Annotated in this window: 194 protein-coding genes, 2 tRNA genes and 3 pseudogenes (1 of these 199 running past the window's edge); 84 read left to right on the plus strand and 115 right to left on the minus strand. The window is 51.0% G+C overall.

Going from position 1 to position 230,686, the window contains the following annotated elements; translation table 11 throughout:
• Positions 1 to 366 precede the first annotated feature (366 nt).
• From ACOQPM_RS14060 to ACOQPM_RS14115, 12 genes are all read right to left on the minus strand, one after another.
• Positions 367 to 837 carry a GNAT family N-acetyltransferase gene (locus tag ACOQPM_RS14060; protein WP_420629894.1) on the minus strand — a complete coding sequence of 157 codons (471 nt, stop codon included), beginning with the start codon at positions 835 to 837 and terminating at the stop codon, positions 367 to 369.
• Positions 838 to 888: 51 nt separating this feature from the next.
• Positions 889 to 1,311 (minus strand): spore germination protein GerW family protein, encoded by a 423-nt coding sequence (locus ACOQPM_RS14065; protein WP_420629895.1) that lies wholly within the window; start codon positions 1,309 to 1,311, stop codon positions 889 to 891.
• A 79-nt stretch (positions 1,312 to 1,390) separates the two neighbouring features.
• Entirely contained in the window at positions 1,391 to 1,666 is a 276-nt protein-coding gene (locus ACOQPM_RS14070; RefSeq protein ID WP_420629896.1) for a hypothetical protein, read from the minus strand.
• A 62-nt stretch (positions 1,667 to 1,728) separates the two neighbouring features.
• A complete protein-coding gene (locus ACOQPM_RS14075; protein WP_420629897.1) occupies positions 1,729 to 2,382 on the minus strand; it encodes a tetratricopeptide repeat protein in 654 nt (217 codons plus the stop codon).
• 267 nt (positions 2,383 to 2,649) lie between these two features.
• Entirely contained in the window at positions 2,650 to 5,067 is a 2,418-nt protein-coding gene (locus ACOQPM_RS14080) for an endonuclease MutS2 (protein ID WP_420629898.1), read from the minus strand.
• 340 nt (positions 5,068 to 5,407) lie between these two features.
• Positions 5,408 to 6,103 carry a hypothetical protein gene (locus tag ACOQPM_RS14085; protein ID WP_420629899.1) on the minus strand — a complete coding sequence of 232 codons (696 nt, stop codon included), beginning with the start codon at positions 6,101 to 6,103 and terminating at the stop codon, positions 5,408 to 5,410.
• A 17-nt stretch (positions 6,104 to 6,120) separates the two neighbouring features.
• A complete protein-coding gene (locus ACOQPM_RS14090; protein WP_420629900.1) occupies positions 6,121 to 6,870 on the minus strand; it encodes a hypothetical protein in 750 nt (249 codons plus the stop codon).
• Positions 6,871 to 6,962: 92 nt separating this feature from the next.
• A complete protein-coding gene (locus ACOQPM_RS14095) occupies positions 6,963 to 7,859 on the minus strand; it encodes a haloalkane dehalogenase (protein ID WP_420629901.1) in 897 nt (298 codons plus the stop codon).
• Positions 7,860 to 7,980: 121 nt separating this feature from the next.
• Positions 7,981 to 8,397 (minus strand): response regulator, encoded by a 417-nt coding sequence (locus tag ACOQPM_RS14100; protein WP_420629902.1) that lies wholly within the window; start codon positions 8,395 to 8,397, stop codon positions 7,981 to 7,983.
• A gap of 119 nt (positions 8,398 to 8,516) precedes the next feature.
• The gene (locus ACOQPM_RS14105) at positions 8,517 to 9,455 is read right to left on the minus strand and encodes a N(4)-(beta-N-acetylglucosaminyl)-L-asparaginase (protein ID WP_420629903.1); all 939 of its coding nucleotides are present in this window, start codon (positions 9,453 to 9,455) and stop codon (positions 8,517 to 8,519) included.
• Positions 9,456 to 9,484: 29 nt separating this feature from the next.
• Entirely contained in the window at positions 9,485 to 9,940 is a 456-nt protein-coding gene (locus ACOQPM_RS14110) for a PIN domain-containing protein (RefSeq protein ID WP_420629904.1), read from the minus strand.
• Positions 9,921 to 10,211, minus strand: coding sequence for an AbrB/MazE/SpoVT family DNA-binding domain-containing protein (locus tag ACOQPM_RS14115; RefSeq protein WP_420629905.1), 291 nt, complete (start codon positions 10,209 to 10,211; stop codon positions 9,921 to 9,923). Before ACOQPM_RS14115 ends, ACOQPM_RS14110 begins: the two co-directional genes overlap by 20 nt.
• 188 nt (positions 10,212 to 10,399) lie before the next feature.
• On the opposite strand from ACOQPM_RS14115, the gene ACOQPM_RS14120 reads away from it, so the two are divergent.
• The 9 genes from ACOQPM_RS14120 (at position 10,400) to ACOQPM_RS14160 (ending at position 19,297) form a co-directional block, all read left to right on the plus strand.
• Positions 10,400 to 11,404, plus strand: a complete 1,005-nt coding sequence (locus ACOQPM_RS14120; protein ID WP_420629906.1) for a GDP-mannose 4,6-dehydratase — start codon at positions 10,400 to 10,402, stop codon at positions 11,402 to 11,404.
• A 279-nt stretch (positions 11,405 to 11,683) separates the two neighbouring features.
• Complete coding sequence (minC, locus tag ACOQPM_RS14125; protein ID WP_420629907.1) at positions 11,684 to 12,397, plus strand: septum site-determining protein MinC; 714 nt, start codon at positions 11,684 to 11,686, stop codon at positions 12,395 to 12,397.
• Positions 12,398 to 12,490: 93 nt separating this feature from the next.
• Positions 12,491 to 13,294, plus strand: coding sequence for a septum site-determining protein MinD (gene minD, locus ACOQPM_RS14130; protein ID WP_420629908.1), 804 nt, complete (start codon positions 12,491 to 12,493; stop codon positions 13,292 to 13,294).
• 14 nt (positions 13,295 to 13,308) lie between these two features.
• Positions 13,309 to 13,584 (plus strand): cell division topological specificity factor MinE, encoded by a 276-nt coding sequence (gene minE / locus ACOQPM_RS14135; RefSeq protein WP_420629909.1) that lies wholly within the window; start codon positions 13,309 to 13,311, stop codon positions 13,582 to 13,584.
• A gap of 151 nt (positions 13,585 to 13,735) precedes the next feature.
• Positions 13,736 to 14,857 carry an FtsW/RodA/SpoVE family cell cycle protein gene (locus ACOQPM_RS14140; RefSeq protein WP_420629910.1) on the plus strand — a complete coding sequence of 374 codons (1,122 nt, stop codon included), beginning with the start codon at positions 13,736 to 13,738 and terminating at the stop codon, positions 14,855 to 14,857.
• A gap of 219 nt (positions 14,858 to 15,076) precedes the next feature.
• Positions 15,077 to 16,558 carry a glutamate--tRNA ligase gene (gene gltX, locus ACOQPM_RS14145; protein WP_420629911.1) on the plus strand — a complete coding sequence of 494 codons (1,482 nt, stop codon included), beginning with the start codon at positions 15,077 to 15,079 and terminating at the stop codon, positions 16,556 to 16,558.
• A 93-nt stretch (positions 16,559 to 16,651) separates the two neighbouring features.
• Positions 16,652 to 16,722, plus strand: a tRNA-Gln gene (locus tag ACOQPM_RS14150).
• Positions 16,723 to 17,081: 359 nt separating this feature from the next.
• Entirely contained in the window at positions 17,082 to 17,894 is an 813-nt protein-coding gene (locus tag ACOQPM_RS14155; RefSeq protein ID WP_420629912.1) for a slipin family protein, read from the plus strand.
• A gap of 62 nt (positions 17,895 to 17,956) precedes the next feature.
• Entirely contained in the window at positions 17,957 to 19,297 is a 1,341-nt protein-coding gene (locus ACOQPM_RS14160; protein WP_420629913.1) for a M20/M25/M40 family metallo-hydrolase, read from the plus strand.
• Between the two features lie 127 nt (positions 19,298 to 19,424).
• Here the strand turns inward: ACOQPM_RS14160 and ACOQPM_RS14165 are convergent, their stop codons facing one another.
• The 4 genes from ACOQPM_RS14165 to ACOQPM_RS14180 form a co-directional block, all read right to left on the minus strand.
• Positions 19,425 to 20,114 (minus strand): metal-dependent hydrolase, encoded by a 690-nt coding sequence (locus ACOQPM_RS14165; RefSeq protein ID WP_420629914.1) that lies wholly within the window; start codon positions 20,112 to 20,114, stop codon positions 19,425 to 19,427.
• 176 nt (positions 20,115 to 20,290) lie between these two features.
• Positions 20,291 to 20,662, minus strand: a complete 372-nt coding sequence (locus ACOQPM_RS14170) for a VOC family protein (protein ID WP_420629915.1) — start codon at positions 20,660 to 20,662, stop codon at positions 20,291 to 20,293.
• A 37-nt stretch (positions 20,663 to 20,699) separates the two neighbouring features.
• The gene (locus ACOQPM_RS14175) at positions 20,700 to 21,503 is read right to left on the minus strand and encodes a transglycosylase SLT domain-containing protein (protein ID WP_420629916.1); all 804 of its coding nucleotides are present in this window, start codon (positions 21,501 to 21,503) and stop codon (positions 20,700 to 20,702) included.
• Positions 21,504 to 21,604: 101 nt separating this feature from the next.
• On the minus strand, positions 21,605 to 22,432 hold the full coding sequence (locus tag ACOQPM_RS14180; protein WP_420629917.1) for a hypothetical protein: 828 nt from the start codon (positions 22,430 to 22,432) through the stop codon (positions 21,605 to 21,607).
• A gap of 214 nt (positions 22,433 to 22,646) precedes the next feature.
• Here ACOQPM_RS14180 and ACOQPM_RS14185 point away from each other — a divergent pair, with 214 nt between their 5' ends.
• Both ACOQPM_RS14185 and ACOQPM_RS14190 read left to right on the plus strand, forming a co-directional pair.
• Positions 22,647 to 25,478, plus strand: coding sequence for a CBS domain-containing protein (locus ACOQPM_RS14185; RefSeq protein ID WP_420629918.1), 2,832 nt, complete (start codon positions 22,647 to 22,649; stop codon positions 25,476 to 25,478).
• Between the two features lie 21 nt (positions 25,479 to 25,499).
• Positions 25,500 to 25,799 carry an ankyrin repeat domain-containing protein gene (locus ACOQPM_RS14190; protein ID WP_420629919.1) on the plus strand — a complete coding sequence of 100 codons (300 nt, stop codon included), beginning with the start codon at positions 25,500 to 25,502 and terminating at the stop codon, positions 25,797 to 25,799.
• A gap of 87 nt (positions 25,800 to 25,886) precedes the next feature.
• Here the strand turns inward: ACOQPM_RS14190 and ACOQPM_RS14195 are convergent, their stop codons facing one another.
• Positions 25,887 to 28,307 carry a PEP/pyruvate-binding domain-containing protein gene (locus tag ACOQPM_RS14195; RefSeq protein WP_420629920.1) on the minus strand — a complete coding sequence of 807 codons (2,421 nt, stop codon included), beginning with the start codon at positions 28,305 to 28,307 and terminating at the stop codon, positions 25,887 to 25,889.
• A gap of 172 nt (positions 28,308 to 28,479) precedes the next feature.
• Between ACOQPM_RS14195 and ACOQPM_RS14200 the strand changes: the two genes are divergently transcribed.
• The gene (locus ACOQPM_RS14200) at positions 28,480 to 28,827 is read left to right on the plus strand and encodes an HIT domain-containing protein (protein WP_420629921.1); all 348 of its coding nucleotides are present in this window, start codon (positions 28,480 to 28,482) and stop codon (positions 28,825 to 28,827) included.
• Between the two features lie 25 nt (positions 28,828 to 28,852).
• Here the strand turns inward: ACOQPM_RS14200 and ACOQPM_RS14205 are convergent, their stop codons facing one another.
• Complete coding sequence (locus tag ACOQPM_RS14205; protein ID WP_420629922.1) at positions 28,853 to 30,499, minus strand: LysM peptidoglycan-binding domain-containing protein; 1,647 nt, start codon at positions 30,497 to 30,499, stop codon at positions 28,853 to 28,855.
• A gap of 431 nt (positions 30,500 to 30,930) precedes the next feature.
• Between ACOQPM_RS14205 and ACOQPM_RS14210 the strand changes: the two genes are divergently transcribed.
• Complete coding sequence (locus ACOQPM_RS14210; protein ID WP_420629923.1) at positions 30,931 to 31,590, plus strand: TIGR03936 family radical SAM-associated protein; 660 nt, start codon at positions 30,931 to 30,933, stop codon at positions 31,588 to 31,590.
• Positions 31,590 to 32,450, plus strand: coding sequence for a phosphodiester glycosidase family protein (locus ACOQPM_RS14215; protein ID WP_420629924.1), 861 nt, complete (start codon positions 31,590 to 31,592; stop codon positions 32,448 to 32,450). Before ACOQPM_RS14210 ends, ACOQPM_RS14215 begins: the two co-directional genes overlap by 1 nt.
• Position 32,451: 1 nt before the next feature.
• Here ACOQPM_RS14215 and ACOQPM_RS14220 read toward each other — a convergent pair whose 3' ends face one another.
• The 4 genes from ACOQPM_RS14220 to nrdR all read right to left on the minus strand — a co-directional run bounded on the left by ACOQPM_RS14220 (position 32,452) and on the right by nrdR (position 36,853).
• Positions 32,452 to 32,808: a hypothetical protein gene (locus ACOQPM_RS14220; protein WP_420629925.1), complete on the minus strand. Its 357-nt coding sequence runs from the start codon at positions 32,806 to 32,808 to the stop codon at positions 32,452 to 32,454.
• Between the two features lie 191 nt (positions 32,809 to 32,999).
• On the minus strand, positions 33,000 to 33,869 hold the full coding sequence (locus tag ACOQPM_RS14225; protein WP_420629926.1) for a hypothetical protein: 870 nt from the start codon (positions 33,867 to 33,869) through the stop codon (positions 33,000 to 33,002).
• An 85-nt stretch (positions 33,870 to 33,954) separates the two neighbouring features.
• Positions 33,955 to 36,276, minus strand: coding sequence for an ATP cone domain-containing protein (locus tag ACOQPM_RS14230; protein ID WP_420629927.1), 2,322 nt, complete (start codon positions 36,274 to 36,276; stop codon positions 33,955 to 33,957).
• Between the two features lie 124 nt (positions 36,277 to 36,400).
• On the minus strand, positions 36,401 to 36,853 hold the full coding sequence (gene nrdR, locus ACOQPM_RS14235) for a transcriptional regulator NrdR (RefSeq protein ID WP_420629928.1): 453 nt from the start codon (positions 36,851 to 36,853) through the stop codon (positions 36,401 to 36,403).
• A 328-nt stretch (positions 36,854 to 37,181) separates the two neighbouring features.
• On the opposite strand from nrdR, the gene ACOQPM_RS14240 reads away from it, so the two are divergent.
• Entirely contained in the window at positions 37,182 to 38,405 is a 1,224-nt protein-coding gene (locus ACOQPM_RS14240; protein WP_420629929.1) for an MFS transporter, read from the plus strand.
• 63 nt (positions 38,406 to 38,468) lie between these two features.
• Here the strand turns inward: ACOQPM_RS14240 and ftsZ are convergent, their stop codons facing one another.
• From ftsZ to mraZ, 16 genes are all read right to left on the minus strand, one after another.
• On the minus strand, positions 38,469 to 39,638 hold the full coding sequence (gene ftsZ, locus ACOQPM_RS14245; RefSeq protein ID WP_420629930.1) for a cell division protein FtsZ: 1,170 nt from the start codon (positions 39,636 to 39,638) through the stop codon (positions 38,469 to 38,471).
• Between the two features lie 90 nt (positions 39,639 to 39,728).
• Complete coding sequence (gene ftsA, locus ACOQPM_RS14250) at positions 39,729 to 40,943, minus strand: cell division protein FtsA (RefSeq protein WP_420629931.1); 1,215 nt, start codon at positions 40,941 to 40,943, stop codon at positions 39,729 to 39,731.
• A 123-nt stretch (positions 40,944 to 41,066) separates the two neighbouring features.
• Positions 41,067 to 41,993, minus strand: coding sequence for a cell division protein FtsQ/DivIB (locus ACOQPM_RS14255; protein WP_420629932.1), 927 nt, complete (start codon positions 41,991 to 41,993; stop codon positions 41,067 to 41,069).
• 72 nt (positions 41,994 to 42,065) lie between these two features.
• A complete protein-coding gene (locus ACOQPM_RS14260; RefSeq protein ID WP_420629933.1) occupies positions 42,066 to 43,178 on the minus strand; it encodes a D-alanine--D-alanine ligase family protein in 1,113 nt (370 codons plus the stop codon).
• Positions 43,179 to 43,242: 64 nt separating this feature from the next.
• Positions 43,243 to 44,199 (minus strand): UDP-N-acetylmuramate dehydrogenase, encoded by a 957-nt coding sequence (gene murB, locus ACOQPM_RS14265; RefSeq protein ID WP_420629934.1) that lies wholly within the window; start codon positions 44,197 to 44,199, stop codon positions 43,243 to 43,245.
• The gene (gene murC / locus ACOQPM_RS14270) at positions 44,196 to 45,644 is read right to left on the minus strand and encodes a UDP-N-acetylmuramate--L-alanine ligase (RefSeq protein WP_420629935.1); all 1,449 of its coding nucleotides are present in this window, start codon (positions 45,642 to 45,644) and stop codon (positions 44,196 to 44,198) included. The genes murB and murC overlap by 4 nt, the downstream gene beginning before the upstream one ends.
• A 48-nt stretch (positions 45,645 to 45,692) precedes the next feature.
• On the minus strand, positions 45,693 to 46,271 hold the full coding sequence (locus ACOQPM_RS14275) for a CvpA family protein (protein ID WP_420629936.1): 579 nt from the start codon (positions 46,269 to 46,271) through the stop codon (positions 45,693 to 45,695).
• A 4-nt stretch (positions 46,272 to 46,275) separates the two neighbouring features.
• Positions 46,276 to 47,394, minus strand: a complete 1,119-nt coding sequence (locus ACOQPM_RS14280) for a UDP-N-acetylglucosamine--N-acetylmuramyl-(pentapeptide) pyrophosphoryl-undecaprenol N-acetylglucosamine transferase (RefSeq protein ID WP_420629937.1) — start codon at positions 47,392 to 47,394, stop codon at positions 46,276 to 46,278.
• A 1-nt stretch (position 47,395) separates the two neighbouring features.
• Positions 47,396 to 48,619: an FtsW/RodA/SpoVE family cell cycle protein gene (locus ACOQPM_RS14285; RefSeq protein ID WP_420629938.1), complete on the minus strand. Its 1,224-nt coding sequence runs from the start codon at positions 48,617 to 48,619 to the stop codon at positions 47,396 to 47,398.
• Between the two features lie 81 nt (positions 48,620 to 48,700).
• On the minus strand, positions 48,701 to 50,047 hold the full coding sequence (gene murD, locus ACOQPM_RS14290; protein ID WP_420629939.1) for a UDP-N-acetylmuramoyl-L-alanine--D-glutamate ligase: 1,347 nt from the start codon (positions 50,045 to 50,047) through the stop codon (positions 48,701 to 48,703).
• Positions 50,048 to 50,134: 87 nt separating this feature from the next.
• Positions 50,135 to 51,127 carry a phospho-N-acetylmuramoyl-pentapeptide-transferase gene (gene mraY, locus ACOQPM_RS14295; RefSeq protein ID WP_420629940.1) on the minus strand — a complete coding sequence of 331 codons (993 nt, stop codon included), beginning with the start codon at positions 51,125 to 51,127 and terminating at the stop codon, positions 50,135 to 50,137.
• On the minus strand, positions 51,127 to 52,542 hold the full coding sequence (locus ACOQPM_RS14300) for a UDP-N-acetylmuramoyl-tripeptide--D-alanyl-D-alanine ligase (protein ID WP_420629941.1): 1,416 nt from the start codon (positions 52,540 to 52,542) through the stop codon (positions 51,127 to 51,129). The genes mraY and ACOQPM_RS14300 overlap by 1 nt, the downstream gene beginning before the upstream one ends.
• A 52-nt stretch (positions 52,543 to 52,594) precedes the next feature.
• Positions 52,595 to 54,289 carry a peptidoglycan D,D-transpeptidase FtsI family protein gene (locus ACOQPM_RS14305; protein ID WP_420629942.1) on the minus strand — a complete coding sequence of 565 codons (1,695 nt, stop codon included), beginning with the start codon at positions 54,287 to 54,289 and terminating at the stop codon, positions 52,595 to 52,597.
• A complete protein-coding gene (locus tag ACOQPM_RS14310) occupies positions 54,279 to 54,752 on the minus strand; it encodes a hypothetical protein (RefSeq protein ID WP_420629943.1) in 474 nt (157 codons plus the stop codon). Before ACOQPM_RS14310 ends, ACOQPM_RS14305 begins: the two co-directional genes overlap by 11 nt.
• Positions 54,753 to 54,820: 68 nt before the next feature.
• Complete coding sequence (gene rsmH, locus ACOQPM_RS14315; RefSeq protein WP_420629944.1) at positions 54,821 to 55,744, minus strand: 16S rRNA (cytosine(1402)-N(4))-methyltransferase RsmH; 924 nt, start codon at positions 55,742 to 55,744, stop codon at positions 54,821 to 54,823.
• Positions 55,745 to 55,788: 44 nt separating this feature from the next.
• Entirely contained in the window at positions 55,789 to 56,214 is a 426-nt protein-coding gene (gene mraZ / locus ACOQPM_RS14320; protein ID WP_420629945.1) for a division/cell wall cluster transcriptional repressor MraZ, read from the minus strand.
• Between the two features lie 286 nt (positions 56,215 to 56,500).
• On the opposite strand from mraZ, the gene ACOQPM_RS14325 reads away from it, so the two are divergent.
• On the plus strand, positions 56,501 to 56,854 hold the full coding sequence (locus ACOQPM_RS14325) for a hypothetical protein (protein ID WP_420629946.1): 354 nt from the start codon (positions 56,501 to 56,503) through the stop codon (positions 56,852 to 56,854).
• A gap of 241 nt (positions 56,855 to 57,095) precedes the next feature.
• Here the strand turns inward: ACOQPM_RS14325 and ACOQPM_RS14330 are convergent, their stop codons facing one another.
• Both ACOQPM_RS14330 and ACOQPM_RS14335 read right to left on the minus strand, forming a co-directional pair.
• Positions 57,096 to 57,851, minus strand: coding sequence for an Ig-like domain-containing protein (locus tag ACOQPM_RS14330; protein ID WP_420629947.1), 756 nt, complete (start codon positions 57,849 to 57,851; stop codon positions 57,096 to 57,098).
• Between the two features lies 1 nt (position 57,852).
• Positions 57,853 to 58,740 carry a hypothetical protein gene (locus tag ACOQPM_RS14335; RefSeq protein ID WP_420629948.1) on the minus strand — a complete coding sequence of 296 codons (888 nt, stop codon included), beginning with the start codon at positions 58,738 to 58,740 and terminating at the stop codon, positions 57,853 to 57,855.
• A 144-nt stretch (positions 58,741 to 58,884) separates the two neighbouring features.
• Between ACOQPM_RS14335 and ACOQPM_RS14340 the strand changes: the two genes are divergently transcribed.
• From ACOQPM_RS14340 to ACOQPM_RS14365, 6 genes and pseudogenes are all read left to right on the plus strand, one after another.
• The gene (locus tag ACOQPM_RS14340; RefSeq protein ID WP_420629949.1) at positions 58,885 to 60,171 is read left to right on the plus strand and encodes a hypothetical protein; all 1,287 of its coding nucleotides are present in this window, start codon (positions 58,885 to 58,887) and stop codon (positions 60,169 to 60,171) included.
• A gap of 115 nt (positions 60,172 to 60,286) precedes the next feature.
• Positions 60,287 to 60,667, plus strand: coding sequence for a YkvA family protein (locus ACOQPM_RS14345; protein WP_420629950.1), 381 nt, complete (start codon positions 60,287 to 60,289; stop codon positions 60,665 to 60,667).
• A gap of 122 nt (positions 60,668 to 60,789) precedes the next feature.
• A pseudogene (locus ACOQPM_RS14350) lies at positions 60,790 to 62,322 on the plus strand (acyl--CoA ligase); the annotation flags it as partial.
• 54 nt (positions 62,323 to 62,376) lie between these two features.
• A complete protein-coding gene (locus ACOQPM_RS14355; protein ID WP_420630538.1) occupies positions 62,377 to 62,610 on the plus strand; it encodes a phosphopantetheine-binding protein in 234 nt (77 codons plus the stop codon).
• Between the two features lie 90 nt (positions 62,611 to 62,700).
• A pseudogene (locus ACOQPM_RS14360) lies at positions 62,701 to 67,593 on the plus strand (amino acid adenylation domain-containing protein); the annotation flags it as partial.
• Between the two features lie 93 nt (positions 67,594 to 67,686).
• Positions 67,687 to 68,472: pseudogene (locus tag ACOQPM_RS14365) on the plus strand (thioesterase domain-containing protein); the annotation flags it as partial.
• Here the strand turns inward: ACOQPM_RS14365 and ACOQPM_RS14370 are convergent.
• The gene (locus ACOQPM_RS14370; RefSeq protein ID WP_420629951.1) at positions 68,458 to 69,171 is read right to left on the minus strand and encodes an FHA domain-containing protein; all 714 of its coding nucleotides are present in this window, start codon (positions 69,169 to 69,171) and stop codon (positions 68,458 to 68,460) included. The pseudogene ACOQPM_RS14365 and the gene ACOQPM_RS14370 sit on opposite strands and share 15 nt — an antisense overlap.
• A 211-nt stretch (positions 69,172 to 69,382) precedes the next feature.
• Positions 69,383 to 71,080 carry a murein biosynthesis integral membrane protein MurJ gene (gene murJ / locus ACOQPM_RS14375; protein ID WP_420629952.1) on the minus strand — a complete coding sequence of 566 codons (1,698 nt, stop codon included), beginning with the start codon at positions 71,078 to 71,080 and terminating at the stop codon, positions 69,383 to 69,385.
• 262 nt (positions 71,081 to 71,342) lie between these two features.
• On the opposite strand from murJ (ACOQPM_RS14375), the gene ACOQPM_RS14380 reads away from it, so the two are divergent.
• From ACOQPM_RS14380 to ACOQPM_RS14410, 7 genes are all read left to right on the plus strand, one after another.
• Entirely contained in the window at positions 71,343 to 71,588 is a 246-nt protein-coding gene (locus tag ACOQPM_RS14380; RefSeq protein WP_420629953.1) for a hypothetical protein, read from the plus strand.
• A complete protein-coding gene (locus ACOQPM_RS14385; RefSeq protein WP_420629954.1) occupies positions 71,575 to 71,997 on the plus strand; it encodes a PIN domain-containing protein in 423 nt (140 codons plus the stop codon). The genes ACOQPM_RS14380 and ACOQPM_RS14385 overlap by 14 nt, the downstream gene beginning before the upstream one ends.
• Before the next feature lie 10 nt (positions 71,998 to 72,007).
• Positions 72,008 to 74,689 (plus strand): LuxR C-terminal-related transcriptional regulator, encoded by a 2,682-nt coding sequence (locus ACOQPM_RS14390; protein ID WP_420629955.1) that lies wholly within the window; start codon positions 72,008 to 72,010, stop codon positions 74,687 to 74,689.
• Between the two features lie 16 nt (positions 74,690 to 74,705).
• Positions 74,706 to 75,431: an SgcJ/EcaC family oxidoreductase gene (locus tag ACOQPM_RS14395; protein WP_420629956.1), complete on the plus strand. Its 726-nt coding sequence runs from the start codon at positions 74,706 to 74,708 to the stop codon at positions 75,429 to 75,431.
• Between the two features lie 128 nt (positions 75,432 to 75,559).
• The gene (locus tag ACOQPM_RS14400; protein ID WP_420629957.1) at positions 75,560 to 76,453 is read left to right on the plus strand and encodes a c-type cytochrome; all 894 of its coding nucleotides are present in this window, start codon (positions 75,560 to 75,562) and stop codon (positions 76,451 to 76,453) included.
• A gap of 186 nt (positions 76,454 to 76,639) precedes the next feature.
• On the plus strand, positions 76,640 to 77,269 hold the full coding sequence (locus ACOQPM_RS14405; protein WP_420629958.1) for a hypothetical protein: 630 nt from the start codon (positions 76,640 to 76,642) through the stop codon (positions 77,267 to 77,269).
• Positions 77,266 to 77,574 (plus strand): winged helix-turn-helix domain-containing protein, encoded by a 309-nt coding sequence (locus ACOQPM_RS14410; RefSeq protein WP_420629959.1) that lies wholly within the window; start codon positions 77,266 to 77,268, stop codon positions 77,572 to 77,574. The genes ACOQPM_RS14405 and ACOQPM_RS14410 overlap by 4 nt, the downstream gene beginning before the upstream one ends.
• 139 nt (positions 77,575 to 77,713) lie before the next feature.
• Here the strand turns inward: ACOQPM_RS14410 and ACOQPM_RS14415 are convergent, their stop codons facing one another.
• Entirely contained in the window at positions 77,714 to 78,289 is a 576-nt protein-coding gene (locus ACOQPM_RS14415) for a hypothetical protein (RefSeq protein ID WP_420629960.1), read from the minus strand.
• On the minus strand, positions 78,286 to 78,579 hold the full coding sequence (locus ACOQPM_RS14420) for a hypothetical protein (protein ID WP_420629961.1): 294 nt from the start codon (positions 78,577 to 78,579) through the stop codon (positions 78,286 to 78,288). Before ACOQPM_RS14420 ends, ACOQPM_RS14415 begins: the two co-directional genes overlap by 4 nt.
• Before the next feature lie 169 nt (positions 78,580 to 78,748).
• Between ACOQPM_RS14420 and ACOQPM_RS14425 the strand changes: the two genes are divergently transcribed.
• Positions 78,749 to 80,431 carry an acyl-CoA mutase large subunit family protein gene (locus ACOQPM_RS14425; RefSeq protein ID WP_420629962.1) on the plus strand — a complete coding sequence of 561 codons (1,683 nt, stop codon included), beginning with the start codon at positions 78,749 to 78,751 and terminating at the stop codon, positions 80,429 to 80,431.
• A gap of 79 nt (positions 80,432 to 80,510) precedes the next feature.
• Here the strand turns inward: ACOQPM_RS14425 and ACOQPM_RS14430 are convergent, their stop codons facing one another.
• A complete protein-coding gene (locus tag ACOQPM_RS14430) occupies positions 80,511 to 81,248 on the minus strand; it encodes a hypothetical protein (RefSeq protein WP_420629963.1) in 738 nt (245 codons plus the stop codon).
• Between the two features lie 77 nt (positions 81,249 to 81,325).
• On the opposite strand from ACOQPM_RS14430, the gene ACOQPM_RS14435 reads away from it, so the two are divergent.
• The 14 genes from ACOQPM_RS14435 (at position 81,326) to ACOQPM_RS14500 (ending at position 101,770) form a co-directional block, all read left to right on the plus strand.
• On the plus strand, positions 81,326 to 84,337 hold the full coding sequence (locus ACOQPM_RS14435) for a BTAD domain-containing putative transcriptional regulator (protein ID WP_420629964.1): 3,012 nt from the start codon (positions 81,326 to 81,328) through the stop codon (positions 84,335 to 84,337).
• Positions 84,338 to 84,346: 9 nt separating this feature from the next.
• Positions 84,347 to 85,456, plus strand: coding sequence for an oxidoreductase family protein (locus tag ACOQPM_RS14440; RefSeq protein ID WP_420629965.1), 1,110 nt, complete (start codon positions 84,347 to 84,349; stop codon positions 85,454 to 85,456).
• Between the two features lie 11 nt (positions 85,457 to 85,467).
• Positions 85,468 to 86,358, plus strand: a complete 891-nt coding sequence (locus ACOQPM_RS14445; protein WP_420629966.1) for an SDR family NAD(P)-dependent oxidoreductase — start codon at positions 85,468 to 85,470, stop codon at positions 86,356 to 86,358.
• Positions 86,348 to 86,878 carry a cupin domain-containing protein gene (locus ACOQPM_RS14450; RefSeq protein WP_420629967.1) on the plus strand — a complete coding sequence of 177 codons (531 nt, stop codon included), beginning with the start codon at positions 86,348 to 86,350 and terminating at the stop codon, positions 86,876 to 86,878. The genes ACOQPM_RS14445 and ACOQPM_RS14450 overlap by 11 nt, the downstream gene beginning before the upstream one ends.
• A gap of 29 nt (positions 86,879 to 86,907) precedes the next feature.
• Complete coding sequence (locus ACOQPM_RS14455; RefSeq protein WP_420629968.1) at positions 86,908 to 87,783, plus strand: SDR family NAD(P)-dependent oxidoreductase; 876 nt, start codon at positions 86,908 to 86,910, stop codon at positions 87,781 to 87,783.
• 50 nt (positions 87,784 to 87,833) lie between these two features.
• Entirely contained in the window at positions 87,834 to 88,964 is a 1,131-nt protein-coding gene (locus tag ACOQPM_RS14460) for a phosphotransferase (protein WP_420629969.1), read from the plus strand.
• Between the two features lie 116 nt (positions 88,965 to 89,080).
• On the plus strand, positions 89,081 to 91,660 hold the full coding sequence (locus tag ACOQPM_RS14465; RefSeq protein ID WP_420629970.1) for a helix-turn-helix transcriptional regulator: 2,580 nt from the start codon (positions 89,081 to 89,083) through the stop codon (positions 91,658 to 91,660).
• 16 nt (positions 91,661 to 91,676) lie between these two features.
• Positions 91,677 to 94,259 carry an ATP-binding protein gene (locus ACOQPM_RS14470; protein WP_420629971.1) on the plus strand — a complete coding sequence of 861 codons (2,583 nt, stop codon included), beginning with the start codon at positions 91,677 to 91,679 and terminating at the stop codon, positions 94,257 to 94,259.
• A 159-nt stretch (positions 94,260 to 94,418) separates the two neighbouring features.
• Entirely contained in the window at positions 94,419 to 94,583 is a 165-nt protein-coding gene (locus ACOQPM_RS14475; protein WP_420629972.1) for a hypothetical protein, read from the plus strand.
• Positions 94,580 to 97,480 carry a NosD domain-containing protein gene (locus ACOQPM_RS14480; protein WP_420629973.1) on the plus strand — a complete coding sequence of 967 codons (2,901 nt, stop codon included), beginning with the start codon at positions 94,580 to 94,582 and terminating at the stop codon, positions 97,478 to 97,480. The genes ACOQPM_RS14475 and ACOQPM_RS14480 overlap by 4 nt, the downstream gene beginning before the upstream one ends.
• Before the next feature lie 37 nt (positions 97,481 to 97,517).
• A complete protein-coding gene (locus tag ACOQPM_RS14485; protein WP_420629974.1) occupies positions 97,518 to 99,335 on the plus strand; it encodes a hypothetical protein in 1,818 nt (605 codons plus the stop codon).
• A 24-nt stretch (positions 99,336 to 99,359) separates the two neighbouring features.
• Complete coding sequence (locus tag ACOQPM_RS14490) at positions 99,360 to 99,785, plus strand: hypothetical protein (protein ID WP_420629975.1); 426 nt, start codon at positions 99,360 to 99,362, stop codon at positions 99,783 to 99,785.
• Between the two features lie 10 nt (positions 99,786 to 99,795).
• Positions 99,796 to 100,068, plus strand: a complete 273-nt coding sequence (locus tag ACOQPM_RS14495) for a DUF4242 domain-containing protein (protein ID WP_420629976.1) — start codon at positions 99,796 to 99,798, stop codon at positions 100,066 to 100,068.
• 67 nt (positions 100,069 to 100,135) lie between these two features.
• A complete protein-coding gene (locus ACOQPM_RS14500) occupies positions 100,136 to 101,770 on the plus strand; it encodes a hypothetical protein (protein WP_420629977.1) in 1,635 nt (544 codons plus the stop codon).
• Here ACOQPM_RS14500 and ACOQPM_RS14505 read toward each other — a convergent pair.
• Complete coding sequence (locus ACOQPM_RS14505; RefSeq protein WP_420629978.1) at positions 101,760 to 102,539, minus strand: nucleotidyltransferase domain-containing protein; 780 nt, start codon at positions 102,537 to 102,539, stop codon at positions 101,760 to 101,762. The genes ACOQPM_RS14500 and ACOQPM_RS14505 overlap by 11 nt on opposite strands.
• A 302-nt stretch (positions 102,540 to 102,841) precedes the next feature.
• On the opposite strand from ACOQPM_RS14505, the gene rplU reads away from it, so the two are divergent.
• The 7 genes from rplU to ACOQPM_RS14540 all read left to right on the plus strand — a co-directional run bounded on the left by rplU (position 102,842) and on the right by ACOQPM_RS14540 (position 108,392).
• Positions 102,842 to 103,156 (plus strand): 50S ribosomal protein L21, encoded by a 315-nt coding sequence (gene rplU / locus ACOQPM_RS14510; RefSeq protein ID WP_420629979.1) that lies wholly within the window; start codon positions 102,842 to 102,844, stop codon positions 103,154 to 103,156.
• A 13-nt stretch (positions 103,157 to 103,169) separates the two neighbouring features.
• Positions 103,170 to 103,427, plus strand: a complete 258-nt coding sequence (gene rpmA / locus ACOQPM_RS14515) for a 50S ribosomal protein L27 (RefSeq protein WP_420629980.1) — start codon at positions 103,170 to 103,172, stop codon at positions 103,425 to 103,427.
• Between the two features lie 16 nt (positions 103,428 to 103,443).
• Positions 103,444 to 103,890 carry a 50S ribosomal protein L31 gene (rpmE, locus tag ACOQPM_RS14520; protein WP_420629981.1) on the plus strand — a complete coding sequence of 149 codons (447 nt, stop codon included), beginning with the start codon at positions 103,444 to 103,446 and terminating at the stop codon, positions 103,888 to 103,890.
• Between the two features lie 152 nt (positions 103,891 to 104,042).
• Complete coding sequence (locus ACOQPM_RS14525; protein WP_420629982.1) at positions 104,043 to 104,627, plus strand: thymidine kinase; 585 nt, start codon at positions 104,043 to 104,045, stop codon at positions 104,625 to 104,627.
• Positions 104,628 to 104,641: 14 nt separating this feature from the next.
• Entirely contained in the window at positions 104,642 to 105,214 is a 573-nt protein-coding gene (hpt, locus tag ACOQPM_RS14530) for a hypoxanthine phosphoribosyltransferase (protein ID WP_420629983.1), read from the plus strand.
• A 59-nt stretch (positions 105,215 to 105,273) separates the two neighbouring features.
• Positions 105,274 to 106,911 carry a CCA tRNA nucleotidyltransferase gene (locus ACOQPM_RS14535; RefSeq protein ID WP_420629984.1) on the plus strand — a complete coding sequence of 546 codons (1,638 nt, stop codon included), beginning with the start codon at positions 105,274 to 105,276 and terminating at the stop codon, positions 106,909 to 106,911.
• Between the two features lie 194 nt (positions 106,912 to 107,105).
• On the plus strand, positions 107,106 to 108,392 hold the full coding sequence (locus ACOQPM_RS14540) for a citrate synthase (protein WP_420629985.1): 1,287 nt from the start codon (positions 107,106 to 107,108) through the stop codon (positions 108,390 to 108,392).
• Between the two features lie 74 nt (positions 108,393 to 108,466).
• Here ACOQPM_RS14540 and ACOQPM_RS14545 read toward each other — a convergent pair whose 3' ends face one another.
• The 8 genes from ACOQPM_RS14545 to ACOQPM_RS14580 all read right to left on the minus strand — a co-directional run bounded on the left by ACOQPM_RS14545 (position 108,467) and on the right by ACOQPM_RS14580 (position 112,952).
• Positions 108,467 to 108,838: a DUF2203 domain-containing protein gene (locus tag ACOQPM_RS14545; RefSeq protein WP_420629986.1), complete on the minus strand. Its 372-nt coding sequence runs from the start codon at positions 108,836 to 108,838 to the stop codon at positions 108,467 to 108,469.
• A 153-nt stretch (positions 108,839 to 108,991) separates the two neighbouring features.
• Positions 108,992 to 109,396, minus strand: a complete 405-nt coding sequence (locus tag ACOQPM_RS14550) for a HesB/IscA family protein (RefSeq protein WP_420629987.1) — start codon at positions 109,394 to 109,396, stop codon at positions 108,992 to 108,994.
• Between the two features lie 191 nt (positions 109,397 to 109,587).
• Positions 109,588 to 110,280, minus strand: coding sequence for an SRPBCC family protein (locus ACOQPM_RS14555; protein WP_420629988.1), 693 nt, complete (start codon positions 110,278 to 110,280; stop codon positions 109,588 to 109,590).
• A 74-nt stretch (positions 110,281 to 110,354) separates the two neighbouring features.
• The gene (locus tag ACOQPM_RS14560; protein ID WP_420629989.1) at positions 110,355 to 110,792 is read right to left on the minus strand and encodes an SRPBCC domain-containing protein; all 438 of its coding nucleotides are present in this window, start codon (positions 110,790 to 110,792) and stop codon (positions 110,355 to 110,357) included.
• Between the two features lies 1 nt (position 110,793).
• Complete coding sequence (locus ACOQPM_RS14565) at positions 110,794 to 111,354, minus strand: hypothetical protein (protein WP_420629990.1); 561 nt, start codon at positions 111,352 to 111,354, stop codon at positions 110,794 to 110,796.
• A gap of 18 nt (positions 111,355 to 111,372) precedes the next feature.
• Positions 111,373 to 111,948 carry a polyhydroxyalkanoate synthesis regulator DNA-binding domain-containing protein gene (locus ACOQPM_RS14570; RefSeq protein ID WP_420629991.1) on the minus strand — a complete coding sequence of 192 codons (576 nt, stop codon included), beginning with the start codon at positions 111,946 to 111,948 and terminating at the stop codon, positions 111,373 to 111,375.
• A 156-nt stretch (positions 111,949 to 112,104) separates the two neighbouring features.
• Complete coding sequence (locus ACOQPM_RS14575; protein WP_420629992.1) at positions 112,105 to 112,482, minus strand: phasin family protein; 378 nt, start codon at positions 112,480 to 112,482, stop codon at positions 112,105 to 112,107.
• A 95-nt stretch (positions 112,483 to 112,577) separates the two neighbouring features.
• A complete protein-coding gene (locus tag ACOQPM_RS14580; RefSeq protein ID WP_420629993.1) occupies positions 112,578 to 112,952 on the minus strand; it encodes a phasin family protein in 375 nt (124 codons plus the stop codon).
• Between the two features lie 274 nt (positions 112,953 to 113,226).
• Between ACOQPM_RS14580 and ACOQPM_RS14585 the strand changes: the two genes are divergently transcribed.
• The 4 genes from ACOQPM_RS14585 to ACOQPM_RS14600 all read left to right on the plus strand — a co-directional run bounded on the left by ACOQPM_RS14585 (position 113,227) and on the right by ACOQPM_RS14600 (position 117,165).
• Positions 113,227 to 115,437 (plus strand): serine carboxypeptidase, encoded by a 2,211-nt coding sequence (locus ACOQPM_RS14585; RefSeq protein WP_420629994.1) that lies wholly within the window; start codon positions 113,227 to 113,229, stop codon positions 115,435 to 115,437.
• A 71-nt stretch (positions 115,438 to 115,508) separates the two neighbouring features.
• Positions 115,509 to 116,186 carry a hypothetical protein gene (locus tag ACOQPM_RS14590; RefSeq protein WP_420629995.1) on the plus strand — a complete coding sequence of 226 codons (678 nt, stop codon included), beginning with the start codon at positions 115,509 to 115,511 and terminating at the stop codon, positions 116,184 to 116,186.
• A 53-nt stretch (positions 116,187 to 116,239) separates the two neighbouring features.
• Entirely contained in the window at positions 116,240 to 116,644 is a 405-nt protein-coding gene (locus ACOQPM_RS14595; protein WP_420629996.1) for an SCP2 sterol-binding domain-containing protein, read from the plus strand.
• Complete coding sequence (locus ACOQPM_RS14600; protein ID WP_420629997.1) at positions 116,641 to 117,165, plus strand: ClbS/DfsB family four-helix bundle protein; 525 nt, start codon at positions 116,641 to 116,643, stop codon at positions 117,163 to 117,165. The genes ACOQPM_RS14595 and ACOQPM_RS14600 overlap by 4 nt, the downstream gene beginning before the upstream one ends.
• Here ACOQPM_RS14600 and ACOQPM_RS14605 read toward each other — a convergent pair.
• The 3 genes from ACOQPM_RS14605 to ACOQPM_RS14615 are packed head-to-tail and all read right to left on the minus strand — an operon-like array spanning position 117,155 to position 120,850.
• Positions 117,155 to 118,477, minus strand: a complete 1,323-nt coding sequence (locus ACOQPM_RS14605; protein ID WP_420629998.1) for a proton-conducting transporter membrane subunit — start codon at positions 118,475 to 118,477, stop codon at positions 117,155 to 117,157. The genes ACOQPM_RS14600 and ACOQPM_RS14605 overlap by 11 nt on opposite strands.
• A 52-nt stretch (positions 118,478 to 118,529) precedes the next feature.
• Positions 118,530 to 119,231 carry a hypothetical protein gene (locus ACOQPM_RS14610; protein WP_420629999.1) on the minus strand — a complete coding sequence of 234 codons (702 nt, stop codon included), beginning with the start codon at positions 119,229 to 119,231 and terminating at the stop codon, positions 118,530 to 118,532.
• Positions 119,232 to 119,263: 32 nt separating this feature from the next.
• Positions 119,264 to 120,850, minus strand: coding sequence for a hypothetical protein (locus tag ACOQPM_RS14615; protein ID WP_420630000.1), 1,587 nt, complete (start codon positions 120,848 to 120,850; stop codon positions 119,264 to 119,266).
• On the opposite strand from ACOQPM_RS14615, the gene ACOQPM_RS14620 reads away from it, so the two are divergent.
• Both ACOQPM_RS14620 and rarD read left to right on the plus strand, forming a co-directional pair.
• Positions 120,842 to 122,044: a hypothetical protein gene (locus ACOQPM_RS14620; RefSeq protein ID WP_420630001.1), complete on the plus strand. Its 1,203-nt coding sequence runs from the start codon at positions 120,842 to 120,844 to the stop codon at positions 122,042 to 122,044. The two genes, ACOQPM_RS14615 and ACOQPM_RS14620, sit on opposite strands and share 9 nt — an antisense overlap.
• Positions 122,045 to 122,130: 86 nt before the next feature.
• Complete coding sequence (gene rarD / locus ACOQPM_RS14625; protein ID WP_420630002.1) at positions 122,131 to 123,024, plus strand: EamA family transporter RarD; 894 nt, start codon at positions 122,131 to 122,133, stop codon at positions 123,022 to 123,024.
• A 70-nt stretch (positions 123,025 to 123,094) separates the two neighbouring features.
• Here rarD and ACOQPM_RS14630 read toward each other — a convergent pair whose 3' ends face one another.
• The 16 genes from ACOQPM_RS14630 to ACOQPM_RS14705 form a co-directional block, all read right to left on the minus strand.
• On the minus strand, positions 123,095 to 123,880 hold the full coding sequence (locus ACOQPM_RS14630; RefSeq protein WP_420630003.1) for a patatin-like phospholipase family protein: 786 nt from the start codon (positions 123,878 to 123,880) through the stop codon (positions 123,095 to 123,097).
• 90 nt (positions 123,881 to 123,970) lie between these two features.
• Entirely contained in the window at positions 123,971 to 125,140 is a 1,170-nt protein-coding gene (locus ACOQPM_RS14635) for an iron-containing alcohol dehydrogenase (protein ID WP_420630004.1), read from the minus strand.
• 110 nt (positions 125,141 to 125,250) lie between these two features.
• Positions 125,251 to 125,664, minus strand: coding sequence for an SCP2 sterol-binding domain-containing protein (locus ACOQPM_RS14640; protein WP_420630005.1), 414 nt, complete (start codon positions 125,662 to 125,664; stop codon positions 125,251 to 125,253).
• A gap of 113 nt (positions 125,665 to 125,777) precedes the next feature.
• On the minus strand, positions 125,778 to 127,103 hold the full coding sequence (locus ACOQPM_RS14645) for an O-antigen ligase family protein (RefSeq protein WP_420630006.1): 1,326 nt from the start codon (positions 127,101 to 127,103) through the stop codon (positions 125,778 to 125,780).
• Positions 127,093 to 128,505 carry a sugar transferase gene (locus tag ACOQPM_RS14650; RefSeq protein ID WP_420630007.1) on the minus strand — a complete coding sequence of 471 codons (1,413 nt, stop codon included), beginning with the start codon at positions 128,503 to 128,505 and terminating at the stop codon, positions 127,093 to 127,095. The genes ACOQPM_RS14645 and ACOQPM_RS14650 overlap by 11 nt, the downstream gene beginning before the upstream one ends.
• Positions 128,506 to 128,765: 260 nt before the next feature.
• Entirely contained in the window at positions 128,766 to 129,893 is a 1,128-nt protein-coding gene (locus ACOQPM_RS14655; RefSeq protein ID WP_420630008.1) for a glycosyltransferase, read from the minus strand.
• Positions 129,890 to 130,516 carry a class I SAM-dependent methyltransferase gene (locus tag ACOQPM_RS14660; RefSeq protein WP_420630009.1) on the minus strand — a complete coding sequence of 209 codons (627 nt, stop codon included), beginning with the start codon at positions 130,514 to 130,516 and terminating at the stop codon, positions 129,890 to 129,892. The genes ACOQPM_RS14655 and ACOQPM_RS14660 overlap by 4 nt, the downstream gene beginning before the upstream one ends.
• A gap of 31 nt (positions 130,517 to 130,547) precedes the next feature.
• Positions 130,548 to 131,561, minus strand: coding sequence for a sulfotransferase family protein (locus ACOQPM_RS14665; RefSeq protein ID WP_420630010.1), 1,014 nt, complete (start codon positions 131,559 to 131,561; stop codon positions 130,548 to 130,550).
• 22 nt (positions 131,562 to 131,583) lie between these two features.
• A complete protein-coding gene (locus tag ACOQPM_RS14670; RefSeq protein WP_420630011.1) occupies positions 131,584 to 132,504 on the minus strand; it encodes a sulfotransferase domain-containing protein in 921 nt (306 codons plus the stop codon).
• A gap of 113 nt (positions 132,505 to 132,617) precedes the next feature.
• Positions 132,618 to 133,787 carry a glycosyltransferase family 4 protein gene (locus ACOQPM_RS14675; protein WP_420630012.1) on the minus strand — a complete coding sequence of 390 codons (1,170 nt, stop codon included), beginning with the start codon at positions 133,785 to 133,787 and terminating at the stop codon, positions 132,618 to 132,620.
• 24 nt (positions 133,788 to 133,811) lie between these two features.
• Positions 133,812 to 134,756 (minus strand): sulfotransferase, encoded by a 945-nt coding sequence (locus ACOQPM_RS14680; RefSeq protein WP_420630013.1) that lies wholly within the window; start codon positions 134,754 to 134,756, stop codon positions 133,812 to 133,814.
• A gap of 232 nt (positions 134,757 to 134,988) precedes the next feature.
• Entirely contained in the window at positions 134,989 to 136,512 is a 1,524-nt protein-coding gene (locus ACOQPM_RS14685) for a hypothetical protein (protein ID WP_420630014.1), read from the minus strand.
• A 22-nt stretch (positions 136,513 to 136,534) separates the two neighbouring features.
• Positions 136,535 to 138,094 carry a murein biosynthesis integral membrane protein MurJ gene (gene murJ, locus ACOQPM_RS14690; RefSeq protein ID WP_420630015.1) on the minus strand — a complete coding sequence of 520 codons (1,560 nt, stop codon included), beginning with the start codon at positions 138,092 to 138,094 and terminating at the stop codon, positions 136,535 to 136,537.
• 17 nt (positions 138,095 to 138,111) lie between these two features.
• The gene (locus ACOQPM_RS14695; protein ID WP_420630016.1) at positions 138,112 to 138,906 is read right to left on the minus strand and encodes a sulfotransferase family 2 domain-containing protein; all 795 of its coding nucleotides are present in this window, start codon (positions 138,904 to 138,906) and stop codon (positions 138,112 to 138,114) included.
• Between the two features lie 5 nt (positions 138,907 to 138,911).
• Positions 138,912 to 139,907 (minus strand): tetratricopeptide repeat protein, encoded by a 996-nt coding sequence (locus tag ACOQPM_RS14700; RefSeq protein WP_420630017.1) that lies wholly within the window; start codon positions 139,905 to 139,907, stop codon positions 138,912 to 138,914.
• 38 nt (positions 139,908 to 139,945) lie between these two features.
• Positions 139,946 to 141,178 carry a GumC family protein gene (locus ACOQPM_RS14705; protein ID WP_420630018.1) on the minus strand — a complete coding sequence of 411 codons (1,233 nt, stop codon included), beginning with the start codon at positions 141,176 to 141,178 and terminating at the stop codon, positions 139,946 to 139,948.
• A 367-nt stretch (positions 141,179 to 141,545) separates the two neighbouring features.
• Between ACOQPM_RS14705 and ACOQPM_RS14710 the strand changes: the two genes are divergently transcribed.
• On the plus strand, positions 141,546 to 143,861 hold the full coding sequence (locus ACOQPM_RS14710) for a hypothetical protein (RefSeq protein ID WP_420630019.1): 2,316 nt from the start codon (positions 141,546 to 141,548) through the stop codon (positions 143,859 to 143,861).
• 163 nt (positions 143,862 to 144,024) lie between these two features.
• On the plus strand, positions 144,025 to 145,335 hold the full coding sequence (locus ACOQPM_RS14715) for a nucleotide sugar dehydrogenase (protein ID WP_420630020.1): 1,311 nt from the start codon (positions 144,025 to 144,027) through the stop codon (positions 145,333 to 145,335).
• Positions 145,336 to 145,368: 33 nt separating this feature from the next.
• Here ACOQPM_RS14715 and ACOQPM_RS14720 read toward each other — a convergent pair whose 3' ends face one another.
• Together ACOQPM_RS14720 and ACOQPM_RS14725 are read right to left on the minus strand one after the other, a co-directional pair.
• Positions 145,369 to 146,370, minus strand: a complete 1,002-nt coding sequence (locus ACOQPM_RS14720; RefSeq protein WP_420630021.1) for an RsmF rRNA methyltransferase first C-terminal domain-containing protein — start codon at positions 146,368 to 146,370, stop codon at positions 145,369 to 145,371.
• Positions 146,331 to 146,783 (minus strand): hypothetical protein, encoded by a 453-nt coding sequence (locus ACOQPM_RS14725; RefSeq protein WP_420630022.1) that lies wholly within the window; start codon positions 146,781 to 146,783, stop codon positions 146,331 to 146,333. Before ACOQPM_RS14725 ends, ACOQPM_RS14720 begins: the two co-directional genes overlap by 40 nt.
• A 53-nt stretch (positions 146,784 to 146,836) precedes the next feature.
• On the opposite strand from ACOQPM_RS14725, the gene ACOQPM_RS14730 reads away from it, so the two are divergent.
• The 6 genes from ACOQPM_RS14730 (at position 146,837) to ACOQPM_RS14755 (ending at position 153,558) form a co-directional block, all read left to right on the plus strand.
• Entirely contained in the window at positions 146,837 to 147,811 is a 975-nt protein-coding gene (locus ACOQPM_RS14730; protein WP_420630023.1) for a sulfotransferase family protein, read from the plus strand.
• A gap of 24 nt (positions 147,812 to 147,835) precedes the next feature.
• Complete coding sequence (locus ACOQPM_RS14735; protein ID WP_420630024.1) at positions 147,836 to 148,708, plus strand: sulfotransferase family protein; 873 nt, start codon at positions 147,836 to 147,838, stop codon at positions 148,706 to 148,708.
• A 93-nt stretch (positions 148,709 to 148,801) separates the two neighbouring features.
• Positions 148,802 to 150,313 (plus strand): lipopolysaccharide biosynthesis protein, encoded by a 1,512-nt coding sequence (locus ACOQPM_RS14740; RefSeq protein ID WP_420630025.1) that lies wholly within the window; start codon positions 148,802 to 148,804, stop codon positions 150,311 to 150,313.
• 107 nt (positions 150,314 to 150,420) lie between these two features.
• Positions 150,421 to 151,584, plus strand: coding sequence for a glycosyltransferase family 4 protein (locus ACOQPM_RS14745; RefSeq protein ID WP_420630026.1), 1,164 nt, complete (start codon positions 150,421 to 150,423; stop codon positions 151,582 to 151,584).
• Positions 151,577 to 152,698: a tRNA-ribosyltransferase family protein gene (locus ACOQPM_RS14750; RefSeq protein ID WP_420630027.1), complete on the plus strand. Its 1,122-nt coding sequence runs from the start codon at positions 151,577 to 151,579 to the stop codon at positions 152,696 to 152,698. The genes ACOQPM_RS14745 and ACOQPM_RS14750 overlap by 8 nt, the downstream gene beginning before the upstream one ends.
• Before the next feature lie 53 nt (positions 152,699 to 152,751).
• Positions 152,752 to 153,558 (plus strand): 16S rRNA methyltransferase, encoded by an 807-nt coding sequence (locus ACOQPM_RS14755; protein WP_420630028.1) that lies wholly within the window; start codon positions 152,752 to 152,754, stop codon positions 153,556 to 153,558.
• A gap of 4 nt (positions 153,559 to 153,562) precedes the next feature.
• On the opposite strand, the gene ACOQPM_RS14760 is transcribed toward ACOQPM_RS14755, so the two are convergent.
• The 7 genes from ACOQPM_RS14760 to ACOQPM_RS14790 all read right to left on the minus strand — a co-directional run bounded on the left by ACOQPM_RS14760 (position 153,563) and on the right by ACOQPM_RS14790 (position 160,742).
• Positions 153,563 to 154,576, minus strand: coding sequence for a pentapeptide repeat-containing protein (locus ACOQPM_RS14760; RefSeq protein WP_420630029.1), 1,014 nt, complete (start codon positions 154,574 to 154,576; stop codon positions 153,563 to 153,565).
• 260 nt (positions 154,577 to 154,836) lie between these two features.
• The gene (locus tag ACOQPM_RS14765) at positions 154,837 to 155,565 is read right to left on the minus strand and encodes an NAD(P)-dependent oxidoreductase (protein WP_420630539.1); all 729 of its coding nucleotides are present in this window, start codon (positions 155,563 to 155,565) and stop codon (positions 154,837 to 154,839) included.
• A gap of 73 nt (positions 155,566 to 155,638) precedes the next feature.
• On the minus strand, positions 155,639 to 156,553 hold the full coding sequence (locus ACOQPM_RS14770) for an SPFH domain-containing protein (protein ID WP_420630030.1): 915 nt from the start codon (positions 156,551 to 156,553) through the stop codon (positions 155,639 to 155,641).
• Positions 156,550 to 157,545: an SPFH domain-containing protein gene (locus ACOQPM_RS14775; RefSeq protein WP_420630031.1), complete on the minus strand. Its 996-nt coding sequence runs from the start codon at positions 157,543 to 157,545 to the stop codon at positions 156,550 to 156,552. Before ACOQPM_RS14775 ends, ACOQPM_RS14770 begins: the two co-directional genes overlap by 4 nt.
• Before the next feature lie 183 nt (positions 157,546 to 157,728).
• Entirely contained in the window at positions 157,729 to 158,298 is a 570-nt protein-coding gene (locus ACOQPM_RS14780; protein WP_420630032.1) for a VanZ family protein, read from the minus strand.
• 59 nt (positions 158,299 to 158,357) lie between these two features.
• Positions 158,358 to 160,541 (minus strand): M23 family metallopeptidase, encoded by a 2,184-nt coding sequence (locus ACOQPM_RS14785; RefSeq protein WP_420630033.1) that lies wholly within the window; start codon positions 160,539 to 160,541, stop codon positions 158,358 to 158,360.
• Positions 160,542 to 160,668: 127 nt separating this feature from the next.
• Positions 160,669 to 160,742: transfer RNA gene (locus ACOQPM_RS14790), tRNA-Val, on the minus strand.
• 198 nt (positions 160,743 to 160,940) lie between these two features.
• Between ACOQPM_RS14790 and ACOQPM_RS14795 the strand changes: the two genes are divergently transcribed.
• The 8 genes from ACOQPM_RS14795 to ACOQPM_RS14830 all read left to right on the plus strand — a co-directional run bounded on the left by ACOQPM_RS14795 (position 160,941) and on the right by ACOQPM_RS14830 (position 168,475).
• Positions 160,941 to 162,245 carry an SPFH domain-containing protein gene (locus tag ACOQPM_RS14795; protein ID WP_420630034.1) on the plus strand — a complete coding sequence of 435 codons (1,305 nt, stop codon included), beginning with the start codon at positions 160,941 to 160,943 and terminating at the stop codon, positions 162,243 to 162,245.
• Complete coding sequence (locus ACOQPM_RS14800) at positions 162,242 to 163,576, plus strand: SPFH domain-containing protein (RefSeq protein ID WP_420630035.1); 1,335 nt, start codon at positions 162,242 to 162,244, stop codon at positions 163,574 to 163,576. Before ACOQPM_RS14795 ends, ACOQPM_RS14800 begins: the two co-directional genes overlap by 4 nt.
• Positions 163,573 to 164,736, plus strand: a complete 1,164-nt coding sequence (locus ACOQPM_RS14805; RefSeq protein WP_420630036.1) for a hypothetical protein — start codon at positions 163,573 to 163,575, stop codon at positions 164,734 to 164,736. Before ACOQPM_RS14800 ends, ACOQPM_RS14805 begins: the two co-directional genes overlap by 4 nt.
• A 57-nt stretch (positions 164,737 to 164,793) precedes the next feature.
• Positions 164,794 to 165,723: a carbohydrate kinase family protein gene (locus tag ACOQPM_RS14810; RefSeq protein ID WP_420630037.1), complete on the plus strand. Its 930-nt coding sequence runs from the start codon at positions 164,794 to 164,796 to the stop codon at positions 165,721 to 165,723.
• Entirely contained in the window at positions 165,716 to 166,345 is a 630-nt protein-coding gene (locus ACOQPM_RS14815; RefSeq protein ID WP_420630038.1) for a hypothetical protein, read from the plus strand. Before ACOQPM_RS14810 ends, ACOQPM_RS14815 begins: the two co-directional genes overlap by 8 nt.
• Positions 166,342 to 167,007 (plus strand): diacylglycerol/polyprenol kinase family protein, encoded by a 666-nt coding sequence (locus ACOQPM_RS14820; protein WP_420630039.1) that lies wholly within the window; start codon positions 166,342 to 166,344, stop codon positions 167,005 to 167,007. Before ACOQPM_RS14815 ends, ACOQPM_RS14820 begins: the two co-directional genes overlap by 4 nt.
• Positions 167,008 to 167,073: 66 nt before the next feature.
• Complete coding sequence (locus ACOQPM_RS14825) at positions 167,074 to 167,751, plus strand: HAD family hydrolase (protein WP_420630040.1); 678 nt, start codon at positions 167,074 to 167,076, stop codon at positions 167,749 to 167,751.
• Positions 167,752 to 167,818: 67 nt separating this feature from the next.
• The gene (locus ACOQPM_RS14830) at positions 167,819 to 168,475 is read left to right on the plus strand and encodes a sulfite oxidase heme-binding subunit YedZ (protein ID WP_420630041.1); all 657 of its coding nucleotides are present in this window, start codon (positions 167,819 to 167,821) and stop codon (positions 168,473 to 168,475) included.
• Position 168,476: 1 nt separating this feature from the next.
• On the opposite strand, the gene ACOQPM_RS14835 is transcribed toward ACOQPM_RS14830, so the two are convergent.
• The 4 genes from ACOQPM_RS14835 to ACOQPM_RS14850 form a co-directional block, all read right to left on the minus strand.
• The gene (locus ACOQPM_RS14835) at positions 168,477 to 168,998 is read right to left on the minus strand and encodes a TrmH family RNA methyltransferase (RefSeq protein WP_420630042.1); all 522 of its coding nucleotides are present in this window, start codon (positions 168,996 to 168,998) and stop codon (positions 168,477 to 168,479) included.
• A gap of 107 nt (positions 168,999 to 169,105) precedes the next feature.
• The gene (locus tag ACOQPM_RS14840) at positions 169,106 to 169,729 is read right to left on the minus strand and encodes a ribonuclease HII (RefSeq protein ID WP_420630043.1); all 624 of its coding nucleotides are present in this window, start codon (positions 169,727 to 169,729) and stop codon (positions 169,106 to 169,108) included.
• Positions 169,730 to 169,834: 105 nt separating this feature from the next.
• Entirely contained in the window at positions 169,835 to 170,614 is a 780-nt protein-coding gene (locus ACOQPM_RS14845) for a dolichyl-phosphate beta-glucosyltransferase (RefSeq protein WP_420630044.1), read from the minus strand.
• 37 nt (positions 170,615 to 170,651) lie between these two features.
• Positions 170,652 to 171,734: a glycosyltransferase family 2 protein gene (locus ACOQPM_RS14850; protein WP_420630045.1), complete on the minus strand. Its 1,083-nt coding sequence runs from the start codon at positions 171,732 to 171,734 to the stop codon at positions 170,652 to 170,654.
• A gap of 55 nt (positions 171,735 to 171,789) precedes the next feature.
• On the opposite strand from ACOQPM_RS14850, the gene ACOQPM_RS14855 reads away from it, so the two are divergent.
• Positions 171,790 to 172,341, plus strand: a complete 552-nt coding sequence (locus ACOQPM_RS14855; RefSeq protein ID WP_420630046.1) for a transposase — start codon at positions 171,790 to 171,792, stop codon at positions 172,339 to 172,341.
• 252 nt (positions 172,342 to 172,593) lie between these two features.
• Positions 172,594 to 174,168 (plus strand): TIR domain-containing protein, encoded by a 1,575-nt coding sequence (locus ACOQPM_RS14860; RefSeq protein WP_420630047.1) that lies wholly within the window; start codon positions 172,594 to 172,596, stop codon positions 174,166 to 174,168.
• A 220-nt stretch (positions 174,169 to 174,388) separates the two neighbouring features.
• On the opposite strand, the gene ACOQPM_RS14865 is transcribed toward ACOQPM_RS14860, so the two are convergent.
• The 5 genes from ACOQPM_RS14865 to queG form a co-directional block, all read right to left on the minus strand.
• Entirely contained in the window at positions 174,389 to 176,437 is a 2,049-nt protein-coding gene (locus tag ACOQPM_RS14865; RefSeq protein WP_420630048.1) for a S9 family peptidase, read from the minus strand.
• 130 nt (positions 176,438 to 176,567) lie between these two features.
• On the minus strand, positions 176,568 to 177,416 hold the full coding sequence (gene rfbD, locus ACOQPM_RS14870; protein ID WP_420630049.1) for a dTDP-4-dehydrorhamnose reductase: 849 nt from the start codon (positions 177,414 to 177,416) through the stop codon (positions 176,568 to 176,570).
• A 94-nt stretch (positions 177,417 to 177,510) separates the two neighbouring features.
• Entirely contained in the window at positions 177,511 to 178,356 is an 846-nt protein-coding gene (locus ACOQPM_RS14875; RefSeq protein ID WP_420630050.1) for a bifunctional transcriptional activator/DNA repair enzyme AdaA, read from the minus strand.
• Between the two features lie 405 nt (positions 178,357 to 178,761).
• Entirely contained in the window at positions 178,762 to 179,394 is a 633-nt protein-coding gene (locus tag ACOQPM_RS14880) for a hypothetical protein (protein ID WP_420630051.1), read from the minus strand.
• Positions 179,395 to 179,539: 145 nt separating this feature from the next.
• Entirely contained in the window at positions 179,540 to 180,700 is a 1,161-nt protein-coding gene (queG, locus tag ACOQPM_RS14885) for a tRNA epoxyqueuosine(34) reductase QueG (RefSeq protein WP_420630052.1), read from the minus strand.
• Positions 180,701 to 180,914: 214 nt separating this feature from the next.
• Between queG and ACOQPM_RS14890 the strand changes: the two genes are divergently transcribed.
• From ACOQPM_RS14890 to ACOQPM_RS14915, 6 genes are all read left to right on the plus strand, one after another.
• On the plus strand, positions 180,915 to 181,262 hold the full coding sequence (locus ACOQPM_RS14890) for an STAS domain-containing protein (RefSeq protein ID WP_420630053.1): 348 nt from the start codon (positions 180,915 to 180,917) through the stop codon (positions 181,260 to 181,262).
• Positions 181,263 to 181,333: 71 nt separating this feature from the next.
• Positions 181,334 to 181,777, plus strand: coding sequence for an ATP-binding protein (locus ACOQPM_RS14895; RefSeq protein WP_420630054.1), 444 nt, complete (start codon positions 181,334 to 181,336; stop codon positions 181,775 to 181,777).
• The gene (locus ACOQPM_RS14900; RefSeq protein WP_420630055.1) at positions 181,774 to 182,118 is read left to right on the plus strand and encodes an STAS domain-containing protein; all 345 of its coding nucleotides are present in this window, start codon (positions 181,774 to 181,776) and stop codon (positions 182,116 to 182,118) included. Before ACOQPM_RS14895 ends, ACOQPM_RS14900 begins: the two co-directional genes overlap by 4 nt.
• Before the next feature lie 83 nt (positions 182,119 to 182,201).
• Positions 182,202 to 185,150 (plus strand): SpoIIE family protein phosphatase, encoded by a 2,949-nt coding sequence (locus tag ACOQPM_RS14905; protein ID WP_420630056.1) that lies wholly within the window; start codon positions 182,202 to 182,204, stop codon positions 185,148 to 185,150.
• Positions 185,151 to 185,260: 110 nt separating this feature from the next.
• A complete protein-coding gene (locus tag ACOQPM_RS14910) occupies positions 185,261 to 186,064 on the plus strand; it encodes a TIGR00730 family Rossman fold protein (protein WP_420630057.1) in 804 nt (267 codons plus the stop codon).
• Between the two features lie 174 nt (positions 186,065 to 186,238).
• Positions 186,239 to 188,686, plus strand: a complete 2,448-nt coding sequence (locus tag ACOQPM_RS14915) for a serine/threonine protein kinase (RefSeq protein WP_420630058.1) — start codon at positions 186,239 to 186,241, stop codon at positions 188,684 to 188,686.
• A gap of 63 nt (positions 188,687 to 188,749) precedes the next feature.
• On the opposite strand, the gene trmD is transcribed toward ACOQPM_RS14915, so the two are convergent.
• Complete coding sequence (trmD, locus tag ACOQPM_RS14920; protein ID WP_420630540.1) at positions 188,750 to 189,526, minus strand: tRNA (guanosine(37)-N1)-methyltransferase TrmD; 777 nt, start codon at positions 189,524 to 189,526, stop codon at positions 188,750 to 188,752.
• Positions 189,527 to 189,633: 107 nt separating this feature from the next.
• Here trmD and ACOQPM_RS14925 point away from each other — a divergent pair, with 107 nt between their 5' ends.
• Positions 189,634 to 190,788 (plus strand): acyl-CoA dehydrogenase family protein, encoded by a 1,155-nt coding sequence (locus tag ACOQPM_RS14925; RefSeq protein WP_420630059.1) that lies wholly within the window; start codon positions 189,634 to 189,636, stop codon positions 190,786 to 190,788.
• A gap of 117 nt (positions 190,789 to 190,905) precedes the next feature.
• Positions 190,906 to 191,502, plus strand: a complete 597-nt coding sequence (locus ACOQPM_RS14930; protein WP_420630060.1) for a hypothetical protein — start codon at positions 190,906 to 190,908, stop codon at positions 191,500 to 191,502.
• A gap of 73 nt (positions 191,503 to 191,575) precedes the next feature.
• On the opposite strand, the gene paaD is transcribed toward ACOQPM_RS14930, so the two are convergent.
• The 6 genes from paaD to ACOQPM_RS14960 all read right to left on the minus strand — a co-directional run bounded on the left by paaD (position 191,576) and on the right by ACOQPM_RS14960 (position 197,045).
• Positions 191,576 to 192,070: a 1,2-phenylacetyl-CoA epoxidase subunit PaaD gene (gene paaD / locus ACOQPM_RS14935; RefSeq protein WP_420630061.1), complete on the minus strand. Its 495-nt coding sequence runs from the start codon at positions 192,068 to 192,070 to the stop codon at positions 191,576 to 191,578.
• A 60-nt stretch (positions 192,071 to 192,130) separates the two neighbouring features.
• Positions 192,131 to 192,886 carry a 1,2-phenylacetyl-CoA epoxidase subunit PaaC gene (paaC, locus tag ACOQPM_RS14940; RefSeq protein ID WP_420630062.1) on the minus strand — a complete coding sequence of 252 codons (756 nt, stop codon included), beginning with the start codon at positions 192,884 to 192,886 and terminating at the stop codon, positions 192,131 to 192,133.
• Positions 192,887 to 192,995: 109 nt separating this feature from the next.
• Complete coding sequence (locus ACOQPM_RS14945; RefSeq protein WP_420630063.1) at positions 192,996 to 193,562, minus strand: phenylacetic acid degradation protein; 567 nt, start codon at positions 193,560 to 193,562, stop codon at positions 192,996 to 192,998.
• A complete protein-coding gene (gene paaA, locus ACOQPM_RS14950) occupies positions 193,534 to 194,484 on the minus strand; it encodes a 1,2-phenylacetyl-CoA epoxidase subunit PaaA (RefSeq protein WP_420630064.1) in 951 nt (316 codons plus the stop codon). The genes ACOQPM_RS14945 and paaA overlap by 29 nt, the downstream gene beginning before the upstream one ends.
• A gap of 258 nt (positions 194,485 to 194,742) precedes the next feature.
• Complete coding sequence (gene mmuM / locus ACOQPM_RS14955; RefSeq protein ID WP_420630065.1) at positions 194,743 to 195,705, minus strand: homocysteine S-methyltransferase; 963 nt, start codon at positions 195,703 to 195,705, stop codon at positions 194,743 to 194,745.
• A gap of 5 nt (positions 195,706 to 195,710) precedes the next feature.
• Positions 195,711 to 197,045: a GNAT family N-acetyltransferase gene (locus tag ACOQPM_RS14960; RefSeq protein WP_420630066.1), complete on the minus strand. Its 1,335-nt coding sequence runs from the start codon at positions 197,043 to 197,045 to the stop codon at positions 195,711 to 195,713.
• Between the two features lie 328 nt (positions 197,046 to 197,373).
• On the opposite strand from ACOQPM_RS14960, the gene ACOQPM_RS14965 reads away from it, so the two are divergent.
• The gene (locus tag ACOQPM_RS14965) at positions 197,374 to 198,060 is read left to right on the plus strand and encodes a zinc metallopeptidase (RefSeq protein WP_420630067.1); all 687 of its coding nucleotides are present in this window, start codon (positions 197,374 to 197,376) and stop codon (positions 198,058 to 198,060) included.
• 797 nt (positions 198,061 to 198,857) lie between these two features.
• Here ACOQPM_RS14965 and ACOQPM_RS14970 read toward each other — a convergent pair.
• The 17 genes from ACOQPM_RS14970 to ACOQPM_RS15050 form a co-directional block, all read right to left on the minus strand.
• Positions 198,858 to 200,210 (minus strand): winged helix-turn-helix domain-containing protein, encoded by a 1,353-nt coding sequence (locus ACOQPM_RS14970; protein WP_420630068.1) that lies wholly within the window; start codon positions 200,208 to 200,210, stop codon positions 198,858 to 198,860.
• A 21-nt stretch (positions 200,211 to 200,231) separates the two neighbouring features.
• Positions 200,232 to 203,468, minus strand: a complete 3,237-nt coding sequence (locus ACOQPM_RS14975) for a response regulator (RefSeq protein WP_420630069.1) — start codon at positions 203,466 to 203,468, stop codon at positions 200,232 to 200,234.
• 4 nt (positions 203,469 to 203,472) lie between these two features.
• Positions 203,473 to 204,519: a hypothetical protein gene (locus tag ACOQPM_RS14980; protein ID WP_420630070.1), complete on the minus strand. Its 1,047-nt coding sequence runs from the start codon at positions 204,517 to 204,519 to the stop codon at positions 203,473 to 203,475.
• Positions 204,520 to 204,590: 71 nt separating this feature from the next.
• The gene (locus tag ACOQPM_RS14985) at positions 204,591 to 207,113 is read right to left on the minus strand and encodes a response regulator (protein ID WP_420630071.1); all 2,523 of its coding nucleotides are present in this window, start codon (positions 207,111 to 207,113) and stop codon (positions 204,591 to 204,593) included.
• Positions 207,106 to 212,151: a GAF domain-containing protein gene (locus ACOQPM_RS14990; RefSeq protein ID WP_420630072.1), complete on the minus strand. Its 5,046-nt coding sequence runs from the start codon at positions 212,149 to 212,151 to the stop codon at positions 207,106 to 207,108. Before ACOQPM_RS14990 ends, ACOQPM_RS14985 begins: the two co-directional genes overlap by 8 nt.
• Before the next feature lie 357 nt (positions 212,152 to 212,508).
• On the minus strand, positions 212,509 to 215,298 hold the full coding sequence (locus ACOQPM_RS14995; protein WP_420630073.1) for an NACHT domain-containing protein: 2,790 nt from the start codon (positions 215,296 to 215,298) through the stop codon (positions 212,509 to 212,511).
• Between the two features lie 161 nt (positions 215,299 to 215,459).
• Positions 215,460 to 216,359 (minus strand): ROK family protein, encoded by a 900-nt coding sequence (locus ACOQPM_RS15000; RefSeq protein ID WP_420630074.1) that lies wholly within the window; start codon positions 216,357 to 216,359, stop codon positions 215,460 to 215,462.
• A gap of 82 nt (positions 216,360 to 216,441) precedes the next feature.
• Positions 216,442 to 218,295 (minus strand): alpha-amylase family protein, encoded by a 1,854-nt coding sequence (locus tag ACOQPM_RS15005; protein WP_420630075.1) that lies wholly within the window; start codon positions 218,293 to 218,295, stop codon positions 216,442 to 216,444.
• Positions 218,296 to 218,426: 131 nt separating this feature from the next.
• The gene (treS, locus tag ACOQPM_RS15010; protein WP_420630076.1) at positions 218,427 to 220,040 is read right to left on the minus strand and encodes a maltose alpha-D-glucosyltransferase; all 1,614 of its coding nucleotides are present in this window, start codon (positions 220,038 to 220,040) and stop codon (positions 218,427 to 218,429) included.
• Between the two features lie 49 nt (positions 220,041 to 220,089).
• Positions 220,090 to 221,454 (minus strand): GH1 family beta-glucosidase, encoded by a 1,365-nt coding sequence (locus ACOQPM_RS15015; RefSeq protein ID WP_420630077.1) that lies wholly within the window; start codon positions 221,452 to 221,454, stop codon positions 220,090 to 220,092.
• A 113-nt stretch (positions 221,455 to 221,567) separates the two neighbouring features.
• Positions 221,568 to 222,482, minus strand: coding sequence for a carbohydrate ABC transporter permease (locus tag ACOQPM_RS15020; RefSeq protein ID WP_420630078.1), 915 nt, complete (start codon positions 222,480 to 222,482; stop codon positions 221,568 to 221,570).
• Positions 222,482 to 223,603: a carbohydrate ABC transporter permease gene (locus ACOQPM_RS15025; protein WP_420630079.1), complete on the minus strand. Its 1,122-nt coding sequence runs from the start codon at positions 223,601 to 223,603 to the stop codon at positions 222,482 to 222,484. The genes ACOQPM_RS15020 and ACOQPM_RS15025 overlap by 1 nt, the downstream gene beginning before the upstream one ends.
• A gap of 134 nt (positions 223,604 to 223,737) precedes the next feature.
• Positions 223,738 to 225,147 carry an ABC transporter substrate-binding protein gene (locus tag ACOQPM_RS15030; protein WP_420630080.1) on the minus strand — a complete coding sequence of 470 codons (1,410 nt, stop codon included), beginning with the start codon at positions 225,145 to 225,147 and terminating at the stop codon, positions 223,738 to 223,740.
• 152 nt (positions 225,148 to 225,299) lie between these two features.
• Positions 225,300 to 226,319 (minus strand): LacI family DNA-binding transcriptional regulator, encoded by a 1,020-nt coding sequence (locus ACOQPM_RS15035; RefSeq protein ID WP_420630081.1) that lies wholly within the window; start codon positions 226,317 to 226,319, stop codon positions 225,300 to 225,302.
• Between the two features lie 219 nt (positions 226,320 to 226,538).
• Positions 226,539 to 228,983: a lamin tail domain-containing protein gene (locus tag ACOQPM_RS15040; RefSeq protein WP_420630082.1), complete on the minus strand. Its 2,445-nt coding sequence runs from the start codon at positions 228,981 to 228,983 to the stop codon at positions 226,539 to 226,541.
• Between the two features lie 211 nt (positions 228,984 to 229,194).
• Positions 229,195 to 230,292: a branched-chain amino acid ABC transporter permease gene (locus ACOQPM_RS15045; RefSeq protein ID WP_420630083.1), complete on the minus strand. Its 1,098-nt coding sequence runs from the start codon at positions 230,290 to 230,292 to the stop codon at positions 229,195 to 229,197.
• A gap of 67 nt (positions 230,293 to 230,359) precedes the next feature.
• A protein-coding gene (locus ACOQPM_RS15050) for an ABC transporter permease subunit (RefSeq protein WP_420630084.1) crosses the window boundary here: on the minus strand, positions 230,360 to 230,686 show its 3' portion. It continues 1,233 nt past the right edge of the window; 327 of the gene's 1,560 nt are visible here — the last part of the coding sequence; its start codon lies beyond the right edge, outside the window; it ends in the stop codon at positions 230,360 to 230,362.

The following is a 230,686-nucleotide window of genomic DNA, read 5'->3' on the forward strand; positions in this document are numbered from 1 at the left end:
ATGTACTGATGAGTTACGCTTCCTTATTGAATTGACTTACCGTACTTAAAATTTCTATCTTTTTTACTTACACGTTAATGGTGTGTAAAAACCAAAAAGAACTTTGAATAAGAATGAGCTCGAAATTGGTTTTTACTTGGAAGCATTTTGGTTTGATTCTGTTGGTCAAAATTTTGGTACATATGTGCCCAATGTTGCCTGCGGAACATACAGTTCTAGTATTCATGTATAGTGGTGGTTCTACAATAGGTCTATAGTATTTTATGCTTTGGGATACGCTACACAATAGTCCTATGTCAGAATCGTGTTAGAAATCTAGTTCTAGGGCAGGTTTACGAAATCGCCAGGTTGTTTCTGAAAGGTTACTTAAGGATTTACAGGCCAGACCATGATGGCGAGGTAGCCAGGGACGCGGCTTAGTTTTTGGATTGGCTTGAAGAAGGTGGTGGCTAGCCGGAAGTAGAAGGGAAGGGAACGGCCGTCTCCCTTTTTCACCTCTATAAAGCCAAACTGCTCATAAAATGGCACTAGTTTGTCCATACAGGTTAGCCAGACGAGTGCTGGCTCGTTGGCGAGAAGCTGCCGGATAATTTTCCCGGCAACGCCCTGCCGCCGCCATTCTTTTTGTACGGCAATAGATGCCAGCTCACGCGATCCATCCCAGTGCGGTTTGATTTGCCCACAGCCAATGAGACGGCCGTTTCCATCCACAGCGACTACAAAACGGTGCCACTTCAGCCCCATCGGGTTTATGTTCACGGCGCGGATGAGTGCTTTGATAGCTGCCTCATCGCTGGCCTGGGCAGGCCGATAGGTGATGCCGGGCTTATTGGTCATTCAGGTATAAAAAATCCGCAGATGACGCAGATTCGCACAGATTTTTTGCGCTTATTTTTTCATTTTGCGGAGGGCCATAGCCATTGCGCCTAGTGCGGTGAACATCGTAATGGCAATTTTGGTGGCGTCTACCACGGGCTCCACGCGCACGCCGTTGGGCCCGACGATGATGGTAGCTACCGGACGAGCCATCGTGGTGCCGCCACCACCGCCGCCACCACCAAAGCCGGTTGAGTCGCTGCTCTCTTCGCTAGCTTCATCTGTGCTTGGGGCAGTGCCACCACCGCCGCCGTAGCCGACGCCCATGCCCGCCATGTATTCTGAGGCGTTTATGACGGTGTATTCGCCAACGGTAACAGGTTCTGCATAAACCGCATCGGGGCGGGTGACATCGAATAGTTTGCCGATTAGTTCATTGGCAGATTCTTGGTCTGCTACGGATTTGATCATTAGTTTATTAAAGCTATCGCTCATGGGATTCTCCAGTTGCTAGTGGTTGGTGGCTAGTGGTAAGTTTGCTGGCGAACATCTACTAGCCACCAGCAACCAGCTACTATTTACTTTGCTTGATAAGACGCAATAACAGAGGAAGCAGCAGGCTCATTCCGATAATGCTCCAGGTGGCTAGGCGGGTAACGTCTATGATGGGATGGCGTTCAGTTTGCTCACCTTGCTGCACAAGTACGGCCGTTGGCCATTGCCACACAAAGCCGCCGTAGGGAAAGTTGACGATGAGTGCTTTGGATTCGGGGATGAGGGTATGGTTTGGGGTGGAAACGGCCGTTCCCTGCACAGTTTTCCATTCAATAAAATTAGTAAGATTTGCCATCGAACCTCCTTCGTTCGTGACGATACACAAGATATGGGGAAAATGTGGGATGCAGTGGGCTGTTAATCTTCGTGGAAGTGACGGTCTAGCTGTTCCAATAGTTGCGCGGCTTCTACCAGCTTATCCAGTGGGTTTTCTTCACCAGTGAAGTAGCGGTAGTCGGCGGGCATCAGATCCAGCGTTTTGATGAGTTCCTGGTATTTTTCTTTGAGGGAGCGTTCGTTGATGCCGAAAACGGCCGCAATTTGCGAGCGGGTAATCTCTAAAAAGTTCACTTTGACGATGGCGAAGGTGAGTGCTCCTGCCCAGAGCGATGGTTTTGGTGTGCGTAACGGCCGTCTGCCAATAGCGATCCGATATTCCAGCCACATCTGAATCGCTTTACCAATTTGGGGCAGTTCCAAATCTAGCTGCTTCATCCCCTCGATGAGGTTGGACTCCACTTCGTCCAAACCCGTTGAGAAAAGCTGCTCATACCGAGCCGCAACGTCCCCCTCGGTTTCTGTTTGCAGGTAGCCACCCAACGCTGCCATTGCCTGATCATAATCGCCACCGCGCGTGTAGGCGCGGGTAAGATTTAGATGATATTCTGGGTTTTCTGGATCGGCCGCAACGGCCGCGGCAAAAGAGTCAACTGCCTTCTCAATTTGCCACGCATCGTAAAATGCCAAACCAGATTGATTGTATTCAACTGCCTGCTTTTGTTTTCTTGTCATGTGGTCGCCGATTCTGCCAAATTTATTGTTGCATTGTACAAAGTGGGTCATCCAGCGTCAAGCAGATGGGACTGTAGTCATGGGGTACTGATGGGAGGCAAACTTGCCCACTTGTATAGTTAGAAACAGTACGCACGTCCTATTGCCGGGTCCTGGTACCGTGTCGTAAACTAAGTGCATCATACACTAAATTGATTCCCAATTTCCTCCTTTTTCTCCTCTTCCCGCAAAAGGCCTTGCAGTAGCAAGGCTTTTTGTTTTGTAATTTTAGTTGAATTTGACGACAGTGACGCCTGCGCCGCCCTCACCATCCTTACCTTCTTCGATGGAAGCGACGTGCTTGTTCTTTTTGAGCGATTTGCGTACGGCCGTTCGCAACTTCCCCGTTCCCTTACCATGAATAATCCGCACCCACGGCATCTGCGATAGATACGCCTGGTCAATGAACGTAGTTAGTTCAGACAAGCCCTCGTCCACACGGCGACCACGAATATCCAGCTCCACACCAGGGGAACTGGTTTTGGTTATAGGTGTAGATTCCAGCTCTGGTTCTTCGTCTTTGGGACGGCTTTTGAACTCCAAATCACTCAGCTTTGCCCGCATCTGCAAACGGCCGACGGCAATCATCGCCTCGTATTTGGTCAGCGAAATGATTTCGCCCTCTGTGCCGAGTGCCTTCACCGTCACCTTGTCGCCAACTTCAAGCGTCAGGCGGTTGCTGGTGGGTTTGCGCGATTTTGTAACTTTTGGTGCAATTTTCTCAACTTCATCTTCCTCCAGCGCAGCGACCTCTTTGCTTACCTTTTTCAGCTTGTTAATTGATTGGGCATCCCGAATTTGCTTACGGGCGCGACGCAATTCTTCTTCGATGGCCGCGATTTTTTGCCGCGCTTCTTCCTGCGCCTCGGCCAGCACTGCTTCCCGCTCTTCCTCCAGCTGCTCTAGCTGCCGCGCCAGGGCATCCTTCTCATCCTCCAACTGGCGACGAATGAGGCGGGCAGCCGCTTCCTCTGACGAAATTTTGTCGCGCAGATCGTAAATTGCATCCAGCAAATTTTCTGCTTCGTTGCTGCCTGCCCCGGTCAGCCTCATGGCATCGTCCAGAATCGTCTCATCCAACCCTAGCCGTCGGGCGATGGCAAACGCGTTGGATTTGCCGGGAATGCCAATCGCCATTTCGTAGGTGGGTGAGAGCGTTTCCACGTCGAAAAGCATGGAGGCGTTCGTCGCGCCACTCTGCTGATCGGCGTACAGCTTTAGCTCTGGGTAATGGGTGGCAATGAACGTCGTGGCACCCTTGTCACGTAAAAAGTTGGTGACAGATTGAGCCAGGGCTGCGCCTTCTGTCGGGTTTGTGCCGGAGCCTAGCTCATCGAGCAGCACCAGCGAGCGGTCATCCACCTGGGCCAAAATGCGGATGATGTTGCTCATGTGCGCCGAGAAGGTGGAGAGGCTTTGCTCGATGGATTGCTCGTCACCGATGTCGGCGAATACATCTTCAAAAACCGTGAGCCGCGCTTCAATAGCAGGCAAATGAATGCCGGATTGGGCCATCAGCACCATGAGGCCGGTGGTTTTGAGGCTGACGGTTTTGCCGCCGGTGTTTGGCCCGGTGATGAGGACGGTGAAGGTCTCTTCATCTAGCGTCAGATCGGTGGGAATAACGTCGTGCGGTGGCAGGAGTGGATGGCGCGCGCTGCGAATCCAGATGGTGCTGCCAGGATGTAAGTTGCGCGGTGGGGGCGTCCATTTGGCACGCTCGTTGGCGTGTTTGGGTGGCTTGGGCTGTTCAAATTCGCGCCAATCTACAAAGTGTGGCGGCACGCCTTTGATGATGGCCGCATATTTGGCGCGAGCGAAAATCAAGTCTAGCTCCGCCATGCGTTCCACAATGCGGATGATGCGCTCGGAGACGTCGGCCACTTTGGCGGAGAGTTCGGCCAGGATGCGCTCGATTTCGGCTTGCTCGCTCATTTGCAGGCCGCGATATTCGTTGTTGAGGTCTACGGTGGCCATTGGCTCAACCCAGACGGTGGCTCCGCTGCCGCTCTGGTCATGGACGATGCCCTTGATGCGTCCTTTGGCATCCGTTTTGACGGGGACGACGTAACGGCCGCTTCGCATGGAAATGAGTGGTTCTTGCAGCCATTGGTTTTGGCTGGAGTTGAGCAGACGTTGGAGTTTGTCTTGAATACGGCCGTGCACCGCCCGCAGATCAGATCGTATTTTGGCCAATTTGCTGCTGGCACTGTCCAGAACTTCACCCTTTTCGTCAATCGTGCTGCTGATGCTGTCTACCAAACCTGGGCATTCTTCCACCAGCTCGGCAATGGCGGCCAGATATGGAAACTCTTCTTCTACTTTAAGAAGCTGCCGTTTGAGGGTGCGTGAAGCAATGAGCGTGCTGCGGATGTCAAGCATATCTTCGGCAGGCAAGGTGAAACCACGCGTGGAATTATCTGCGGCTCGGCGCACATCACGCGCACCGCCGATGGTGATGTTGGTGTGGGTGTCTAGCAGCAGGAGGGCTTCGGCCGTTTCTTGTTGCCACTGCTCGGCTAAAATTTGGTCGGTCGTGGGCTGGAGTTTGCGGGCCAGCTCTTCGCCAGCGCTAAAGCTGGTGTAGCCAGCCAGAATGTTGAGTACCTTGTGGTATTCCAGGGTATGTAATGATTTTGTGTCCATTTTTTTTGTTTTGCCACAGAGGACACAGAGGGGTAAGAGATTTGGAGAGCAAGGCAGAAAAATCTGCGAAATCTGTGTAATCTGCGGTTTTTAGATAGACGACTCTGGAAGCACATACCCTCGGGTAATTGTTTTAGCGGGGAATGGGCCGAGTCGGTTGAATTTTGTTAAGAATGGTTTGGGTGAATACGGCCGTTGCGCTGTTACGCAATCTGGCAAGTTCCACAAACAGTATCGTTTTATTGACAAGCACGAAAATTAACCTCCTCGTTTAGATTTTGATCAAGTATACCTGTGAATTGAATTCTGGCTAAGAAAAAAGCGGAACACAGAGGGTCATCTACTGTTCATCTTTTTCATCCGGTTCTGCGAGCAATTCTGGGTTGTAATGATTGATAAAGGTGTAAAACTGATGGAAAGTATCTGCCATATAATTTTTATCTATCAGGTCAGGGGCGCTTTCTGCCGGAACATTCATAAGCATATCCAGAATTCCCCGCACCAAAGTCAAAGCACTTCCCGGCGTTTCTTCTAGGTTCAGCCGTTCACCATTGTATTTCACAATTTCCATAGATATGGCCCAGGTGTTTGTTAGATGATCAAAGTAGGTGTGACGGTTCAAAATATCCCATGACTGGGGGTTTTCATTGAGTAAGGTATAAGCTCTGCGGACATCTACGCCATAGAGAGCAACCAAGCGTCTCAGGATGCGCCAAAACGATTCTGTGCAATGGGATTTCACTTGCTGCACGTAAGTTGCATCATTACTAAACCTTAAGATGTGCAGCAGAAAGTAGGCTGGGTCTTCCCCTAAGTACAGATCCAGACCACCCAAAATCTTACCAATACTCTCCCCCGTTGGGTTTGGGCGTAAATGTTCCCGAATGATCGTTTCAATTTCTGAAATCAAAGCTGCGTTGTCGCTTATAGCGGATTGCAGCTCATTGATAGATTCAATCTGATAATCAGGTAGTGGCTGTACCTCATCTACAACATTAGCTTCAGTATTCACTTGCTGATCCTCGTTGGGACTCATGGCTCTATCTCCTCTTCCTAATTTGGTTTTGCAAAAGACGTTTCGTGCCAGCTACTGGCTGATGAACCGGAAAAAGGTTGCCGTACTAAAGCTGGCTTGCTTACGTGGGAATCGGCTTTCTGCACGCTATGAAATGTATTTGATTTAGTTGTTGCTCTCATCTGTTCGTTTTGCACCATTTGGCGTCTGACTTTCACATCAAGCAAAAGCTCCCTGATGAGTTGGCTCATTGCTTCCAATAACTTTTCGGTTTCTCCCAGCAGGTTAATATTTTTGTCTAAGCGTGCCAAATCCTGTCGGAAGGTATCTATTTGGGGCAAATCAACCTCCGCGTCTGTATTTTCATAAACGGTTGGCCGGGACACGGTCTGCTCTAAATTGCGACGCTGCGTACTTTGTTTGGTCCAGGTGTTGGTGCGGATTTTGCCGCTAGTGCCAGATACTGCCTCTGCTGAAGGGGAAGAAATTGTGGGATTGGTGATCTTAATTATCAAAAGGTCGAATTTGGGATTATCTTCTTGCAAAAGGCGCACCAATTTTTCGTATTTATTGATGCGTTGGGTCGTGAGAATTAACCGTTCAATTTTGGATTCGAAGCCAAGATTTTGTGGGAGCCCGTCAAAGATAGTACGTAAATTATCGTCACTCTCATCGTCATCTTCAAAGCAGAGTGATGCGAATTTGTCTGGTCGCGTTCCGTAATACCTTACAATGTATTTTTTAATCGTCTTACGATCGTATTGGCCTTCACTGTGTGGTTTCTGCATTTTCGAACCCTATTTGCCTAAACACTTGCCTTCCTGACGTTATTATAAAGGGTAAAGCAGCAGTACGGAAGGTCTGTTTTGGGATGGGGTGGTTAGAGGGAAACGGCCGTTCTCTCCATAAAGTCCAAAATATGCTCAGCAATCTCCTCACCTTTATCCTCCTGCAAAAAATGCCCGGCACCCTCGATGGTGATTTCTGGCTGGCCTTGTGTGCCAGGGATGGCGCGACGGAACAGGGCGTCGCCGCCCTGCGTGATGGGATCGCCATCGCTAAACATGACGAGGGCGGGCTTGGTCCAGCGAGTGAGCTGGCGCTGGGCGCGACTCATCTCGGCAGCACCGGGGTCATCTGGTTTGAGGGGAATGAGTAGGGGAAAAACGGCCGCTCCTGCTTTATAGCTGGCATCGGGGAAGGGGGCTTCATACGCTGCCAGCACCTCTTTTGGCACCTCAGTGACGGTGCCGCCCTGGATAACGCGACCAACGGGCAGCCGGTTGCCAAACCGCTCGGCCGCAGCGCGCCACTGCATAAACGCCTCCGGCATAGGGAACATGCCTGTAGGCAAGCCGGTGTTCATGATGACCAGCCGGGCAAATCGCTCAGGCAGTTGGGTGGCGATAGTTAGCCCCAGCAAGCCGCCCCAATCTTGGACAACGGCCGTAATCCCCCACAAATCCAGCGCCTCGATAAACCCAACCAGCACATCCCGGTGCATCTGGAAGCTGTAGGCGTCGGGGTCGGTGTATTTGTCGGAACGGCCGAATCCGACCAAATCGGGCACAACCACGCGGTGCTGCGCCGCCAGCGGGGGAATCATCTTGCGGTACAGGTAGGCCCAGCTTGGCTCGCCGTGCAGGCAGAGAATGACCTCGCCCTCGCCTTCGTCTACGTAATGCAGACGCAGGCCGTTGACTTCCACGTAGTTGGGCGTGAAGGGGAAGTCGGGCAGGTTCTCAAATCGGTCATCGGGAGTACGGATGATTTCCATAGGCTTCTCTCTTTATAATGGCAACAACGAATTTGAGTAAGGAACGAATTTTTTAGCTGTTCCCATTCGTTGCTTACTCAAATTTGCTGTACTCTTCTGTTTGAAATTTCCTTTTCCATCACTAATATTTATCGCAAGGTCTAAAATAGGTACCGCCGTCCAATACAATTGAGCATGCTTTTGGAAATTTATTCACATGTAATGGGTATTCAAGAACGCCGGAGAAGCCTATATCCTTAAGTTCTTGACATTTCTCCTGATTTAGCCTGGCCCCATGAATTAAGAAGGCTGTATTTTTAAGTGTAGCAACACTTTTGAGCTGCCGAAATAATTCAATACCTGTGGACTCATTTTCTGCGAGAGGATGATAATTCAATATGACTAAGTCAGGTGTGTTTTCTTCAATAATCGAAAGAACATCTTTGCTTGAAGACGTTTTGTAAATGTTCTTATATCCATTAATTTGAAGAAGTGCGTTCATTGCAAGAGCATCATGCTCGGAAATAATTAAAATGTGGCAATTATCTTTGTCGATCATGTTTGTATGAAAAATATGTGTAATGGTAGGGGCGCACCCCCGTGTGCGCCCAAACTTGGGCAGACACGGGGGTCTGCCCCTACTAATATTCTTGAACTGTAACAAAATTGGTCTCCAGATCAGCCCCAGCGGGGTGGAATGGGCACCACGGTGCGGGGCAGTTCTTCGCAGTCGGGCATGTCGGGGGTTTGGTAGATGTAGGTACGGCCGTCCACAGAACTATACCCCACATGATTCCCGTTCTTATCAATCGCCACCAGATTCATGACGCTGATGAAACGGCCGTCTAAATCCCGCAAATCTTTCATCGCCCGCTCGCTGGCTTCGGCCAAGCTGAGGCCCATCTTCATATAAAAAACCAGACTGTGGGTCGTGCTGGCGCGAATGGCCATCTCGCCCATGCCGGTGCAGGCAGCTGCGCCATACCGGCTATCGGCATAATTACCCGCCCCAATAATGGGCGAATCGCCCAGCCGCCCCGGATACTTCCAGGCCCAGCCGCTGGTGCTGACGCCCGTGCAAATATTACCATCTTTGTCCTGGGCGATGAAGTTGACGGTGCCTTTGGCGCGTTCCGGGTCGGTGGCGAGCTGCACCCAACGGGACAAATCGGCGCGCTCGGCAATTTGTGCTACCTCGGCATCGCTCATTTCTGGCTGCAAACGGTTTCGCCAAACGTCCCGCGTTTCTTGCAGCAGCATTTCTGCTTGCGGCGGATGACCCATTTCGGCGGCAAAGCGGCTGGCTCCGTCACCTACCAGCAGCACATGAGGCAGTTGCTCCATCACCTGCCGCGCTACGGTGATGGCGTGCAGGTAGCCTTTCATGGCTCCGACGGCACCGCTTTCCATGGTACGGCCGTTCATAATACTCGCATCTAGTTCAATTTCTCCCAAAATGTTGGGGTAGCCATTGAAGCCAACGGTGTGGTCTTCGGGATTGGCCTCTACCAGGCGAATCCCGGCTTCGACTGCGTCTACGGCCGTTCCGCCCTGGCGCAAAATCTCTGTGGCTGCGTTTATGCCAATACGGCCGTTGCTGCTGGCAACAACAATCATGGGTCAATGCTCCTGTTCAGTGTGGAAAATTAGGTTAGCTGCAATAACAAATCTCGAACCAGTAAAATGAAGCTGCCAGGCTTCAAAACCGAGACCTCTTTCAATCCGGGTTGGTAATGTGCCAAATTAAAGGTGACCAGCCAATTGCATTTTTCGCGGGCAGCAGCGACCAAAATAGGCAAATCTTTAGGTTCAGCCTTGCCTTGGTGGGCTTTAATCAATTCGATAGTTGGATTAGGAACGATTTGCAAGCATCGAGCTACTAGGTGGCGAAAATTAGGCAGTGCTTGGGGTAGCTTTGCTGCCAGATTTCTTTCCACTTCGGTAAATACTTGTTCAGAAATAAATGCCTCGATGAGGGTGATTTCTGCCATTCGCAAAACAACCTGACTGGCGCTATGTTCACTTGGGCTGGCAGAACCAGCAAATAAAACGTCAGCATCCACAAAAACGCGGGGAATTGGTTTAAGTTTGGTCTGGTTCATCGGCTTCGGGGCTGTATTTTTCAGTGTAATATGTTTCTCGTTGCTCTCGCAAGCTGACGATGAGTTCCTGCGTGGATAACCCAGCCTCTTGCCGCATTTGCTCAATTTCTCTGGCGAGTTCGGGTACCATTGGCACCATGGGCGTTAAAACGAAGATGCCATCTAAATCGACCAGGCGAAAAGTGTCTCCAGTGCGAATGCCGTATTTATCACGTAGGTCGGCGGGCAAAGTGAGCGTACCGCGCTGCCTAACTTGAACTGTCTTATCCATAACAAGCCTCTCAATGCAGTATTTCAGTCAATTCTGATTTTCAGTAATTATAGCTGAAACCTTTGGGAAAACAATCATTTTGTCTATTTTGGAGCTTCAAATGGATAGCGATCGTGGGACGGCCGTATAATTCCCCCCATTATTTCTGTTACCATCGCCTCTAAATCAGCAAGTTGAAGGAGAAACTCATGACAAAAACTGCTCTAATCATTGGCGTAACTTCGCAGGATGGCTCGTATTTAGCCGACCTGCTGCTAGAAAAAGGATACCGTGTTGTTGGCACAATTCGGCGCAACACGACCTACCAAAAGCCAAACATTCAACATCTCATCGGCAAAATCATCATTGAAGCGGCCGATTTGATTGATGGCGAATCAATTGCGCGATTGCTGCGCGACTACCAACCAGACGAAGTGTACAACATCGCCGCCCAGTCGGTGCCTGCCGATAGTTGGAGCCATCCGCTGTACACGGGTGAAGTGACGGCGCTGGGCGTGGTGCGCGTTATGGAAGCGGTGCGCCACTTTGCGCCGCAGGCTCGCGTCTACCAAGCCACCAGTCGTGAGATTTTTGGCCACGTAAATGCCGATGCCGCCACGGAAAGTACGCCCATTGATGCCAACAATCCCTACGGTATTGCCAAAGCGTATGCCCACATGATGACCCGCTGCTACCGTGAAAGCTACGGTCTGTTTGCCTGTGGCGGCATTTTGTTCAACCATGAAAGCCCGCGCCGCAGCCTGCACTTTGTCACGCGCAAAATTACGGCCGCTGTTGCCTGCATCAAAAACCAGGTTGCTAACCCGCCGTTGGATGAGTTGGGACGGCCGTTAATCACCCCAGGTGGCAAACTCAAGCTTGGCTTCTTGGAGGCGCGCCGGGATTGGGGCTACGCCAAAGAGTACGTGGAAGCGATGTGGCTGATGCTGCAAAATGACGAGCCGAAAGATTACGTCATTGGTACGAACAGTTCCTACTCGGTAGCCGATGCCTGCCGCATCGCGTTTGCTCATGTGGGGCTAGATTGGCGCGAGCACGTGGTCAGCGATGAGGCATTATTACGTCCCACAGAAATCACCGTGCTACAAGGAGATTATTCGCTGGCGGAAAAAGAGCTGGGCTGGCGACCACGCACCTCATTTGAACAGCTCATGCAAATCATGGTAGATGCCGATTTGGCGCGTTTTCAATAGTTTTTTCTTTCAATCACGAATGAGACGAATAAACGAATGGTACGACAATTCGTGATATTTGTGATATTTGTCTATTCGTGGTTTGTATAAAAACGACCGTTTCCTCCCACCTATACCCTATAGATTTAACTTCTCTCTTGTTTCTTCGCATATAGATTCAATTTTGGGGCTTGCAATTTACCGGGTATTGTTGTATTATTGCAACAGGTGTATTGTTGTAATATCCCGCATTTCACCCGTAGCGGTGGCAATGCTCCCAATAACTTGTAAAGGCAAGCAATGGAACAGGTCGTTTCCCAAATTGGCATCAAAGGCATTCGTGAAGGATTACTCGTCACCGTCCCGGATCGCGGTTCTTTTGCCGATTTATTGACGCTGCTCAAAGTTGAACTAGCTGAAAAACAGGCCTTTTTGCAAGGTAGCCAGGTGGCGTTACAGGTTGGCTACCGCAACCTGAGCAAAGATGAGTTGCAAGAGCTGCAAGCACTGTTTGAGCAGAACCAACTGGAATTGTGGGCGGTGCTGGCAGAAAAACCCTCTGTGCGGGAAGCAGCAAGGGAACTGACCCTAGCGACGCGCCTTTCTGGTAGCCAGACTGATTTGAATGGTAACTTTTTATGGCAGGTAGTGGCACCGGAAACGGCCGTTTCCGCCCAAAATCCGTCGCAAGGTGGCCTTATCCTCAAAGAGACGCTGCGTTCTGGCCGTTCCATTTATCATGAAGGACATGTGGTCATCATTGGTGATGTGAACCCAGGGGCAGAGATTGTGGCCAGCGGCGATGTGATTGTGTGGGGACGGCTGCGCGGTTTGGTACATGCTGGGGCGTTGGGGGATGAAACGGCCGTCATCTGTGCCCTGGAACTCTCGCCGACGCAGTTACGCATTGCTAACCAAATTGCCATTTCGCCTGAGGGCAAACGTGGCAAAGCAATACCCGAACAAGCTGCTATTCGCAACGGCCAAATTGTGGCCGAAATGTGGCAAAGATAATGACTCAAGGTGCCTGGCGCTGGTCGCAGAACATTCATCTGCAAACATCGTTTGACCAGTGCCAGGCACCAGCTTCGGTCAGGAGAAGATATTATGAGCGGAAAAGTAATAACCATAACCTCCGGCAAAGGTGGCGTCGGCAAGACGACTATCACTGCCAATATCGCTTCGGCGCTGGCCATACTGGGCAAAAAAGTGGTAGCTATTGACGCCGACATTGGCCTGCGTAACCTGGATGTGGTGATGGGGCTAGAAAATCGCATTGTGTACGATTTGGTTGACGTGATTGAAGGTCGCTGCCGCTTGCGCCAGGCGATGATCAAAGACAAGCGTCAGCCAGACCTGTACCTCATTCCCGCCGCCCAAACCCGCGACAAAATGGCCGTCAGTCCATCGGACATGCTTCTGGTGTGCGATGAGCTGAAGCAGGAGATGGATTACATCATCATTGATTCCCCTGCTGGAATCGAGCGCGGCTTCCGCAACGCTGTAGCCCCTGCTGATGAGGTGCTGATTGTGACCAACCCAGAAGTTTCGGCCGTGCGCGATGCCGACCGCATCATCGGCTTGCTGGAAGCGGAGGAAAAAGGGCCTGGCAGACTGATTCTCAATCGCCTAAAACCCGAGATGGTGGCGCGAGGTGACATGCTTTCCATTGAAGATGTGCTCGATATTTTGGCCATTGATTTGATTGGTGTAATCCCAGAGGATGAATCAATTCTGATCTCGTCTAATCGGGGAACACCGGTAGCAATGAATGGCGTGAACGGTTCCAGCGCAAGCCAAGCGTTCCGCAATGTGGCTCAGCGCTTGCAGGGTGATTCGGTTCCGTTTATTGATTTAGCAGCAAAGACAGGCATTTTGAATCGTCTGAATAGCTGGTTTAGCAAGAGCTAATTGAGGAGTGTGCAATGAATTGGTTCGAGCGACTACTAGGGAAAAAAGAGAAGAGTGGCACCACGGCCAAACAGCGACTGCAAATGGTGCTCATCCACGACCGCGCAGACGTATCGCCCGGTTTGCTGGAGCAAATCAAGGATGACATCATTGAAGTGATTGCCAAGCGGCTGGAGATTAACCCGGACAATGTGGTGGTGAATCTGGACAACACGGCGCAGGAAAGTCGGTTGGTAGCTGAGATTCCGCTGCTGCATCAGAACGGCCGTCGTCGGGCAACTGCTCGGTAATCTTGTTAAACTTCAAAAGTCTTGAATCCCGCTAATAATTTGTGAGGATGCTTACAAGACTTTTGAAGTTTTTGGCTACAAATCTGAATAGTTTGTGTAAAAGTGCCGCTTGGTGTCGCCGCCGGGCGGTTTGCGTTTTACAATGGTGGCTATGATTGATCAGGTTCGCCGAACGTCGGTGTGGCGCTATTTTGATATTTGGCTGGTAGCGGCCGTGCTGCTGCTTACCTCCTATGGCATTCTCATGATCCGCAGCGCGGTGACGGGCGCACCCTTGCAGGCTGGGTTGCCTGCGGATCAGGTGCGGTGGGCCATCATTGGCGTGGTGCTTATGCTGGTGGTAGCTTCGATTGATTACCGCGTGCTGACTTCATCCCACTGGTACATTTATGTGGGCTTAATTCTGACATTGGTTTGGGTGCTTGTTGGGGGGGCATTAGGGAACGATGCGCGCCGCTGGATTCCAATACCGGGGTCTGAGATTCGGATTCAGCCATCGGAATTCGGCCGTATTTTCCTGCCAGTGATGTTTGGTCAATTTTTGGCCAGTCGTCGCGATCGCATTGGCCAATTTTCTAACACAATTGCTTCGCTTATTTATGTAGGTATACCCATTGCCCTCATCTTTGTCCAGCCAGATTTTGGGATGTCGGTGCTTTATATTTCTGTCTGGTTTGTAATTATTTGGCTGGCAGGGCTGCCATTGTCTCATTTTGCCATTTTGGCGGTGCTGGGGGTTGGGACGCTTGCGGCCGTTTTTCCGTTTTTGGCTGATTATCAGCAGGAACGTATCACCACTTTTGTCAATCCTGAAGATGCAGATGAGGACGACATTTTTAATATTGAACAGGCGCAAATCAGTATTGGTTCTGGTGGCTGGTGGGGTAAGGGGTATCTCAATGGCACACAGAGCCAGCTTGGCTTTTTGCGCGTGCAGCACACCGACTTCATCTTCTCGGTGGTAACAGAGGAGATGGGGCTGCTGTTTGGCTCGCTGGTGGTGATCTTGTCAATCGGTTTTATCCTTTGGCGGATTTTGCGTGTCGCCTGGCTGACGCCGGACCCGGCGGGCAAATATATTTGTGTAGGCATTGCGACGGTCATTTTCTTTCAAACGGCTGTTAACATTGGCATGAACGTCCGCTTGGTCCCCGTTACAGGTTTGACGCTGCCATTTGTAAGTTACGGCGGTAGCTCACTCACCACGCTCTTCATCGGCATTGGCATCGTCCAATCTGTCCTTATGCGCCACCGTAAACAAGAATTCGGCTAAATTTTGTCAGCCACAGAGAGCACAGAGGTTTTAGAGGATTGAACCCGACCCTCAGTTTTTTTACTTCTTGTGACTAATAAAAAAGTAGTTTGGATGCCGCTAACCGATTCCGGTATACTCCCCATTCAATTCAAAATTTAATCAAAGGAGCCGCAGAAAGAAGAAACCCCTCTTGTTTCTCTGTGCTCTCTGTGGCAGAAATTGAATCAGGAAGGTTTGATGACGGTTAGAACACGGTTTGCACCCAGCCCGACGGGCTATTTGCATATTGGCGGTGTGTGGGCAGCGCTGTTTGCCTGGCTTTACGCTCGGCGGCACGATGGCCAATTTTTACTGCGTATCGAAGATACAGACACTAAGCGCACCGTTCCCGGCGCATTGGAGAGCTTGATGGCCAGCCTGCGCTGGTTTGGCCTGGATTGGGATGAAGGGCCAGATGTGGGCGGGCCTTACGGACCATACATCCAGACTGAGCGAAAAGCGCTGTACCAAAAGTGGGCCAACTGGCTCATCGAAAATGATTTTGCCTACAAATGTTTTGCCACGCCAGAAGAATTGGCGGAAATGCGCCGCGAGTTGGAGGCCAAAGGCGATCGCTCTGGCTACGACCGTCGTTACCGTGATTTACCTGTGGAGGAAGTGGTCAAACTGGAAGCGGAGGGACGGCCGTATGTGGTTCGTTTTAAGATGCCGCTGGATGGGCAAACGGCCGTTCCCGACCTGCTGCGTGGCGACGTGATTTTCGACAATGACCAGTTTACCGACTACGTACTGCTTAAATCCAACGGGTTACCCACCTATCATCTGGCGCATGTGGTAGATGACCACTTCATGCAAATTAGCCACATCACGCGTGGCGTAGAGTGGCTAAACACTGCGCCCATTCATGTGAATTTGTTCAAAGCATTTGGTTGGGAGATGCCCGTGCTGGTGCATTTGCCCGTTATTTTGAACCCCAGCGGCAAGGGTAAGCTAAGCAAGCGCCATCAGGCGTTCACAGAAGCTGGCACTGAAATTTTAGTGCGCGCCAGCGAATTTATGGAAGGGGGTTATTTGCCTGAAGCGGTACTTAACTTCTTGGCCAACATCGGCTGGACCTTTGGCGATGACATCGAAAAATTTACGATGGATGAGGCGATGGCTCGCTTTGATTTGGCAGACGTGAGTCCGTCACCTACCAAGCTGCCATATAGCAAGCTGGATTGGCTCAATGGCCAATATATTCAGGAGATGGAACCGTTGGCGTTGGCACAGGCGGTACGGCCGTACCTGGAAGCAGCCGGTTTAGAAGTAAATGTAGAGGCTCTGCTGGTTGTTATGCCACCCATGCGCGTTCGCCTCAAACGTTTCCCCGACGCCATTGGCTTTTTGCGCTTTTTAGGTGAGGAGATGCCCCTGCCGGAAAGTGCAGAAGCGATTACGCATAAACATCTGCCGCTGGATTCTGCTGCTGCCGCCTTCCGCGAAGCGCGGAATTTGCTGGCCAATTTAGAGCCGTTCACGCTGGAAGAAATAAGCGCCAAGCTATTTGCTATTGGTGAAAAGCATACGGCCAATGGCAAAGCTGGCCCGTTCCTGGGGCAGATGCGTTTTGCCGTGACGGGGCAGAAGGTTTCCCCGCCGCTATTTGAATCTGTGGTGGCTTTGGGGCGCGATCGCGTAGTAGCACGATTGGATCAAATTTTGCCACTTTTTGCCTAATTGCAAGCAAAAACTTCGGATCTAAAAATGAGGGAGCGGTAGTTGTCGCCCCACAGGGCATCTGGTAAAATTTCGCTTCGTTCAGCCAAATAGTGCGGGATAGTTTAATGGCAGAACCGGCGGCTCTGAACCGTCTAGTCCAGGTTCGAATCCTGGTCCCGCAGTCAGATCAAAGAACATAGCAATTGCTATGTTCTTTTTTGTGCCGAAAGGTGGGCGTGAGAGGATGGTATCCGGCAGATATGGGGCTTTGGGCTAAAAATTAGCAAATCCTTGCTAAATATGGGGGATTTCGCAGAACTTTTTTCCTGTCCCTACGTATACGAGGGTAGCTGCATTTGCCCAAAATAGATTACAAATCACTTTTCAAACCCCAAGAATTAGGTCAGTCGGTATTGGTGGAAATGCGGTATAATAATGGTGCGTTGTTTTATGACAACAAAGGGTCGTGTGAAAACGGCCGTAACAGCAGCTGCATGGCTGAGCGCAAAATTCAGCCTGTCAGTATGAAAAGGAGACAACAATGGAATTCTTGATTCCCGTCATTTGTGTGGTTGGTGTTGGGCTCATCGTTTTGCTTATCGCCTCTGTTCGCATTGTGCAGGAATATGAGCGCGGCGTTATCTTCCGGTTGGGCCGCGTAATGGGTGCCAAAGGCCCCGGCCTCTTCTTTATCATCCCCATCATAGACAAAATGGTGAAGGTTGATTTGCGTACCATCACCCTGGACGTTCCCGCGCAGGAAGCCATCACGGGTGATAACGTGACTGTGAAAGTGAACGCCGTTGTGTACTTCCGCGTCGTTGATCCAGTTATGGCCATTGTACAGGTTGAAGATTTTCGTCGAGCCACCTGGCAAATTGCCCAAACCAGCTTGCGGAACGTGATTGGCCAGTCCATGATGGACCAGATTTTGCAGGATCGTGAGCAAATCAACGACACGCTCCAGCACATCATTGATGAAGCAACCGAGCCGTGGGGTGTTAAGGTGAGTATCGTAGAAATCAAGGACGTGGAGCTGAACAGCACGATGGTGCGGGCAATGGCACGGCAAGCCGAAGCAGAGCGTGAGCGTCGGGCCAAGATTATTCAGGCCGAGGGTGACTTCCAGTCTGCTCAGAAGCTATCTGAAGCGGCACGTATTATGAACTCTGAGCCGGGTGCCATGACGTTGCGCTATTTGCAAACGCTGGTGGAGATTGGCGTGGAGCAAAACACGACCACCATTTTCCCCATCCCAATTGACATCATCTCTGAGTTTATCACGGCCAAGGATAGACAAGAGGCCGCGCCGAGGGCCAAGTTGGATGAGTCAGCAGGCGATGATGAAAATTAGTTGAAAAGTTCTACTGCGGGTGAGTTAGTAACCAACTAACTCACCCGCTTTTTGGTGTCTTTGTGCCTCGTCGAACCATTTTCCTTCTCGTTTTGCCACTTCTTCTGTTAATCTCTTGCTCTTTGCTAGAGGGGCCACAAGAACTTACGATTCCAACGCCACCTGGCGGTACGCCTTTCGCTAGCATTGCCCAGGCTGGCCCGCTGATTACAGACCCTGAGGGGAATGTGATTGAGGGAACCAACCCTGATTTACGCACATTGCTTGAGGAAGTGTCGCGGCAAAATTTGGTGGGGTATGTGCAAACCCTGCAAGGGTTCAACACGCGCAATACGTATAGCGTGACAGATGCAGAGGGCATTGGCGTTGGAGCAGCGCGTCGCTGGATTTTTAATGAGTTTATTCGGGTGGGAAACGGCCGTCTCCTTGTCGAAGTAGATGAATTCCCTGTGAATCAGGGTGGGGTGGTTTACAACCAGCAAAATATCGTGGCTACATTACAGGGCACGAGTATCCATCCTGGCGTGATTGTGATTGCCGCACATTATGATTCCCGCAGTATAGATCCCCTTAGCGGCAGCAGCTTTGCGCCAGGGGCCAACGACAACGGTTCTGGTGTGGCAGCGTTGCTAGAGGTGGCGCGCGTACTAAGTTCCCAAGAGTGGAACCAGACGATCATTTTTGTGGCCTTTGCCGCCGAAGAGCAAAATCGGCTGGGCAGCACCCACTTTGTGACGGAGCGGCTGTTGGAGGGGTGGCGCATTGATGGCATGATGAGCCTGGACATCGTGGGCGGGCGACCCGGCATTCCCCAATCGGTGCGCCTCTTTTCGCCAGGGCCAGATGGCTCGCCACCGCGTCAGCTTGCCCGCTACATGAATTTTGTTGGCAACCTGTATTTGCCGGAGTTCCTGTACACGCTGATTGATGCGGAGGATAGAGACGGCCGTTACAGCGACCACATCAGCTTTTTGAAGGCAGGCATTTCGGCCGTGCGGGTTACGGAATCGCAGGAAGACCCCAATCGGCAGCACAACAGTGGCGATACGGCCGAATGGATCGACTACGATTATTTGCGGCAGGTGACGCAGCTAACAATCGCTGTGATGGGGAATGCCTCCGGTGCGCCTGCCCAGCCAGTTGCGCCGTCTCTGTCGCCAATGGCGGAGCCAGGCGCATATATTCTCACCTGGATTCCTGACAGTGCGGCAGCCGGGTACGCGATTTCGTTCCGACCTGTTGGCTCGCCGGATTATCCGCAGTTTCGTTATGTCAATGCCAGCGAAGCGGGAAATGTGGCCATTACAGGGCTAGACCCAGCACTGCAATATGCTGTGAGCATTGCCGGGTTGGACGGCAACGGCCGTATCGGCCTCTTCTCCGCTGAAGTTTTGACTCCCTAAAAGATAAAAACAGGATAGGATTGCCGCTAATTTTGCTTGTCATTCCCAATAAAAACGGGAATCCATGCAAGCGAATGGTGCATTCCCGCGCAGGCGGGAATGACAACTGATTGGCGAATATGCCAAGTTACGATAGCTCGTAGGTTTCGTCTATGCTGAGGACGACGGGAGTAACGGCCGTTTCCTGCTTCACACTCTCTGCCCAAGCATCCACATCAATGGCAATCGGGGGCCAAGTGTTGTAGTGGCAAGGGATGGCCACTTTCGGCTTCAAGTAACCCAACGCCAACACCGAATCCTCTGGCCCCATGGTGAAATTATCCCCCACAGGTAAAATTGCTAAATCAATGCCAGCCCGGCCAATTAACGCCATGTCTGAAAATAGTGCCGTGTCCCCTGCAATGTAAACCGTCTTGCCATCGGCCATTACCAAATAGCCGCCAGGGTCGCCACCGTAGCTACCGTCTGGCAACCCAGAACTGTGCAAAGCGGCCGTCATCTTTACCCGGCCAAATGAGAAGTTGAAGCCACCCCCCGTGTTCATGGCGTGAACATTATCGTGCCCCTGCGCGCCAATCCAGTTGCAAATTTCAAAGTTGCCAATCACTTTGGCGTCGGTTCGCTTCGCTAGCCTCACCGTGTCGGCGATGTGGTCTCCGTGCCCGTGCGTTTGCAAAATGAAATCGGCCGCAACATCAGCTGCACCAGTTTGCGCCGATGGATTATTGCCCGCAAAAAATGGATCTACCACAATGTGCGTGCCGTTGATATTTAGCGAAAACGTTGCGTGTCCGTGCCAGGTAACAGAAATTGACATGAGCAGCCTCCTTGTAAAGCTGAATTTGATTGTGAATGGTCTGGTTGAAATAAATAAGAAGTACGATTTAAGTATAAATTGGGGAGGATTGGCCGTCAAACAAAGTGACACAAAAAAAGCGCAAGACGGCCGTTTCCAGCCACCTGCGCTTTTGCAGAGTTATGGAGAATTAGAAATCAGATATGCTGGTCAACCAAAATTGGGTTGCCGTCTGGGTCTATGACAACGAAGCTGGCAGGGCCCGTCGTGGTTTCATCTGCTTCATTTTGGATTTCGATGCCCTGTGCCTTGAGTGCTTTCTGCAACTCGCGTACATCGGTGTAACTGCCCAGATTTTGCCCGTTTTGATCCCAACCTGGATTAAAAGTAAGAATATTTTTGTCGAACATGCCTTGAAAAAGGCCAATGACGTGGTCGCCATTTTTCAGCATGAGGTAGTTGTAAGCTGGATCACCTCCAAAAACCTCAAAGCCTAATTTCTCGTAAAAGCTTTTGGATGTTTCCAGGTCTTGAACTGCCAAGCTAATTGAAAATGCGCCTAATTCCATCTCATTTCTCCCAATCAAGTTAATTCGATGCCAGAAGTTATTGCAAATTGAGGCGAGCAGCAGCCTGCTGACAAAGGCTGGACCCCCCAGCGGCGTACCATTGTTGCAGCGTCGGACTGTCGGTTAAGCCAGCTTTGGCGTCGTCATAAATGCCGGTGGCCCAAACAAAGTACCGTTGCGTTTCGGCAGCCCAGTTGTCCCAGGTTGTACCGGCGGCGACGTGACCACCGTTGTAGCCTGCAAAGGCTCTGCCAACATCGCCGCTAGTTTGCACTAACCGCTCGGCAAAGTAATTCATGCCGCGCCGGGCGTTGGTGTCTGGATCCATCATGTTTTCGCCAGCAGTAAAGTGGAAGGGCATTACCTGGAACAGCCCTTGCGCGCCAGCAATAGAGAGGGCTTGTGGGTCACCACAAGACTCGATTTGCATAATAGTGGCTACCATATCCGGGTCTAGACTGTGTTCACCAGCCCAACGCACGATGTTGGCTTCCCAATATTTGACTTCATTGGAAAAGACCGGCGATATTTTCCCCTGGTAATTTACAACGCCACCGGTTTCTGGTTCAGCGGCAACCATGTTGGTTGTATTTTCGGCCACGCTTTGGCCAGCCAGGGATAAATCAGCATTGGCCAATCGGGGCATGACCAGCACGGCAAACAGCATAGCGCCAAACAGCACAAAGATGAGAATCATCTGCATACGCCGCTGCATGGGGTCTGGCGGCAAATCGTGCTCGCCAATGATTATTTCCGGTTCGTACTCAAATTGCTCATCGTACTCATTCAATGGTGTTTCTACCGCCCAGTATGAAGTTAGCTGTTGTTCGTAGACCGTCATAGTTTACCTCGAAAGGTAGTAAACAGTAATCAGCAAACGGTAATCAATTTGAACATACTCATCTAAACTGATTACCGAACACTGATTACGGATTACCGAAGCTAGTTGCGGTTGCGCGGGCGGGCTTGCAAACCAGTCATGGGCGAGCGACGCATGCCGTTGGGACGGGGCGGCCGTTGGCGCACGCGGGAGGCTACGGGCTTGCGCTGCACGGCTGGCTTTGGTTGCGGTTCGCTGTAGTCGTCAATAGGCATGTTTACCTGGGTTGGCTGTACCGAAGCGCGTTTGGGCACGGCCGTTCGAGTGGGTGCGGCCGTTTTGGGCATGGGCGTGCGGCGAACGTTGCTAGTAGTGGCGCGGCGGCGCGGCTTGACGGTAGCGGCTGGCCGCTTTTTAGGCTTGTCGGCGACCTCATTGAACTCAAAAATATGTTCGCCTGCCACAGAAAATGCGCCGATGAACAGGATGCGGGTGAGCCAAACCAGCACAGCGACGAAGATTGGCACATAAAGCAGTAACTGCTCACGGCTCAGAACTTCATTGCCAAAGCTGTGGTTGAGCAGCGTGAGGGAAATAGCCCACCAAGTCATGACTGCATTCATGGTAGCGCCCAGCAGCCAGGCACCCATCAGGTACCAAACCTCTTTGGGCTCATCCATGCCGCGCTCTGGCGTAAACAGGCGCACCAGCCCGGCAAAATCAATCGAGCAGAAGGCGATGGCCAGGATGGCAGCCCACTGCATTCCCAAAAAGCGCACATCCCCGATGAGGCTGTTTAGCGCATATTTGGTGGTGTCGAAGTTGAAAATCTCGAAGGCGATGAGGGCGATGATGAGAATGCCGCCCACGGCCGTTTTCTTGGGCACAGAGCTTGTTAATGAAGACAAGCGCGTGCCGATGGTTTGGGTACGCACATACTGGTTCTGCATATCAAAATCTCCTTGTTTTGGTTGCCCCTCTGCTTGGGCAATCTTCTTTTCCATGCGCCCGATTTTGTGAAGAGGGAGCTGGCTGAGGGCGCGTCAGCCAGCTTTAGGAGGGTGTGGAACACTTGTTCTACAAAGGGATATTAGAACAGATATTCTATATTGTCAAGAAAAAAACGCCCTTTTTGTGGCATTAGGTGTCACAATTGGCGGTAAAATGGCAGAAATGGGCTGTTTGCCGCGTGAAAATCGTGAAAAAGACCAAGAGACCCTTGGAAACGGCGATTGGGCGCAGCAGAGACAAAGTTGGTGCAAAATGCCTTCAGCCAGGCAAAATATTGTCACCTTGTCACCAAGCGATGCTTGCATCGCCCACCCCATGCACTACAATATCCCCATGCGCCTCATCCTCTCCCACGAGAACGCCGATTTTGACGCCGTGGCTAGCCAGCTTGCCGCCAGCAAGCTAACGCCCGACGGCGTGATGATCCTTTCCCGCCGCCTGAACCGGAACGTGGCTCAGTTTCTTACACTGTACTGGGATGCGTTTCGCTTTGTACGGCCGTCCGACTGGCGCAAGCGGCGCGTAAAAGACGTGCTGCTGGTAGATACTCAATCGCTCAACAGCGTGCGCGGCATGGTTGCCCAGCCCACGGTTCATGTGATTGACCACCACACAGAAGAGACGCCGCCTGCGGCATGGACAGCGCAGGTCGAGCCCGTGGGGGCGACAACGACGCTGCTTGTCGAGCAGCTTCAAGCGCAGGGCGTGGCGCTGTCGCCAGAGGAAGCAACGCTTATGCTGCTGGGCATCTACGAAGATACAGGTTCCCTCACGTACGATACCACCACGCCGCGAGATGTGGCCGCTGCCGCCTGGCTGCTAGAAGCGGGCGGCATTTTGAGCGTGGTGCGCCGCTTCCTCAACATTCCGCTCTCAAGCGGCCAGCAGGCGTTATACGATGACCTGCACGCTGCCGCCACCTGGCACGAGGTGCGCGGTCAGTCGCTCATCGTCGCTGGTGCCGTCGCTCCGGAAAATTTTACAGACGAAATTGCCTCGATTACCCACCGGCTGCGCGAATCGCTGCAGCCAGCCGGGCTGGTTGTGCTGGTACAGCTGGATGAAGATGTGCAGCTTGTGGCGCGCAGCACAACCGACGCGGTGGACGTGGCGGCCGTTGCCCGCTCCTTTGGAGGCGGGGGGCATAGTCGCGCAGCGGCGGCGCGCATCAAGGATCGGCAGTTGGTTGACGTGCAGCCAGAGGTGGTGGCCGCTTTACTCCAGGCCGTCCAGCCGCTGGTTCGGGTAGCCGATTTGATGTCTCATGGCGTGCAGATGGTGCCGCCGGAGATGCTCGTGCAGGAAGCGGCCGTTCTGATGCAGCGGTTTGGGTATGAAGGGTATCCAGTCGTTACAGAGCCAGCGGGGGAGCTGGTGGGCTTGCTCACCCGTCGCGCTGTAGACCGGGCCATAAGCCACGAGATGGACAGCGTCCCCGTCGCCCGGATTATGAGGAAAGGGTCGGTGACGGTACGGCCGTCTGACGGCATAGACACCGTGCAGCAAAAAATGTTGAGCGAAAAGTGGGGGCAAATTCCCGTTGTGGCCGAGGATGGCCATAGCACCCAACCCATCGGCATTGTCACCCGCACCGATCTGCTCAACCATCTCTTCCAGCCGCCCAGCAAACAAGCGGCCTCGGCCGCAAACATGCGCCAGCGCATGCTGGAGATGCTGCCCCCCGCGCTGTGGCAAATGGTGCTGGCCATCAGCGAAACGGCCGATGCGCTGGATTTGCCCCTCTACTTTGTGGGTGGCCTGGTGCGCGACCTGCTGCTGGGCAAGCCCCCCACCGACCTGGACATGGTTGTCGAGGGAGATGCCATCCGCCTGGGCCAGATGCTGGCGCGGCAGTTTGGCGGCGAAATTCGCAGCCACAAGCGGTTTGGCACGGCCAAATGGTTGCTGGATGAGGCGGTGTGGGGCAACGTTTTGCAGCGCGACGAACAGGAGAGTAGAGATATTCAATCCCTAATCTCCAATCACCAATTACCCCCCACGATTGATTTTGTGACGGCACGCACCGAATTTTACACAGAGCCAACGGCGCTGCCGGAGGTGTCGCATGGCTCAATCAAGCTGGATTTGCACCGGCGGGATTTTGCGCTCAACACGCTAGCGGTGCGGCTGGATGGCGCATTTTTGGGGCAGCTACTCGATTTTTATGGGGGGCAGCAAGATTTGGTGGACGGCTGTATTCGCGTGCTGCACAGCCTGAGCTTTGTGGATGACCCCACGCGCATTTTGCGGGCAGTGCGGCTGGAGCAGCGGCTGAACTTCCAGATTGAGCCGCGCACCCTGGAGCTGATCAAAGAAGCGCTACCGCTGCTGGATCGCGTCTCTGGGGCACGCCTGCGGCACGAAATTGAGCTGACGCTGCAAGAGAGCGATCCCATTGCGCCAATGGTTCGACTGGCGGCGTTGAACGTGTTGGGTCACATTTTGGAGGGATTGGTTTGGCTGCCGGAAACGGCCGTCTTCTTCCAGCGCGTCCCTGAATTTTGGCAAGAATCTCCCTGGGCTGGCTGGCTGGCGGATGAATCGCCCACGTTTGTTTACTTTGCGCTGTGGCTGGCGGCCTTGCCAGAGGCCGTGCAGCAGGGTGCGATGAAGCGGCTGCGGGTGCGTAAGGCCACCAAAGCGGATGTGCTGGCGTGCGGCCGTTTGCGCCGCGAGTGGGTGACGCTGCCCGCCGCGCTCAAGCCAAGTGAGGTGGTGAAGTTGTTACGGCCGTATCCCGTCCGGGTGCTGTTGGTGGGGCGCATTTTGCTAGAAGGCCAGCCCGCTGCCGACTTGATTGAGCAGTTTTTGGCGGAGTGGCGGGGGGTGAGAACGGCCGTAACGGGGAACACGCTCAAGCAAATGGGGCTTAAGCCGGGGCCGCAGTTTGGCATCTTGCTAGAAAAACTGCTCGCTGCCAAGCTAGACGGCCACGTCACCACCGAAGCCGAGGAATTGGCGCTGCTGGATGAGTTGCTTGAGTAAACAGATGAGGATACTTAACAGATGGGAATAGGTGATGCAGACCCAGATTTGTTTGATGCTGCCGAGTTTGGCGATCTTGACTGGGTAGAAAGGTCTATAGGCAGTTTGGGCTTAAATGGGAAACCAGTCAATATCAATGCTCAAGACAATGGTGGCAAAACCATTTTAATGATAGCTACGCGATACAATCATATTGACGTAGTTCGTTTTCTGTTGGAAAAAGGTGCTGATCCGAATATTAGAGATAAGAGAGGTCACACTGCTTTGATAGAGGCGCAAGCCGGGGGACATAAAGAGCTTATTGAATTGCTAACGGACTAATTTGAGAACGAAAATTATTAACGGCTGTTCACCTTGTCACCAAGCGTTCGCAGAACGCAGTCACCCCTTCACCTTGTCAACTTCCCACTACACAATAAACGGATACCCTAGTGAAGATTGATCGTTGGCTACAATTTGGTCGTTTTGGGTGCTTTCTACGAGGTGGCCAATCGCTTCATCGTTGTTCGTGCCGTCCATCAGCACGTTCAGGCGGAAGCCGTTGGTTAGCTGGAGCAGATCAATGACCTGTAAGTAGTCTGACAATCCCTCATCTTCTGGCAGCAGCGTGGCTAAACTGTTGGGTGCCAGCCGGAAGAAACGCCAGTTGAAGCTGGCTCCCTTCTCATGAAGCGGAATCGGCAGGGAAAAAATGCCAGACTCTACCAAATCCTGAAAAAAATGCGTGCCATAGGACAGCTCCGGTGGTTTGCCATCCTGCGCCACACCCAACTCAATAAGCACCTTCGTGTTGTAAATGTCGGCGTAGGTGACGCGCACGCCTAACTCCAGATTGGTGCTGCCCCAGCGCCCTGGCCCAATGAGAATGAAGGATTCCTCTTCCAGCAGTTTGTTGAGTCGCCCGATGGCGCGACCCAGCTCTAGCTTGGTGGCGTTGTCGGGAATTTCACGGTACGTTTCCGGGTTTACAAAGATAATATATCGCACCTGTTCAGCACGGCCGTTTGGTATCAAGCCGCGTGAGGTGAACAGAATGCGCTGCTCTGGCACGCCTGTGGGTAACGTGACCAACTCTTCGTTTTTGCGCTGGCTGAGTGGGCGGCATTGCAGCAGATGGAGCTTGAATTCTGGATACGGCCGTCCCGGCAACACCTCAACCGTGAACTCAATATCTACCGGGGTTTTGTACCCTTTTTCCAAATTGGCCAGCGCAGTACGCATCAGCGTCACAAATTTACGATCACGCACCAACGCCTCAAACGTCAGCACAAAACGGTCATGTTCATCCAAGCCACCCACAGAAACAATGCGCTGCAAATATTCCCCCTTATCTTGCGATGCGATGTAGCGCAACCCTGGATAGTCCAATCCCAAAACCTCCTCGATGGGCAGCGAGTTAAACTTGTTCTTCTCTAAATCAACCAGGTCAATGAACCATTGAGCATATTGCCGCTGGGCAGCCGGGGTGGATTCGGGGCGCAGCCGGGGGTGGCTAAGTGAGATCATGCGCGGGTAGTCGTTGGACACGCGGTCTACGGCGCGGGTTCCCATACCCCAGACGATGCGTAAAAAGCCCGCGTTGCGGTCAATTTTAGGGTGCCAGCGGAACGGATTGCGGCTAAAGCCCACCCCAGCGATGGTTGGAAAAAAGTAACGGCCGTAGCGCTTACCCCGCACGCGCTGCAACAAAACCGCCATTCGCTCATCATAATCAATTAACCCATGATGCTGCCGGTACAAAATCGCATCGGGGTTTATGGTACTGGCATAGACACGCCGAATTGCATCCAGCAAATCTTTTAGATTTTTCTCTTTAGTGCCCTGGTTGGGGCAAAAATAGCTGCTGTACTTGCCCGCAAAAGAGTAGCCAAAATTGTCTTCCAGCAAGCTGGACGAGCGCACAATGATCGGGTCATCTCCAAATTCATCCAACATGTCGTTGAGCCGCTGCACAATATGGGGCGGGAATGTTCCCGCCAGATGATCCTCTTCAATTTTGGGGTGCTCTTCACGAATTTCATCGAGCGGCCGATACTTCTGATTCATGTACCGTTCCAAATTGTTCATCAGCCGGAAGTCGTAAATGACTTCACTTCCCAAAAAGTAAGAGTCAGGAATTTCTACAAACTCACTGATGTCTGGGCTGCCATCCGTTGATTTTTGTTGCAAAATCTTCCAGGCAAGGATCATACCTGCCGCCTTGCCGCCAATTTTGCCTCCGCCAATCCGCCGTCGGTAAATGCGGCGCAAGTCGTCAATGCTAAACACATGCTTGGCAACGGCAATAAAGCGCAGTTGGTCGCTGATCATCCCTTTGATCAGGACGACCTTAATTTCCAACAGGTGATGTTTTACCTTTTTTAGCTGGTCGGGCGGGAGATTCTCGTATAGTTCCCCCTGCCGGAACAGCATTTCCCAGGGGGCAATTTCTGGGTTAAAGTTTAGCTCAATTGAATCTGAATGCCCTGGCTGGCTGTTGAGCACTTCCTCAATGATGCCGTCTAGCAAGGTGATGCTGAGGTTATTACCAAAATACGCATCTGTCTGAAAATCTCGTATGCGATCTTTGCGCTTTTGCCAAATGTGGGCCTGTTCTTGCCCAAATGGATCAAACAGACCTTCACGTCGCTGCGATTCTAATGCTTTTTCTTTTACTTCTGCATTAAGCACTTCTTCCTCGATGATGCCGCGCTGGAACAGCTCATCACGCATCCGTACCCGAATTTCGTGGGCAAGGGTAGGGTACTGTGCTAACTTTATGTAAATGTCAATGGTTGGGGTAATGCTGCGAATTGGCGTTGAATAGTTGCTGGGTACGGGATGGGGCATGTTGGTTCTCCTGGTATCACACAAACCTCATGGGATATCCAGCTTATTATACCCTAGCTTGTCTCGTTGCCAGATTGCGAGTAAAACGGAGTTGGTGGCTGGTGGCTTGTTTGTTAGTTGCTTGCTTTCCTTACCAGCCACCAAAACTAACCACAAAAACAAGGAGAATCCAATGTCTACAATTTTTTCTAAAATTATTGCGGGTGAAATTCCGGCGGATATTGTGTACCGGGATGATTTGGTGACGGCGTTTCGGGACATCAACCCGCAGGCACCAACCCACATTCTTATTGTGCCCAACAAGGAAATTGCCACGGTGAATGATTTGGCCGAGGAAGATGAGCAGGTGGCAGGGCGACTACTGCTGGTGGCCAAAAAGCTGGCAGCGCAGGAAGGTATTGCTGAAGATGGCTATCGGTTGATGATCAACTGCAACCAGCACGGTGGCCAAGAGGTTTTTCATGTTCACCTACATTTGCTGGGAGGACGGCCGTTAGGCCCCATGTTGATGAGACGGTAATCGGTAGTCGGTAACCGATTACCGATTACGGGCTAATGGCGTTGATCTCGTCGCGGCAGACGCAGGCTTCACGGCTGACGGTGCCGCGAAGCAGCAAGCCGTCATATTCAGAGCCAAGTCCTTGCGAAATCCAGCCTGCCATGTTGAACGGAATGGCACCATCTGCAGCTACCCAACGGCCGTTATAACTCCGCGCCACATGTAAATGAGTCCCATTTGAAAAGCCGCCCTCACACGAAGGGTGCCCCAGCCGATCGCCAATTTGCACGGGCGTGCCTACCGAAATGCGATCACGATTTTCCAGGTGCATGTAGGTAATTGCCCAGCCGGTGCCAGCAAAGCCATCGGCTGGTTGATTCGGTAAGTCCAAATCTACAACCACGGCACCAAAATCGCTGCGGGTAACAATGCCATCGGCCATCGCTGTGACCCAATTTTCTGACTGTACGCAGCCAAGCTGCTCGCCGGGCGGGGCGAAGTCTAGCGCCGCCCAAGCGGAGCCAGCCGCCCAGCCCCCGTGAGGCCCGCCAGTGAAGTACCAGGTTTCGTTTTGCCAGGGAAGCTGGAGGCTGGGCTGGCTCAAATCGGCGGGCCAGAGGGGATCAACGGTATAGGCAAATGGATTGCCAAACAGCGCGTTGTAGGTGAGCCAGAAGCCATCTGGCCCCACTTCTTGCAGCCAGGAGGCGTAGGTGGCACCATCGTGGGCGCTGAGCCATTTTTGCACCCCGGCGGTGCCGTTATTGATGGTGGGTGCATACCCTAGGCGGGTGCCGTCGGCGACGGTGAAAAGGTTGAGACCGCCTTCGGAACGGCCGTAAAATCCCCAGTTGAGCTGATTGGCTACCCAGCTTAGTTGCATGTACAGTCCAGGCTGGTTGCTGGCGCGGTATCCCATTGGAAATTGCTCCACCACGCCTACTGCTTTGGTAATCCAACCGGCACGGTATTCCAATGCTGCCAGCAGCAGCCGGGGGTTTACGCTGTAGCGATGGGTCACTAAAGAGACAATCTCTGGCCCGGCTAGGAGCTGATTTTCGACCGCTTCTTCGTAATTAAGCAGGTAGCCGCCGTACAGTTCGGCAAATTGGCGCACATCGAAGCCGTTGGCGGCGGGGCCGTACACCAGTTCGCTATCGGGGATGAGCTTGAAATCGGGGCCAAATTGAGTAGCGCTGCTGGGTACCAGCAACGCTTGGCCTACGTAAACAAGGTTGCCATTGTCTAGCTGGTTTAGGCTGAGTAGCTGCTCAGTGGTGGTGCCGTAGAGTTGGGCGATGTAACCGAGCGTTTCACCAACGCCCACGGTGTGGGTGAGGGTGCCATTTTCTTGGGCAACGGCCGTTTCATGGGTCGGGTCGGGCGTGGGCGTACCATTGTAGGTGGGTCGGGCAATCGCCTGGGCCGGATCAGCTTCTGGCGTGGGCGGCAGCGGCCCCTCGCCGCTAAACGGGGTAACGATGGGGGTGGGTGGGAGGGTGCTGCTTTGGCCGGGAGTGACGAAAACGGCCGTTTCTGGATCAGGTCGTTCACAGCCAGCCAACAGCAGGAGGGTAAGAAGCAGGTAGAGTGGGTTGGGGACTTGTGCTGAGCGAAGTCGAAGTAACGGCCACTTCGGCAGGCTCAGTGCAAGCCGTTTGGCTTTGCTTGGGGATCGCCAGAAAAATTTCATCAGGCAGATTGTACCCAAGAGTTGGTTTAGCGGGAAATATGTATAGGACTTACGCACTTGCCCTTACCAGACTACAAAAGTCTCGGGTCTAACGATGTTAATTCCAGAGAGGACAAGACTTTTGTAGTCTTCACTGCGTAAGTCCTGATGTAATCACGAATAGGACGAATGAACAAATGCCACAAATTTGCATTTCTATTCGTCAAATTCGTCCATTCGTTTGATTCGTGATTTTCTTTTTTGTTTCAAGTAGAATCCGCGCTGGCTTTTTAAGAAGATGGCATAGGCGCAGGCTCAACACCATCAATGAAAATCAGCAGATTTCGCAGATTGGCGCAACTTGCGCTCAGATTTTTCGCTCTTTCTCTGTGGCTCTCCGTGTTTTCTCCGTGTAGCTCTATGTTCCGCTTTTTATTTTCAGAGGAAAAAGTATGGAAGCAAACTATGTGCAGAGAATCCGGTTGGTTTTTAGCAAAGGTGGCCCGGCGCGATTTATTAGCCATCTCGATTTGGCGCGGACGCTGGAGCGGGCCTTGAATCGTGCCAAAATTCCGGTGGCCTACACGCAAGGCTTCAACCGTCGCCCACGTATGCAGATGGCAACTGCCCTCCCGCTGGGTTACACCAGTGAATGTGAATTGGCCGATGTGCTGTTGGCGGAAAAGATGGACCCAGCCCAGGTGCAGCAGCAACTCATGGCCAAAATGGCGCCGGGCATCGAGATTTTGAGCGTGACAGATGTGCCCGTGAGCGGGGCGTCTTTGCAGTCGCTTACCCAATCATCTGCATATGTGGCTATGCCGCTAGACCCGGTAGATTTTGAACAGTTGCAGGTGAAGGTGGCTGAGATTCTGACGGCTAAAAAGCTGGAACGCACCCGTGAGCGGCGGGGGAAGAAGAAAGTGTATGATTTACGGCCGTTAATCCTCGATCTTGCTGTTGAACAGGACGAAGACGGCCAGGTTCGTATCCAGATGGATCTGAGCCTGGCACCATCCAAAACAGGCCGCCCGGACGAGGTGCTGCGGGCACTTGGCTTCGATCCGCTGGACGTGCGCGTACATCGCACTGGCATGACGTTAAACGGTTAATGGTTAACTGTAAATGGTTAATTGTTGGGTTATTTGTGGGAATGCTGTCGGCTTGTGCAATGTCGGAGGCAACGGCCGTTCCCTCCACTTCTTCTCCCATCCAAACCCCAACTCTGCAACCCACCCCCACATTACAGGTCACTCCTTCAATCCTTCACCCGCCCACCGAAACGCCCCCGCCAGATAGCGGCTGGCAGCCCCTCCAATCCGGCCTGGAACGTCGCACCATTCAGATTTTGGATGAAAACGGCCGTCAAACCGAACAGATCACGCTTTTGCGCATAGACCCCAATCTACTCACATTTAAAATCGGCTACAGCCCTGGACAGCCGAAGTCATTGGCGACTTGGCAAGAAGAAACTGGGGCACTGATTGTAGTGAATGGCGGCTTCTTTACGCCAGAATTTGTGGCAACGGGGCTGATTGTGATAGATGGTCAGCCCAGCGGCAGCAGCTACGTGGGCTTTGGCGGCATGATCACGCTGAGTGAGGGCGAGGTGCAGGTACGGTCTTTAGTGGAACGGCCGTATCAACCCGCCGAAACCTTCGACTATGCCCTGCAAGCCTTCCCCATGCTGGTGCTGAATGGCGAAGTTGCTTACCAAACGGCCGACTTTGACCAGGCGCGGCGGACGGCAATCGGGGTGGATGAGAACGGCCGTATCCTCCTCATCTTGGCTAGCTGGGGCGGCTTCACCCTGGCTGAATTCAGCAGCTACTTGGCAGCGGCCGATTTTGACCTGGTCACAGCCCTCAACCTCGATGGTGGCACCTCCACTGGACTCATCCTGGCTGAACCGCCAGAAAGCATCCCCGCTTTTGTAGCTGTTCCCAGCGTCATCACCATATTCTCAAACTGAATTAGTTGTGCAATTCACGGCGAACCATTTGCAAGAAAACGGCCGCTACAGGCAGCACTTTTTGAATATCGGCCGTCTGCTGGCTGGCTGTGCCCACGTTGAACTGATTGCGCCAGGCTGTGGCTAACTGTTCGGCGGTAGGCAAAGTGCCATTCGCAAAAAGCGGGGCGGCATCCTGGCATAAAAAGGTTTCATCAAACAAGCTAGCCGCCCACTCTGGGTGCGATTGCCGGAATGCTTGATAGGCTGCTTTTACGGCGTGGGGGGTGGATACGGCCGTTTTGCTCTGTGGTGCCAAACCTGCGCTAAAAACGTTCCCAATGCTTCTAAAAATATTGTTTGCTTTTAACTGATACATGCCGCTAACTCCTTATGATTTAGTCACTACAACTGTTTCCTTAAAAGATGACCCAACCATAAAAAGCCAGCGTGACACCACCGTGACAGTGCCTTGTCAAAAAATAAACAGCCCACCAGTTTTGGCGGGCTAATTTATTTGACGGTACTAAATTTGGCTAGATAGAAACCGATAGTTACCCTGCTACTTTTCTAAATCTTTCTAAATACCTGCACCAAATGTGCGGGGAGTTTTTCAATATCTTTGGCAGTTCCGTCCTCCAAAACAATGATAGTAGCGAGGGCAACAGTAAATGCTTGACCCAAATTAGCTCCCATTGCTCCAAGACCAACAAGTTCTCCAAGATCTATTTTGTATCGCTTTTTTGGATTTTTACCTGCAGAATATCGCACCGTCGCAGATTTTGAATCCAGCCAAATATCTTCGTGAGCTATGGCATTACGTAGATCAGGCTTTGCTAACCTGAATATGAGGTAGAAAGCTCCATCTTCCCCATCAGTTAGCTGAGAAAACTCATTCAGTTTAGAGCCGTATGTATTGGTTAGTACATTTAAAGAATACGGTTTTCCAAGAGCACACCTCCAAGTCACTAGAAGATACCCTAACAAAACATTAAGAAACTCATTGTATGCTTGAACAAGTTTCAAGGATTGTTGCCATACCAATAATGAATTGTTGCTGCTAGGAGCATTCTTAAAAGCATAAGAAGCATTTACTAAAGCTTCCCACTGTGGGTATAGACACGTTCCTGTGGTACCGGGGAAATCTTTGATAAAAGAATTGGCAAAAGCAAGAGCTACTTTTTCATCCTGTTTTTTTGCATCTCGATAAACAACGATCATGAGTTGGCAGAAATTATCTGCCATATTTGCCATCATTTTATCTTCTTCAGTGTTTTTGGGTTTTTGGTAGAAATCATTTATCAGCTTCAGGAATGCAGACATCCCTTGATTTTCTAAACCCTCATATTCGAATGTACTTGTTTGAGCTGCCACTCCGAATATGCCAGCTTTAGCATGCTCATTTAACTGTGCTATTCGTTTTTTTAGATCTTCGTTCATTTTTTCTGAGCCTAACTTCCCGCCAGTTTGCCGAAATATGACTTACGAGCAGAACTTGCGGGAATCCAAATTGCTCAATTATATTCTAAATATCGCAATTTCCTGCCATGCAGGCTAGCTCCTGTGCGGCCGTTGTCAAATCTTCTTCCTCGTAGCGGTAAATCTTGGAAAAGTCAATGTCCGGGAACTTGTCAGCTAGCTGCTCGTACTCTTCCTGCGTGATTTCGATGTAAGGCATCTGGTCATACTGGGCGTCGAAGGCGGGCAGGAAGGCCATGCCGCCAATCTTGTCTTGATGCTCCCAAATCCAGCGAATGATGTCTAGCACTTCGTGGTCGTGGTAGGTGATCGTCACGCTGGGATTGTGCTCAGTGTAGTGCGTTTTGTTTTGTAGCCAATATTCACACTGTTCCAGGGCAGAGCGGTCGTTGCGGGTAATGGCTCCTCCTGGTGCTTTGACCGGGAAATGGACGACCCAAGTCGTGGCGCTATCGCGAGTCTGGCCGTTTTCCGGGTCCAGGGGCGCACCGGCGTCTTGCAGCACCTTGAAGACGGGGCTGTGCGAACCCACGCGCACGTTGCGAATGTAGTAGGGTGCCCAGCGTGTGTGCAGACCAGAGGAGGAGTTAACCAACTGCGACGAGTTGCCTGATGGCTTGACGCAAGTGACGGACGCTGATTGGTTAATGCCCAGAGTGGCGGCATACTCTTTGTTGGTTTCCACGGCAATGCGCTGTAATTTCTCCTGAATTACCGGGTCTTGGGCAGCAGAGCTGTCCATCTGGCCGTTTAGGTCTACGCCCAGCAGCCGCTCTTCGATGCTGTTTTGCTGCCACTGCGACCGTAAACCGGGGAAGTGAATGGCCATCGACTGAACGGTGCCGATAATAGTCGCCAGTTCCACCTTTTCTCTGAGCGTTTCGTAGGTGTCATTGGCGCGGGCGATGGCGCTGGTGAGGTTGCAGAATTGGTACGGCCGTAAATAAATCTCACCGCACGGATTGGTGCCGAACTCAGCCGCTTTGCGGCGGGCAGGGCTGTTCTCGATGGCGGCTTTGCGGTTGAAGATACCCGGCTCGCCGCGTTCCGATTCCACCATATCCAGTACAAAACGAGTGATTTCTGCCTGACTTAGTTCTCGTGAAGGCCACACGGCCGAATTATTAGCATTCCAGCGCTGGCTGTTGGCGCGCCAGAAGTCGCCGTCTTTACAGTGGCGCATTTCCAGATCGTCATAATCAAACAGGGAGATCATCGCTGTACGCCGCACGCCGCCAGAAACGGCCGCATCCCCCACGGCACACATAATGTCATGCGCGTCGAGCGGCCGTAAAAAGCCACCCTGCCGCGAAAAAATGCGGGCACGGGCAAAGTCCAGCATCTGGCGCAGCGGTTCTGGCCCAGAGGCACGGCCGCCCTTCACCCGCAGCGGCGACCCAATGGGGCGCACCAATGAATAATCAAACTTCACGTCTTCGCCCCTGAACCAGGCGTTCAGGCCAATGCGAACGGCCTCTGCCCACCCTTCGGAAGAGTCGGCGACCACGTGCGTAGCGGCTGGCTTGCCGCTTTGGCGGGCGATGCGCGGGAACTGCTCTACATATTGTCGCTCTACCGAGAAGCCCACGCCGCAGCCGCTCATCGAAATAATGAGCGCTTCCACAAAAGAGTCAATGCTGTCTACGGGCATGTAGGAGCAGTTGTAGATGGCGATGTTGTTGCGGCGGGCGGCGGGGCCAGCCATCGCCAACAGCCGCATGGAGGGCATCACCTTCATTGTGAGAATGCCCTGGCGGATGCGTTCGTACGTTTCGGCAGGCAGGCGATATTCTGACAGCTCTTTTAGGTATTCTGTGGCGCGATTAACGGTCTCTACCCAGGTCTCGCGGCGGCCAAGATCGTAGTTGAAGCGGGAATATTTATCGTAGAACTGGAACTTTTGCAGTTGGGTGGGGAAGTAGGGGTCTGATTGAGCAAACGCTTCGCGCACTTCGGGCGGTACGGGCCGCTTGGTACGCATTTTGGCATGTTCGGCACGGTACAAAATGTAATGCTTGGCGGCTTCATATTCGCCAGCCGCTTGCAGCACCATTTCTACAATGTCCTGTACGCCTTCCACGGTGGGCAGATCATATTTGGCGGCAACGACGTTGACCACCCGATGGGTTATCTCTTTGACGGGCGTTTTGGGTTCGACATCCAGACTGGCAAAGCAGCGTTCCAGCGCGTTTTCAATGCGTTCTGTTTCAAAAGGCGTGATACGGCCGTCTCGCTTCACAATACTTTTTGGTACCGCCACCTTAAAATAAATGCTGTCTTCGTTGAGGTGTGTGCCATTGCCATTTTTATGATTGCTACCGTTACTTTTTACCAATACGTTTTCTTGCGTTTGTTCCTGATCAGACATCGAGATTCCATCTCCTTATTGTGGATTTGTTTTGCCGATATTGTGTTTTCTAATGCGTGGGTTGAGGGAAGTATAGGATAATTCGGTTTTGGTGAGACGGCCGTTCCGGGACTACAAACGGCCGTTACCGGGCTTCGAGCAGTCGATCAATCTCCTTGCGAATAGACTCCAGGTCATCAAAGCCCAGGTAGACCGTAGCGTAGCGAATGTACGCCACTTCGTCTAAATCCTTTAGCTTTTTGATGACCAAATCGCCTGCTACATGACTGTGAACTTCTGCCTTGCCCAACTGCTGCAGTTCTGCTTCTACTTCGCCCGCGATGCGCTCAATATCGGCCGCCGCCACGGGCCGCTTGGCGCAGGCAACTTTGATGCCTGCCATTAGCTTGTCTCGCGTAAATTCTTCACGAGTGCCGTCTTGCTTAACGAGCATGGGGGTTGCCAAAATAGGGCGTTCGTAGGAGCTAAAGCGCTCTTTGCACTTATCGCAAACGCGCCGCCGCCGCGTGCCGCCACGCTGATCGTGGCTGGTATCTATGACGCGCGTTTTTTGATTGTTACAGTATGGACATTTCACGCAGAACGTCTCCTGATGGGTTAAAAAACCAGATATGGGAGTGTACCAACTATTCGCTGCATTGCCGCCATATATGGGGGTGTTGACTGCGAATCCCCCTACATTTGGTGCACTGCGAGGCATTATAGCATACGGCCGTTTCCCTAGCAAGCACTTTTGTGGCCGATTAACCTTAAAAAATTCAGCTAGCCTTTGACCACTGTTAAACGGCCGTTTCCATGGTTTTAGAACATCTGTGTGATGGCTAATCATAGAGGATATCTGCACTTTTCACGGTTGGGATTCTTAAAGGCAAGGGCTATACTTTGTTTTTCTGGGAGTAAACCTTGTGAAACGACAAACAGTTGTCATTGCCATTTTAGCAGCCGCGCTCGCCGTGATGGTCAGTACGGGCATACGGCAAAGCTTTGGCCTCTTTCTCCAGCCTATCAGCGATTCATTGGGTGGCGGGCGTGAGTCGTTTAGCCTTGCCATTGCTGTCAGCAATCTCATCTATGGCTTGCCGCTGGTGGGCATTATTGCCGACCGCACCGGTTCGCGCTGGGTGTTGGCCGCTGGGGGCATTTTGTATGGTGTGGGGCTGTTGGTTTTGTCGCGGGTGGTAACGGCCGTTGGCTTGCAGCTTTCCCTCGGTTTGATGATTGGGCTAGCACTGAGCGCCACCACCTATGTGGTGGTTTTGGGGGCGGTGGCACAGCTTGTACCTGCCAAGCGGCAAAGCAGCACCTTTGGCATCATCACCGCTACCGGTTCCTCTGGCATGTTTGTCATCCCGCCATTGGCGCAACTGCTCATTGATAATACCAGTTGGCAAACCGCCCTGACGGTACTGGCTGGCGTTTCGCTGATCATTGTGCTGTTGGCCTTTGGTTTGCCCAACAAGGCTGGGCGGGAAACGGATGATGGGATGGCTACTTCTGCGGAAACGGCCGTGACCCAACCGTTCATCGCCATCCTCAAAAAAGCCAAAGGGCATGTGGGGTATTTACTGCTCACCACGGGATTTTTTGTTTGCGGTTTTCATGTGGCTTTTATTGCCACACATTTGCCCGCCTTTTTAAGTGACAATGGCTTACCGACCTTTGTAGCGGCCGGTGCGTTGTCTCTGGTAGGTGCGTTTAACATGGTTGGCTCCTTCTCTTTTGGCTGGCTAGGGGACAGGCTGCGGAAGAAATACCTTCTCAGCATCATTTATTTTGGCCGAGCGGTGGTCATTGCCCTCTTCTTGCTGCTGCCCATCACGCAAACGTCTGCTTTACTGTTTGGCGGGGCGATTGGTTTTTTGTGGCTGGCAACGGTTCCCCTCACTAGCGGCACAGTGGCACAGATTTTTGGGGTGCGCTATCTCTCTACCCTGTATGGCATTGTCTTTTTGAGCCATCAAGTGGGGGCGTTTTTGGGCGTGTGGCTAGGCGGCCGTTTGTACGACGCCACAGGAACTTACAATCTTGTCTGGTACATTGCCATCGGGCTGAGCATCTTTGCTGCACTGGTGCATTTGCCCATTACGGATTCACGGGTAACGGCCGTGCAGTCCACAGCTGCGGATTAACCAAAAAAACCGCCACAATCGAAAAATTGCGGCGGTCTAAAATGTTAGAGGGGAGGCCAGCGATTACTCTTTTTTCTTACGCAAAAAGGCCGGGATGTCTAGATTGTTTGCTTGGAAAGACGGCCGTTCCACTCTTTCCTCTCGCCTTTGTGAACTATTAGGCGCAGGGGGAGCCGTGATCCGACTGCTGGTTTGGCGTACCGGTTCCCGCTGCGGCAACCGACTTTCGGCGCGAGACATTTGCCGCATCATGGGTGCGCCATGCTCAAAACCCGTAGCAATCACCGTAATCCGCATCTCATCCGCCATTGATTCATCAATCACTGCCCCAAAGATCATATTCACATCCGGGTGCGCCGTCTCTTTAATGATAGCCGCCGCATGATTAATTTCGTACAGGCTCAAGTCACTGCCGCCCGTCACGTTGAACAAAATGCCCCGTGCGCCAGCAATCGTCACGTCCAGCAGCTTGCTCGCCAACGCTTCTTCAGCCGCAATGCGCGCCCGATCTTCCCCAGAACCCTTGCCCACAGCCATCAATGCGGCGCCACCCATAGACATCACCGTTTGCACATCGGCAAAGTCCAGGTTGATGAGGCCAGGAATCGTAATGAGTTCACTAATCCCCTGAATGCCCTGGCGCAGCACGTCATCGGCCAGTTTGAAGGAATCCATGAGCGAGAGGCGGCGATCGGCCGTTTCCAGCAGGCGATCATTCGGAATCACAATCAGCGTATCCACATGCTCTTTAAGCTGCTCAATGCCCGTTTCGGCCGCCCGCATCCGCTGGGACCCTTCAAAGCTAAACGGCTTTGTGACCACACCGATGGTTAAGGCACCCTGCTCACGGGCCACTTTTGCCACGATGGGGCTAGCCCCCGTCCCGGTGCCGCCGCCCATGCAGGCCGTCACAAAAACCATGTCAGAGCCTTGCAGCAGCTCATGCAGCTCTTCCACCGACTCCTCAGCCGATTTCAAGCCAACTTCTGGCTTGCCGCCAGAGCCAAGCCCGCGCGTGGTGCGCTCGCCAATAGCCACCCGCTGCCGTGCCTGGCTGGCCATCAGTGCCTGCTGGTCGGTATTGATAGCAATGTAATCCACGCCGGAGATATTTTCGGTGATCATCCGGTTGACGGCATTGCTGCCGCCACCGCCCACGCCAATTACGCGAATCAGCGCATTGCCTTCTGTCTCTGGCATTCTTTGAATTTTTGCAGTTTGTTGGTTCATCATTTTTTACCCCTCTTTTTCGGTAATCAGTAATCGGTAATCCGTTGACCGTTTACCTATAACGGATTACCGATAACGGTTCACTGGCCATTACTAGCCTGGCAATAACGCTTTCAAAATGCTACCCATCTTGCGTCCCCACTCCCGGTTATGGGTGCGGGGCTGGTAAATCTGGTTGTCGCTCATTGCCCAATTCAACAAGCCCACGCTGGTGGCATAGGCGGGTGAATGGAGCTTGTCTACCATGCCCACCAGATTTTGCGGTTGGGCGACGCGGGCAGGGACGTTGAGCACCCGTTCGGCCACTTCGGTGATGCCGCGCAGTTGGGCGCTGCCGCCCGTGAGGACAATGCCTGCTGGCAGTAGGCCATCATAGCCAGAGCGCTGCACGTCCTGCAAAATGTGCTGGAAAATCTCTTCGACACGGGCTTCGATAACGTGTGCTAAATCTTGCCGACCCACCTGAATCTTTTCACCGCCAAATGGCTCAACCGTGAAAACGGTATTGGCGTCAATCTTGTCGGGTCGGCAGTCGCCGTACTGAATTTTGACCTGCTCGGCCACTTCGTAGGGGGCGCGCAGACCAATGGCAATATCGTTGCTGATGTGGTAGCCGCCGATGGGGAACACCTGGGTGTGCCACACTTTGCCCTGCATGTAGAGGGCAATATCTGTCGTGCCGCCGCCAATATCGGCCACGATGACGCCCATTTCTCGCTCGTTGGGGTCTAGCACGGCTTCGCCAGAGGCGAGGGCGTTTAGCACATATTCGCTGGCATTGATGCCCACGTTTCCGGCACAGCTAGTAAGGTTTTGCAGGGCAGGGCGAGCGGCCGTTACAATGTGAGTCTCTACTTCCAGACGAAAGCCGTGCATTCCGATGGGGTTGCGAACGCCATCATGCTCGTCAATGGTGTAGTTACGCGGAATGAGGTGGACAATTTGCCGGTTGGGCGGCACGGGGATGGCCTGCGCTACGTCCAAAGCGCGTTCGATGTCGCTGACGGCGACGCCAGCGTCGTTACGGCCGATGGCCACGATGCCTTTGTTGTTGGTGGAGCTAATATGCTCCCCGGCCATGCTCACAATTGCCTGGGAAAGATCGTAGCCAGAGGTTTGCTCGGCTTGTTCCACCGCTTGCGCCAACGCCAGTGAAGCGTCGCTAACGTCTATGACCATCCCTTTACGCATCCCGCGTGCCGCCGCCAGCCCCAGGCCGATGATTTGCAAGCGACCCTCGCGTACCTCACCCACCAACGCACACACCTTGGTGGTTCCCACGTCTAATCCAAAAATAATGTCTGCCATGTTCCAATACCCTCTTTTTCGGTAATCAGTGTTCGGTATTCGGTAATCGGAAGAAAAGACCGATTACGGATAACCGTTTACCGATTACGGAGATTCTCGTGCGACCTTAAATCTCCAGTTGATTTACTGCGCCAGGAAGTATGGTTTTTCCTGGTTGCTTACACTCACGTATTGGGGTGTTAGCCCCTGTGCCAGCAGTTCATCTACGATGGTTTCGTAGACGACTAATTTTTGTGTCATGTCGGTGCCGCTGCCGAAGTAGACGCGCCAGCCACGGCCGTCCTGATAACTGAGCCCGCTGCCCGGTCGGTAATAGAGCCGCTCGATATTGGGGCGCAGCTCTTTGAGCAGGAGCGCCCCTGCCAACACGTCCTGCGGCACAAAGCGCATGTTGGCACTGATGGTTTCGGGTACGGCCGTTTCCTCACCAGCCACCAACGCATCTTCACCAGCCACCGGGGTGGGGGCAGCGGGAATCTCCACTTCGGACTGGATCATCAGCAAGCCCAATGATTCGGTGCGTGCTGGAATGAGACGGCCGTTCCGGGTTACCCAAAATTGATTGCTGCCTTCCACCCAAATGGCAATCGGCGAATCTTCCGTGACGTTGATATGCACCTGGTTGGGCCAATTGAGCGTAACCTCGGCAGAAATGATGCCCGGTACGTTGTCCATGATTTGCTGCGCCGCTGCGCCTGGATTGGCGGCAAAAACGTGTGACCCAGCCAAATTGCTGGCCTGGACTACCTCGGTAGCAGGCACAGAAACCACGCCCTCAACCGGAATGCTGGTGAGGTAAAAATTCTCATCCAACCCAATGAGCGTGAGCGCATAAATGGAGAGTGCCAGCAGCCCCAGGCTAATCCAGCGCGCCGAGAGCAAAATCTGGCGCAGAGTCGTGAGCGGCATCCGTGAACGCACCTGGTTGCGCCGTCGCCGTCGCCGTGCCTTTTTAGGCACGCGCAGTCGTGGCAGCGGCATGGCAGAATCCACCCGCCGCATCTTGGGCTGCTTGCGTAAGCGTCTTGGCTGGTTTTGTCGTCGTTTCATAATCGCTCAATTACTGAATTACCCAATTACTCAATTACAATCGCGTAATTAAGTAATTAGGTAATTGGGTAATTATTCCAAACTCTTTTTGAGTTGTTCCTTTTCTTCATGCCGCTCAATGGCTAATTCAATTAACTTGTCTAGCAGTTGGCTGTAAGGCAGGCCAGTGGCTTCCCACAGCTTGGGATACATGGAAATTTGGGTGAAGCCGGGTATGGTGTTGATTTCGTTCAGGTAGAAACGGCCGTTCGCCACATCCAACAATAAATCCACCCGACCCAACCCGGCGCAATCAATTGCTTTGTAGGCTTGGACGGCCAAACGGCGCACATCGTCACTTTGTTCTTGGGTCAAATCGGCCGGAATAATCAGTTCCGAATCATCGCTGACGTATTTGGCCACGTAGTCGTAAAATTCGCGGCGGGGGCGCACTTCGCCCACCACGCTGGCAACCGGTTCGTCGTTGCCCAGCACAGAGACTTCCAGTTCACGCACGTTTGCGCTTTGCTCCACCACAATGCGGCGGTCGTAGCTGGCGGCTTCGTCCAGGCCCGCTTGCAGATCTTCCCGATTGTTGCATTTGCAAATGCCCACGCTGGAGCCGAGATTAGCTGGCTTGGTGAAGACCGGGTAGACCAAAATTGCCTCGATCTGCTCGATGATTTTGTACGGCCGTTTGTGCCATTCACTACTTCGCACCAGCAGCCAGGGCAAGACAGGCAGTCCGCTGGCGGTCATTACCTGCTTGAAGATGGCTTTGTCCATACCCACGGCCGAACCAACCACACCAGCCCCCACGTAGGGCAAATTTGCCAGCTCCAGCAAACCTTGCACCGTGCCATCTTCACCATAGGGGCCGTGCAGCACCGGGAAAATGACATCGAGTTGGGAAACGCTAGTTATCCCCACGTTCTCACCTTCATTGAGCTGCATCAGCCCCGTTGCTTGTGGGTCTGGCAGCAGGGTGGCGGGGCGACTGCTGTTTTTGCCTTCCGTCAGTGTGCCAACCACATCGCCCGTGAGCCAACGGCCGTTCTTGTCAATGCCAATTGGAATCACATCATACTTATCCGGGTTCAAGGCGCGCATCACCGACTGCGCCGAGTTGAGCGACACCTCGTGCTCGCCCGACCGACCGCCGAAAATAACACCGACCCGTAGTTTTTGTTTCCCGTTTTCGTTCATAAAAATTATGAATTAGGAAGGATGAATTATGAAAGGCTAACCATTTACAATTCACCATTAACCATTATTCGAACTCCCAATCACCAACCAATTCCACTTCCAGTTCCAATTCCACACCAAACTGCTCGCGGACGCTGTTCCACGCTTCAGCGATGAGGCTGCGAATATCTTCGGCGGTGGCGTTGCCATCGTTGACAAAAAAGTTGGCGTGTTTTTCAGAAATGTGTGCGCCGCCGACGCTGAATCCTTTGAGTCCGGCGGCGTCAATCAAATAGCCAGCGTAATAATTTTCTGGATTCTTGAACATTGAACCGACGGTTGCCCCACCGGGCTGCGTTTGCTTACGGTGTGCCGTAAAACCATCGGCGCGGGCGATGAGCACGTCCACTGGCTCTGGCGTTAGCTCCAGTTCGGCACTAAGCACTACCCGGCGAGACAAATCGCGCCCCTGCTCCTGCTTGAGGACGCTGTCGCGGTAAGCGTAGTTCATTTCGTTGTTGCTGTAGATGCGCTGCCCACGACCTGGTTCCCAAATAACGGCCGCTCGCAACTGGCTGTTCATGTCGGAACCGTGTGCGCCGGAGTTGCCCACAACTGCGCCACCAACCGTGCCGGGGACGCCGATGGCCCACTCCAAGCCACCCAGTCCTTTGCCAATGCATTGCCGTGCCAATGAAGACAAATTCATGCCCGATTCCACGGTGCAGATGACACCAGCCCCGGTGTGGCGGAAGTTAAGCGCCTTGGCTTTGTTCATGATGACCAGCCCGCCCACGCCGTAATCGGAGACGAGAATATTGGAACCGCCGCCCAGCAGGGTGTAGGGAATGCGCTTTTGGTAGGCAATGGTCACGGCCGTTTCCAACTCCGCCGCACTGTTCACTACCAAAAATAGCTGGGCTTCGCCACCCACCCGCGCCGAGGTGTACCGCGCCAAAGGCTCATCTAGCTTGAGCCGATCGGCAAAGGCTGCCTGTAACTCCTGAATTGCCGATACCCGAATTGAGGTTCTCACGCTCATACATCACTCCACAGTTGAATGCCCGCTAAAACTTGCTGGGCCACCTGGTTGCCGTCGCCTGCGCCCAGCGTTAAAACCACGTCATGCGGCCGTACCCGGTCTAAAATATATTTCGCCGCGTCATCCAGGTCGGGGATGTGTACGGCGGATGGGTGATTCATTGTTTCTAGCACAACGGCCGTATCCAATCCCAGCGAATCTGTTTCCCGACTTTTGTAAATATCTAGCGCCACCACCTTGTCTGCCTCGGTAAAGCAAGTGGCAAATTTGTCCAGCAGCAGCTTAGTGCGGCTAAAGGTGTGGGGCTGCCACACCGCCCACAGGCGGCGTCCGGGGTAACGCTGCCGCGCTGCCTTAAGCGTCACGGCAATTTCGGTGGGGTGGTGGGCGTAATCATCAATGATGGTCACGTTGCCCATCTCGCCAATCAGTTCAAAGCGGCGGTTGACTCCGCTAAAGCTGGCCAGCGCAGCCCGAATGACGTTGAAGTCAACGCCCAAATCAGTGGCCACGATGATGGCGGCCAGGGCGTTGAGGACGTTGTGTTCGCCTGGTAAGCGCAGCCGCGCCAGACCAATCATTTCCCCTTCGCTTTCTACCAAAAAGTCAGTGCCGCCAAGCTGATTGGGGCGCAAATCCAGTGCCAAATAATCTGCTGTGGGCTGTTTGCCTTCGGCGTTGCCCAGCGCGTAGGTGCTAATTTGCACCTCGTTCAGGGCGAGGTTTTGTAGCAAGACGGCCGTTTCCTCATCCGTCGCGCAGGCAATCAAATGGCCACTCTCTGGCAGCAGCTTGGCAAATTGGGCAAAGGCGTCCCGGTAGCTTTCCTCGCTGGGGAAGATATCCGGGTGGTCATGCTCAATGTTGGTGATGATGGCCATCTCTGGCTTGAGACCAAGGAACATGTGGTCGTACTCGTCGGCTTCCACCACAAAGTAGTCGCCTTCGCCGAAACGGCCGTTGCCCTCCAGCGACGGCAAAATGCCCCCCACAATCACCGTCGGGTCTAGCTCCGCTTCCATCAGGATGTGGGCAATCAGGCCAGTCGTGGTTGTTTTGCCGTGGGTTCCCGCAATGGCAATGCCAATCCGGTCAGCCATCAGACGCCCCAAAAAGTCAGAACGCTTCATCACCGGAATGTTGGCCTTGCGGGCGGCCTGAACTTCTGGGTTCTCTTCTGGAATGGCGGAAGAGATGACCAGCAGCTCAGCTCCGGCAATGTTGGCGGCAGCGTGGCCTTGGTAAATCGTTGCGCCTTCGTTAGCTAAAGCGGCCGTACTCTCATTTGCCTGCATGTCAGAGCCAGAAACGGTAAAACCGCGCCCCAGCAACACTTTGGCAATCGCGGAAATCCCCGACCCGCCAATGCCGATCAGGTGAATGTGCATATTTGGCTGCAATGGTAACTGTTCTTCGCTCATCTCTAAAAACAAATCCTGAATCACAACTAAACTTCCTGCCCCCTCCCTAGCCCTCCCCCAGCGGGGGAGGGCTTAAATCATCACAATAATCACAAACAAAAAGACAATCACCACCAAAAACGGCAGGTACGGTTCCAGCAGCGGCAGCGGCAGACGTGTCATCAGCGTGCCTAATTCGCCAGCAACGTTTGGGCGCACCAATACTGCCGGATCAAAAGGATAGAATTCGTTATCCAGCAGCCGAATCCATTGGCCAGGGGCCTGAATGCGGTACTCTAAAAATGACCAGAGCGAGCCGATAATCAGATAGCCATTCAGCGCACCCACAATGAGCCCCAGCAGCTTGTCTTGGAATGTGTCTCGCACCCGCAGCCGTTCGCCAAAGCGTGACCCGGCAAAAGCGGGCCCCTGGTAGCTAAAAAATGCAATCAATAAATGCAAAATTGCTAAATAGTAAAATCGCTGCCGCTCTGGTGGAATGGCACCACCTGAGGGGACAATGCCCAAAAAGAGATTGCCAAATTGATTAATGGCAAATAACGACAAAATGAGACCAGAGGTGGCGATGACCTCTCGTGTCCAGCCTCGCAGCGAACCAATGATGGCAAAAAATAAAATCATTAACCAAAAAAGTGAGCCTAAACTCAGCATCTTCTCACTCCTTCCCGCTCGTTTTGGCCACAGATTCGATGAGCACCGCCAAATTTTCTGCGCCGTTGGGTACGTCCAATTCGCGGGCGGCTTGGTGCATCTGAGCCAATTTGTCTGGGTCTGCCAACAAGTCTTGGATAGTTGGCAGGAGTTTTTCGTTTAGCGTTTCATCGGTGAGCTGTACGGCCGTACCGCTATCACACAAATAATCTGCATTTACCTTTTGATAGCGCCAGGCCCAGGCCAGCGGCACCAAAATGGACGGCAGGCCAAAGGCAGGGCTTTCACCCAACATGCTGGCTCCGGCGCGCGCCACCACCAAGTCGGCGGCGCGAAAAGCGTGACCCATCCTGTCGTGCAGGTAAGGGTACGGCCGATAAAATTCGTGCAGTGCTTTGGGCAGTTTTTTGGCGTTCCTGTCCACCTCGTCCCAGGTAAACGTGCCGCTGATGTGAATGATCTGCACTATTTGCAGCAGCTCTGGCAAAATACTCATCAAGGCGCGATTGATGGCCTGCGCCCCACGGCTGCCACCAAACACCATCAGGGTGGGGCGACCAGGCTGCAAATCGAAGCTGGCCAATGCGTCTTCCAGACTCAAATCGGCAGCGGCACGCAGTTCGGGGCGCACCGGGTAGCCCGTCACGACTAGCTTATCGGCAGGTACAAATTGGGCGGAGCCTTTGGTGGTGGCTCCCACTTTTTCTGCATACCGCAGCGAAAACTGTATTGATTGCCCAGGTTCCACATCGGGCAAATAGATGACGATAGGTACGCCCAGCCAGCGGCAAGCGAGGGTAAACGGAAAGGCCATGTAGCCTCCGGTCATGAACATGACATCGGGGCGGAAGCGGCGCACTATTTGCCAGGCCTTGCCCACGCTGAGCAGGAGCTTGCTGCCGTTGATCAGCTTACGGTGTAGCGGTACGCCAGCTATCGCCCCACCTACGATGGTTTCTAGCCGAATGCCTGCTCTGGGGACTAATGTTTGTTCCATTTCACCTTTTGTGCCCACCCAGAGAATGTTTTCTGTGGGCAAGCCTCTGTTGCGTAGTGCGGTAGCGGCTGCCAGAGCGGGGTAGATGCCGCCGCCAGTGCCGCCAGCGCAGATGAGTACGCGCATTTTAGAACCTGTCTGTGGCGGACGGCCGTCTGCTCCGCCGTGTGTTTCTTTTTGATTTTCGCCGTGTGCCGCCGTTGCCTTGCGGCCGTTTTTGCAAAGCTAAATCCCGCGAAATGTTGAGCAAGATGCCTGCCCCCACCATGGTGATGGCTAGCGAAGTGCCACCGTAGCTCAAGAAGGGCAGGGGGATGCCGGTAAAGGGAATAACGGCCGTAATCACCGCAATGTTGATAAATGCCTGGAATACAATCCAGCAGGTGATGCCTAGTGCTAATAATGAGCCGAAACTGTCGCGGGCGCGCACGGCGGTTCGCAAGCCCCGCCATACAAACATGCCCAGCAGCACAATGACCAGCAGCGTTCCCGCCAGGCCAAGCTCCTCGCCCAGGATGGCAAACACGCCATCCGTGTGGGCAAAGGGCAGCGGGCCAAACTTTTGGGTGCTCTCACCCAAGCCCACGCCAAAAATGCCGCCGCGTCCCAGGGCGATGAGTGATTGCTGCACATGCCAGCTTGCCTGCGCTGGGTCAGAGAGTGCTTGCGTGTAGGCATCCACGCGAGCCTGGGCGTGAGGCAGCGTGTTAATCAATACCAAAAAGACCGATCCGCCGAGCAAACCGGCCAAAGCAAACTGCCGCCAATCGGCTCCCGCCACAAAAAAGAGGGTAAAGCTGACCAGGGCAATCAGCCCGGCGGTGCTGAGGTCTGGCTGGCGCACAATCAGAGCGGAGACCACGCCCACAATTACTGAGAACGGCAGCAGGCCGTAGGTGAGCATCTTGATGCGGTCGCCTTTGCTAGAGAGCCAGTGGGCGATGTAAATAATCATGGCCAACTTGGCAATTTCAGACGGTTGGTAAGAGTCGTTGTACAAACCACGCTGTGCACCGAGGTCGGAAACGGCCGTAAAAAACAAAACAAAGAGCAGCCCGGCCAGCGTCAATCCCAAAAATGGCACCGAAAAGCGTCGCAAAATGTGGTAGTCAAACTGCATCACGCCGACAATCGCTACAAATCCCAGCCCCAGCGCCATAAATTGCCGCCGAAAATAGTAGGTGGCATCATCCTGAAAGCGCAAGCCGTAATCGAAGGTGGTGCTGTACACCATCAGCATGCCCAACACCAGCATTCCGGCAATGGAAAGCAGCAGCCAGTAATCAAACCGGAAGCGCAAAACCGGATTCACGCGAACAGTTCTTTTGCGGACGATGTTTACTGTGGTCATAGATACCTTTTGGAATTATGAATTAGGAGGGATGAATTATGAAAAGTGCCATAATTCTTAATTCCTAATTCTTAATTTTCTTTACAATTCATTCACCAACTGCCGGAACAGTTCTCCTCGCTCGGCAAAATTGTCAAAGGCGTCGAAGCTGGTGCCGCCGGGGGAAAGGAGGACGATGTCGTTGGATACGGCCGTTTCCACTGCCACCTCCACCGCTTCTTCCATCGTGTTCACTTTTACAAAATCTGCCTGTTGCTCTGTTAACTTCTTAGCCAGCAAATCTGCCAATTCACCAAACAAAATAACCGATATTGTTTGCTGCGGCACTGCTTCGGCCCAGGCATCCCATTCCATTGCTTTGTCCTGGCCGCCTGCCAGCAGGATGATCGGTTCCGAGAAGGCTTGCAGTGCTGCCAAAGATCGCTCCGGCGCGGTAGCGATGGAGTCGTTGATCCACTGGACGCCGTTCCGGGTGCGTACCAGCTCCAGCCGATGCTCTACGCCCGTGAAGGTGCGGATGGCCTGAGCAATCGCCTCTGCCGGGATACCCGCCGAGTCGGCCAGGGTAGTAGCGGCCAGGACGTTGAGCAGATTGTGGCGACCGCGTAGCTGTACTTCGTTTACGTGGCAAATCTCTTTCTCTGCGCCGTTGCGGATGACGATACGGCCGTTCCGAATCATCGCACCCTCAGAAACCTCATTGCTCAGGCTGAACAGCCGCAGCTGCCCCTGCACAATCGCGCTCAACGCCAACGAACCGGGGTCATCGGCACACAGGACAGCAATGTCGTCGGCCGTTTGGTGGCGCAAAATGTTTGCTTTGGCGTTGGTGTATGCTTTCATCGTCTTGTGCCTGTCCAGATGGTTGGGCGTAATGTTTAGCACCGTGGCAATGTGCGGGCTGCGATCCCAAATTTCTAGCTGGAAGCTGGAAAGCTCCTGCACCACCACGTCGTCTGCTTCCATCTTGTGCAGATCGGCGATGAGCGGTTGGCCAATGTTGCCGCCCACCCAAGTGCGCCGTCCAGCGATTTGGCTCATTACGCCCGTGAGGGCCGTGGTGGTGGTTTTGCCTGCCGAGCCTGTAATGCCGATAACGGCCGTTGGCGTCCGCTTGCTAAATTCCAAAGAATCATTGGTAATTGGGATGCCACGGGCTTGAGCCGCCTGCACCAGCGGTGTCTCCAGCGGCACGCCACCACTCACAGCTAAAATGTCACTTTCGTCTACAAGTTCCATCGGATGTTCTCGCAATACATACCGGATATTCAGGTCACTCAATTCATCCAAAATATCCCGCAGTTTTTCAGGTGAGCGCAAATCGGTAATGGTTACTGCTGCGCCTGCACCAACGGCAAACCGAGCCAGCGCCTTGCCCTGCCGCGCCAATCCCAAAATGAGTAGTCGTTTGCCATAGAAATTGTCCATTTTTCGGTAATCCGTAATCAGTATTCGGTAATCGGTTTTGTGTAATCGTTTACCGATTATTGATTACCGTTCACCGATTACTGAAACCTAAACTTGCGCTAGTGCAATGCCAATCATTGCGCTTAACATGCCAATGAGCCACCAACGCTGCACAATTTGTGTTTCGCTCCAGCCAATGGCTTCAAAATGATGGTGCAACGGTGCCATCTTAAATAACCGCTTGCCGCTAGTGGCCTTGAAATAAAGCACCTGGAGCGTGCTGGAAAGTAGCGTTGCCAGCGGCACAATGGCGATGACAGGCAGGATGAGCCATTGGTTGGTCATTAGAGCCACCACGCCCAGTGCGCCGCCGAGCGCCTGTGAACCCACATCTCCCATAAACATCTGGGCGGGGTGGGCGTTGAACCACAAAAAAGCAAAGCAGGCACCCACAGTGATAAAGCAAAATATCACCAAAAATTGCTGATCGCGCAGCAGGGCGATGATGCCGTAGGCGGCAAAAGCAGTAGCGGCGATGATGCCCGCCAGCCCGTCCAGCCCGTCAGTAATGTTGACGGCGTTGGCGGTGCCGGCAATGATGATGACCGCAATGGGGATGTATAGGATGCCGATATCTAGCAAAAGCGGTACGGTAGGCACTGCTACCCAGCCGTGTCCATCATTGACTAGCCAGTAGAGTACGGCCGTTGCCGCCAACGCAATCCCCAACTGAAACCAAATCTTTACGCGGGCGCGCATCCCTTTTTCACCGTGCGGACGGGGATGAATGCCTAAATAGTCATCAATGCCGCCCAAAATGGCGTAGGCGACCATGACGCCCAGCGGAATAATCGCACTTTCAGCAATCTCCAAATCCTGCACAATTTGCACAATGTTTACCAGAATGCTGATGATAAGTGTCCAACCGATGATGAGAACGCCGCCCATTGTTGGGGTACCCATTTTTGTCATATGGGTGTTTGGGCCATCAATGCGAATTTGCGCGCCCAATTTAAAACGGCGCATCAGTTCAACCAGCGGGCTGCCCCAAATGACAGCCATCAAAAAGGTAACGCCACCAACTGCCAGTGCAAAGGACATTAGTTGTACCGTCCCAGGGCGTTAATAATTTGATCCATCCGCATCCCCAATGATCCTTTTACCAAAACGGTATCGTTTTCTTCTATTAGTTCTTCTAGGGTGGATACGGCCGTTGTCGCATCATCCAACATCACCACTTTATCTTGTGGCAGGCCACTGGCAATCGCCTCCTGGCCAATCCAGCGGGCGCGTTGCCCCACCGTCACCAGCAATTTGGCGACTTCAGCCACACGCCGCCCCACCTGCCTGTGGGCTTGCTCTTCCAGCTGGCCTAATTCCAGCATATCGCCTAACACGGCTACGGAACGGCCGTCTATATCGTGCATCAGGTTCAGGGCCGCTCGCACAGAATCGGGGCTGGCGTTGTAGGTGTCGTCAATGATCAGCGAATTTTTAGGACCAGGGACGGTAACGAGGCGTAGCTGAACGGCCGTATTGCGTAACCCGTGCAAAATTTCGTCCCAAGTAAGCCCTTCTATCAGCCCGACGGCCGCAGCTCGTAGAGAGGTATGCACGCTGTGGCGACCCAGCAGCGGCACCTGCACCACCAGCGACTCACCTTTGTGGTGCAGCGTAAAGCGCACCCCATCCAAACCCATCGAGTAAATATTGTCTGCCCACAAGTCGGCGGCACTGCTGAGGCCGTAGGTAAAAATTCGGGCCTGAGTATGGTCAGCCATGCTCATCACGCGGGCATCATCTTTGTTGAGAACGGCCGTGCCGTCGGCAGGCAACGCCTCCACCAACTCCCGCTTGGCTTTAACAATGTTTTCCATGCTGCCAGCCCGCTCCAAATGCACCGCACCGACGAGCGTGACGACGCCAACCTGGGGGCTGGTCATATCACACAGGGTGGCAATTTCGCCAGTGGTGTACATGCCCATCTCCAGCACTGCTTTTTCATTTTCTGGCTGCAAATCGAACAAGGCCAGGGGCAATCCTAGAATGCTGTTGCGGTTGCCCGGCGACTTGAAGGTGCAGTAGCGGCTGGAGAGTACGGCGTGAGTGAGTTCTTTGGTAGAGGTTTTGCCCACGCTGCCCGTGATGCCAATTACTTCTGCAGGGAAGCGGGCACGCCAAGCCTTGGCGGACGCTTGCAGGGCGGCTATGGTATCTTCAACCACCAAGCAAACAGGCTTTGGCGCACCAAGCGGCACAGCAGGCGGCTCGGTGGTACGCAAATCTATGGTTGTGTACGTATCCGAAATAGGCCGGTCTACCAGTGCCGCAATCGCTCCCTGCTTAAAAGCGGCCGTAACAAACTCATGCCCGTCAACCATTTCGCCTTTGGTGGCTACAAAGAGGCTGCCCGGCACGGCTTCACGGCTGTCCATCACCACGCGCGATACCGCTGGCTCGTGGCCAGTGGCTTCGTAAGTGGATAATGTTTGGAGGAAGTGTGCTAGCGTTAACATTTCAGTATTCGGTGTTCGGTAATCGGTATTCGGTAATCAGTAACAAAACCGATTACTGTCCCTGCCTCGCTGCCATCACGTCTGCTTGCAGGCGGATGGTGTCTGGCGGGACGTTGAGCATGACGACCAGTTCGTCTGCTAAATCAGCAAAGGCGGGAGCGGCCGTTTGCGACCCCCAGGGAGCCGTTTGTGGCCGATCTAGCTTTACATAAATAATCATCTCCGGGTTTTCGGCAGGTAGCCAGCCGATGAAAGAACCAATCACGTCATCGGGCAGGTAGATGCCGTTTTCGGCAATTTGGGCGGTGCCGGTTTTGCCGGCAATGGTGTAGCCGCTTATTTGGGCTTCTACCGTTTCCCGAGCAACGGCCGTTATGGCCATTGCGTTTACCTGTGCGGCCGTTTCCGGGCTGATGGGTCGGCTGAGTACAGTTGGTTCATGCACGAAAGTGCCATTTTCCCCATGAATTTCTTGCACCATGTAAGGCTGCATAATGGTACCGTTGTTGGCCAGGGCAGAAACGGCCGTAATCATCTGCAAGGGCGTCACGGCAATACCCTGACCATATGAGTTTGTTGCCATAAAGGATTCTGTCCAGAGCGAATCGCCCGGCAGCGGCATCGTGCCCGCCGCTTCAGACATTAAATCCACCCCAGTGGGGCGGCCAAAGCCAAAACTTTGCAAATAGTTGTAATAAACATCTGGCCCCATCATGGTTGCCAGCGTTGCCGCACCCACGTTGAGCGAACGCGCCAGCAGCGTGGTCATATCTGTCGTGCCAGGGGCACTGCGATCCCAGTTGTAGGTTTTGTGGCCACCCACTTCCAAAATACCCGCGTCATAATAGGTAGATTGCGGCGTCACCACGCCAGCGTCTAGCGCAGCAGCCATTGTAATTAGCTTCATCACGGAGCCTGGCTCATGCTGCTGGCTGACAGCAGGATTTAGCAACAGGCTTAGGTCCGTTTCGTAAAATTCCGCAGGTGAGTAGCAAGGTGCGCTCGCCATCGCCAAAATCGCCCCGGTTTGTGGATCCATGACGATAATACTGCCACTGACAGCCCGGTACTCTTCCAAAGCGCGGCGCAGATGGTCTTCCACCATGTACTGCAAAGAGCGGTCAATTGTTAGCACCAAATCCGCGCCTTCGTGGGCGATGACGCTTTGCTGGGAGGTAAGCGGCGAGATGTTCACAACGGCACTGGCAGCTTCGCCAGCCAGTTCACGCTGGTAATATCCTTCTACGCCGCTGCCGCCGTTGCCGTCAAAATCTACATAGCCCAGCGAATGGCAGAGCATATCATCCTGAGGGTAAAAGCGGCGGGGCAGCGGGTCAATTTGCAAGCCTTCGTAGGGGAGGGAGCGTACCAGTTCTGCTACCTCAGCCGGAACGCGGCCAGAGAGCAGGGCAAACGATTGGTCCGATTGCAGCACGCCGAGGATTTCGTAGCGAGATTGTTGCAAAATGGGGGCCAGGGCGGTAGCTAACTCTTCGGCTTCTGTCACCAGACGGGGAGAGACGCCAATTTGGTAGTCGGCGGTGTTGGCGGCAAGCACCGCACCGTTGCGGTCGAAGATGGTGCCGCGCTCTGGCTTGGCCACTACCAATATCTCATCGCCTGCGCGTTCAGCCCATTCTGGCCCTTGTACCACCTGAAACGCCACAAGCCGCCCTACAATAATGAGGGCGGCAAACAGGAGGATGACAACAACAATCCACATCCGGCTCTTTTGACTACTGTTCACGAGCTTCGCCTTTTATGAAATCGCTAAACCTGTCGCTCAGGTAAAGCCAAATTGCTTCTCTTACAGTTTCGGCCGGTGGCGGAACGGCCGTTACCGTCGGTACGATCTCCAGCGGATCGGTCTCTATTAACTCTGCCGGATAATCCGGCACAATAATGTACTCAATATCTTCTGGGTCTGCTTCTACAAACCCTAAACGAACTGCCTCCGCTTGCAGCCGATCCAATGCCTGCGCGGCGGCGATGTCTCGCTCTAAATCATTGTTTTGCCGCTTCAACTCGGTCAGTTCGTTTTGCAAAATTTGCACACGACGACCTACGGAAGCAATGCGGCTGGCCTGGCTAACGTAAATGGTGCCTAGCAGCGCAGCCAAAACCAAAATGACGCCCCAACCCAGCGCGGCTTGCGCTTCAGTGAGGGCGTTGAGACGTTTTAGCTGTTCGCGAGTTTGCCGTGCCATCATAGTTTTAGTTTTTAGTGGCTGGTGGTTAGTAGCTGGTTTTCGGTTTTACTGGCCACTACAACTAACAACTAGCCACTTTTCTCAATTACTCTAAGCCTCGCGCTACGGCTGCGGCTGTTGCGGGCAATTTCCTCGGCAGAAGCCTGAACGGCCTTGCGGGTGATAAGCCGATATTTTGCCGCGCCGCCGCAGGTACACATCGGTTGGTCTGGGGGGCAGGTGCAATCCTTGCTCAGTTCCCGAAATGTGTGCTTCACAAAGCGATCTTCCAATGAATGGAAGCTAATAACGGCCAAACGGCCGCTTGCCCCCAACAACTTTAGCGCAGCCATCACCCCGGCTTCAACCGTTTCTAATTCTCGGTTCACGGCGATGCGGAGTGCCTGAAACGTCTTGGTGGCGGGATGAATGCGCCCGCGACGCCTTACCGTTTGGGCGATCTTTTCAGCGAGGTGGGTGGTGGTGTGGAATGGCCGTTCCGCTACCATCATCCGGGCAATCTTCCGACTACTCTTTTCTTCACCATAACGCCACAAAATGTTGGCCAGGGTTGCCTCGTCTAAATTGTTAATGAGGTCTGCGGCCGTTTCGCCCTGACTAGTGTCAAACCGCATATCCAAAGGGCCTTCCTTCATAAAGGAAAAGCCGCGTTCGGGATTGTCTAGCTGGCGAGAAGACAGCCCCAGGTCTAGCAAGATGCCGTCCACTGCGTGAAACCCGTGCTGTGGCGCCAGATTTCCCATCTCTGCATAGCTGGCGTGGACGTAGGTGACGCGCTCGCCGAACTGCGTTAGCTGTTTTTGGGCAAAAGCAATCGCTTCTGCATCTTTGTCAAAGACCAAAATGCGCCCTGAGGGCGCAGATTTTTGCAGCAACCCTGCTGCGTGGCCACCTGCCCCCAACGTACCGTCTATGAAACGGCCGTTTGCCTGGGGCCGCAGCAAGTCGAGCACTTCATCGTAGAGAACTGGGATGTGGGAGGAAGTGTTCATGTACTCAAGTGTTTAAGTGTTCAAGTGAACACCTGAACACGTCTTTAAATTCCCAAATCTTCCCAGCGGGCGGCGTCGCCGTCGCTTTCAATATCTTCACGAACGGCCGTCCATGCCTCGGTGCTCCACAGTTCCAGGTAGTTAAACATGCCAGAGATGACGACATCTCGCTGAATGTTGGCAAAGTCGCGCAGGTAAGGCGGCAGCAGAATGCGCCCTTGGCGATCTGGCGTTAAATCAACCGCGCCAGAAAAGACGCGCCGCCGGAATGCCCGCACACCTTCATCGGATAACGGCCGTTGCGCGATGCGCTCGGCCAGATCTTGCCAACCATCCATGGGAAATAGCATCAGATTTTGGTCGAAGCCGCGCGTTACCACCAACCCGGCAGCCACCAGGTTGCGGAACCTGGCCGGAATGGTGATTCGGCCTTTGCTATCAATGGTGTGCGTGTACTCACCTAAAAACATGATGCTAACTTCCAGAAATTAGAACAACTGTTCTGATTACCCCATTTTAGCATAGATTTGCGGGGAATTTGTGGAAACTTGCACCACAATGCCCCACTTTTAACCACATTAGGCCACAGTATACACCAAACCCAACATAATGTGAAGTGCGAAATAAACTTTTAAGGTGCTGTTTTACGCTGGCTACGTGGCCAAATGGAGCTTCCTGACAATGGTGCTATTGTGTTTGTATGAGGAGGAACTGATAATTTTGGAACGAAATTAGTTTGATGAAGGAGTCTCTATCATGAATCATTTTACTCAAATAGCTGAACACAATGACGAAGCCCAACTGAGCGGTTTAGTAGACAATTTTTTGCTGGGCAGCAAATCTTCTGAAGAGTGGAAACAAGTGCGTGAGCAGGCTAGTCTGGTTTTACAGCAGCACACCCATGAGTTGCGAGATTTGATGACACAGATGCGAACCTTTACCCATCAAACATCTGTGAAAACGGTGATAACGGCTCAATCACGCATGGCTGCCTTGCGTTGGCTCATTCAATCAATCGAGCGAGAGATTCAGCGATTGGACAAAGCGTACCGCGAGACGGCTCAAGTGGAGCGACTTCGGCAAGAAAGAGCTATGCTAAACGCCGTGTGAAGAAATTAGAAGAGTCTCTAGGATTTTGGATGCCATCGTGTTGACACGGTGGCACTTTTTTTTGTAGGGCAAAAAAAATGCTCCGAGCGAAGGGGAGCTCGGAGCAGGAAGGAGGAGGAAAACGAGTTAAAAAAGCAATTCAGCCTTACGCTTATAACTATATAAAAATCCCATAAAAATTTAAATGGGATTTTGACCCCAGGACAAGGGAGCTACTCCGTAATCAGTAAATAGTAGACTGTTAGCTGTCGAATTTAGAGTCGTCGAGGCGTTTGTGCCAGTTATCTTCATCATCGGCAGGTGGCTTAGGCTGGTTTTGTTTGGCTTCAGCTTCCATGGCTTGTACGGCCGTATCCAACTCATCTGCTGGCAAGGCACGAACCAGGCTCCATTTGCCGCAGTGGGGGCAGCGGTCGAATTTGCTTAACCCCAAATTGAGTCCCCAGATGTGACGCGCAAATGGTTTGTTGCATTTTGGGCAAATGGTGCCGCCAAACGGCCCATGCACGTTAGCCCTATCTGAACTGCTTCCCTTACGCCCTCGATTGGCAATCCATGTTACTAACAAACCGCCCCCCAGCGAGATAACCAGGATGGGCACAACGATGAGCAGCACGGTGCGGTTGGAGCTGCTGCTGGAAATAAAGTTGCGGCTGAGCTGGTTGGATTGCAGCTCTTTACCGTCCGTGGTGCGGCCAATGGCGTACAGCGTGTGTGTGCCCAGCGGGTAATTGTCTGTTTCAAACTGGAGTCGGAAGGGGGCTTCGCTATCTTCGCCAACCAGTTGATCGTCAATATAAAAAGAAACGGTTTCTAAGTTGTCTGGCCCGTCAACACGAAAAGAAAACCGACCCTGGATGCTGGTGCCAAAGCCTGCGCCAAAATCCCGGCTAAGGCGGAGTTCTAACTGGTCGGCTTCCTGAGCAACGACCGTTCCCACCGCTACCAAGCCCAATAAAAGTGTACAAACTACTATCCAACGCTTGAGCCAGTTCATTTTACGCTTCCCTTCCCAATGTGCCGTTGGCGTGCATCAGGTCAATCAGTTCGTCTATTCGGTTACGTCGGTAAAGGTAGTGTAGCAGATCGCGCACCCTGGATTTTTTGCTGGTGACGTTTAGCTGCTCCCAATCAATTCCCAGGGTTACGGCCGTTTTTTGTAGCTTTTCCAGATCATAATGTGCCAGCAGATAGTGGCGCAGAATGGTGGGAGGTGATTCTAACGAGATTTTTTCCAGGCGAGGCAACGCTTCGGGCGCAGGTGGCGTTAGAATGCGCTCAACAGCCAGGGCGAGCTGGCCAGTTTGGCCTCGTGCTTCTGTTAGTGCCATCATGTTGATGATGAGCTGGTGCATATCTTGCTGCACATTCATCACTTCATTGTCCTGAATGCTCAAGTCAAAAAGCAAATCCAACACGTCCTCGCGGCTCAGCCGGTCTCGCACTTCTTCGTAAATCATTTGGCGGTCGAAGGCGGTGCCAGTTTCATCAGTGCCGGGTGTGAAGTGAACGCCGTCGCTGTTGGGCGCAGGATTGGCAGAAAGTGGGGGGGATGCAGCCTGCACTAAGCTGCCCGACATAGTTGGGCTTGCCGAAGTGGTCGCCTCGCTTGCCCCGCGCGACGCGCTCCCGGCCAATTGCAGCGGTTGGAACAGGCTAAAAAGCCAGTAGGCCGCCCCGCCAACCAATAACCCGGAAATGACGTAGAAAAAAAAGCCAAACTGGTTCAGCATCTCTTCCCGGTTAAACGTCCCCAGGAAGGTGTCTAGCAGCACGGCCGAAGTAACGGTAAGCAGCCCCACACCCCAGTTTAGAGACGGCCGTCGCCAAAACATGAATAAAAAGAAAGCGACCACCACAAATTTTAGTATCAATAATATGAGCATATTCTTCCTCAAAACAGTGAGCAGATGCTTGCTCACTGATGCAGAAATTGTAACATTCAGAAGGGCAGGTGCAAAAACGGCAGTAAAAATAATCGAGAATGCTAATGTTGACATAAATTTACAACAGGTGATATGATACCTGCCATGCCTGCAACCAAAATCGGCAAAATTCTCCTATTTTTTAGTTTGATTCTGCTGCTGACCCAGGCAGCCTGTGTTGAGCAACCCGCCCTCCCAACATTGGCCCCCCCGTTATTATTGCCACAACAACATGAAGAAATTGCAGCAGCGGCCGTTCCCCCAACTTTTACTCCACCTGGCCCCACGGCTACCATAGACCCACTCTTAAACTTTGGAAGTAACGCGCCCCTCGGTCCCACGCTTACACCCACCATCACGCCCATTTTGCCTAGCCGCACCCCCACACCCACCTATACACCAACACCCACAGATACACCCACTATTACACCCATTCCTTCAGCCACGCCAATCGGTGCGGGCCCAATACCACCTTATTTGCAAGGCAACCCAAATCGCAGCAAGCTCAGTATCCATGTCATTTTTAACAACGATCCCCGCATTATGACTTTTGTGCGTGAGGCACAACCTGCCGTCATAAAAGGCGTGGATGATTTTGGCTTTCTGGCCGAAGTAGAACGTGAATCTCCCAATACCATCATCATCGGGCGGCGCAATGAGACGAGCCAGGAATATGTAGGCAACCCAGAGGAAGAAGCACGCAAGTTTGTGCAGTCTCAACTACGAGAATACCAACTTAATCCGGCGGTGGATTTTTGGGAAGGCTGGAATGAGCCAGACCCCGGCCTGGAGCGAATGGCCTGGTACGCTCGTTTTGAACAAGAGCGGGTACGTGAGCTAGCTCGTTATGGCTTCCGGGCAGCGATTGGGGGCTTTGCAACTGGTGTGCCGGAGATGGATGAATTTGCCCTGTTTATTCCAGCCATTGAAACAGCCATGGAGTATGGTGGCATCCTCACGCTGCATGAATATAGCGCCCCGGTGATGACCTACGGCTACGGCAGTGCCTTGCCAGGTTATCCCTTCCATGAAGACCGAGGGACGCTCACCTTCCGCTATCGGTGGTATTACGAAGAGTTGCTGATTCCGCGCGGGTTGGTTATTCCTTTGGTGATTACCGAGGCTGGTATTGATGGCATTATTGGCAATCGGCCAGGCCCGCCAGGGAAAGGGTGGGCCGACTTCCAGCAATATGCTATACAGCAGGGATGGGGCAGTACAGGTGATGAGGCATTTATCAATCAGCTAGCCTGGTATGATGCGGGCGTACGGCAAGATGATTATGTGCTGGGTTTTACGGTGTTTACCGCCGGGCCAGTGGCGCAGTGGGGACCTTATGATATTGGGCCAATTTTGCCCAAAATGGCAGATTACATTCGCAGCCAAGAATAATATACGCAACCTTTTCAATAGGAAAACGTAAGGCTATTTGATTTGCGCCCTGAATAGCTTAGGGCGAATTTGTAAGGTAAGGTTTTTTATGGATGAAAAGGAAAAAAAGTCCCTGATGAATATTGAAGCAATTGCCGAGAAGCGAAATGATCCCGGCTTTTTCCGTGAAGTTTGGCAGCAGGCGCGGCTAGTTTATTATTTGCTGCGTGATCCTGAGGTGCCATTTTATTTGAAGCTACTGCCGTTTACGGCCGTTATTTACCTATTATGGCCCGTTGATTTCTTGCCGGACGTGGCTCCTGTACTAGGTCAGCTCGATGATTTGACGGCACTTTTGGTGAGCTCCAAAGTGTTTATTGAGTTAGCGCCACCGCATGTGGTTAGTCGGTACATGGATGAGATTCGGATGCGTGATGGCGTTGCCGAGCCTGACAATGTGAATGAGAAGATTATTATTGACCCACAGCCAGTAGAGAAAGAAAAAGACCAGGCGTAAGCCTAAACAGTCTGCAAAATAGCTTCATCGGTTTCGTAACTATATATTTAAGAGTGTGCTTCTAACATGCGTGAATGTGGCCGCCTGGACCACATTATTCACTTGCAAGGAGAGCCATCACTATGATTGGAAGCACACTCTATCAAGCTATTCAGCAACATGCCCAACAACAACCACAAGCCATTGCCCTCCTAGCTCCAAATCGTTTACCACTTAGTTACCAACAACTTAACCAACAAATTGGCGAAACCGTATCTCGGCTCAATGAGCTTGGAATTGGCCGCCAAGATAATGTCGCCATTGTGCTGCCAAACGGCCCAGAAATGGCCTCTGCTTTTTTAGCTGTTGCCAGTGCTGCGACCAGCACGCCACTTAACCCTGGTTACCGCGAACCAGAGTTTGATTTCTACCTTTCTGATCTCAATGCCAAAGCCCTGATTATTGCTGATGGCGTGGATTCAGATGCAATTGCCGTTGCCAAGAGGCGGCAAATTCCTGTGATTTGCCTTGTGGTTCGTGAGGATATGGAGGCAGGATGCTTTACGTTGCAGCCTGAAACAGAATTAGCTGTGGCAAACCAGGCGGCAAATGGAGGGTATGCCCAGAGTGAAGATACGGCTCTTATTTTGCATACTTCTGGCACGACATCTCGCCCCAAAATGGTTCCCCTGGCACACAAAAATTTAGCTACCTCTGCCAGAAACATTCGGCAAACGCTACAGCTTACACCTGATGATCGCTGCTTGAATGTGATGCCTCTTTTTCATATTCATGGCCTCATGGCGGCCGTTTCTGCTTCACTTACGGCTGGTGCTAGTTTAGTTTGCACGCCTGGTTTTTATGCGCCTCACTTTTTTGGCTGGCTCGATGAATTTCGGCCAACTTGGTACACGGCCGTTCCCACCATGCACCAGGCTATCTTAGCCCGTTCCGCTGCCAATGCAGACGTTTTGGCACGGGCTTCGCTGCGTTTTGTGCGTTCTTCGTCTGCGTCATTGCCCCCGCAACTGATGGCAGAATTAGAGAAAACCTTCGATGCCCCGGTGATTGAAGCCTATGGCATGACAGAAGCAGCCCACCAAATGGCTTGTAATCCGCTGCCGCCACAGCCGCGCAAGGTTGGCACCGTTGGGCCAGCGGCCGGGCCAGACGTGGCCATTATGAATGAAGCGGATGCCCTTTTGTCTACTGGCAAAGTGGGCGAAATTGTGATTCGTGGCCCAAACGTTACGGCGGGCTATGCCAACAACCCTGAAGCCAATGCAGCCGCTTTTACAAACGGCTGGTTCCGCACTGGTGATGAAGGGTTTTTAGATGGCGATGGCTATCTGACGATTAGCGGCCGTATCAAAGAGATCATCAATCGCGGGGGCGAGAAAATATCGCCGCGTGAAGTTGATGAACTGCTGATGACCCATCCGGCCGTGATGCAGGCCGTGGCTTTTGCCATGCCCCATCCCCAACTGGGCGAAGAGATCGCAGCGGCTGTAGTTCTTCACCCAGAGCAGGAGGCGACTCCGCTAGAGATTCGCCAATTTGCCGCCGAGCGGCTGGCCGATTTTAAGGTGCCGCGCCAGCTACTAATTTTGGAAGAAATTCCCAAAGGGCCAACGGGCAAGCTGCAGCGTATTGGTTTGGCGGAGAAACTGGGCGTTACGGTCGTTCTGCCCAATCCCGACGCGCAAGATCAAACCCCGCCCCGCACAGAAATGGAAGCGTTTCTGGTTGAGCTATGGGCAGACGTGCTGGGTTTACCCACCGTTGGCGTTCAGGCACGCTTCCTGGATTTAGGCGGCGATTCTGTGCTGGCAGCTACCCTTGTGGCCCGCATTCGCCACACGCTAGACGTTTCTTACTCTTTGCTTGCACTTTTTGAGACGCCGACGATTGCTGAACAGGCAGCCGCGATTGAGACATTGATTTTGGCAGAGCCAATCCCTTAGCCTGCTAGCCCCTACCATACACACAACTGAGCATCTATGACCGCATCTACGCACGTACAGCCTCTTTCCCCCATCCAAAAAAGATTGCAAATGGCGCGACAGCGCCAGGCAGCGCGAGCAAACAGTATTGCCCAACGGCCGTTTTCACCCACAGCCCCACTTTCCTTTGCCCAAGAACGACAATGGCTGGTGGAGCAGCTAACACCGGGTGATCCGGCCAATAATCGTCCCACGGCGTTGCGCCTGCACGGTCATTTAGATAAAGTTGCGTTACAGCGAAGCCTCAACTGGCTGATCCAGCGGCACGAACCTTTGCGTACCACGTTCCCTGCTGTGGATGGTGAATTAGAAGCCCTCATTGCGGAGGCAACGGCCGTCCCCCTCAACGTTCATGCTCTGCAAACCCTGCCAGCAGCGGAGCGGGAAGAGGCTGCGCGGCGGCAAATAGCCACAGAAGCCCGCCGTCCGTTTGATCTTGAAAGCGGCGCACCCGTGCGGGTGAACCTGTGGCAGCTTGCTCCCACCGAGCATTTGCTCTTGCTCAATGTGCATCATATTAACTTTGATGGTTGGTCAGAAGGTATTTTGCGGGATGAGCTTACTGCTTGCTACAAGGCACTCACGCAAGACAATCAGCCCGCCTTGCCGCCGCTGCCAGTTACCTACAGCGACTTTGCCCATTGGCAACGTCAGCAGGCGACAAAAAATGCCTGGGCGGCTGATCTGGCCTACTGGCGAGAGCAACTGCGTGGCAATATTCCTGAACTTAATTTGCCTGTTGATTTGATGGATACGGCCGTACCCTCCTCTGGAGACGAACAAACCATCTATCTGCCACTCGATCTTGTGGCGCGGCTTCAAACAGTAGGGCAACAACATGAGGCCACTCTCTTTATGGTTTTGCTAGCCGGGTACAAGCTGCTGCTGTATCGGTTAACAGAGGCAACCGACGTCACTGTTGGCGTACCCGTTGCTGGGCGCAACCGCGTTGAATTGGAGGGGTTGATTGGCCTTTTTGTCAACATGATCGTTTTGCGCTCAGACATGGCAAACAACCCAACCTTTGCTGATTTTTTGCAGGCCCTGCGGCAAACAACGCTGGCTGGATTATCGCATCAGGCAATGCCCTTTGCCCAACTCATCGAGGCGTTGCAGCCTGCGCGCAATTTGCAACGTCCGCCGTTTTACCAAACCGTTTTCCAGCTACGCAACTACCGCACTTCACAAACAAGCGATGCTGCTGGCCTGCAATTTGAACCGTATGCCTTTGCCATGAATGCGGCGGCCGTAGACCTGAGCCTGGACGCTGTTTTGCAGCAGGGTGGTTTGCAGGTGCGGGCTCGCTACCGCGCAGATCGTTTTTCCTCGCCACGGATTGCCAATTTGCTGGACCAATATCGTCATTTGCTCACCCAAATTGCTCACGATCCTGATGCCCTGATTGGGAGCTATGTCGTCAACAAGGCACTGTTTTCTGTACCAAAGCCATCTGCCCCAACAGAGCCCACGCAACGAGCAAACGGCCGTATCCACACCTACCAGCCCCCGCAAACGCCACTACAAAAAGGATTGGCTGCATTGTGGGCTGATCTGCTGCCGGTACCCCGTGTTGGGCTCCACCAAAACTTTTTTGCGCTGGGTGGTCATTCGCTGTTGGGAACCAGACTGCTGGCGCGCATTCGCCAGCAGCTTCAGGTAGAACTTTCATTGACGGCACTGTTTGAGTCGCCCACGGTGGCGGAATTGGCGGAACGCATTGCCGCCGACCTGCCAGAAGGCCAGGCAGCCAGCCCCGTGCCATCTGCCAAAGCCGAGACGATTCAAGTAGAAGAATCCAATGACAAATTCCTCTCGCCTGTGCAGGAACGGCTATGGTTTTTGGAACAGTTAGAACCGGGCAAATCTGCCCTGCAGATACCGTTGGTGGTTCGGTTGCAAGGCCAGCTAAATGTGGCTGCGCTGCAACAGGCGTTAGAGGCCATTGTGGTGCGTCATGCGCCGCTGCGTACCACATTTGCCCTGGTGGATGGGCAGCCTACACAGCAAATTGCCCCCACCATGCCCGCACAGCTTACGCAGGTTTCTTTAGATGACGTACCGGCTAGCCAGCGGGAAACGGCCGTTTCCCAACAGATTCAGGCACTCATAAAAAAACCGTTCGATTTGGCATATGGACCACTTTTTAGAGCTGCTTTGCTGCGGCTAAATGAAGCAGAAACCATTTTTGTGCTGACCATCCACCACATCATCTCTGATGGTTGGTCGCTACGAGTGCTCGCCCGCGAACTGTCTGAACTCTATAACGGGATTGTGGCCGAACGGCCGTCATCCCTGCCGCCGCTACCCATCCAATACAATGATTTTGCCGCTTGGCAACGCCAGCAGCTAGAGAGCGACCAACTGAAAGCCAAACTAGCCTATTGGCAGAAACAGTTAGCAGACGCGCCGCCCATTTTAGAATTACCAACCGATTTTTCTCGGCCAGCCGTGCGTACCACCAAAGGCGCATCTGTGCTACTAACCGTACCAGCCACCACGGTGAACAGCTTGCGCCAGCTTAGTTTAGAGATGGACGCGACGCTTTTTATGGTTTTGCTGGCTGCCTTTAAGCTGCTGCTGCATTGCCAAAGTGGGCAAGATGACCTGGTTGTGGGCACGCCCATTGCCGGGCGTACCCACGCAGAGGTAGAAGCCCTGATTGGCTTTTTTATCAACACGCTGCCGCTACGTACGCAGTTTGCAGACGAGCTAACCTTCCGTGAATTGGCGCAGCAGGTGCGGAACGTGACGCTGGAGGCATATGCCAACCAGGAACTACCTTTTGAGCGACTGCTGGAGGAAATTAAGCCAGAACGGGATATGAGCCGCACGCCTGTTTTCCAGGTTTTCTTCAATATGCTCAATATCGAGGCGCATTCCTTGCCATTAGCCGGGCTGCGCTCTGAGCGATTGCCCTGGTTTAGCCAGGATGCCAATTTTGATCTCACACTTTACCTGCGTGAGCAGGACGAGGGCGATATTGATCTGCGACTGGTTTACAACACAGACCTGTTTTCGGCTGAACGCATGGAAATATTTCTGGAACAGTATCGGCTGCTGATGGTGCAAATTGCGGACAATGCTTCTTTGCCTATTCAGGAATATACCTTGCTGACGCCTGAAACAAAGCTGCGCTTGCCAGACCCCGCCCAACCGTTACCCAATCAGTGGCAGGGGGCAATTCATGAGCGTGTAACTGAGCAAACGGCCGTTCTGCCTAACAAAATCGCCCTCATTGATGAAGATGATGCCTGGCGTTACGGGGAGCTAGAAGCGCGTAGCAATCAGTTGGCACACCATTTGCAGGCGCAAGGCATTGGTGCAGAAGATGTGGTGGCGATTTATGCTCATCGCTCCGCTTCGCTGATTTGGGCTATCCTGGGGGTTTTCAAGGCTGGGGCTGCCTACACTATCCTCGATCCGGCTTACCCTGCCGAGAGATTGGTAAGCTATGTGCAAACTGCCAAGCCAAAAGGCCTCATTCAGCTAACCCAGGCTGGTGCGTTGCCTGCAGAGGTCAGTTTGTTATGTTCTGAGCTGGTTTGCCGAGTGGAGCTGCCGCGTTTGGCAACGGCCGTTGCCAACAGCTTCCTCGCGCATTACCCAATCACACCGCCAGAGGCCCATATCCAGCCAGACAGCTTGGCGCTCGTTACCTTCACTTCCGGCTCTACCGGTAAGCCCAAAGGGGTGATGGGGCGGCACGGCCCCCTGAGCCACTTTTTGCCCTGGCAAACAAAGCAGTTTGGCCTGACGACGGAAGATCGCTTCAGTATGCTTTCTGGTCTTTCCCACGATCCTTTGCAGCGAGACATTTTTACCGCACTGTGGGTGGGCGGGACGCTTTGTATTCCCAGTCAGGAACTGATTGGCACACCGGGTCGTTTGGCCGCCTGGATGGCGGAGCGGGCGATTACCTTTGCCCACATGACCCCGCCGATGGCCCAACTTCTGACAGAAACGGCCGTAAACAAAATCCCCAGCCTGCGCCACACCTTTTTTGTGGGTGACAAGCTCACCCAGGAGGATGTGCGGCGGCTGCGCCACATCGCCCCCCACGTAACGGCCATTAACTCCTACGGCTCCACAGAAACCCAACGGGCTGTTACCTACTATTTGGTTACCCCAGAAGATGAGCAAACGTGGCACAAAGCCGTCTATCCTTTGGGAACGGGCATGGTGGGGGTACAAATTTTGGTGCTAAACAAAAACCAGCAGCTAGCAGGGGTTGGCGAAGCGGGCGAAATTTATATGCGTAGCCATCATCTGGCGCGGGGCTACCTGGGAGATAAACCCTTAACGGAAGCACGCTTTTTGCACAATCCGTTCACCAACACGGCGGGTGACCGGCTGTATCGCACGGGCGATTTGGGTCGTTATTTGCCAGACGGCCGTGCCATCTTTGCCGGCCGTGCCGATAGGCAGGTGAAGATTCGTGGCTTTCGTATTGAGCCAGGGGAAATTGAGGCGGCGTTGTTGGCGCATACGGCCGTTCATGATGCAGTCGTCGTCACAACAGATGCGCCACAAGTTGGCCCAGCACTCGCAGCCTACATCGTTGCCCCACAAAGCACGCCCACCACCGAGCTGCGTACCTTTTTGCAACAACGTTTACCCGACTTTATGGTTCCGGCCGTCTTTGTTTTCGTGGCAACCATTCCCCTCACGCCCAACGGCAAAATAAATTACAAAGCCTTGCCAAAACCAGATTGGCAACCGCTCCATAACGACGAGGCCTACACACCTCCACGCGATGAAATTGAACAGCAAATGGCAAAACTGTGGCAAGATTTGTTAAGCGTAGAGCCAATTGGCGTATTTGACGATTTTTTTGCACTGGGTGGACACTCATTACTTGCCGTGCGTCTTTTTGCCCAGATTGAAAAACAGATAGGGCATCGTCTACCAATTGCCACCCTGTTTCAACATCCAAACATTGCCCAACTTGCCGAAATCGTTCGACAACAAGAGGTAGAACAAGGCTGGTCGGCATTGGTGCCAATTAAACCGGATGGCTCACGCTCACCCTTCTTTTGTGTGCATGGCGGCGCAGGCCACGTTTTTAACTATCACAAGCTCGCGGGCTATCTGGATGCAGACCAGCCATTTTATGGCGTGCAGCCATCGGGCTGGAACGCGCACCGGGTACAGGTACCAGACGTAAAACAGCTTGCGGCAAGCTACCTGGCCGAAATTCGCCGGTTGCAGCCGACTGGACCATACTATTTGGGCGGTTTTTGCTTTGGGGGCATGATTGTATTTGAGATGGCGCGTCAACTTCAGGAAGTTGGTGAAGAAGTAGCACTGTTGGCACTCATTGAGCCTGCGGCCGCCAAAAGCCGCGAAGCACTGTGGCGCAGTGCCAACCCGATTGAAATTGGCTCTTTGTTTGAGCCTGGCCGCAAAGCGATGACACCCTTCTGGAAACAGGTTAAGCAAGGCGGAGCACGGTTTCTCTTGCAAATGGTCCAGCATCTGGCAAAGAGTATGCGGCAGCTCAAGCGAGGGGTGTTTGCGCTTTATTTAATGAGTGGTTTTTCGGTTCCCCACCATCTTCGTGACTTTTATTTAATTCAATTTGTAACCCGCCCGGCACGTAAAGCATATCGTCCAGCCAGCTCTTTTGAAGGTGATGTGCAGTTACTGGTTATTGACAGAGGCGAAATGATTGATCCCACATTGGGCTGGCGTCAATATATTTCGGGAGCAGTCGGCGTTTGTGAGGTAGATACCGATCATCTTGGCATTCTAAAGGAGCCGCATGTGCAGGTTGTGGCCGAGGAATTACAGCATCAGCTTGATCTAATCTTAAAGCAGCCCTAACGCCTCTAGCAGCCAATCCCCACCGTATTGCCACATAAAGATTAAAAAGCCGCAGCAGCAGAGCAGGAGAATAACGGCCGTTACTGCAATAATCGTGTTGCGCCGTCTCTGTTTAGCCGCTTCATCCTCGTCCGATGGGGGAACCAGCGGAGCCGTGGCTGGTGGCATAGGCGGTGGTGCTGGCACTTCAGCAGAGGGGACGGGGAACGGGGGGGAAGGGTCCGGTTCCCAATCTGAGGGTATTGGGGGGTCTTCATCGAGGTTGGGCATATTTGGCATTTCGGCTGCCAACGCGTCATCTACTTCATCCAAACCGCTCGCCTGATCCAAATCCAGCGCATCGCGCAGCCCGCTGGAATCAACAATTGTGGCAGCCAGGTTATCGCCCGTGGGCACTAGCTCGTACAGCAAGGTGACGCCGCTGCCCATGCTAATGGTAAACCCTGGCTCTAAATCAACTGGCTCTGATTCCAGCCGCTGGCCATTGACAAACGTGCCGTTGGTACTGCCTAAATCTTGCACTTGGTAGCCAGCATCTGTTTGGGTGAAGCGGGCATGTTGTCGGGAGACTTCGGGATCGTTCAGGATAATGTCTGAGACGGGATCGCGCCCAACGGTAAGTGAGAGGGTTTCTAACAGAAATGTTTCGCCAACTTTGGGCCCTTTGCGTACGGTGAGTTGGTAGAGGGTGTCTGCCACGGCCGTTTCCTTTGCTGAATGTGCGGATTGTCTGAGACAAACAGTTTTACTGTTTGTGCCAGAGGTTGTTAATTTCAGGACTTACGAAATTTGGTGTGAGACCTAACAGGTTTTCATAAAACCCATCAGGCCTGCATTTTAACCAAAAAAGCAGGTTATTGGCAAGTTGACACGGCAACTGGACAAGTGGATTGATTTCTGATGATAATGGTCAATCGGTTGGTTTGCGACGGCGCAAGCGGGTGGTGAGGGTGCGATGCAGCATTTGCACCTCGGTGATGGCCAACAGCTTTACCAGACCCAAGAAGGTGATTAAGCCCAGACCGCCAGCCAGGGCAACCACCAGCAGCTTGCCCACAAATCCGGCAAATGGCAGTAGGGTAACGGCCGTTTCCCCCACAACAAAGGCCACCAGCCCCGTCAAAACTGAGGCGACACCTGCTTTCAAGGTGGCACTGCATATGCCAAAGCCGCGCAAGCCGCCCAAGTGCCGCTGGAGCAGCCAAAGCATCATCATGGTGTGGCTAAAGTGCTTGATGGCATCCGCCACCATCAGGCTGTAAAGTCCCAATGGTTCCAGCAGCAAAACGGCCGTTCCCGTGTAAATGATGACGCTAATAATGCCCACAATGGCCGGACGCCAAGTATCTTTGCGGGCATACGAGGCAAAAACCAGCATTTGGTCAATGGCGGCAAAAGGCAATCCTGCCAAATAAATGCGGAGAACGATGGCGGTAACGGCCGTATCTTGCGGCGTAAACTCTCCATGTTCCAACAGCAAAGCAATGATGGCCGGGGCTAAAGCAAATAGTCCGGCTGTGGCTGGTAATACCAGCGTAAGAACCAGACGCAGCCCTCCTGCCAGCGTTTGCTTAAACTCCTGCACCCGGGCAGACGCTATAGACGCATCTGTTTCTTTGGCCGCGTGGTAAGCGGTTACAATTTGGGAGAGCGTTGGCAGCGTTGCCATAGATAAGGCGGTAACAACTAGCCCTAGCGGAAATTGATACAGCGTGGTGGCGTAGGTCATGTACGTCACGCTGTTGTCCCCGGTGAGGATAGCTAGATTGTAGCTAATCCAGATGGCTACCTGATTGACGAGCAGCACGATGACGATGGGCGTGTACAAAACCAGAATGCGGCGCAGGGCGGGATGTCGCCAATTAAATTGCAGCCGAAAACGGCCGTCACGCAGGGCAGGTAGCTGCAAAATAATCTGCAAAAAGGAGCCAAGCAGCAGGCCATAGACCAAACTGTCAATATGATCTGGGCGCAGCAAGGCCACCACAACGATGGTGCCGTTGAACACAGCGGCGGTAAAAGCGGGCAAGGTAAACCGTTTAAGGGCGTACAAAACCCCGGTCAGAATGCTGGCAATGGACAAAAAGAGGACGGCGGGGGTTGCCAGGCGCATCATCTGCTCGGTAACGGCCGTTAAGCTCTGGTCAGAAAAATTTCGCGCCCCGGCCAGCCAGGCAATTTGAGGAGTGAACAGCATAACCAGGGCAACAATGCTTAATAAAACGAGGATGGCCAAGCTCATAAAGGTGCTCACCACATCCCATAACGCTTGCCGTCGCTCTTTGCTGGCATAATCGCTAAACACGGGCACCAGCGAAGAACTTACCATCTCGCCCCCAGTGATGAGGTTGAACAGGGTCATCGGTACCAGAGCAGCCACGGTGTACGCTCCTAGCAGGTCAGACGCGCCAAACAGGTTCGATTTAACAATCTCGCGCACTAGCCCCAGCATCCGGCTGATGATATTGCCAACGGCCAAAACGGCCGCAGCCTTCACCACGCCTTTGTTTTCGCTGAGATTGGTGGGGGGAGACGGCCGTTCTTCCTCATCCTGCGGCAGCGGAACGGGTTGGTTGGCATCTTCTGTGGCGTCTGTCGAGTTGAGCAAATGGTTCACCTTTGGTTTTGATCTATTTTTGCCACAGAGGACACAGAGAATTTAGAGAATCCCTCTTAAACCTCTGTGTCCTCTGTGGCTTTTTAGATTTAGAGCCGGGTGCATTCTAGCGGATGGCAACAGGCAGGGCAATGATTATCACCCTACGCTTTAGTTCTGGCTTGCCTATTGTGGACAGACAAAATTTCTCAAAAGAGCAGCACAGGACTTTATGTTATAATCTGCCAATATAGTTTTCGATTCAGGAGTAAATATGTCCGTAATTGAATTCCGAGCCAAAGTAAAAAACGGTCTCATTGAAATACCCAAAAAATATAGAGCGCGCCTAGCCCGTAAAGCTGGCAAGGAAAAAGTGCGCGTTATTGTTTTGCCTGATGAGCCAGAGGGATTGGTGGACACGGAAGCCGAGATCGATATGATTGAGCAATTATTAGCGAACCCTCTCCAAATTCCTGATTTTGAACCAATAAGCCGCAACGATTTATATGATCGATTCTGATTCTCTTCGCTTCGTTGACGCAAACATTTGGCTATGTGCTTTTGTGACAGGACAAGACGAAGCGAAATCAAGAAAAGCTCAAGAACTTGTACTAACCTACCAGGAAAACTTGGTTATCAGTACCCAGGTAATCAATGAAGTGTGTGTCAACTTGTTGCGTAAAGCAGGCATGCAGGAAGAATCGGTTCGGAAAGTAATACACGCGTTTTATCGGCGTTACAAGGTTCATGGCCTTGAAGATTCAATTCTTATAACAGCGTCAGCGTTACGCCAGAGACATTCCTTATCTTATTGGGATAGTTTAATTGTTGCAGCAGCTCTGTTTGCCGATGCCTCAGTGCTTTACTCTGAAGACATGCAAGATGGTTTGGTTATAGACGGCCGTTTGACAATTAAAAACCCTTTTTAATCCGATTGTAATGACGCTGGTATCCAAGACTAAGTTACAAACCCCACAGCTTCACAAAGATTATTTACCACGAGAAAAGTTAGTTCAGCACGCACGAACGGCCGTTTCCCAGCACAAACTCACCCTCATTTCAGCACCTGCCGGGGCGGGCAAAACAACCCTTGCCGTTGGCATTGCCCAGGCATTTGTGCAAGCGGCAACGGCTTGGCTGCGCCTGGATGCTGCGGATAACGATCCACAAATCTTTGCTACCGCACTGGTGCTGGCTTTGCAAACGGCCGTTCCTCAAGTGGGCAAACAAACAGTGCAAATCATCCAAAATGCCCCTGATCCAGCGCAAATGCTCCGGCAGGCGCTAACCCTGTTGGTAAACGATCTGCATGACGTGGCCGAAAACAGCTTGTTGGTGGTGTTGGATGATTACCATACGATTGAAAATACGGCCGTTCACCATGCCATTGATTATTGGTTATCACAACTGCCGCCCAATGTTCATCTGCTCATCACCACGCGCTACGACCCGCCGCTGGCATTGGCGCGGCTGCGAATGCGCGGGCAGCTTGCCGAATTTCGGCTGCAACAGCTGCGCTTTACCCCCGATGAAACGCAAAGCTATCTGCAAAAGCAGCAAGCCATCCAGCTCACTGCCGCCCAGCTTACCAACCTGCAAAATCGCACAGAAGGCTGGATTGCCGGGCTGCGCCTGCTGGCCTTAACGCTGGGCAAAATTGAAGATGCCACCGAACGGGATGGGTTCATTACCCAATTTAGTCGTTCTAATCGCCTGGTGTTTGATTTGCTAGCAGAAGAGGTGCTAGAGCAACAGCCATCAGAACTGTACGATTTTTTGCTGCAAACCAGCATTTTGGATGAACTAACGCCAGAACTATGTACGGCCGTTACCCAAAACAAATCTGCCCCTCAACTGCTGGCCGAGGCGTACAAACGCAACCTCTTCCTCACCGCCACAAACCCTTACGCTTCGGCTGATACCGCTTATCGCTACCACGATCTCTTTGCTGATTTGCTGCGACGCAAGCTGCAAGTGCATGGGGACGCGGCCTTTCGCGCGGCACATCAACGTGCAGGCCACGCTCATCCAGACCCCGTATGGGCGATTGGCCATTTTTTGCAGGCGGAAGATTGGGAAACGGCCGTTACCTCCATCATTCAGCAAGCCACGCCCCAACTGCGGCGGCGATTCATTACCCAACAGACCCTCGGCTGGATCAAACGCTTGCCTACCGCCTGGCAGCAACAGAGCAATTGGTTGTGTCTCATAACCGCTTTTCACCGCACCCAAGTTGGCGACATTAGAACGGCCGCCATAGGTGAACTTATGACCATCCGGGAGGCGTTTCGGCTTGCTGGCGACAAGCAAGGCGAATATTTGGCCTTGGTGGCCGCCTCCCAATCATCCGGTGGTTACTTTGAGGAGGTGCTACATGACGTTCGTCAATTTTTCCAGGACAATCCAGAGATCGTGCAGCCTGAAGATGAAATGGCAGTTCTCTTATCAGCCGCCTGGGGGGCAGAAGATAAGCATGATTGGCCGTCGTTTACAGCTTATTTGGAAACGTTGTTGGGCATGTGGCAAAAGATGCCCCATTTACACTTTGTGGTTGGGCAAGGTTTTGGCATTCCGTTCTTCTTCAGCGATTTGGGGCTGGCGCCCATCGAGCAGCTTATAAACGACATGGTTGCCATTCATGGGGATGGGGAGCGGCTGGTGCATTTGGGCATTTACAACCAGCGCAGCACACTCCATTTTTTGCAAGGACGGCTGGATGCAGCTTTGCAAGATAGCCGCAAAGCGCGGCGCATCATTAACCAATTGGGCAATGTAGCCTGGCAGTCCAGCACGCCCAACCTTGTTGAACTGCATACCCATTTGGCGTATGGCGATTATCCAGCTCTTCATCGTTTTTGTACCGAAAGGCTGCCTCAGGTAACGGCCGATCCTTCCATATCCTTTACCAAAATTGGCTTTCACTATGCCCAGGCAATGGCCTATTGGCAAGAGGGACAATTGGACAAAATTATCCAACTTAGCCAAAGGGTGCAAAAGGCAAACGTACATATTGGTGTCTCAGTAGGGCAGCGTACAGTTTTACTCTTGCAGGCCTGGGCAGCCATTGCTCAAGGTCATTTTGAAATGGCCAATGAATTGCTGCTTGAAGCCATTGAGATTCAGACCTTGGTGCGGCATACGATGATTGGCAGCCATGCCCGGCTGGATATGGCCTGCCTGCATTGGCTTTGGCATAAAGAAACAGGTGAGGCAAATCGGCTTAAGGATGCCGAAAACCATTTGGCTATTGTGCTGGAGGAAGTTCAGCAGCGGGGGATGCCCGGCATTTTGCTGCAAACGGGACGGGTAGCCATTCCCTTGTTGCGTCACGCCCTGCCGAGGAGCGGATATGCCCCCATTATTGAACAAGCGTTGGCGGCTTTTGGCGAAACGCCCGCCTTCCGCTCAATTCCAATCCCCAATAGCAATGAAAATTTGACACCCCGCGAGGTGGAAGTGCTGCATCTGCTAATGGATGGTGCCACTAATCGCCAAATCGCTGAATCATTGGTCATCACCACCCGCACGGCCAAAGCGCACGTTAGCAGCATTTTGCAAAAGCTGGGTGTGTCCTCGCGTACCCAAGCCGTGGCGGCTGCTCGCGACTTGTCCCTCTTGTAATTCACACAATTGATCCTTGCTACTGACGCATATTGTCCTTTGGGACAATGCGCGTTTGCCACCTGGTTTGTATGCTGATGAAGATATGTCAGCGCATACGGCCGTTTTCTACACCATTCGCATACAGGGTCACCTGGATGCAGCTTGGCTGCCAGAACTGTACAGTTTGGAAATCAGTGCTGAGCAGGATGGCACAACCAGGCTCAGCGGCTTCTTAAAAGACCAGGCCGCCTTGTTGGGCTGCCTGCACCGTTTGGTTAATCTGGGAGCCAAATTGCTCTCTGTAGAAAGCAGTGCCGCTTATACAAACAAAGGACAAGCAAAGATGGGTCAACAACTTACGAAGACGATGGCAGCAGAAGAAACCAAAATTTTGGCGCAAATTGAAAAAATGCGTTCAGGATGGAACCAAAAGGACGGCGCACTATTTGCAGAACCTTTCACAGCCGATGCCGATTACACGGTTTGGAACGGCCTGTATTCTCAGGGGCGGGAAGACATCGCCGCTGGGCATCAGCAAATTTTCGACACGTTTTACGCCGATACCACCCTGCATTACGGTGAAAAGCACATCCGGTTTTTGCGGGATGATGTCGCGCTGGTGCGGCTGGAGGATTCGCATTTGCTCAGAGCAAATGGTGAGCGGGTTAGGGAAGATGGGGTACGGCCGTTATTTGTCTTCGTCAAAGAAGATGACCAATGGCAAATTGCGGCCTTCCAAAACACACCTGTCATCAAATAGTTTGCATAGCTTGCAGATATTCTTAGTAAGCGGCCAACAATAACTTACCTGATTGGAAGGCCGCTTACTCCAAGCCGTCCGCACAATTTCGCTAACTTATTTGCGGACGGCAAATTAGGAGGAACAACATGAAACGAACATTGAAGTGGGCGGGTATTGTCGTTAGCGGTTTGGTGGGGCTGATATTGATTTTGGCGATAACGCTCTTCTTGATTGGCCGCAATCGGCTGAACAATGCACCAGAGGTAGCGACAGCTCCGGTTGAGGTAATGGATGATGCAGCGTCGGTGGAAAACGGCCGTCATCTGGCCACCATTAGCTCTTGCACCGTTTGCCACGGCGCGCAGCTTGAGGGAACAGCTTTTGTAGACGAGGCACCGATTGGCTTCATTCCTGCCCCCAATTTAACGAGCGGGGCGGGAGGTGTAGGAGATAATTATACTGATGCCGATTGGGAACGCGCCATCCGCCACGGCGTCAATGCCGATGGAGAAGTAATGGTCATCATGTCCTCAAATCATTATGCTTCTTACGGCGATGAAGATTTGGCCGATTTGATCGCCTACCTCAATGCAGCTCCCCCGGTTGATAACGAGTTAGGTGAGCGACAAATTCAATTCATGGGTAACATTATTTTTGGTGTGCTGGCCTTTGATAGCTGGTCGGTCAACCAGATTGACCACGCGGCTGTTGGCGGTGAGGCACCTGAAATTGGTGAAACGGCCGAATACGGCAAATATCTCATCGACATCGCTTCTTGTGGTTCATGCCACGCCGAAAACCTAGCGGGAAACTATGGCCAGCTAGACAGTCCCCCAGGCCCAAATCTGACCACATGGCCGCAAAATTGGAGCGGTGCTGAATTTGCGACTGTTTTACGAACCGGGGTGCTGCCAGACGGCCGTCTGATGAGTACAGAAATGCCCTGGCCAGGCTACGCGGGGATGTCCGACACAGAAATAGAAGCAATTTGGGCTTATTTGAACACGATAGACCCTCTCCCAAATAATAGTGCTGAGTAAGTAGGCGTTACCCAAACCAAACGTTTTTAACCTTTGAGCACCTTCTGGCTTCAAAACCGGAAGGTGTTTTTTGTTGGGAGAAATGCTTGACAACGGCCGTATCAATCTGATAATATACAAATAAGTTTGTATTGCAAACTATATTAGCAGTACAAATCTATTTGTGACAAAGAAAAGGGGGTCGTTGTGAATAATTTAAGCAAAACAATTCGTCGTACACAGCAATATTGGTTTGAAGATGGACTGACTGAACTCCTGCTGGGAATGCTTTTTGTCGTTTTAAGCGGCTTGTTTTGGTGGCAGTTTGCCAGCGATTCAGAGTATGCCCCGCTGGTGGGCGGTATTGCTATGCCGTTCATCATCATTTTGGGCTCGATTTTGATGGGCGTGACATTGCGCTGGCTCAAGCAGCGGTTTGTTTATCCGCGCACTGGCTATGTAACTTATGTCAAGCCAACCAACAAACAGCGCGGCATGAGTGGGCTGTTGGGTTTGCTCATTGGCATTGCAATGGCCATTGCCGTGACCCAATTTGAACTGGCCGAATTGACAGCAGCATTCATCGGTGTCGGTTTAGGCATTGGTCTGTTCGTGCTGGGTAGCCGAATCGGTCTGTTGCGCTTTCATCTGCTGGCTATCTGGGCTGTTGCCAGCGGGATCATGGTTTCATTTTTAGGGGTGGATGTGTCGCTGGCTTCCACAGTTGTTCTGGGTCTGAGTGGTTTGGGGTTGATGGTGTCCGGGGTGATCGCCTTTTGGCGCTACTGGCAAAATAGTGAGCCAGGCTCGGATGAGCCAATGGAGGCACTGTCATGACCGATTTTAAGCAGATGCTGGCGACGGACAGGCTCATCCACGAACCGGCGCGTCTCATCATCATGGCGTTGCTGTATGGCGTGGAGAATGCGGATTTCACCTTTTTGCTGCGAGAAACGGGGCTGACGCGGGGCAACTTGTCCTTTCATTTGAGCAAGCTGGAAGATGGCGACTATGTGGCGATTGAAAAGACCTTCAAGGGGAAACGGCCGCATACGCTATGTAGTCTCACAGAAAACGGCCGTCTCGCCTTCGACGCCTATCGCCAGCAGTTGCAAGAAGCAGCAAATTCATTGCCGGAATAATGAACAGGACTTACGCACTGCTCTGGCCGGTCTCCTGCCCGAGCCAGCTAGGCGGCTCAGTGAGACACCGGCCGCAGCTTCTAAAATGCGTAAGTCCTAATGAATTTAGGGTGGAGACGGTTCAGAATCTTTGGCCTTTCTACGATTCACTTAAGGCACGTTCAAGTAAATCAGCCACTTGCAACGTTTGTGCCCAATGTTTTAGATAGGTTATGTCTAGTCTAGCTTGCTGAGTTTTTAAGACTCCCAAAATGTCTCGCCATTGCCGTTCAGATACTTCTCCACCTAAGCGAAACCAATCCAATTTCGCCAAAACCACATCTTCTGCACTAAGAACCCAGATTGTCTTACCCGTTTTGGCCCGAATTTGCTCAGGAATTCGACGATTAAGCTGTTGTTGATCAAACGGCCGTCCCTTTGGGATAAAGATGTCCACCTTAAACATCGTTTCCAAATGAATGAGATTAACACTGCTGCGTCGCTGAATCGCTTGAATAAGACTTTGCTCATCAATATAAAACTGCTCTTGTACGGAGGCCACAAATGGCTTAACGTGCTTTGCTTCCATATTTACCACAATGTCTGCATCCATCGTGGTACGCAGTGTGCCATGAAGGATGCTGGCAATGGATCCGCCGATGACGTAAGGGATCTCTAATTTATCGAGAGCATCCGTAATTAGCAGAGTTACTTGTAAAACTTCTGAGTCAATCATTCGTCACCAGTTTGAATAAGCAGAGATCCATACACTTGAGTTGCTAGCTCTTCCCCAAGAATTAGGGAAGCCAGCCGACGACGCAACTCTTTTTTTGTAGCGTTTGGGTGACGCCGACGTAAACCAGCCAATGCCAATTGCCTAGCCGTTCGATTCAAACCTTCCATCAGTTCAAATTTGCGCCAAGTGGGTGTTTCTCGCCACAACTTAAATATGATCGCTTCGACTTCCGAAGTGGTGTCCGCATTCATTTCGCGCCAAGTTGGTAATCTTTTGGTTGCCATGTTCAAGATTTTAACGTGTAGTTACGCTCTCGTCATTTTTTGTAACATCCGCTTCTAGCCAAGCAAATCTCCACTCTGTATAATCTCTCCAAACACACCCACAACAAACCGCCATTGAACGAGACGACGAGTTAGAGAGTTCACAATCTCCAATCTCCCAAAAGGAGCAGCACCCATGTACGACAAAAAAAAGTTGGCCGAATTAGCCAATCAGAATGGCAAATGGGAAGAAACCACCCTGCACAAAACCCTCTCCCGCTTCCCAGAGCGGAAAGAGCAGTTCATCACCACCTCTAGCGAACCCATCCGGCGACTCTACACCCCACTAGACGTGGCCGATCTTGAATATCAGCAAGATTTGGGGATGCCTGGCGAATATCCCTACACGCGCGGCGTTCATGCCACGATGTATCGCGGCAAGCCCTGGACAACCCGTATGTTTGCCGGATTTGGCACCGCCAGCGAGACCAACGCCCGCTTCAAATACCTACTGGAACAGGGCAATATGGGACTTTCCATCGCCTTCGATTTGGCTACCCTGATGGGTTATGATACTGATGCCCCCGAAGCGTTGGGCGAATTTGGCCACTGCGGCGTGGCCATCAGCAGCCTCAAGGATATGGAAATCTTGCTAGATGGCATTCCGCTAGATCAGGTTAGCACCAGCATGACGATCAATAGTCCGGCAGCCATTATTTGGGCGATGTACATTGTCACGGCCGAAAAGCAGGGCGTGCCCATGGCCAAGCTGCGCGGCACGCTGCAAAACGACATCCTCAAAGAGTACATTGCCCAAAAAGAGTACATTTTTCCGCCAGAGCCTTCGATGCGGCTGGTGACAGATACAGTCGAATTTGGCACCAAGCATATGCCGCTGTGGAACACGATTTCTATCAGCGGGTATCATATTCGTGAGGCAGGCTCAACGGCCGCACAGGAACTGGCCTTTACGCTGGGTGATGGGTTGGAATACGTGCGCTGGGCGTTGGAACGTGGTCTGGACATTGATGATTTTGCGCCGCGCCTCAGCCTCTTTTTCAACTGCCACAACGATTTTTTTGAGGAAATTGCCAAATTCCGCGCCGCCCGGCGCATTTGGGCGCGAGAGATGCGCGAGACGTTTGGCGCAAAGAACCCGCGCTCCTGGCTGTGTCGCTTCCACACCCAAACGGCGGGTGTTTCCCTGACGGCGCAACAGCCGGAAAACAATATTGTTCGCGTAGCCATTCAGGCATTGGCGGCCGTTCTTGGCGGAACCCAAAGCCTGCACACCAACAGCATGGACGAAGCCCTGGCGCTGCCCAGCGAAGATGCCGTCACCATCGCCATGCGTACTCAGCAAATCATCGCCGAAGAAAGTGGCGTAGCCAACACGATTGATCCGCTGGCCGGCTCCTTTTTTGTGGAACATGAAACCAACAAAATCGAAGCCCAAGTTTACGAATATTGGCAGCAAGTTGAAGAGTTGGGTGGCGTGCTGCCCGCCATTGAGCAGGGTTTTTACCAGCGCGAAATTTCTAACGCCGCTTACCAATACCAGCGGGAAATTGACCAAAGCGAGCGCACCATCGTTGGCGTGAATGGCTATGCCGACACCAGTGAGGAATTACGCATTCCCATTTTGGAGATGGATCCGCAAGGGTATGAACGGCAAATCGGCCGTATTCAGCAAGTAAAGGCAGAACGAGACAATGAAAAAGTAGGTGTAGCTCTGCAAGCCCTGCGTGAAGCGGCGCAGGGCACAGCCAACATGATGCCCTTCATCATCGAGGCGGTGCGGGAATATGCGACGCTGGGTGAAATTACCGATGTCTTCCGCGAGGTGTTTGGCACGTATGAGGAACCTACCTGGATTTAAGGCATACAAAAGGGCTAAGTTTGCCGATGCCAGGCTTGCCCAGTCTTTGATAAGTCGTGCCTCGTCCAAGAATTTCATCCTATTCCTGCGAATTGAGCAGGGCAGTTTCAAACGTTTTTACAATGCCCTCGAAATGGGTATCAAGTGGCGTGCCTACAAAAACTGGCCGATACCCATCTTCGTAGGTTGTGATAATCCATAAGGCAAAGGCATCGGCCGTTGCTTCTTCTAGGTCGTTTTGACTGCGTTGGTTCATCCAAAAGCCTACGGCCGTTTGCCGATTCACCATATCACTGCCGATGAGGGTATGAAATTCTGCTGTTAGCTGCCGCTTCATTCGCGCGTCAACCGCATGCCCCAACTCGTGATAAATGGAAAAACCACGCAGCCGTAAAAAAGCAGCATCCGCTAAGATTATTTCTTGGCGGGTGTGGTTGATTACAGCAATGCGCCCCGGATGCCCCTGAATATATTCGCCATGCTGCCGTCTAAATTTGTAACCACTGAGAAGGCTACGGCCGTCTACACCTTCCTTCTCCAACACCTCAATGGTTGATGTCAGAATATGGTTTATCATCCTCAAATCATCTATCGTCCAAGGATGTTTCGGTGAGATATGTAGCCATTGCTGCCAATCTGCCTCTACGCAAAGCTGCGTTGAGCAAAATTGTTGCGCTAAATATGCCTCAATGTCTGCCGCTGGCTGGTAGATTGTGACGGTTGGCTTGGTATTTTGTCCATGCACGGGCTGGTTATTATTTAGAAGAAGGGACAATATAGTTGATGCTGCGAACGCGATGACAATAATTTGTTTCATAACGGGTTCTCCTAAGTTTTTCTGCACTGTAGGGAACGGCCGTTATCACCTCATCGGCCTCGCGTTAGCATAAAAAATTGGGATCGTTAGCAGTTGTGCTAACGGTGTATAATCCATCCATGCCCCGACTCGACATCTCATTTTTGGGTACAATTCAGGTATCTTTAAATCGTCAACCCATCACCCATTTTCGCTCTGCCAACAATCAGGGTTTGCTGGTTTTTTTGACCTTGCAACCTGAAAAACCGCTGTCAAGGGAGCTTTTGACGGCCGTTTTCTGGCCGGAAGAATCAGACAAAAACGCTCGGAATAATCTGCGCCAATCTCTGTATCAATTGCGAAAATTGCTAGGGGATTTGAATGAGCCAGCCCAGCCCTATTTGCTCGTCACGCGCCAAACGGTGCAGTTTAATCCCAAAAGTGATTACCAACTGGATGTGCGGCAATTTTTACAGGCGGTGGATGCCGGGGATTTAGAAACGGCCGTTTCCCATTACCACGACGATCTCCTCCCTGGCTTCACCTGCGACAGCCTGGAATTTGAAAGCTGGCTGCGGCAGGAGCGGGAACATCTGCACCACTTGGCATTGGAGACGATGTTGGAGGCGGGGCGAGACTGTTTGCAGAACGGCCGTTACGACAAAGCCCAAACAATCGCCCGCCAACAGCTTGCCCTGGAACCGTGGCGCGAACAGGCACACCGCCAACTGATGCAAGCCCTTGCCCTCGCTGGGGATCGAGCCAATGCCCTGAACCAATTTGAACAGTGTCAAGCCGCGCTGCGGGAAGAGCTAGGCATTGAACCCGCACCAGAAACCATCACTCTTTTTGAAGAGATTAAATCGGGACAGTTAGCACCCACAGCCACAGCCGAGACCATCCGCCCGCCTGTGAAAGTGCGGCACAACTTACCAGCCACCACCACCCTGCTCGTTGGCCGTGAAGTGGAAATTGAGCAGATCAGCCAATGGTTCATGCAGGATGCTAAACGATTGGTGACGATTGTGGCTCCTGGCGGCATGGGTAAAACGCGGTTGGGAACGGCCGTTGGCGCGACTTTGCTGGAACAATATGCCGATGGCGTTTACTTTGTAGATCTCGCACCGCTGGAACATCCTGACGAAATTGGAACAGCCATTGCCTCGGTCTTGGATTATCAAGCCCCAGACAAGACCAAAGATTTGCTGCCGCAACTGTTGGCAACGCTCAGTCAGCAGCAGATGTTGCTCATTCTGGATAACTTTGAGCATCTGTTGTCCCCCCCTCCCGTCCCCCCCGATGGGGGGGAAGCTTTGGTGAGCCGCCTCTTGCAAACCTGTCCCCGCCTCTCCATTTTGATCACGTCGCGGCAGCGGCTGAATTTAGCCAGCGAAAACCGTTTTGAGTTAGGCGGTTTAGACGTTCCTGAATGGTTAACCCCTGAAGATGCGGCGCAATTTACGGCCGTTCAGCTTTTTGTGGCAAACGGCCGTCGCGTCCAGCCCGATTTTGTATTGAATGACAGCAATGTCACTGACGTGGTTCATATTTGCCAACTGGTGCAGGGAATGCCGCTGGGTCTGCTGCTGGCCGCCACCTGGCTGGAACTGCTTGCCCCAGCCGAAATTGCCGTTGAGATCGAAGACAGCCTCGACTTTTTGACAACTGAATTGGCCGATTTGCCGCCGCGCCAGCGCAGTATGCAGGCCGTCTTTGATTATTCGTGGCAGATGATGAACGCCACCGAACAAGCTGTGTTGGCAAAACTGAGCGTCTTTCGCGGCGGTTTTACCCGCGAGGCGGCGGCGGAAGTTGCCGAAGCCAATTTGCGTGTTTTATTGGCGCTCGTAAATAAATCATTGTTGCAGCGGGAGGAGGAGAGCGGCCGTTTCACCATCCATGAACTCTTACGCCAGTTTGCGACGGCGCAGCGGCTGCGACTGGATGCTAAAAATAGTGCGTTATTTGCCCATTGCACTTATTTTGCCGAAAAAATTAAAGGCGAAACTCACAAGACAGCCGGCTTTTTTCCTCTTCAAATACCGTCTAAATATGCAGCCGATAGGGATAATTTGCACCGCGCCTGGGAATTTGCGCTGCAAGATGGCTTGGCTGAACAGTTGGCGGCTTTAGTCCCCGCGATTATCGTATTTGGTTTTAGACAGGGTAAGCAGGCAAGCGCCGTACCCGCCGAGGCGGTTCGCGCCTTGCAGCAGAAGAACCGGGCAAACAGTGATGAAGCTTTGCTGTACTTGCAGTTATTAGAACAGACATCCCGGTTTGGCACTGATGACAGTTCCCTCGTTGGAGAAGGGTTACTTACTCTGGTTCCTTTTTTTGAAAAACAGCCCTATCCTGAGCTTCGTTTCTGGCTTTATCTTTGGTTAGGGCTGTTGGAATCTCCGGCGAGAGAGGCATGGTATGACAGGGCTCATGAAACGGCTCTGGAGATGAAGGATGAACTGTTTATAAATACCACAGAGGTCATAAGAATCAGGTGGGCAATCAGCGACGAGGAGAAAAATGAGGCGATTTTGGCCAAGCTGCAGGAATTACGCGCCTTTTTTGAACCAAAACTTACCACCCCAGTGCTTGCGAATAGCTTTGTTTTTCATACCATTTTGGCGTCGTTGCAAGAAGTCAGTACAGCAACAGGCGCATATGAACAGGCGATTGATTACGGTAAACGCAGTTTGAATATGGCCAAAGAGTGGCAGGATTTGTTTTGGTTAAGCGATGGCTTTCATCGCCTAACTAAAACTTACCTGGCAATGGGACTACTCGATGATGCAAAACTGCAATATTTAGATTCATTAGAGTGGCATTTGGCTGTTGGACAGGTTTGGCAAACGTTAGGATTATTGGTTGGTTTGGCATCCCAGTTTCCAGAGTTCATTGGTGGTCAGACAACGGCCGTTTCCATTCTGTCCATGATTTTTCATCACCATGAGGTTGTTGTCTTTCACAAACAGGAGATTGACGGAGCCCTCCCGACCGTTCGGGCAGAACTGGAGGCAGCGGCGTTTGCGGCGGCGTGGGAAAATGGGAAGGGGATGGGGTTTGATACGGCCGTTTCTCTCGTCAGGTCAGCCTTACAAACAGGCAAGTAGGAGGTTCAAATGTCCAAAATGATTGAAATACCCACAACTGCGGAGGAGATAACGGCCGTTTGGCTCACAGAAGCGTTAAGAAGTACAGAAGTGATTGGGGGAGAAACGGCCGTTGCTTCCCTGATTGTTGAACCCATGAATGGGGCTGGTGTCATTGGGCAAATGGCGCGGCTTAGACCCACTTACGATTCGCCTGCAAGTAACCTGCCTACCACCCTCATTGCCAAATATTCCCATGCCGATCCCAATCATCGAGCCAACATGGGGCATGTGTATGCTCGGGAAATCACCGTTTACCAAAACCTGCGTCAGCAAATGACGCTGACGATGCCCCACTACTTCTACGGCGATGTCAATCTTGAAACTGGCGATAGTATCCTGCTTTTGTCAGATTTAGGTCATTTACGACAAGAGAGTATGAGACACGGCTGTACAGTTGCAGATGCCGAAACGGTGATCACCCATTTGGCGCACCACCATGCCACCTGGTGGGAAAGTCCGCAGTTGGAAGGAATGGATTACCTCGTACGCATTCTCACAACCTTTACAGAGGATCAAATTGCTCACTACCAAGCAAGTTGGGAACAGAGTCAGGAAAAAATCACAGCGGCACAGCCTGATATTTATATGCCCAAATATTATTTAGAAGTAGGTCGCCGCTTTGCCAACCAGAGAGCCAAAATTGCCAAGCAAATGGTAGATACACCCATGACCTTAGTCCACAACGATTGTCACCTGGACAACCTGATGTTTGCGGCCGAAAACGCCGATCCACCACTCACCGTTATTGATTGGCAAAGCTGCGGGATTGGCCCCGGAGCTGAAGATGTGACCCGCTTTATGATTTTTGGCTTAACCATCAAACAACGGCGCCAAGTGGAAGAGGAACTGCTACAAACCTACCATACCCATTTAGTTGAACAGGGTGTGCGTAACTACAGTTTTGAGCAGTGTTGGCGGGATTATCGTCTCTCATTTTATAAAAATTTAAGAATTGGCACGATTGTTTCGGCTCATTTCGATATGACCACAACATACATGCAAGAGGTATTGGCTGTTACCCTTGGTCGCCTCATGTGCTTTGCTGAAGACCATTGCGTGGACGAATTTTTAGCTTAGGAGAAATAAACATGAATAATTTTGAAGGGAAAGTTGCAGTGATTACGGGGGCTGGGCGGGGTATTGGCAAAGGAATCGCTCTGCGCTGTGCTCAGGAAGGCATGAAAGTGGTTTTGTCTGGCATTCGGCTAGATCCGCTCAATAAGACGGCCGCAGAACTCAACAAATTGGGGGCTGAAACATTGATTGTTCAGGCAGATGTTTCATTGGAGGCCGATGTTGAAAATTTGGCTGAAAAAAGCTATGAAGCGTTTGGTGCAGTCCATTTATTGGTTAATAACGCTGGGGTTGGCTCGCCGGGCAACGTGTGGGAAGCCAGTATGGATGATTGGAATTGGGTCATGAGCGTCAATTTCTTCGGTGTACTGTATGGCGTAAGAGCATTTATTCCCCGCATGATTGAGCAAGGTACAGAAGGCCACATCGTCAATGTCTCGTCGGTGGCGGGCCTTCTTGAAGGCGGTGGGGGTTCCTATGGCGTGTCAAAACACGCCGTTGTTGCGCTTACGGAAGCCCTCTATCACAATTTGGCCGAAGCCGCGCCAAACATCAATGTTTCTGCTTATTGTCCAGGTTATGTTAACTCAGAGCTTGATCAAGTCGATTCTGCTAACAGGCCGCGCCCGGCACGCTTCAGCAAGAATGCCAGCAAATTTACAGACGAAATGCGCCAAGGTGCTCGGGAAACCTTTGAGAACAAGGGACTGTCCATTGAAGAATCAGCAAACGTGCTTTTTGAAGGCATCAAGGCAGGCAAACTGTACATTGGCGTACAGGCATTTAGTGAACAAATGCCCCGGCTTGGCGAGGCCATCCACCAAAGGGCCGAAAACATCGTCACTGAACAAAATCCCGCTCACCCGAGGATGAGTGTCATGAAGGAGAAAGCAGATGAAAGTTAGACGCGTTGTGACGGGTGTTAACTCAGACGGAAAAGCAACTGTTGTCAGCGATACGGCCGTTCCACCCATCACGCTACAAATGATACCAGGGTGGGAATTCCATAAATTGTGGGGGGCTGATGAGCCTGTTGTTCTTCCCAGCGACGGATCGCTCCCATCCTTTCCAAAATATTATCCTCCGCCAGGCGGTTTTCGATTCGGTTTATTTACCGTCCCGCCCATGACAGAGGTTAATACCGAAGAGCAAGACGCGGAAGCAGCGCTCCAGGAATTGGAAGAAAAATTGCCGGGAATGGCAGAACATTTGGAAGAGGAAGACCCAGGGATGCACACGACCGACACGGTAGATTTTGAGTATGTCATATCGGGAGAAGTGTGGCTGGAGTTGGATGATGGGGAAGAGGTTCACTTAAAAGCAGGGGATACCCTTGTGCAAAATGGAACGCGCCACGCCTGGCGCAATAAAAGCAAAGAGCCTTGTGTGCTGTTTGCTTGCCTAATTGGTGTCGCTCGTCGCTAAAAAACTGAATTCAACAAGGAAGTAACAAAATGAAAGATTTCAAAGGAAAAGTAGCTGTTATCACTGGCGCAGGGCGCGGCATTGGCCGTGGTATTGCGCTACGCTGTGCCCAAGAAGGGATGAAGGTTGTCTTGTCAGGCATCAGATTAGAACCATTAACAAAAACTGCATCTGATTTGGAGGCATTGGGTGCTGAAACATTGATTGTTCAAGCCGATGTCTCCCTGGAAGAAGACGTGGAGAATCTGGCGCGCATAAGTTATGAAGCGTTTGGCGCAGTACATTTGCTGGTTAACAATGCTGGCGTCGGCACACCGGGAAACGTGTGGGAATGTAGTATGAATGATTGGCATTGGGTCATGGGTGTCAATTTTTACGGTGTACTCTATGGGGTCAGAGCCTTTATTCCGCGCATGATTGAACAGGGGAACGCGTGTCATATTGTCAATGTGGCTTCTGTGGCTGGCATTATTGATGGGTACTTCAGTGCTTACAGTACATCAAAACATGCCGTTGTGGGCTTATCTGAGACGCTTTATTATCAATTGGCAGCGACTGCGCCACATATCTCAATTTCTGTTTATTGCCCAGGATATGTTGATACAGAGCTTTCTCAGGCCGGTTCAGACGAGCGCCCACGCCCAGTCCGATTTGGCAAAAAGGTGAAAGACGAGCAACGCAACACGACATCAACTAGCATCGCCAATATATTGTCGATTGAGGAATCGGCAAATGCTCTTTTTGAAGGGATAAACGCGGGCAAACTTTATATTGGCGTCGACGCATTTAGCGAACAAATGCCAAGATTGGCTGAATTCATTCGGCAACGTGCTGAGAATATTGTCAATGAGCAAAATCCAGCTATCCCACCGATGAATATCATGGTTGCCAGTGACAAGCAATAGCTGAGCAGCTATCGAAGAGATTTATGAAGCTAGGCAAACAGGAGGCCCACATGCCCAAGATTTTGGAGATACCTACGACAGCGGAGGAGATAACGGCCGTTTGGCTCACAAATGCGTTAAAAAGTACGTGGATCATTGGGGCGGAAACGGCCGTTACTTCCGTAACCAAAACACGTATCGGCGAAGATGAAGGCTTTACTGGCGGCACCCTGCACTGTTGCCAACTCACTTACAATACCCCGACAGAAAAGGCACCCGACTCGCTCATTGCCAAACTGGCACCCACCGACCCCGAACTTCGCGCCGCATTTAAGGGAAGTAACAGGCGCGAAGTTTGCTTTTACACCGAACTCGCCGCCCAAAGCAATTTACCCGTTCCTCATTGCTATTTCGGTGCCTTTGATAGCGAAACAGGAGCCACTATTCTCCTTCTGCAAGATTTGGGATACTATCGCATGGTCGAATTTGCCACTGGCTGTAAACCACAAGATGCTCAATATGCCGTGCAAGCTCTGGCCACTATCCATGCCCAGTTTTGGGATGACCCCCGTGCCCAAAATTTAAGCGGGGCTGATGGCCTCGATGAGTTTCCTATGGCTGAATTATGGTCGCAATATCCTCAGATTGTTGCGGAACTGCTGCCAGAAATAGTCATTCCCCCGCAATTTTTTGCTGTCGGCGACATGACTGTAAAGAATATGGACTTTCTGCTCAACCAGCTTGCAGAAGTTGCCCCAATCACCTGTGTTCATCGAGATTGCCACGTGGACAATATCCTCTTCGGCGTGAATGAGGGAGACGCGCCAGCCCTTATTTTGGATTGGCAATCTGTGGGCAAAGGCCGGGGAGCTTATGACATTGCCTATTTTTTGATTACCTCTGTGCCCACGGAGCAACGTCGTCAGATAGAACAAACATTGCTACATGACTATCATGCACGGCTCAGGCAATTGGGCGTCAAGGATTATAGCTTTGAGCAATGCTGGTTTGACTACCGCCTGGCGGCCATCGGCAAACTGGTGGGGACGATCATCGCAACGGTTTTGTTAGATAATTCACCCCCATTTAAACGGTCCTGGCGGCGAACCGATTTACAACGACTGTTGGCATTCTTTGCAGATCACAAGATAGAGGCGCTTTTGGCATCGTTTTTGGATGCGGGGAATAAAGATAGTGATTGAATAACGGCCGTTTGGCTAACAAAAGCCTTAAAAAGCACGGGGGTTTTGAGAGATACGGCCGTTTCTCAAGTAAGATTAGCGTTGGAGTCAAATATTTGAGGTTGCTTGGAAGCAGGATGGAACTTCAAGAACGGGTTGACGCACTTAATATATTGAATGAGGCTTGGCAAACGGCCGTGGCTGGCAACGGCCGTATCGCTCTAATTAGTGGCGAGGCGGGCATTGGCAAAACCACGCTTGTGGAGCAATTTGTATCCCAGCATGGGCAGCTTCGCGTTTTGTGGGGGGCCTGTGACAACTTGTTTACCCCGCGCCCGCTTGGGCCGCTGCACGACATTGCTGGGCAGGCCAAAGGCCAGCTTGAACTATTGCTACAAAGCGACAAGGATCGCTCCGCCATATTTTCTGCCTGTTTGAGCGAACTTCAATCTCCTACAGTTATTGTATTTGAAGATATTCACTGGGCAGATGAAGCCACGCTGGATTTGCTTAAGTACCTGGGGCGGCGGATACAGTACACCTGCTCTTTACTCATTACCACTTATCGAGATGATGCTTTAGGTTCGCATCATCCACTGCGCTTGCTGTTAGGAGATTTAGTACGCCAGTCGGCCGTCAGTCGTTTGGGATTAGCACCGTTGTCATTAACGGCTGTGCGGCAACTGGCCCAGAACTATCCCGGTGATGTAGAAAAATTACATCAACAAACGGGCGGGAATCCATTTTTTATCAACCAAGTGCTTACCTCTGATGAGGATGGGATTCCAGCCACAGTTCGGGAGGTGGTATTGGCCCGTGCTTCGCGGTTGTCGTTGTCTGGGCGGGCGGTGCTAGACGCTGCGGCCGTTATCGGGCAGCGCATTGAACCCTGGCTACTGACTGAAGTTGTGCAGGCAGAAGCTGACGCCGTACAGGCAAGCCTCGAATTGGGCATTTTGTTGCCGAAGGGTGACAATTTTGTTTTTCGCCACGAGTTAGCCCGGCAAATCATTCTTGACGAAATCTTGCCCCACCAGCGCACCTTCTTACATCAAGCCGTGCTGGATGTACTTAAAACTTCGCCACTTGCCCAAAAAGATGCAGCGCGGCTGGCTCACCACGCTGCAAGCGCCGACAATAGCGAAGAGATTTTGAATTTTGGTCGGAAAGCAGGTTTTGAAGCAGCACAAATGGGGATGCACAGAGCCGCCAAAGCTTGGTTTGAATTAACGCTCCCCTTTGCAGATTCATTGCAACTGGGGGAGCAGATGGATCTGTATGAAAACTATGCGCTGCATATTCAATCAACAGATTTGGCAAAGAGTATAGAGGCATTTGAAAAGCTAGCAGAACTGGCTGAAATAGCTGATGAGCCCGTTCAACAGGGTTTGGCTTGGGGACGAGCGGCCGTTGTTCACTATCGGTTAGGCCAGCTTGAGGTGTGTGACGCTCTTCTCCACAGAGCAATCACAATCTTGGAACCATTTTCGCCCAATCATGGGCTTGTCTCAGCCTACCCACTGATAGCCATGCGTCAACACGCGCAAGGTCATGCTGAACCCGCTTTAGCTTATGCCGAAAAAGGGCATCAGATGGCTCTGGAGCTAGGCAAGATACGCGATATTTTGCAAGCGTATCAAGTTGTTGGCTTGTGTACCATGCCGCTTGATCGCGCCAAAGGACTGTATCATCTGGAAACCTGTCTGCAAATGGCGATTGAGCATAAGCAGTTTCGGATAGCTGGCTCAAACTATGCCAATCTGATCATGTACACGTTAGATTTATTCCCAACTAAACCAGTTGCCAAGTTGATTACAGAAGCAAAATCGTATCAGATTGAACACGATTTAGATTTTAGTTTGGCAATGACCCAGGCATGGGAAGCAATAAATCTTCTCTATCAGGGGCATTGGTCAGCAAGTGAAGCCGTGTCGGATGCGGTTTTGCAAAAAGCAACCGCACCCATTGCCCGCATCCCAGCATTGATTGCCCAAAGTCGCCTTGCGACACGTCGCGGTCATGTTGCGGTTGCCGAAGAGCCATTAAACGAAGCACTTGTGCTCTCCAAGAAGGTGAATAACTTAACGCGGATCGGCATTTACTATTGCACAGCGGCCGAAGCGGCTTGGTTGGCGGGGAATGAGGCTGAGATTCACCGACTGTTGGCAGAGTATTACGACACGGCCGTTCAATATAAACTCCCCGGTTTTGCGGCTGAAATGGCCTATTGGGGCTGGCGTGTCGGCGAACTCGTAGAAGCATTTGATTGGATGCACCAACCATTTATCTTGGAGATCGAGGGCAACTGGCAAGCGGCCGCTGATGCTTGGGGAGCATTAGGGTGTCCTTATGAGCAAGCTCGTGCGCTTGCAGACGGTGATAAAGATGCCCAAAAAGCGGCCTTGCTCATTTTTGAACAGTTGGGCGCACGGCCGATGGCCAAAACGGTACGCCAAAAGCTGCGCGATGCAGGTGTGCAAACCATTCCTCGCGGAGCGCGTGCCTCCACTAAAGAGAACCCCTTCAATTTAACCAACCGCCAACTAGAAATTTTGAGCTTGCTTACCGATGACCTCACAAATGCCGAGATTGCAGCTCGGCTACACATTTCTCCCAAGACGGTGGATCATCACGTTTCGGCCGTTTTGGGCAAGCTCCAAGTCTCCTCCCGTACCGAAGCGGCTGAAATCGGCCGTCAACATCATTCGATTTTTTAGATTGTAAAGTAAGCTTATGGATGTTTTAGAGCGCACAGCCGCCTGGAATGCACTGGATGAGGCATTGCAAATGAGCGTTGCGGGCGACGGCCGTATTGTGCTCGTTGCCGGCGAAGCAGGCATTGGCAAAACAACCTTGCTGGAACAGTTTAGCCGTGCCCAAACCCAGCGGATATTGTGGGGCATGTGTGACGCCTTGTTTACGCCACGTCCACTTGGCCCACTACATGACATCGCTCCCCAGACGCACGGACAATTACACACGCTACTACAGGAAGAGCCAAATCGCCCTGTCATCTTTGCCGCTTGCCTGGACGAATGCCAATCTCCTTCCATTCTGGTATTTGAGGATATTCATTGGGCAGATGAAGCCACGCTAGACTTGCTTAAATATTTGGGACGGCGGATGCAATATACCTGCTCATTGCTCATTGCCACCTATCGGGATGATGAGCTGGGGGCACAACATCCACTCCGCTCGCTGCTGGGCGATTTGGTGCGCCAGTCTTCCGTGAGTCGCCTGGAATTAGCACCCCTGTCGTTAACGGCCGTTCGTCAGCTTGCTAAAAATTACGCTGGTGATGTGGAAGTATTGCATCAACAAACGGGCGGCAATCCATTCTTTATCAACCAGGTGCTTGCTTCTGATGAGGAGGGGATTCCGGCAACGGTGAGGGAAGTGGTGCTAGCCCGTGCTTCACGGCTATCGCTGTCTGGAAGAGCTGTGCTGAACGCAGCGGCCGTTATCGGTCAGCGTATTGATCCCTGGCTTCTGGCCGAAGTGGTGCAGGCGGAAGCCACGGCCATTCAAGAAAATCTAGAACTGGGCATCTTACAGACTTACAACAAGCACTTTGTCTTTCGCCACGACTTGGTTCGGCAAGCGATTTATGATGAAACGTTGCCCCATCAACGGATATTCTTGCACCAAGTCGTGCTGGACATATTGAAAACATCACCCGTAGGGCAAAAAGATGCTGCCAGGTTGGCACATCACGCCGAAGCCGCTGGCGATAAAGAAGCAATTTTGCAGTATGTACCTTTGGCAGGTGAAGCGGCAAGGCAAACAGGCATGCCCCGTGCCGAAGCCTCCCTGTGGGCTTTGATGATTCAAAATTCACAAGAATTGCCCCTCTTAAAACAGGCCGAGCTTTATGAAAATTACGGCCTTAGCTGTCGGGCACTGCCTGATAAGTCGGTGCCGATTGAGGCTTACCGCAAAGCACTTGAGCTAGCAGAGCTGGCTAAGGCACCGCCACTCATCATAGGGCGGGTTCTTGTTCGTCTGGCAACCATGCTTGTTACGAATGCTCAAGTAGACGAAGCTGTGAAGCTGATTGATGAAGCATTGACCATTTTGGAGCTGTTGCCGCCCAGCATACCCCTTGCCCTGGCCTATAAAAATAGAGCCTATCAACTGTTGATCCAAGGTGCGTTTGAGGAATCAGTTGCTTTTGCCGAAAAAGGCTATCTGCTAGCGCAACAGCTTGAAGATATTTATACAATTATGTCAACTCTGGACACGTTAGGCTTATGCTGGCTACCTACAGATCATGCGCGTGGACGGGAATACATGGAGCAGACATTGGCTTTGACCCTAAAACATGGCGGCTTTTGGCGTGCCGGATCAGTTTACCCTAATTTAAGCATGACTTATGTGGATGTTTACTACCTCAATCGCGCTGAAAAACTTATTGAGGAAGGGTTACGCTTTACATCAGAGCACGATAACGACCTGGCTCATTCTATACTGCGTGCCTGGCAGGGGATGCTAAGGCTGTATCAAGGTAAGTGGGAAGAGGCGCAGAACATCGTTAGTGAGCTTATTGCAGACCCAGAGTTGGCACTGATACCCCAGCCTGCAACATTTGCCGCACAGGGACGTTTGCTTGCACGTCAAGGTCTGGAGGGCGCACAAGGTGCGTTAGATAAGGCGCTTAAAGTTTCTAAAAAAATGAATAACCTACAGCGAATGGGGGTTGTTTATACTGCTCGGGCAGAGGCGGCTTGGTTGGCAAATGACCCAGAGCAAACTCGGGCAGAAGTCAACGCATTCTATGAAATAGCGTTGAAAAACCGACAGCCCGGTTTTGCGGCTGAATTAGCCTATTGGCGTTGGCTAGCCGGTGAGTTTATAGAAACGTTCGATTGGATGGTAGAACCATTCGTGCTGGAAATTAAAGGCGACTGGCAAGCAGCGGCCGCTGCGTGGGAAGCGTTAGGTTGCCCTTATGAGCAAGCCCGTGCCTTGGCCGCTGGCGACGTGGAAGCGCAAAAAGCCGCCTTGCTTATCTTTGAGCGATTGGGAGCCAAACCGATGATTGAGCGTGTCCGCCAAAAGCTGCGCGGTGCTGGGGTGGAGGCTATTCCCCGTGGACCACGCGCTGCCACTCAGGAAAATCCTTTCAATTTAACCAATCGCCAGCTTGAAATTTTGAGCTTGCTTACCGAAGACCTCACGAATGCCGAGATTGCAGCTCGGCTGCATATTTCCCCAAAAACGGTGGGTCATCATGTTTCGGCCGTTTTAGGCAAGCTCCAGGTCTCTTCACGTACGGAAGCGGCTGAAATCGGCCGTCAGCACCTCGATTACCCCTAACTTAAGTCCCCAAAATAGGGAACTAAAAATTCTAAAATAGGGAACCTCTCCCGATGCAAAGTTGGCAGAACTGTTCTACGCTGCCTGTTGTCACAGGTGCATCACATCTCCAATCACCCCCACACCTCCAAATAGCCCTGAAATTTTAGGAGGACAAAAATGACAAAACCACTTATCGCTTTCTACTTGCTGCGGTCAAACGGCCGTAAGCGAAAGCAGCATCATAAAGCCCCTCAACGAGAACCCCGCCAGCAATCTAATGGCAGCCAGCCCGAACCAACCAAGCGCAACTTTAAGACATTTTTCAAACGAGGTAATAAATGAAACGTACACGGAAGCTGTTCTTGTGGGGGATTACGGCCGTTTTAGCAGGTTGGCTTTTTACGCAGCAGGCTCATGCCGTTGGCACAACCCTCACGGTAAATGCCACGGGCGATTTAAGTGATTTAGACCCCGGTGATGGTGTTTGTAGCACCATACCAACTGTAGGAAATGGCCAATGTAGCTTGCGGGCAGCCATTGAAGAACTGAATGCCCTGGGCTCCGACCCTAGTGGAGACCCCCATCGCATTCATTTTGACATTGCTGGCACAGGCCCTTTTACCATCTCCCCCAATACACCACTGCCCCGCATCATAGTACCCATAGAAATTGATGGCGAAACCCAGCCGGGAGCCAGTTGCCCCACCTTAAATGCCCCCGCCAACCTACAAATTGTGCTAGACGGCAGCAATACTTGGAATTCTGGCTTTGAGCTTGATACAGGGAGTGACGGTAGTCTCATTCGTGGTTTAGTCATTGGCAACTTTAATGATGGCATTTTCATAAGGAGTCATGGGAATAGAATTGCTTGCAATCACATCGGCGTTGCTGTGGATGGCATCTCTGGGATGGGCAATGAATATGGCGGGATTGTCATTGTTGGAAACGAGAATATTGTAGGAGGGCAATCAGCAGCTTCCAAACGAAATGTGATTTCCGACAACGGCGACGAGGGCATCAAAATAGCTTCGGGAGACAATAATATTATTCGCAATAATTTCATTGGCACAATTGCCGATGGTTTAGATGCTTTGCCTAATGATTGGGGAATTATAGTGGACAAAGCTCATGCTACCGTTATTGGGGGATCTGCATTTTTGGCGCGTAACGTTATTAGCGGCAATGATCATTATGGCTTACACCTATCAGGTAGCCAAAACAGTTACATCATGGGTAATTACATTGGCGTTGCCAGCGATGGTGTAACACCTTTGGGCAATGGCGAACACGGCATTGATATTCCAATCAATGTGTTTTCCTCGATACAGCCGAACCCTACAATTGGCGGTGTCTCATCAGGTCAGGCAAATATCATTGCTTTTAATCAAGGTGATGGGATCAATGCTCGGCTAAATATTCATTCATCCACGCCATCCGCATACCATATACGCGGTAATAAAATATATGATAATAGCGATGTAGGTATTCGTATAGGCCCCCTTAACGAGGATGCTACCGACCCCAATGAACAGAACTACCCAATTTTAGCCGCCCAGGCTGACAGTAACTACGTTGATGCTTCCCTAGACAGCCAACCGGGTCAAATCTACCAGATTGATTTTTACCGGAATGATAGTTGTGATCCCTCAGGCTTTGGCGAAGGTCAAGACTATATTGGCACTGTTGAGCTAACAACCGATGCTCTTGGTTTTGCCGCCACGCAATTTTCCGTCGCTGGCTTGGCTGCATCTGGTGATTACATCACGGCAACGGCTACCGATGTAGCTAACGAAAACACCTCAGAATTTAGCAACTGTGTTCAGGTCAGTGAACTCACCTTTGTGGTGGATACGATCAGTGACCTGGGCGATTCTAATCCGGGAGATGGCCTGTGCGACGTTGTGGGGGCCACGCCATACTGTTCACTGCGCGCCGCCATTGAAGAGTTCAACAGCGTAACAGGCGGCCCCTTCCGCATCAGTTTTGACATTCCGGGTAATGGGCCGCACGTCATTGCCCCTGCCACTGCTTTTGACCACATTACCAAGCCCGTAATTATAGACGGCACAACACAGCCAGAGAGTCACTGCGCTCTTGACGGTAGTTGGTTACTGCCAGATGGCTTGCCTGCCAATTTGCTCGTCGTTCTGGACGGTAGCAATGTGCCTGATGGCAATGGCCTAACGCTGGCAGTGGGCAGTGGCGGCAGCGAGATTCGCGGTTTGGTGATAGGCGGCTTTCCAGCGCAGGGCATTTACATTGCCAGCAATGACAATCTCATCACTTGTAACCACATTGGCCTAGATGTGGTGGGCACGGCCGTATTTGGCAATGGCCTCAACGGTATTTTGGTCACCGGGGACGACAATCGCATTGGCGGACTCTACAGCACCGCCCGTAACGTCATCTCAGGCAATAGTGCCAACGGCATTTTGCTCTTGAATGATGCCAATGAAAACAGGGTATGGGGAAACTTTATTGGGACAGATCAGGCGGGGGTAACGGCCGTTCCCAATTCAGCCGGAATACGCATTAACAATTCCCACAATAATGAAATCGGCGGTAATGGAACCAGTAAAGGCAACCTCATCGCGGGCAACAGCCTTAACGGCCTTCAACTGGAAAACAGTGCCTCTACCAACCTCATTCAATACAACATCATCGGGCTAAACAACGACGGTAACCCACTGGGCAACGGTGCCAACGGCATCTACCTTAAAGCCAACGTCACTGCGACCCAGATTGAAGCAAACACCGTCGCCCACAACGGCGAGAGCGGGATCGTCCTTTTAGCCACCGCCACCGAAAATCCAATCTACGGCAACAGCATCTATACAAATGGCGAGCTAGGCATTGATTTAAACAACGACGGCCTAACCGCTAATGACTTACCCAACGATCCCGATACTGGAGCCAACAATCTGCAAAATTTCCCCGACATGCGCTCCGCCAATCCCCTAACTGGCGACATTTCAGGCACGATGGAAAGCGCACCCTCAACCGAATATCGTCTCGACTTTTATCGCAGTACAACCTGTGATCCCTCAGATTATGGCGAAGGTGAAGACTATCTGGGCATGGGCACAGTCACGACAGACGCGACTGGTGTACAGACCTTTACCGTGACGTTAGGTGGCTTTGCGTTGAACGATTTCATCACCGCCACGGCTACCGATCCCAATGGCAACACCTCAGAATTTTCAGTTTGCTTCCCAGCAGGTGGATCCCCACCCGCCTAGATAGCGCAGATTTGTGCACATTTTTAGCGAGGATGAAATGAATCGTAAAGTATTGTTAATTTTTGCAACGGCCGTTGCCATGTTAGTAGGCTGGCTTCTGACAAGGAAAGTCTACGCCGTTGGCACGACAGTGACAGTAAATAGAATCAGTGATTTTAGTGACCTAAATATTGGTGATGGCATTTGTGACATTTCAGTTAACTCAGGTGATCAATGCACCTTACGTGCCGCAATCGAAGAATTAAACGCGCTAGGGCCAGACACAACGCGCCACCGCATTGAATTTGATATTGCTGGAACAGGGCCATTTACCATTACGCCGGGGTCTGCCCTGCCAGAAATTACCGTGCCCTTAATAATTGATGGCGAAACCCAGCCGGGAGCTAGCTGCCCTACAGAAACTGACCCCGCCAGCCTGCAAATTGTGCTAGACGGCAGCAATGCAGGCACAAACGCAGATGGCCTCATTTTGGAAATCGGTAGCGATGGCAGTACGGTTCGTGGCTTAGTGATTGGCAACTTTGATGACAAGGGCATTAACATATTGAGCCTAGACAATCGGGTTGCCTGTACTCATCTTGGCATTGCGGCCGACGGGGTATCTGCCATGGGCAACGGTGGTTATGGTGTTCATGTTCAGGATGATGAAAATACGATTGGCGGGCAGGTTGCCCCTTCACAAAGAAATGTCATTTCTGGAAATTCTCTGGATGGCGTTCGGATTGAGGGAGGAGACAATAATCGTGTCCGTGGCAACTTTGTAGGCACAACGGCCGATAGCCTAAGCGAACTGGGCAATGGGCGAGGCATTTATGTTGTTGGAGACGGCAATATCATTGGGGGGGCGAATCCTTTAGCTGGCAATGTGATTGGCGGAAATAATTCGTACGGTATCCGTGTGAACAGTAGCGCAGATAATGCCATTCGCGGGAATGTTATTGGCGTTGCGAAAGATGGAACTACGCCCCTGCCCAATGGCAACAACGGCATTGAGTTGGTTGGCAATGCGACGGCAAACATCGTTGGCGGAACGGCCGTGGGCCAAGCAAACATTATCGCCCACAATCCCTCAGATGGTGTTACCCTCTATGAAAACGTTGTGGGCATTCCTGTGCAAAATGAGATTCGTGGGAATAGCATTTTTGCCAACGGTGGCTTTGGAATTGATCTGGGGAACGATGATGTTGATACGAATGATCCGGGTGATGGGGACGGGGAAGAAAATGAAAAGCAGAACTATCCAGTTTTAACCACCCTCCCAAACAGCTTTTTTGTTGATGTTGCCTTGGATAGCCAGGCAAACACAACTTACCAAATTGATATTTATCGTAACGATAGCTGCGATCCAACTGGCTTTGGTGAAGGTCAAGAATATTTACTCACAGAAGAAGTAACAACCGATAGTAATGGGTTGGTGATGTTCCAATTTTTGGCTGTAGGTTCTTGGCCAAATGATTACCTGACAGCCACCGCTACAGACCCGAATGGCAACACCTCAGAATTTTCAGCTTGCGCCCAGCTAGACGACGTTCCGCTCATCACGCCGACCCCGCCCACAAGTACGCCCTCACCTTCCTCCACGCCGCCACCTACCTCAACACCGACCAACACAGCCACATCAACAAACACGCCAACGGCTACAAACACAGCCACCGCTGGCCCCTCACCCACGTCCACAAATACGCTTCCGCCAACGGCCACTGCAACGGCAACCAGCAGCCCAACGGCGGAGCCGTCACCGACGCCAACAAATACAAGCTCGCCCACGCCCACGCTGCCGCCAGAGGTGACACCCACACCAGACCCAACACAAGATGATTCGTTCTTTATCTTTTTACCAGTTGTTATCAAGTAGCAATTTTCTAGTAGAGGTTCAATTATGAAAAAGATGTATTTCTTCTTATTGATGATTGCTGGTTTAACGGCCGTTCTCGCAGCGTGTGGTGATGACACTCCACCCCAAGTAACGACTGTGGCTGAATTATGCGATCTGCCAGCCAAAACCTTGGTGCAGGTGGAAGGCAACCTAAATTTGCCTAGCTTTCTTACCTGCCAAGAGGGTGAATGCACGATCAATTTTGGCAAAGATGGCAACGGAGTGCTCGCCAAAGTGCGCGCCCGCGACGAGCCATCTGAAAATATGATGCAATATCCTCCGGAGCAATATACGTTGGATGATTTGACCGTCGTGTTAGATGATGGCACACGGGTAGCGGGCCGGAATACGGCCGTTTTGGCAACGGGTCGTGTTGGCTCATCTGGCGGCAGTTGTCACCTTGACATCCAGACGATCCAGCAACCGTAGAGTACGCCAGATGCCCCGTTATCTTGTTGAACAAACTTTCCCAGATGGCCTTACGCTCTCCATTGATGATGAGGGAGCGGAATTTTGCCTGGATGTGGTGAGCAACAACAAGCTGGACGGGGTCACCTGGATTCACTCTTACGTTACGCCCAATCGGCGCAAGGCCTACTACATTTGCGATGCGCCCTCGCCAGAAGCGATCCGCCGTGCGGCACAGCGCAGCAAATTACCCGTAGACCGCATTACAGAGGTACGCATTCTCGACCCCTATTTTCTGCTTTGACCGTCCTTACTGGAGTGGTGGTTCGCTTGCGCCAACTACCCCTACTTCAAAAAGATTGGATAAGATTATGCACCAAACAATTACTCGTTTTTCTACGATTAGCCTGATCTTCCTCGTTGCCTTTGTTGGCACCATCAGCCTCTTGAGCCATTTCGGGCAAGCGGCCGCTTTGCCTTCTGCGACCTTTACCGTGAGCAATACAAATGACAGCGGCGCTGGCTCGCTGCGGCAGGCGATTTTGGATGCTAACAGTTCAGTAGGGGAAGATGTGATTGAGGTTACGGCCGTTGGCACAGTTGCCCTGCTTAGCCCACTCCCTACCATTACCGACACAGTAAAAGTAGAAGGGTCAGGGGTTGATCTGTTCATCGTAGATGGGCAGGGTTTGCACCGCGTATTTGATATTGGATTAACGGCCGTTACCCTCGCCGATCTCACCATTCAACAGGGAAGCGCCGCCGATGCCGACGGCCGAGGTGGTGGGATACGCAGCACCGGCATTGGCTTAACTTTGGACAGCGTAAATATTTTGAGCAGCACGGCAGAAAGTCATGGGGGTGGGGTGTATGTAACTGGTGGCCTAATAGTCTCGGACAGCCTGTTTCAGAACAATCACAGCATCAGCGGCACGGGCGGCGCAATCTTGAGCGGGGGCGTAACGTTTATGACCGACACGCAGTTTGTGGACAACACCTCCCGGCTAAGCGGTGGCGGGCTGTACGCTTTGGGTGAATTGCATGCAACCAATGGACTCTTTCAGGGCAATCAATCATTGTCAAACGGGGGCGGCCTGTTTAGCTTTAGCCAAACAACGCTGCAAAATACGCAGTTCCTCAGCAACACAGCGCAAAATCAGGGCGGTGGGGCATCGGCCCCCGGGGTGCTGACTATCACCAATGGGCTGTTCCAAAATAACCAGACGATTGTGGGCACGGGTGGTGGGCTATTTGGTCAGGATTTTGCTACGCTGCAAAATACGCACTTTTTGAGCAATACAGCCCAAAGCAGAGGCGGCGGCATCTATATGTTAGGTGCCGTGACGCTGACGAACAGTCTCATTCAGGACAACCAAAGCCTAAACCAGGGTGGCGGATTGTATGTCTTTGGCGCAGTCACGGTGGACAGCACCCAATTTTTGGGGAATGTGGCCATTGAAGGTGGCGGCTTGTATCATGGTTTTGATAAAGACGGCCGTCTCACAAACACGCTCTTCGCCAATAATAAGGCTACAAACGAGGCGGGGGCAGCGATGCTGTTGGCCTCGTCGGCCAATGTTGAGGTGGTGCACGTTACGATTGGTGGGCAATCCCTTGCCAGCGGCGCGGCTGTTGCCGTGTTGAGCGGTACAGTGGGCATTACCAATACGATTATTGTGAGCCACGCCATAGGTATTAGCCTCACCAGCGGCACGGTTAGCCAAGATTACAATCTGTTTTTTGACAACGGCGTGGATAGTCAAGGCGGTGTTTCTGGTGGTGCAAATAGCCTGTCTGGCAACCCCAGTTTCCAAAATCCGGTGCAAGATAACTACCATTTAGACGTTGATTCAGCCGCTATTGATGGCGGCACAGATTCAGGTGTGCTGAGTGATTTTGAGGGCGAGATACGGCCGTTCAACGCAGGCTTTGATATTGGCTTCGATGAAATCAATCTGGCTGACTTTTTGCTCAACAGACTTTACTTACCGCTGGTCAATCGCTAACCATTTCTAGAAAACGATAGGCTCCTGGAACAATAGCGTGGGGAACGGCCGTTCCCAATCCATCAAGCATTTCCATCATCATTTTCATCTCATCTGCCAATTCAAGAAGATAATCAATTTTGGCGGCTTTTGTAGGCAAGGCGGCCGTTTCTAAATGCGTTGTCGGCAGCCGAAGCAGTCGCTGAGATTTGTGAAAGTCGCCAATGAAATATTGTAAATAAGGAATACCTTCAGCGTCCGGCTGTCGCCAAATTTGTTTGGCAGAAACCATCAGCATCATCCAAAAATAGCTGATGAAGTGGTTGGGTTGGTTCATCAACGCTGGGTTAAGCTCGCCGCCTGGAAAGGTAATTGGGTCAGGGGCGCTGGGAATATTTCCTTTGTCGAATAGTGGCTTCGTTTCAGGAGGGCGAACGGCCGCAGCACGCGGCTGCCAATACCAATCCACATGATGCGGTGCGGTTGGCGCATCAAACTGGACGGCAAGGTAAGCACCGTTTGGCGGTGCATTGTGCGGCGCTTCCAGAAAAAAGACGGCCGTGCCCATCTGCTGCACAAACGCTCTTTTCTGTGCAACGACGGCCTCATACGCTTCGTCTTCAACAATGACCCACACATCAATATCGCTCAGAGCATCGCTCTCGCCACGACCTTTGGAGCCAAACAGCCAGGCCGCCACGATACGGCCGTCTTGTTCCAGTATCGTGTGAATTTTTTGTTGGAGAACGGCCGTTTCTGCCGCATAGGTTTGTATTCGTTTATTCATCATGCCAACCTAAACAGAGTTTTTCAAAAGTCCGTATTATTATATTAGCCAATGGGACGCGGATTAACGCGGAAAACGCGGATAAATCATTAGTTTTCCGCGTTAATCTGCGCTCGTCCGCGTCCGTTTTTTGATAGAGTTGGACTACTGAAAAGCTCTACCAACCTAAATTTTCGCTTTGACAACCGCCCTTTGGGTGGCTATAATTCTCGTTCGTGTTGGGGTTTCTACCACTGCCCCAGCAAATTACAAATTTTCATGCCGGCATCTACCATTTAGGTGCTGGTTTTTTTTGGAGGCACAACGTGTACGCAATTGTAGAAAGTGGTGGCCGGCAATACCGCGCCGAAGAAGGGCACAGCTTCTCTGTCGAAAAGCTCCCTTACGAAGTCGGTGAGCAGATTGAACTAGAAAATGTCTTGCTCCTGGCGAACGGCGATGAGGTAACAGTTGGTCAACCAACCGTGGCAGGTGCATCTGTCAAAGCAACCGTGGTAGATCAGTATCGCGGTGAGAAGATTTTTGTATGGAAATATAAGCCCAAGAAGCGGTATCGTCGCCGTCAGGGTCATCGGCAGAGCTACACGCGGCTGCGGATTGATGAGATTGTAGCAGGGTAAAGGAGCAAGTGACATGGCACATAAGAAAGGTGCAGGTTCAACAAAAAACGGCCGTGATAGCAATTCCAAGCGGCTGGGCGTAAAAAAATATGGTGGTGAATATGTCATTCCTGGCAACATTATTGTTCGCCAGCGTGGTTCCAAAATCAAACCGGGCAACCATGTGGGGCTTGGCAAAGATTACACCATTTATTCCATGATTGAAGGTAAAGTAACTTTCGAGACGAAACACGGCCGTAAATACGTCAGCGTGTACCCCATCGAAAGCTAAGGAAGGCGTTGGACAGATGAAACAAGATATTCACCCCAAATGGTATCCCGACGCCAAAGTTGTTGTTGATGGCGAAGTTGTAATGACCGTTGGCTCTACCCAGCCAGAAATCCGCGTGGAAATCTGGTCTGGCACCCATCCCTTTTACACTGGCACGCAGCGCCTGGTTGATACTGAAGGACAGGTAGACCGCTTTATGCGCCGTTTGCAGAAGCGCCAAGAGATGGTCAAGCAGGAAGAAGAAGTCAAAGAAACGGCCAAACCCGTGAATTTGGAAGTAGATGGCATGGATTTGGGCACACGCGCAACCAAAGCGTTAAAAGAAGCCGATGTAACCACTGTTGGCGATGTTCTTGAACTGCTCAACCAGGGCGAGGATGCGCTGTTGGCGTTGCCTGGCATTGGTCAGAAGGCGCTTATTGACATCAAGCGCTTCCTCCGTGCAGAAGGGCTCATTGACTAAACTAAACTTGGTCGGGAACGATTAAAAAGATAAAAGGGCAGATGCGAAATCGTATCTGCCCTTTGTTGTTTTGATACCCAACCTCCCGCAGGTTTACGCCCAAGTGGTGCTTGCGGATAGAACCTGCGGGAGGTTTTTTACAAGGAGGAACAATGTCCAAACATTCCAAAGGCCGCATTGAAGTGATTTGTGGCAGTATGTTTAGCGGTAAAACGGAAGAACTGATCCGCCGCCTGCGCCGTGCCCAAATTGCGCGTCAGCAAATTCAGGTATTCAAACCCATCATAGACAACCGCTACCACGCTGAAAAGGTGACTTCGCATAATGGGGCAGATTTTGAAGCCGTGCCGGTGACGTCGTCCCAACATATTTTAGAGACGCTAGATGAAGACACAACGGTGATAGCGATTGATGAGGTGCAGTTTTTTGATACGGCCGTCATTACCGTTTGCGAGCAGCTAGTAGCAGACGGACGGCGTGTCATTTGCGCCGGGCTGGATATGGATTTTCGCGGTGTTCCTTTTGGCCCCATGCCTGATCTGCTAGCCCGTGCCGAACAGGTAAGGAAGCTGCACGCTATTTGCGTGGTGTGTGGCGAAGATGCCAGCCGCACGCAGCGCCTCATTGATGGCCAACCTGCTGCATTTGATGATCCCGTGGTACTGGTGGGCGCAGCGGAAGTGTATGAAGCACGCTGCCGCGACTGTCATCAGGTTTTACCATCACGTAGCGCGTAAAAAGGAACGTATACATGAGCCAAAAAATCCAGGATATTTACGAAGATATTGATCATATTTTGATTTCGGAAGAACAGCTACAGCAGCGCGTCACGGCTATGGCAGCTGCCATCGAGGCAGATTATGCAGCGGATGAAGACCTGTTGCTAATTTGTGTGTTGAAGGGTGGGTATATTTTCTTATCTGACCTAAGCCGCGCTTTGAAACGGCCGCATCACCTCGACTTCATGGGCATTTCCAGCTACGGCGGCGGCACCACTAGCCGGGGCGCTGTGCAAATTATTATGGATTTGAAACAGCCGCTGGCTGGGCGTAACGTACTCATTGTAGAAGACATCATTGACAGCGGTCACACGCTGAGCTACCTGCGCCAAAATTTGCTGGCGCGGCAACCCGCCTCGCTTAAAATTTGTACGCTGCTTGACAAACCTTCCCGCCGTGAGGTGGATGTGGTGGTTGATTACGTTGGGTTTGATATTCCTGATGAGTTTGTAGTGGGTTACGGCCTGGATTTTGACGAACTGTACCGCAACTTACCGTTCATTGCCGTGCTGAAGCCAGAAGTTTTTGCCCATTTGAACCTATAATTACTCAGTTACCCAATTACAATTTGGGTAATAGGGCAATTAGGTAATTGGGTAATTTTATGAGTAATAACCAGCCAGATTTATCTGCATACGCAGGTCGTTGGGTGGCCTTGTATGGCACCCAGGTGACAGGCGTAGGCGAAACGCCAGAGGCAGCGCAGCAAATGGCGCGGCACAGTCGCCCCAAGGAGCGTTTTGTGTTGCGCTTCGTGGATGATTTATCTGGTGAGCCTTTGCCTTTGTCGCCGCTGCTGACGCAGCTACGGCCATTACTCCAAACCCAATCCCAGCCAATCTACCTAGTGGGTGGGGCTGTGCGGGATGCCCTACTGGGTCGCGTCAGCCACGATCTTGATTTTGTGGTGCCGACCAACGCTATCAAGCTGGCGTTCCAGGTGGCAGATGCACTGGGTGTTCCTGCCTACGTGCTGGATAAAGAGCGCGACACCGGGCGAGTGATGCTGTCAGAAGCCAACACCAGCCTCGATTTTGCCCGCTTTCGCGGCAGCGATTTGGCCGCCGACCTGCGTGACCGGGACATCACGATCAATGCGATGGCGCTGCCCGCTACGGCACAAACCTCGGCAGGGTTGATTGACCTTCATGGGGGTCAGGCTGATTTAGCGTCCGGGCAGATTCGCACGATTCATGAGCGCAGCTTGCTGGATGATCCGGTTCGCAGCTTGCGGGCAGTGCGGCTGGCACACAGTTTGGACTTTAATCTGACGCCGGAGACGGAAACGGCCGTTCGCGCCGCTGCCTCCCACCTGAATCAAATTTCTGCCGAACGCATCCGGGAAGAGTTGGTGAAATTGCTGGAAACGGCCGTTCCCCACCGCGCCATTGCCGATTTAGCCAACCTGGGCCTGCTGGCCGAAATCTTGCCTGACATCGTGGCGCTGACCCCTCTTGAACAATCTGCGCCCCATCACGAACCTGTCTTGGCCCACACCCTCTCCGTGCTGCGCTGGCTCACCCTGGTTGAAGAAATTATAGAGCCGCAGAGAAAAACCTCTGCGTCCTCCGCGCACTCTGCGGTAAAAAAAATATTGGAGCCTTACGCACCCAAAATTCAGGCAATGTGGCAAGAGGAAGTGGATGGTGGTGTGAACGGCCGTACCGTCCTGCGTCTCGGCGGTTTATTCCATGACGTTGGCAAAGCCCATACCCAAACCGTCGAAGATGATGGACGGATTCGCTTTTTGGAGCATGAAAAAGTCGGAGCAGAGTTAACTGGGCGCGTCTTGCGCCGCCTCACCTTTAGCAACGAAGCGATTGATCATGTTAAGAAAATTGTGGCTGGGCATATGCGCCCACTGCATTTGGCCAACAGCGGCGGCAAGCTGTCGCGGCGTGCTGTTTTTCGCTTTTTTCGGGCAACTGGCGCGTCGGGAGTGGACATCGCGCTGCTTTCCTTGGCGGATCATTTAGCAACCTACAACGGCACGGGGCCAGACCCGCGGTGGCAGGCGTTGCTGCGTGTGGTGGCCAGCTTATGCCACCATTATTTTGAGCGACATGAAGAAACGGTAGCACCACCGCCGCTGGTAGACGGCCGTACCCTCATGCAAGCGTTAGCCCTGGAACCTGGCCCAGAAGTGGGGCGGCTCTTGCGGTTGATTCAGGAGGCGCAGGCGGCTGGGGAGGTGGATACGGCCGTTGCCGCCATCGAATTTGCCCGTGCCTGCCATAAATAGCGCAATCATAAGCTCAAACTGCCCCTTTGCATAAGTAACGTTTATGAATATGGGCCATCTAACGGTGTAGAGATCGCTAAAAAAAGATATACTTATGTACAAATCCACTTATGCTCGTCAAAAGTAGATTTAAAAACACAACCACCTGAGCCAAAATATTTTTTGTGATTTACAATTATGATTCGGAGGTAATCATGTCAACAGATACCCTAACCATCACCGATAATCGGACTGGTCGCACTTACGAAATTCCCGTAGAGCATGACACAATCCAGGCTATGCACCTACGCCAAATCAAGGTGAACGAAGATGATTTTGGGATGCTAAGTTACGATCCCGGCTTCAAAAATACCGCTTCAACCAAAAGCACTATCACCTACATTGATGGCGACAAAGGCATTTTGCGCTATCGTGGTTATCCCATTGAGCAATTGGCAGAAAATTCCAATTATCTTGAAGTGGCTTATCTCATTCTGTACGGCGAACTGCCCACCAAAGAACAGTATGACGAATGGGAACACGTCATTGTGCACCATACTTTTGTGCATGAGAACATCACCCAGCTCATGAAAGCGTTCCGGCACGATGCTCACCCGATGGGGATGTTTATTGCCACCCTGGCGGCCATGTCTACCTACTATCCAGAAGGGCGCAACATTTCTGATTCCTGGATTCGTACCAAGCAAATTCACCGGCTCATTGCCAAGCTGCCAACGGTTGCTGCGTTCTCTTACCGCCACAGCCGGGGCTTGCCCTACGTATACCCTGACAATGATTTGAGCTACACGGGCAACTTCCTCAGCATGTTAGACAAGATGACCGAGGTGAAGTACAAGCCAGACCCGGTTTTGGAACGGGCACTCGATGTTTTGTTTATTCTGCACGCGGATCACGAGCAAAATTGTGGCACGGCCACCATGCGCGTGATTGGTTCTAGCCACACAGACCCGTACACGGCGATGGCTGGCGCGGCCGCAGCCCTGTATGGCCCGCTGCACGGCGGTGCCAATGAAGCAGTGCTCCGCATGTTGATGGATATTGGCGACGTCAAAAATGTGCCGGACTTCATCAAGGGCGTGAAGAATCGTGAACGACTGCTGATGGGCTTTGGCCATCGCGTTTACAAAAATTATGATCCGCGGGCGCGCATCATCAAACGCATAGCGGATGAGGTGTTTGAAGTGACGGGCAAGAACCCGCTGCTGGATATTGCCCTGGAGCTGGAGCGGATTGCACTGGAAGATGATTTCTTTGTGAAGCGCAATCTGTATCCCAATGTAGATTTCTACTCTGGCATTATTTACCAGGCTATGCGCTTCCCAATTGCCATGTTCCCGGTGTTGTTTGCTATTCCGCGTACTATTGGTTGGTTGGCACAGTGGGTGGAAATGCTGGAAGATTCTGAACAAAAGATTGCCCGGCCCCGCCAGATTTTTCTGGGTGAGGATGAACGGGATTTTGTGCCGATGGCGGATCGGTAATCAGTTTTCAGTAAACAGTAATCAATAAAGGTGAAGACGGCCGTTTCCTGCAAACGACCGTCTTTTTTTATGCCTTAAACTTGTTGCCGCCCGGAAAAGCCAGTGTGCAGCTCGTGGAAATATTCAATCTTTTCTTCGCCGTATTTCCAGCAAAGGTAAACGTCACGGCCGTTTCGCTCAGACAAGAAATCTAGTAATCCGGCATTGACATCTTTTAGCAGCACCCCGTACCCCTGAATTTGGTTAATCATGCGCTCAATGGCCGCAAAATCCTGCGTCAGTGTAGAAAGCTCCGCGCTGCCTACATTGCTGCGGTAATCGCCCAGCAAGTGGCCCAGTTGCTGCGCCAACCTGGATGCCCGCGCTCGCCTGGTGAGCAGCTGCGCCATCAGCGGCTTGAGGGTTGGTAACAGGGCGTTGGCTTCTTCCACAGTAAAATATTTCATCTGGCATTGTGTCGAATAGAGACTTTTGAAGTTTTTACCGAAATTGCATCAAACAGCAACACTGGAAACTTCAAAAGTCTGGCCGAATAAAAAAGCGGGGCGCATAACACGCCCCGCCGTAAAATTTAGCAAATGGTGAAAGGAAAGCAATGTTTAGCCGCAGCTACTGCAACCTCCGGCGCTGGCAGCAGCTCCTTGGCTTCCCTCAGTCTTGAAGGAAGTGCCACAGCCACAGCTAGAAACAGCGTTGGGGTTGTCAATCTTAAAGCCGCCGCCCATGATGCTGTCTTCATAATCAATGGTGGCATTGTTTAGGTACATCATGCTTGTGGGGTCTACAAAAACTTTCACGCCACCTTTTTCAATAACGTGATCATACGGCCGTGGCTCGGCTTCCAAAGCCATGCCATATTGCATCCCAGAACAGCCACCGCCGGAAACAAAAACGCGAAGCCCGTGATTGGGTACTTCTTTTTGAACCAGGAGGGTCTGGACAGTGTTTACTGCCGCTTCTGTCAGGTTGATTGTTTCTACATTTGTTTGTTCAAGAAGGTCCATAATTTCTTTCCTTAGCTTGTTTGATTGATCGCTTAAAACTTGCCTTCGCATTCTAACAAGCAAACGGACTCGTGTCAATTTATATCAATGCTTTCTTATATCTTGTAAATGAAGGCGCAAGCCTAGGAGGTTTCTCCACGATAAAAACAGTTGCAGAAAGCGTGTTATGTCAATTTTTGATGATGACATGCTTACTCTTTTTTATCTAACTTGTTGACTACTTTTTGAGCAATTTTGTTTGTCCACCAGTTGATAAGGATGCGGATAAGCAACAGTACACCAAGCAGAGCCAAGCCCGTTTTTACAAGATTGTCTCGCTGGTCGGGAGCTAAATATTCTTCTACAAGGTTTTTGGCCACGCCAACGGCAAATTGTGTTTGGGACGGCGGGGCTGGCGGGGGAGGTAGATCATCAGGACTAAGTTCACCGCTGGCACCAGCCATCATGCGGGCCTGCACTTGCTGACCCAAACCTTCCAGGCTTTGGCGAATAATGGCGTTGGCCGAGGTTTCTAACATGCGTTGGCCTACGCTGGCCAACCGCCCGCCAACGTCGGCATCGCCACTATAATGGAGATTGGTCATGTCGCCATCCGGTTCCAGGCGGAGAGCCCCTGTACCTTTTACAAAACCGGGGGCACCTTTGCCATCTACGGTGATCGTGCAGCTTTCTGGGTCGTTGATGTCGCTCATAACGACATCGCCCATAAATTTGCCTTGTACGGGGCCAACTTTTATTTTGAGTATGCCATGAAATTGGTTTTCGCCAGTTGGTTCCAGCTTTTCGCAACCAGGGAGAATATTAGCCAAAACGACGGGGTCTAGCAGCATGGGCCAAAGTACATCACGAGGTGCTGCAAAAGGATAGCTACCTTCGACTTTCATTGATTTTTCTCCTGAATATTCTTAAATATTTAAGTGGAAACTTGCATAAGTTGTACCTAATGTAAGATGCAAAGTCAAACAGTTTCGGCTGCTGTTTTGAGGCAATGGAAGAAGCTTTGGATGAGGCGTGGCGCTGTCGTTTGAATCATTTGGGCAAGAAGCTTGTTGGGCGGGTTGAGTTGGGCCGTAAAGGTAAGGATGGTTTGATTTGTTTGGGCGCTGTTGAGGGTGAAGTCACCCTGTATAGGCACGGCCGTACTGCCCATTTTTGCTTCGCCAATCCATTGCAGGTAGGTGGGTGGGGTAATCGTTTGCCAGATGAGTAGTACAGGAATAATGACGGTGCTTTTGCCACTGCCCCAGCAAAATTTTAGCTGGAATTGGGTGTCAGTTTCCAGGGGGGACCACCCTTGCAGACGAGGCGTACATTGCCCTACAAGTTGAGGGGTGGTGAGGGTGTGCCAAACGGCCGTTTGCGTCGCCGCAAAAGTGACATCGCCACGAAACTCCATTTTATTTGTTGACAGGTTGTTGGGCTGCTTCCCAGGTAGGAAACGCTTCTATGGAGCGTTTGATAAATCCGTCGGCAATTTCTTTCACGCGCTCATCGGTAATGCTTTGGGCAATTCGTTTAACCACACGTTTAGGCATGAGACGCATCCCTAATGGCCGTTCCAGTTCTGCTTTTAGGCGGATGGTATATTCCAAACGAGTTTGTATACCCAGATCAAAAAAGTGGGTTTCAATGGCAAATAAACCGCTGCCGGTAGCCTGCCGCATACTGGTTTCTGCTTGAATAGGAGGTGCTTCCCTTATATTTACGGGATAAACAGTCAAAATCATCTCCTGCCAATTCACGCTGCACTCTAGATCAGAATAAATTTGGATGGTATACGCGCCTAGCTCAACCGTCTCATACAGCATTCGAATCTGGTTTGGCGTATAGGCATGAACCAGAGAAATATGGGGCAAGAACTCAGCGACACGACGGAGGTCGCTGTAATACGTCAGCGCAACTTTAGGAACAGCGGGAAAAACAAATGCCCGTTTAATAGAGCCAGTAATGTTTATCATGCAGGCGGGTTATGTGAGTTAGTTGTTGTTATCGTTTTCTGCTGTTTTTTCGTCAATAAGATTATCAATTTTGGTCGAGAGATTTTCAATTTGACTGGTTAGTTGTTCAACTTCCTCGCGGGAAGGCACACCACGAACAGTTAGCAAGCGTTCCAATCGCTGCTGGCCTGGCATCATCTCTTTACTTTTCTCCTGGCCAGCGGCAATAAGTTTTTCGCTTAGGCTAATCGCTTCGTCTCTGGCCATCTCACCTCGTTCTACCAGGGTTTGCAGCCGTTTGTCAATTTCTTCATCCACATGCTTGAGCAGCTCTAGCGGCGAATTGAGGTTGCGGCGCAGCGTGTTGAGCGTGTCGCCCCCAGCGCGCACCAGCCCTGTGAGAACTGATTTAGGCAAAAAGCCACTGTTTCGCTTTTCTTGTTCAAAGATGATTTGGGTGAGGGTAACGGCCGTTAAATCTTCTTCGGTGGTGTGATCAACAACCTGAACTTCGGCTCCATCTCGAATCAGCTCCGCAATGCCATCTAGGGTAATGTATTTCTTGGCGTCGGTGTCGTATAGCTTCCGGTTAGGATAACGTTTTATTACAGGCATAACGGTTCTGTCCTTATTTGAATTGCATAATGATTCAGTGCGTCATGTGAAATTATAGGCGTGATTATCGGATATGCAAAAAGGGAGAGAAGCAGCGCAACGGCCGTTTCTCTCCCAAAATTTTCGGTTTTTCAGTTTTATGCAAACAGAAAATACTTACTTTTGTTCTTTCAGCGTCTCAATCTTCTTGGTCAGTTCGGCAACCTTGTTGCTCAACTGCTCAATATCAGACTTCGTGGGAATGTTCATGCGATTGAGCAAGCCTTCCATCCGCTTTTCTAGCTCATCGCTAACCCGTTTGCTGCTTTCTTGGGCGCGTTGTTTGCGATTTTCAGCCAGATCGTTTAGCAAGGCACGGCCGTCTTTTTCCGCGATCTCACCCTTTTCAACCAAGCGCTTAACAAACTTTTCCGCTTCGCCCTGGGCAACAGAAACAGCACCCACACTTGCTAACAAGGCGCGGCGAATGCCTTCCACAAATGGATTTTTCCCTTCATCAACAGCTTCTTCTTGAATTTCAATTTTCTCTGCCATTTTTACCTCAGCTTGTTTTATGCAACGCGGGTAGATGGTTACCATCTACCCGCGAAAATCTACCGTATTATTAAAATGCTCGTACCCAGAGGTGGTTATGCAGCTTTGCTCAGGTCGTTTACCTTTTTGTTCAGGGTGGTGACCTTGCGGCTCAGTTTGTCAATATCGCTTTTGGATGGAATGTTCATCCAATGCAGAGCATTCTCAAACCGCTTTTCGATCTCTTTTTCAACGCGCTTGGCTGCCTTTTCAGCATCTTTTTGCCGGGTTTCAACCTGCTTGTTAACCATTTTGCGGGTCTTGGTTTCGGTTTTGGTGCCGCGTTCTACCAGGTTATTGAACATGCTAAACAGTTCTTCTTGGGCCAGGGTGACTGCACCCAAACCAGCCAAAACAACTTTACGGCCGTTCTCAACCAACAAATTTACATTTTCTTCTACCGTTTCGGTGAATTCAATTTTTTCTGCCATTTTTGTGCCTCCTGCAATCCGGTATTGGTGGATTGCGTAATATCAAGTTAAGTTAGTTTCTTCATGACGCATTGCATCATAAGTAAAATATAACACAGTGCGTCATGAATGTCAAGCCGCTAAAACGCACGATTTTGCAATAATATCGAACAGAGCAATGCAGATCGGAAAATTGTGGCAAAGTGAGTATAATCATGCACCACCAAACTTTGATAAAATCCGAGAATAGCAAACCAACACATGATCTATCAAACCACAAAAAGGAGTGTGCCTCATGTCGGAGCAGGCTGACTTGAACCCCAAAATTGCTGTGCTGCACTATCACGGCGCAGAAGAAAGTGAAGAACAAGTAGAGCTGCTTGGCAGTGCGGTTCATATTCATCACATTGGTTGCGACGGCGATTTAGACAAAATGGCCGCGCAAATTGAGGCGCAAGATGGCCAAGTAGCTGCCATTGCTCTTACGGGTGTTGCCAAAACATTGCGTTTGGGCAAAGCGCGGGTGGCACATCCCGCTGCCGCACCGCTGTTTGAAGTTGCCCAGCAAACGCCAGTGGTAGACGGGGCTGGCGTGCGTGCGGCTATGGAGCGTTGGGCTGTGCGGCTGGCGGCAGAGGCGCAGCCCGGCATCTGGTCACGCAAGCAGGTGCTCATGGCGCCCGGCCTCAACCACGAAGGTCTGGCGATGGCACTAAGCCAATACACCGAAACTGTGCGTTATGCAGACCCGATCGTTTATTTTGCTTTGCCGCCCGTGCCTGGTGTGGGTAGCGCCGAAACATTACCCCGCGTTGCAGAACCAACCTTGAATCAGTTACGTGCCTATCCGTTCCGGCGGTTATTCCCCAAAGCGGGTGAATCGGTACGGCCGCGCAGCCCCAAGCTGTTTGAGTGGGCAGATATTTTGGCTGGGAATGTGGCCGGCATTCGCCGCTATGGACCAGCACAGCTCAAGCGCAAGGTTGTCGTCACAGAATCGGTTACTGAGGAAGACGTGGCTGATTTGCGGGAGCGCGGCGTTTCGGCCATTGTTACCACTATGCCGCCACTGGATCAGGAGTTGGCTCATTTGGGAGCGGCCGTTTTTGAAGCCATTCTCGTTGCCCTACGCCCAGATACAACGGCTGCCCTTACCGAAAACACGTACCTTAACCTGATGGCCCAGATGGAATGGAAGCCGGGCATCAAATTATTGCAGCCTGAAGAAGCAGGCATTAACAAATTTGCCTTTGTCATTCATCCGCTGTCGCCACGCTTCATTTACACTCACCCCAAATTCCGCTGGGCACGCTTCTTCCCAGACAGATTGGTTGAGCGCGTTGCAGCCCATCTGCCCCCCATGTACGGCAGCCGCATTACCGGCATCGAAAGCCCTACCACTGGCCAAAAAATCGAGGGATATTTACTTTACATTGGTGGCACCCCCCGCGAACTGATGCGCCGCGATCCTGCCTTTGTTTATCGTCGCCTCATTCGCGCTTCGCGCATGGCAGAGCGATTCGGCGCACGTCTGATGGGCTTGGGCGCGTTCACTTCTGTAGTTGGGGATGCGGGCATTACCGTGGCGCAAAAAGCGGATATTGCTATCACCTCCGGCAACAGCCTCACCGTGGCCGCTACGCTGGAAACAGCCAAGCAAGCAGTGGTAAAAATGGGCAACAGTCTGGATGATGCTCATCAAGGTAAAGTGATGGTGATTGGCGCAACCGGATCGATAGGCTCTGTTTGTTCCCGCTTGCTGGCGCAGGCGGTGCCAAACATCGTGTTGGTAGCCCCCCGCCCTGAAAAGCTGATTGCCCTCAAGCAAACCATCGAAAGCGAAACGCCCAACGCCCAGGTGACGCTAAGTACAACGGCGGATGATTACGTGGGCGATTGCGATCTGATTGTGACGACGACGACAGCTCTGAACACGCGCATTATTGACATTACCAAGTGCAAGCCGGGGGCCGTTATTTGCGACATCGCGCGCCCGCCAGACATCACCGAAGAAGAGGCTGCGCTGCGGCCTGACGTGCTTGTCATCGAATCTGGGGAGATTTTGCTGCCGGGCAAGCCGGATTACGGCATGGACATTGGCCTGCCGCCTGGCGTAGCCTATGCCTGTTTGGCGGAGACGGCGCTGCTGGCATTGGACGGCCGTTTTGAAGATTATACCCTCGGTCGCAACATCGAAATTGAGCGCGTTAAGGAGATTTACCGCCTCTACAAGAAACATGGTTTGGAACTGTCTGGCATTCGTAGCCACGATCATTTCCTGACGGATGAAGATTTGGCCAAAAAGCGTGCCCTGGCGGACGAACTGCGTAATGACCCGGCCAAGCTGGCGGATGTGCAGCGGCAGGCAGCCGCTGCCCTACCAGTAAAAGGTGGGCGGAGTAAGGCAAAACGGGGTGGCAACGGCCGTACCACAACCATACTCGCCAGTGCTGGGGCTGCGGTGCTGGCAGGCGTGGCTGCCCTCTTCTTTTGGCGTAAAAAATAGATTTAGTGGTTGGTGGTTAGTGGCTGCTTACCAACTACCAACCACTAGCAACCAAAATCAGGAGACTTTTTATGAGTGAGCAATCCCCAACCCGCTGTGCAGCTACCACCAAAGCAGGCAAGCCATGTAAAAATTGGGCATCCGACGGTTCTGACTACTGCCATGTACATCAAAAGTTGGCGCAACCTGCTGCTGCGCCAGCCATGAGTGAAGCTGAGGCGGAGCTATTGACTCGCAAACAGGCACTTTTGGCTGAGTTGGATGAGTTGGTAGCTGATTTGAAAACGGCCGTTCCCACCGACACTGCCTCGCCTTACAATCCCCTTAACCTGCTTACCTATCTGCGCCAAAACCTGAATCAGTTTACACCAGAAATGCAGCTAGGCATCCTGCAAAACTTTGAGGGCATGACCCGCGAAGATTTGATGGACATTGAGACATGGAAAGGGATGGGGTACATGCTTAGTTACTCAGCCCGGTTCCAGGCCAGCCAACTGCGCGAAAAGATGAATGAGCAGCTCCCCAAGCCGCTCCAGCCAGATACCATGCTGAGCTTTGTGAAAACCAACATTGATCGCTTCACGCCGGACGTAGCCAAAGGCATCATGGATAGCCTACAAGGGGCCACCCGTGAAGATTTGATGGATCCGGATACGTGGAAAGGAATTTGGTACATGATCAATTATTCCGTCCAGTTCCAGGCAGAACAGTTTAAACAAAAGCTAACTGGAGAAACGGAAGAAGAATAAATGCTCAATTACAGTGTCAGTAATTGGGTAATTCAGTAATTCGGTAATTTCAGATGGCCTACCAAAACGAAACGCAGCTTTACGAATATTTGCAGGACTTATTTACTCAGGTGAAGGCGGATTTGCCGCAGGCGACAGAATCGTTGCTGAAGGCCAAGTTGTTTATTCGTTTCAACGTGTCTGGGCCAGAGGCCACTTTTTTAATTGATGCGCGGAAACGGCCGTTACAAATAGAATACGGCCGTGCCAACACTCACAAACCAGACCTAGACGTGGACGTGACGGGCGAGGCGCTGCACCAAATTTTGCTAGGGGAACTTAGCCTCACCAAAGCCGTTGGCAGTAAAAAAGTGAAGCCCAAAGGCCCTGTATGGAAAGTGATGACCCTGGCAGACCTCTTTTACTACGCCCAAAAAATCTACCCCGATCTGTATGCGTCGCAATCAGACGAAACATGAGTACAAAATATCCGAAACCTTCCAAATCGGAATTGATTGCCAAAATGAACGAGGGTCTCGACCACTTTTTGGCTTTCATTAATCAATTTTCAGAAGCGCAGCTATTGGAGTTGAAGGACGCTGTGGGTTGGAACGGCCGTGATCACATCACGCATTTGGCCGCCTGGGTAGAAGGCATCGGTGCCTTGCTGCGCCGTGAAGACCGTTGGGCAGCGATGGGCTTGGCCGGGCAAATCCTCAGCAATGGTCAATCAGATTATGATGCAATGAACGCCCAAATTGCTGATCAGCAGAGCCATTTGTCACCGGCGGAGGCGCGAGAGGGGCTGATAGCAGCGCATGAACGAACCGTCGCTGCTGTAGACCAGCTAGACGAAGCTGATTTGCTGCTTCCTTACGGCCGTTTTGTAGCACCGTTTACGGAAGATAGCGGCAAACCAGTTTGGAACTATGTAGCGGGCAATAGCTTTGGCCATTACAACCAACACACGCCCTGGATTAAAGCTATCGTCAACCAATAGCTGTTTGCGGAAACAGCCCCAGCCCCAAAACAACCAGCAACACAGCACCAATCACAAGTTGAAGCCAAAGCGGCTCGGACACGGCCGTTTCGCCCCCATCATCTTCACGCTTAGTCAGCAAAACAGCTAACAGGCGCAAAATGCCCGCTGCCCCTAACCCAAGCCCCAACAGCGCCAGTGCAGGCAGCCACCAGGGAAGATTGCCCAAATTTGCTTGTTCAGCAACGGCCGTTAACAGTTGCCAATGCCCCGCGAACCCCACCGTAAACGGCAGCCCCAGCAGCGAAAACAGCCCCACGCCCAGCAGCGCCACGCTCAGCGGCGACTGTCGTCCAAATCCTTTTGGCAAGCGATCCATTGGCAACACGGGCTGATGCCGCTGAAGCAGCACCCAGCCGCCAGCCACCAGCAGTAAGCTCCCAAACCGCCCAATTTGCAAGGTAACGGCCGTTTCCCTTCCCAGCGACGTAGGCAAAAGCAACGTCAAAATCGTAAGTGCCATATCTAGCAGCAAAATATTGCCAATGGCGCGGCGTAGGTGAACGGCCGTTACCGCCAACACCCCCGCCACCAACAGCGTCAATCCGCCACTTAACATAATAAGTTGGCGGAAAGTCGCGTCTGTCAAATTGGGGCGGATGGTTAGCGCTTGAAACAGTAACGTCAGCGGCACGATGGGGGCCCAACCCGCCACCAGCACCAACGGGAGCGGCTTGGCCTCATTCACTACCGTCTGCAGCCAAATGTGGAAGGGAAAACCCGCCAGCAAAAGTAAGGCAGCGATGGCGACAAGCTGGCTGAGCGGCAATTGCCAATCCAATGGCTGTGCCTCTAACTGCCAGTTGGCAATGAGCAGCAGCGGCACCGCCAGCAACCCAGCCAGCAAATAGCGAAAACTGCCCCGCACCGACCCGGCTTGCCCAGACTGCACCGCTAGAGCCAGCGAACCGATTGCCAGTAAAAGCAATCCCATCGCCACAGCAAACGTTTGCGCCAACAGGCTTGCTGCCAAAAAAGCAAAGCCGACCAATCCGCCCGCTACAAACCAATCTCCAGAGGGAAAAATGATGGCCAGACTGAACAAAATGAACAACCCGGCCAGCATCGTCAGCAGCAGGGCATGATTGTCTGGCGTGAGCAACATTGGCTGGTTCCAGAAGATGACGGCCGTTCCCGAAACACCCACTCCCCGCAGCCACACCCACAGCCCTCCACTAGCCACGGCCCCCACTAGCTGCGGCTGACGCACCAGCAAACGTGCCACCAGCGCGGCGATGAGTGGGGTGAAGAGGAGGGTTTGTAATGTTGTCATTTTTAGGAGATCGGAGATTGGAGACTAATAATCTCTAGTCTCCAATCTCTATTTAATCAACCAGGGCGGGAATTGCATGGCGCATCTGCACCAGATACGCCACCACCAATGCCAGCGCTAGCGTGACTGCGGCCAGCACAATCAGCATCGTGGCAGATTGATCCAGTGCGCTATAAAAAAGTTCAAACCCGGTTAAAAACATGAAAACACCCATACCAGCTTTGAGCGGTTCGCCAGTGAGCACCAATCCTAGCAACCCCAACACCACCAACGCCAAGATTGCCAGGGACAAGTGTGACAAGCTATCGCCGATGGCGGGCAGCGCAAAATCGGGTCGTTGGAACTGGCTGGTGATGAGCCAGAGCATGACCAGCACCAGCAGCAGCCGCAGCGGTAGCGAGGTGGGGATGCGTAGCGGCCCCACTTGAAAGCTCTTTTCTGGCGCAACATCTTGCAGCTCATCTGGGGCTACGTCTTGAGGGCGGCCGCCCCAATTTACCTGCCGCGCCGTGAAATAGAGGATGAGGCAGGCAAACCAGCCCGCCAGCAGCTTCACCATCGCCAGTCGCGGATCAAGCAAATCCACAAACAGCAGCCCGGCAAAGAAATATTGCGCCGCCAGTGCTGCCAACGCCAGCCGCCAATCCCAAATGATGATGACGAGAACGGCCGTTACCAAAACAGCATATGCGGCGGTGAAGCCACGCAGTCCGTCTAGTCGTTCTAGCCAATCGAAAATTGTTGGAAAATTCATAACTCTCAAAATGGTTAATAATTGACCATTTCCTAGCCTGTCAGAATAATTATTACCGCTAGAAGCAGCAGCCACAGCAAGCCGCTGTCGCCATCCAAAACGTCGGCGGCATCGTTGACGGCCGTTTGCAGGCCAGCCCCTAACTGTTTTACGGTGGGCAGATTGTCGGCAAAGGACGGCCGTTCGCTGCCCAACGCTTGCCGAATGGTGAGCCGCACTTCTTGCGGCTGCCCAACCAATCGGGGCAGGATGATGCCAGCAACGGTGGTAACTGCCAAAATCAACAGTACCAGCAGCGGCACGGCTGTCCAATTGATATTCGTTACGCTGAACAAGCCCGCCGCTGGCAAAATGGGCACTGCTTCGCGTAGCCAATCTTTTGTTGTACGCTCCACATTTGCTGAGGGGCGAACCTGCTGCGTTAGCAGCCAAATGCCCGCCACAATAAGCGGAACGTGCAGCAGTGCCAACACCAGCACCAACGCCCAACGGCCGTCTGCTAACCAAATAGCGTACAAACCAGCCCGACTAGCAAAGGTGGCGGTTAACGGTGCGCCTGCCAAAGTTGCTAAGATGATGCTGCCAACGGCCGTCCGCACAAATTTGTGGGTAGTAGGCCGTAAAACCAGCAAATACAAGGCGCTGCCTGCCAGCAAAATCGCTCGCAGTTCCGCTAAAACCCCCGCAGTGCCTACCCAGATGGCAGCTAGCAGCAGCAGGTGGCTTTGCGCCAGCAGCAAGGCGGTGACGGCGTAGCTGGGCAAATGGAGCCGATTCCAGGCAAGCTGCACGCCTCGGAAAACGCCCACCAGCCCCAGCACGGTGAGCAGCAAGCTAACGCCAGGACTGAGTTGCGCCACCGGCAGCAGACGCACCAATAGCAGCCCTCCCGCCAGCGGCGGCAAGAGGGGCGTTAGGGCGGCAACGGTCGTTTCATTTTCGTGCGTTTTTGGTTGCCATAGCGGTAACGGCCAAATATTCAGCAGCAACGCCGCTGCCAGCAGGCTGGTGCGGCTAGAGCCAATGGGCCACGCCAGCAGCAGGCCCATGAGCAAGGTGGCTCCCTTGAAAATAAAACGATTGCTCCGTTCCCCCGCCAACCAGAGGGTGATGAGCCAACTTGCCAGCAGCAGCGTCAGCCCAGCCAGTAACCCGGCAAAGCCAGCAGACCAGATGGCCGTAAGCCCAGCTGCTGTGAGCAGCAGCACACTTGCAGGCGTGGTAGATCTGTTGGCAGGATGGGTTGGTTGCAGAAGCGCATGGAGGGAAACGGCCGTACTCACCAACAGCAGCCAAACCGTTATGTGCCAACTGGTTGTGTCAACTTGCCAAGTCCAGTCGGGCGGGGAGCCGCTGGCAGACCAGGCCAGAAAAGTGGCAGTAAGCGGTAGCTGCGTGCGTAAAATGAGCCAGATTAGCAGCAAAAGGCCCAGCAAGGATACGGCCATATGCCATCCCCAATTTTGCTTAAAACGCGGCAAGGCTACACAAACGGCCGCTCCCAACAGCAGGAGCCAAAATAACAGCGGCAAAAGTTCCATACAGAGCGGCGATTGTAGCCCGACGGCCCATTGCTGGCAAAGTGCCTCATGTGCGATTAAAATGGGCAAATGATTCAAAAGAAGACTGCTTTTAGCTTAATTAGCCTGCTATTTCTGCTGCTAGTTGGCTGTGGTGGATCGGACGAGGTGCTGCCGACGCTGGCACCGCTGGTGCTGCTGCCGTCACCCACCGCAACCTCGCTGCCGCCTACGCTAGACATCAGCACCCGCCCGCCAGAAAGCGGCATTTCGCCCTCAGGCGGCGATGGCACGGCTTCGGCACAGGCAACCCCCAAGCCAACCGTCACGCCCACGCCCGTCAATCCGCTCATTAACATCAGCGACCCGAACCCCAACCAACTGCTCACGCTGGGAAATGAGGTAGAAGTGCGCGGCTTGGTGCAGATGGAGGCGGATCAATCAATTGTGGTCTCTTTGTGGTCTAGCAACGGCCGTCTACTCACAGAAGTTGCGGCCACAGCCAACGAATTTGGCTGGCAAACTTCATTTATGCTGCCGCCATACGTGAGTGGCGCAGCCACCATGCGCGCCAACTTGCTCGGTGCAGATGGCTCAATTTTATTCACTTACGATGTGCCGGTTTGGCTCACGCTCAACAAGGAAACAGCAACGCGCTACCTGGAGATGTTCCGGCCCACCATCAATGCCAAAGCGGTGGGCGGCTTCAACATCTTCTTTGACGGCGAGGTTTTGCTGCCGGTAAACCGCACTGTCACCATCTCCATTTGGGCCGATGATTGCCAAACGCGAGTGGCACGGCAAAGTTTTGTATTGGGCGCGAGCAATCGAGCCGTCTATTGGCAAGGATTTGTGGTAGTGCCGCAAGATTTGGTGGGGCCAGCCTGTGCCGTGGCCAGCACCGGGGAACCGGGCACGGAAAATTGGCGCGAAGCGTCTGTACCCATCAACGTGCTGGCACCCACAGAGCTGGAGGCGCGGGGCGTGACCATTGGCAACCCGCCCCCAGATGATGAGGTATTTGCTGGGCAGGAGCTTTTCTTGTATGGCACGGCGTACAACGTGAGCGAAGGACCAGTCAGCATCTCAATTTTGATGGAAAACGGCCGTGTTGTCACCCAGACCAGCTTCAACACCGATTATTGGGGGTATTGGGAAACGGCCGTTTCCCTGCCCATAGACATACAGGGATTGGCGGAAATTACCGTTGCCGCTGGGGAAGGGGACACTTTTAACGAATCTACCACCATCATTCGGGTCAATCCTGCACCTACGCCAACGCCGGGGCCATGAGTCGGTAATCAGTAAACAGTAAGCGGTGATCTGTTGGTAGGTTCATAATTCATCCCTCATAATTCATAATTTTTAGAGGAATATTGATGAATAGAGGCATATTGTATGGCATAGCGACTTACGCATTGTGGGGACTGTTTCCGCTTTACTGGAAGCTGCTGCAACACGTACCAGCCATGGAGATTTTGAGCCATCGCATGACTTGGTCGTTAGCGTTTGTGCTGCTGTTGTTGGTAGTGCGGCGGCGGTGGGATTGGTTGAAAACGGCTGTACACACCCCACGCACCATGCTTCTCTTCGTCGCTTCCGCCTTGCTGCTTTCAGTGAACTGGTTTGTGTATATTTGGGGCGTTAACGCAGGTTTCATTGTGGAGACCAGCCTGGGCTACTTCATCAACCCCCTAATGAACGTGCTGCTGGGCGTTATCTTTTTAGGCGAAACACTGCGGCGGGGGCAGTGGGTGGCCATTGGGCTGGCCGCTGCGGGGGTCATTTATCTCACGGTGCGCTACGGTGAGCTGCCCTGGATTGCCCTGACGTTGGCCACCTCGTTTGCGCTGTACGGCCTCCTCCGCAAAACAGCGCCGCTGGGGTCACTGGAAGGGCTATCTTTAGAAACTGCGCTAATGTTTTTCCCTGCGTTGGGGTATCTGATTTACCTGGAACTGGCGGGAACGGCCGCTTTTGGGCATGTGGATAGGCAGACAACATTTCTACTGGGATTTGCTGGGGTGGCAACGGCCGTGCCGCTGCTGCTTTTTGCCGCCGCCGCGCGGCGCATTAAGCTCGCTACCGTTGGCATCCTGCAATACATCGCCCCCACGCTGCAATTTCTCATTGGCGTACTTATCTACCATGAACCATTCACGGCAGATCGCTTGGTTGGCTTTAGTTTGATTTGGCTGGCGTTGCTAATCTATTCTGGGGAAAATATCTGGTTTAGTCGGCGGCAGCCGCGCTTGCAAGCGGCAGGAGATTAGAGAATTGGCCGCGGATTGCACGGATTAACACGGATTTTCCTTTTTACCCGCGCAATCCATGGCAAAAAAATCAGCGGTTGAGGATGGCTTTGAGGCTGGGGACGACTTTTTGGGCAGCAGCCGCACCCAGGGCGATGTACTGTTCGCTCTTTTTGCGAGAAAAATTGAGGTAGCTGTGGCCAGAAATCTCTGGCTGGATGAGACAATCTGCGTCTTTGAAGCCGCCGCCAGATTGCCGAACCAACGTTTGAATAGCGGCGGTGCCTGCGCCAAGCGGCCCCAAACGGCGTGAATAATGAGGCACAAACAAATCTACGCCGATGACAAAATCAGCACCAAGCTGGCGCACGGCGTCCACAGGGAGGTTGTCTACCACACCGCCGTCGCAGTAGCAGTGGCCGTTCATCTGAACGGGGGTAACAAACCCAGGTACAGAGCAGCTTGCACGAACGGCCGTTGCCAGTCGCCCCTCGCGCAGCACCACTTGCTCGCCTAAATCCAAATCGGTAACGACGGTGGCAAAGGGAATGGCCAGGTCACGGATGTCTAAATCCCCTAGCAAATCTACAATGAGCCGCTCCATTTTGTCGAAGCTGAGCAGCCCGTGGCGGGGCCAGGTAAGGTTGGCCACGTTGCGCCAGCCCAGGTTGGCAGCCATTTCGCGCATGTTGGGCATGGGTAGCCCAGCGCAGTAGGCAGCACCTACAACTGACCCGGCACTTACGCCAGCGATGCAATCTATGGGAATGCCCTCACGCTCCAGCACGGAAAGCACGCCTACATGGACGGGGCCACGCGCTACGCCGCCGCTCAGGGCAACGCCAACTCGGATACGGCCGTTTTTACTCTGCTTCATGGACTACTCAGGTTATTAAACTGTCATTCCCGCACAGGCGGGAATCCGTTGGACACTCGCCTAAACGAGCGTGACAAGCAAAATTTGTGGCTAAAAATCAACGGAACGGCCGTCGAAAGCATACTGAAACAACTTCTCTACCTCTTCCCATTCAGGAATGCGGCGAGACATGAGAGTGTTGGTGTCTATGATGACATGCTCGCACAGCGTTTCCAACTGTTCTTCTAGTTCGGCGGCGGTGACACCAGCAGCTTGCAGCGAGGTGGGCAGGTTGATTTGCTGCATCAGTTCGCGCGTGGCGGCGGCCAATTTTTTAGCAGCTTCAGCTTCATCACTGGCTGGCCGACCAATGATGGCAGCTAAATCAGCGTATCGCCCTACGCTGCCGTTGGCCACAAATTCAATGGTGTAGGGGAGAAAGATGGCGGTGATACGGCCGTGTGGAATCGTTTTGAATAGCGCACCTGCACTGTGCCCCAAAGCGTGTGCCAAAGCTACCTGGCTGTTGCCTAACGTGATGCCTGCAATGGAGGCGGCATTGGCCATCTTTTCGCGGGCTTCTTCGTCGTTAGGGCCATCGGCGACGGCGCGAGGCAGATAATTAAACACCATCCGCGCTGCTTGCAGGCAGAGGCCATCGGTAAAATCGTTGGCCCAACCGCAGCTATAGGCTTCAATAGCGTGACTCCACACGTCAATGCCCGTGTCGGCAGTAATGAAGGCAGGCAGGTTTTTGGTAAAGATGGGGTCCACAATGGCGATGTCTGGCGTGGCTTCACGGGAGCCGAGGGTGAGCTTGCGCTTTTCGGCCGTGTCAGTTAGTACAATGCCGTAGTTGGATTCAGAACCAGTGCCTGCGGTGGTGGGGATGCAGATGAGCCGTGCTTTTGCCCGCAGCCCTAAATCTTCCATGGGGCTGATGGATTCTGGCTCGATGCCGGGGCGTTCGTACAAAATCCACATCGCTTTGGCAGCGTCCATGCTGGAGCCACCACCCAGCCCCACAATCCAGTCGGGTTCGTAAGCGAGCATGGCTTCCGCGCCACGCTGGACGGTTTGTAGCGAGGGGTCTGGCTCCACCTCGGCAAAAATTTGGCATTCGATGTCAGCATCGGCCAATGCTTTTTGTACCAGATCGGGAAAGCCCAGCTTGGCAATGTTGGCGTCGGTAACGATGAAGGCGCGTTTGCCGGGCAGCATTTCTAGCTGGCTAAGGGCATCTTCACCAAAGAAAAATTCAGGACATTTGAAGAACCACATAGTTTACGGCCGCATCCTTTTTATGCTCAAGCGAGACTTCAAAAGTCTTGGCCGCTTCCGATGCTGGCCAAGGTGTCTATAAGACTTTTGAAGTCTATCAAGCGGTTAATTTACGCTTCTGGCCACTCGGTATCCAGCTTGGCACAAGCCTCAACGAGCTCGATGGCCGCTTTGGGGGCTTTCATCACCTTCATCATGGGGCCTTTGAGCTTCAGGCGGCGGGTAACAAGCCCCTGGATGGGATCAATTTTCTTTTCTAGCACGCCACGCCACACTTTAAGGGGAGCACTTAGCTCAAATACAGGGGATTTTTGGCTGCGGTCTTCTACTTTGAAGGCATCGCGGCATTGACCATGCCACAAATCCATGTAGAGGTAGATGGTTTCTGGCACACTTGGCCCTTCATCAATCACAAAGTAAAAGTCGCCTTCCCAATTTTTGGCGGCTGCGGCGTAACCTGGGCTTTCATTGAGGGCAGCCATGACGGCTTTGACCCATTCATCGGTTCCAAATTGAATCCCCATTTTGACCTCCGGGTAAGTGTGGGTGTTAGTTAATTTGCAGTTTGCTTGAAGCACTTTTTTGTGTGTAAAAGATAGCACAGCTAGGAGCGATTTGCCAATTGTGGACGGCCGTATCACTCTGGCTTAGAGGGCAATTGTTTGTTGCCTGATGTGACACTGAGCTGGTGGAGTGAGGTAATGAGGCCATACATTAGCCAGATGACCAGGTTGGTTTTGGAATCCAGCACGTCCCCCAAGCCATAGATGTGATAGGCAAGCAGGCTGGCAGCAAAACCAAGCGCGTAGGGTCGCCAGCGCGGTTGGTGCTGGGCACTACGCCACAGCATCGTCAGTAGAATGCCGATGAGCGCCAAGTAAAGAATGAGACCAAACAGCCCGTAGTCGGCGGCCATGTGCAAAAAAACGTTGTGGGCGTGGGTGAGTGGGTAGTCGGGGTTAATCATCACGGGGTAAAGGCGGCGAATAACGTGTTGAATGCTGCCCAGGCCAATGCCGGTGAAAGGGAAATCCTGCAGCATGACAATTGTCCATCGCCACAATTCCTGACGAAATCCCAGTGATCTAAACGTGCCAATAGCGGTTTCCTGGGCAGGGTCTTGCCAGAAAGAACCAAATCGTTCTGGCCCAATGGTGAAAAAGGCGGCGACCCCGAATATGGTTAACAGGCTGCTGATGAGCAGAAGGGTTTTTCTTTGGGGATGGATTTTGGGCAGGACGGCCGTCCACAACAATATGAGCAGGTATAGGCTGACCACACCTGCCAGCCAGCCAGAGCGGGATTGAGTGAGGATAAGTGTCGCTGTTGCGCCCAACGTTAGCACAATCAAACCGACTCGCTGCCTGATGGTTGTATGTTGCCATCGGGCTAAGGTCACAGACCAAAGCAGGGGGAAGTAAAAGAGCAGCGTACCCGCTATCTGGTTAGGGTGGGCTGCGCCGTCTCCCAAACCAGGAATGTTGATTTGTTGGTTGGGCAGCAGCTGGGTGAGAGCGGCGATGGGGCCACTTTTAGTAATCCAATCGGCTGAGAGGGTACCCAGGCCAATGAAGCCTCCACCCAGCAGGCCAAAAAAGGCAAGGGCCAGAAACCAATGGAGCGGTCGTGTCACAGCGCGTCCCAAATAGCGCCACGCGGCGATGCCTAGCAATACCCCACCTGCTTTGCCTAATGTCAGTTCAGGATCGGCCGTTACAAAAATGCTCACGCCGATAAGAAGTAGCCACAGCAGTAAAACGAGGTCGAATGGTTGGGGTTGAGGCAGTGGTCGCCAGCGCAGCAGTGGCGGCAGCAGTTCCACCATGGCAATGATGAGGAACGCCAGCAGAGTGCCAATGCTAGAAACATTAGTGAAAAGCAAAAAAGGGAGGGCAACCAGCAGCAGGCCACACTCTACAAGTAATGATTTGGCTTCTGTTGTTTGGGGCCAGTTAATAGGCACCTTTGCCTCGCAAGACGACCCAGGGGGTTTTGAGCAGGATGTAGATGTCCATCCAAATGGAGTAATTTTGGACGTAGTAGAGGTCGTCTTCGGTGTGTAGATGGAGGGGTTTATCGGAACGGCCGTTTACCTGCCACCAGCCGGTCATCCCTTGCGGCACAGCAAAGCGTTTGCGCTGCCACGGTTCGTACTGGTCAACCAGCCAGGGGAGTTCGGGGCGTGGGCCAACTAGGCTCATATCGCCCAGGAGTACGTTGAGCAACTGGGGAAGTTCATCCAGGCTGGTGCGGCGTAAAAAGCGGCCCACGCGAGTAATGCGGGGGTCATCGGGGCGTTTTTTGAAGAGGATACGGCCGTTGGTGGGGTTAATTTCTGTAATTTCTTCTCGATGAGAATCGGCATCTGGCACCATTGTGCGGAATTTGAACATGCGAAAGATACGGCCGTTTTCGCCCACGCGCTTTTGCCGAAAGATAATAGGCCCTTTTGAGTCAAGCCTAATCAGTATGCTAATGAGCATCAGAATAGGCAGTAAGCAAAGCATGGTGGTGCTGCCTACAACCAGGTCGAAAATGCGCTTCACCAGTCGCTGTACTTCGTTAAGTGCTGGGTCGCGCAAATTGATCATGGGAATGCCGCCGAAATCATCCACGGAGGCACGGTATAAGGCTAGGCTGAAATAATCGGGCACAACCCGAACATGTACTGGGAGATCATGCAGGGTAATGGTTAGCTTATTGATTTGCCCGTAAGCACGTTGTGGCAGAGCAACAACCACGTCTTGAATGCGATGTTTTTCTACAACCGGACGAATATCAGCAACTGTACCCAAAATGTTGAGATTTTCTTTGCGTTTGTAAGTGTCATCATCCAAATACCCAACCAAATTCAACCCTGCCCAATCATAACTTTGCATCATCTTGCCTACGCTGCGGCCTGTATTGCCTGCACCAACAATCAGAACACGTCTTTCGCGTGCTGGGCTGCGCCAGATGTGGAAGCTCAGGCGCATGAGCACCCGCCAGCCAACCACAAGTGCAATATCTATTACGACGAAGGTGGCGAAGAGCCACCGGGAAAAATCACGAAAGCCCAAGTACAGGATGCCGGCAAAGATCATAGAAGCAATCGCTTGGGCGATGACAATTGTTTGAACTTCATCTGTGATTTTATAAATACGTTTTGGATCGTATACAGAAGAGAGCAAAAATGTGAGTACCCAAACAGTTGGGACGATTATGTATAGGGTTTGCGAAAGGGTGATTTGCTCAACAGGTACAAGATAAGGAAATGCGGGCAGGTACGGCCGTATCACCACGGCAAGATGCAAGGCCAAAAATGTTAGACACGCATCCAAAACCATTGAGAAAATGGCGAAATTCACGCTAAACCGCCGCAACATAGACGACTCCTCCTAATTGAATACTACAAACCCTGTCATGTTGCAAAAAAAGGTATTTCTACATCTAAACTAAACAATAAGCATGTGTAATGGATTGCTCAATTAATATGTATGATGCCAGTGTGGGAAAGTGGCGTTCAACTATTAAACAGGGCATCGTGTGTCGCAACCTGGCAATATTAGCGGCTATTGGTTGATAGCGCAAACTGATCGTGTGTAAGAGGATGGATTGGAAACGACCGTTGCCTCAAGTTCACCTTTTACTTCAACCGCTCAGGTAAAGGCTGCTTCAATGCTTTATAGAAAAGCCTCTCATACCCATCTGTAACAGCTTCCCAGGTGTATGTTTTGTTGGCTCTGTTTTGTGCTAGCTGACGATACTCAGCAACGACTTTTGGAGCATTTAGTAGTTTGGCCAAAACTTTTTGTAAGCTATCTGCACCAACCTGGCCTTCATAGGAAAAACCAGCCTCCCCAATGGTTTCTAGGTTTTCGGGTGTGTCATAAGTAATGACACAATTACCAAAGGCCATCGCCTCTACCAAAGCTGGATGCGTACCTCCAACGCCAGATGTTTCTACAAAGAGATGGGCATTCGATCCCAGCTCTTGATACCCTTTGCCAAAAACATACCCGGTAAACACAATGCGCGGATCATTTTCAGCCAAAGCACGGAGTTCAGCCTTATATGCTTCTGCATAGGCTGCATCCCCAACAATGACACATTTTAGGTTCGTATCTAGTTTGCGGAATGCAGCTACAAGATGATGTGCACAATTTTCCGGCACCAAGCGACCTACAAATAGCACGTATTTCTGAGGCTCCAATCCAAATTGAGCCAAAGTATCGCCAGGGGGCAGTACATCAACATCAGAACCGTATGGCACGTAAGGCGGTTCATCATTAAACCGATCGCGATAATACCCTTGCACAACTTGCGAATCCGTGAGGTAGATATTCGGAAGTTTAGTTGCTAAAAATTCGGCAAACTGAATATATTTTTTGGCCAATTCGGGCCATTTTTCTCGCTTCCAGTCTAAGCCATCCACGTTAAGCAATGTTTTCGTATTAACGAGCCGGGGAATCCAGGTAACCGGACTGTTGCCAGCAATGAAATAGAGAGCAATGTCATATCGTCGGGGAAGGGCGTGTAGTGATGAGATAAATGAGTGGACCATCGTATCCAGATATTTATTGGCGATGGTTGGCAATTTTACCAGGCGCATTCCTTTATAGTGGCTACCTTCATAGGTGATGTGATGTGACCGACAGTAAACGGTAACTTCATGACCCCGCTGAACTAGGCGTTGACCAAGTTGCTCGACGCACGTTTCAAAGCCGCTGTAACTGGCAGGGACACCTCTCGTTCCCATGAGGGCGATTTTCATTGAACTTTCCCACTCTTTTCATATAAATAAAAAGACTTTTTCATTAGCAAGAATCTTTCATAAGCAATTGTGGCATTGGGGAATAGTTTCCGTAATCTGGCTTCAGACAAATAACGTACGCTTTGCACATATTCAAAGTTTGCGCCAAATAGGGCGCAGGCTGCTTTTTTTGCCGTAGGACCAGGAAGCCAATTAAAGAATGGAATGGCAATATAAGAATGCGTCTCAAGAGGAAAATGGCCGTTTGGTGTTTGTAGAAAAAAATTCTTGCTAACGCGTTGGGTTTCTGCTGCGAGGGCATCTGGATCGGCAACATGTTCAATGACAGAATTGCAAACAGTCAAGGCCACAGACTTGTTAGCTAGGGGCAAGTTTTCAGCATCCGCAATGATGACATTTATATCCGGGATTTTGGCTTTTGCTCGATAAGCAGCGTCAGGCTTAATTTCTACAAGAATGACTTCTTCTTGTTTGGGATACTTTTCAGCAAAGAAGCTAGCTGGCCCACCACCTAAATCTAGTACAAAACCAGATACTTTTTCTAATTGCATCTGGTCTATGATGACAGCGTATCTTTTCTGGCGAAACCGAGATCTTAATTTGCGGAACAGCTTTTTGACCAAAAGATTCTCCTCCCTTAAATGGCATTGTTTACTATGAAACTGCTTGCATTAGTTTTTCAACAGATTCAATTTGCCGCTGGAACAAGTCAGCAATCGATTTATCTAAAGCTACTGGTTTATATTGTGTTGGTTCCGATAAGCGCTCTTGAGCATATTGAAGCAGCTGACTATCTTGTGGAAGCTCACAAAAAGTGAGCAAATCTGCCAATGTTTGTTGCGGTGTTTGTACTAAGTCTTGGTAATTCAGCAGGTAAATATTAGCTGGATGTTGCTGATACTGTGCGATGCCAGCTTGCATAGTAACAATCCACTCCACGGCAGCCATATCAATTTGTCTTTCGAGCTTTTGTACACTGCTTTCTCGTCCGGCAAAGAGCAGGTTTCCCATAACCAACTCTTTGACCATTATGTGCCATTTGCGCCGATCAACTCCCCACCAATCATGGGTTTCGCCGTTAACCTGTACAACTTCCCGCTCAGACCAGCTGGCAATGGAGCGAATGGTATCCCAGCCATCGCGAACTAAAAAGATAAATTTGGCATCAGGGAATATAGCTTGCACAAACGATACCCGAAAAACGATCTCTGGGTTTTTGTCCACAACGCGCCGGGCAAAGGTGAGGGTGCTGTAAGCACCAAATAAACGATGGGCGGTTTGTATAGTACGGCCGTTTACATCTGATGCCCCTAAATGATATTTAGCAGGAAGCGTCGTTGTGTAATTACCATTGACATCTTCTTGGTTGTAAATGGAATGCCACATTGCTTTGGGTTCATTCAGTAAGCCAACTTGTGGATGAAATGAGAGCAATGTTGCTAATATTGTTGTGCCACTGCGCCCCGTTCCCATAATAAAAATCGGTTTTTTGACACTTTTCCAAATGTCGAGACGTTTTTCTAAAGCAAAATGGGCAAAAACAATTGTGTTTAGCCAACGGCGATTTGTCGTAACGGGGCGCCCTTCAAAAAGCAGCCGAGTTATGATCCGTCGTAAAGCAGAGCCTGGTCTTTCTTTTATGTAAGCTTTATCTACTTGAGCAATCATTTTAATCTTGACCTTGTGGTTCTTAATTTTGGGGAGATAAGGTCTGCTCCAGCCAATTTGGCAATGTTAAATCTTTTTTCTTTCGCAAAATGTGTGCCAGCTTTTGATTATGAGGATGGAATAGTGCTTCTAACCTTGCTCTGGTATCTGGTGCAATTTGTTCAGTATGTGCTTGTCCATTGAATTTGTAATATGTGCTTCGTAAAGCTCGTTTGATTTTTGGATGTGTGCGCCAGAATTTTTCTCCGTACCAGTTAATTGTCAAGGCTGCTTTTTGCATGAAGCGATTTTTATAGTGCACTGTTTTATTTTCAGTAGAAAAAACCAGAGAGTTGGTAAAATTTTCATGGGGCAAGTGCAACCAATGGCACAGTTCAATAAGCGTCCCGAGCGTATCCTTTTTAATATCTTCAAAAAAGAGAATTTTGAGATTATCATCATGAAACGTATTGAGCCAAGCCTCGACGTAATTTGCGTAGAAGCCGCCCTCTATGCCCCAATAAACATTATTTTCGCGCCTTTTTCGTTCTTCCTGCGGTAATGCCTGACATTGGTCAATATACTCTTCAAATGTTATCGAATCAGGTAATTCCAGGGTGCTTTTTTTAAATTTGTAGAATGAAAAGAGGCGATTTATGGGTTCTCTGAAAACCAAGATTATTTTTGGGTCAGCTAGGGTTGCCTGAATGGCTTCGGCAACGGGATATCCTCCATAAAAGTACCCTCCTGTTGCTTCCAGGCGGTATTTTTGTTCAGAACATTCTGAAAAATGTTGACTATACGCTTCGATGTCACTCAGCTTTTTACCGTATCGTAATGGTAAAAAATATTGGACTTCTTTGATAGGAGAAGCGCAAATATCGGCATGTGTGGCCAGGTAAGCATATAAAGATGTTGTGGCTGCTTTGTTAACCCCGGCAATGATTAAGTTAGGTAACGGCATGTTTTTCTATATCTTGAAAAAAGCTGGTATAAGCAAACTTCTTTCTACGCTTTTTCTTGGGCGAATCACAAGTTCACGTTTTGTATTTAGCCAAACAAAATAGTTGTTATAATTCACTCACCTAGAATTTTTAAATAAAATTGTTCTGTTTCCGCTGCAATTGATTTCCAATTGAATCTCTGGTCTACATCCTTTTTGCCAGTAGCCGACAGTTGGTTGGCATATTCAGGATTTGTGAGTAATTTTTCAATAGCAACGGCCGTTTCACGCGCATCTTCTGGCGAAACAAGCAATCCTGTTTTTCCATCCACAATCACATCATTGTTGCTGCCAACGGCCGTTGCCACCACAGCCTTTCCTAAGCTCATAGCCATTAACAATGCGGCACTTTGGTAAATCCATTGATAAGGGAAAATAACGACATCGGCAGCCGAAAAGTATGCAATCATTTCATCATCAGTGGCTCGACCAAGTTTCCAAACAATATTTGTATCAATTCCTAAAGATTGTGCCAATTGTACGTCTAACGTCACGTCCCGATCTTGCAATTTCCCAGCGATCAACAAATGAGCATACGGTATATTTTTAACAACAAGGCTCATCGCTTCAATAACTAGATCTAACCTTTTATTCGGTTTGATTGTGCCAAAAATCAGGACGACAGGCGTACTTTCCTTTAACCCTAAGGACGCTTTTGCCTCTGCAGATGGCTGTAGAGCACCAAGTTTTGACTGTGTATAAGAGCCCTGCTGGATAAAAACAGCTTTTTTCAATAATGCTTCGTCCAATTCCTTTAATTTTTCTAAGGCGTGTGTTGAATTGAGGATCAAACCAGACGCATTTTGATAAAGTTTATGCAAATAACTGTTTCGAGCTTCCCTTACATCACTACCAAATGAAAAAGGAACAACATCATGGACAGTAATGATCCGTTGAACCGACATTGAGGCAAGAACTTTAAAAAAGAAATAATCCAAAATTGGAATTTGGAAAAAATGAAAATGGACTATTTCTGGCGATTTTATCTTGACGAAACGCAATATTTTTAATAAGGATAAGGCATATCTAAACCCACGTACAAATCTTGGAGCTTCTCCATAAATCCCCCTAAAACCTGGTAAAACTTGTATGTTTTCAGGGCATAGGTCACTTTGTGCAGTCTCCCAAGTAGAAATTAAGTTCATAGCTACCCCGGAATTCTGTAACTCTGAGGTCAGAGGGAAATTGTAATAATGCATTCCCCGATGGGCACCTACCGTATCGATCATAAAAACAGAAATCATCAACTTATCAAAAGTCTAAGAAATTTAATCAATGCCTAAATATCCATACCTGCGTAGCCCAAACCAGGTAAATAGCGTGATTATTCTTTGAGCATTTCGCGGCAATTTTTCTCGCCAGCTAACATCCTGCTTTAACTGTATAGCTCCCTTTTGGAATCGGCTAGGATTACCCCAAATAGCATGATTTGTTGATAAATACACACCTTTGTGCCCATCAGCTGGATAATTTCTTGATGGAATCTTGAGTAACTCGAAAATGTTAGTAATGCTCTTAGTGGGTTCAGAAACGAAATCTTCATAGCGTAAGGTGATGAATGCTTTTGACGCATGCCGCAATAATCTTTCTGTTAAAAAATTAGCAATATTCCATCTTAAAGCACTTTTGAATGGAGAGTATTGACGCATATAAATCACTTCTTTTTCTGTTTGTTGTTGGACTTTCTTTTTTGCCCAAGAATGGGCAACCCCACGTGAGTCTCGGACTAAATGCAAGGTGTAAATTTCGACATTTGGAAGCATGCCAAGTAAGAAAGCATACGTAGGCCGTTTGGAGGAGTCAACAATCACATCTGCGTTGGTTTCCTGAGCAATTGAAGCATACAAAGCGTCAAGATTTGACAAATAATTTGATAATTGTTTACGTAAATTATTTCTTGTTGACGAGAATAAATATTTCCATACGTAGCGGTTACGGACACTATTCTTCCGTTGCCTTTCCATCATTTTTGCGTCTGTGCTACTAATTTTGAATTCATTGTTTAGAATTTTATGCCAAACCGGGCAATCTAAACCAGGGACACCACAAGCACATAGTTTATTATCTAGAAAAAAATGTCGCCAAATATTCATGGCTTCGCCAATGAAAAAGAATCCTTCGATTTCGCCTAGAACGTTGCCTATAATCGTGCTGCCGCTTCTTCCTTCACCAGCAATATAGAGGATTTTCAGTTTAGATGACTCCTGTGACATCCGCTAAATTTCCTTCAATTTAATGTAAATTACAAGAAGATTAAATTGCGATTTTATTGTTCAATTGGGTAAAAGCGAGGAAGTTTGCTTAGCTAAGTTCAAATTTCTTCTGTAACTATGCAGGTCTCTCTGGCTGTAGCCGGTGTCCTCACCGGGCGACTCGGTCTGGAGAGCAGCCCTTCGGGACTGAGAGGCGGCCACAGCACCTGAATAGTTACTTTCTTCTTTGCTTTTACAGGTTTCTTAGCCGTGCCTTTTCTTGGATGTAAGATGACAGCATTAATCCAGCAAGAAGCCAATAATAATAACTGAATGCTCTGAACTCAACTACCCGGTAGAAAAACAATAAAAAGGCAGTTAAAACCGTTAAGCACAAAACGATTGCTGCCAGTTGTTTGGTTTGTTTATGTTTTGCTTTTCGGAAGATTTGTTTTGCTTTTCTTCCTATCAGAGTAAAAATCATTGCGAACGATAGAAGTCCCAGAAGACCTGTATAGGACAAAATAGCTGTCCAATAAACGTCTTCAAATCCATTCTGGTCAATTTCGCGTAGCATATAGGAAGGATTGCTTTCGTTAAGTTTGCTTACCGTAAGGGATTCATCCAATCCAAAACCAAATGCCGGGGCATTCGCCAGGACTGTTGGAGGGATACCAATGAGTGCGCCAAGTCTTTGATTTTGAGCCCTCTCAAAATAATCTATTGTCAGAATGCCTGTGAAATTGTCTAAAATACCGATTTCTTCGAACAAAGGGTTGTTGAAGTCGCGATATATTGCTGATGAGGCTACTAATGTATAAATGGCTAAAATTGCGAAGGGTACGCCTAAAATGGAGCCAATGACAAGTCGGTTTTTTCCATAATAGATAATAGCATAAAGAATGACGGCAAAAAGTGCTGCGAGTACAACACCTCGTGCAAAGGTGTAATTTATTGCCCCAAATAAAATGGCTATAATCGCTAGGGTCTTTAGTCGCAGTAAATTGTTTTTGCCGAGAAATATTACCAATACAATTAGTAAGAAAAGAGCCAAAAATATTGTATCACCGAGTGTGCCAAAGATACTGCCAATTTCCCTACCGCGATTTAACAGTACAGCACCTCGAGAAACGCCTGCAATTTCTATGTTTGTCTGGGTTGGAAGTAAAAAACTGTTTATTGAACCTCGGGTAATAATTTGGATGGCACCGATAATTATTTGCACTGCTCCAATTGCTAAAATTGCATTTAATAATTTTTGATTCTGTTTCGGCGATAAATTTAGGTTAACAAGCAAATAGAATAGAAAAATATAGCGAATGATTGCTCTAAGGTTGATAATGCTGCTGCCTAATGATGCGCTGTTCAAGAGGCTAGAAAAGATACCTGCAAAAATGAAGATAATAAGCCAATGTTCCAATCTTGTTAAACGAATTGATTTTCCCTGGATCATTTTTTTCAATATTGTTACTGTTAATGTTGAATAAATTAATAGCTCGGACATTAACCTTAATGCAAGCTGTATAGGGTCTGAAACAGGGATAAATTTAATTACGAAGTCTTCGAATGGAATAAAAATTGTCAGGAAGAGGACAATGACAAATGGTTTCTTGATGATAATAATTGTGGTTACGAGTGTGCCGATTGCTATGAATATGGTAGCGGCCGTTTCAAAAGGAAACAGGCTAGAAAAAACGCCAAGCAATACACAAATTAGGAGCATGAATCCTAATTTTTTGAAGTTTAACCAGTTGTCTGCGTTGCTTTTGAGTAGCATTTTTAATCTTTGTTGCGTGAAATTAATTGGATGGGCGAAGCCGCATTTTCATCTGCTGAAGCAAATTTAATACTTCTTGAACCCGAAGCAAGAACAGGGCGCTTGTAAATATAATCATTCCTAATAAGGCTCTCATAACCATGTCTACAAGATAAGTATAGTTTGAAAATGGAATTATGGACTCGAACTGACCTCTAAGTAAAAATATGGAAATGCCCAATAATACAGCGGACACCCCCACGCGAATTAAAAAAGAAAGCAGGTTGGTTGAAATTATCTCAATACGTTTATGCAAAACCCATGCTGACAAAATAGTGACAAACGTTCTCGCTAATACTAACGCCAGGGCTAAGCCAGATGCTTGTATGAAATAGAAAAGTGAGAAATCGAGAATGATATTGAGTATCAGCGTAGAAATTCTAAATAGAAATGGCCGTTTTGTGTCACCGGTAGAATAATATGCTGTTTGAAGCGCCTGGAAAATTGCCCAAGCCGGTATACTCACAACATAAATACTCAGCAACAGGGCCATAATTTGTCGGTCATCAACGCTAAATTCACCACGTTCAAAGAGTAACTGAACGATTGATTCGCTGAGCCCAAAAACCAAAGCGGTGATAGGAAAAGATATAAACGCCAACATTTTGATAGATGTGGTCAACGTGCGTTTAAACTTTTGAGCATCGCTGCTTGCAGATTGCGCCGATAAATGAGGAAGAAAAGCAATTGTAACGCTTCCAAGAAAGATGTTATCTACAGCCCTCAAGATGCGTCTGGCATATCCAAGAGCAGAAACCACACCAAGCGGTAAAAATGAGGCCAGGAAACGTTCTACAATGACATTACCTTGTCCCATAATGGCACCCGTTAATGGATGACGCATCTGTTTTAACGCCTCTCTCGTCCACCTGTCTTGAAGATCTAAACTAAATCGGTATCTAAATCCTTTCAAGAAGAGGCTTACCGCTAAGAAAAGTAATTGGACAAAAGTAGCAAGAACATACCCAATTGCCACAACATGAATCTCTATGGAGGGGGTGATGATAATTGTAAAAAAAACGACAAGGTTCTTTAAAACGGCCGTAGCTGCTGGATAAGCGAAATGATGGAGGGCATTTAAAGTGGCCTTCATAACCTCAACCGCTCCAATCGGAATAACCATCAGGAAGAGTAAACGATTCAGGTTCGTTGCCAATTCCTTCGTAGGTTGGTCCAAACCCGCCCCAAGCAAATTAACGAGAACTGGTGAAAAAAATGCTCCCAGCAGGCCAATTAAAGAAAACAGAAACAATCCAAGAGAAACTAAATTACTGGTGAGCGCCCATTGCCCCTCTTTTCCTTTTTGTAATAGCACTTTTGTGAATAATGGCACCAAAGCAACATTGGTCGTAACCAAAAAAATCGAAGCAATTAGCTGGGGGATTGTCAGTGCAATAAAAAGAGCATCTGTTTCCTGACCAAGACCAAACTGACCTGCAATGATGATATCGATCAATAATGCAGAAATAAACCCGAAACCATTTATTATAGAGATCTTTCCTGCAGATCGAACTGCACGCCGATTGCTTTTCTCAGGCTTCAATGTTGTTTCTCCACGGTCTATTGAGTTGCAAGCAGCGACTTAGCGCGAAAATTTTGAAAAAGTTTGGCAAATGGCGAGGATCCCCACACCAATTGTTGCCGAACAGATGTTAACAGGTTGAAATAGAAATTGTTCACGAAATTTGGCTGGCAATCTCCCCAATTTGCTGGAATTTTATACTCCCAGATTTTCATGTAAGGACCAAAAATAGAACATACATGGTCATAGGTGTCTGGCGAATAATAATCCATGAAATTCTTGGTTTTCTGGCTAGTCTTGTTTCTGGTGGGTAACGGCCGTAATTGTTCAATACTTAGCAAATCCAAAAGCATTGAAAAATCACTTTGCAAGTTTTCAAACCGGATCACAAAATCAAAATTTTCGGGTCTGGGGCTGCCCCAACTGTCATAAGGAATCCGATAAAAGTTGGTCAAATAGTCGCTAAAAGAGGCATCATTCTCGCTAATAAAGCGAAATTCTTTCAACGCTTGGTTTGAGACGTGCCCCCCATTTCTCCTCCAATGCTCTGGTGTTGTATAGAAATTTTGATGATTTGTCTTTCGCTTAAAATAAAGTGTCGTAATGACATCTAGCGGATTTCGAATGCCAGCAAAAATAAAATAATCTTGTTCCTGCTTTAGAGAAGACTCTAAAAACTCATGATAATGAGCGTGTTTATGAAGTATTTCCTGGCCGTCATAAAATTCACATAATTCTGAACTAATTGCGGTAGAGGCCGTATGAGGTAACTCAATAAATATATAGCGATACTTGTGACTAATAATCATAATTTTTGTTAAGCTTGCAGGCAAATAAGTTATTCGTTCAATCGCTTCAACTGTTGTTGGGCAAATGTATCATTTGGATCAATTTTCAAAACAGTTTGGTATAGTGCGGCAGCATCCTGAATGTTGCCTCTTTCTTGCAAGATAGTTGCTAGATTGCGATAAGCCCATTTACGGTTAGGCTCTAATGAGATTGCTTCATTTAAGTATTCAGTTGCCGCTTCAAAATCTTGTTCAACCTTCCAATACAGCGATCCTAGCCACAAGTTCGCTGAATAGTGTGCTGGATTCAATTGTAAAACATTCAAATAGTTTATTATTGCTTGTTCATCTTCCCCCAGATTGCGAAATGTCTCAGCTAAATCAAAATATGAGTTGATTTGGTTAGCCTGTTCTTGAAATTGATTTAAACTCAACGCCTGTTTATAATACGAAATCGAATCGCTAGCAGGGGAGATTTGGGTTTGTGACAATATTGACCCAATAAAATAGTAAATATCACTGTAACCTATATGTTGCAGAGGTAACTTCAAACTGCGCTCAGCATAAGTATAGGCGATGTCAAGGTTATTCATCTCTTGATGGAGGATGGCTTGCCAATAAACCCAATCTCCAATTTCCGGTTGAACTAGTTCGCCCCATTTTAGCCATTGAAGGCTGGCTTCATACAACATTGCTTTTCGAGCTAACTCACTGTAATAAAACAGTCTTAATTCTGATTCTGGTAGCTCTCTCCATAAATTAATGGCAGTTTGTTCGTCATCACGCACAAGGGCAAAATTTGCATTTGCATGCCTAAACCCAATATTCAAGTTGGTATTGGATGAATTGTTTATGGTTAGATTGAGGATAGGCGGCGGGCTTACAGTTGTTGGGAGACTATAAATTGGTCTGTTTACCAACGTGTTCAACCGGTAGTTTGCCATGTTCAAGCCAAAATAGTTGCTCAACACTGAGAATTTTAATGAGCCTACAAGCAGAATAAAAGCCACAAAAAACCAATTTTTTTTATGCAAAATCTGACGCATTTTAGAAGTCATGGTTTTAATAGCTTTGAGGTAAATTTTTATTGACGATCAGGTTGGGAACGAGCAGATGTATCAGAATCTTGCCACCATTTTTGCAAAACGATATAGACAAGTGCTAATGAAAATCCTAGTGCGCCAGCAACGGCCGTATTAAATACTCTTCTAGCACTAACAGGGTTTTTGGGTAAGGCTGCCGCGCTTATAAGTTTAAAGCCATCATTCGTATCAAGTGCTGCTATTATTTCTTCTTCTAGTTTTAGACCCAGGGTTGTGACCGTTGCGCTGGCTATTTGTACTTCACGAACCAATTCACTTTCTTGAATTAGTGCGTCCTGGAGTTGTTGCTGAACGCTAATTATTTCCGCTTCTATATCAGTTATATTCGCATTGGTTTCAATTAATTTTTGCTCAATAACTTCTTGAAAACTGGTAAGCAATGCAACTTGATTTTCAGAATTCGTTTCTGCAAGTTCTTCGCCAGAGGATGTTTGCAGGAATATTGGGTTTTGCTCACCTCCAAATGCTTCTAATTGAAGTTGTAAATACGCCAGTTGATTAGAGAAAGATACAGGTGTATTTTGTCCCTGAGCGAGGATTAATTGTTGCAACGCTTCAGCGTCTGATGTCAACTGCTGGAGCGAATTATATTGTTCAAGTTGGGCAACGTAATTTTGTTGAGTGACCTGTAACGTACTGCTTAACACCAGCGTTGAGTTGATTTTGAAAAAGTCGGACAGATTTTGATTTGCTTGGTCTAATCTTCCCTCTGCGTGTGCAAGCTGTTCTTCAAAATATTGAACTTGCTCACCATTTTGGTTGCTATAAACATTGTTTGCCCAAATGATAAATGTTTCTGCCCATAAATTAGCTAATTCAGCCGAAGATTGCGGTGTGTTAGCTGACGCTGTAAAACGCATGATAGAGGCATCATCACCTAAAGATACCGATAATTGTTGAGCTAAAGATTCTCGATCAAACCCATAGCTATCAGGTAAATTTTCAAGCATAAGGGTTAAAACTTCATCACTTTTTGCTAATTCAGGAAGGGATTTAAAGGGAGTGGTTGTTTCAATTTCCGTGATGCGTTGGTCAAACTGAAATATATTGTCAGATTCAAAGTACGCAATCAATGACGTTGCTTGATAGGTAACAGGAAGGATTGAGCTTATTATGAAAGCTGCAATAGCCGCAAGTACAGACATGAAAATAATGAGTTTCCATCTTTCTATTATTTTTTCGATGAACGGCCGTAAATCCAACTCTTCTTCCAAAACAAATCCCCTTCGAACAAGATGATTGAGAGATCATACCTAACGAGACCCCAATCGGCAACAGGGAACAACCATAAATGGGTGTGATTTTCCTTAAGCAATTCAGTAAAGTAATCTGAAAAATGAAGAATGATTTCTCCGTGATTTGCACGAGCAAAAAATCAATTTCAAAATCTTTTTCATTCAATTCTCTTTTGATTTTTACAGAAAATAAGCGGTCCACAAATTCAGGGTACGCTCCGTGTTTGTTTCCTTAATTGAAGCCTTAAGAGTAAACTAGGACAATTGTACTGAAACACATATAATTATATTATTCCCAATATTTTTCGTTCGTAAGCACCGTATAGTAAAAGATGGAAGGTACCCAATGTATAAAAAAAGTAATTATTATCATTTAAGAAGAATCGGGATTTTGGCTCTCATACTTTTAGTAACCTTTTTCTTCTCTGCATTCACTTCAGTACTTGCCAGTTCACCTCAGGCACCCGAATTCCCAAATGCACCAGCTGTAACAACTTGTGCAAATTTCACAGATGTTGGTGCGGGTAACTCTGTTGAAGGTTTGGGTACAGTACATTCTAATTTAAATATCTCCACTTCTGGAAACGCAGTAGCAGTTGTGGAAAATCAGGATCCTCGTTCCTACGGCGCACCAAATGGTGAAAATAGCATTTCAAACGGCGGTGTTGAAGTGCTTGGAAGTGGATTTTCCGATGTAGAGCAAGCGCATGACTACGAATTCACATTTTCACCTGATGTAACTGTCGACTACTTCTCTGTTCAGATGCTGGATTATGGCGACTTTAACCCCGTGAATGCGACAGAGCATACGGTTACCCTAGCTGCATACAATGCCGATGGCAACTCGGTTAGCAGCGATATGCTTTCATTTACAAGTGACGGTAACTCTTTGCCCAGTGATGGATCTGCAGGAGATCTTTGGCTAACTGGTGATGCCTTATCAGCAAACCCAGGCGAGCCGGGAAATTTCACATTCACCGTTACCGGCAATGAAATTGTTCGAATCGCGTTGGAATTCACCAGTGATTTAGGTGAAGGTGCCACTGACCCGAATTTTGCTTTAGCTATTTTGTGTTTCTCTACGGAAGATGAACCGCCTGCACCGCCGGCAGGCACCGTCTGTGCAGATTTTGCTCAAATTCCAGTTGGAACATCTGTAGAAGGGCTTGGAACCATTCATCCTGATTTGAATATTGAAACGACTGGTAACGCCATTGTTGTTGCTGAAATGGAGGAGCCGAAAGCATACGGAGCACCAAATGGAGATAACAGCATTCTAAATGGTGGCGTGGATGTGCTGCTCAATGGTTTCTTTGACGAAACGAAAGTCCACGAATACAGCTTCACGTTTGGGCAAGATGTAACCGTAGATTACTTCTCCGTGCAGATGTTGGATTACGGTGATTTCAACCCTGTACATGCAACAGAACAATCAGTATCTCTGGTAGCGTATGATGCCAGTGGTGCATTGGTGGATATAAATACGTTGGCATACACAAGTGATCCTGTTTCATTGCCTCGTGATAGCTCTGTTGGAGATTTGTGGTTCACTGGTGACGCCATTACAGCTAATCCTGGCCAGCCTGGCAATTACACATTTTTTGTAACAGGTGCAGATATTGCCCGGTTGGAACTGCAATTTGCGAGTGATTTAGGTCCTGGTGCTACGGATCCCAATTTTGCACTCTCGATTTTGTGTTTTGCACCCCAAGATGATGAGCCACCAACACCACCAGTTGGCACCGTCTGTGCAGATTTTGCTCAAATTCCAGTCGGTGCAACTGTGGAAGGACTTGGAACCATTCATCCTGACTTGAATATCGCAACAACTGGCAACGCTATTGCTGTTGCTGAAATGGAAGAGCCGAAAGCATACGGAGCACCAAACGGAGAAAACAGCATCCTCAATGGAGGTGTAGATGTATTGCTTAATGGTTTCTTTGATGAAACAAAAGTGCATGAATACAGCTTTACGTTTGGGCAAGATGTAACTGTAGATTACTTCTCCGTGCAGATGTTAGATTACGGTGATTTCAACCCTGTACATGCAACAGAACAATCAGTATCTCTGGTAGCGTATGATGCCAGTGGTGCATTGGTGGATATAAACACTCTGGCATACACAAGTGATCCTGTTTCACTGCCGCGTGATAGCTCCGTTGGCGACCTCTGGTTTACAGGTGATGCAATGTCAGCGCTTCCTGGTCAGCCTGGTAATTTTACTTTTGCTGTTGAAGGTTTAGGCATTGCTCGATTAGAAATGCAGTTTGCGAGTGATTTAGGCCCTGGCGCTACAGATCCCAATTTTGCTCTTTCTCTTCTATGCTTTGATACTGAAAAAGATGAGCCTGAACTGGACCCACCAACGGCCGTTCTCGAACTCCTCCGCCCGAAACAAGCACCTGAAATTGGTGGCAAGTTCCTGGTAGAGTATGCTTGTAGCGAAAATGCCCCGAACCTGGTATCCGCAACCATTAACGGATACGATGTTGTCAACGGACAGGAAGTTTCGCTGGTTGTGGACGATGATGAGTCAGCACGAATTGTTGATGACCTGCTGATTTGGCTCTTTGCCCCCGAATTCAGCCTGGATGTAACCTGTGCAGATGATAATGGCAATGAGGTTTCCACATCGGTGATGCCGGAGTTTGACACCCCATAATATTTGCCTGATTAACTTTTAGTGGAGCGGACGGCCGTACTACGGCCGTCCGCTCTTTTTTTGTTATGGTACCTGGACTATAGCCAGAAAAGTGCCTTGAACCAAACGGCCGTTCACCGCTATACTCCTTCTACTTTGAGATAAAAGGATACCCACCAAGCCCATGGAAAGAAAAGATCAATTATTGCAAAGAATAGAAAACCGTCAGGCAAAGATTGGTGTTGTTGGCCTCGGCTATGTGGGGTTGCCCCTAGCTGTCGCCTTTGCTCAGGCAGGTTTTGCTATAATTGGCGTGGATGTGTCCCAAAGCAAAGTGGATTTATTGCAAGCGGGCCAAAGCTACATTGATGATGTGCCTGCAGCTAAGATTGCGCCGTTGGTGGCCAATGGCCGTTTCCAACCCACCACCGACTACCAACAGCTCGCCGACACCGACGCTATCTCCATTTGTGTACCCACGCCGCTGCGGAAAACCAAAGACCCAGATATCTCCTACATCATCAATGCCGCCGAGAATATCTCCCGCGTGGGGGCGACTGGCAAGCTGGTGGTGCTGGAGTCAACTACCTACCCCGGCACGACCGAAGAGGTCATTCTGCCGCGGCTCATTCACAACGGTGACCGGGTGGGGCACGACTTCTTCCTGGCCTTTTCGCCAGAGCGGATCGATCCGGGGCGTACCGATTACACCGTCTACAACACGCCCAAAGTGATTGGAGGAATGACCACCGCCTGCCAGGAAACGGCCGTTGCCCTCTACAGTACCATTGTCGCCCAACCCGTTCCCGTCTCCAGCACAGCCGCCGCCGAGATGGTGAAACTGCTGGAAAACACTTTCCGCGCTGTAAACATCGGTTTGGTGAATGAAGTGGCATTGATGTGCGACCGACTGGGGCTAAACGTGTGGGAAGTTGTGGAAGCGGCCGCCACCAAACCGTACGGCTTCATGCCATTTTACCCTGGCCCCGGCTTGGGAGGGCACTGCATTCCTGTTGATCCCCATTACCTAAGCTGGAAGTTGCGAACCCTCAACTACACTGCCCGCTTCATCGAGCTGGCTGCCGAAGTGAATAGCTCTATGCCAGCCTACACCGTCAGCAAAATTGCCACCGGGCTGAATGAGATGCGGAAGGCGGTCAACGGGAGCCGAGTGCTATTACTGGGTGTCGCCTACAAGCCCAACGTCGCTGACGTGCGCGAAAGCCCCGCACTAGACATCATACACCTGTTGCAAGCACAGGGTGCGGAGATTGCCTACCACGACCCCCACGTCCCCAGCCTGACGCTGGATGATTTTGTGGCCGAATCGGTGCCGCTCACGGCCGTTTCCTTGCAAGACGCCGATTGTGTGGTCATCGTCACCGATCACGCCGCCTTCGATTACCAACTCATCACCCAACATGCCTCACTCATCGTAGACACCCGCAATGCGCTTAAAAATGGAGTTGTGAACGGCCGTTTGCTAACACTTTGAGACTGAAGATTAGAGATTGGAAATTGGCGACGATTAATCTCCAATCTCCCGTCTCCAATCTCTTTTTCTCCGTAATCCGCGCGGGTAATGGTTTTTGATACGGCCGTTCACCCGTTTCCCCCAACCCAGCCCAAAATCATCCACCGCCACCAGCAGCCAGCCGTTCGGCTCCGCACTCGGCAAATCCAGCCCTTGCCAATAAGCCGCAATTTCGTCCGAGTTGGCTGCAAAATTTACGCTTTCCGTTGCCTTCTCAGGCGTTAGTGCTAGTGCCAGCGCGTGGTTGGGGCGGAAATGCCCCTTGCGAATTTCACCCAGCAGTAGCCCGTACCGAATCAAGTGCAGATTGCCGGTTTCCAAAGCTATTTCTGGCAGCAGGTAGAAACGGCCGTTTACCAACAACAATCGCTCCTCCGCCACCTCGAACCGCAAATGCGCCTCTGCAAATGCTCGCCAGACAGCTAACCCCTTTTTGCCCAACGGTGTAAACCTCAACGGTTTCCAAAACCGTTGAGGTTTTTCGTTAGCAACAAGCTGCATCACCGCCACAAAATGCCCCTCGCCTAGAAACTGATGCGGCCAAAGGCGGACACATTTTTGCAAACTTTCATCCGCTAGCGACTCATCCACCCAAGACGGCCGTCCTTGTGCAAAACCCGCAAAGCGCGGCGGATCGATCAGCTCAAACTGAGGGAAATCACACAGGAATTGGGCAACCACCGCCTCATTGTCCTCTGGCGAGAAGGTGCAGGTAGCATACACGAGCCGCCCCCCAGATTTTACAAGATTGGCGGCGGTGTTCAGAACGCCCGTTTGCCGACGTGCACAGGCTTGCACCATTCCCATACTCCATTCAAATGCACCTTGTTTTCGGAACATTCCCTCGCCAGAGCAGGGGGCATCCACCAGCACCCGGTCAAAAATGGAGCCAAACTGCGCCGCCAAATGGGTTGGTTCTGCACTGGTGATCAGGGTGTTGGCTGCGCCCCAGCGTGTCATATTTTCTGCCAGCAGGCGCCCGGCCCGTATGGACATTTTGCTACCAGCAGCCCGCGACCCTGCATTTGTGCTGCCAGATGGGTCGCCTTGCCACCCGGCGCAGCTGCCAAATCCAGTACTAACTCGTCTGGCTGCGCGTCTGCCAATCCTCCCACCACCATCGCTGACGGCTCCTGCAAGTAGTAAAGCCCCGCCGCATGGTAAGGGTGGCTACCCGGCTTACTCCTATCTGTCACCAAGAAGCCATCTGGCTCATGCGCCCCTGCTGCTTTCAGCGCAAACGGCGAAAGGGTGCTAAAATCAGCACCGCTTACCTTAAGCGAGTTTACCCGAAGTCCAGACGTCGAAGATTGACGATAGCTTTGCTCAAATTGGTGAAAGTCTTCTCCCAGCAGATTGGACATCTTGGCCATAAAATTAGCTAGGGGAGGCCCAAGATCATTTGACATAACTTTGCTGAGCTTTACTATAGATTCCGTGGACGGAGCTGGCAAAATCTTTCATGAAACAGCCCATATTTTTACTTGGCGCACATAAATCTGGCACCAGTTTGCTACGCAGTTTGTTTGATGGCCACCCTGATTTATTTGTCATTCCTAAGGAAACCCATTTGTTTGAAAGGTCAGGTTACTGGGTAGATTACTATTTGCGCCGCAGGCAGCCAAAAGAGATGTCTAAAGAAGAAATTGTAGCTGCCTTCACCACAATGATTGATGAGTACAACACGTTAGCTGATGCCCAGTCAGATAATGTGACTGTGCAGCGTTGGGATGTATCAATATTTCGAGATCAGTTGGCTGCAGCAAATTTTTCAGAGCCAGCGGGATTGTTTACGGCCGTTTTCCAAGCTATCCACATTTCATTATACGGCTCTCCGATAGATGCGAACAAGCGAATCGTGGAAAAATCTGTTGAGCAAGCTGAATTCGCTTTGGAGCTCAACCAGCTATTTCCTGATGCAAAATTTATCCACATCGTTCGCAACCCCTACGCCAATTTTGTTTCTTTGCGGCGTTTCAAAAGTGAAAATGGCTACCCTTTCTTAAAAGCTATTATTTTTGCTTTGTATAACTCATATTATCATTTGCTGCGTAACGGCCGTTTGCTGCAAAACTACACCATCATCCGGTACGAAGATTTAGTCACCGAACCGAATGTTATCATGGAACAGTTGGCCCAATTTGCAGGAATACAGTTTCAGGAAACGTTGCTTCAGCCAACAGTAGACGGGCAGGCTTGGCCTGGAAACAGCGTTTACGTTTCGCAATTGTCAGGCATTTCTACAGCAAGTTTAGATAAATGGAAAGAAGAAATTCATGATTTTGAGAGTAACTTACTCAACAAGGCACTTCCTGACTACATTTGGCAGAAATTTGGCTACCAACGCCTTCCTACTAATAAATCCTGGCTAAAGCCACTGCCTGGCGAAAGTGTAAAAACATATCTGGGCAACCGTTTGCTGCCCTATTTTGTTTAGGCCAATCTCTTTCTTATGAACAGGATGCCAACATTTTTAATCATCGGGGCGCACAAGTCTGGCACGACCTCGCTTTATCATTACCTAAACGAGCATCCGCAAGTTTTTATGAGTCCGGTTAAGGAAGCACACTTTTTTTCTTTTATCGGCCATCCGCTTAACTTCACAGACCCCGGTTTCGATCCCAAAAAATTACGGGCAGCAACCAATATCGAGGCATATCAAGCTCTTTTTCAACAAGCTGGCAATGCGGTTGCCATTGGGGAGGCTTCGCCTTCGTATTTGTATATGCCAGAAACGGCCGTTAACATTCACCACCATCTACCAGGCATTAAACTAATCGCCATTTTGCGCCACCCAGCAGACCGAGCGTATTCAAACTTTTTACATTGCCGCGCCAGAACCCCAGAGGAACCTTTAGTAGATTTCGCCGCTGCTTTGCAGGCCGAACCACGCCGGATTACCGAAAATTGGTCCCCGCTTTGGCATTATCAGCAGAAAGGGTTTTACTTTCAGCAGCTTCAACCTTACTTTCAGTTGTTTGCTCGTGAGCAGATTGGCATCTTTTTGTATGATGATTTGATAGCAAACTCACTAAAAGTAATGCAAGAGATTTACCACTTTTTGCAAGTTGATCCAACGTTTATGCCCGATTTGTCTAAAAAGCATAACGTTTCCGGGGTTCCTAAAAACAAACTGTGGCGTTTTGTGAGAGAGAATTTGCAGTGGAGCAAATACATGCTTCCCAGCAAAATCCAGCAGAAAATCAAGAAAAACGTTTTAAACAGGCCGCCCTTTCCGCCAGCACTCCGTCAGCAGCTCATGGTGCTGTACCGGGATGATATTTTGCAATTGCAGGAACTAATTCAGCGCGATTTAACACACTGGCTCACATAAGCGCTTGAAAGAAGTCGCAGAGGAAAAAGAGAAAAGAGAGAATTTGAGGCACATCTCAAAAAATTCTGTGAACTCTGTGGCCAAAATCTGTCAATGGACGAAGAACAGTACGATCTCAAGAAAAATATCAACACAAAGCTGACAATGGTTTCTGGTACTGGCTGGCGGGGCAGTGCCGAGGCCTTTCGCATTGCTTGGACAGCCATCGTCGTTTTGATTTTGGCCTCTATCCTTGATCCTATTGCCTTTGGCCTCATTGGCATGACCGATGCGCTGGTGCAGTTCTTCAATGTGTTCATGACGATGGGCTTTGATTCGGCCATTATTCAGCAGGAAAAAGTTAACAACAGGATTTTGTCTACTTTGTTTTGGCTGAATCTTCTGTTGGGTGTGGTGCTGGCGGGTGTGGGCACGGCCGTTTCACCCCTGCTCAGTTGGTTTTACCAAGATAACCGGGTTGGCCCGATTTTCATTGCCCTCTCCATGACATTTATCTTGCAGAGCTTTGCCGTTATCCAGCGTGGCCTGCTTGCCCGCAAAATGGCCTTCCGTTCGTTGGCAATTGTAGACATCCTGGCAACAATTATCTCGTCGCTGTTTGCCATCATTGTTGCCCTACGCGGCGGCTCTTACTGGAGCCTGGTCGTGCTGCAATTAGGCAAACACGCCGTCATGTCGCTTGGCTACTGGCTCAGTTCTCCGTGGCGGCCACAGCGCCTCTTTGATTTAAGCACCACCATGCCCAGTGTGCAGTTTAGCGGCAACATTCTCCTCTATAACCTTCTCAACTTCATCGCCACCCGCTCCGATATTATTTTGGTCGGCAGATTGCTAGGCCCAGAACAAGCCGGTTTTTACCTGCTAGCCAACCGCCTCATCATGACACCCGTTGGCCAGGTTCTCAACGTCATCATGCAGACCCTCTACCCCATTTTGTCTGCCCTCCAAACCGAAATTGCAAAAGTTCGCGAAACCTATATTAAGGTTGTTGTAGCAACATTTTCCGGTTTGGCTCCCGCCATTTTGGTGGCGGGCATTGTAGGCACGCTGCTAATTCCTTACTATCTTGGTGAGCAATGGGGAGCATTGGTTCCCATATTTTTGGTTTGGTGCTTTGGTGCTTTGCAGCGTATTGTCATGTCCAGATTGAGCATTCTTTATTTGTCTATGGGTCGCCCAGATTTGCAATGGAAATACCAACTTGTGTCTACGCCCGTCATCATTTTGGCGCTGGTATTCGGTGTACGGCAGGGCGCATTGGGGGCGTCCATTAGCTACAATCTGGCGCAGTTTTTTACATCCTTTCTCTCAATTTACCTTGCTTTTTCTTTAATTGATTTGGGAATGGGAGCGTACTTCAAACGTTTCCGCTACAGTCTGGCTGCTTTACTGGTTGCCCTTGCTGTGGGTACAGGGTTTCTCTATGGCGTTGGGCAGTTTGCTTGGCATCCGTTGCTGATTAGCGGGCTGATTGGCCTGGGTACGCTGGCTGTTTACGCGTTGGTTCTCTATCTGTTGGACCCGTTCGCCCGCCAACTGTGGGCCGATGCGCGTTCCTGGCTACCAAAACGGGCTTCGTTGTGTAAAAGCGGGAAAGAAATTTGAAATAAGCAGAGCCGTTTCTCCCGCTTTTACTTGAGCAAACCACAGAGAAATCACACGGCGGTTTTCAAGATATTTTCTGTGGTTTGCAGAATGTGGTAAATTCTTTTATGAAATATGCGTTTATTGCCAGCGATTTTATGCCAAAAGTGGGGGGGATTTCCCAATTTATCTATGGCCTTATATCGCAGCTACCCCCGGAGCAGGTGGTGGCCATTGCGCCGCCCACGCCCGGTTGGGAATCTTTTGATGCCCGGCAAGGATTCCCCATTTATCGCTTGTTGGCTCAGAAGGCATGGGCGCAATCTGTACGAAATACCAAATGGATGCTGCCTCAGTTTTTTTTGCAGCTAAGAAAGTTGCCAGATGTAGACCTAGTTGTTTGTGGGCATGGCACCCTCTCGCTGATGTTGGCAGCTTACTTAAACAAAAAACGTCGGGGAACGCCGTTTGCTGTGTTTTTGCATGGCCTGGACTTTTTAGGCGTGAACGGCCGTCCGCAATGGCCAATTTACAAGCTGCTGCTGCAATCTGCCGATATGGTGTTCCCCAATAGTTCAATGATGAAAACGGCCGTTCATCAATCCACCAATGTTCACCCCGACAAGCTGCACCTGATTCACCCCTGCATCATGGAAAACGAGCTTCAGGTGACAGTTTCGCCAGACACGCTGCGCCAGGAGTTGGGTCTGGAAAATAAGTTTGTTCTTTTGACCGTTGCGCGGTTGACCAAAGCAAAAGGGCTGGATACCGTTATTCGGGCATTGCCAGAGGTGATAGCAACCATTCCCCAGGCGCATTACCTGGTGCTTGGCGATGGGCCAGCCGGGCCGGACCTAGAAGCTCTGGCTGAAGCGTATAAAGTGCGCTCAAACATTTCGTTTTTGGGGGCTAAAGCACATGCCGAAGTGGCCAATTTTTTGGCAATGAGCGATCTTTTTGTGATGACGCCGCACAAAAATCCTGATACAGTCAATGTGGAGAGCTTTGGCATCGTTTACCTGGAAGCCAATTTTCTAAAGCTGCCCGTTGTGGCTAGCGCGGCTGGCGGCATTCCAGATGCTGTGAAGCATGAAGAAAGTGGCCTGTTGGTTGCGCCAGGGCAGCCAACGGAACTTGCCAAAGCAGTTATTCGCCTGTGGTGGGACGATGGCTTGGTGCAAAGATTAGTAGCTTACGGTTATGAGCGTGTGTTACAACAATTTACCAGCGCAGCGGTTGCCCGCCGGTTTCAGCAAGCGGCAACTCACGGATTGAAAGGCTTAAATGATTAGAGGACTCAGGTTGCCGCACGGCACGCTTCAACTGCCCGCTTTTCTGCCTGATGGCACCCAGGGCGTGGTGCGAACGCTGGATGCCCGCGATTTGGAAGATGTCCACATTCAGGCAGTGCAGATGAATGCGTTTCATCTTATGCAGCGCCCAGGCTCCTCGACCATTCAGGCGTTGGGCGGCCTGCATCAGATGGCGGGTTGGCAACGGCCGATTTTCACCGATTCTGGCGGTTTTCAAATCTACTCACTTTTGCGGCAAAACGCGAAGAGCGGCTCGATTAGCGACAGGGGTGCCACTTTCCGCCCCGACGGTTCTGATCGCAAATTTAACCTGACGCCAGAAAAGAGCGTTCAGCTTCAGCTCAGTTATGGCTCTGATGTGGTCATTTGCCTGGACGACTGTACCCATGTGGATGACCCACTGGCCGAGCAGGAAAAATCGGTGGCGCGGACGGTGCAGTGGGCGGCTCGCTGCAAGGCGGAGTTTGAGAAGATTGTGACACAGCGAGAGCTTGGTGAGGGGGAACGGCCGTCTCTCATTGCCGTCGTCCAGGGAGGAGCAGAACCCAGCCTGCGCCGCCACTGTGCCGAGCAACTGCTGGAAATTGGCTTCGACGGCTACGGCTACGGCGGCTGGCCCCTGGACGCCAACGGCAATCTGCTCACAGAGATGTTGGCTTACACCCGCGAACTGATTCCAGATAAATTTACGCTGCACGCACTCGGTGTGGGGCATCCAGCCAATGTGGTGCTGTCTGCCCGCATGGGCTACAACATTTTTGACAGCACCATGCCCACCCGCGACGCGCGACACGGCCGTCTCATGATCTTCACGATTGATCCGCGCAATGACCGTCTAGACGAAGCGGGCGATTTCTTTCGATACATTTACGTCAAAGACAAAAAGCACGTCAAAGCCAGCCTGCCCCTCTCCGAATTTTGCGACTGCCTCACCTGCACCCGCTACAGTCTGGGCTACTTGCATCATCTCTACACGCTCAACGACGTGCTCTACCAGCGGCTAGCTACGCTCCATAATCTGCGCTTCATGACCCAACTTATGGCGAATCTGCGTCAGGAAATTACAAAACAGGACGCTGATCTCCCTGATTGACCTGATAAAAAAGATCAGGGAGATCAAGATGATCTGCGTTCTATTCTTTCAATATGTCAGAGGAATTTCTGGAACTGTTAACTGAACAGGTTTTGCGAGGGGCCAAATACCGGGAGATTACGCCGGGTTTGGTGCGGCGAATTGGGGCGCAGGAGCTGGCCAAGCGGCGTTCTTTTAAAGAAGCGGTGAAGGCGACGAAGAACAAGCTGCATCAGGTGGGAGGCGCGTACCAGCAAACTAAAATTAACTATGAAAAAAGTTTGGAAATGCTGCGGGAAACGGCCGTTTCCCACCCCAACTTCCGCACCACCTGCCACCAACTCATGCAGGCTCACGCTTCCACCCGTGAACGCCTGTCCATCCTGGACGAATTTTACACCACCATCCTGGCCGACTTGCCACCTGTTCGTACTGTACTGGATTTGGCCTGCGGGCTAAACCCCTTGATGTACCCCTGGCTACCGCTGCCAGAAGATGTGCAGTTTACGGCCGTAGATATCTACAGCGACATGCTCACCTTTATTCAGGACTTTTTTGAGATTGCGGGCGTGAACGGCCGTACCCAACAGCGCGACATCATTGGCAACCCTCCTACCGAAAAGTACGACCTCATTTTGCTGCTGAAAACGATCCCCTGCCTGGAGCAGGTGGATAAGCTGGCTGGGGAAAAGTTGGTGGACGGGTTGAACGGCCGTACCCTGCTCATTAGCTACCCCACCCAAAGCCTGGGGGGGCGTGGCAAGGGGATGGTGGAGAACTACGCACAGCAGTTTGAAAGGTTGGCAAACGGCCGTAACTGGCAGGTGCAGCGTTTTGACTTTGCCACCGAACTCGCTTTTTTGGTGCAAACGGAGCAATAAACCGCTATATTGCCCCCCGACCTACATTGATGCAACCTGCATCTTCTGGTGAAAACCCTTCAGGCCAAACGGTATGCTCGTTGTAGCGCGCTCCGGTCAAATCCGCGCCATCCATAATCGCATCTGTTAGCTTGGCCCAACCCAGGCGCGCCCGTTGTAAACTGGCCCCTGTCAAATCTGCCTGAGACAAATCCACCCAGTTCATATCCGCTTTAGCCAAGTTTGCTCTCACCAGGCTGGCATTTTGCAAAACCGCACCGTTTAACGTTGCCCCTGCTAAATCAGCCTCTCTCAAATTAGACTTCGTCAGGATAGAGCCAATCAAATTAGCACCGCTTAAATTAGCTCCTTGCAATTGGCTATTGCTTAAATCTGCCCATGCTAGGTGCGAGCCTTCAAAATTGGTCTCCACCAGGTAACTTGCGTGCAGCTTGGCTCCTTGCAAATCTACCCGAGACAAATCGCTGTAAGACATATCGGTAAAGCTGAGAATCGTTTCAGTCAGATCAAATGCTTCTTCATCTGCGTGAGACAGAAAAATCTCGCGCATTTCTTTTGCCCAAGCGCGAATGGCGTCCCAATTTCGGTAATCTCCGTGTGGTCCACCTGTAATAATGGCACGTCGCTGAGGGTCTAGCGAGCCAGCAAAAAGCCCCAGGCCAATTGGGTTAACGTCTGGCACTAAATTGAGAACTGGCTTCATGTAATCTAGCACCGTGTCTCGGCTCTCTTTGCTATCTTCAATCATGGTGAGGCAAGTAGTAAAGTAGGCAACAAGCTTTTCTGGCAAAGCCTCTTGGATACGCTCAACACAGGCAACTGCTTCTGGTAACCAGCGGCCAATGCGAATAGAGCTGCCAAGAATAATGCCGTGATAAATGCTGATGTTTTCCACTTGGCTAGCCTCTTGCACATTGATTTTCAATCCATCCCCTTCAATTTCGGCCGCAATTGCCTCAGCAACCTCACGCGTAGAGCCACTGCCGCTGGCATATGCCACTAAAATTCGTTTGGTCATCAGTTGCTCCTCTGAAAATTATGAATTATGAAGGATGAATGAAAATGCTGATTGCAAATTCAAATGTGTAAACTATACGATCCCCGGCATGGTTCATCAACTGGCAAAAATTTCTGACAACTATTTTTACAAAAATTGCAAGGTTCGTTTGTTATGCTAATTCATCGGGAAGAAGAGGGCATTCTCAGATGCTGAGTTTTGAAATGGATAGCATCTGAGAATGCTCATTGGTGATGTCATAATTGAACTTGTGGCATCATTTATTCTGCTTCCTGATTGTAAAGAACAGGCATTTGTCCTTGCCATTGTTGCCAAAGCTCATCCCCTGTAACTAACTCGGCCATAAAATGAGCGACATTAATTCTGCTTGTTTTGCCTGGATCAAAGATGGCGCTGCGAATGGGCGAGGGATGTATCTCATAACGGCTTACCGCGTTTTCATCAATCAAGCTGTCTGGGCGAACCGCAACCCATTCAATTGAGCGATCATTTTGGCCAATTTCTCGCCGTAGATAATCAGCAGCTTTCTCATTGTCTCGCTGTGGCGGAAGCAATAGTCGGAGAAGCCCAGTGACTGCTTTCTCTGAGAAAGAATGTTGTTCGGGAATGTCTCGGTTACGGTTACCGGTTGTGTTCATCAGGACATACCGAACAGGCTCAGCAGGCTCGTTGGCTTTGATTGCCTGACAAAGACGGCGGGCTGCATCGGTAACCAGCAGACGGGGCTGGCCGTAAATCCCTTTAAAGTTTAAATTGTGGCCTAAGCAAGAGGCAACGGCCGTACACCCCCGCACAAGCTCAACCATCTCCGCATCACTTAAATCGAGAATGGCTGCCTGGATCACGGTTAAATTTTCGCTGTTTCGTACCGCCTGCGGTAGTTTTTCTGGGGAGCGCACCACTGCCTTAACACTTTTTCCACGACTGAGTAACTGCTCTACCAACAACCGCCCCGTTGCCCCAGTGGCACCAACAACCAGAATCGTCATCATTTCCCTCGCTAACTAATGTTAAGCACCCAAAACCCTTATGGTTTCTACCAGACAAACTGCGTAGCATGAGTTACTCAGTCTCATACAAAGCCGTCTCCGCCCCCATCATTTGCCTTATAAAATCATTGCCCTCTGGGATGAGCGTGATGCGCGTACCGTCCTTGAGCATATTTTCTGTTTCCAGAATCTCAAACATGGCTTGTGCCACTTCCGGGTCTGAATTGATTTCACTCAGTGCGTCACCCACAATTTGTGGCCGCATTGCCTGCGCTTTGGCAAACTCAATCGCCGCCCGTCGCTCGGCCGAATTGGTGATAATGCTCACCCGGTTGGTGCCATCCTGCCGAATGGCCGACGTGACTTGGCGCAGCCGATTGACAACCTTCTCCTCAATTTGCTGAATCATGGCCCGATCCCGGAAATGCACCTTGCGAATGTAAACAGAACCGAGCTGGTAGCCCCACTCTTCCGATTTGGGCGACACCTCGGCACGGACGGCACGGCTCATCGTGTGGCGCGTTTCCAACATGCCATCCAGCGGCATGTTGCTCAGGGTGCGTACCGTAGCGTTGCTCACGTTCGCCGCCAGCGAGCCTGCTGGATCGCTGTTTTTGAACAGATACGCCACCGGATCGCTAATCTTCATCTCGTACCAAACGCCAATGCCCATCGGCGCACCCTCTTCCGAGTTGACCGGGAGGCTGCGTAAATACCGTTGATCCAGACGCATGTCTAAAATGTGTCGCTTGCCCAGCGTGTTTACCAGCAAGGCACTCAGCCCCATCTTGAGCCACAAAAAGTAAAGCCCCGGCTCTTCCAGCACGCCCACCACATTACCAAACAGGGTATAAACGTGCGCCGTGCCTTCCTTCACAATGGCATACACGCCAAACAGGCGCAAGAAGAAGCGAAAAATCGGTTCAGCAATCAAAAAGAACAGGAAGAAGCCAAAAGCAGCGGGGAAAATCAGGAGAAAATCGTTCATTTGTCTACCTCCAGAATGACGTTTTCGGCTTTGGTGTAGAGGCTCAACCGCACATTTCGCAGGTACGCTTGCAGGGCTTCTGGCCCTTTTTGTTTAATCATGGCCAACTGTTCGGCCAGCGAATTGAGCGGCTCCACTTCTGCTTGGGCGCGCAGGGTTTCGATTTCGACGGCTCGTTTGGATTGCACAATAGTTTGGTCTGCTTGTGCTTTAGCCAAGCTGATGTCTGAGGAGACTTCGTTGTGGGCGGTGTTGATGGCTGCCAGCGCAGATTCCACCTCGTGGGGCGGATCAATGCCGGTGATGAGCGAGGCGTCCAAATCTACACCGTAGCGGGCAGCGGCCGAAGCGCATTCCTGCTCCATGAAGGTGTTGATTTCATTGAGATTTTTGCGTAAATCATTGATAGAAACGCCGCCAATAAGTCCGGCATCCAATTCCACATCTTCCTCATCAACCAGCGTAGAGTTGGGTGATTCAAAACTGGCGATGCGCTGGCGCAAAATGGCAATGAAGTAGCCCATCACATGAACCACTGGGTTTTTGACGCCGAACAGGTAAGCATACAGGTTACGCTCGCTGGGCTGGTAGCGTATTTGCCCCGTCAGCCCGATGTTGAGCTGGTCTTTGGTAACGGCATCCAGGATGGTACCGTTGTGGTTGGCGGTGGGGGTTTCTAAATCAAGAGCCATGTTGATGGTTTCAGTGGCCACGGAGATTTTATGAACTTTTTCCCAGGGCCAGCGGAAGTAGGGGCCGCCCGGCTTGATCACTTCTACCAGCGGGTAAATGTACCGTTCTTTATCTTTTTCGTTGAGCGCTTCTGCGATGGGGTCTTCGAGGGTGGTGCCTTTGCCCAGGCGGACGGCACGGCCGAATCTAGTTTTCACGGCGCGTTCGTTTTGGTCTACGGTGTAGAAGCCAAAGATGACGTAGCGCAGGAAAAACCAGCCGAGGAAGCCCAGGATGAGACCGGGAATAATCACATTCATAAGAAAATTCTCCTGTTTGTCAGAAGTTCAACTTTTGTCAAAAGTTGAACTTCTCTGGGTGGACTGTCGTGTTTGCGTAAGTCCTGCTGTGTTTAGGATGGTTATTAAGAGTTTGTTGCTTGCATCATAATGGATTTTGGGGATTGTGGGAAGCAAAAAAGTACAGCGGAAAGAAATGTGTGGTTATGGTTGCTTTATTCGCGCCGATACCCAGCGGCGCACAGTGATGAGTAACCACCTTGCACCAATTATCATGACGGCGGCGACTGTGTTGAAAAAGATATCACGAATGTCAAAAACGCGATTGGGCAGGATTGCTTGAATGATCTCATCCAGAAATCCGAGGAAAAAGGAGATGATGAGTGCGAGGAGAGCGGGGTTGGCGTGGAGACGGCCGTTTCCCTTCCGTTCAATGAGTGCTTCATGAACAAGTGCCGCTACCAAACCATACTCAAACAGATGGGTGCGCTCTTCCAACGTGCCGATTCTAAGCCACGCCGTCACATAAATGATTAGAACGCCCACCCCCACGGCAATCTCAGCACGACCTGGACGACTTCTGATGAAAAGGATGGCAACCACCACCATCGCTACAAAAAGCGCAAAAAACATGTTGTCTCTAAGGCGGCTTTGCTCGCGCAATGCTTCTGCGACAATAGGTGCGTACCCTAACGTAGCGTAAATACCTACCAGGACGATACCCAGTGCAATCCAGAGCCGACGTTCTCGTATTGAACTAAAGATAGCGTTCATATTTGTTTGGGGAGATTAAAGCAACTTCCAGTCTCTAATGTCCAGATCCCAATCTCTTATTACAGCTTTTTAATTGCGTTTAGAATGGATGGCTTGTTGTGCAGTTCCCAATCGTCAGCCGTGAAGCGGTAGAAGATGACGCCGTTGATGGGGATGAGCGCGTTTTCATTGTACGCTATGAAGTGGGCGGCGGCGCGGCGCACCCACTTAGCCCCCTGGTTTTCCTGCCAGCCCAGCGTGCGGTTGTCGTTGTGCCGCTGCGGGTTGACCTCAGTGGCGATGACGGGCAGCGTCCAGAACCGCTCTGGCACGACGGCCAGCAGCGGCTGGTACGATTTCAGATGCAAAAATTGCCAGCGCAGCGGATCGTTGGTGAATTTAGCGTCGCTGTCTACGTTGTTGGGATTGCTATCCTGCGTTTTGGGGTGCACGGTAATGAAGTCGGTGCCTGTCAGGTTGTTGAGAACCCGCTGCCAATAGTCACGACTGTCGCTGCCGGGGCCAAAGTAGGGGTCAATGGCCTGCACGCCCAGCCGCACCCCGGCTGGCTTGCGCCGCCAAACGTCGTTATAGGCTAGCGCGTACTGTTCTGGTTTGATTTTCTCGCCGTGGACGCCGCCGGGGAACTCTTGGGGATTATTGGTCTCATTGCCAAAAATGAAGCCCCAGACCCCCTTGCTGCGGCGCATGGTTTCTACGCAGGCGTCCAGGTAGCGTTGGTGGTCGGGGGAATTGGAGGCCGGCTGGTTGCCTTGCGGGTGAAAGCCGTAGTTGAGCCGGATGAGCATTTTGATGCCTGCCCGCTCGTATTGGGTCATATCTTGCGGGGCGGCGTTGGTGCCCAGCCCAATGGCATGTAGCGCCCAGCCTTGCATCCCGTTGCGCTTCATCCAATCCGCTCCATCCAGGTTGTGCATGCCGAAAGTAACGGCCGTATCCACCCGGCGAATCGCATCTTTCGGCACAGCTACCGGGTAATAATCCTGGTTTCTACCTCCCAGCAGCCGCATAACGGTTCCATGATTAACGCGCCCCAGCTTTGCCTTGAAAGAACCTGGCTCAGCACGTAGGTTGATAAAGGTGCTATGGACGCGAGCCACCATCCCCTTCTTTTCAATGCTGCTGGCAAATGCCCAGCCAGACACCAACTCTCCAGTTGGTGCAGGCCAACCAGCCTGCAAATGAATTAGGTAGGGTTCCGGGTCAATCAGGTCGAATGGCTGCGGCGTTTCTTTGCGCTGCGTTGCCCCATCCAGGTAGAGGCTCAAGTGTAGGTGGCTGCCCAGATGAGGCTGTGTGGGCGTTGGCTTGGGAATCACGTTGCCGGTGCTGTCGGCAATGCCGATGAGCTGCCCACCCTGTACAAAATCGCCCACCTTTACTTTCGCTTCTTTTAAATGAGCATACGCCGTGCGATAGCCGTCTGAATGCCGCAGGTAAACGGCCGTTCCATATGGATGTTCACTATCTTTATTGGCATCCCGCACCTTGTACACCGTCCCATTCGCCACAGCAAAAACTTTGGACTCAAAGGGTGCCACAATATCAATTCCCTCATGCCCCACAAGCGGGGGGGCGTAATTTTGCGGATTCTTCAAAAACTTTTGGGTGATGCTGGTATGCTCCGTCGGCCAATGAGTGAAGATAAAGCTGCCGCCACTGACAGTTTCTGGCCCGGAAAACCGCTGCGACTCAAATTTGATGCCCCGCTGGCGCAGCCAGGCAAAAATGTCGCCGCTCCACCGCTTGCCAGACCAAACCACCACTTTGCTGCTGTCGTCCCCAGCAAACATGAGGGCGTGGACTACGTCTGCACTGTAGGTAAAGGCAGAGCGAGTGGGATGCAGCGTTTTTGTTACCTGCTTGAGCTCTGGCAGGGTGGTGTCCTGGGGCAGCAGGTGAATGGTGTGCTGGATGCGGAGCGGCAGGGTGCGCGCTCCGGGCTGGCTCACATGCCCCGCCACGCTACTGCCGTCGAATTTACGTGCCTGGGTGCCAATGCCCCGCCGGTGTAGCCAGTTAAAAATGGCACCATCTGCTCCCCACCGTTCCCCAGCCCAGGCCACGACGACGCTGTTGTTATTACCTGCATGTGCCACGGCTTGCGCGGCATCGGCACTGTAGGTAAAGGCGGAGCGGTTAGGGTGGAGCAGGGTGACGGCTTTGTCCAGTTCGGCCAGACTGGTGGCCTGGGGTAGCAAATGAATGGTGTGCTGAATGGGGGAAGGCTGGGTAACGGGCATGGGCTTCTCCTAAGAATTCAGTTGGTGTACAAGTTGAGGAATACGAGGAATATGATAGCAGAAACGGCCGTTTCCCCCCAAACCCTTGCTCACTTAACAAAAAAGGTCGCCAGCGGCGACCTCTGTGTGGGCGGTATTGGACTCGAACCAACGACCTCTACGATGTCAACGTAGCGCTCTAACCAGCTGAGCTAACCGCCCTGACGAATGCAAATTATACCTACCTTTACAAGCGCGTCAAAGTTCACATAATGCTGTAATTGGATTAGAGATGCGATTTCTCGATCCCCTACATTTGGGTTTTGGACGTGCAGAAATCGCATCTCTGTTTACCAAGTGCAAAAGTTACCATAAAGTTTGTTGCCGCTTGAATTGGCCCTATGGTATAGTTGCCTCACAATGGCACCCAAACCAAACGAACGCAAAGAATGGGGGATAATTGGACTGTTGCTGGCTCTGCTGGTGCTGTTACCCATTGCCGCCTTCTTGCGTGATACTCAAGGGACGCGACATTCTTGGTTTGGTGCCTTTAGCTGGCTGCTTTTTATCGGCCTCACCTTTGTGCTGCTCCTCATTTATTATGCCCAATTTGTTTCCCCGCTGCGTGGCGAGGAAGGCTGGATTGCTGGCTTTTTATTGCTGCTGCAAGCCTATGTAAAAGTGGGCGAGGATCGGCTGGATTTTGATAGGGTTGACAAAAGCAAGAAGAAAAAGTCGAAAGCTCGCAGCGAAGTGGACAAATTGCCATCCAGCCTGAAGAGCCTGAATGCGGGCTTTATTCGTGGCTACCAGGTGTTGGCCATTACCAAAGGGAGTAGCTATGTGCGTCCGGCCGGGCCAGGGTTTGTGGTGTTGTACAAGGGGGAGCAAATTTGGCGGGTGATTGATTTACGGCCGCAGCGACGCAGCCAGCCAGTCAAAGCCAAAACGCGGGACGGCATTCCCATCGAAACAAGCGTCTGGGTGATGTTCCAGGTGCGGCGTGCAGATGGGGGGGATGATGACGATTTGCTTTACCCCTTCGATCGTGAGGCGATTTTCCATGTGAGCTATGATGAAACGGTGGATGAACAGGGTCAGCGGCGACCCTGGACGGCACAGCTTACCCCACCGGCAGCAGCAATTTTGGCCAATGAAATTCCCAAATATAGCCTAGATGAGCTGACCAACGCAGTGGATGGTGTGGCTCCGCTGGAAGCGATTAAGCAAACGATTACCCGCTATTTACAGCGCACTTTTTTTTCTAGAGGAATTGAGGTTCTTGCTGTTGGCGTAGGCGGGCTAACGCTGCCAAAAGGGGTGCGCGATCAGCACTTTTTAACCTGGCAGGCGGAATGGCTGCGTAAAATCCAGGCTGAAAATGCGACCGGAAATGCGGAGGCGTTGCGGCGGATGCGGCAGGCGCAGGCGCGGGCGCAAATCGAGATTATTGAAAATATTACCCACAGCATCGAGACGATGCGCCAGGAAGAAGATGCGGATTTATCGCAGATTATTGTGCTGCGGATGATCGAGGCGTTGGAAGATGCGGTGTCGGCAGGGTCTGTGCAGGCGTTGGTACCGCAGCAGATCATCGCGGGGCTGGTGGGGGATGCGTCGCGGCAGATGCAGTCATGGGTGTCGCCACCAAAGGTGCGGCGGGTGAAGGTGGATCCACCAAGCCTGAGCAGCGGCGAGTTTGATAAGTTGGAGGGGGGTGAATGAGCGCGCAACGTCTGAATCGTCGCCCCCTGGTAAATAGTTGGTATCCGTACTTCTTGGGGTTTATGCTGCTGATGCTTTGGGGGTACGCTTTGTACATTGAGCGAGTGGATGTTGTTAAGGTCATTGAGTGGCTCAATGCACAGCAATTGGGCGTTTTGACAACGATACCATTTGTGCCTCAACTACTTAGTTTCTTTCATTGGAAAGTGCTACGCCACATTATCCCTGTAGCCGTGGGTGCTTATTTTGCGTATGATGCAGCCGTCGTTCTGGTAAAAATATTGTACGATTTGCCGGATCGCGCAGGTGCCAGCCGCTTTTTGAGCCGCTTGCTTACAACTGGGATTGGAACGGTCAACCCCCCAGAAATTACGCCAACTACCCTGGTTGATGAGCGAAACGACTCTGTGCTGCTGCGCGTGGGTGGGCCGGGGCAGGTGAAGGTGCCCACTGGGCATGTGATGGTGACGGAGTTAAACGGCCGTTTCCACCAAATCTTGGCTGCAGGTAAACACAAGCTGGAGCGGTATGAATATATCCACGCCGTGCTCGATTTGCAGCCACAGCAGCGCATTCTGGACGAGTTTGCCGCTTACTCCCGCGATGGGCTGGAACTGCGCGTCGGCCTGAGCATTATTTACCGTATTAAAGCAGGCAGTGAGCCTGCTACCCGCGAAAACCCCTGGCCTTATGACGAAACGGCCGTTCGCACCGCCGCCTACGTGCAAACTGTTCTGGACGATAAAGGCACCGTTGGCACTTGGGAAGACACCCCCATCAACATGGCCAAAGGCACCCTTACCGCCATTTTGGCCGGGTTCCGGCTGGATGAAATCATGACCCCAGCCACGCCCGGCGAAGAACCGTACCGCACTTTGCGAAATGAGCTGCTGCGCCAGCTACGGCTCAAGTTGGATGGCATGGGGATTGATTTGCAAGCTGTGGGTATCCATCGCATTGATTTGCCCCCCGGTGTGACTGACCAATACATTGATTATTGGAAATCCCATTGGGAATCTCAAATGCTGCTCGACGTGATAGAAGGCCGCGCCACGGCCGAAGAAAAGATGGAAGTGGCCAAAGCAGAAGCAGAAATCATGATGATTCAGGCCATTCAGGAAGGAATTCAGCGGGCCAAACGAGAAGGTGCTACCGCACACATGGAAGAAGTGGTTGCCTTACGTTTGGTTGAGGCGTTGGAGAAAATGGCCCGCCGCTCTGAGCCATTGACCCCGTTGCCCAATGCGCTGATGGCCCAGTTAGACAATATGCGCCGCCAGCTTAGCGACGGCAATTACAATCCTCGCCTGCCTGGGAAGCCAATTGTATGAACGCAGAGAAGCCCCAGCAAGGCTATGACAACAACCCGCAGATCCGTACGGCCGTCAACCGCCTCACGGAACTGCTGGAATGGCTTCACCCCGATCCCAGCCCCGATGTGTTCACCGTGCGCGACTACCGCAATCGGTATCCTTTTACACGGCTAGGTGCATTGGCCACCGAGGATATTGACCGCTACCAGCGCATCAACCGCGCCATTGGTGACCACGTTCAGATTGGCTTGTGTGAATACCACATCGGCCTCATTTATTTGCACGAGGCGGCATTTCATGGCGCGGTGCAGCAGTTTGAGCTGGCTCGGCAGCAATGGTCGTTTGTGAGCCAGCCCGCAGGTGTGAGCTTGACGCATCTGGCACGGGCGGTGGCTTTAATGCTGTCTGACCATTACGAAGCGGCGTTGGTGAGCGTGGGGCGGGTAGAAACGTGGCTGGCACGAGCCCGCTTTGCCAAATCAATGCCCAGGGATGCCCGATTTGAAGAGAAAGTGACCGCGTACGTGGCGGAGCTGCAAGCCGCCCTGCGTAAGCTGATGGATGAACGGCCGAAAACAGAGAAATCTGCCCGTGACAAGCCGCAGGATGATCCTGAGCAAGAGCAGGGCGAAGAAGCCCATGAGGCACCCACGCAGCCAGATCCTGAAGCAGAAACAAAAGCTGAAGGGGAAGTGAACCCTGAAGCGGAGACACGGCCACCCATTGTGAATATCGGGCCAAACCTGCCAATTCTTCCTATACCTGGTCATCGCCAAACGACGGAGCGGTATGAGTGGTATGTGGTTGAGGTGCGCCCCGCCTCTGGCTTTATGCCAGAAATCAACTCTGGCGACTGGCTGCTGGTTGATATGCACCCGACGCTAGACGGGGATGTTCGGGGTACGGCGCAGCCAATTTTGGTCGTGAAGGATAGGCGGATTGAAGGTACAATTCTGGTACGGCCGTTAGAGCCGCGAGGGCGTCAGCGCATTTACTTGGCAACATTAGATAATTTTCCAACAGATGATTCTCCAACCGATTTCTGGCGAGATGCAGAGACAGGTACCGTCACCTTCTCGTCTGAGAAGGCCCACATTGACATCAATCGCAACGAAATTTTGGGCGTTGTGGTTGGTTTTTGGCGACCAATACTGAATTTTGAGCAAATACCTGCGTGATTTTAGCGTTCAGACTTTTGAAGTTTTTAAAACTTCAAAAGTCTCCGGATATGTGATATGGCAGAACAAATATTAGTTGTTGGCGCAATTCTGCTCGATTCGCGCGGCAAGCCAGATGCTGGTTTAGCACCGGAAACCTCGAATCCAGCCCAAATTCGGGTGACGCGCGGCGGCACAGCCCGCAACGTGGCCGAAAATCTGGGACGGCTGGGGGCTGACGTGCGTCTGCTGTCTGCGGTGGGGAACGACATGATGGGGCACCGTCTGTTGAGCCAAACGGCCGTTTCTGGCGTAGACATCGAACTGGTGCAAATCATTGATGGCGAGAACACGGGAGCGTACATCGCCGTGCTTGAAGAAAATGGCTCGCTGGCGGTCGCCCTGGACGATGTGCGGGTTCTGCGTCACATCACGCCCGGTTTTCTGGATCGCCACCGCAGCTTGTTTAAAGAAGCCGACATGGTGATGATGGACGGTAGTCTGACACCCGAGGCAATGGCAACCGTCGTGCGATTGTGCGAAAAGTACAACAAACCGCTCTGTGCTGATCCCTCTTCAGCGCGACTGGCTTATAAGTTACGGCCGTTTCTCAGCAAGCTCCATCTGGTCGTGCCTAACGAAGGAGAAGCCGCTGAACTGTGCGAAGTAGACTTTGACGGCCCCAACCCGGAAGCCAGCCTGGATTTGGCGCGCTGCCTGGTAGGTAAGGGCGTCGCCAACGTGGTGGTCACCCTGGCCAACTTTGGCCTCGATTACGCCACCACCCACGAAACAGGCTACATTCCCGCCAATTTTAGCGAGATGGTTGATTCATCCGGCACAGGGGATGCGGTAACAGCCGCCATTATGTTTGGCATGTTGAATGAGCTGCCTGCTATCGAAGCGATTCGCCTAGGAGCTGCTGCTGCTAGCCTGACATTGCAAACGGCCGAAACCGTTGTGCCCGGTCTCAGTTTGGACATGCTTTACGATCATTTGATTGTTTGAAGGTTTCTTCACAATGGTGCATAAACATGGTCAATATACTGGTGAATTTGGTGCTTGGTTAACTGGATTGATTCAAAAGAGAGTGCCTTTGCAAGGTTATCTAATCTTTTTTGATCATGGAGAAAATGTAGACTTTGCAAATGTGGGGGCAATAAAAGGTTTTTATGGGGAGCGAGTAACCAATCAAAACCGTCTGGCCGATATTGACGTGCTAATTGCCAACAATAAAGATGAAGCTGTGCTTCTGATTGAGATTGAAGAAAGAGCCATTTCACCAAAAAAATTACTTGGCGATATTTATGCCATTTTATTTTGCAATCGAGTTGCCATCAAAATTGGTGATAAACAAAAAAAGATTTCCATTTCGCCAAAGACACGATTGATAGTTGCAGGTATTGTGCCTTCTTCTGGTCAAAGACATTTCAAAATCCGCGATGTCATTCTGCCTTCTTCTGGTCAAAGACATTTCAAAATCCGCGATGTCATTCTGCCTCGAATGCGGCAGTTTGCCGTTCCGGCGGATGCTATTTCGCTGGAAAACATTTCGGTGATCAGTGGTGAATCATCATTGGATTTATTAAATAAGCTCAAAGAAGAAACAAAGCATTTACTACATTTATGAACAACTGGCTAGGATTAATTATCTGTTTTGTATATGTGTTTGCCATTATTGGCGGGGCCGAAGGGCTGCGACGCTGGCGCGGCTACGACAGTAGCTTTACTCGCAAAGTGATCCATATTGGCGTGGGGATGATGAGCTGGGCCTTGCACTTTCTGTTTGATACTCCCTGGTTTTTTGTCGTTGCTTGTGCCGCCTTCATAGTGATCAATTTACTCGATTGGCGGTATGGTTTTTTTGCGGCGATGGCCAGCAGCGACCGTTCTAATTTGGGCACTGTTTACTTTCCGTTTGCGGCTGCTATTGTGGCTATTTTGTTTTGGGAAACGCCGCCGCTGATGGTGGCCGCGCTGATGCCGCTGACGTGGGGGGATGGGATGGCACCGGTGGTTGGCAAAGCATACGGCCGTCGCCTTTACGCCGTCCATACCAGCACCAGGTCTGTTGAAGGGTCGCTGGGCTTTTTTGTGGGCTGTTTTATATTCACTTGGCTGGCGCTGTGGATGATGGGTGGCTCGCCCGATATTTCGCCAGTTGCTGCGCTATTGCCCGCACTCGTCATCACCGTTGCCACCACGTTGGTTGAGGCTATCTCAATTTGGGGTCTGGACAATCTGACGATTACGGCCGTTGCCATTCTAATCCTTCAAATTTGGCCGTTCTAAATGCAGTAATTGAGTCATTGGGTAATTACTCAGTTACCCAATGACCTAATTACCCAATTACTTCCTATGACTCAAATTCCCTTCTCCGAAATTCAGGCAATCCTGTTCGATATGGACGGAACGCTGATTGATACCGATGATGAAATGACAAAAAAGGTGGCGCGTTGGCTACGGCCGTTGCTCGGTGAACGTGGCAACCAACTTGCCCGCTGGATCATCATGAAAATTGAATCACCCGCTAACGCCCTCATCACCCTGGCAGACAAACTGCATCTGGATGAGCCGCTCAAATGGTTCACAACCTGGCGGTATTCGCGGCGTAAGGAGCCAATCGTGGGCAATTTTCACATCATCCCTGGCGTGTTAGAAATGCTGCATGCCATTCCCGAAAATTACCGCTTGGGCATTGTGACCACACGCAGCCGCCACCAAATTGAAGGCTTCTTGGCACAGGTGCCAGAGTTGGCTCCGCGCTTTGAAGTGACTTGCGGTTCGCAGGACACTCGTCGCCTTAAACCCCATCCATCCCCTATTCAGGAAGCCGCCCGGCGGCTAAATCTGCCTGAGACGGCTTGTGTGATGGTGGGCGACACGTCGGTAGATATGCACTCGGCGCGGCGGGCGGGGGCTTGGCGCGTGGGGGTGCTGTGTGGCTTCGGCAAAGAGCCGGAGCTGCGTCGCGCGGGTGCCCAGCTCATCCTCAACAGCACGGCCGATTTTGCCCAGCTTGTACAGCAAAAATGAAACCTTTCACCATTAGGCGGTGTATCTCTGACAAATGATTGTTGGGTTGGACAAGTGGAGATACGCAATGGTTTGGGTACAAAAACAAAAATGGTGGCTGTTGTTGAACTTGGTTGCAGCGGGAATTTTGGCTGTGGTCGTAACGCAAGGCAGTACCGATTTCAGCGCAGAGACATTTGATCCGCTGTTGGCGAGTGGCAAATGGGGCTTCCGTTTCTTGCTGCTTTCGTTGGCAATGACGCCGCTCAATCGCTATTTTGGCTGGCGTGAGGCAATTCGACTTCGCAAACCGGCTGGCTTATGGGCTTTTGGCTTTACGGCCGTTCACTTCCTCTATTACCTGATTGAATATCAATTGAACAGATTTGTCTGGCCTGTCCAGCTATTCATTTTTCTAGGCATCCTCGCTTTTGTTGTTCTCCTGGCGATGGCCGTGACCTCAAATAAAAGATCGATGCGCCGGCTGAAGCAGAATTGGAAGCGGCTGCATTGTCTTGTCTATTTAGCTGGCATTTTGGTGGGATTGCACGCCGTTCTGGCCACCTTTGGTAGTAAACGGATTTCGGTGCGCGAGCCAGACGTGTTGCCGGAACTGATCGTTTACGGTGTTTTGCTGCTTATTTTGCTAGCGCTTCGTCTGCCGCAAGCCTGGCGACTGTGGCAAAAAATGAGAGCCAGTTTCTGGCAACGGCCGTTTGCAACCAACGTGGGCAAAAACCAATGAATTACCTATGATGCAAAATGTGGTAAAGGACGATGCTGAACGCGACGTGGACGTTGAGTGAGAGCCCCTTGCCATACATCGGCAAGAAAACGGCCGCATCGCAGGCATTCAAGGTCGCTTTGGTGACGCCGTGGTCTTCATGCCCCAGCACCAGGCAGGTTTTTTGGGGGTAGGTGAAGGTGTGATAGGGAACGGCCGTATCCGAAAGCTCCACAGCCACGACGGTGTACCCTTCTTCTTTAAGCTGGTGAACGGCCGTAACCGGCTCTTTTTCATACCGCCACGGCACGCGCAAACTTTTGAACCGCCCAACTTTATCAATTGTTGGGTGGGGTGGCGTGGGGGTGATGCCCGTCAGCACTAGTTCCGTCAGGTTGGCACCATCTGCCACGCGGAAGATAGAGCCAACGTTGGCTGGGTACTCAATGCTTTGCAGCAATCCCACAATATCAAAATCCGGCTGGTTCTCTCGCCGATAATCCCGTAAAAAACGCTTTAACTCAGTGCCAATCAATGGTTTCATAACGCTCGTTATTCAAAATGCTTTTCCGCTTTTACCTATTTGCCCAAATCTACCAGATAAAATGAATTTCGTCTTGTTCTTTGTGATAAGTTCAGAATGATGCGGAATTAAATCAAGGGTTTGCGAATGGGAGCAAAGGAGTAACGATGCCGCAGGCAAGGGCCGTGCTTTTTGAGGGCGTCTCGGTGTTGCTGGGTGCCATACCCTTTATGTTGGGCAAAGCCGTAGTGGGGAAACTGGCTGTCTAGTTCAACCATCAGCCGATCGCGGGTGACTTTGGCCAGGATAGAGGCGGCGGCAATGCTGAGACTTTTGCCATCGCCACGCACAATTGATTTTTGGGGGATGTTGAGGTGGGGCAGGCGGATACGGCCGTCTATCAATAAAAATTGGGGCGCGGGGGTGAGTTGGGCAACGGCCGTTGCCATCGCCAAACGGTTGGCAGGCAGGATGCCAATTTCGTCAATGACCGAGGCGGGCTGCTGGCCGATGCCGAAGGTTATTGCGTGTTGCGTAATGCGTAGGTAGAGGGCTTCTCGCTTTTTAGCGGAGAGCGTTTTAGAGTCGTTTACTTCGCGAAGGAGGGTTTCGATTTGGTTGTTGAGCGGCAAGATGACGGCGGTTGCCACCACTGGGCCAGCCAGTGCGCCGCGTCCGGCTTCGTCTATTCCGGCGATGTGGGTGACCTGGTGTTGTTGGGAAACGGCCGTTTCCAGTGCCAAATTTGCCATTAGATCAAATCAAAGATTACGCAGATTTAACGAATTTTATTATCTGCGTAATCTGCGAAATCTGTTGATAAAAATCACTTTCATCGGACGATGCGTCCTGTTTGATTATTTTGGGGTGGGGTGGGGCTTGCCAGCCGCCTGCTGTTTTGCTTGCCGCGCGTAAACGCCCGTGAGCAGATTCCAGCGAATATGGACGGCTTCCCAAACGTTTTTGAGGTAATCTAGCTTCGTCACGTGCGTTCCGGCAGCATCTTGCCAATCGGCCGGAATAATTTTAATGTCGTAGCCAAAGCGACGCGCCAAAGCCAACGCTTCATCATCGTAGCTCCAACCGTTCATCTTTGCCACAGAGAAAATCTTGTTGGCGGCCGTGGCCGAAAATGCCTTGAAGCCACAGCGTGTATCCCAGATGCCCGGTACGACCAAAATTTGAATGAGCAGATTGCCCGCATTGCCCAAAAACCGTTTGTAAAATGGTTGAGGGCGAGCCTGGATTGCGCCTACAGCATCTTTGCCATCGCGGGAGCAAATAACCACACTGGCTCCTTTATCAAAAATCGGTTTCATCTGGTCAAAATGGCGCATGTCGGTGGAGTTGTCGGCGTCGGTGAAGAGGCGAATGTCGCCGCGCGCGGCCAGCATCCCCTGACGCACCGTGTATCCTTTGCCCATGTTTTGCTTGCGGTCTATCCAGCGGATATGCTCTTTGCCCTGGGCGAAGGTTGCCACAATGCGCAAGGTGTTGTCTGTGGGGCCGTCTAGCACAATGAGCAGCTCCCAACTGTAGGTTTGTTGGCTGAGGTAGCTGTAAACGGCCGTTAGCGTCTGGCCGATGCGCTTTTCCTCGTTGTAGGCTGGGATAATTACAGATAAATACGGTTTCATTTGCTCTTCCTGTTCCTTCGTCATCAGGGGAGCAATGTTACCCGTCGGCAGGGGTCTCGTCAACCGGGGTCAGGACGGCCGTTAGGGAATCGTCGTCTACCCGTCGGAGAGCTTGAATGTGGCGGCGTTTGGGCCACATTTTGAAGATGCCCCACAGTCCGGCGAGCTGTCCACGCAGGCGAGCCCGAGCCGCTTCACCCCGCCAGGCACGCAGGGCATCGCGGCTGATTGTGAGCTGGGCGAGCAAAATCTTTTGCCAATGGCGGCGCAGCAGGGTGGAGGGGTAATTTTTCCAGATGAGGTAGAGGAAATTACGGCCGTCATAATAGCTACCTGTTACCGATCCACCTGTGGCTTTGAGTTTGTGGTAGACAACGGCCGTTGGCACATAAAGCACCTGCCAGCCCGCCAACTGCGCCCGCCAGCCCATGTCTACATCCTCGCAGCTAAAGAAGAAATCATCATCGAGGAAGCCAATTTCCTCCAGCATCGCCCGCCGATACGCCGAAGAACCGCCACAGGCGCTAAAAACGGGCTCGATTTGGTTGAACTGCCCCACATCTTTTTGCCAAACGCCCCGGTTGCCGGGAATGCCGTCTACGCGGTAAAAATCTCCAGCTGTGTGGAAGGTGTCCCGCTGGTCGAACAGCAGCATTTTGCTGGCAACCATGCCCACCTGCGGATTTTGCTCAAACGCTTGCCAAACTTCGCGTAGCCAACTTTTCTCAACTTCGGTGTCGTTGTTCAGTAGGATGACAATTTCGCCCGTGGATGCTTCCCAGCCAGCGTTGCACGCGCCGGTGAATCCCCGATTTTGCCTCAGCTCAATCAGCGTTACCTCTGGGAACTGCTCACGCACGTATGCCTGCGAGCCGTCGCTGGAGCCATTGTCTACCAGTAGCACCTCATAATCGGTAAACGTTTGCTGCCGCAGCGAACCGAGGCAGTCGTCCAGGTGGTGTTTGCCGTTAAGGTGGGGGATAATGATGGATATTTTTTGCATTGGGCGGATTGTATGGGGAACGGCCGTTTCCATCAAAAATAGGTCGGGTAGGGGCGAGGCAGGTGGCCACGGTCCCCCAAATTTCGCCGTCTGAACCTCACCACCTGCCTCGCCCATTTACATCGCAAACCGCCTGGTCATTGCTACCGCATGTGTTGGTTAAAATTAGGTCATGTCGCGCCAATTTGATCCGAAAAAACATCACCGTCATTCGATTCGCCTGAAGGGGTGGGATTACGGTAGCGCAGGGCTGTATTTTGTCACAATTTGCACCCATACCCGCCAAAATCTGTTTGCCGATCCAAAATTGCATGAAATTGCCACGATGGCCTGGGATCACATTCCCCAACAGGAACATGCCAAACACGTCGTTTTGGATGAATCCATTTTGATGTGGGATCATACGCACGGCATCATCGGGTTGACCACGCCCGAAGGTGGGGAAGGCAATTTCACCACCTTGCAGCCCGGTTCGGTGGGGGCGATTGTGGGGAATTATAAAATGTTGGTTGCCAAGCGGGTGAAGGCGATGTTGAAGATGGGCGGTACCGATTTCAAGGTGTGGCAGCGCGGATATTACGAACGCATCATCCGCAATGAACGAGAATTAAACGCCATTCGCCAATACATTCAAGAAAACCCCATCCGCCACGCTGAAAAACGCGACAATCTAGACCAATTATTCACCAAAATGAATTACATCAACACCAAACAACACCGGTAGGGGCGAGGCAGGTGGCCACGATCTCCCAAAATTCGCCACCTGAACCTCACCACCTGCCTCGCCCATTTTACATTGCGAACCATATTGGGTATTGTGGCATTTGGGCGAGGCGATTGGATGGGTTGTTTTGTCGAAATTTGCAGGTTGGTTGCCAACCGCCTCGCCCCTACCGTAATTTTGGTTATGGCATAAAATAGGTGGCAGATGTTTTTGTAATGGTGTCCGATAAACAAACCAACCAACCGCAGTCCTATGAGTGAACAAATTCACGTCCGTGCCCGAAAATTTTTGCAAGAATTCTTTAGCGATGAAGAGTTGACCAATTTTTGCTTTGATTATTTTCCTCAAGTTTACAATGATTTCACAACGGGAATGCCCAGAAGCCAAAAGGTGCGGATGGTAGTGGAAAACAGCCAGCGGCGCGGCCGTTTTGATGAACTGCTGGCGGCTTTAGAGCGAGAACGCCCCAAAAGTTACCCAGACCATTTTGCAGAGCAGCCCCAGCAAATTGACCCGAAACCCAAACCCGCAGAAACAATTGAACGCAACCCGCGCCAAATATTTATTAGCCATGCCCACCAGGATGCCGCATTTGCCCAGAAATTGGCATCCGATTTGCAAGCCAACGGTTGGCAAACCTGGATGGCACCTGACAACATTCGACCCGGGGAAAAATGGGTGGAGGCGATAAACCGGGGATTGTCTGAGAGTGGTGTGTTTGTTTTGCTGCTGACTCCAGACGCAGTTGCTTCTCGCTGGGTGACAAGTGAGATGAACGTGGCCATTGGCATGGAACACCGTGAAGAGATGCGGTTGCTGCCCTTGAATGTAAAATCTGCGGCTACACCTGCACTTTGGCAGGCGTACCAGTGGATTCGGTTTGATGGAAATTATGATGCTAGTTTAGCTGCCATTCTTAGTGAATTAGACCACTACAAAAAAAACGAGAAGCAAGGAACTCAATCCAAAGCACAAGGAAAACAAGAAGAGCAAATATTGAATGTAGATTCGGCCAGACCCTCAACAATTCAGTTAAAAAATACACTTAGCCAACCACAAACCTTAGGTGAGAAAATCAGAGCAATACCAAGACAGGTGTTGTACGGTGTTGGCGGGCTTATTCTTATCGTTTTAGTCGTTGGACTTTGGCTAGAATCAAATAGCCGTCCGGAACTGGAACCAACTGAGGTTGCTGAAATGGCAGTTGCTAATAATGAAGAGTTGGAGGTGGAAGAAACACCAAAACCTACAGGGAGTTCAACACCTACTAACGAGCCGACAAGTGGTTCCGTTGTTTCAGAAACTACCTCTGAGTCGCCCACTGGTGTCAACTTATGCTTAAACACCTTTGCCGATGACAATGACAATGGCCAATATGAAGTTGGTGAGGGCTTTATAGGCCAGGTATCCTTCCGCGTGACAAAAAACAGTCAAGTGGTAGGGCAAGCCGTGTCCAGCGGTGGCGATGAGCCTGTCTGCTTTGATAAGTTAGAGCCAGGTGATTACCAGATCGAGCAGATTGTACCTGAGTGGTTAGTGATGACCACCGCAGCCAATATTAGTGTAACCTTGGTTGAAGGGGAAACAATCGGGGTGCTGTTTGGCAGCCGCTTTCGCTTAGAAGATGAAGAAATAGATAGTGTTACCGATGTGCAAGAGACAGCAGCTTTGGAAACTGCGACTTTAGAAAGTGGCGTAGAAGATTCCACTATCTCACCAGATAAGGAGAGTGGTTTTTCCCTCAAAAATAGCTTGTTTATCCCGATAGTTGTAGTTGTTGTTATCCTAGGCACGAGTCTTTATGTGAAGCTGCGCAAGATTGCGTAATTTACATGGACTCAATTTGGTAAGTTTACGAACAAATTATTGGATCAGGACTTGAAAGTTTACACGACTCAGTAGAAGCTAACCAACACTTTCATACATATCCAGCCTTGAAATGTATCTTTGGTCGCAAACGCTATGCCCAGTAATCGGTTATTTGTAAGAAGCCTGATGGCTATATAGTTAAAGTATTGTCCTAAGAACAAAGTAATGGCCGAACGTCTTACACTTGCCCGATGATACCGAGGATGAAAGCATAGTCAAAGGCGATGTCACGTAGGTAGTCGTAACGGCCGCTTGATGCGAAATGACCCGCGCCCATGTGGGTTTTGAGCAGGAGGAGGTTGTCATCGGTTTTAAGGGCGCGGAGCTTGGCGATCCATTTGGCGGGTTCCCAATATTGCACGCGCGGGTCGTTTAGCCCGGCGGTGATGAGGATGTGGGGATATGCTTGGGCCGTCGTGTTGTCGTAGGGGGAGTAGGAGAGCATGTAGTTGTAATATTTTTCCTCTTTGGGATTGCCCCACTCCTCAAATTCGCCCACGGTAAGCGGGATCGATTCGTCTAGCATGGTAGAGACGACATCCACGAAGGGGACGCCCGCCACGACCACTTTGAACAGTTCGGGAGCCATCACCGTGACTGCTCCCATGAGCAGGCCGCCAGCGGAACGGCCGTTCACAGCCAACTTCTCCCTATTCGTATATTTTTCATTAATCAGGTGCCGTGCACAGGCAATAAAATCAGTGAATGTATTCTTTTTGTGCAGCCATTTGCCCTGGTCATACCAGTGCCGCCCCATCTCCTTGCCGCCGCGAATGTGGGCGATGGCATAGACAAAGCCGCGATCAATCAGGCTGAGCCGCTTTTGGTCGAAGCTGGGGGACATGCTGGCCCCGTACGAGCCGTAGCCGTACAGCAGGCAGGGATTGCTGCCGTCGCGCACTAGCCCCTTGCGATAAACGAGTGAAATCGGCACTTGGGTGCCATCCGGCGCGGTGGCAAAAGTGCGTTCCGATTGGTAATTGGCCGGGTCGTAGCCGCCCAGGACAGGGAGCTGCTTGATTGTGTGCCATTCCAGCGTGTTCATGTCTAGCTCCACGGTGGTGTCGGCGGTGGTGAGCGAGGTGTAGACAAAGCGCAGCCGATCCGTCACAAATTCGGGATTGTTGCTCCCCTCGACGGCGTAGACGGGTTCGGGGAAGGTGACGGCTTGGTGGCTGTCGCTGTTGAAGTTGTGAATGTCGAGGGTGTGGAGTCCGTTGAAACGGCCGTAAACTACCAAATGATCCGCAAACACATCCACATTTTCCAGCAGCTTGTCTGGGTTGTGGGGGATGAATGTTTGCCAATGTTCGGGGGATGGGTTGGCAACGGCCGTAATCATTAGCTTGTTGTTGGGTGCATCCTCATTGGACAAGATGAAAAATTCACCCTGATGGTGGTTGAGGAAGTAACGCCAGCCCCGTTTGCGAGGCGCTAGCAGCCCGAAATCGCCGCCTGGGATGTTTGCGTCCAGAAAATGTTGCTCGGTGGTTTCCATGCTGGCGGAGGTGATGACAAGGTAGGCATCGTCCCGCGTTTTGTGCAGATAGGCATTGAACAGCTCATCCGGCTCGTGGTACACCTCCACATCCTCGCTGGCTTCGGTGCCCAATGTGTGGCGGAAGATTTTGTAGCTACGCCAGGCATCATCTTGCTTGCTGTAGAAGAGGTTTTGGTTGTCGTTGGCCCATTCTACAGAGTAAAAGGTGTCTGGAACGACATCCGTCAGCATTTCACCCGTGGTTAAATCCTTCACGACGAGGATGTACCGCTCGCCGCCGCTACTGTCTGTGGAGTAGGCGAGTAGCTGCTGGTTGGGGCTGACGGCAAAAATGCCCAGCCGGAAGTAGCTGCTTTCGGCGGCCAGCACGTTTTCATCGAGCAAAATCTCTTCGGGTGCGTCCAGCGAGCCATGTTTGCGGCAGTGGATTTGGTACTGCTTGCCCGCCTCGGTGCGGCTGTAGTAGTAAAAGTCACCTTTTTTCACTGGGGCTGTGCTGTCGGTTTCTTGAATGCGGCCGACCATTTCCTCATACAGCTCTTCTTGCAGCGGTCTGGTGTGGGCCATCATCGCCTCGGTGTAGGCGTTTTCGGCTTCCAGGTAGGCGATTACTTCGGGATTTTCTTTTTCGCGCAGCCAGAAGTAGTTATCAATGCGGCTGTGTCCGTGTAAGGTCAGTTCTTTTGGTTTAACGGCGGCGATGGGGGGTGTGGGCTTTGAGTTCATAGGTTTTCCTCAAGTGGAAGTGTGGTTTTGAATATGAACATTAGGAACACAGAGCTAAACGGAGTTACACAGAGGTTTTCTCTGTGGAACTCTGTGACTTCTCCGTGTGTCTCTGTGTTCCAAAAAAATGTTAACTGGCAAGCTGATTCGTGTCTTGCATATATTCTTCAAGGGCTTCTTGCCACGGCCGTAACTCAATGCCGATGGCTTTCCCAGCAATGTTGTGAATGGTGCCAAAGGGTGGGGGTGTGGACGGCCGTTTGAATTCCTTGCCTAAAATGGGGGTGTTTACCACATCGGTCAGCCCCGCTAGCCGCAAAATCTCGTTGGCAAATTCCCAGCGGGAGCAGCTGCCCGAATTCACAAAATGGTAGATGCCGTACATCTCTGTCTCGATGAGTTTGCCGATAGCCTGGGCGTGGTCTTTGGCATAGGTGGGGTTGCCAATCTCGTCGGTGACGACGCGGAGTTGCCCGGTGCTGCGGGCGCGATCCAAAATGGCATGGATGAAGTTACGGCCGTGCGGCGCATAGAGCCAGGCGGGTCGCACAATGTAGAAGTTCGACAAGATATTTTTCACATGGACTTCGGCGGCGGCTTTGGAACGGCCGTACGGATTCACGGCACTCAGCGGCATCCATTCCTCATACCCGGCGGGATTGTCTCCAGCAAATACCTCATTCGTGCTGATGTGCAGCATCGTCGCGCCAAACTCGCGGCAGGCAAGCGCCACATTTTGCGTGCCGAGGCCATTTACTTTGTACGCCAATGCGGGGTCTTTGGCACAGCCATCCACATTGGTGTAGGCAGCGCAGTGGATGATGAGGTTGGGCCTGCTGTCGGAAACGTTGGCAAACAGTGCTTCTCGATCAGTTATGTCAACTTCTGGCAAATCAATGGGGAACAGATCATGTTGGGTGAGTTCCGTTTGCAGCGCGGTTCCCAACTGCCCCGCACCGCCGGTGATTAGAATTCTCATGGCGAGAATTATACCCCTGTGGGCAGTAATCGGTAAACAGTAGGTCAGTAATCAGTTATCGGGCTTTACTGAATACCGACCTACTTATAACTGCTTACTGAAAACGGGCTGCTTCCCATCCCAAAATCGCCTTCTTGCGGCTGCTGCCCCAGCGGTAGTGGCCGAGGCCGCCCGCTTGCTTGATAACACGGTGGCAGGGGATGAGGTAGCCAATTGGGTTGCTGCCTGTTGCCGTGCCCACGGCGCGAGACGCCTTGGGGTTGCCGATCAGTTGGGCGACAGTGCCGTAGGAAACGGCCGTTCCCACCGGAATCTTGAGCAACGCTTGCCACACCTGAATTTGGAAGTTGGTGCCTTTGAGGTAGAGGGGGAGAGACGGCCGTTCCCTGGCCTCGCGCAAGTTGAAGATAGGATTGATAAACGGCCGTGTTGCTGCATCATCTTCTACAAACTGTGCCTGCGGCCAGCTTGCTTTTAGCTCTGCTAGCGTTGCCTCGCGGTCACCATCGGCCACAAATTGCAGGCCACAGATGCCTCGCTCAGTCAGCGCAATCAAGCATTCGCCAAAGGGAGAGTCATGGAAGCCATATTGAATGGTGAGACCAGCTCCTTTTTGCTTGAATTCACCGGGAGTGATGGCTTCATGCGTCACAAACAAGTCGTGCAGACGGCTGGGGCTAGAGAGACCTGTGTCAAACGTTGTTTCCAAGATGGATTGGGACGCTGCTAGCAGCATTTTGGCATGTTGAATAGTGAGGAATTGCAAAAAGCGTTTGGGGCTGGTGCCTGCCCAGCGGCTAAACAGGCGTTGGAAATGGTAGTCGCTCAGACCCACATGCGCGGCAATCTCGGCCAGCGTGGGTTGGTCTTGGAAATTTTGTTCAAGGTAGTGGATGGCGGCTTCGATACGGCCGTAATCTTCTGAAAGTTCAGCAAACATGGATGATCCTCCAAAAATTAATCCGCAGATTACACAGATTAACGCAGATTTTGTTTTCTTGATTGATTTTTCTCATTTTAGAGAGGTTGAAGGAGTTTCTCCACCCATTTCTTGCTCAAATATCGGCTTTTATCCATGCGTTTCGTTCTTTATGAAGGTATTTTTGAGGATCAATATTTTTCCAGGTATCTTTGTGTAATCCAGCCATATAATGAACAGTATTTTGCGGATTTGGTTGCAAAATGAGGAGGTCGCCTTGTTTGCACAGCTACAGCTCATCGCCTGGATTTAGACTAAGCTGTTGGCAAATTTCACGCGGTAATGATATTTGGTGACGATGATTGAGTTTAAGGTTAGTTAGCTTATTCATGACACACTTGTTGTGATTTTGGATCGTCAATCATGCTATCTTCTCAGAAATTGTAAATACCCAATTGTGGTTAAATCAACTGTGGGCATTAAGAAACACGACAGGAATGCTGGATTGCCAAAAGACATAGAAAATATTATTAAAAAACTCAGCATTATCCAAATAGCAGTTTTACCCGCTTTAAGATATCGATAAGAAATGACAACCGAACTGTAAAAGACGCAGATAATAGCTAATAGAGCAATGCTGCCTTGAAGATTTGGTGGTGTTTCAACAAGATAAAATGAATACATTACCAGACTCCAGGACAAAAGGATAATGATGAGAGCGAAGATTGCCCGTTGATTTTTCCTCAGCTTCTTTTTTATTTCTCTCCATTCATTTGGTAGGCTGGAAGGTTTAGTAGTCTTTGATGATGATGTTGATATAGTTTTGGAGACGGTCTTAAATCTTTGCCACGGAACATTTGGTCGTTCCTCAGATAAAGAATTCACCAATCTAGTCATTTCGTTCCTTCGTTGAAACAATGAAATAAGCTCTCTGATTTTTGCAATTTTTCCGCGACCTGGTAATGAATCAAAATCAATGCCCAAATCGAAACAGATTGTCCGAACTTCTTCTTCGCTAAACAAATCATCTATTAATTGGATAAATTGTTTTGGACTCATTTTGGCACTTTCTCAGTCAACAATTTTGAGATTTCATAGTTGTACGGTTTGTCTGTAGAAAATCAGATTTTTCTGGCAGATTTGATAATATTAGCATTTTATCGACAAATCTTGTAGTCATCACTGATTGCTACTTGATAAATTTTTAATGAAGTTCTTGCAAAACGGCCGTATCCCCCTCCACATCCCTCAAATCCTCCAAAGCCACCCGCGCCGCTTTGCCGCCAATTTGCTGCAATGTCCACACTGCATGGCCGCGAATCATCGGTTCGGGGTCGGTGAGGAGATTGATGAGGGCGGGAACGGCCGTTTCACTGCCCCAATTTCCTGCCGCCACGCACGCATTCCGTACCAGCCCGGTGCGCTTGATGCGCTTGATGGGGCTGTGAGCAAACTGTTCGGTAAAGCTTACCTCGTCCAGAGCGAGTAATTCCAGCAGCGGCGGCGCGACGCTGTTCCACTGATGTTGTGGATAAAAGGCAGATTCTTGCGTAGGCAGGGCGAAGCGGTTGAAGGGGCACACAATTTGACAAATATCACAGCCGTAGACCCAGTTGCCCAGCAACGGCCGTAACTCCCGCGGAATCCACCCTTTTAGCTCAATGGTCAGGTAAGAGATGCAGCGACGGGCGTCCAGCACGTATGGTTCCGGGAAGGCATTGGTGGGGCAAGCATCCAGGCAACGGCGGCAACTGCCGCAAGAGGGCATGGAAGAGACTGGAGACTGGAGATTGGAGGTTGATTCTGTCTCCAGTCTCCAGTCTCTAATCTCCAGCGTCGTCAAAATCTCCCCCAGAAAGAAAAAGGAGCCGCGCCGGGGAGCAATCAGCATCGTGTTTTTGCCAGTGAATCCGAGACCGGCGGCAGCGGCGTGGTCGCGCTCTAAAATGGCACCCGTGTCTACATACACTTTGGTCGCCACGTTGCTGCTACCGCTTTGCGCTTTGAGCCAAGTGGCTAGCTCTTCAAGGCGAGGCGTCATCACGTCGTGGTAATCGGCTTGCCAGGCGTAGTTGGAAATTCTGCCTCGGCTGGGGTCGTTGGCAATGGCGAGAGGCACAGACACTGTGCTGTACTCTAGCCCAACACAGATAATCGTTTGCACGCCGGGCAGGATGACGTTGAGGTCTTGCCGCCGGGCCAGCCGGTCTGGTCGGGCAAGGTAGCCCATCTCGCCGTGCATTTCGGCATCAATCCAATGCAGGTAAGCATGGAGGTTGGGGCTAGGAACGGCCGTAACCACCCCCACCATGTTAAACCCCAACGCCTGTGCTCTCTGTTCCAAATTCTCAACTAAACTAGCCATCACCCAATCGTAATTCGCCACTCAATAATCGTCAATCGCCATAATTTGCAAATGCGTTATAATTTTCTTAGGATTTTTACCGACTGGTACAGTCCGGCGGAAATCCGTATAAAGTTATTATGTTGAGTGCGCCGGACTGTTTAAGTATTGCGATTGACATAATAACACATTCCACATTTGCAAATCGCAATACTAGACGAAGGAGGAATTAGGCATGAGCGATGCAGCAATGAATTTCAGTGTAGAATCCTTAAAGCGGGTTGAGTTAGTCACCGTTGCAGGACGGGTGGACAGCAGCAACGCTGCACAGTTTGAAGGTGGCTTGAAAGAGCTAACGGGCAAAGGTCGTAATAACCTGGTGTTGAACCTGGCCGGGGTTACCTACATGAGCAGTGCCGGTTTACGCACTCTTGTTTCTACCCTTAAGGAATGTAAGCGTGGCGGCGGTGATGTTCGCCTGGCTTCTCCTTCAGAACGTGTATCTGAGGTGCTTTCCCTGGCTGGCTTAGACTCTTTGTTCAAAGTTTTTGAAGACGACACAGCAGCAGTTGGTAGCTTTTAGTTAACGTAGAGGCGTTGCATCGCAAAATACTGCCAAGCAACGCCTTTGCCTATGATTCATCTTTCCCTCACATGTCTGATAAACACGTCCAATCTTTCCCTGGACGTTACGAAGAAATAAAAAGAATTTGCCAATTCGTGGCAGATGGTGCTGCAGCTTCTGGGTTGGGCGAAGATGCCATTTTTCACATTGAGCTGGCCTGCGACGAAGCGTGTACCAACGTGATTGAGCACGCTTACGGTGGTGAAGATAAGGGTCAGATTCAGGTAAGCTGGCAATACAAAGATGGCGCTTTAATCATCACCATTCACGATAACGGCCGTACTTTTAACCCCGATGTAATCCCCAAACCTGCCTTACCCAAACTGCCCGACGATGCCAATCCGCCCGATATTGATGATGTAAAAGTGGGTGGTTTGGGTATTCACTTTATGGAGCAGTTGATGGATGATGTTGCATTTTCCTTTGATGAAGAGGAAGGCAACACATTGACATTGGTGAAGAAATCAAAATGAATATTTCGCAAGAACCAGTTGGGGAGAATATTTGGCTTGTGGGGGTCAGCGGCCGTCTCGACCAAACCCTCAACCCAGAGCTGGAACAGCAGCTAACAGCCTTGCTAAACAGCGGTAAAAGCAGATTGATTGTTGATCTGAGCCAGGCCAATTACATTAACAGCGGTGGCTTGCGAACGCTGGTAACCGGTTGGCGCAAAGCGCGTCAGCAAGAGGGGGATTTGGTATTGTGCGGACTGAACGGCCGTTTGCAAGAAATCTTTAGCATGGTGGGTTTCGACCAGCTCTTCCAAATCTATGTAAGCCGTCAGGCAGCCCAAGACAGCTTGGATAGTCGTTAAAACCACCAAAATTTGCCGCCACTTTTTTATTGCCTATTGCCTAGTTAGAATTTGGTTACGCAATACGCAATACGCAATATTTGATGCCAATCATACCCATGCAGGCAGCCATTTTCGCCCAAACAGCAGACGGTCTTTCGTGGCCGTCTATTTCATTTGCGCTGTTGGTTGGCGCCTTGGCACTTTCTGCCTACATCTTGCTGCGCCGCTATCGCTCTCGCCAACTACTCATCCAGCGCGTTGCCGAGCTAGAAGCCCTTAGCGATGCGGGACGCGCCCTGGTTGCCGCCCAGCTAGACGTGGATGCCCTGGCTGAACTCATCGCCAACGAAGCGGGGCAGGTCATTGATAACCGGACTTTTCAGGTGGGGCTGTTTGAGGATACCGATTACCACATTTTGTATTGGACGATTCGCAGCAAACGGCAGGAAACACCCTGCACTTTCGATCTGCGCGAAGGAGGTGGTATCATTAGCTGGGTACGCACAGCCAAACACCCTTTACTCGTGCGTGATTTTGAGCGGGAGCTAGACAAATTGCCTGCTCGCCCCCGTTACATCAGCAATTCGCCCCCACGTTCGGCCATCTTCATTCCCTTAATTAGTGGCAACGACACCATTGGTATTGTAGCTGCTCAAAGCGGCCAGCCTAGCCGCTTTAATGAGGAAGATTTGCGCCGCCTTACCATTTTGGCCAACCAGGCGGCAGCGGCCATTGCCCACGCCCAGCTTTTTGCACAGGAACGTCGCCGCGCTGCCCATTTGGAGTTGGTAGGGCAGATTGGGTTAGAAATCAGTAAGGTGCAAAATCAGGATGAGATTTTTAGCCGCGTGGTGGAGCTCACGCAGGAAACGTTCGATTTTCATTTAGTTTCAATTTTTTGCATTGACCCAGTAACAAGCGAGATAATGATTCAGGCAAGCAGTGGCCTAGAGGTATTCACCGAAAATTGGCGCGTTCAGCCAGGGCTAGGTTTGATTGGCACGGCCGTTTCCACCCAGCAAACGATCATCAGCAACAATACCAGCGAAGATGAGTTGTTTATAGCCAAAGACAATCCATTAGAAAATAGCACACTCTCAGAGATGGCATTGCCGCTCATTGTGGATGGCGAGGTGGTAGGCGTGCTGGATGTGCAAAGTCCTAAGGCTGGTGTCTTCACCCGCATAGAGAAGATGACGCTGGAAGCCCTTGCCTCCGAAGTTGCCATCTCCATCAGCAAGTTGCGACAACTGGCCCGCCAGCGGGAGCAAGCTTGGCTGACCACTGCCCAACTTCAGGTGGCAGAGGCCGTCAGCCGCAGCACGGATTTGGAAGAGATTCTCGCCGCTGTCAGCCGTCTCACCACAATGCTGGCAGGCGTGCCATTTTGTGTCATTTTGTTGTGGGATGAGGAAACGGCCATTTATCGTTGCAGCCACAGCATCGGGTTTACGCCAGAAGGGGATGCCCTCATTCAGCAATTGCGCCTGAAAATTGGGGATTGGCCCGCGCTGGATGCTGTGCACGTAGGCCAAGAGCAGCTTACGACCAAAAAAGTGCCTACTTGGCTGCACCGTCTAGAAGATGACCAGCCACCGCCACAGAAGCTCCTGCTGCTGCCCGTTAACACTCTTAATGAGATGATGGGTGTTATGGTGGTGAGCAATGATGACACTCCCCGTGATCATGCCGACGTGCTACAAACGCCAGGCCGTCGGGCAGAGCTACTAGACAGCATTAGCCAACAGCTAGCCCGTGGCCTGGAAAATTGGCATCTTCGCAATGCCCAGCAAGAAGAAGCGTGGGTCAATACCGCACTGTTTCAGGTGGCTGCAGCCGTCAACAGTCTTATTGATCTAAACGAAATTCTGGACACCATCGCTCGCCTGGTACCCATGCTGGTTGGTGTGGAAAGCTGCATCATTCTCATCTGGGACGAGGAACGCCAGCAGTTTTCGCCTGGCCCCAGCTTTGGCATCAATGAGATGGGGCGGGGATTGTTGGAGACGCTAGCGCTGGATCAGCAGGAATTTGATGACATTACGCCCAAGCTGGCCGATTCACTCTCGCCAACTGGCACATACTACATCATTCAACTGCCGCCCTGGTTGGAAAAAGTGCTTGGCACCCAGCAGGCGTTTGGCTTTCCGCTGAATGCACGGGGGCAGCTCGTGGGGGCAATGGTGATCGGTTCGCTAATGGAAAACGGCCGTTCCCTCACCAACCGCCGCCTCAATATTCTCACAGGCATCGCGCATCAGGCAGCAACGGCCGTTGTCAATCACCATCTCTACCAGGAAGCCGCCGAGCGCAACCGGCTAGAGCGTGAGCTAGACGTTGCCCGCGAAATTCAGGCCAGCCTCATCCCTGATGGCAACCCAGATATCCCCGGCTGCACCGTTGCCAGCTATTGGCAAGCTGCCCGCCAGGTCAGTGGCGATTTCTACGATTTCTTTACCCTGCGGGATGGCAGTTGGGGCATCGTTGTTGCCGATGTAGCCGATAAGGGCATTCCAGCAGCGCTGTTTATGGCGCTGTGCCGCACCATTTTGCGGGCTGTGGCCATTAACCGGGGTGATCCGGCCGAAGCCCTGCGCCGTGCCAACGAAATCATTGATCAGGATACGCAATCCGATCTGTTTGTCACCATCTTTTACGCCATCTGGCAGCCAGAACTGGGGCAGATTAGCTACGCCAACGCAGGCCACAATCCGCCTCTGCTGCTGCGCCAAAATGGCAGCAGCGCGCTCCTCACCGACCACGGCATGGCTTTGGGAGTACTGCCAGATATTGATTTTCAAACATACACCATCCCGTTTTTGCCAGGAGACACCCTGCTGCTTTATACCGATGGGGTCACCGAGGCAATGAACGAAGATTTGGATGAATTTGGGCTGAAACGTCTGGAACAAGCCGCCAAATTGTTGCATCATCGAGATGCCACCCAGATTGCCCACAGTATCACCAGCGCCATTCAACATCATGCTGGCAACACCCCCCAGTTTGATGATGTAACGTTAGTTGTGGTAAAACGAGATGGAAACAGGTAGGGGCGAGGCAGGTGGAAAGTAAGATCGATTAGCAAAGAATCTAGCACCACCTGCCTCGCCCAATAATGTAAGAAGAGTCGCACTTCTGAGACAAGTAAAAAGTGAGAGAGATGAGCGAAAATAAAAACAAAATTGATAATCCAAATATTAACCGAGCGGCGCGGATGGGTCGCCGCACAGAAGATGAGCGGCTGCTAGCTGGCCCAGCACTGGGCGAGACGCCCTTCTACAAAACCGACACTTGGCGCGTTATGCGGATCATGGGTGAGTTTGTAGAGGGATTTGATGCGCTGGCAGAGTTGGGTACGGCCGTTACCATCTTTGGCTCGGCGCGTACAAAACCGGGAGATGCGGAATATGAAACGGCCGTGTCCGTTGCCAAAACGCTGGGCGAAGCCGGCTTCAACATCATCACCGGCGGCGGGCCAGGCATTATGGAAGCAGGCAACAAAGGAGCTAAACTTGCAGGTGTGCAGTCCGTTGGTTTGAATATTGAACTGCCGTTCGAGCAGCATCTTAACCCGCACGTTGATTTGTCCATTGACTTCCGCTACTTTTTCACCCGCAAAGTGATGCTGGTGAAATATGCTCAGGCGTTTGTCATTTTCCCCGGCGGCTTTGGCACGATGGATGAGCTGTTTGAGTCGTTGACCCTCATTCAAACCGGCAAGGTCCAAAATTTCCCAGTTGTGTTGTTCGACACCAGCTATTGGAGCGGATTGGTTGATTGGCTGAAAAACAGCATGTTGGCTGGTGGCAAAATCTCGCCAGAAGATTTGGATTTACTCATCCTGACAGATTCTGCTGAGGAAGCGCGGGATGCCATTTTGCGCTGCTTGCAAGACCAGGCATGGCGGTTGCAGCAAGAAGAAGGTGCCAGAAACGTGGCCCGGCGGGCTTACGGCAACAAATAAACCAAAATTTACGGCCGTTTCATTCATTTTTGACCAAAATATTGTAAATTAGGCTATTGTAATTTCTTGCTTAAACTAATACTCTATAGGGTAACTGGACAAGGTGGGAACAATTTGTCCGTCGTTGACGTTATCCAGTGAATTCTATCAACCTCATCAATAATAAAAATCATTATGACTCCAGATAAAATTGGCCGTTATGAAATAAAGCAAGAGATTGGGCGCGGCGGTATGGCAACCGTCTATGAAGCGTACGATCCCCGGTTTGAACGCACAGTGGCATTGAAGATGCTCCCCCGCGAATTTATGCACGAGGCAGAGTTCCGGGCGCGATTTACCCGCGAGGCGCGCACCATTGCCACGCTGGAGCATCCAGCTATTGTGCCCGTGTATGATTTTGGCGAAGAAGATGGCCAGCCTTTCCTGGTGATGCGCCTGATGACGGGTGGTTCGCTATCGGATCGCTTGGCAGAGGGGCCGATTCCGATTGATGAAGCGGCCGTTATTCTCAAGCGTCTTGGTTCGGCATTGGATCGCGCACACAAAATGGGCATCATTCATCGAGACCTCAAGCCCAGCAATGTCCTTTTTGACCAGTATGGCGATGCGTTTTTGGCCGATTTTGGCATTGTGCATGTTTCCTCGTCTACTAATGCGCTTACCGCCAGCGGCAGTTTGGTGGGCACACCCACCTACATGAGTCCAGAACAGGTATATGGCGACAAACAGCTAGACGGCCGTTCCGACATTTACGCACTTGGGGTCATCCTCTTCCAAATGCTCACCGGCAACACCCCCTTTGATGCCGACACGCCTGCCCGCATGATGATGAAGCATGTGATGGATCCCGTGCCGGAAATTTTGACGATGCGACCCGATTTGCCTCCCGCCTGCAACGAAATTATCAGCAAGGCGATGGCCAAAGAGCGGGATGAGCGCTTTGCTTCTGCTACCGATTTGTCTTCGGCACTGACCGCCATCACGGAACGCGGCCTGGAAAAACCTACTTTAGACAAGCTGGAGGACGAACTCAGCGAAATGAAGGCAGAGCTGATGGAGGAGATACCTCCGCCTGTGACGCCCGCTCGCACAACGGCCGTTCCGCTAGATACCGCCACTACCGCTCCAGAAGTGCCACCACCGCCCCCACCAGCTACTGAGGCAGCGGAGCCAGTTAGTTTCCCCACGCCAACACCTGCACCGCAAGCCCAAGCTGGCAGTGGCGGCGTACCCAAGTGGATTTGGGGCGTCGCTGCGGTTGTGGTTTTGCTTTGCATTGGTGGCGGTATTGCTGCCTTTTCCTTGTTTTCTGACGACGGATTTGCGCTGTTTGGCGATGACCCGACCAGCACACCGCGCCCAGATGAGGATGAGGAAGAAGATGAGGTGGATGACGAAGCAACGGCCGAAGCGATTGCCGCCCGTGAAACCGAAGAAGCGGTTCCGACGCCAACTGAGATACCAACAGAAGCTCCTACGGAAACGGCCGTACCGCCAACCAATACGGCCGTGCCCCCAACCCACACCCCCACGCCAGATGCAGTTGCCACCCGCATAAGTGCAGAAGCAACCCGCGAGGCGGCTGCTAGTCCCACCCCGCCGCCTCCTCCACCCCCACCAAGTGGAAGCCTAGAACCCATCTTTGGTCCTGTAGATGACACCATCCCGCATGACAATGATGAATTCCTGGAATCCTTGTATGCGGGTGCCTCGCCAGCCAACTTCGTCATGCGTACAGAAATCATGAACCCCTATGGGCCAGGCACAGGTAGCTGGGATTTTGGCCTCATTTTCCGGCAGCGGGAAGTAGATGATGAACTACGACTTGTCGTACGTTCTGATGGTTTGTGGACGCTCAACGACCGCACACCGGGGACAAACAACATTTTGCAGGAAGGGGATGCTTTGCCTTATCTCAATCTGAATAGCGGCGACTCCAACATCTTTGAGCTAATTGCCGTTGGAGACTTTGGGTTCTTTTTCCTGAATGAGATATTGGTTGCTCAATTAGATCTTTCTTCGCGTGATAATCCAGGCGATATGGCCTTAGGCACCGGTTTTTATAGCAGTAGTGAAATCGATGGCGAAGCGACGGATTTCTTTGACTTTACGCTTTGGCCTGTAGCACCTGTTTTTGGGCCGACAAGCGGCCGCCTTGTTCATGCGCTGGATGATTTAATCAAGCTGGAACCAGCCGATGTGGATCAGGTGAATTTTATTGTTGAAGCGATTTTTACGAATCCCTTTGCCGCCTCAGTAAACGGTTGGGATTATGGGTTTGCTCTACGCAGCAATGGTTCCTTCAAATATTGGCTGGTCGTAGCCTCTGAAGGCGATTGGCAATTGGCAGATAGGCAAGGCAGCGCCGATAACGAAGTGACGGTAGCAGAAGGTGAACTAACCAACCTGAACTTGGGTGCCAATGAGAAAAACCTGCTTCGTGTGGTTGTCTGGGGCAATGTTGGTTACTTCTTTGTCAATGACGTATTTGTTGCTGAGTTGGATCTATCTAGCAACCAGGATTCTGGCGATATTCAAGTATTTACTGCGTTTTACTTTGATCACGAAATTGAGGGCGAAGCAACGGAATTTGAGAACTTTACAATCATTCCGCTGCCGTAAATCGGTAACCTATAATCGGTAATCAGTGAACAGTTAACTGACTACCGACCTACTGAATACTGTTTACTGATCACTGGCCTCAGTGGCCAGTTTGCCTAAAAACCAACGGTCGTCTTCGCTGAGACCGGCAGTGAGCAGCAGATCGGGGCGGCGCTGCCAAGTGCGGCGCAGAGCTTCCTCTCGCCGCCAGCGAGAAATGTTCGCCGCGTGGCCAGAGCGCAATACTTCTGGCACAGACCAGTCGCGGAATGTTTCAGGGCGGGTGTAGTGGGGGCCTTCTAACAAGCCTGTGGCGTGACTATCTTCTTCAGCGGCGTCTTCTGCACCCAACACGCCAGGCAGAAGCCGAGCCACCGCATCCACCACCACCATTGCCGCCAGTTCCCCTCCAGTTAATACAAAGTCGCCAATCGAAATTTCATCTGTGACCAGATGTTGGCGTACACGTTCGTCTACGCCTTCGTAACGGCCGCATAGCAGCAATAGGCGTGGGTGTTGCACGAGTTCTTGAGCAACTTTTTGGGTAAACGGCCGTCCCTGCGGCGTTAGCAAAATGATGGGCAATCTCCAGTCGCTAGGTTCTAATCTCTGTTTTTCTGGAGACTGAAGATTGGAGACTAATGACTCTACGGCCGTAAAAATTGGCCCCGGCTTCAGCACCATGCCGCCGCCACCACCGTAGGGCGGCTCGTCCGTCACACGGTGTTTGCCGCTAGCGTAATCGCGCAGGTTGTGCAGATTGATGTGTAGCAAGCCGGCTGCCTGCGCCCGCTTGAGGATGCTTTCATTCAAGTACCCCGGAAACATCTCCGGGAAGAGCGTGAGGATGTCTATGTGCATGGCGGCAAGTATGGGATAGCGTGACGACTGTGTCAAGGGATTGTACGCGGTGGCGAGAGTTGTGGATTGTGGTTAGAATCAAATTTATGGAAAAAATGATGAATGACATGGAAAAATTAAATGAAAAGAATGTAGAAACGGCCGTTTCCCTGGCCACCACCCTCGCCCAACAGTTTGCCAGCCGTGCCGACGAAGCGGACAAAGCGGGCGTGCTACCCACTGAGGATGTGGCCGCACTGAAGGAATCTGGCTATTTAGGCATTAGCATACCGCGTGAATTTGGCGGCTATGGTCTGTCGCTGCGGGATTGCGTGGCGGCACAGTTGGCGTTGGCGCAGGGCAGCACTTCTACCGCCATTGTGGCGGGGATGCAGGTGCATATTTTTGGCCACCAGCGGGAAGTTCGCAGTTGGGATGAGGATTGGTATGCACAGTTTTGCCGCTTGGCGGCCAGTGGGTCGCTGTTCAACTCGGTTGCCAGCGAGCCAGCAATGGGTAGTCCTTCGCGCGGTGGGTTGCCAGCCACAACGGCCGTTCCCACACAAAATGGAGATGGGTGGGTTGTAAACGGCCGTAAAACCTGGTCCACGGGCGGCAAACACCTTACCCACATGCTCGTTCGCGTTGATTTGGAAGGTGAAGGGGCTGTCGTATTGGTGGAGCAGGAGATGCCCGGCGTTGAGTGGATCACCACTTGGAGCGATTCGCTCAGCCTGCGTGCCAGCGACAGTCACGATGTGGTTTTCACCAATGTTCATATTCCCAAAAATTATGTGGTTGAGCGTGGCGGACGCAAGCCAGAGCCAAACGTTTGGTTCCCAATGATTATGTCAACTATTTACTTGGGCGCAGCACTAGCTGCGCGTAATCGTGTTATCCAATTTGCGTTGGAGCGCGTGCCGACGGCTTTGGGCAAACCGATTGCCACGCTGCCCAAAATCCAGCGGCAAATTGGGGAAATTGACGTGGCTTTGCAGGCGGCGCGTTCGCTGCTGTTTGACGTGGCAGGTGAATGGACGGGCAACGATGCAGACCGTAAAAAGATGTCCGCCCGCATTGCCGCCGCTAAAACAATGGTGACGGAAACGGCCAACAAAGTGACCGACCAAGCCTTACGCATTGCCGGGGGCAGCAGCATCACCAAAGCCCTGCCGCTAGAGCGTTACTTCCGCGACGTGCGGGCTGGCTCCATGCAGCCCCCCTCCGGCGACACCGCGCTGGAAATGGTTGGCCGCGCCGCCATCGCCGAATTTGATGATTAGCCACAGAGAACACGGAGAGTTAAGAGATTTGTAATTATAAAGCCCTACAAGCTGTGGTCGGCGTCCTTGCCGTGCTACCAGCGAGCACCGATCAGTGGAAGTAACAGGAGGGGCGTCGTGTTGATCAGAAAAGTAGCAAAGTGGTGGCGAGCATTAAGTGGTTGGCACATCATCGCGTATTGTTTGCTAATCGGCTTAGTGGTTGGGTCAATCATTAGTTGGCGAGAAAGTTTGCCAGATCAAAAATTAATACCACCAGCCATTTTGCCTGCGCTACCAGTTCCGGCGGTTGCGGTTGAAAGTTTGAGCAGCCTGGGGTTTTTCGATCCTGATATACGTGTTCAAGTAGCCAATGGGGCAACGTATATGCTTCAGTGGCAAGAGGATGGGCGACAATGGTCATCTGAAAATTTGCACGATACCAAAAATGATGGTGAATCTTGTTCTGTGGAAATTTTGAGTTTAATGCAGGATGAGGCTGGCGTAATCGTTGATTGTCAAACTGCTCACATTGTTGGCGAATGGTGCGCTGGACCAATTGTTTCAGTTGCGGTAACAGAGACAGGTGAAGTTTGGGAAATGGCTGAAAACGAACCTTGTGGCTTTGTTTTCAAAACGAGTTTGTTTCTCATTGAAATTCTAAGTTTGCTAGTTGGTTTATATCTTGCCAGTTTCAAGTTAATAACCAAATGGTTCCCTATGGATACTGATTAGAAGGTTGGGTAGTAGCAGAATAGGGCTTAATGTAGTTTTTCTCTTAAACCTCTGTGTTCTCTGTGGCAAAAAGTTACAATGGCTTGAATTGCTCGAAGGCGTCTTGGCAGTCGTGGCAGTAGTAGATCATGCGGCAGAGGGTAGGGCCGAAGCTGTTTTTGATTGAGGTGTTTTTGGAGGCGCAGCGGGGACATTCGGCCACATCTAAAAAGGCGACGGAGATGAGATCGCCGCCATGTTTTTGCGGGGGTGCCAGGCCAAACTGGCGCAGCTTTTCGCGGGCCTCGTCGGTTATCCAGTCGGTGCTCCAAGGGGGATGCAGCACGGTTTTTACGGTGACGTTTTGGATGCCTAGCTGGCGAACGGCCGTTTCTATATCCCTTTTCATCACATCCAAAGCTGGACAGCCAGAAAAAGTAGGCGTCATCGTCACCCGCACGGCGTCGCCATCCACCGCCACATCCCGCACAATGCCCATCTCCACCACCGAAACCACCGGAATCTCCGGGTCTTTGACCTGGTTGAGGGCTTGCCAGATTTGGGTAGGAGTGATGGGTATTTGAGACATAAGGTTTTTAGAGACTGGAGATAAGAGATTGGAGATTAAGAACAATCTCTAGTCTCCCTCTTACCAAATCGCCTCGCGATTCAGCCGCGCCACTTTTTGCATATCGGCCAGCAGGGTGGCGAGGTGGTTTGTGTGTTCGCTTCGGCTGGTGGTGGGCGGCGTTTGGTTGGCAGGGATGATGAGATTGGCGGCAGTGAGGAACGGCCGTATCAGCTCCAACCACGCCTCATGTAAAACAGCCAAATCCGGCATGATTTTCTCATCTACCAGGATCGATTCATCGGAAAGCGGCACAAAAAGCTGCTGGGCAAACGGCCATAGCTTATCCAACGCGGCCTGCGTGCGCTGGTTTGACTCTTCCGTACCCAGCCCCAGACGCTTAATCCAGTTACTGGTGTGGCGCAAATGGTAAATTTCTTCGTTGCGGATTTTGGCCGCTGCTTCGGCCAGCGACTGGTAGCTGCTGTGCTGCAACTTGTCTAGCAGCAGCAGTTCGTAGGCATCAAACAGATATTGGCGCAGCATCGTAAAGGCCCAATCGCCACGCGGTAGCTCCAGTAGCTGCACATTGCGAAATTCGATTGCATCGCGGAAAAAGGCAAGTTCGTCTGGCTCGTCATCAGTGAAAGTTTGGTGCAGCCCGTACCAAATGCTGGCGTGGCCTAATTCGTCTTGCGAAATGTTGGCCAGGGCAATATCTTCTTCCAAAATGGGGCCATGCCCGATCCATTCCGAATTGCGATGCGCCAAAATCAGCTCATCGTCGGCCATTGCCAGCAGTTTTTGGGTAAGAATTTGTTGAATTTTTCGGTTCATGTAATTTTTAAAAGCGGAACACTGAGTCTCACAGAGAAAGTACAGAGAGTCACAGAGGGAAAGTAGAAATCAGCGTCATCTGCGTTAATCCGCGCCCCATTTATTTTTCCTAACGGCCGTATTTTTGGCGGCGGGGGCTAACAAAGCCGTAATGTGATTGCTGCCGATATGTTTTGTCCAGCGCAGGGGCAAACAGGGCTTCGATGTCGTCCTCGTCGCTGCGGACAATTTGCTCATCGGCCACCACCCACCACACCCAAACGGTGTCGGCATCGAAGTTGCCGCTCTCGATGGCGTCGCGCAGGGCAAGATCTGGCGTTACGGCCTCGATTTGCCCCACATGGCGCACGTAGGTCATGCTGCGCCGCTGGCTGGTTTTAGTGAAGACGTGGAATGGTGTGAGCGTGCCGTCCACTTTCCATATTTTCATCCAAAAATCAGGGTTGGCTGCCAACTCTTCCCGCGTCATCATGAAAATGGTATCGGCACGCACCACCCACAGGCTCACGGCAGACGGCCGTCGCACAAACACATCCCGCGCGTTTTGTAAAGCCAGCTCCGCATCTGGCGCATGAACCGAGCCAACCGCCTCATGGGGCTTCTTTGGATTATCTTGCTTAAACACCTCGTAGCGAGGCCATTGGGTGTCAGACATGGTTAGAATGTTTTTCTGCATAGGCCGTCATTGCTTCACGCACCCAACGGCCGTTTTCATGGGCTGCTCGTCGGGCGGCTAACCGTTCGGCATTCATTGGACCATTGCCTTTCACCACGCGCCAAAACTCATCCCAATCAATCGGGCCGATGATCCAGTTGCCGCCTTCTTCATCAAAATGCAGATCAGGATCAGGGATGGTGAGACCAAGCGCATGAACTTCTGGCACTTCTTCGTTAATGAACTCCTGGCGCAGCTCATCGTTTGACTTGGTTTTAATGCCCCAGCGCATGAGAATTTCAGAGTTGGTTGAGTCGCTATCGTGGGGCCCAAACATCATCAGTGTGGGCGGCCACCAGCGGTTCAGGCCATCTTGCACCATTGCTTTTTGCTCTGGCGTGCCGTTGCTGGCATAATGGACAATCATCTCCTTGCCCTGCTTATAATGGAACGTCTCCTCTGCACAAATTCGTACCATCGCCCGCGAATAAGGCCCGTAAGAAGCATGAGACAACATTAGCTGGTTCTTGATCGCCGCGCCATCCACCAGCCAGCCAATCCAGGCCACATCGGCCCAGGTGAGGGTAGGGTAGTTGAAGATAGAGGCGTATTTGGCCTTGCCTGTTAGTAGCGCGTCCAGCATCTCTTCACGGGTCGCGCCCAGCGTTTCGGCGGCGTGGTAGAGGTACTGGCCGTGTCCCGCCTCGTCCTGCACTTTGGCCATGAGCACCATTTTGCGGCGCAGGCTAGGCGCATGGGGAATCCAGGCTCCTTCTGGCAGCATCCCCACCACCTCACTGTGGGCGTGCTGCGAAATCATGCGGATGAGCTGGCGGCGGTATTCGTCCGGCATCCAATCCCCCGGCTCGATTTGCTCGCCCCGCGCAATGCGAGCCTCAAATTCGGCTAACTTGTCGTCAATTTCAACGGTTTCTTCAATCATGTGAAATGCCTCAGTTGTAAAAACCAAAAAGAATTTTGAATCAAAAGGAGCGCGAAATTGGTTTTTACTTGAGCAAATCACAGAGAAATCGCGCTTCGTTTTTCAAAGAACTATCTGTGATTTGCTGTAAAAAATAGTGGTTGGCTCTATTATACAACAAACTGAATTTCACTGATCGATTATTACCTAATCAGCAAAAAGTTTTGGCTCATGGATAAAAAGTGTGCATCAATGTGACGGCCACTTCAAAAATGACTGTCACGTACTCTTATTTTTGGGCAGCAACGGCCGTGTGCGGTCGCGGATTTGCTGGATGTAAGCGGGGCCAGTGCGGCAGCAGCCGCCCACCAGCAGGGCGCCCATCTTGCGCCATTCGCGGCTGATCGTACCAAATTGTGAGGGGTCAGATTGGCCTAGCCAGGTTTTTGTTTCGGGATCGAATTGCTCGCCGGAGTTAGGGTAGACGATGATGAGCTTATTGGTGTGAGTTTGAACGGCCGTAATCAACTCTGGCAAAAAGCGGGGCGGGGTGCAGTTAATGCCCACCGCAATCAAGTTGGGTGCGTCGTTGAGTAGCTGGACGCATTCGGCCAGCGGTGTGCCATCGCTGATGCGGTTGCCATCCTGGCAGGCAAAGCTCATCCAGGCGGGCGTTTTGGGTGTTTCGAGCAAAAGCTGGCGTAGTGCTTTGGCTTCGGCCAGGGAGGGAATTGTTTCGCAGGCTAGCAGATCAGCACCGCTTTGGGCCAAAATCTCCCAGCGGGGGAGGTGCCAGGCCAAAAGTCCCGCCTCATCTAAATCATAAGCCCCCGTGTATTCGGAGCCATCGGCTAGAAAAGCACCATATGGCCCCACGCTGGCAGCGACCAACGGCCGTAGTCGCCCCCGCCGATTAGCCATCATTGCCCAAAACTGATCTCGCGCCTCAATTGCCAACTGCACTGAAAAGCGAATTAGATCGGTCGCTTCGTCCTGGCTTAGACCTCGTGCCATCAGGCCGGGCAGGCTGGCCTGGTAGCTGGCGCTGATGATGCAATCTGCTCCGGCCCACAAATAGTCGCTATGTACCTGGCGGATGGCGTCTGGCTGTTCTAACAAGATTTTTGCCGACCAGAGCGGATCGTTTAGGTCGTGGCGGCGGGCTTCCAGTTCGGTAGCCAGGCCGCCGTCGAGGATGAAGACGTTTTGGTGATCGAGGAACGGCCGTATTGGATCAACCATCACACTTACCCTAACCCCACCACCCAGGAAGGCTTTTTGGGGAAGAGGATGTTGAACAAAACGGCCGCTTCCGGGTTGCGTGAAAAACAGTCGGCGTGGGTTTCATTGAGCTCTTCCAGACTGTTTTTGCCAAAGAGAACGTGCAAAAAGGTGCTATCTGAAAAATGAATATCGCCATCGTCTACGCTTTTAGGTTCATAGCTGCCTACTTCTTTCAGTTTGCCTTGCTCAAAAACCAGCGTGAATTGCTCACGGTACAAATTGACGCGGCAGGTGCCACTATGCCCAGCCAACACGCTTTGAGCCAGCCGTTTTTCCAGGGCGGGTGCGATGTGGCGCAAAAAGGCTGGCAAATCTGGCACGCGGATGAACCAGGCATACGGCCGTCGCTGCGGTTCTAGCTGCCTGCCCAATGCTTCATAAATGGAATGGCCTTGCCCCAGCCCAAAGGAAACGCCCAGCAGCCGTTTTTCTTCTTTTTCAAACAGCTCGTCAGCCATTTTTTTGAAGGTGCGGGTGAGGTATAGTCCCACCCTGCGCCAGGAGTGGCCGGGCAGCACGCCCAGTTCGCGTACGGTGTACGTTGGCCCCCACTGCTTGTACTCAACGTAGGCCACGGGCTGGTGACTTTCGGCCGTTTCAATGATGCGAAACTGGCGTGAGTAGGCCGAATCGGGATGCGGAACTGTTATTTCGTAGCGCCAGATGGTTTCGTTACGGACTCGGTTGAGCAAGCTACCCTGGTTATGCGCGTCGTACAGTTTGTCTAGCAGCGGCCAATCTGCTTCGGTAGCGGGGCGAATTTGGTATGGCTCTTCTTCGATTGGTTTGTAATTGCCGGGACGATCCCACAAAAAAGTGCGGCCACCGCCCAAATCGAGCGCCATGCCGTAACCAAACAGGCGATAGTACCAGGGGATACCGGTGATAGCTTGAACCAACTCTCCTCGGGCGGCGCTTTTAGCATGAACGGCCGTCATCTGTTCCCGTACCAAACCTCGTCGCCTATAATCTGGGTCAGTAGCCACCAGCTCTGGCCTGCCTACGCCAAACGGAATGCCCTCATACGCCCAGGTTTGCGAAATGAGATTGAGCGTCGAGACGATTTTGCCGCCAGCGTTTTCATCCACAACAACGGTAAAGTCGCTGGCGTTGGTCGTGGGGTGATCGCCTCGCATTAAATCTTCAGTCCAGCGTGCCAGCCACGTTTCTGGGTTTTCTGGATTATCTGATTGGCTGCGGACGTTGAACGCAGCCAATTCTTCCGTGTCCTCTAGTGTGGCCCAACGTAATAGTAGGCCATCGCCTAGGTGTTTGGGCAAACCGAATTGGTTACTCATGTTTCTCCTCGGCAATTAGATTGGTGCCGTATTGTAAAAGCTTCTCTCATCTTTGTGTAATTTAGTATGTTGATTTGTAAGATATGTATTGGAAAGATGGTCAAAAGATTGACGATAGCCAAGTATTTATGCAAAATTGGCGACAAGTTTGACTATAAATTCAGGCAATAATTCGCAAGGGAACATGATGATAACAATACTATCTTTACCATTTTGGTTACTATTTGTCAGTGGCGCAGCCGGGTTGCTGATGATGCGGTTACAAAAACGGCCGCAAGCTCAACTAGCCTTGGCTCCCATAACAATACAAAAACAACGAGGTTAAACGATGTTTTTTGACCCCCTCTATTTACTATTTGCTTTACCCGGTCTGTTGCTTGGTTTCTGGGCGCAATCCCGCGTAAAGAGAAGTTTCAACAAATATGCCAAAGTGCGTACGGCCATGAACGTTACTGGGGCGGAGGTAGCGCGGCGGTTGCTGGATGCTCAAGGTTTGTACGATGTACAAGTTGAGGAAACACAAGGCTTCCTCAGCGACCATTATGATCCGCGTGGCAAGGTACTGCGCCTTAGCCCAGACGTTTACCGGACGCCCAGCATCGCGGCTGCAGGCGTCGCTGCCCACGAGATGGGGCACGCTTTGCAGGATGCGGGCGGTTACTTCCCGCTGCAAATTCGCAGTACACTGGTGCCCGCCGCTCAATTTGGCAGCTCGCTGGCGCCGTGGCTGTTTATCGGTGGCTTGCTACTCAACTTTACAGGACTGGCTTGGGTAGGTGTGATTATGTTTGCAGCGGCCGTTCTCTTTACGCTGATTACATTGCCCGTGGAGTTTGATGCCAGCAACCGTGCCAAGCAGCTATTGGTAAGCAATGGTGTGCTAATCGGTGATGAAATTAAGGGCGTGGACAAAGTGCTGGATGCGGCAGCGTGGACGTATGTGGCAGCGGCCGTTTCGGCCATTGGCACCTTGCTTTACTACGTTTTGCTGCTCACAGGCGGTGGCCGCGACTAATTAGAAATTAGACTTTTGAAGTTTTCATTGATACCTAGTATTAATTGGGGACAAAACTTCAAAAGTTTCCCAGATGAAAAGAAAAACGGGATGGTTTTACACCATCCCGTTTTCCTTTTGGCTAGAGAACTCGCGGCCCAGAACCCCCGATTCCCCATGCAATATCGCAATCGCTATCAAGGAGACAGCAAAATAAGCAAATTATTTATCTTGGGCGGCTCATGGCCACGCCGATCATCAATCCGGCGATGATCATCATCAGGGCAACGATAACAATAGTTGAAAGGCTTAGATGAACAATCATGTCATTACCTCCGGTTTTTTGTTTCTGTCGTCTATAGTTTACGCTAGCCGCGATGCTTTTTAATGATGTTTGGCGAACGTTGGGCAGATTAAAATGTGATAAATGTGACAGCTTAGCGCGGCTTGGCGCTGAATACCACATAAACCAGCAGAAGGAGTGGGAAGAGCAATCCCAATACAAAGGCAGCCAGCAATAAGCCAAACAGCACACCGTATGATAAAGTTATCATGTTTAGTCTCTCCTTTCTTTGACCGAATACCAATACACAATCCATTACGCACAAGACACCATGATGGTTACAGCAATGGCCGTTTGGCTTTGCTGGCCAACCTGTTGTGATTCTAAAACAGTTGGATTGATTTTTGCCGATAAGTAGCAAACGAGAGGGCAACGGGAAAATGACAAGCCACTGCCTGAAGCGTGAAGAATTAAATACAATTTGGCAGCGAATTCGTGCAAATTCGCGTTAATTTTCTACCCTTTTCAAGGGGGACTATTCAATTTGCAGAGTGTAACCCTGGTTATGAACGTTGGCTAAAAACTTGGGGTTCTTGGGGTCTGGCTCGATCTTTTTACGTAGGCGGGCAATAGCGGCGATGAGTGCCTCGTCAGAGACGCCGCCCTGGGCGTTGGGCCAGCCTGCGGTGATCAGTTCATCTTTTTCAACTACTTCGCCCGCTTGGTGATAAAGTTGCTGGAACAAGCGGTATTCTAACTGAGTGAGCCGCGGAACAGGGTCGCCCTGTACCCAAATCTGGCGAGATGGTTCGTCAAAGAAGAGCGGCCGTTCCCAAAGTGCATTTTGGGTAGCAATGAACTGTTGGAAGATGGGGGAAAAGATAACGGCCGTTTCATCCTCTGAAAGAATGCCCTTAATTTTTAGTTGAGTAACAATGGCGGCTTCCAGGGTGGTGTTGATGCCTTGCGCTTTGGCAAGCAGCACACGTTGCTCATGGGCACTCAGGCTGCGCCACAATTTGTCGCATTCCATCTCTACGCCAGGGCTTTTTAGGAGGCGAACGGCCGTGCCTTTTTGTTGGAGCTTGTCTGCAAGCTCACTTTGAGTGGTTGCTAGCAATGTAGCTCTCAAAAGGCCTGCATGACCCCCCGCCAGCGTATACAGCCCTTCGCGCAGCTCGCTTGTGAGCGTAATTTTGTTGCGCCCAGAGACACGTTCCAACACTGACATAGCATCCCCTTTGGCATATGGCTTTAACCCCATGATGTTTGAAGCCAGCAGTTCGTAAAATTCTTCCCGACCTGCATCTAAATCAAGCAAATTTGGCATCATGTCGCGGGTGAAGACGAGGTAAGAGATGCGGTATTTGTATGCCTCGCGCAGGCCGCGTAGGTTGGCAAATAGCCGCTCTTCAGCTAGTTGGTATACATCGTCAAATTGGTCGAACAGAAACACCAGGCGTCTATCTGATTGCCCCAGCAGCACGCGCAGCGCGAGCTTGAAATACCGCTGCACTTTAAGGATGTCATCTTTGGCGTCTAGTAATTGCTCATGGTATTGGCCAATTTTATCAATATCTGCTGTGGTTAGCCCCAATCGTTCTGCATCGGCGTCCAGCATTTCTAGCTGCTCCAGAATGAGGCTGTAGATGCTGCGGTCAGAGAAATCGGGAATATAGTGGAAGTTTGCCCGCACGATGATGGTACGGCCGTCTAATCCGCCCAGGTAATGAGCCTGCGTGTACGGGTCACGGATATGGTTGAACAGGTTCGATTTGCCGACGCCGCTAATGCCGATGATGGAAGCGGATTCACCGGCCTGCATCCATTTGAAGAGCATTTTTGTTTCGGTTTGGCGGAAGCCGGGGCGTTGGGTTGTGGGTGTCATTGTGGGAAAACTCCTTGGTGATCAATCTTGCGAGAGACTGGAAACTTCCTGGCCTTCGTAGTTTGTGAGGGTAAATAATACTTTAAGTAGTTGGCCAGGCGTATCAGGTAAGACACGGTAGTCCAAGTTACGATAGACGTCTTGTTCTTCTTCCGAAATATCTCCACCAGCCAACCAGATAAGGCCTATAGCACTGCTGGGTTGGCAGTATTGGTAAGCAGACATTAGTTCGCCCTCGGAGGGGCAGAGCATAAGAAGGAAGGTGCCTTGTTGAACTTCCATTGCTATTTGTTGCCACAATTGGGTAACTCGTTGAATCGTTTGAGGTTGATGATAGTCATATTCTGTAATTGGTAAAAAATTGGATGCAGCTTCTTCCTCTTTGGCGTTGATAGAGCCGTATAATTTGTAAATAGGAATAGCATTATTTTCAGGGCTTTCATGGTTGGCATGTAGTAGAATTGTAAATAATTCACCTTTTTGATGATATGCTTGCTCCAGATAGGTGTGCTGGTTGGTGGTGTACACTTTTTGCCAGGGCAGTTTGGCGGCGGCGCGATAGATAGCCGGCCGTTTGCCCGGCGCATAATATTCCATATATTTTTGGATGAGCCGCTTGCGGTTGCCCATCCGATTGATATAAAAAGCAAACAGTTTGGTTGGATTGTCGCTGGTTGAGGCAGAAATATCTACCTCTTTCATTAGTTGTAAGGCAAGCTCCTGGTTGTTGGGCCAATCGGCATTGCGGGGAACGGCCGAGCCGATGAACAAGGTAACGTTCTTTTTAGCCAAATTCTCTGCCAGGAACCGCTGTTGGGCGGTCGCCAGCATGAGCGCGGGCGCAAAAAAGCTGCTGTCTTCGGCAAATGAGGCTTGAATAACAGGCACCGGTTCCCGGTACATATCAACCACCCGCTTTTCAGGCTGTCGTCCAGCTAGAATGTCCAGCTCCTCACACATCATCACCGCAGAGTGCATCGCCTGCAGCTTGCGATTTTCTGAGATGTGCCGCAGCCGCACCACATTTAGCGTACCCATTAACTGGCTCAGTAAATACTCCTTGCGCGCATCATTTTGCTGCGTGTTAAAGGTGTGTGCATAACGATGTGCTAATTGGCGGATGGCAAATATCACTTCGGCTGCTTTGCGGGCATCTTTGGTGAATGAAGGTGGCAAAATGGGTGGCTGTTTTTGGCGGTCTGCTTCTAGCAATGCTTCTTCAAAATGCAAAAAATCGGTCAGGCTCAGTAAAGACATCAAGCGGTACTTTACGTCTGTTTCCATAATGACAAAATCGCGCAAAATATGGCTTTTGTAGGTGCGATAAAAGTCAATTAGCCAACATCTGCCTGAATCATCCACCATGATGTTGCGCCCGGTCAGGTCGCCATGGGTGATGCACTTGTTCACTTGGATCACGCATTCTTGTTTATGCTTTTTTAACCAGGCGATGGGATTGGTGACTTTTTCCTTGCCAGGTGTGAGCTGTATTAAATCATCGTCTGGGTCTAATTCTGGTAAAACGATTTGGATGCGTCCGGTTAATTTTTTTTGGTCTAGTTTAAAGGCTTCATAATATAGTGAGGGTAAATTAGTCATTACACGCTCTGGATTAGCAAACCAGTAGCGGTAGGTTTCTTCAAACATTGCACGCAGACTGGCGATAATTTGGCTCGTTTCGCTCCGATGATAAAACTCATCAAACTCCTTAAGGGCGACACCTTGCTTTTCGGCAAAAGTATAGAGTAAGGCTCCTAAATGGCGGGAGTAATACACGTCGGCCTGAGTAATGGCATTGGCTGTTAGGAAATGTTTGACATTAGTTTCATAATGGTGCTGTTCCGTCTCGACCTTGTCTTTACGGCCGACTTTAGTCACGTAAGATTGGCCCAAACCGTTATTCCAGGTGGGTTGAATGCGTACCATAGCTGCGCCGTTAAGGCCCGGTTTGAGTTTGCTCACATACAGACTGCGGGCATCGGCAAAAAGCTTGCCAAAAAGGTCACGGACTTGGGGGGCTAATAGCTTGGGAGACGGCCGTTCTGCCATAGACCAGTTTACATCCTCTGCCACATCCCCTAGCACGTTTAACGAATCACTTACATAGTCAAGCTCAAAGTTGATTTTGAGTTTTTCGCGTGTTAGCTCTTTGACAGTGTTTATTAACTTGCGTAGGTAACCAGCTTCCTTGAGGATGAAACGGTCTGGCTTTAAATCGAGATCCCACGCGTCGGCAGCAAGCTCTTTGTTATTTATAGCAGCAATAATAATCGTTGGCATCACATCTCGTAGCTGCAACCGTTCAACGTCTTCTAACAACTGTAGACCCTGTGTGTTATTCTGATCATCTTCCACTAAGCGGATATCAATGATAGCCAAATGAAAATGGCCTGTTTCTAAAGCCGATCTGGCTTCTTCATAAGAGGTAGCCAAACGCACTACGTAATTCTCTTCTTTTAACCAGCGCATAATGGAATCGTAAGCGTTTTCGTCGTCTTCAACGAGCAAGATGCACAATTGATGTTCTTGGCCTATATTTATTCGAATCGTGGGGAAATCGGGACTTCGATCAACTCTTTTTAGAGTTTGAACAGTATTCCGATTTTTGTCAGTTGATGCTGAGGAGAGAATTGTTTGTGTTAAAGTACTCTTGCTCTTTACTTTTATATTGCCTTTTCCGAGTAATAGTTTTAAATACGAGAATTTGTCATCTATAGGTATATCACCTATATACGCCTTAAATAGAGGGGAGCTAGACTGTATAATCCAACAGAATTCTGTAACGCGCGACAAGTTTCTTATGTTTCTAATAAACAATTTTGCATCTTCAGTTTCAGTTATCGTATCCCACTTGAAAATCAAAATAACATTCTTGTTTTGATTTATACTAATCAACTCTACATATTCATCAAGTAAACGTTTTAGCTCTTCCCAGGACAAAGAGAGAGTATTTAACAAGCTTATTATTTTTTGTAGTTTTCTTTTATCTGATTTAATAAGTAGATGATGAATACTATCAGCGAATTTGCGGAAAAAATGATTTGCATTCAGTTCTGAGTTTGCAGGATAGTTTATTAATACTAGAAGAATACCAAAAGGCTTCACTTTTTCTGACAAAATGGTAATAAAACTTGAACTAATAGCTTCATTTATTTCAAGAAACAAGGTTTTTTGCTTTATTTGCTGAGTTTCTGGAGAAAAGTCCGTAAATTCGTTTACTATACTATTTATAAACTCAGTAAGCTCAGTATTTTTCATAAGATCATTCTCGAAGACCCTTTAAGACATCCGATATTTTGTCTGATTCTAAAAGCTCACTCCAAGCACGTAATATATCATCAATCTCAACTGTATACTTATTTTGCTTGAGAGCTTCTTCTAGTGAATTATGAAACAATATTTGGCTGATATATGGATGTCCCTTTCCGCGAGCCCAAACTTCCTTAACAATAATTTCAGGATAGATTTGATTGTAATCAGCACCAACATATTTTTCTAATAATTCGTTTAGATCAGAAATATTTCTGAAAGGAGTTAGCTTAATAGTAACGTCAAAAATGTCCTTGAATGGTTTGTAGTCAATAAGGCTGATATCAGTAACAAAGACAAATAGAACTTTTCTTTCAGTAAAAACTTCAAGATAATGTCTTAAAAACTCCTTATTGGCTTTTACTGCCAGGTGATTTGCTTCATCAGCGATAACGGTCACAGTTCGAAACCCTGATTTTTGACAGATACTGATTAGCTCTTGAGCAATATGAATGAATTCATAATCGGTTAATTCTCCAATTGCAAAAGATTGCTGTTTGCTTTTATTTGCTTCAGCGTTTCCTATTGTAAGAAAGTTAACCCCTGCCTGTGCGGAAGAGTTTTTAACATTTGTTTTATTACTGACTCTAAGTAACTTGAAAATTTCAAATAGTTTTTTAAAGTCTTTGCTCTTAAATGTTGAGGCTTTGTCCTCTGTAAGTGCAAGTAGCATATCGGTTGGTGTCTTATCAAAAATCTTCAAAGCAATTTCGTAACACAATATATGTAAGATTTCTTCTAAAAAGCCCTCAGGATTTTCATCATAACCGCGTATATCAATACGAATAGTTAATACTTTTTTCATTTCAAGAAGGGCTTGTGCTTTGCGTACTAAGCTGCTTTTGCCAATTCTTCTTTCCCCAGCTAGCAATACATTACCTTTATTGCTAGTAATAGTTTTGACTAGCTCATCTAATTCGTAAATGCGATCTACTAGCTTATCTTCGGAAACTACATGACCTAAGTAATCGAATGCAGGTTTCTTAAATGATTTTTCCATTTTTACTCTCTCAGCAGACTTGAAATAGAATTTGTTTCAAATATTTTTGATAATGAACAGAAAGCTAAAGTTCAGTCGTTAGGTGACCCTATTTCATGTTCTACGAAAGGGCCTCCATTGTAAGTGGTTAGGGTGAACAGCACTTTGAGTAGCTGGCCAGGTGTATCGGGCAAGACGCGGAAGTCTAGGTTGCGGTACACGTCTTGCTCTTCTTCAGAAATGTTGCCGCCTGCCAGCCACACTTTGCCTTCGGCACTATTTGGTTGGCAATATTGGTAGGCAGACATCAGTTCGTCTTCTGAGGGGCAGAGCATGAGCAGGAAGGTGCCTTTTTGTACGGCCGTTGCCAACTGTTGCCAGAGTTCTGTTACTCGCTGCAAGGTTCCGTGGTGGCGGTGGTCGTATTCAGTGATGGGCAAGGTTTGGGGAGAAGTGTGATCCTCTTTGGCATTGATGGAGCCGTACAGTTTGTGAATGACCGTGGTGTCATTATCCGGCGGGTTCGCACCGTTTGCAAAGAGCTGAATGGCAAAATGCTCCCCTTTTTCCTGATATGCTTGCTCCAGATAGGTGTGCTGGTTGGTGGTATACACTTTTTGCCAGGGCAGTTTGGCGGCGGCGCGGTAGATGGACGGCCGTCTGCCCGGTGCATAATATTCCATATGTTTTTGAATAAGCCGCTTCCGGTTGCCCATTCGGTTGATGTAAAAAGCAAACAGTTTGGTTGGTTTGTCGCTGGTCGAGGCTGAAATATCTACCTCTTTCATCAACTGTAAGGCAAGTTCCTGGTTGTTAGGCCAATCCGTGTTGCGCGGCACGGCCGAGCCGATGAACAAGGTAACGTTCTTTTGGGCTAAATTCTCAGCCAAAAACCGCTGCTGGGCAGTGGCCAGCATGAGCGCAGGCGCAAAGAAGCTGCTGTCTTCAGCAAATGAAGCCTGACTAACAGGCACAGGTTCGCGGTACATATCAACCACCCGCTTTTCAGGCTGTCGTCCAGCCAGAATGTCTAGCTCCTCACATATCATCACCGCTGAGTGCATTGCTTGTAGCTTGCGATTTTCTGAAATGTGCCGCAGCCGCACCACATTCAGCGTACCCATTAGCTGACTGAGCAAATACTCTTTGCGTGCATCATTTTGTTGCGTGTTGAAGGTGTGTGCATAACGATGTGCTAATTGGCGAATAGCGAATATCACTTCGGCTGCTTTACGCGCATCTTTGGTAAATGAAGGGGGCAAAATGGGCGGTTGTTTTTGCCGATCTGCTTCCAGCAAAGCCTCTTCAAAATGCAAAAAGTCGGTCAGGCTCAATAAAGACATCAGGCGGTATTTAACATCAGTTTCCAGGATGACAAAGTCGCGCAAAATGTGGCTTTTGTAGGTGCGATAAAAGTCAATTAGCCAACATCTGCCAGAATCGTCCACCATGATATTGCGTCCGGTCAGATCGCCATGCGTGATGCACTTATTGACTTGAATCACGCATTCCTGTTTATTCTTTTTGAGCCAGGCGATGGGATTGGTTACTTTTTCTTTACCAGGCGTGAGCTGTATCAACGCATCATCAGGGTCCATCTTGGGCAACACTATCTGGATGCGCCCGGTTAACTTTTTCTGGTCTAGTTGAAATGCATCATAATATAGCGAAGGCACGTCTGCTAAATCGCGTTCTGGATTGGCAAACCAGTAGCGGTACGTTTCGTCAAATAAATTGCGAAGGCTGGCAATAATATTGCTGGGATCGCTGCGCTGGTAAAATTCATCGAACTCTTTGAGCGCTACGCCTTGGTTTTCGGCAAAAGTGTATAGCAATGTGCCTAGATGACGTGTGTAATGGACATCTGTTTGGGTAACGGCATCGGCCGTAAGAAAATGTTTAACATTGGCTTCAAAATGGCGGCTTTCGGTTTCAACTTTGTCTTTACGGCCGACTTTAGCTACATAAGAACGCCCCAATCCACCCGTGTGCCAGGTGGGTTGAATACGCACCACAGCCGCCCCCGTGAGCCCAGGTTTAAGCTTGCTCACATACAGGCTGCGCGCGTCGGCAAACAGCTTGCCAAAGAGGTCGCGCACTTGCGGAGCCAGGAGTTTTGTGGACGGCCGTTCCGCCATAGACCAGTTTACATCTTCCGCTACGCCTTCCAGCACATTTAGCGAATCACTCACATAATCCAGATCAAAATTAATTTTGATTCGTTCTTGCACCAACTCTTCAATGGCGGTCAAGAGCTTTCTTAAATAGCCCCCCTCCTTCAAAATCAGGCGATCTGCATTCAGGTTCCAGGCAGGGAGCGTATATTTTTGATACGCCGTAATGACAATAACCGGCATTACCCCCCGCAATTGCAGCGCATCAATATCTTCCAAAAGCTGAAGCCCTTCTACCTTTTCCAGGTCTTCTGTCGCCAAAACCATATCCACAATGGCTAGGTGGAAATGATCTGTTTCCAGGGCAGACTTGGCTTCTATATAAGAGGTGGCCAACCGAACAATATATCCTTCTTCTTTTAGCCAACGCATAACCGGGTCGTAGGTTTTCTCATCATCCTCAACCAGCAAAATGCGTAGCTGATGGTTAGGCTCAAGCATCGATCAATCCCTCCTGTGGGCTGTGTTGTGTACTGCTTTGCAGTGGTAGACTCAATGTAAAGACAGTGCCTTGATCCGGTTCGCTCTTTAGCTCAAGCGTGCCGCCGTGGGCGCGGGCAATAAGTTGGCAATGGTAAAGTCCCACACCGTGCATTTTGTGTAAAGAATCGCCTTTGGTTGATGTACCAAAATTGAAAACCTCTTGCTGTAACGCTTCCGGAATGCCGCTCCCGTTATCTTGAACGGTGAGAAGGAGGTGTGTTTCATCCGTTTTTGCCTTGATGATAACTTTGCCATCCCGATCCGTGGGGATGGCAGCAAAAGCATTAACAAACAGATTTTTCAAAAGTAGTTCAATCCACAAACTATCGGCTTGAATTTTAGGCATGTCTGTGGCTATTTCTTTGATGATGGAAACATGCGGCGGTTTTTGTGGCTTGCTGAGATCAATTGCATTCTGGATAAGGCCGTGAACATCCTCAGTTTCTGGACGGTACGCCCCAGTGAACACAAAATCTTTCAAACGGCCGCTTATCTTGTCGGTGGCTCTGGCACTTTTTTGTAAATTTGCCAGCGGTGCAGAAATATCCCGATTCTTATCGTATTTATACGCAATTTCATCCACAAGATCAGGGAAAGCGGCTACGGCGTTGTTAATGTCATGCACCAGGCCAGTGGCCATCATCGCTGTTTGTTGGGTTAGTTCCAACGCTTGCGAGCGGCTGAACTGGTTGGCATTTTTTACGGCCAACGCGACGTGCTTGGCTAAAGTTTTTAGTAGCTTCTCGTCTGCTTTAGAAAAAGCTGCCAATTCGTCACTCTCAATCACCAAAATATAGTTCACCACATCATCAATAACGATGGGAACCGCAATTTCTGATCGGGTGGAAGAAATGGCAGGAATGTAATCCATATCCTGGCTAACGTCCTCCACATTGCAGAGTTCACCAGTGGACAATACGCGCCCGGCAATGCCTCGGCGCTTGCTCAGTTGGGTACGGAAAGTATGGTCCTCCAGTAGCGGGACGTCTACGTTGTAAAAAGGTTGGGTATTGTCTGTAATGGCCACTTCATCTTTGTCTGGCAGATGTTCCACTATGCAGGCGTTGTTGGCTTTGGGGAAGGCAGACAAAATTTCCTGCATTAAATTACGGAATATTAAATCTATTTTGACACTAGCACTGATAATGGGTGTAATGCGCGAGACGGTGTCGAGGCGCTGCTGCCGTTGTTCGGCTTCTATGTGTAGCTGGGCACGCAGGATGGCCAGGGCTGCCAGTTGGGCAAACTGCTCTAGCGTACCTCGGTCAGCTTCGCTGAACTGGTTATGAAATTCGTAGCCGAAGAACATGCACCCCACACGGCTGCTGCCAACTTCCAGCGGGAAAACGGCCGTCGAAAGATATTGGTTCTGGTGTGGGAAAACTTGCCGTAGTTGAGGGTTCTTTTCTACCCTTTTCACAAATTTTGGTTGGCTTAATTCCCAGGCAATTTTAACGAGAGGAGATGGTTCATCTGGCAAGGGAGTGACAACGGCCGTTTCTTGCGCGCTAGAAACAGTTGTCATCAAATACCGAGCACTTTCAGGATCCTGGTGATAAACCGTAATGGCGTCAACTGCCTGTAGCGCATTGAGCGCCTGCGAAATGATAGCTGCCAAAAGCTGGCTCAAATTCACATCATCTGCCAGCCGCTGCGATAAGTCGCGCAGTTCGCGTAAGGCGCGGTTACGGTCAGCCTGCTCCAGGTTCATCGCCAAACGACTGGTCAACGAATACATAAACCGCTGATGGTCTTTGGTTAAGCCGTACCGTTTCGGGCTTTCCAGGTACAATACTGCCAACGGATTGCCAGTTACTTTTACCGGAACTGCCAAACCGCAGCGAGATTCCGGGTAGAAGCGGGCGCGGAACTCGCCTGTTTCAGGCGGGCCACCATTTTCTTGTAGCTGGCTTGTGCCGCTGGTGAATGCTTTTTCAATAAGGCCGCTAGGTAAGGCATCTAGCTGGCGCGTGTACACTTTGCCAGTAGAAAGAAGCTGGTACATGCCCCAGGCTCCTTTTGGCTCATCCCGAATCAAAAAGACACGGGGCGCGGTTGTATATTCCTGGGCTCGCCGCAATGCCAGCAAAATTGTGTTTTCAATCGCCTCGTCAGAGCGGAAGGTAGCGATGCTGAAAAATAGCTGATCGATCCCTTTACGCTCCAGGTTGCGGCGTGTGAGATTGTGCTCTAGCTGCTGGTAGCTGCGTGCGCTGGGCAGCGCAATGGCCACAAAGTTTGCAAACACATCTAGCACGGTTTTTTGCTCGGCTGTTAGCTGGTGTTGGCGCTTCCAGTTGAGATAAAGCAAGCCGGCCGGGGTTGCGGTGTTACCTAAGCGGATGCCTACAAAGGCGCGAATACCTTCACGGGGCAAAAAAGTGCTTGTCTCTAAACTGAGACGCAAACGGGAGGAAACGGCCGTATCTACGTCACCGACGGCTAAAAATCCCTGTTGCAAAATGTAAGAGGCCAACCCATGCGCTGGTCTTGGCTTGTCAGTTGGTTGTACGGCGTGCAGGGTGCCGGTTGCTTGAACCTTTGCCGGTTCATAACGATAGAGGCCATTGCCGCTGCTGGGCTGCAAAGGATACACCACAGCACTATCTGCTTGAAACAGTTCCTGGGCAGATTGAACAACTGTTTGCAGTAAGCCATCAATTGAGTCGGTTACTTTATTATTGAGCGTTTCTTCCACCTCCAGAAGCTTCCGCCAACTGTTGGTTCGCTGACGCTCAACCACCAAGGCGCGTGCATTCTCTAGCACCAGAGCAACCTGGCTTACAAAGGATTGCAGCAGTTCGTACTGTTCTGGTGAGATGGGATGCGGGGCAAATTTATTGTCTACATACAAAATGCCAAAGGTATGTTCACCAGTTGTTAGCGGCACCAGGGCAAATTCGTTTGGTGCGCCGATGGCTTTGGCAAAGATGGGGGGTAAGCCCTGGCGCGGCAGTTGGCTGCTGCTTAGTAGCGGCTCGCCAGATTGTAGCTGGTGCAGCAGTAGATCAGGGGCGGGAGCGTACAGAGAAAGGTGCAATCGTTTAAGGGCGGTTTGCATGGTAGATGTGCTGTAGGAAACGGCCGTTTCCGTCAAGGCCGTCTCTGGTGGGTATTGCAGCCATAATTCCCGTTCAACTTCTGCATCTTGCTGGGTGAGCTGCCCGGCAGCAAACGGTACCTGCAAACATTGTTCATTCTCGTTGAGCATAAACACAACGGCCCGGTTCAAATCCAAACCATATGGCGAGGTGATGCCGTTAAGCGCCAACTGCAAAATGTGTGATTCCGGCCACTCACGATGATTGAGCATCTCGGTGAGCATACTGTTGAGCCGGTTGAGCGTGGTGGCTCGCCCCTCTGCCATGTAGAGCAGATTGGCGTATCGAGCGCGTTCTTCAATGATTTGTGCTGCCTGGTGCAAAAAGCCCACCAGTTGCAGCACCTCATCTTGCCGCTGGTAAGGCGAATTGGGGGAAACTAGTTTCCCCAGCGAGACCAGGCCAATTGGCGTTCCTGGTTTCAGCTCAGAGCGGAGCGGAATGAGCAGTCGTAACTCTTCCTCTACCGGAACAATGGTGAAATTGGCACCGTTGAGCGCTCTCATTTCTGGCCCAGCTGGGTTTTCCAAGCGGGCTTGCTGGTTGAAATCGGTGATTTCCGGGAAGAAGAGCCGCAGTTTGCCTTCTTGCCAGGCGTAAAGATGCAGATCGCTTGTGGGGAAGGCGGCAGTGAGCCCCTGTGCCAAGCTGCTAAAGGCACCGACCGCGTTTTCGCTGCCGTGCATGGCATTGAGCACGGCCGTATATAAAGACGGCCGTACGTGTGCTTGACCCTCGTTTAATGCTTTGCCCAAATATTCAAAGGCGTGTCGCCAACGGCCGTTTACTGCATAAAACCCACCAACCTGAGCTGGATTTAAATGTTTTTGCAGCAAATGTCCCCAAATATTATTTTTTAGCCGGTAACTGTCATCCTCGCGCATAAAAATGCCGCACAAATCCAGCACATTCGGGAAGTTAGAGAGGCTCATAGGCATTTGGCTAATGGGTAGCGACCCATGTTCTAACATAGAAAGCGTGCAGAAGAGCAAATTGGTATCCCCTTCTACCTGCTGCAAGATTTCATCAACTTTGTCATTTGTAGGGTTGTTGAGGAAGTTATCAATTGCTTCAGAGAGTCGCGGGGCGGTGAGGGTTTGCTGGCCTCGCCGCTTTAGCTGCTGTAAGCAAAGACCCAAAATGCGCTCTATGAGGAATAAATCACCGCCAGTTTGCCGAAACAGCGCCTCCAGCGCGTGCGGGTTAGGCATCACTGCGGCACGTTGGCAAGCCGCCAGGCAAAATGCTTCACGCTCTGCTTCATCCAAGTCATGAATCCAGACTAAGTCAGATAGTTGCAAAAAGCGGGTGGGGGTTACGCTGCTGTTGCTTTGTAAATCAAGCGCCCCACCAATGATAGCCTGAAATTGCGGGCCACTGGTTTGGGAAACGGCCGTATACAAATCTGCCAGCGCATTCAAAAGCGAAAGCACCACGTTGGGGGGGGCCATGTTCAAATTGTCTATAAACAGTGCCAGCGGGCGGTCTTGCCGCCGAATGATGGTTTCCATGGCATCACAGAATTCGCGGGAAGTTTGCATAAATTCTGGCGGGATAGGGGTGTCCATGGGGAAGAGTTCACGTTGTAGACGGCCGTACAAGCCCGCGTACAAATCTGCCTCACTCATCAACAGCAAATCAGTAGACAGCTTTACAAAAAAGCTTTCCTGTCGCAGATTGGGCAGCTCCTTCATGCTCAAATAATGTACATTGTGGCTGCCATGCTCTTGCAACATTTGGGCAGCGGCCAGCATATGCGCGCTTTTGGTACGAAAACGAGGCCCCAATACACGGACACATCGTCCGGCCCGCACCGCCTGAAAAATGGCGTGCAGGCAATCATTTTTATAAACAGGCGCTTCTGTTTCTTGTGGATTTGGGTAGATATTGCTCATAAATTCTGCACCCTTCAAAATATAGCACTTTCCCGTTCTCACCTGTAAAAGCGAGAAAGCTTTTGAAAGAAAAAATAAGTAGAGCCATTTCTCCGCTTTTACTTGAGCAAACCACAGAGAAATCGCTCTTCGTTCTTTAAATATTTTCTGCGGTTTGCTTACAAACCAGTCGGGCCAAACGTTCAATTCAAGGACAATTCACAGCGGATGCAGGTTCGTTCTCCAGCCAGGATCAAACCATCTTACCGTAAACCCATTGTAGTTGTAGTACCCCTGCATAACCTGACAAATATCTAATAGAAATATGTTTGCCAGCTTACAGAAATGACAGGGTTACTGCTTTGGTATTTTCAAGGCTTACTCGATTTCGCGGACGATGCGAATGCCCTCCAACGCCAACAGCTTTTCGCTGGCACGGCTTTCCAGAATGGCTAAATCCACATACAGGTCAACCAATGCTTGCAAAATGCGAAGCCGTTTTCGTTTAGGCCGACTTTTTTCGGTGTCATTTTGTTGGGAATGGTGCTGTAACAAGGTGAGGCTGCGGTGTAGCACATGTACACGCAGGCGAATGCGGGCATCGGTGCGGCTGTAACTAAGCTCATCCAGCAGATTTTGGGCAGAAATCAACGCGCTGTTGATGTGCCGCACTAGCTCACGATGAGAAAGAAATTCAGCCTGCAAACTTTGACGGCTGGTCGTCATTTGGTCACGGGCGCGACTCAGATCAAGCAAAAGCTGGCGCAAAAGTTGATGAACGCGATCAGGGAAAGGGAGGCTGTTTAATGTTGTCATCAGCCGTTTGCCCATGATAAGTATTTCGTCCAGAATGGGGCCTTCAGTGATGTTGGTTATGGGGCTATCGGTAGTAGCTTTGGCTGTGAGGATTGCCTGTTCCATATCTATGGCCATGCCCTCTGTAAGCCGATCTTGAATGAGGCTGAAATAGCGGCTTATCTCTTCACCACTTTTTTTGGTGAGTGGCAGTCGTCGTTCAAGGTCTAGTAATGAGTAAGCGCGCCGCTTGGCTTGCTCCAGGATGAACTTTTGTAAACGTTTGGCTTCCTCATCTGTCTCGCTTATCTCTTGGAACGCAAATAAATCGTTGAGCAATTTTTGTTTGAGTTGCCGCTGTAAATTTTCTACGAGTGCCCGATCTTGCCGCAGCGTTGGTGAGGGAGCCAGCTCTGGTTGGCCATTTTTCTGGAACCAGTAGCCAATGGGTGACTGGTTGGCAGGTTCTGACCCATTTTTAGCCAAGCGGGTCGTTTCTTCGGCAGTGGGCAGCCGGAAGCGCCACGGGCCGGGGGTTCGTTCTGATAACCAGTGGCAAAAAGCGTGTGCGTCGGACGGCCGTACACCGGCTACTGGCTCTTGCCCTGTGCCTTTGCGGAACTGTAATTCTGCCCAATGATCTGGTTGATGGTAACGGCCGTTCGCCCGCATTTCATCTAAAAAGAGCTGGTATTCTGCCTGGGTGACTAGAGTTGTGTCGGCGTAAGTGGTTTCGTCGAGCCGTACCAGATTGCGTAATCGCAGCAGCAAGCGCACCTCGGCTCCGATGCGGCGAATTTCTGGATTGTCGTCATCAATGCTGCGAAGCAGTTCGCCAGGAATTTTGCGGAAATCATCCTCCACTTCTTGCGCTTCGTCCAAGCATTCCACCGCCAGCGTGAGCGCGGGAATGGAGGCTGCCTCGCGCATAACGCAGGCGCGAATAATGTTGGTGGCGTTGGCTTGGGCAGCGTAGAGGCGAATGGTTTCGTGCCACCAGGCATCTTCCACCTCAATCAGCAGCAGGTGTTCTAACCCTTCATCTTTGATATGAACGGCCGTTAAATATTCCTGAAAAGTGAGGTGGGCAAAGCGGTACACGCCGGGCGTGTGCTCCACCAACAGGCCGCTGGTATCGCACACCATTTTAAGGAAACCGCTACTGTCTGTGTTTGGGTGTACCCGCCGCAAGGCCGGGTCAATGATGTCGGCTGCGTTGGCGCGCGCGATGTCGCGCAGATTGCGCTGCATCATTTCGTAAGCCAAACTTTGCAACACACGCCGCTTTTGGATGGGCGTTAATTCATATTGAATGCCGCGTGCCTGGTGCCGCTTGCCCAAAAAGACATCGCAAATTTCCTGGTACAGCAGCACGCGCTTGTCGGGCAGGCTGCTGCGGTAATGGTGGATGGTGGCAATCATGGTGAGCAACAAGGGGTTGATGCCCATGTCTAGTAAGGCCGGTGCTTGATGCAGCCGCTTAATTAAGTCGGCTGCGCGTACGGTGGCTTCTCGCCGTACACCGTCGTCATCTTGGCCCTGCGTTTGCATTTCGGTGGCCAGATACCAGTTGCGGACAAATTGGTGCACTTGCTCAATGGTGAAGGGCTTTACTTCTAGCAGAACGGCATCGGGCAGGGGGTTGGTAGTGTAGCCAAACGGCCGTGACGTTACCACAAACTGATTATGTGGCTGCTGCCGAATCTGCCGCTGCACCCAGGCCACTACTTGCTGCCGCAACGTTGGTTCTGCCACTTCGTCCAGGCCGTCGAGCAAAATGAGGCAACGGCCGTTTTCCAACTCCCCCGCCAACCAATCCAACGACAGGTCAACCTGGCGGTTTTGCAGCATGGTTTGCACTGCTTGACGCAAGCTGTAGCGTGGATTTCGCTGGATTTGGCTGGCAATGTCTCGTAAATATAAAAAGATGGGGCTCTTTTTGCGGGGAGCGCCTGCCTGGGCGGGTTGAGCTAGGGTGAGAGTAAGGTGTTTTAGAAGCGTGGTCTTGCCCGTGCCGGGCGCACCCAAAATGACCAAATTTTGCGGCCGTTCTGCTGGGCGGCTTTGCACAAAACGCCAGATGGAGTGGCGCTCTTCGCGGGCGTTTTTTTGCATGACGGGAATCGGGTTTGCGGACGCTTCTTGCGGTGTGGCTCCCAATCCCACATCTACAAAAACCTGCGCCAGCGGCAGCGTGGCTTCGCCGGGGTTGGCAAACCCTTTTACATCAAATGTACGATGTTGGTAAACCAAATCGGCTAAATATTCCACACGCTCAGAGGAGTTAGCTTTGGGTGTGGAGCCGCCTAAAATGCGACGCAAATTCTTTTTTAGGGAAAACCAATTGCTAGAAGGTCGTTTGTTTCCTGCCATGACGGTACTGCTATCTCTGGCGTATATGCAATTTTGTGCAGCATATACTGGCTTCTGGAATATGGAACAACTATTGGAACATGATTCTAATTATGGCACTAAATGAGTAAAGCGCAAACGGCCGTTTGAATTGTGAATGGTGAATTATGAACGGTTAATTTTTAATGATCTGCTTCTGCCATCATGCCCAGGGCAAATGCGCCCAGCACGCCTGCTTGGTTGCCCAGACCAGGGGGGACGATGTACGTCTCAATATTGTCTAGAATAGCGGGGGATTGCACGTAGCCGTTGAGTGCTGCCAGCGTTTTTTGGCGCACTAGGGAGAATAGCTGGGGCTGCGCCATCACGCCCCCGCCCAAGATGATGCGCTGCGGCGACAGGGTGCAAATGAAGCTACGCATTGCCAGGGCAATGTAGTGGGCTTCTAGCTCCCAAGCGGGGTGGTTTGGCGGCAAATCTTGCCCTTTGGTTTGCCAGCGTTCTTCAATGGCGGGGCCAGCAGCCATACCTTCAAAGCAGTCGCCGTGGTAGGGGCAGTGGCCGGGGTACGGGTCGGCTTCCCAGTCGTGGGGCAGGGTGATGTGGCCCATTTCTGGGTGGAGCAGGCCGTGGAGGAGACGGCCGTTTACCAGCGCACCCCCGCCAATCCCCGTACCAATCGTAAAGTAAAGAAAGGTATCCAAACTCTGTGCTGCCCCCCATTTACCCTCGCTCAAGGCTGCACCGTTTACGTCTGTGTCAAAGCCGATTGGCACGTTGAATGTTTGCTGAATGGGGCCAACCAGATCAGCATTGGCCCAGCCGGGTTTAGGCGTGGTGGTGATATGGCCAAAGGTTGGTGAATCTGGGTGTGGGTCTAGCGGCCCAAAAGAGGCAACGCCGATGGCCGCCAGCGGGCCACGCTTAGCAATTTGCGCTTGGAAAAAGTCAATGGCTTGTTGAATGGTTTCGGCTGGCTGGGTCGTGGGGAAGCGCACCTCGGCCTGGATGTCGCCAGGGCCGGTGCCTACGGCACAGACAAATTTTGTGCCGCCCGCTTCGATGCCACCGTACAGTTTCATAATTATGTCTCCAAAAAACTAATGGACACTGATAAACACAGATTGGAATCAGTGAAAATCAGTGTTTTTCCGTGTCTAATTTTTACGATGCTTGTTGCAGCCAGACTGCCTGGTAGGGTTCTAGGGTGAGGTCTTGCCACATGTCAATGGGCTGTTCCGTGAGTCGGTTGATGAGCAACCCGCTGAAGCCTAGTTCGTGCAGCCGGTGACGGGTGATGGTTTGATGTGCTTCAGTGACGTTGGCCAGGATAAGCAGCCGCCCGCGCGGGTTGTCGCGCAGCAGCGCCAGGATGTGATCATTGGATGCCCAAATGGGGTGAACTGCCGTTTCTGCGTGCAATAGTTCTGTGCGTTTTCTGACCTGGACGAGTTGACATAAACCTGCATAAATGCGCCCCGTGATACTGTCTGGGTTGTGCCGCTTGGCCGCTTTTTCCCAATCCATAAACGGCCGATGAATCCAGCGACTATCTTCTGCCAATTCGAGCTTTTCCATGTAGCTGTGGTCGTTCAGCAGCCCAATTTCATCCCCCATGTAAATGAGCGGGATGCCGCCAAAGGCAAAAACGAGGTTGTGCAGCAGCAAAATGCGCCGGATAGCGAGTTCTACTTCGGACCAGTTGGTGTTGGTTACGGCCGTTTCTAAACCTGCTAACGATGCCAACGAGCCATTGACCCGCCTGTCGTTGGTGCGAGGATTAAATTGAAAGGTGGTGCCAGCGGCAAACGTCCCTTCAAATCTGCCAGTGTAAAAATCGCTAAGGAAGGCGCGATGGGCAAAGCCGTCTAGCCCAACCTGCGCTGCATCTTCTTCTGTGATAGCCCAGCCGATGTCATCGTGGCAGCGCACATACGTCACCCAACTTGTTCCCGATGGAATTGCGGGCATATTTTGCAACGCTTTGGTGGCTAGCACCGCTTTGCGCTCTGCCAGACAGCTCCACAGCATTACCATCAGCACGTTGTGGTAGGCAATGTGGCACTCCTTGTTCGCGGCCACGCCGCGCCCCAAATAAGGTACCAAATCTGGCGGCGAGACGATGGCTTCGGCTTTAAGCAGCAGGGCGGGAGCGGCCAATCGGCACAGGGCACGGAACGCTTGCAGGATGAGATGCGCTTCTGGCTGGTTTTCACAGTTGGTTCCCATGCGCTTCCACAGGAAGGCGACGGCATCCAGCCGCAGCACTTCTACACCCTGGTTCGCTAAATAGAGCATAATGCCCAGCATTTCGGCAAAGATGGCTGGATTTTGATAGTTTAAATCCCACTGGTATTCGTTGAAGGTTGTCCAGACCCATTTGTCTAAATCTTCGTAGTAGGTGAAGTTACCCGGTTTGAAGTCGGGGAAGATTTCGCGCAGGTTTTCTTCGTAAGCGTCTGGCAGGGTGCGGTCGGGGAACATGAGGTAGTAATTTTGGTAGTCCGGGTCTCCGGCGCGGGCTTTTTGCGCCCATTGATGCTCTTTGGCCGTATGGTTGCACACCAGATCAATGCAGAGGCTGATGTTGTTGTGGCGTAGCCGGGTGGCCAGGTTGGCTAAATCATTCATGCTGCCCAGCCGCGCATCCACTTCCCGGTAATCCATGACGGCGTAGCCCCCGTCGTTGGCGCCGGGGCGGGGTTGGAGCAGGGGCATCAGGTGCAGGTAGGTGACGCCCAGTTCGTTGAGGTAGGGAATCTTCTCGGCCACGCCGTTGAGATTGCCTGCGAAGCGGTCGGTGTAGGCGACATAGCCGAGCATGTTGGATTGTTGGAACCAGTCAGGTTGGAGCAGCCGCTTTTCATCGAGTTGATGCAGTTCGGTGGGGCGTTGGGCGTAGGCTCGGCCAATGCGGGTGATGGTGTTGGCCAACCACGTGTCAAAATTGTCTAGATGGCCGTAGATGTGGTGTAACGGCCGTATCGCATCTTCCCAATAAACTTCCAGCCGTTGCAAAAACTGATTCTGCTGATACTTGTACAGCTTAGCAAAAGTTGGTTCACTAGCGAGCTGCTGTCTGATTTTTTTCTGAAGTGACTTTGGAATCATGTTTGAAAATGTTTGGGCAATTGCATATTGTTGCAATTTTAGATAAGCCAATGGGTGGCGAACGGCCGTAATGCAACCATCTGCCCATCCAAGGTTATTTGATACTTGAATGCAGGATTTGTGGCAAGCAAATCTGTGAATGTTTCGGGCAGAGCGAACTGGGCCGTTTGCGGTCTATCGCTCAGGTTAAACAAGCAGAGGACGGTCTGGTTTGCGGTGGTGCGAGTGTAGGCAAGAACAGAACGGTTGCCCGCCTCCACAAACTCAAATGTGCCATCCCCAAAGGCAGGCACGCTTTGCCGCTTTTTTAGCAAAAAGCGCATCAGGTTCAAGTAAGAGGATGGGTCTTTTTCTTGGGCAGCCACGTTGCGCGTTTGGTAACCGTAAACTGGGTCGGTGTGGGCGGGGAAATAGGTTTTGGCTGCATCTGAAAAACCGCCATTTTGCTCTGCGTTCCACTGCATCGGCGTGCGGCAGCCGTGGCGGTCTGGCAGCCAAATATTGTCTCCCATGCCTATTTCATCCCCGTAGTAGACGATAGGCGTACCTGGCAGCGACAAAAAGAGGGCGTGTAACAGGAACCATTTGGCTTTGTTGTCGTCTAGCAGGGGAGCCAGCCGCCGCCGGATGCCCAAATTGAGCTTCATGCGCGGGTCTGGGGCGTAGTTGTCCCACATCCATTGGCGCACTTCTGGCGTTACCATTTCCAGCGTTAGCTCATCGTGGTTGCGTAAAAAGGTCATCCACTGCGCGTTTTTGGGGATAGCTGGCGTGCGCGCCCAAATCTCCTCGATGGGCGTTTTGTCCCCGGATTTTAATGATTGGTAGAGCCGGGGCATGATGGGGAAGTGGAAGCAAATCTGGAATTCGGGATTTTCTTCGGTGCCAAAGTAGGGTAGCAAATCTTCCGGCCATTGGTTGGCCTCGGCGATGAGGACGCGGCCAGGATATTCTGCATCCACCATGCGGCGCATTTTTTGCAGGAAGGCGTGGGTTTCGGGCAGATTTTCGCAGTTGGTGCCTTCGCGCTCGTATAAGTAGGGGATGGCATCCACGCGGAAGCCATCTAGCCCCATGTTGAGCCAGTGCCGGATGACGTTGAACATCTCTTCATGCACTTTTGGATTATCGTAGTTGAGGTCTGGCTGGCTGCTGTAAAAGCGATGCCAGAAATATTGTCCGGCCACCTCGTCGTAAGTCCAGTTAGATTCTTCGGTGTCTAGAAAGATGATGCGGGCGTCGCTGTATTCGGTGCCGGTGTCGCTCCAGACGTAGTAGTCGCGGTAGGGGGAGTTTTTGCCCTGGCGGGCAGCCTGGAACCAGGGATGTTGGTCTGAGGTGTGGTTAGTCACCAAATCAGTCACAACTTTGAGGCCACGGGCGTGGGCCGCATCTAAAAACGCTTTGAAATCATCTAGGGTGCCGTAGTCAGGGTGTATTTTGTAATAATCGGCAATGTCGTAGCCGTCGTCTTTGAGAGGGGAGGCATAGTGGGGCATGATCCAGATGCAATCTACGCCAAGCGATTGGATGTGATCTAAATGCTGGATGGCGCCGCGAAAGTCACCGTGGCCGTCGCCAGTGCTGTCTTGGTAGGCGCGGATGTAGAGTTCGTAGAAGACGGCCGTTTTGTACCAAAGCGGGTTGTTCATAATTTATTCTGATGCGTATTGCGTAATTTTTGGCTACACAATACTCTAATTATTCAATTTCCAACCGATTTTGCCTAATCACATCCCCGTACCAAAAGGCACTGTCTTTTGGCAATCTCTGTTGGGTTTCATAATCTACATAGACAATGCCAAAGCGTTGGGAATAGCCCAGCGACCATTCAAAGTTGTCCATAAATGACCAAACGAAGTAGCCGGCGACGGGGACGCCGTTGCCAATGGCTTTGTGTATGCCTGCGAGATAGCTTTGGAAATATTCAATGCGGCGGGTGTCGGCAATACGGGAACCGGAGGATGGCCCATCACTATAGCTACAGCCATTTTCGGTGATGTAAATCTTGGGAGCCTGATAATCAAAATGGAGCCGATTGAGAATATCATAAAGGCCGTTGGGGTAGACTTCCCAGTTCATTTCTGTGTAGCTGGCGTTGGGATTGGGATTTGCGGCCGTTTGGAACTGATCCAGGGAAATTTCACCACTCATGATTTGGCGTGTGTAGTTGTTGACACCGATAAAATCAACAGGCGTGGCAATCGTGGCCATGTCGTTGGCTTGCACAAAGTCCAGGCCATCGGGCAAATAACCCTGTGCTTCGTAGTAAGCTACCATGTCGGCGGGGTAGTGACGGCCAAAGAGCGGATCGTTAAACCAGCGAATGTAGTAGCCATCCCAGATGCGTGCTGCGTTCAAATCTGCTTCGGTGCGGGTCAGTGGGTATGCTGGCTCGTAATTTGGGGCAATGCCCACCTCTGCCTGGGGCGCATTGGCCCGAATAACTGGCATAGCCAACCCGTGTGAGAGCAATACGTGATGGGCTGCTCGTAAGGCAGCGAGCCAATTTTGCCAGCCGGGGGCGTGCAACCCTATCTGATGACTCAACATGCTGGTACACCACGGTTCGTTGTGGGTGATCCAATCTTTTACCCGGTCGCCCAGGCGGCGGCTCACCACGTCGGCCAAGGCGACAAAGTGGTCAACCACTTCCCGCGCTGGCCAGCCGCCCAGCTCTTGCAAAGTTTGGGGCAGTTCCCAATGGTAGAGGGTGATGAACGGCCGTATCCCTCTCTCCAACAGCCCATCCACCAACTTGTCATAATAATCCAGTCCGGCTTCATTCACTTTGCGGCCACCGGTGGGCAAGATGCGCGGCCAGCTCACAGAAAAACGGTAGGCTTGTATTCCCAGCGAGGCCATCAGGGCAATATCTTCTGGCCAGCGGTGATAATGATCACAGGCGACATCGCCATTTTCACCGTTGCGGGTCTTGCCCGGTGTGTGGGCAAAAGTGTCCCAATGTGACGGGGAACGGCCGTCTTCATCCCAGGCTCCCTCAATTTGGTAAGCTGAGGTAGCCACACCCCAAACAAAATTCTCTGGAAACTGCAAAACAGGCATGTGTACGTCCTTCTTCTTCCCAAACAGACATCAAAATGAAAGAGCACGTTACTCAACTATCAAGAAACGTGCTCTAAATTTCGGAACGGCTGAAGTGATACCGTTCTTAAAAATTAACCTTTTACAGACCCTGCCAGCAGGCCTCTTACAAAGAAGCGCTGTAAGGAGAAAAATACAACCAACGGCAAAATCATCGTGATAAATGCACCCGCGGTTAGCAAATGCCAATCTTGACCGCGTGAACCAACCATCTCTTGAAGCTGCTGTGTCAGCACAGCCACATCTGGTTTCAGACCGATAAACACCAAAGCTACCAGCAGATCATTCCAAACCCACAAAAATTGGAAAATGGCAAAAGATGCCAGGGCAGGTACAGAAAGTGGCAAAACCAAACGGACAAACGTTGTGAAATGGGATGCACCGTCTACAAAAGCAGACTCCATAATCTCGCGTGGCAAGCCGGCAATGTAATTGAATAGCAGGTAAGTTGCTAATGGCAAACCAAAGCCAGTGTGAGCCAACCAAACTGCCAGAAACGTCCCCACAATTTCTAGCTCAACATAGTCACGCAAGAGAGGAATAAGCGCAGTTTGCAAAGGAACAACTAGCAAACCGACGACGATGATGAACATAAACTTCCTGCCGGGGAAGTTCATCCAGGCAAAGGCATAGGCCGCAAAGGCGGCAATGAGAATAGGAATAACCGTAGCGGGCACCGCCACCGCGACGCTATTTAAGAAAGCCCGGCTCAAATTATCACCACTGGCTCTAATCACCGTGCCGTCTGCATTCTCAATGTCTTTACCTGCTAATACCTGTTGGTAGTTATCCAGCGTGAATCTTTCGGAAAGATCTTCCTCACTGGTAAACGCTGTCCACCAACCAGTAGTCCGTACATTATCAGCTGGGCGGAAGGAGGAGACAAGCAATCCTAATGTTGGCAATGTCCAAATGGTCACCAGGATAAGGAGTGCGCCATTGACTAGAATTGAACCAATAATGCGCTGTTGTTTTTGACTTTGAGCCATTAGAATGCCTCCTCTTCACGGAACCGTTTCAGATTGTAGTACATCACAGGGATGGTTAAGATAACCAACAGGATGGCTAAAGCTGCCCCTCGCGGCTGATTTTGGAAGGTAAACATCTGTTTGTACATTAAATCTGCAATCACTTCGGTGCCGTTTCGCCCCTGCGTCATCACAAAAATTAAATCGAATATTTTTAGTGTGAGAATAACAATGGTTGTGGTGACGGTGACAATGGTGCCGCGAATGTAGGGGATAATGATGCGGAAGAAGATTTGAACTTCTGTTGCCCCGTCAATGCGACCAGCTTCTAACAACTCATTGGGTACGCTTTTAAGCCCTGCAGAAAGCAGTACCATGGCAAACCCAGTCTGCAAAAAGACGAGTACGCCAATGAGCATCAAATTATTCCACGGTTCAAGCAAAAGCCAGCCAATACGTTCGCCGCCGAACCCTTCAACAACAGCGTTGAGCAAGCCAATTTGCGTTTGCCCTGGCGCGCGTGAAGCATCGTAAATGAAGCGGAAGATAACACCCGCACCTACGAAAGAAATGGCCATTGGTAAGAAGATGAGTGACTTCGCAAGTACTTCAAATCGGCTGCGATCCGCCAAAATTGCGACCAGCAAACCAAAAATTACAATAAAGCTCGTGCCAACAACAAGCCAAATGGCGTTGTTGCGGAATGACTCAATCATGGCTGGATCGGTGAAGGCATAGATGTAATTATCAAAACCAAACGTTGTTGTTCTGTCGGCTGCTTGCACCTGAAAACTTAACCAAAGGGTGCGAAACGTAGGAATGAGTAAATACCAAGACAGGATTGCCATTGCTGGGCCTACAAAGACATACGGCCGTAACAACTGTGCCACATTGCCAGGTAATTGTTCTACTAACCAATTGGCAATGACGTAAAGCAGAGCGACACCACCAACACCCCAAATGATTGCCACCAACGCGATAACCAAACCGTTTGCATCACTTTCTCTTAAAAAGAGAAACCCCGCCCGCATGACCACAAAAGCCACAAACGGAATAGATAACGCCAGCAATATTCGGGCGACATTTGTACCTAGCCAGCCTGCAATTCCTCTAGGCTCCTTGACTTCTTCAAATGTTGCCATGTTTCCTCCTTCAAATTGCAGGTCAAGTTTACATTTACAAACTTGACCACCCTCGCCTCAATTGAAAATTAGGGCGACCAGAAGGCCGCCCTAATTTCTTAGACTCTTATGTTACGAGTCCGGGGTTAAACTTATTATGGCCAGGTCGCGTCAATCGCTGGCAGTGCTTCATCTAACGATTTGCCCGTTACCCAATCAGTGATCTCAGTCCAGAAGGAGCCAGCACCTACGGCTGCAGGCATCAGGTCAGAGCCATCGAACCGAGTTACTTCAGCAGCCAGCAAGATTTCAGCAAAGCGACGGTCAACGTCTGACGGATACCAGTCCAGGCTAGAGTCTTGATGTGGGGAAATGAAACCACCAGCTTCAACCCAACCTTGCATAGATTCACCCGTCGCCAGGTAAGCCATCACGGCACGAACCTCAGGACGGTCATTGTACATAACCGCAATGTCACCAGCCGTCAGAACGGGTTCACCGTATGCCGGATCGATTCCAGGGAAGTAGAAGAAATCTACATTTTCACCAATCACAGCATCTTCTGGGAAGAATGCGGGGATAAAGCTAGCCTGACGGTGCAGCCAGCAGCTTGGCGGATCGTCGAACATTGGGGTGGGTGCATCACCGAATGGCGTGGTTGCAATACCAATGTCGCCACCAAGTACGTAATCGGGGTTCATCCAGATTTCGGACATGACAGCAATAGCATTGCGTACTTCTGGGGAATCAAAGGGCAGCTCGCCAGATGTCCAGGCATCATACGTTTCTGGTGATGCTGTACGCAGCATGATGTCTTCGATCCAGTCAGTGGCTGGCCAACCCGTTGCGCCAGAGCTTTCGATGCCGATACACCAGGGAACGCCACCATCAGCAACGATCTGGTCGCTTAGAGCAATGAGCTCATCCCAAGATGTGGGGATTTCGTAGCCAGCGGCTTCAAAATCATCTTTCGGGTACCAAACCAGGCTCTTGATGTTACCGCGGTACCAAACACCAGCGATTTGACCACCCAGCATAGAGTCATCAATCCAGCCTTGAGCATACTGACGCTCCAGGAAGTCCATACCCAGGAATTCGCTGGGGTCAATAACTGCACCCTGGGCTACCAAACCTTCTACCAGACCAGGTTGAGGATGACCACCAATGTCTGGGGGATCGCCACCTTCTACACGCACTTGGATAAGCGTTTCAAAGTCGCCGGAGCCTTCATAAACAATGTCAATGCCAGTGCGTTCTTCAAATGCAGCTACAGAAACTTCAAAACGACGTGCGTCCTCATCAACGAAAGCACCAAACATTTCTACGGTGGTTCCTGAGAATTCACCCGCATTAGCGCGTTCCAAAATGTTGTCGCCACCAACGAGATCGTCATCCATGGCTTCATCATCCATAGCTTCATCATCGGCTGCGTCTTCTGTATCTGCGGCCGTATCACCACTGTCGGTTTCTGCTTCGGGTTCATCGCCGCTGCCCCCACAGGCAACCAGCATAAGGGCTAATGCCAAAAAGATGGCTAAAAACTTAAATGCTTTGTGGTTTAACATATTTTCTTATCCTCCTAGGATTCTGTGTTTAAACCAATTGTAAAATCTACTAACCTCTTTACTTTTTTATCGTTTTGCCTATAGCTTTACCTCCTTGAGATTGGTTTCTTGTACTTGCGATGCCAGAAGAATGGAATGATGGCTTATCTTGATCAACTTTGTTGAAGGAATGGAGCCGTTGTGTCGCGCTCGATAATTTTTGTGGGTAGTAGCGTTGTTTGTGGTACGGCCGTTGGATTACTAATAGCGTTAAGCAGCATCTGGGCACCAACTCTGCCAGAATCATACAGCTCTTGGCGCACGGTGGTTAAATGTAGATATTCAGCAATTTCAATGTCGTCATACCCAATGACAGAAAGCTGCTCTGGGACGGCAATGTTGAGTTCTCTTGCTGCCCGTAATGTACCAAAGGCTTGTGTGTCGGAATAAGCAAAGATGGCAGTAGGGGGCTCTGGCAATTGCAGCAGATCTATTGTGATCTCTTTGGCAACTTCTCTAGAGAGTTCCCCTTGGCGATGATATTCTGGTTGGAAAGGGATGCCTGCGTCTGCTAATGCTTTCCGGTAGCCACGATAGCGGTCAATAACCGGTTGAAAGTTAAAGGGACTTTCGTGCATGTGGTCGCTGATGTAAGCAATTTTTCTGTGACCTAAATCAATGAGATGTTTTGTTGCGTTGTAGCCACCTTCAAGATCGTCAATGATGACATGGCTTAGTTCGGGGTGGGCGGCATCTACAAGTACGGCGGGGATGCCCGCATTTTTGAACCGTCTAACGATTTTGTTTTGGGGTACCAGCGACATGATGAGCAGGCCATCCACTTTGTCGCTATGTGCCAATTCCCTAAAGCAGTAATCTCGTCTTTCTATAGTCTCAACATTGTACAGTACAAAATCATAGTCGCTTTCAGCAAAGATGGCATCTAAACCCCGAAAGCGTTCAACGTAAGACGGCCGTACAAAAAAAGGCGCAATCACAGCCACCGTCATGGTTTTGCCCAGCGAAAGGCGGCGGGCAATGGGGCTGGGCGTAAACTCCAGCTCTTCAATAGCTGCTAGCACCTTCTGGCGCGTTGATTCACGCACGGCAGGGTTACTGTTGATGACACGGGAAACTGTGCCGACACCAACACCTGCTTTTTTAGCAACATCCCTGATGGTGGTACTTGCCATCCGACTTCCTTTGCTGAAGGTTGACGAACGTTTTGATTGTGGACAAATTAAGATGAAATTTAGCTTTTCTCTTCCGCTATATGGTTATGGAACTTTGGAACCGGTTCCATTGGGCTTTAATATACACAAGACCCAAACCAATGTCAAGCTCTTTGTTCATTTTAACCAATTCGGGAAGTTTAACCATAAGAATTCTTTATGGACTTTCTGTGGATCGTGTTACGGCAGCTCCCCCGGATTGGGGAAGGGCCATTCGCGAAAGTCCACGGAACAATCATCCGTATCTCGATTTGCTGGGAAGCGTTCCAGGCTACGATCGCTACTGCTGACCAGAGGGCATGTCACGATGCCAGGGAAATTACCCGTGCCGTAAGCAATAGCATCCACTACCTGCCCGCTGGGATCACGCAAAATGACCTCATCGCCACCATTGGCAAGCTGGAGCAAGGCTGCTGGGTTGCCCCAGGCTGGATCATCAATGAGGTCGGGCACGGCCGTATCTGTGCTTACAATCTCAAAGTCTGGGTTCATGCTGTATTCAGTGAAGAAGGCCGTTGCAGCCGTAGAGACCACAATTGTGCCGCCTGGCGGAATCACCGTACCAGGAGGAAAGCGGCGCACGTCTTCGAAATCTGTTGGGTTGACAGCATCGCCCAGACTGTAGTTACCAATATCAATAGGTGCGCCGGTTGGATTCATCAGCTCAATAAACTCATAATCGTCTGCTGCACCGGACGGGTTGTATAGTACCTCGCTGATGAGGACGTAGCTGGCGGGGCCGACGTAGTTGTTGAGTATGATTGGCAGGTAAACCGTGGCACCCCAATCCCGTTGGAACAGTTCGGCCAGGTAGGTGTACGCCTCGTTGGACTGCACTTGAAGCGCCAGTTCACGATTGCCTTTGCTGGATTGCTCACTGCCGTTGAGGCTGCCCACATGCAGGTAGCCCTGCCCACCAATTTGTACCAGCACCATTTTGTTATGAATGCCTAGTCCGGCGGGATTGCCTGTTTTGCAAGCCAAATCCAGTGCTTCAGCTTGGGCAATGCCGTTAACGTAGGCGCAGGTGGCGGTGTTGCTGGTGGCATTGCCATCGTCAAAGAGGCTATCTAGCAAGATTTGCACGGACGCGCCGCGGCGGGCGGCATCTATGTATGCTTCGGTGCGTAGACTGGGGTCGTCGGTGGGGTTGGAGGTGGAGCTGCCCCAGTACGGCCGTTCGTCCAACTGCTGCACCAAAACTGTATCCCCCGCCGCTGCTTGAGCAATTAAACCCAACAGCGAATCTGCGGTTCGCAGGCTGTTTTCTGGTGATTGCACCACCTCATAGCCAAAATTGCCGCTGAAAACGGCCGCTTCTGGATAACGCACCGTGTAGGTAATGCCGCCGGTTTCCAAATCGGGCACAAAGCTGGGGTCTGGCCCGCCAATGAAGGTGGTGTTGGTGATGTCTACATGGTTGGTCAGATCAAAATCGGCGTCGAAGATACTTTGCACATGCGCTACGACCCCCGGCGCGTCGGTGACAAGCAGCACGCCGCGCCGCCCCCAGGTACCGTCGGACTTGTCGTCGCTGGGCATGGAGTTAGGGCTGAGATTCTCGCTGCTAATAATTACCTGCTGGCCGTCAATGAGGATAAATTTAGCGTGGAGGAAGCGATACCGGTCGTTAATGTCGTTGCCATCGTCGCTGATCATGAACCAGCATTCGCCGCCAGCCGCCCCAATTTCCTGGCAAATATATTTTTCCTGCTCCGGCACGCCGCCAATGGGCGCGCCTTCCAGCAAGATAGTCACGTCTACGCCCCGATTTAGCGCGGCAATCAAATCGTTGGCGATGGCAACGTTCTCAAACGTCATTGTTTCGATGACGATGCTAGTTTGGGCGGCATCCAAGTGTAGCTTGAGCGTTTCGTAAGCGTTGTCTGGCGCGACGGCGACGGTAAGGGTGCCGGATTGGGTGAATTTGGCGGTTTGGAAGTAGGTGTCTAAATCCCAACCGGGGTAGAGGACTTTACGGCCGTTTACCTCATCCCCCATACTTTGTGCCCAATCTACGGCCGTGTTGGTATCTGGCACAGGCAGCCCCGTCGTTTGGTCGCGCATTCGGTACAAGATTTGCCCTTCTGCCCCAAAAACGGAGCTAACGGTGTAAGGATCTACGGCCGTTCCGCTCCAGCCTGTTTGCCCGGTGTTTCCTCCTTCATAAACCAGCACATCCACGATGGCACTCAAATTATCTAGCAGTACAACTTCATCGCCTGTGTTAGAAAATCCTGGCCAGGAACCTGTGGTTTCTGGCACGCTGGGATGGGTATCTGATGCTTCAAAATCTGGTAAAAAGCCAAATTGACGGGCAAAGCCTGTTGCCTCATCGGCGATCCAGATGATTTCGTCCGGGGCTAAAGTGACACTGCCTGGCAGAGTAGTAGAGCCAGAACCGCCATCGGTTAGTTCCCAATTGCTAATGTCAACGGCCGTTCCCGACACATTGATTAAGCGTATGGCTTCATCTGCATCAAGGTTCTCATAGCCATCATACAAAACCGCATCAATGAGGATCGAACTGCCACCAGCGCTGGAATTGGGTGCAAAGGTGGCCCAGAGGATGAGTATGGGGAATACGGCCGTAGCCAGCAAGTACACAACTCTTTTCGTCATCATATCCCTCCTAATGGATGATGGCGAGCATGGGATTGCTCCAAGGTATAAGTTTGTCTAAATAGTTAGGGGCGCGACTGCCCAATTATGATTCTCAAACAGACCTATTCTGCTTCAACATGATTTATCATGTTTCCACACTAGTGACAGAAATCATTCTATCCCTAGATTAAAAGTGTACTCTTGGCTTCAAGAGATGGCAAAAAGAGAGATTTTAGCTTTCCGGGGATGATCTGGAGAGGCCAAATATTTTCTTCAGCCGCTCTCGCCCTTTGGCAATTTCCAGGCTGCGGAGCCGCCAGGTGCCCACAATGCCATATGGCAAAAAGAGGACGATGATGACGTAGACTGCGCCGAGTATAAAGTTAGCGGCATCCCCAAACCAGCTATCTAAAAAGAACTCCAGCAGCCGGAAAACGGCCGCACCCACCAACGCCCCACTCAATGTCCCCACACCCCCAATGAGGATGATGAGCAGCGCGGCCACCGTCCAGCCCAGCCCAGCCACGTTGGGGCTAACGATGGGTTGGTGAATCGTGTGGAAGAATCCAGCAAGAACGGCCGTTAACGACGCCACCACCAATGCCACCAATTTGAATAAAAAGGTGTTGTATCCCAACATCAAAGCCCGGTCTTCATTTTCCCGGATGGCAATGCAAACGTGACCAGTTGGCGAATCAACAAAGCGCCGGTAAATTAGGTAAACAGCAAACGTGCTTACTAGAATCAGCAAATAAAGCTGGAAGCGTGCCGTGTTGCTGTTTAGCCAATCTGGGGCAATGACCCCCTGCAACCCCACATCGGCTCCCGTCCACTCCGTTAACTCACTCGCTTGCACCACAATGTGAAAAACAGATGCCAGCCCTAGCGTAACCAAGGCAAAGGTGATGCCCTTGACGCGCGGCAGCACAATGCCAAACAGCACCGCCTGCACCACGGCAACCCCAACCAGACCTAGCAACGTTTGGCCAGCCCCCCAGCCAAAACTTTTGAAAGCAATCCCGGTAAAATAGGCTCCGGTGGCAAAAAACATGGCGTGACCAAACGAGAGCAGCCCCGTCACGCCCAAAATCAAATCATAACTCAGGGCGTAAATGGCCAAAATAAATACTTCGATGAGCAAGCCCTGCATGAATTTGGCTCTACCCGCTTCATTTGCCAAAACGTCCCCAAAAGATTGTCCCTCAAACAAGGCCAGCAAAAAAGGGAAGAGCAGCAAAAAGATGAGCAGCCCCACCAGTCCACGGTTGGCCGAAAGCCAGCTAGCTAGGGTTGCTTTTTCAGACGGTTGGTTTGCCAAGGTTGATTGCATTCAAATTCTCCGCAAAATGGGTAATTGAGTAATTGGGTAACTGAGTAATTACCCATTACATTTCTTCCTATTCATTCCGCCCAAACAGCCCCTGCGGCAAGATGAGCAGGATGATCACCATCAACAGCACAGTAGAGGCAGGCACCAGCGGTGGGGATGGCTTAAATGGCTCGGCCAAAAAGGGTAGATTGATACCAATTTGCCCATATTTAATGATGAACTGTTGTAGCAAGCCTACCAAAATGGCACCTGCGGCTGCGCCGGGGAAGCTGGTTAAACCGCCAATGGCCAGGGCAATCAGTGCCAGCAGCAGCAAGCGCGTGCCCATGTCGGTAGATAGCCCGATGGATGGTGCTGCCAAAATGCCGCCCAACGCTGCTAAACCCACGCCCAT

This window comes from Candidatus Leptofilum sp. (assembly GCF_965223525.1).
Classification (GTDB): domain Bacteria; phylum Chloroflexota; class Anaerolineae; order Promineifilales; family Promineifilaceae; genus Leptofilum.

What these genes read in the sequence shown, in the direction of transcription:
- ACOQPM_RS14060 (WP_420629894.1), bottom strand. Translation starts at nt 837, where the DNA reads ATGACCAATAAGCCCGGCATCACCTATCGGCCTGCCCAGGCCAGCGAT.
- ACOQPM_RS14065 (WP_420629895.1), bottom strand. Translation starts at nt 1,311, where the DNA reads ATGAGCGATAGCTTTAATAAACTAATGATCAAATCCGTAGCAGACCAA.
- ACOQPM_RS14070 (WP_420629896.1), bottom strand. Translation starts at nt 1,666, where the DNA reads ATGGCAAATCTTACTAATTTTATTGAATGGAAAACTGTGCAGGGAACG.
- ACOQPM_RS14075 (WP_420629897.1), bottom strand. Translation starts at nt 2,382, where the DNA reads ATGACAAGAAAACAAAAGCAGGCAGTTGAATACAATCAATCTGGTTTG.
- ACOQPM_RS14080 (WP_420629898.1), bottom strand. Translation starts at nt 5,067, where the DNA reads ATGGACACAAAATCATTACATACCCTGGAATACCACAAGGTACTCAAC.
- ACOQPM_RS14085 (WP_420629899.1), bottom strand. Translation starts at nt 6,103, where the DNA reads ATGAGTCCCAACGAGGATCAGCAAGTGAATACTGAAGCTAATGTTGTA.
- ACOQPM_RS14090 (WP_420629900.1), bottom strand. Translation starts at nt 6,870, where the DNA reads ATGCAGAAACCACACAGTGAAGGCCAATACGATCGTAAGACGATTAAA.
- ACOQPM_RS14095 (WP_420629901.1), bottom strand. Translation starts at nt 7,859, where the DNA reads ATGGAAATCATCCGTACTCCCGATGACCGATTTGAGAACCTGCCCGAC.
- ACOQPM_RS14100 (WP_420629902.1), bottom strand. Translation starts at nt 8,397, where the DNA reads ATGATCGACAAAGATAATTGCCACATTTTAATTATTTCCGAGCATGAT.
- ACOQPM_RS14105 (WP_420629903.1), bottom strand. Translation starts at nt 9,455, where the DNA reads ATGATTGTTGTTGCCAGCAGCAACGGCCGTATTGGCATAAACGCAGCC.
- ACOQPM_RS14110 (WP_420629904.1), bottom strand. Translation starts at nt 9,940, where the DNA reads ATGAACCAGACCAAACTTAAACCAATTCCCCGCGTTTTTGTGGATGCT.
- ACOQPM_RS14115 (WP_420629905.1), bottom strand. Translation starts at nt 10,211, where the DNA reads ATGGATAAGACAGTTCAAGTTAGGCAGCGCGGTACGCTCACTTTGCCC.
- ACOQPM_RS14120 (WP_420629906.1), top strand. Translation starts at nt 10,400, where the DNA reads ATGACAAAAACTGCTCTAATCATTGGCGTAACTTCGCAGGATGGCTCG.
- minC (WP_420629907.1), top strand. Translation starts at nt 11,684, where the DNA reads ATGGAACAGGTCGTTTCCCAAATTGGCATCAAAGGCATTCGTGAAGGA.
- minD (WP_420629908.1), top strand. Translation starts at nt 12,491, where the DNA reads ATGAGCGGAAAAGTAATAACCATAACCTCCGGCAAAGGTGGCGTCGGC.
- minE (WP_420629909.1), top strand. Translation starts at nt 13,309, where the DNA reads ATGAATTGGTTCGAGCGACTACTAGGGAAAAAAGAGAAGAGTGGCACC.
- ACOQPM_RS14140 (WP_420629910.1), top strand. Translation starts at nt 13,736, where the DNA reads ATGATTGATCAGGTTCGCCGAACGTCGGTGTGGCGCTATTTTGATATT.
- gltX (WP_420629911.1), top strand. Translation starts at nt 15,077, where the DNA reads ATGACGGTTAGAACACGGTTTGCACCCAGCCCGACGGGCTATTTGCAT.
- ACOQPM_RS14155 (WP_420629912.1), top strand. Translation starts at nt 17,082, where the DNA reads ATGGAATTCTTGATTCCCGTCATTTGTGTGGTTGGTGTTGGGCTCATC.
- ACOQPM_RS14165 (WP_420629914.1), bottom strand. Translation starts at nt 20,114, where the DNA reads ATGTCAATTTCTGTTACCTGGCACGGACACGCAACGTTTTCGCTAAAT.
- ACOQPM_RS14170 (WP_420629915.1), bottom strand. Translation starts at nt 20,662, where the DNA reads ATGGAATTAGGCGCATTTTCAATTAGCTTGGCAGTTCAAGACCTGGAA.
- ACOQPM_RS14175 (WP_420629916.1), bottom strand. Translation starts at nt 21,503, where the DNA reads ATGACGGTCTACGAACAACAGCTAACTTCATACTGGGCGGTAGAAACA.
- ACOQPM_RS14180 (WP_420629917.1), bottom strand. Translation starts at nt 22,432, where the DNA reads ATGCAGAACCAGTATGTGCGTACCCAAACCATCGGCACGCGCTTGTCT.
- ACOQPM_RS14185 (WP_420629918.1), top strand. Translation starts at nt 22,647, where the DNA reads ATGGCAGAAATGGGCTGTTTGCCGCGTGAAAATCGTGAAAAAGACCAA.
- ACOQPM_RS14190 (WP_420629919.1), top strand. Translation starts at nt 25,500, where the DNA reads ATGGGAATAGGTGATGCAGACCCAGATTTGTTTGATGCTGCCGAGTTT.
- ACOQPM_RS14195 (WP_420629920.1), bottom strand. Translation starts at nt 28,307, where the DNA reads ATGCCCCATCCCGTACCCAGCAACTATTCAACGCCAATTCGCAGCATT.
- ACOQPM_RS14200 (WP_420629921.1), top strand. Translation starts at nt 28,480, where the DNA reads ATGTCTACAATTTTTTCTAAAATTATTGCGGGTGAAATTCCGGCGGAT.
- ACOQPM_RS14205 (WP_420629922.1), bottom strand. Translation starts at nt 30,499, where the DNA reads ATGAAATTTTTCTGGCGATCCCCAAGCAAAGCCAAACGGCTTGCACTG.
- ACOQPM_RS14210 (WP_420629923.1), top strand. Translation starts at nt 30,931, where the DNA reads ATGGAAGCAAACTATGTGCAGAGAATCCGGTTGGTTTTTAGCAAAGGT.
- ACOQPM_RS14215 (WP_420629924.1), top strand. Translation starts at nt 31,590, where the DNA reads ATGGTTAACTGTAAATGGTTAATTGTTGGGTTATTTGTGGGAATGCTG.
- ACOQPM_RS14220 (WP_420629925.1), bottom strand. Translation starts at nt 32,808, where the DNA reads ATGTATCAGTTAAAAGCAAACAATATTTTTAGAAGCATTGGGAACGTT.
- ACOQPM_RS14225 (WP_420629926.1), bottom strand. Translation starts at nt 33,869, where the DNA reads ATGAACGAAGATCTAAAAAAACGAATAGCACAGTTAAATGAGCATGCT.
- ACOQPM_RS14230 (WP_420629927.1), bottom strand. Translation starts at nt 36,276, where the DNA reads ATGTCTGATCAGGAACAAACGCAAGAAAACGTATTGGTAAAAAGTAAC.
- ftsZ (WP_420629930.1), bottom strand. Translation starts at nt 39,638, where the DNA reads ATGATGAACCAACAAACTGCAAAAATTCAAAGAATGCCAGAGACAGAA.
- ftsA (WP_420629931.1), bottom strand. Translation starts at nt 40,943, where the DNA reads ATGGCAGACATTATTTTTGGATTAGACGTGGGAACCACCAAGGTGTGT.
- ACOQPM_RS14255 (WP_420629932.1), bottom strand. Translation starts at nt 41,993, where the DNA reads ATGAAACGACGACAAAACCAGCCAAGACGCTTACGCAAGCAGCCCAAG.
- ACOQPM_RS14260 (WP_420629933.1), bottom strand. Translation starts at nt 43,178, where the DNA reads ATGAACGAAAACGGGAAACAAAAACTACGGGTCGGTGTTATTTTCGGC.
- murB (WP_420629934.1), bottom strand. Translation starts at nt 44,199, where the DNA reads ATGAGCGTGAGAACCTCAATTCGGGTATCGGCAATTCAGGAGTTACAG.
- ACOQPM_RS14275 (WP_420629936.1), bottom strand. Translation starts at nt 46,271, where the DNA reads ATGCTGAGTTTAGGCTCACTTTTTTGGTTAATGATTTTATTTTTTGCC.
- ACOQPM_RS14280 (WP_420629937.1), bottom strand. Translation starts at nt 47,394, where the DNA reads ATGCGCGTACTCATCTGCGCTGGCGGCACTGGCGGCGGCATCTACCCC.
- ACOQPM_RS14285 (WP_420629938.1), bottom strand. Translation starts at nt 48,619, where the DNA reads ATGACCACAGTAAACATCGTCCGCAAAAGAACTGTTCGCGTGAATCCG.
- murD (WP_420629939.1), bottom strand. Translation starts at nt 50,047, where the DNA reads ATGGACAATTTCTATGGCAAACGACTACTCATTTTGGGATTGGCGCGG.
- mraY (WP_420629940.1), bottom strand. Translation starts at nt 51,127, where the DNA reads ATGTCCTTTGCACTGGCAGTTGGTGGCGTTACCTTTTTGATGGCTGTC.
- ACOQPM_RS14300 (WP_420629941.1), bottom strand. Translation starts at nt 52,542, where the DNA reads ATGTTAACGCTAGCACACTTCCTCCAAACATTATCCACTTACGAAGCC.
- ACOQPM_RS14310 (WP_420629943.1), bottom strand. Translation starts at nt 54,752, where the DNA reads ATGATGGCACGGCAAACTCGCGAACAGCTAAAACGTCTCAACGCCCTC.
- rsmH (WP_420629944.1), bottom strand. Translation starts at nt 55,744, where the DNA reads ATGAACACTTCCTCCCACATCCCAGTTCTCTACGATGAAGTGCTCGAC.
- mraZ (WP_420629945.1), bottom strand. Translation starts at nt 56,214, where the DNA reads ATGTTTTTAGGTGAGTACACGCACACCATTGATAGCAAAGGCCGAATC.
- ACOQPM_RS14325 (WP_420629946.1), top strand. Translation starts at nt 56,501, where the DNA reads ATGAATCATTTTACTCAAATAGCTGAACACAATGACGAAGCCCAACTG.
- ACOQPM_RS14330 (WP_420629947.1), bottom strand. Translation starts at nt 57,851, where the DNA reads ATGAACTGGCTCAAGCGTTGGATAGTAGTTTGTACACTTTTATTGGGC.
- ACOQPM_RS14335 (WP_420629948.1), bottom strand. Translation starts at nt 58,740, where the DNA reads ATGCTCATATTATTGATACTAAAATTTGTGGTGGTCGCTTTCTTTTTA.
- ACOQPM_RS14340 (WP_420629949.1), top strand. Translation starts at nt 58,885, where the DNA reads ATGCCTGCAACCAAAATCGGCAAAATTCTCCTATTTTTTAGTTTGATT.
- ACOQPM_RS14345 (WP_420629950.1), top strand. Translation starts at nt 60,287, where the DNA reads ATGAATATTGAAGCAATTGCCGAGAAGCGAAATGATCCCGGCTTTTTC.
- ACOQPM_RS14355 (WP_420630538.1), top strand. Translation starts at nt 62,377, where the DNA reads ATGGAAGCGTTTCTGGTTGAGCTATGGGCAGACGTGCTGGGTTTACCC.
- ACOQPM_RS14380 (WP_420629953.1), top strand. Translation starts at nt 71,343, where the DNA reads ATGTCCGTAATTGAATTCCGAGCCAAAGTAAAAAACGGTCTCATTGAA.
- ACOQPM_RS14385 (WP_420629954.1), top strand. Translation starts at nt 71,575, where the DNA reads ATGATCGATTCTGATTCTCTTCGCTTCGTTGACGCAAACATTTGGCTA.
- ACOQPM_RS14390 (WP_420629955.1), top strand. Translation starts at nt 72,008, where the DNA reads ATGACGCTGGTATCCAAGACTAAGTTACAAACCCCACAGCTTCACAAA.
- ACOQPM_RS14400 (WP_420629957.1), top strand. Translation starts at nt 75,560, where the DNA reads ATGAAACGAACATTGAAGTGGGCGGGTATTGTCGTTAGCGGTTTGGTG.
- ACOQPM_RS14410 (WP_420629959.1), top strand. Translation starts at nt 77,266, where the DNA reads ATGACCGATTTTAAGCAGATGCTGGCGACGGACAGGCTCATCCACGAA.
- ACOQPM_RS14415 (WP_420629960.1), bottom strand. Translation starts at nt 78,289, where the DNA reads ATGATTGACTCAGAAGTTTTACAAGTAACTCTGCTAATTACGGATGCT.
- ACOQPM_RS14425 (WP_420629962.1), top strand. Translation starts at nt 78,749, where the DNA reads ATGTACGACAAAAAAAAGTTGGCCGAATTAGCCAATCAGAATGGCAAA.
- ACOQPM_RS14430 (WP_420629963.1), bottom strand. Translation starts at nt 81,248, where the DNA reads ATGAAACAAATTATTGTCATCGCGTTCGCAGCATCAACTATATTGTCC.
- ACOQPM_RS14440 (WP_420629965.1), top strand. Translation starts at nt 84,347, where the DNA reads ATGTCCAAAATGATTGAAATACCCACAACTGCGGAGGAGATAACGGCC.
- ACOQPM_RS14445 (WP_420629966.1), top strand. Translation starts at nt 85,468, where the DNA reads ATGAATAATTTTGAAGGGAAAGTTGCAGTGATTACGGGGGCTGGGCGG.
- ACOQPM_RS14450 (WP_420629967.1), top strand. Translation starts at nt 86,348, where the DNA reads ATGAAAGTTAGACGCGTTGTGACGGGTGTTAACTCAGACGGAAAAGCA.
- ACOQPM_RS14455 (WP_420629968.1), top strand. Translation starts at nt 86,908, where the DNA reads ATGAAAGATTTCAAAGGAAAAGTAGCTGTTATCACTGGCGCAGGGCGC.
- ACOQPM_RS14460 (WP_420629969.1), top strand. Translation starts at nt 87,834, where the DNA reads ATGCCCAAGATTTTGGAGATACCTACGACAGCGGAGGAGATAACGGCC.
- ACOQPM_RS14465 (WP_420629970.1), top strand. Translation starts at nt 89,081, where the DNA reads ATGGAACTTCAAGAACGGGTTGACGCACTTAATATATTGAATGAGGCT.
- ACOQPM_RS14470 (WP_420629971.1), top strand. Translation starts at nt 91,677, where the DNA reads ATGGATGTTTTAGAGCGCACAGCCGCCTGGAATGCACTGGATGAGGCA.
- ACOQPM_RS14475 (WP_420629972.1), top strand. Translation starts at nt 94,419, where the DNA reads ATGACAAAACCACTTATCGCTTTCTACTTGCTGCGGTCAAACGGCCGT.
- ACOQPM_RS14480 (WP_420629973.1), top strand. Translation starts at nt 94,580, where the DNA reads ATGAAACGTACACGGAAGCTGTTCTTGTGGGGGATTACGGCCGTTTTA.
- ACOQPM_RS14485 (WP_420629974.1), top strand. Translation starts at nt 97,518, where the DNA reads ATGAATCGTAAAGTATTGTTAATTTTTGCAACGGCCGTTGCCATGTTA.
- ACOQPM_RS14490 (WP_420629975.1), top strand. Translation starts at nt 99,360, where the DNA reads ATGAAAAAGATGTATTTCTTCTTATTGATGATTGCTGGTTTAACGGCC.
- ACOQPM_RS14495 (WP_420629976.1), top strand. Translation starts at nt 99,796, where the DNA reads ATGCCCCGTTATCTTGTTGAACAAACTTTCCCAGATGGCCTTACGCTC.
- ACOQPM_RS14500 (WP_420629977.1), top strand. Translation starts at nt 100,136, where the DNA reads ATGCACCAAACAATTACTCGTTTTTCTACGATTAGCCTGATCTTCCTC.
- ACOQPM_RS14505 (WP_420629978.1), bottom strand. Translation starts at nt 102,539, where the DNA reads ATGATGAATAAACGAATACAAACCTATGCGGCAGAAACGGCCGTTCTC.
- rpmA (WP_420629980.1), top strand. Translation starts at nt 103,170, where the DNA reads ATGGCACATAAGAAAGGTGCAGGTTCAACAAAAAACGGCCGTGATAGC.
- rpmE (WP_420629981.1), top strand. Translation starts at nt 103,444, where the DNA reads ATGAAACAAGATATTCACCCCAAATGGTATCCCGACGCCAAAGTTGTT.
- ACOQPM_RS14525 (WP_420629982.1), top strand. Translation starts at nt 104,043, where the DNA reads ATGTCCAAACATTCCAAAGGCCGCATTGAAGTGATTTGTGGCAGTATG.
- hpt (WP_420629983.1), top strand. Translation starts at nt 104,642, where the DNA reads ATGAGCCAAAAAATCCAGGATATTTACGAAGATATTGATCATATTTTG.
- ACOQPM_RS14535 (WP_420629984.1), top strand. Translation starts at nt 105,274, where the DNA reads ATGAGTAATAACCAGCCAGATTTATCTGCATACGCAGGTCGTTGGGTG.
- ACOQPM_RS14540 (WP_420629985.1), top strand. Translation starts at nt 107,106, where the DNA reads ATGTCAACAGATACCCTAACCATCACCGATAATCGGACTGGTCGCACT.
- ACOQPM_RS14545 (WP_420629986.1), bottom strand. Translation starts at nt 108,838, where the DNA reads ATGAAATATTTTACTGTGGAAGAAGCCAACGCCCTGTTACCAACCCTC.
- ACOQPM_RS14550 (WP_420629987.1), bottom strand. Translation starts at nt 109,396, where the DNA reads ATGGACCTTCTTGAACAAACAAATGTAGAAACAATCAACCTGACAGAA.
- ACOQPM_RS14555 (WP_420629988.1), bottom strand. Translation starts at nt 110,280, where the DNA reads ATGAAAGTCGAAGGTAGCTATCCTTTTGCAGCACCTCGTGATGTACTT.
- ACOQPM_RS14560 (WP_420629989.1), bottom strand. Translation starts at nt 110,792, where the DNA reads ATGGAGTTTCGTGGCGATGTCACTTTTGCGGCGACGCAAACGGCCGTT.
- ACOQPM_RS14565 (WP_420629990.1), bottom strand. Translation starts at nt 111,354, where the DNA reads ATGATAAACATTACTGGCTCTATTAAACGGGCATTTGTTTTTCCCGCT.
- ACOQPM_RS14570 (WP_420629991.1), bottom strand. Translation starts at nt 111,948, where the DNA reads ATGCCTGTAATAAAACGTTATCCTAACCGGAAGCTATACGACACCGAC.
- ACOQPM_RS14575 (WP_420629992.1), bottom strand. Translation starts at nt 112,482, where the DNA reads ATGGCAGAGAAAATTGAAATTCAAGAAGAAGCTGTTGATGAAGGGAAA.
- ACOQPM_RS14580 (WP_420629993.1), bottom strand. Translation starts at nt 112,952, where the DNA reads ATGGCAGAAAAAATTGAATTCACCGAAACGGTAGAAGAAAATGTAAAT.
- ACOQPM_RS14585 (WP_420629994.1), top strand. Translation starts at nt 113,227, where the DNA reads ATGTCGGAGCAGGCTGACTTGAACCCCAAAATTGCTGTGCTGCACTAT.
- ACOQPM_RS14590 (WP_420629995.1), top strand. Translation starts at nt 115,509, where the DNA reads ATGAGTGAGCAATCCCCAACCCGCTGTGCAGCTACCACCAAAGCAGGC.
- ACOQPM_RS14595 (WP_420629996.1), top strand. Translation starts at nt 116,240, where the DNA reads ATGGCCTACCAAAACGAAACGCAGCTTTACGAATATTTGCAGGACTTA.
- ACOQPM_RS14600 (WP_420629997.1), top strand. Translation starts at nt 116,641, where the DNA reads ATGAGTACAAAATATCCGAAACCTTCCAAATCGGAATTGATTGCCAAA.
- ACOQPM_RS14605 (WP_420629998.1), bottom strand. Translation starts at nt 118,477, where the DNA reads ATGACAACATTACAAACCCTCCTCTTCACCCCACTCATCGCCGCGCTG.
- ACOQPM_RS14610 (WP_420629999.1), bottom strand. Translation starts at nt 119,231, where the DNA reads ATGAATTTTCCAACAATTTTCGATTGGCTAGAACGACTAGACGGACTG.
- ACOQPM_RS14620 (WP_420630001.1), top strand. Translation starts at nt 120,842, where the DNA reads ATGATTCAAAAGAAGACTGCTTTTAGCTTAATTAGCCTGCTATTTCTG.
- rarD (WP_420630002.1), top strand. Translation starts at nt 122,131, where the DNA reads ATGAATAGAGGCATATTGTATGGCATAGCGACTTACGCATTGTGGGGA.
- ACOQPM_RS14630 (WP_420630003.1), bottom strand. Translation starts at nt 123,880, where the DNA reads ATGAAGCAGAGTAAAAACGGCCGTATCCGAGTTGGCGTTGCCCTGAGC.
- ACOQPM_RS14635 (WP_420630004.1), bottom strand. Translation starts at nt 125,140, where the DNA reads ATGTGGTTCTTCAAATGTCCTGAATTTTTCTTTGGTGAAGATGCCCTT.
- ACOQPM_RS14640 (WP_420630005.1), bottom strand. Translation starts at nt 125,664, where the DNA reads ATGGGGATTCAATTTGGAACCGATGAATGGGTCAAAGCCGTCATGGCT.
- ACOQPM_RS14650 (WP_420630007.1), bottom strand. Translation starts at nt 128,505, where the DNA reads ATGTTGCGGCGGTTTAGCGTGAATTTCGCCATTTTCTCAATGGTTTTG.
- ACOQPM_RS14655 (WP_420630008.1), bottom strand. Translation starts at nt 129,893, where the DNA reads ATGAAAATCGCCCTCATGGGAACGAGAGGTGTCCCTGCCAGTTACAGC.
- ACOQPM_RS14665 (WP_420630010.1), bottom strand. Translation starts at nt 131,561, where the DNA reads ATGATTGCTCAAGTAGATAAAGCTTACATAAAAGAAAGACCAGGCTCT.
- ACOQPM_RS14670 (WP_420630011.1), bottom strand. Translation starts at nt 132,504, where the DNA reads ATGCCGTTACCTAACTTAATCATTGCCGGGGTTAACAAAGCAGCCACA.
- ACOQPM_RS14675 (WP_420630012.1), bottom strand. Translation starts at nt 133,787, where the DNA reads ATGATTTCTGTTTTTATGATCGATACGGTAGGTGCCCATCGGGGAATG.
- ACOQPM_RS14680 (WP_420630013.1), bottom strand. Translation starts at nt 134,756, where the DNA reads ATGTCACAGGAGTCATCTAAACTGAAAATCCTCTATATTGCTGGTGAA.
- ACOQPM_RS14685 (WP_420630014.1), bottom strand. Translation starts at nt 136,512, where the DNA reads ATGCTACTCAAAAGCAACGCAGACAACTGGTTAAACTTCAAAAAATTA.
- ACOQPM_RS14700 (WP_420630017.1), bottom strand. Translation starts at nt 139,907, where the DNA reads ATGCGTCAGATTTTGCATAAAAAAAATTGGTTTTTTGTGGCTTTTATT.
- ACOQPM_RS14710 (WP_420630019.1), top strand. Translation starts at nt 141,546, where the DNA reads ATGTATAAAAAAAGTAATTATTATCATTTAAGAAGAATCGGGATTTTG.
- ACOQPM_RS14715 (WP_420630020.1), top strand. Translation starts at nt 144,025, where the DNA reads ATGGAAAGAAAAGATCAATTATTGCAAAGAATAGAAAACCGTCAGGCA.
- ACOQPM_RS14720 (WP_420630021.1), bottom strand. Translation starts at nt 146,370, where the DNA reads ATGTCCATACGGGCCGGGCGCCTGCTGGCAGAAAATATGACACGCTGG.
- ACOQPM_RS14725 (WP_420630022.1), bottom strand. Translation starts at nt 146,783, where the DNA reads ATGTCAAATGATCTTGGGCCTCCCCTAGCTAATTTTATGGCCAAGATG.
- ACOQPM_RS14730 (WP_420630023.1), top strand. Translation starts at nt 146,837, where the DNA reads ATGAAACAGCCCATATTTTTACTTGGCGCACATAAATCTGGCACCAGT.
- ACOQPM_RS14735 (WP_420630024.1), top strand. Translation starts at nt 147,836, where the DNA reads ATGCCAACATTTTTAATCATCGGGGCGCACAAGTCTGGCACGACCTCG.
- ACOQPM_RS14740 (WP_420630025.1), top strand. Translation starts at nt 148,802, where the DNA reads ATGGACGAAGAACAGTACGATCTCAAGAAAAATATCAACACAAAGCTG.
- ACOQPM_RS14745 (WP_420630026.1), top strand. Translation starts at nt 150,421, where the DNA reads ATGAAATATGCGTTTATTGCCAGCGATTTTATGCCAAAAGTGGGGGGG.
- ACOQPM_RS14750 (WP_420630027.1), top strand. Translation starts at nt 151,577, where the DNA reads ATGATTAGAGGACTCAGGTTGCCGCACGGCACGCTTCAACTGCCCGCT.
- ACOQPM_RS14755 (WP_420630028.1), top strand. Translation starts at nt 152,752, where the DNA reads ATGTCAGAGGAATTTCTGGAACTGTTAACTGAACAGGTTTTGCGAGGG.
- ACOQPM_RS14760 (WP_420630029.1), bottom strand. Translation starts at nt 154,576, where the DNA reads ATGACCAAACGAATTTTAGTGGCATATGCCAGCGGCAGTGGCTCTACG.
- ACOQPM_RS14765 (WP_420630539.1), bottom strand. Translation starts at nt 155,565, where the DNA reads ATGACGATTCTGGTTGTTGGTGCCACTGGGGCAACGGGGCGGTTGTTG.
- ACOQPM_RS14770 (WP_420630030.1), bottom strand. Translation starts at nt 156,553, where the DNA reads ATGAACGATTTTCTCCTGATTTTCCCCGCTGCTTTTGGCTTCTTCCTG.
- ACOQPM_RS14775 (WP_420630031.1), bottom strand. Translation starts at nt 157,545, where the DNA reads ATGAATGTGATTATTCCCGGTCTCATCCTGGGCTTCCTCGGCTGGTTT.
- ACOQPM_RS14780 (WP_420630032.1), bottom strand. Translation starts at nt 158,298, where the DNA reads ATGAACGCTATCTTTAGTTCAATACGAGAACGTCGGCTCTGGATTGCA.
- ACOQPM_RS14785 (WP_420630033.1), bottom strand. Translation starts at nt 160,541, where the DNA reads ATGCCCGTTACCCAGCCTTCCCCCATTCAGCACACCATTCATTTGCTA.
- ACOQPM_RS14795 (WP_420630034.1), top strand. Translation starts at nt 160,941, where the DNA reads ATGGCACCCAAACCAAACGAACGCAAAGAATGGGGGATAATTGGACTG.
- ACOQPM_RS14800 (WP_420630035.1), top strand. Translation starts at nt 162,242, where the DNA reads ATGAGCGCGCAACGTCTGAATCGTCGCCCCCTGGTAAATAGTTGGTAT.
- ACOQPM_RS14805 (WP_420630036.1), top strand. Translation starts at nt 163,573, where the DNA reads ATGAACGCAGAGAAGCCCCAGCAAGGCTATGACAACAACCCGCAGATC.
- ACOQPM_RS14810 (WP_420630037.1), top strand. Translation starts at nt 164,794, where the DNA reads ATGGCAGAACAAATATTAGTTGTTGGCGCAATTCTGCTCGATTCGCGC.
- ACOQPM_RS14820 (WP_420630039.1), top strand. Translation starts at nt 166,342, where the DNA reads ATGAACAACTGGCTAGGATTAATTATCTGTTTTGTATATGTGTTTGCC.
- ACOQPM_RS14825 (WP_420630040.1), top strand. Translation starts at nt 167,074, where the DNA reads ATGACTCAAATTCCCTTCTCCGAAATTCAGGCAATCCTGTTCGATATG.
- ACOQPM_RS14830 (WP_420630041.1), top strand. Translation starts at nt 167,819, where the DNA reads ATGGTTTGGGTACAAAAACAAAAATGGTGGCTGTTGTTGAACTTGGTT.
- ACOQPM_RS14835 (WP_420630042.1), bottom strand. Translation starts at nt 168,998, where the DNA reads ATGAAACCATTGATTGGCACTGAGTTAAAGCGTTTTTTACGGGATTAT.
- ACOQPM_RS14840 (WP_420630043.1), bottom strand. Translation starts at nt 169,729, where the DNA reads ATGGCAAATTTGGCACTGGAAACGGCCGTTTCCCAACAACACCAGGTC.
- ACOQPM_RS14845 (WP_420630044.1), bottom strand. Translation starts at nt 170,614, where the DNA reads ATGAAACCGTATTTATCTGTAATTATCCCAGCCTACAACGAGGAAAAG.
- ACOQPM_RS14850 (WP_420630045.1), bottom strand. Translation starts at nt 171,734, where the DNA reads ATGGGCGAGGCAGGTGGTGAGGTTCAGACGGCGAAATTTGGGGGACCG.
- ACOQPM_RS14855 (WP_420630046.1), top strand. Translation starts at nt 171,790, where the DNA reads ATGTCGCGCCAATTTGATCCGAAAAAACATCACCGTCATTCGATTCGC.
- ACOQPM_RS14860 (WP_420630047.1), top strand. Translation starts at nt 172,594, where the DNA reads ATGAGTGAACAAATTCACGTCCGTGCCCGAAAATTTTTGCAAGAATTC.
- ACOQPM_RS14865 (WP_420630048.1), bottom strand. Translation starts at nt 176,437, where the DNA reads ATGAACTCAAAGCCCACACCCCCCATCGCCGCCGTTAAACCAAAAGAA.
- rfbD (WP_420630049.1), bottom strand. Translation starts at nt 177,416, where the DNA reads ATGAGAATTCTAATCACCGGCGGTGCGGGGCAGTTGGGAACCGCGCTG.
- ACOQPM_RS14875 (WP_420630050.1), bottom strand. Translation starts at nt 178,356, where the DNA reads ATGTTTGCTGAACTTTCAGAAGATTACGGCCGTATCGAAGCCGCCATC.
- ACOQPM_RS14880 (WP_420630051.1), bottom strand. Translation starts at nt 179,394, where the DNA reads ATGAGTCCAAAACAATTTATCCAATTAATAGATGATTTGTTTAGCGAA.
- queG (WP_420630052.1), bottom strand. Translation starts at nt 180,700, where the DNA reads ATGGCTAGTTTAGTTGAGAATTTGGAACAGAGAGCACAGGCGTTGGGG.
- ACOQPM_RS14890 (WP_420630053.1), top strand. Translation starts at nt 180,915, where the DNA reads ATGAGCGATGCAGCAATGAATTTCAGTGTAGAATCCTTAAAGCGGGTT.
- ACOQPM_RS14895 (WP_420630054.1), top strand. Translation starts at nt 181,334, where the DNA reads ATGTCTGATAAACACGTCCAATCTTTCCCTGGACGTTACGAAGAAATA.
- ACOQPM_RS14900 (WP_420630055.1), top strand. Translation starts at nt 181,774, where the DNA reads ATGAATATTTCGCAAGAACCAGTTGGGGAGAATATTTGGCTTGTGGGG.
- ACOQPM_RS14905 (WP_420630056.1), top strand. Translation starts at nt 182,202, where the DNA reads ATGCCAATCATACCCATGCAGGCAGCCATTTTCGCCCAAACAGCAGAC.
- ACOQPM_RS14910 (WP_420630057.1), top strand. Translation starts at nt 185,261, where the DNA reads ATGAGCGAAAATAAAAACAAAATTGATAATCCAAATATTAACCGAGCG.
- ACOQPM_RS14915 (WP_420630058.1), top strand. Translation starts at nt 186,239, where the DNA reads ATGACTCCAGATAAAATTGGCCGTTATGAAATAAAGCAAGAGATTGGG.
- trmD (WP_420630540.1), bottom strand. Translation starts at nt 189,526, where the DNA reads ATGCACATAGACATCCTCACGCTCTTCCCGGAGATGTTTCCGGGGTAC.
- ACOQPM_RS14925 (WP_420630059.1), top strand. Translation starts at nt 189,634, where the DNA reads ATGGAAAAATTAAATGAAAAGAATGTAGAAACGGCCGTTTCCCTGGCC.
- paaD (WP_420630061.1), bottom strand. Translation starts at nt 192,070, where the DNA reads ATGTCTCAAATACCCATCACTCCTACCCAAATCTGGCAAGCCCTCAAC.
- paaC (WP_420630062.1), bottom strand. Translation starts at nt 192,886, where the DNA reads ATGAACCGAAAAATTCAACAAATTCTTACCCAAAAACTGCTGGCAATG.
- ACOQPM_RS14945 (WP_420630063.1), bottom strand. Translation starts at nt 193,562, where the DNA reads ATGCAGAAAAACATTCTAACCATGTCTGACACCCAATGGCCTCGCTAC.
- paaA (WP_420630064.1), bottom strand. Translation starts at nt 194,484, where the DNA reads ATGATTGAAGAAACCGTTGAAATTGACGACAAGTTAGCCGAATTTGAG.
- mmuM (WP_420630065.1), bottom strand. Translation starts at nt 195,705, where the DNA reads ATGGTTGATCCAATACGGCCGTTCCTCGATCACCAAAACGTCTTCATC.
- ACOQPM_RS14960 (WP_420630066.1), bottom strand. Translation starts at nt 197,045, where the DNA reads ATGAGTAACCAATTCGGTTTGCCCAAACACCTAGGCGATGGCCTACTA.
- ACOQPM_RS14965 (WP_420630067.1), top strand. Translation starts at nt 197,374, where the DNA reads ATGTTTTTTGACCCCCTCTATTTACTATTTGCTTTACCCGGTCTGTTG.
- ACOQPM_RS14970 (WP_420630068.1), bottom strand. Translation starts at nt 200,210, where the DNA reads ATGACACCCACAACCCAACGCCCCGGCTTCCGCCAAACCGAAACAAAA.
- ACOQPM_RS14975 (WP_420630069.1), bottom strand. Translation starts at nt 203,468, where the DNA reads ATGAAAAATACTGAGCTTACTGAGTTTATAAATAGTATAGTAAACGAA.
- ACOQPM_RS14980 (WP_420630070.1), bottom strand. Translation starts at nt 204,519, where the DNA reads ATGGAAAAATCATTTAAGAAACCTGCATTCGATTACTTAGGTCATGTA.
- ACOQPM_RS14985 (WP_420630071.1), bottom strand. Translation starts at nt 207,113, where the DNA reads ATGCTTGAGCCTAACCATCAGCTACGCATTTTGCTGGTTGAGGATGAT.
- ACOQPM_RS14990 (WP_420630072.1), bottom strand. Translation starts at nt 212,151, where the DNA reads ATGAGCAATATCTACCCAAATCCACAAGAAACAGAAGCGCCTGTTTAT.
- ACOQPM_RS14995 (WP_420630073.1), bottom strand. Translation starts at nt 215,298, where the DNA reads ATGGCAGGAAACAAACGACCTTCTAGCAATTGGTTTTCCCTAAAAAAG.
- ACOQPM_RS15000 (WP_420630074.1), bottom strand. Translation starts at nt 216,359, where the DNA reads ATGAAACTGTACGGTGGCATCGAAGCGGGCGGCACAAAATTTGTCTGT.
- treS (WP_420630076.1), bottom strand. Translation starts at nt 220,040, where the DNA reads ATGAACAACCCGCTTTGGTACAAAACGGCCGTCTTCTACGAACTCTAC.
- ACOQPM_RS15015 (WP_420630077.1), bottom strand. Translation starts at nt 221,454, where the DNA reads ATGCCTGTTTTGCAGTTTCCAGAGAATTTTGTTTGGGGTGTGGCTACC.
- ACOQPM_RS15020 (WP_420630078.1), bottom strand. Translation starts at nt 222,482, where the DNA reads ATGGCTCAAAGTCAAAAACAACAGCGCATTATTGGTTCAATTCTAGTC.
- ACOQPM_RS15025 (WP_420630079.1), bottom strand. Translation starts at nt 223,603, where the DNA reads ATGGCAACATTTGAAGAAGTCAAGGAGCCTAGAGGAATTGCAGGCTGG.
- ACOQPM_RS15030 (WP_420630080.1), bottom strand. Translation starts at nt 225,147, where the DNA reads ATGTTAAACCACAAAGCATTTAAGTTTTTAGCCATCTTTTTGGCATTA.
- ACOQPM_RS15035 (WP_420630081.1), bottom strand. Translation starts at nt 226,319, where the DNA reads ATGGCAAGTACCACCATCAGGGATGTTGCTAAAAAAGCAGGTGTTGGT.
- ACOQPM_RS15040 (WP_420630082.1), bottom strand. Translation starts at nt 228,983, where the DNA reads ATGATGACGAAAAGAGTTGTGTACTTGCTGGCTACGGCCGTATTCCCC.
- ACOQPM_RS15045 (WP_420630083.1), bottom strand. Translation starts at nt 230,292, where the DNA reads ATGCAATCAACCTTGGCAAACCAACCGTCTGAAAAAGCAACCCTAGCT.